Annotated in this window: 235 protein-coding genes, 1 other RNA gene, 2 pseudogenes and 1 riboswitch (2 of these 239 cut by a window edge); of the genes and pseudogenes, 204 read left to right on the top strand and 34 right to left on the bottom strand. The window is 54.3% G+C overall.

The window, feature by feature from the left end; genetic code table 11:
* Both AC3WJN_RS01790 and AC3WJN_RS01785 read left to right on the top strand, forming a co-directional pair.
* Positions 1–547 carry the end of a CaiB/BaiF CoA transferase family protein gene (locus AC3WJN_RS01790; RefSeq protein ID WP_005829757.1) on the top strand. 629 nt of this gene lie to the left of the window's left edge, so 547 of the gene's 1,176 nt are visible here — the last part of the coding sequence; the start codon falls outside the window, past its left edge; it ends in the stop codon at positions 545–547.
* Between the two features lie 18 nt (positions 548–565).
* A complete protein-coding gene (locus AC3WJN_RS01785; RefSeq protein WP_005829759.1) occupies positions 566–1,339 on the top strand; it encodes an enoyl-CoA hydratase/isomerase family protein in 774 nt (257 codons plus the stop codon).
* Positions 1,340–1,352: 13 nt separating this feature from the next.
* Here the strand turns inward: AC3WJN_RS01785 and AC3WJN_RS01780 are convergent, their stop codons facing one another.
* Positions 1,353–1,775, bottom strand: a complete 423-nt coding sequence (locus AC3WJN_RS01780) for a Gmad2 immunoglobulin-like domain-containing protein (protein WP_007779225.1) — start codon at positions 1,773–1,775, stop codon at positions 1,353–1,355.
* Between the two features lie 155 nt (positions 1,776–1,930).
* Between AC3WJN_RS01780 and ssrS the strand changes: the two genes are divergently transcribed.
* A non-coding RNA gene (gene ssrS, locus AC3WJN_RS01775) (6S RNA) lies at positions 1,931–2,124 on the top strand.
* A 115-nt stretch (positions 2,125–2,239) separates the two neighbouring features.
* Here ssrS and AC3WJN_RS01770 read toward each other — a convergent pair.
* Together AC3WJN_RS01770 and AC3WJN_RS01765 are read right to left on the bottom strand one after the other, a co-directional pair.
* The gene (locus AC3WJN_RS01770; protein ID WP_007779220.1) at positions 2,240–2,707 is read right to left on the bottom strand and encodes a hypothetical protein; all 468 of its coding nucleotides are present in this window, start codon (positions 2,705–2,707) and stop codon (positions 2,240–2,242) included.
* A gap of 390 nt (positions 2,708–3,097) precedes the next feature.
* Entirely contained in the window at positions 3,098–4,846 is a 1,749-nt protein-coding gene (locus AC3WJN_RS01765) for an Rqc2 family fibronectin-binding protein (RefSeq protein ID WP_005831058.1), read from the bottom strand.
* Between the two features lie 188 nt (positions 4,847–5,034).
* Between AC3WJN_RS01765 and AC3WJN_RS01760 the strand changes: the two genes are divergently transcribed.
* The 14 genes from AC3WJN_RS01760 (at position 5,035) to rpe (ending at position 19,174) form a co-directional block, all read left to right on the top strand.
* Positions 5,035–5,919, top strand: coding sequence for a YicC/YloC family endoribonuclease (locus AC3WJN_RS01760; protein WP_035316859.1), 885 nt, complete (start codon positions 5,035–5,037; stop codon positions 5,917–5,919).
* A 24-nt stretch (positions 5,920–5,943) separates the two neighbouring features.
* Complete coding sequence (gene remA, locus AC3WJN_RS01755; protein ID WP_005831055.1) at positions 5,944–6,204, top strand: extracellular matrix/biofilm regulator RemA; 261 nt, start codon at positions 5,944–5,946, stop codon at positions 6,202–6,204.
* Between the two features lie 16 nt (positions 6,205–6,220).
* A complete protein-coding gene (gene gmk, locus AC3WJN_RS01750) occupies positions 6,221–6,841 on the top strand; it encodes a guanylate kinase (protein ID WP_007779210.1) in 621 nt (206 codons plus the stop codon).
* Positions 6,842–6,845: 4 nt separating this feature from the next.
* Complete coding sequence (rpoZ, locus tag AC3WJN_RS01745; protein ID WP_005831051.1) at positions 6,846–7,052, top strand: DNA-directed RNA polymerase subunit omega; 207 nt, start codon at positions 6,846–6,848, stop codon at positions 7,050–7,052.
* A gap of 70 nt (positions 7,053–7,122) precedes the next feature.
* A complete protein-coding gene (gene coaBC / locus AC3WJN_RS01740; RefSeq protein ID WP_007779206.1) occupies positions 7,123–8,376 on the top strand; it encodes a bifunctional phosphopantothenoylcysteine decarboxylase/phosphopantothenate--cysteine ligase CoaBC in 1,254 nt (417 codons plus the stop codon).
* Positions 8,373–10,808 carry a primosomal protein N' gene (gene priA / locus AC3WJN_RS01735; RefSeq protein ID WP_007779203.1) on the top strand — a complete coding sequence of 812 codons (2,436 nt, stop codon included), beginning with the start codon at positions 8,373–8,375 and terminating at the stop codon, positions 10,806–10,808. Before coaBC ends, priA begins: the two co-directional genes overlap by 4 nt.
* Positions 10,809–10,824: 16 nt before the next feature.
* Positions 10,825–11,301, top strand: a complete 477-nt coding sequence (def, locus tag AC3WJN_RS01730) for a peptide deformylase (RefSeq protein ID WP_005831045.1) — start codon at positions 10,825–10,827, stop codon at positions 11,299–11,301.
* Positions 11,302–11,306: 5 nt separating this feature from the next.
* Positions 11,307–12,257 carry a methionyl-tRNA formyltransferase gene (gene fmt / locus AC3WJN_RS01725; protein WP_007779202.1) on the top strand — a complete coding sequence of 317 codons (951 nt, stop codon included), beginning with the start codon at positions 11,307–11,309 and terminating at the stop codon, positions 12,255–12,257.
* A 3-nt stretch (positions 12,258–12,260) separates the two neighbouring features.
* Positions 12,261–13,607, top strand: coding sequence for a 16S rRNA (cytosine(967)-C(5))-methyltransferase RsmB (gene rsmB / locus AC3WJN_RS01720; RefSeq protein ID WP_007779199.1), 1,347 nt, complete (start codon positions 12,261–12,263; stop codon positions 13,605–13,607).
* 198 nt (positions 13,608–13,805) lie between these two features.
* Entirely contained in the window at positions 13,806–14,876 is a 1,071-nt protein-coding gene (gene rlmN / locus AC3WJN_RS01715; protein ID WP_005831039.1) for a dual-specificity RNA methyltransferase RlmN, read from the top strand.
* A gap of 4 nt (positions 14,877–14,880) precedes the next feature.
* Positions 14,881–15,636, top strand: a complete 756-nt coding sequence (locus AC3WJN_RS01710; protein ID WP_005831036.1) for a Stp1/IreP family PP2C-type Ser/Thr phosphatase — start codon at positions 14,881–14,883, stop codon at positions 15,634–15,636.
* 5 nt (positions 15,637–15,641) lie between these two features.
* On the top strand, positions 15,642–17,624 hold the full coding sequence (gene pknB, locus AC3WJN_RS01705) for a Stk1 family PASTA domain-containing Ser/Thr kinase (protein WP_007779191.1): 1,983 nt from the start codon (positions 15,642–15,644) through the stop codon (positions 17,622–17,624).
* A gap of 18 nt (positions 17,625–17,642) precedes the next feature.
* Complete coding sequence (gene rsgA / locus AC3WJN_RS01700) at positions 17,643–18,533, top strand: ribosome small subunit-dependent GTPase A (protein WP_007779188.1); 891 nt, start codon at positions 17,643–17,645, stop codon at positions 18,531–18,533.
* Positions 18,527–19,174 carry a ribulose-phosphate 3-epimerase gene (gene rpe / locus AC3WJN_RS01695; protein WP_007779185.1) on the top strand — a complete coding sequence of 216 codons (648 nt, stop codon included), beginning with the start codon at positions 18,527–18,529 and terminating at the stop codon, positions 19,172–19,174. Before rsgA ends, rpe begins: the two co-directional genes overlap by 7 nt.
* A gap of 235 nt (positions 19,175–19,409) precedes the next feature.
* Here rpe and AC3WJN_RS01690 read toward each other — a convergent pair whose 3' ends face one another.
* The gene (locus AC3WJN_RS01690; RefSeq protein WP_005831029.1) at positions 19,410–19,835 is read right to left on the bottom strand and encodes an RDD family protein; all 426 of its coding nucleotides are present in this window, start codon (positions 19,833–19,835) and stop codon (positions 19,410–19,412) included.
* A 114-nt stretch (positions 19,836–19,949) separates the two neighbouring features.
* On the bottom strand, positions 19,950–21,080 hold the full coding sequence (locus tag AC3WJN_RS01685) for a M20 family metallopeptidase (protein WP_035316857.1): 1,131 nt from the start codon (positions 21,078–21,080) through the stop codon (positions 19,950–19,952).
* 329 nt (positions 21,081–21,409) lie between these two features.
* Between AC3WJN_RS01685 and AC3WJN_RS01680 the strand changes: the two genes are divergently transcribed.
* From AC3WJN_RS01680 to spoVM, 6 genes are all read left to right on the top strand, one after another.
* Complete coding sequence (locus AC3WJN_RS01680; RefSeq protein WP_005831027.1) at positions 21,410–22,234, top strand: transporter substrate-binding domain-containing protein; 825 nt, start codon at positions 21,410–21,412, stop codon at positions 22,232–22,234.
* Between the two features lie 56 nt (positions 22,235–22,290).
* Positions 22,291–22,950 carry an amino acid ABC transporter permease gene (locus AC3WJN_RS01675; protein WP_005831026.1) on the top strand — a complete coding sequence of 220 codons (660 nt, stop codon included), beginning with the start codon at positions 22,291–22,293 and terminating at the stop codon, positions 22,948–22,950.
* On the top strand, positions 22,943–23,665 hold the full coding sequence (locus AC3WJN_RS01670) for an amino acid ABC transporter ATP-binding protein (protein ID WP_005831025.1): 723 nt from the start codon (positions 22,943–22,945) through the stop codon (positions 23,663–23,665). The genes AC3WJN_RS01675 and AC3WJN_RS01670 overlap by 8 nt, the downstream gene beginning before the upstream one ends.
* 141 nt (positions 23,666–23,806) lie before the next feature.
* Complete coding sequence (thiT, locus tag AC3WJN_RS01665) at positions 23,807–24,367, top strand: energy-coupled thiamine transporter ThiT (protein WP_007779172.1); 561 nt, start codon at positions 23,807–23,809, stop codon at positions 24,365–24,367.
* A 246-nt stretch (positions 24,368–24,613) separates the two neighbouring features.
* Complete coding sequence (locus tag AC3WJN_RS01660) at positions 24,614–24,751, top strand: hypothetical protein (RefSeq protein ID WP_162129876.1); 138 nt, start codon at positions 24,614–24,616, stop codon at positions 24,749–24,751.
* 20 nt (positions 24,752–24,771) lie between these two features.
* Positions 24,772–24,855, top strand: coding sequence for a stage V sporulation protein SpoVM (gene spoVM / locus AC3WJN_RS01655; RefSeq protein WP_005831022.1), 84 nt, complete (start codon positions 24,772–24,774; stop codon positions 24,853–24,855).
* Positions 24,856–24,950: 95 nt separating this feature from the next.
* Here spoVM and rpmB read toward each other — a convergent pair whose 3' ends face one another.
* Positions 24,951–25,139 (bottom strand): 50S ribosomal protein L28, encoded by a 189-nt coding sequence (gene rpmB / locus AC3WJN_RS01650; RefSeq protein WP_005831020.1) that lies wholly within the window; start codon positions 25,137–25,139, stop codon positions 24,951–24,953.
* A 247-nt stretch (positions 25,140–25,386) separates the two neighbouring features.
* On the opposite strand from rpmB, the gene AC3WJN_RS01645 reads away from it, so the two are divergent.
* From AC3WJN_RS01645 to AC3WJN_RS01635, 3 genes are read left to right on the top strand one after another with little or no spacing between them, the layout of a single operon-like run.
* Positions 25,387–25,752, top strand: coding sequence for an Asp23/Gls24 family envelope stress response protein (locus tag AC3WJN_RS01645; protein WP_005831018.1), 366 nt, complete (start codon positions 25,387–25,389; stop codon positions 25,750–25,752).
* 13 nt (positions 25,753–25,765) lie between these two features.
* Positions 25,766–27,472, top strand: coding sequence for a DAK2 domain-containing protein (locus tag AC3WJN_RS01640; RefSeq protein ID WP_005831017.1), 1,707 nt, complete (start codon positions 25,766–25,768; stop codon positions 27,470–27,472).
* Between the two features lie 21 nt (positions 27,473–27,493).
* Positions 27,494–28,348: a DegV family protein gene (locus AC3WJN_RS01635; protein ID WP_005831016.1), complete on the top strand. Its 855-nt coding sequence runs from the start codon at positions 27,494–27,496 to the stop codon at positions 28,346–28,348.
* Positions 28,349–28,509: 161 nt separating this feature from the next.
* Here AC3WJN_RS01635 and AC3WJN_RS01630 read toward each other — a convergent pair whose 3' ends face one another.
* A complete protein-coding gene (locus AC3WJN_RS01630; protein ID WP_007779165.1) occupies positions 28,510–28,716 on the bottom strand; it encodes a DUF6199 family natural product biosynthesis protein in 207 nt (68 codons plus the stop codon).
* Between the two features lie 181 nt (positions 28,717–28,897).
* On the opposite strand from AC3WJN_RS01630, the gene sdaAB reads away from it, so the two are divergent.
* From sdaAB to AC3WJN_RS01610, 4 genes are all read left to right on the top strand, one after another.
* Complete coding sequence (gene sdaAB / locus AC3WJN_RS01625; protein WP_007779162.1) at positions 28,898–29,560, top strand: L-serine ammonia-lyase, iron-sulfur-dependent subunit beta; 663 nt, start codon at positions 28,898–28,900, stop codon at positions 29,558–29,560.
* A 56-nt stretch (positions 29,561–29,616) separates the two neighbouring features.
* On the top strand, positions 29,617–30,501 hold the full coding sequence (gene sdaAA / locus AC3WJN_RS01620) for an L-serine ammonia-lyase, iron-sulfur-dependent, subunit alpha (protein ID WP_005835912.1): 885 nt from the start codon (positions 29,617–29,619) through the stop codon (positions 30,499–30,501).
* Complete coding sequence (recG, locus tag AC3WJN_RS01615; RefSeq protein WP_007779154.1) at positions 30,502–32,556, top strand: ATP-dependent DNA helicase RecG; 2,055 nt, start codon at positions 30,502–30,504, stop codon at positions 32,554–32,556.
* 185 nt (positions 32,557–32,741) lie between these two features.
* Positions 32,742–34,277, top strand: a complete 1,536-nt coding sequence (locus AC3WJN_RS01610; protein WP_035316862.1) for a hypothetical protein — start codon at positions 32,742–32,744, stop codon at positions 34,275–34,277.
* A gap of 26 nt (positions 34,278–34,303) precedes the next feature.
* Here AC3WJN_RS01610 and AC3WJN_RS01605 read toward each other — a convergent pair whose 3' ends face one another.
* Together AC3WJN_RS01605 and AC3WJN_RS01600 are read right to left on the bottom strand one after the other, a co-directional pair.
* The gene (locus AC3WJN_RS01605) at positions 34,304–34,789 is read right to left on the bottom strand and encodes a GNAT family N-acetyltransferase (RefSeq protein WP_007779148.1); all 486 of its coding nucleotides are present in this window, start codon (positions 34,787–34,789) and stop codon (positions 34,304–34,306) included.
* A 22-nt stretch (positions 34,790–34,811) separates the two neighbouring features.
* Complete coding sequence (locus AC3WJN_RS01600) at positions 34,812–35,180, bottom strand: VOC family protein (protein WP_327953462.1); 369 nt, start codon at positions 35,178–35,180, stop codon at positions 34,812–34,814.
* On the opposite strand from AC3WJN_RS01600, the gene AC3WJN_RS01595 reads away from it, so the two are divergent.
* The 12 genes and pseudogenes from AC3WJN_RS01595 (at position 35,130) to AC3WJN_RS01540 (ending at position 44,662) form a co-directional block, all read left to right on the top strand.
* The gene (locus AC3WJN_RS01595; RefSeq protein WP_005835923.1) at positions 35,130–35,999 is read left to right on the top strand and encodes an AraC family transcriptional regulator; all 870 of its coding nucleotides are present in this window, start codon (positions 35,130–35,132) and stop codon (positions 35,997–35,999) included. The genes AC3WJN_RS01600 and AC3WJN_RS01595 overlap by 51 nt on opposite strands.
* Positions 36,000–36,176: 177 nt before the next feature.
* Positions 36,177–37,418: a DNA polymerase IV gene (locus tag AC3WJN_RS01590; protein WP_005835925.1), complete on the top strand. Its 1,242-nt coding sequence runs from the start codon at positions 36,177–36,179 to the stop codon at positions 37,416–37,418.
* The gene (locus tag AC3WJN_RS01585; protein WP_005835926.1) at positions 37,415–37,795 is read left to right on the top strand and encodes a YhjD family protein; all 381 of its coding nucleotides are present in this window, start codon (positions 37,415–37,417) and stop codon (positions 37,793–37,795) included. The genes AC3WJN_RS01590 and AC3WJN_RS01585 overlap by 4 nt, the downstream gene beginning before the upstream one ends.
* The gene (locus tag AC3WJN_RS01580; protein ID WP_005835928.1) at positions 37,792–38,142 is read left to right on the top strand and encodes a YolD-like family protein; all 351 of its coding nucleotides are present in this window, start codon (positions 37,792–37,794) and stop codon (positions 38,140–38,142) included. The genes AC3WJN_RS01585 and AC3WJN_RS01580 overlap by 4 nt, the downstream gene beginning before the upstream one ends.
* A 70-nt stretch (positions 38,143–38,212) precedes the next feature.
* Positions 38,213–38,968: a C39 family peptidase gene (locus AC3WJN_RS01575; protein ID WP_007779137.1), complete on the top strand. Its 756-nt coding sequence runs from the start codon at positions 38,213–38,215 to the stop codon at positions 38,966–38,968.
* 246 nt (positions 38,969–39,214) lie between these two features.
* Positions 39,215–39,496 carry a hypothetical protein gene (locus AC3WJN_RS01570; protein WP_005835932.1) on the top strand — a complete coding sequence of 94 codons (282 nt, stop codon included), beginning with the start codon at positions 39,215–39,217 and terminating at the stop codon, positions 39,494–39,496.
* 104 nt (positions 39,497–39,600) lie between these two features.
* Positions 39,601–40,068, top strand: coding sequence for a helix-turn-helix domain-containing protein (locus AC3WJN_RS01565; RefSeq protein ID WP_035316854.1), 468 nt, complete (start codon positions 39,601–39,603; stop codon positions 40,066–40,068).
* 206 nt (positions 40,069–40,274) lie between these two features.
* Complete coding sequence (locus AC3WJN_RS01560) at positions 40,275–40,499, top strand: hypothetical protein (protein ID WP_007779132.1); 225 nt, start codon at positions 40,275–40,277, stop codon at positions 40,497–40,499.
* 3 nt (positions 40,500–40,502) lie between these two features.
* A complete protein-coding gene (locus AC3WJN_RS01555) occupies positions 40,503–40,937 on the top strand; it encodes an energy-coupling factor ABC transporter ATP-binding protein (protein ID WP_007779128.1) in 435 nt (144 codons plus the stop codon).
* Positions 40,906–41,058 (top strand): hypothetical protein, encoded by a 153-nt coding sequence (locus AC3WJN_RS01550; RefSeq protein ID WP_155808594.1) that lies wholly within the window; start codon positions 40,906–40,908, stop codon positions 41,056–41,058. Before AC3WJN_RS01555 ends, AC3WJN_RS01550 begins: the two co-directional genes overlap by 32 nt.
* Before the next feature lie 59 nt (positions 41,059–41,117).
* Positions 41,118–42,957 (top strand): annotated as a pseudogene (locus AC3WJN_RS01545) (ABC transporter ATP-binding protein).
* Positions 42,926–44,662, top strand: coding sequence for an ABC transporter ATP-binding protein (locus tag AC3WJN_RS01540; protein ID WP_007779120.1), 1,737 nt, complete (start codon positions 42,926–42,928; stop codon positions 44,660–44,662). Before AC3WJN_RS01545 ends, AC3WJN_RS01540 begins: the two are co-directional and overlap by 32 nt.
* An 84-nt stretch (positions 44,663–44,746) precedes the next feature.
* On the opposite strand, the gene AC3WJN_RS01535 is transcribed toward AC3WJN_RS01540, so the two are convergent.
* Positions 44,747–45,193 (bottom strand): NucA/NucB deoxyribonuclease domain-containing protein, encoded by a 447-nt coding sequence (locus AC3WJN_RS01535; protein WP_007779117.1) that lies wholly within the window; start codon positions 45,191–45,193, stop codon positions 44,747–44,749.
* 169 nt (positions 45,194–45,362) lie between these two features.
* Positions 45,363–46,670 (bottom strand): MFS transporter, encoded by a 1,308-nt coding sequence (locus AC3WJN_RS01530; protein WP_005831067.1) that lies wholly within the window; start codon positions 46,668–46,670, stop codon positions 45,363–45,365.
* Between the two features lie 235 nt (positions 46,671–46,905).
* Here AC3WJN_RS01530 and AC3WJN_RS01525 point away from each other — a divergent pair, with 235 nt between their 5' ends.
* The gene (locus AC3WJN_RS01525; protein ID WP_007779109.1) at positions 46,906–48,504 is read left to right on the top strand and encodes an amidohydrolase; all 1,599 of its coding nucleotides are present in this window, start codon (positions 46,906–46,908) and stop codon (positions 48,502–48,504) included.
* Positions 48,505–48,610: 106 nt separating this feature from the next.
* On the opposite strand, the gene AC3WJN_RS01520 is transcribed toward AC3WJN_RS01525, so the two are convergent.
* Entirely contained in the window at positions 48,611–49,498 is an 888-nt protein-coding gene (locus tag AC3WJN_RS01520; RefSeq protein ID WP_005831071.1) for a DMT family transporter, read from the bottom strand.
* Between the two features lie 152 nt (positions 49,499–49,650).
* Between AC3WJN_RS01520 and AC3WJN_RS01515 the strand changes: the two genes are divergently transcribed.
* Positions 49,651–50,526, top strand: a complete 876-nt coding sequence (locus tag AC3WJN_RS01515; RefSeq protein WP_005831073.1) for a LysR family transcriptional regulator — start codon at positions 49,651–49,653, stop codon at positions 50,524–50,526.
* Positions 50,527–50,537: 11 nt separating this feature from the next.
* Here AC3WJN_RS01515 and AC3WJN_RS01510 read toward each other — a convergent pair whose 3' ends face one another.
* From AC3WJN_RS01510 to AC3WJN_RS01500, 3 genes are all read right to left on the bottom strand, one after another.
* Positions 50,538–51,284, bottom strand: coding sequence for a YwaF family protein (locus AC3WJN_RS01510; RefSeq protein ID WP_005831075.1), 747 nt, complete (start codon positions 51,282–51,284; stop codon positions 50,538–50,540).
* A gap of 452 nt (positions 51,285–51,736) precedes the next feature.
* Complete coding sequence (locus tag AC3WJN_RS01505) at positions 51,737–52,264, bottom strand: cysteine hydrolase family protein (RefSeq protein ID WP_007779097.1); 528 nt, start codon at positions 52,262–52,264, stop codon at positions 51,737–51,739.
* A gap of 113 nt (positions 52,265–52,377) precedes the next feature.
* Entirely contained in the window at positions 52,378–52,854 is a 477-nt protein-coding gene (locus tag AC3WJN_RS01500; protein WP_007779095.1) for a Gmad2 immunoglobulin-like domain-containing protein, read from the bottom strand.
* Positions 52,855–53,015: 161 nt separating this feature from the next.
* On the opposite strand from AC3WJN_RS01500, the gene aspA reads away from it, so the two are divergent.
* Complete coding sequence (gene aspA / locus AC3WJN_RS01495) at positions 53,016–54,440, top strand: aspartate ammonia-lyase (RefSeq protein WP_007779092.1); 1,425 nt, start codon at positions 53,016–53,018, stop codon at positions 54,438–54,440.
* Between the two features lie 206 nt (positions 54,441–54,646).
* Here aspA and pdaA read toward each other — a convergent pair whose 3' ends face one another.
* On the bottom strand, positions 54,647–55,447 hold the full coding sequence (gene pdaA, locus AC3WJN_RS01490; protein ID WP_005831081.1) for a delta-lactam-biosynthetic de-N-acetylase: 801 nt from the start codon (positions 55,445–55,447) through the stop codon (positions 54,647–54,649).
* A gap of 251 nt (positions 55,448–55,698) precedes the next feature.
* On the opposite strand from pdaA, the gene AC3WJN_RS01485 reads away from it, so the two are divergent.
* On the top strand, positions 55,699–55,863 hold the full coding sequence (locus AC3WJN_RS01485) for a hypothetical protein (protein WP_007779087.1): 165 nt from the start codon (positions 55,699–55,701) through the stop codon (positions 55,861–55,863).
* 156 nt (positions 55,864–56,019) lie between these two features.
* Here AC3WJN_RS01485 and AC3WJN_RS01480 read toward each other — a convergent pair.
* Positions 56,020–56,428 (bottom strand): annotated as a pseudogene (locus AC3WJN_RS01480) (transposase); the annotation flags it as partial.
* Between the two features lie 107 nt (positions 56,429–56,535).
* Between AC3WJN_RS01480 and AC3WJN_RS01475 the strand changes: the two are divergent.
* The 3 genes from AC3WJN_RS01475 (at position 56,536) to AC3WJN_RS01465 (ending at position 62,914) form a co-directional block, all read left to right on the top strand.
* Positions 56,536–59,817 carry a DEAD/DEAH box helicase gene (locus AC3WJN_RS01475; RefSeq protein ID WP_005831083.1) on the top strand — a complete coding sequence of 1,094 codons (3,282 nt, stop codon included), beginning with the start codon at positions 56,536–56,538 and terminating at the stop codon, positions 59,815–59,817.
* A gap of 162 nt (positions 59,818–59,979) precedes the next feature.
* Complete coding sequence (locus AC3WJN_RS01470; RefSeq protein WP_007779081.1) at positions 59,980–61,746, top strand: CotS family spore coat protein; 1,767 nt, start codon at positions 59,980–59,982, stop codon at positions 61,744–61,746.
* 25 nt (positions 61,747–61,771) lie between these two features.
* Positions 61,772–62,914 (top strand): glycosyltransferase family 4 protein, encoded by a 1,143-nt coding sequence (locus AC3WJN_RS01465; RefSeq protein ID WP_005831085.1) that lies wholly within the window; start codon positions 61,772–61,774, stop codon positions 62,912–62,914.
* Positions 62,915–63,179: 265 nt separating this feature from the next.
* On the opposite strand, the gene AC3WJN_RS01460 is transcribed toward AC3WJN_RS01465, so the two are convergent.
* Entirely contained in the window at positions 63,180–63,785 is a 606-nt protein-coding gene (locus AC3WJN_RS01460) for a hypothetical protein (protein WP_007779076.1), read from the bottom strand.
* Positions 63,786–63,971: 186 nt separating this feature from the next.
* On the opposite strand from AC3WJN_RS01460, the gene AC3WJN_RS01455 reads away from it, so the two are divergent.
* The 5 genes from AC3WJN_RS01455 to AC3WJN_RS01435 are packed head-to-tail and all read left to right on the top strand — an operon-like array spanning position 63,972 to position 68,985.
* Positions 63,972–64,994 carry a hypothetical protein gene (locus AC3WJN_RS01455; RefSeq protein ID WP_007779075.1) on the top strand — a complete coding sequence of 341 codons (1,023 nt, stop codon included), beginning with the start codon at positions 63,972–63,974 and terminating at the stop codon, positions 64,992–64,994.
* A complete protein-coding gene (locus AC3WJN_RS01450; protein WP_005831089.1) occupies positions 64,987–65,613 on the top strand; it encodes a DUF4129 domain-containing protein in 627 nt (208 codons plus the stop codon). The genes AC3WJN_RS01455 and AC3WJN_RS01450 overlap by 8 nt, the downstream gene beginning before the upstream one ends.
* Entirely contained in the window at positions 65,606–66,733 is a 1,128-nt protein-coding gene (locus AC3WJN_RS01445) for a DUF4350 domain-containing protein (RefSeq protein ID WP_005831090.1), read from the top strand. The genes AC3WJN_RS01450 and AC3WJN_RS01445 overlap by 8 nt, the downstream gene beginning before the upstream one ends.
* 10 nt (positions 66,734–66,743) lie before the next feature.
* On the top strand, positions 66,744–67,664 hold the full coding sequence (locus tag AC3WJN_RS01440) for an AAA family ATPase (protein WP_007777648.1): 921 nt from the start codon (positions 66,744–66,746) through the stop codon (positions 67,662–67,664).
* Positions 67,615–68,985 carry a DUF58 domain-containing protein gene (locus AC3WJN_RS01435; protein ID WP_007777651.1) on the top strand — a complete coding sequence of 457 codons (1,371 nt, stop codon included), beginning with the start codon at positions 67,615–67,617 and terminating at the stop codon, positions 68,983–68,985. Before AC3WJN_RS01440 ends, AC3WJN_RS01435 begins: the two co-directional genes overlap by 50 nt.
* Here AC3WJN_RS01435 and AC3WJN_RS01430 read toward each other — a convergent pair.
* Positions 68,952–69,932, bottom strand: coding sequence for a stage II sporulation protein M (locus AC3WJN_RS01430; protein WP_007777655.1), 981 nt, complete (start codon positions 69,930–69,932; stop codon positions 68,952–68,954). The two genes, AC3WJN_RS01435 and AC3WJN_RS01430, sit on opposite strands and share 34 nt — an antisense overlap.
* Positions 69,933–69,983: 51 nt before the next feature.
* Here AC3WJN_RS01430 and AC3WJN_RS01425 point away from each other — a divergent pair, with 51 nt between their 5' ends.
* The 5 genes from AC3WJN_RS01425 to AC3WJN_RS01405 all read left to right on the top strand — a co-directional run bounded on the left by AC3WJN_RS01425 (position 69,984) and on the right by AC3WJN_RS01405 (position 75,772).
* Positions 69,984–70,802 carry an RDD family protein gene (locus tag AC3WJN_RS01425; protein ID WP_007777658.1) on the top strand — a complete coding sequence of 273 codons (819 nt, stop codon included), beginning with the start codon at positions 69,984–69,986 and terminating at the stop codon, positions 70,800–70,802.
* Between the two features lie 147 nt (positions 70,803–70,949).
* Positions 70,950–71,456 carry a hypothetical protein gene (locus AC3WJN_RS01420; RefSeq protein ID WP_005831094.1) on the top strand — a complete coding sequence of 169 codons (507 nt, stop codon included), beginning with the start codon at positions 70,950–70,952 and terminating at the stop codon, positions 71,454–71,456.
* On the top strand, positions 71,437–72,516 hold the full coding sequence (locus tag AC3WJN_RS01415) for a phosphodiester glycosidase family protein (protein ID WP_174435219.1): 1,080 nt from the start codon (positions 71,437–71,439) through the stop codon (positions 72,514–72,516). The genes AC3WJN_RS01420 and AC3WJN_RS01415 overlap by 20 nt, the downstream gene beginning before the upstream one ends.
* 162 nt (positions 72,517–72,678) lie before the next feature.
* A complete protein-coding gene (gene ggt, locus AC3WJN_RS01410; RefSeq protein WP_310669788.1) occupies positions 72,679–74,706 on the top strand; it encodes a gamma-glutamyltransferase in 2,028 nt (675 codons plus the stop codon).
* Between the two features lie 226 nt (positions 74,707–74,932).
* The gene (locus AC3WJN_RS01405) at positions 74,933–75,772 is read left to right on the top strand and encodes a M15 family metallopeptidase (RefSeq protein ID WP_005831097.1); all 840 of its coding nucleotides are present in this window, start codon (positions 74,933–74,935) and stop codon (positions 75,770–75,772) included.
* 75 nt (positions 75,773–75,847) lie between these two features.
* Here AC3WJN_RS01405 and lepB (AC3WJN_RS01400) read toward each other — a convergent pair whose 3' ends face one another.
* Entirely contained in the window at positions 75,848–76,408 is a 561-nt protein-coding gene (lepB, locus tag AC3WJN_RS01400) for a signal peptidase I (RefSeq protein ID WP_310669789.1), read from the bottom strand.
* 390 nt (positions 76,409–76,798) lie between these two features.
* On the opposite strand from lepB (AC3WJN_RS01400), the gene AC3WJN_RS01395 reads away from it, so the two are divergent.
* From AC3WJN_RS01395 to AC3WJN_RS01380, 4 genes are all read left to right on the top strand, one after another.
* Positions 76,799–77,227 (top strand): MarR family winged helix-turn-helix transcriptional regulator, encoded by a 429-nt coding sequence (locus AC3WJN_RS01395; protein ID WP_007777678.1) that lies wholly within the window; start codon positions 76,799–76,801, stop codon positions 77,225–77,227.
* 75 nt (positions 77,228–77,302) lie between these two features.
* The gene (locus AC3WJN_RS01390) at positions 77,303–77,938 is read left to right on the top strand and encodes a hypothetical protein (RefSeq protein WP_005831856.1); all 636 of its coding nucleotides are present in this window, start codon (positions 77,303–77,305) and stop codon (positions 77,936–77,938) included.
* A 157-nt stretch (positions 77,939–78,095) separates the two neighbouring features.
* Positions 78,096–78,263 carry a DUF4025 domain-containing protein gene (locus AC3WJN_RS01385; RefSeq protein ID WP_005831854.1) on the top strand — a complete coding sequence of 56 codons (168 nt, stop codon included), beginning with the start codon at positions 78,096–78,098 and terminating at the stop codon, positions 78,261–78,263.
* Between the two features lie 156 nt (positions 78,264–78,419).
* Positions 78,420–79,532, top strand: a complete 1,113-nt coding sequence (locus AC3WJN_RS01380) for an aminopeptidase (RefSeq protein ID WP_005831852.1) — start codon at positions 78,420–78,422, stop codon at positions 79,530–79,532.
* 16 nt (positions 79,533–79,548) lie between these two features.
* On the opposite strand, the gene AC3WJN_RS01375 is transcribed toward AC3WJN_RS01380, so the two are convergent.
* From AC3WJN_RS01375 to AC3WJN_RS01365, 3 genes are all read right to left on the bottom strand, one after another.
* Positions 79,549–79,869 carry a hypothetical protein gene (locus tag AC3WJN_RS01375; protein WP_005831850.1) on the bottom strand — a complete coding sequence of 107 codons (321 nt, stop codon included), beginning with the start codon at positions 79,867–79,869 and terminating at the stop codon, positions 79,549–79,551.
* A 115-nt stretch (positions 79,870–79,984) separates the two neighbouring features.
* On the bottom strand, positions 79,985–80,509 hold the full coding sequence (locus AC3WJN_RS01370) for an isoprenylcysteine carboxyl methyltransferase family protein (protein WP_007777682.1): 525 nt from the start codon (positions 80,507–80,509) through the stop codon (positions 79,985–79,987).
* 5 nt (positions 80,510–80,514) lie between these two features.
* Entirely contained in the window at positions 80,515–81,585 is a 1,071-nt protein-coding gene (locus tag AC3WJN_RS01365) for a type III polyketide synthase (protein WP_026557340.1), read from the bottom strand.
* A gap of 87 nt (positions 81,586–81,672) precedes the next feature.
* Here AC3WJN_RS01365 and AC3WJN_RS01360 point away from each other — a divergent pair, with 87 nt between their 5' ends.
* Positions 81,673–82,005, top strand: coding sequence for an activator of HSP90 ATPase (locus AC3WJN_RS01360; protein ID WP_237716578.1), 333 nt, complete (start codon positions 81,673–81,675; stop codon positions 82,003–82,005).
* Here the strand turns inward: AC3WJN_RS01360 and AC3WJN_RS01355 are convergent.
* Positions 82,002–83,237 (bottom strand): MDR family MFS transporter, encoded by a 1,236-nt coding sequence (locus tag AC3WJN_RS01355; protein WP_492329209.1) that lies wholly within the window; start codon positions 83,235–83,237, stop codon positions 82,002–82,004. The genes AC3WJN_RS01360 and AC3WJN_RS01355 overlap by 4 nt on opposite strands.
* Positions 83,238–83,534: 297 nt before the next feature.
* Here AC3WJN_RS01355 and AC3WJN_RS01350 point away from each other — a divergent pair, with 297 nt between their 5' ends.
* The 3 genes from AC3WJN_RS01350 to AC3WJN_RS01340 all read left to right on the top strand — a co-directional run bounded on the left by AC3WJN_RS01350 (position 83,535) and on the right by AC3WJN_RS01340 (position 86,023).
* Complete coding sequence (locus AC3WJN_RS01350) at positions 83,535–84,179, top strand: GGDEF domain-containing protein (protein WP_122952767.1); 645 nt, start codon at positions 83,535–83,537, stop codon at positions 84,177–84,179.
* Between the two features lie 214 nt (positions 84,180–84,393).
* On the top strand, positions 84,394–85,011 hold the full coding sequence (locus AC3WJN_RS01345) for a DUF47 domain-containing protein (RefSeq protein ID WP_005836349.1): 618 nt from the start codon (positions 84,394–84,396) through the stop codon (positions 85,009–85,011).
* Positions 85,004–86,023: an inorganic phosphate transporter gene (locus AC3WJN_RS01340; protein ID WP_005836347.1), complete on the top strand. Its 1,020-nt coding sequence runs from the start codon at positions 85,004–85,006 to the stop codon at positions 86,021–86,023. The genes AC3WJN_RS01345 and AC3WJN_RS01340 overlap by 8 nt, the downstream gene beginning before the upstream one ends.
* 51 nt (positions 86,024–86,074) lie before the next feature.
* Here AC3WJN_RS01340 and AC3WJN_RS01335 read toward each other — a convergent pair whose 3' ends face one another.
* The 3 genes from AC3WJN_RS01335 to ligD form a co-directional block, all read right to left on the bottom strand.
* Entirely contained in the window at positions 86,075–86,314 is a 240-nt protein-coding gene (locus tag AC3WJN_RS01335; RefSeq protein WP_005836345.1) for a hypothetical protein, read from the bottom strand.
* Positions 86,315–86,430: 116 nt separating this feature from the next.
* Positions 86,431–87,228, bottom strand: a complete 798-nt coding sequence (gene lgt / locus AC3WJN_RS01330; protein ID WP_005836343.1) for a prolipoprotein diacylglyceryl transferase — start codon at positions 87,226–87,228, stop codon at positions 86,431–86,433.
* 72 nt (positions 87,229–87,300) lie between these two features.
* Positions 87,301–88,203 (bottom strand): non-homologous end-joining DNA ligase, encoded by a 903-nt coding sequence (gene ligD, locus AC3WJN_RS01325; protein WP_005836341.1) that lies wholly within the window; start codon positions 88,201–88,203, stop codon positions 87,301–87,303.
* 139 nt (positions 88,204–88,342) lie between these two features.
* Here ligD and AC3WJN_RS01320 point away from each other — a divergent pair, with 139 nt between their 5' ends.
* From AC3WJN_RS01320 to AC3WJN_RS01305, 4 genes are read left to right on the top strand one after another with little or no spacing between them, the layout of a single operon-like run.
* Positions 88,343–89,947: a spore germination protein gene (locus tag AC3WJN_RS01320; RefSeq protein WP_122952766.1), complete on the top strand. Its 1,605-nt coding sequence runs from the start codon at positions 88,343–88,345 to the stop codon at positions 89,945–89,947.
* A complete protein-coding gene (locus AC3WJN_RS01315; RefSeq protein WP_007777694.1) occupies positions 89,944–91,110 on the top strand; it encodes a Ger(x)C family spore germination protein in 1,167 nt (388 codons plus the stop codon). Before AC3WJN_RS01320 ends, AC3WJN_RS01315 begins: the two co-directional genes overlap by 4 nt.
* Entirely contained in the window at positions 91,103–91,339 is a 237-nt protein-coding gene (locus AC3WJN_RS01310) for a hypothetical protein (RefSeq protein ID WP_007777696.1), read from the top strand. The genes AC3WJN_RS01315 and AC3WJN_RS01310 overlap by 8 nt, the downstream gene beginning before the upstream one ends.
* A 12-nt stretch (positions 91,340–91,351) precedes the next feature.
* Positions 91,352–92,710, top strand: coding sequence for a GerAB/ArcD/ProY family transporter (locus tag AC3WJN_RS01305; protein WP_007777698.1), 1,359 nt, complete (start codon positions 91,352–91,354; stop codon positions 92,708–92,710).
* A 39-nt stretch (positions 92,711–92,749) separates the two neighbouring features.
* Here AC3WJN_RS01305 and AC3WJN_RS01300 read toward each other — a convergent pair whose 3' ends face one another.
* Complete coding sequence (locus AC3WJN_RS01300; protein ID WP_005834384.1) at positions 92,750–93,694, bottom strand: ATP-dependent DNA ligase; 945 nt, start codon at positions 93,692–93,694, stop codon at positions 92,750–92,752.
* Positions 93,695–94,178: 484 nt separating this feature from the next.
* Between AC3WJN_RS01300 and AC3WJN_RS01295 the strand changes: the two genes are divergently transcribed.
* Positions 94,179–94,508: a DUF1904 family protein gene (locus tag AC3WJN_RS01295; RefSeq protein WP_035316740.1), complete on the top strand. Its 330-nt coding sequence runs from the start codon at positions 94,179–94,181 to the stop codon at positions 94,506–94,508.
* Positions 94,509–94,654: 146 nt separating this feature from the next.
* Here the strand turns inward: AC3WJN_RS01295 and AC3WJN_RS01290 are convergent, their stop codons facing one another.
* Both AC3WJN_RS01290 and thiC read right to left on the bottom strand, forming a co-directional pair.
* Positions 94,655–94,825 carry a hypothetical protein gene (locus AC3WJN_RS01290; protein ID WP_005834381.1) on the bottom strand — a complete coding sequence of 57 codons (171 nt, stop codon included), beginning with the start codon at positions 94,823–94,825 and terminating at the stop codon, positions 94,655–94,657.
* A gap of 21 nt (positions 94,826–94,846) precedes the next feature.
* Positions 94,847–96,598, bottom strand: coding sequence for a phosphomethylpyrimidine synthase ThiC (gene thiC / locus AC3WJN_RS01285; RefSeq protein WP_005834379.1), 1,752 nt, complete (start codon positions 96,596–96,598; stop codon positions 94,847–94,849).
* Positions 96,599–96,749: 151 nt separating this feature from the next.
* Positions 96,750–96,860, bottom strand: a riboswitch (TPP riboswitch).
* A 253-nt stretch (positions 96,861–97,113) separates the two neighbouring features.
* Here thiC and AC3WJN_RS01280 point away from each other — a divergent pair.
* A complete protein-coding gene (locus AC3WJN_RS01280) occupies positions 97,114–97,995 on the top strand; it encodes a cation diffusion facilitator family transporter (RefSeq protein ID WP_007777702.1) in 882 nt (293 codons plus the stop codon).
* Positions 97,996–98,136: 141 nt separating this feature from the next.
* Here the strand turns inward: AC3WJN_RS01280 and ku are convergent, their stop codons facing one another.
* The gene (gene ku / locus AC3WJN_RS01275) at positions 98,137–99,105 is read right to left on the bottom strand and encodes a non-homologous end joining protein Ku (protein WP_007777704.1); all 969 of its coding nucleotides are present in this window, start codon (positions 99,103–99,105) and stop codon (positions 98,137–98,139) included.
* Positions 99,106–99,349: 244 nt separating this feature from the next.
* Positions 99,350–99,493: a hypothetical protein gene (locus AC3WJN_RS01270; RefSeq protein ID WP_005834373.1), complete on the bottom strand. Its 144-nt coding sequence runs from the start codon at positions 99,491–99,493 to the stop codon at positions 99,350–99,352.
* Between the two features lie 401 nt (positions 99,494–99,894).
* Here AC3WJN_RS01270 and rsmD point away from each other — a divergent pair, with 401 nt between their 5' ends.
* Positions 99,895–100,461, top strand: a complete 567-nt coding sequence (rsmD, locus tag AC3WJN_RS01265) for a 16S rRNA (guanine(966)-N(2))-methyltransferase RsmD (protein WP_005834371.1) — start codon at positions 99,895–99,897, stop codon at positions 100,459–100,461.
* 29 nt (positions 100,462–100,490) lie between these two features.
* Complete coding sequence (gene coaD, locus AC3WJN_RS01260) at positions 100,491–100,973, top strand: pantetheine-phosphate adenylyltransferase (protein ID WP_005834369.1); 483 nt, start codon at positions 100,491–100,493, stop codon at positions 100,971–100,973.
* 16 nt (positions 100,974–100,989) lie between these two features.
* Here coaD and ylbJ read toward each other — a convergent pair whose 3' ends face one another.
* Positions 100,990–102,222, bottom strand: coding sequence for a sporulation integral membrane protein YlbJ (ylbJ, locus tag AC3WJN_RS01255; RefSeq protein ID WP_007777707.1), 1,233 nt, complete (start codon positions 102,220–102,222; stop codon positions 100,990–100,992).
* Positions 102,223–102,357: 135 nt separating this feature from the next.
* On the opposite strand from ylbJ, the gene AC3WJN_RS01250 reads away from it, so the two are divergent.
* The 37 genes from AC3WJN_RS01250 (at position 102,358) to AC3WJN_RS01070 (ending at position 136,054) form a co-directional block, all read left to right on the top strand.
* A complete protein-coding gene (locus tag AC3WJN_RS01250; protein WP_005834363.1) occupies positions 102,358–103,152 on the top strand; it encodes a patatin-like phospholipase family protein in 795 nt (264 codons plus the stop codon).
* Positions 103,149–104,216, top strand: a complete 1,068-nt coding sequence (locus tag AC3WJN_RS01245; protein ID WP_007777709.1) for a SepM family pheromone-processing serine protease — start codon at positions 103,149–103,151, stop codon at positions 104,214–104,216. The genes AC3WJN_RS01250 and AC3WJN_RS01245 overlap by 4 nt, the downstream gene beginning before the upstream one ends.
* An 84-nt stretch (positions 104,217–104,300) precedes the next feature.
* On the top strand, positions 104,301–104,819 hold the full coding sequence (locus AC3WJN_RS01240; protein ID WP_005834359.1) for a YceD family protein: 519 nt from the start codon (positions 104,301–104,303) through the stop codon (positions 104,817–104,819).
* A gap of 138 nt (positions 104,820–104,957) precedes the next feature.
* The gene (gene rpmF, locus AC3WJN_RS01235; protein ID WP_005834357.1) at positions 104,958–105,128 is read left to right on the top strand and encodes a 50S ribosomal protein L32; all 171 of its coding nucleotides are present in this window, start codon (positions 104,958–104,960) and stop codon (positions 105,126–105,128) included.
* A gap of 152 nt (positions 105,129–105,280) precedes the next feature.
* A complete protein-coding gene (locus AC3WJN_RS01230) occupies positions 105,281–106,042 on the top strand; it encodes a DeoR/GlpR family DNA-binding transcription regulator (RefSeq protein ID WP_007777711.1) in 762 nt (253 codons plus the stop codon).
* 182 nt (positions 106,043–106,224) lie between these two features.
* Positions 106,225–107,004 (top strand): ABC transporter permease, encoded by a 780-nt coding sequence (locus AC3WJN_RS01225; protein ID WP_005834352.1) that lies wholly within the window; start codon positions 106,225–106,227, stop codon positions 107,002–107,004.
* A gap of 4 nt (positions 107,005–107,008) precedes the next feature.
* Positions 107,009–107,797: an ABC transporter permease gene (locus AC3WJN_RS01220; protein ID WP_005834350.1), complete on the top strand. Its 789-nt coding sequence runs from the start codon at positions 107,009–107,011 to the stop codon at positions 107,795–107,797.
* A gap of 12 nt (positions 107,798–107,809) precedes the next feature.
* Positions 107,810–108,781, top strand: coding sequence for an ABC transporter ATP-binding protein (locus AC3WJN_RS01215; protein ID WP_005834347.1), 972 nt, complete (start codon positions 107,810–107,812; stop codon positions 108,779–108,781).
* 120 nt (positions 108,782–108,901) lie between these two features.
* Positions 108,902–109,486, top strand: a complete 585-nt coding sequence (fapR, locus tag AC3WJN_RS01210) for a transcription factor FapR (protein WP_005834346.1) — start codon at positions 108,902–108,904, stop codon at positions 109,484–109,486.
* Positions 109,487–109,506: 20 nt separating this feature from the next.
* On the top strand, positions 109,507–110,514 hold the full coding sequence (plsX, locus tag AC3WJN_RS01205; RefSeq protein WP_005834344.1) for a phosphate acyltransferase PlsX: 1,008 nt from the start codon (positions 109,507–109,509) through the stop codon (positions 110,512–110,514).
* A 5-nt stretch (positions 110,515–110,519) separates the two neighbouring features.
* Positions 110,520–111,539, top strand: a complete 1,020-nt coding sequence (locus AC3WJN_RS01200; protein ID WP_005834342.1) for a beta-ketoacyl-ACP synthase III — start codon at positions 110,520–110,522, stop codon at positions 111,537–111,539.
* Positions 111,539–112,489 (top strand): ACP S-malonyltransferase, encoded by a 951-nt coding sequence (fabD, locus tag AC3WJN_RS01195; RefSeq protein ID WP_005834340.1) that lies wholly within the window; start codon positions 111,539–111,541, stop codon positions 112,487–112,489. Before AC3WJN_RS01200 ends, fabD begins: the two co-directional genes overlap by 1 nt.
* Positions 112,483–113,223 (top strand): 3-oxoacyl-[acyl-carrier-protein] reductase, encoded by a 741-nt coding sequence (gene fabG, locus AC3WJN_RS01190; protein ID WP_005834339.1) that lies wholly within the window; start codon positions 112,483–112,485, stop codon positions 113,221–113,223. Before fabD ends, fabG begins: the two co-directional genes overlap by 7 nt.
* A gap of 53 nt (positions 113,224–113,276) precedes the next feature.
* Positions 113,277–113,510, top strand: a complete 234-nt coding sequence (gene acpP / locus AC3WJN_RS01185) for an acyl carrier protein (protein ID WP_005834336.1) — start codon at positions 113,277–113,279, stop codon at positions 113,508–113,510.
* 133 nt (positions 113,511–113,643) lie between these two features.
* Positions 113,644–114,885, top strand: coding sequence for a beta-ketoacyl-ACP synthase II (fabF, locus tag AC3WJN_RS01180; protein WP_005834333.1), 1,242 nt, complete (start codon positions 113,644–113,646; stop codon positions 114,883–114,885).
* Positions 114,886–114,939: 54 nt separating this feature from the next.
* Entirely contained in the window at positions 114,940–115,626 is a 687-nt protein-coding gene (rnc, locus tag AC3WJN_RS01175; RefSeq protein WP_005834331.1) for a ribonuclease III, read from the top strand.
* Between the two features lie 276 nt (positions 115,627–115,902).
* Positions 115,903–119,475: a chromosome segregation protein SMC gene (gene smc / locus AC3WJN_RS01170; RefSeq protein ID WP_005834329.1), complete on the top strand. Its 3,573-nt coding sequence runs from the start codon at positions 115,903–115,905 to the stop codon at positions 119,473–119,475.
* A gap of 105 nt (positions 119,476–119,580) precedes the next feature.
* Positions 119,581–120,588, top strand: coding sequence for a signal recognition particle-docking protein FtsY (gene ftsY / locus AC3WJN_RS01165; RefSeq protein WP_005834327.1), 1,008 nt, complete (start codon positions 119,581–119,583; stop codon positions 120,586–120,588).
* 143 nt (positions 120,589–120,731) lie between these two features.
* Entirely contained in the window at positions 120,732–121,070 is a 339-nt protein-coding gene (locus AC3WJN_RS01160) for a putative DNA-binding protein (RefSeq protein WP_005834326.1), read from the top strand.
* Positions 121,071–121,080: 10 nt separating this feature from the next.
* Positions 121,081–122,496, top strand: coding sequence for a signal recognition particle protein (ffh, locus tag AC3WJN_RS01155; protein WP_007777724.1), 1,416 nt, complete (start codon positions 121,081–121,083; stop codon positions 122,494–122,496).
* Positions 122,497–122,608: 112 nt separating this feature from the next.
* Entirely contained in the window at positions 122,609–122,881 is a 273-nt protein-coding gene (rpsP, locus tag AC3WJN_RS01150; protein WP_005834322.1) for a 30S ribosomal protein S16, read from the top strand.
* A gap of 23 nt (positions 122,882–122,904) precedes the next feature.
* Positions 122,905–123,132, top strand: a complete 228-nt coding sequence (locus AC3WJN_RS01145) for a KH domain-containing protein (RefSeq protein ID WP_005834320.1) — start codon at positions 122,905–122,907, stop codon at positions 123,130–123,132.
* 71 nt (positions 123,133–123,203) lie between these two features.
* Positions 123,204–123,632, top strand: a complete 429-nt coding sequence (locus AC3WJN_RS01140; RefSeq protein ID WP_005834319.1) for a YlqD family protein — start codon at positions 123,204–123,206, stop codon at positions 123,630–123,632.
* A 15-nt stretch (positions 123,633–123,647) separates the two neighbouring features.
* Positions 123,648–124,166 (top strand): ribosome maturation factor RimM, encoded by a 519-nt coding sequence (gene rimM, locus AC3WJN_RS01135; RefSeq protein WP_005834317.1) that lies wholly within the window; start codon positions 123,648–123,650, stop codon positions 124,164–124,166.
* A gap of 12 nt (positions 124,167–124,178) precedes the next feature.
* Positions 124,179–124,925, top strand: a complete 747-nt coding sequence (gene trmD, locus AC3WJN_RS01130) for a tRNA (guanosine(37)-N1)-methyltransferase TrmD (protein WP_005834315.1) — start codon at positions 124,179–124,181, stop codon at positions 124,923–124,925.
* A 160-nt stretch (positions 124,926–125,085) separates the two neighbouring features.
* Positions 125,086–125,433: a 50S ribosomal protein L19 gene (gene rplS / locus AC3WJN_RS01125; protein WP_005834313.1), complete on the top strand. Its 348-nt coding sequence runs from the start codon at positions 125,086–125,088 to the stop codon at positions 125,431–125,433.
* A 91-nt stretch (positions 125,434–125,524) separates the two neighbouring features.
* Positions 125,525–126,088, top strand: coding sequence for a signal peptidase I (gene lepB, locus AC3WJN_RS01120; RefSeq protein ID WP_005834311.1), 564 nt, complete (start codon positions 125,525–125,527; stop codon positions 126,086–126,088).
* A gap of 30 nt (positions 126,089–126,118) precedes the next feature.
* Positions 126,119–127,012, top strand: a complete 894-nt coding sequence (gene ylqF / locus AC3WJN_RS01115; protein ID WP_005834309.1) for a ribosome biogenesis GTPase YlqF — start codon at positions 126,119–126,121, stop codon at positions 127,010–127,012.
* An 87-nt stretch (positions 127,013–127,099) separates the two neighbouring features.
* Complete coding sequence (rnhB, locus tag AC3WJN_RS01110) at positions 127,100–127,876, top strand: ribonuclease HII (RefSeq protein WP_005834307.1); 777 nt, start codon at positions 127,100–127,102, stop codon at positions 127,874–127,876.
* 34 nt (positions 127,877–127,910) lie between these two features.
* Positions 127,911–129,824: a TP0910 N-terminal domain-containing protein gene (locus AC3WJN_RS01105; protein ID WP_007777730.1), complete on the top strand. Its 1,914-nt coding sequence runs from the start codon at positions 127,911–127,913 to the stop codon at positions 129,822–129,824.
* Positions 129,821–130,111 (top strand): EscU/YscU/HrcU family type III secretion system export apparatus switch protein, encoded by a 291-nt coding sequence (locus tag AC3WJN_RS01100; protein ID WP_005834305.1) that lies wholly within the window; start codon positions 129,821–129,823, stop codon positions 130,109–130,111. Before AC3WJN_RS01105 ends, AC3WJN_RS01100 begins: the two co-directional genes overlap by 4 nt.
* Positions 130,108–130,482 (top strand): YraN family protein, encoded by a 375-nt coding sequence (locus tag AC3WJN_RS01095; protein WP_007777732.1) that lies wholly within the window; start codon positions 130,108–130,110, stop codon positions 130,480–130,482. Before AC3WJN_RS01100 ends, AC3WJN_RS01095 begins: the two co-directional genes overlap by 4 nt.
* 334 nt (positions 130,483–130,816) lie before the next feature.
* Positions 130,817–132,169: an Ig-like domain-containing protein gene (locus tag AC3WJN_RS01090; protein ID WP_007777735.1), complete on the top strand. Its 1,353-nt coding sequence runs from the start codon at positions 130,817–130,819 to the stop codon at positions 132,167–132,169.
* Positions 132,170–132,344: 175 nt separating this feature from the next.
* Complete coding sequence (locus tag AC3WJN_RS01085) at positions 132,345–133,118, top strand: nucleotidyltransferase domain-containing protein (protein ID WP_005834300.1); 774 nt, start codon at positions 132,345–132,347, stop codon at positions 133,116–133,118.
* Positions 133,119–133,169: 51 nt separating this feature from the next.
* Positions 133,170–133,805, top strand: coding sequence for a hypothetical protein (locus AC3WJN_RS01080; protein WP_007777737.1), 636 nt, complete (start codon positions 133,170–133,172; stop codon positions 133,803–133,805).
* Positions 133,806–133,927: 122 nt separating this feature from the next.
* On the top strand, positions 133,928–134,119 hold the full coding sequence (locus tag AC3WJN_RS01075) for a hypothetical protein (RefSeq protein ID WP_007777738.1): 192 nt from the start codon (positions 133,928–133,930) through the stop codon (positions 134,117–134,119).
* Between the two features lie 387 nt (positions 134,120–134,506).
* The gene (locus AC3WJN_RS01070; protein WP_007777739.1) at positions 134,507–136,054 is read left to right on the top strand and encodes a YifB family Mg chelatase-like AAA ATPase; all 1,548 of its coding nucleotides are present in this window, start codon (positions 134,507–134,509) and stop codon (positions 136,052–136,054) included.
* A gap of 248 nt (positions 136,055–136,302) precedes the next feature.
* Here the strand turns inward: AC3WJN_RS01070 and AC3WJN_RS01065 are convergent, their stop codons facing one another.
* Positions 136,303–136,617, bottom strand: coding sequence for a protease inhibitor I42 family protein (locus AC3WJN_RS01065; RefSeq protein WP_005834292.1), 315 nt, complete (start codon positions 136,615–136,617; stop codon positions 136,303–136,305).
* Between the two features lie 458 nt (positions 136,618–137,075).
* Here AC3WJN_RS01065 and AC3WJN_RS01060 point away from each other — a divergent pair, with 458 nt between their 5' ends.
* The 92 genes from AC3WJN_RS01060 to AC3WJN_RS00605 all read left to right on the top strand — a co-directional run.
* Complete coding sequence (locus AC3WJN_RS01060; protein ID WP_007777743.1) at positions 137,076–137,798, top strand: EAL domain-containing protein; 723 nt, start codon at positions 137,076–137,078, stop codon at positions 137,796–137,798.
* Positions 137,799–137,813: 15 nt separating this feature from the next.
* Positions 137,814–138,185: a hypothetical protein gene (locus AC3WJN_RS01055; RefSeq protein WP_235694688.1), complete on the top strand. Its 372-nt coding sequence runs from the start codon at positions 137,814–137,816 to the stop codon at positions 138,183–138,185.
* Positions 138,182–138,991, top strand: a complete 810-nt coding sequence (locus AC3WJN_RS01050; RefSeq protein WP_005834288.1) for a GGDEF domain-containing protein — start codon at positions 138,182–138,184, stop codon at positions 138,989–138,991. The genes AC3WJN_RS01055 and AC3WJN_RS01050 overlap by 4 nt, the downstream gene beginning before the upstream one ends.
* A 156-nt stretch (positions 138,992–139,147) precedes the next feature.
* Positions 139,148–139,462 carry a YbjQ family protein gene (locus AC3WJN_RS01045; protein WP_005834287.1) on the top strand — a complete coding sequence of 105 codons (315 nt, stop codon included), beginning with the start codon at positions 139,148–139,150 and terminating at the stop codon, positions 139,460–139,462.
* Between the two features lie 181 nt (positions 139,463–139,643).
* Entirely contained in the window at positions 139,644–140,003 is a 360-nt protein-coding gene (locus AC3WJN_RS01040) for an SCP2 sterol-binding domain-containing protein (RefSeq protein ID WP_005834285.1), read from the top strand.
* 142 nt (positions 140,004–140,145) lie between these two features.
* The gene (locus tag AC3WJN_RS01035; RefSeq protein WP_007777751.1) at positions 140,146–141,039 is read left to right on the top strand and encodes an AlbA family DNA-binding domain-containing protein; all 894 of its coding nucleotides are present in this window, start codon (positions 140,146–140,148) and stop codon (positions 141,037–141,039) included.
* A gap of 39 nt (positions 141,040–141,078) precedes the next feature.
* Positions 141,079–142,137, top strand: coding sequence for a hypothetical protein (locus AC3WJN_RS01030; RefSeq protein WP_007777754.1), 1,059 nt, complete (start codon positions 141,079–141,081; stop codon positions 142,135–142,137).
* Positions 142,138–142,325: 188 nt separating this feature from the next.
* A complete protein-coding gene (gene sucC, locus AC3WJN_RS01025) occupies positions 142,326–143,486 on the top strand; it encodes an ADP-forming succinate--CoA ligase subunit beta (protein ID WP_005834279.1) in 1,161 nt (386 codons plus the stop codon).
* A 44-nt stretch (positions 143,487–143,530) separates the two neighbouring features.
* Entirely contained in the window at positions 143,531–144,433 is a 903-nt protein-coding gene (gene sucD, locus AC3WJN_RS01020) for a succinate--CoA ligase subunit alpha (protein ID WP_005834278.1), read from the top strand.
* 132 nt (positions 144,434–144,565) lie between these two features.
* The gene (gene dprA, locus AC3WJN_RS01015) at positions 144,566–145,681 is read left to right on the top strand and encodes a DNA-processing protein DprA (RefSeq protein ID WP_005834276.1); all 1,116 of its coding nucleotides are present in this window, start codon (positions 144,566–144,568) and stop codon (positions 145,679–145,681) included.
* Between the two features lie 109 nt (positions 145,682–145,790).
* The gene (gene topA / locus AC3WJN_RS01010; RefSeq protein ID WP_005834274.1) at positions 145,791–147,869 is read left to right on the top strand and encodes a type I DNA topoisomerase; all 2,079 of its coding nucleotides are present in this window, start codon (positions 145,791–145,793) and stop codon (positions 147,867–147,869) included.
* A gap of 39 nt (positions 147,870–147,908) precedes the next feature.
* The gene (gene trmFO, locus AC3WJN_RS01005; protein WP_005834272.1) at positions 147,909–149,213 is read left to right on the top strand and encodes an FADH(2)-oxidizing methylenetetrahydrofolate--tRNA-(uracil(54)-C(5))-methyltransferase TrmFO; all 1,305 of its coding nucleotides are present in this window, start codon (positions 147,909–147,911) and stop codon (positions 149,211–149,213) included.
* A gap of 73 nt (positions 149,214–149,286) precedes the next feature.
* Complete coding sequence (xerC, locus tag AC3WJN_RS01000) at positions 149,287–150,228, top strand: tyrosine recombinase XerC (protein ID WP_007777759.1); 942 nt, start codon at positions 149,287–149,289, stop codon at positions 150,226–150,228.
* 15 nt (positions 150,229–150,243) lie between these two features.
* Positions 150,244–150,786: an ATP-dependent protease subunit HslV gene (gene hslV, locus AC3WJN_RS00995; protein ID WP_005834269.1), complete on the top strand. Its 543-nt coding sequence runs from the start codon at positions 150,244–150,246 to the stop codon at positions 150,784–150,786.
* Positions 150,787–150,805: 19 nt separating this feature from the next.
* Positions 150,806–152,203 carry an ATP-dependent protease ATPase subunit HslU gene (gene hslU, locus AC3WJN_RS00990; protein ID WP_005834268.1) on the top strand — a complete coding sequence of 466 codons (1,398 nt, stop codon included), beginning with the start codon at positions 150,806–150,808 and terminating at the stop codon, positions 152,201–152,203.
* Between the two features lie 41 nt (positions 152,204–152,244).
* Positions 152,245–153,024, top strand: a complete 780-nt coding sequence (gene codY, locus AC3WJN_RS00985; RefSeq protein WP_007777763.1) for a GTP-sensing pleiotropic transcriptional regulator CodY — start codon at positions 152,245–152,247, stop codon at positions 153,022–153,024.
* A 363-nt stretch (positions 153,025–153,387) separates the two neighbouring features.
* A complete protein-coding gene (gene flgB, locus AC3WJN_RS00980) occupies positions 153,388–153,801 on the top strand; it encodes a flagellar basal body rod protein FlgB (protein ID WP_007777766.1) in 414 nt (137 codons plus the stop codon).
* A gap of 2 nt (positions 153,802–153,803) precedes the next feature.
* Positions 153,804–154,262, top strand: a complete 459-nt coding sequence (flgC, locus tag AC3WJN_RS00975; RefSeq protein WP_005834262.1) for a flagellar basal body rod protein FlgC — start codon at positions 153,804–153,806, stop codon at positions 154,260–154,262.
* A gap of 19 nt (positions 154,263–154,281) precedes the next feature.
* Positions 154,282–154,581 (top strand): flagellar hook-basal body complex protein FliE, encoded by a 300-nt coding sequence (gene fliE, locus AC3WJN_RS00970; RefSeq protein ID WP_005834260.1) that lies wholly within the window; start codon positions 154,282–154,284, stop codon positions 154,579–154,581.
* A 29-nt stretch (positions 154,582–154,610) separates the two neighbouring features.
* Positions 154,611–156,197, top strand: coding sequence for a flagellar basal-body MS-ring/collar protein FliF (fliF, locus tag AC3WJN_RS00965; RefSeq protein ID WP_005834259.1), 1,587 nt, complete (start codon positions 154,611–154,613; stop codon positions 156,195–156,197).
* A 12-nt stretch (positions 156,198–156,209) separates the two neighbouring features.
* Complete coding sequence (gene fliG, locus AC3WJN_RS00960) at positions 156,210–157,223, top strand: flagellar motor switch protein FliG (protein ID WP_005834258.1); 1,014 nt, start codon at positions 156,210–156,212, stop codon at positions 157,221–157,223.
* Positions 157,207–158,025 carry a flagellar assembly protein FliH gene (fliH, locus tag AC3WJN_RS00955; protein ID WP_007777769.1) on the top strand — a complete coding sequence of 273 codons (819 nt, stop codon included), beginning with the start codon at positions 157,207–157,209 and terminating at the stop codon, positions 158,023–158,025. The genes fliG and fliH overlap by 17 nt, the downstream gene beginning before the upstream one ends.
* Positions 158,022–159,341, top strand: coding sequence for a flagellar protein export ATPase FliI (fliI, locus tag AC3WJN_RS00950; RefSeq protein WP_007777772.1), 1,320 nt, complete (start codon positions 158,022–158,024; stop codon positions 159,339–159,341). Before fliH ends, fliI begins: the two co-directional genes overlap by 4 nt.
* 1 nt (position 159,342) lies before the next feature.
* Positions 159,343–159,789: a flagellar export protein FliJ gene (gene fliJ / locus AC3WJN_RS00945; protein WP_005834253.1), complete on the top strand. Its 447-nt coding sequence runs from the start codon at positions 159,343–159,345 to the stop codon at positions 159,787–159,789.
* A 12-nt stretch (positions 159,790–159,801) separates the two neighbouring features.
* A complete protein-coding gene (locus AC3WJN_RS00940; protein ID WP_005834251.1) occupies positions 159,802–160,716 on the top strand; it encodes a MotE family protein in 915 nt (304 codons plus the stop codon).
* A gap of 64 nt (positions 160,717–160,780) precedes the next feature.
* On the top strand, positions 160,781–162,022 hold the full coding sequence (locus AC3WJN_RS00935) for a flagellar hook-length control protein FliK (protein ID WP_007777774.1): 1,242 nt from the start codon (positions 160,781–160,783) through the stop codon (positions 162,020–162,022).
* Between the two features lie 24 nt (positions 162,023–162,046).
* Positions 162,047–162,442: a TIGR02530 family flagellar biosynthesis protein gene (locus tag AC3WJN_RS00930; RefSeq protein WP_005834248.1), complete on the top strand. Its 396-nt coding sequence runs from the start codon at positions 162,047–162,049 to the stop codon at positions 162,440–162,442.
* 102 nt (positions 162,443–162,544) lie between these two features.
* Positions 162,545–163,363 (top strand): flagellar basal body rod protein FlgG, encoded by an 819-nt coding sequence (gene flgG / locus AC3WJN_RS00925; protein ID WP_007777776.1) that lies wholly within the window; start codon positions 162,545–162,547, stop codon positions 163,361–163,363.
* 70 nt (positions 163,364–163,433) lie between these two features.
* A complete protein-coding gene (locus tag AC3WJN_RS00920) occupies positions 163,434–163,655 on the top strand; it encodes a flagellar FlbD family protein (RefSeq protein ID WP_005834244.1) in 222 nt (73 codons plus the stop codon).
* Positions 163,656–163,669: 14 nt separating this feature from the next.
* Positions 163,670–164,125: a flagellar basal body-associated FliL family protein gene (locus tag AC3WJN_RS00915; protein WP_005834243.1), complete on the top strand. Its 456-nt coding sequence runs from the start codon at positions 163,670–163,672 to the stop codon at positions 164,123–164,125.
* A gap of 41 nt (positions 164,126–164,166) precedes the next feature.
* Positions 164,167–165,162, top strand: coding sequence for a flagellar motor switch protein FliM (gene fliM / locus AC3WJN_RS00910; RefSeq protein WP_007777779.1), 996 nt, complete (start codon positions 164,167–164,169; stop codon positions 165,160–165,162).
* Positions 165,155–166,516 carry a flagellar motor switch phosphatase FliY gene (gene fliY / locus AC3WJN_RS00905; protein ID WP_005834240.1) on the top strand — a complete coding sequence of 454 codons (1,362 nt, stop codon included), beginning with the start codon at positions 165,155–165,157 and terminating at the stop codon, positions 166,514–166,516. Before fliM ends, fliY begins: the two co-directional genes overlap by 8 nt.
* Positions 166,517–166,554: 38 nt before the next feature.
* A complete protein-coding gene (locus AC3WJN_RS00900) occupies positions 166,555–166,917 on the top strand; it encodes a response regulator (RefSeq protein ID WP_005834238.1) in 363 nt (120 codons plus the stop codon).
* Complete coding sequence (locus tag AC3WJN_RS00895; RefSeq protein ID WP_007777782.1) at positions 166,917–167,597, top strand: flagellar biosynthetic protein FliO; 681 nt, start codon at positions 166,917–166,919, stop codon at positions 167,595–167,597. Before AC3WJN_RS00900 ends, AC3WJN_RS00895 begins: the two co-directional genes overlap by 1 nt.
* Positions 167,594–168,355: a flagellar type III secretion system pore protein FliP gene (fliP, locus tag AC3WJN_RS00890; protein WP_005834235.1), complete on the top strand. Its 762-nt coding sequence runs from the start codon at positions 167,594–167,596 to the stop codon at positions 168,353–168,355. Before AC3WJN_RS00895 ends, fliP begins: the two co-directional genes overlap by 4 nt.
* Positions 168,356–168,386: 31 nt before the next feature.
* Positions 168,387–168,656: a flagellar biosynthesis protein FliQ gene (gene fliQ / locus AC3WJN_RS00885; protein ID WP_005834233.1), complete on the top strand. Its 270-nt coding sequence runs from the start codon at positions 168,387–168,389 to the stop codon at positions 168,654–168,656.
* 3 nt (positions 168,657–168,659) lie between these two features.
* Positions 168,660–169,442, top strand: coding sequence for a flagellar biosynthetic protein FliR (gene fliR / locus AC3WJN_RS00880; protein ID WP_007777786.1), 783 nt, complete (start codon positions 168,660–168,662; stop codon positions 169,440–169,442).
* Positions 169,439–170,536, top strand: a complete 1,098-nt coding sequence (gene flhB, locus AC3WJN_RS00875) for a flagellar biosynthesis protein FlhB (RefSeq protein ID WP_005834229.1) — start codon at positions 169,439–169,441, stop codon at positions 170,534–170,536. The genes fliR and flhB overlap by 4 nt, the downstream gene beginning before the upstream one ends.
* Before the next feature lie 19 nt (positions 170,537–170,555).
* Positions 170,556–172,598, top strand: a complete 2,043-nt coding sequence (gene flhA / locus AC3WJN_RS00870; RefSeq protein WP_005834227.1) for a flagellar biosynthesis protein FlhA — start codon at positions 170,556–170,558, stop codon at positions 172,596–172,598.
* The gene (gene flhF, locus AC3WJN_RS00865) at positions 172,595–173,941 is read left to right on the top strand and encodes a flagellar biosynthesis GTPase FlhF (protein ID WP_007777789.1); all 1,347 of its coding nucleotides are present in this window, start codon (positions 172,595–172,597) and stop codon (positions 173,939–173,941) included. Before flhA ends, flhF begins: the two co-directional genes overlap by 4 nt.
* A gap of 5 nt (positions 173,942–173,946) precedes the next feature.
* The gene (locus AC3WJN_RS00860; protein WP_005834223.1) at positions 173,947–174,813 is read left to right on the top strand and encodes a MinD/ParA family protein; all 867 of its coding nucleotides are present in this window, start codon (positions 173,947–173,949) and stop codon (positions 174,811–174,813) included.
* Positions 174,814–174,844: 31 nt separating this feature from the next.
* Positions 174,845–175,960 (top strand): protein-glutamate methylesterase/protein-glutamine glutaminase, encoded by a 1,116-nt coding sequence (locus AC3WJN_RS00855; protein WP_005834221.1) that lies wholly within the window; start codon positions 174,845–174,847, stop codon positions 175,958–175,960.
* Between the two features lie 20 nt (positions 175,961–175,980).
* The gene (locus AC3WJN_RS00850; RefSeq protein ID WP_433947645.1) at positions 175,981–178,026 is read left to right on the top strand and encodes a chemotaxis protein CheW; all 2,046 of its coding nucleotides are present in this window, start codon (positions 175,981–175,983) and stop codon (positions 178,024–178,026) included.
* Positions 178,027–178,042: 16 nt separating this feature from the next.
* Positions 178,043–178,519, top strand: a complete 477-nt coding sequence (locus tag AC3WJN_RS00845) for a chemotaxis protein CheW (RefSeq protein ID WP_492329208.1) — start codon at positions 178,043–178,045, stop codon at positions 178,517–178,519.
* Positions 178,520–178,524: 5 nt separating this feature from the next.
* A complete protein-coding gene (locus AC3WJN_RS00840) occupies positions 178,525–179,151 on the top strand; it encodes a chemotaxis protein CheC (RefSeq protein WP_005834215.1) in 627 nt (208 codons plus the stop codon).
* Entirely contained in the window at positions 179,138–179,623 is a 486-nt protein-coding gene (locus tag AC3WJN_RS00835; RefSeq protein WP_005834213.1) for a chemotaxis protein CheD, read from the top strand. The genes AC3WJN_RS00840 and AC3WJN_RS00835 overlap by 14 nt, the downstream gene beginning before the upstream one ends.
* A 2-nt stretch (positions 179,624–179,625) precedes the next feature.
* Positions 179,626–180,015 carry a hypothetical protein gene (locus AC3WJN_RS00830; RefSeq protein ID WP_005834211.1) on the top strand — a complete coding sequence of 130 codons (390 nt, stop codon included), beginning with the start codon at positions 179,626–179,628 and terminating at the stop codon, positions 180,013–180,015.
* 16 nt (positions 180,016–180,031) lie between these two features.
* Entirely contained in the window at positions 180,032–180,820 is a 789-nt protein-coding gene (locus AC3WJN_RS00825) for a FliA/WhiG family RNA polymerase sigma factor (protein WP_005834208.1), read from the top strand.
* Between the two features lie 35 nt (positions 180,821–180,855).
* Complete coding sequence (locus AC3WJN_RS00820) at positions 180,856–182,271, top strand: flagellar assembly protein A (RefSeq protein ID WP_005834206.1); 1,416 nt, start codon at positions 180,856–180,858, stop codon at positions 182,269–182,271.
* A gap of 43 nt (positions 182,272–182,314) precedes the next feature.
* Positions 182,315–182,656 (top strand): hypothetical protein, encoded by a 342-nt coding sequence (locus tag AC3WJN_RS00815; protein ID WP_005834204.1) that lies wholly within the window; start codon positions 182,315–182,317, stop codon positions 182,654–182,656.
* A 41-nt stretch (positions 182,657–182,697) separates the two neighbouring features.
* Positions 182,698–183,216 carry a DUF6115 domain-containing protein gene (locus AC3WJN_RS00810; protein ID WP_005834202.1) on the top strand — a complete coding sequence of 173 codons (519 nt, stop codon included), beginning with the start codon at positions 182,698–182,700 and terminating at the stop codon, positions 183,214–183,216.
* A complete protein-coding gene (locus AC3WJN_RS00805) occupies positions 183,209–183,865 on the top strand; it encodes a hypothetical protein (protein ID WP_007786821.1) in 657 nt (218 codons plus the stop codon). Before AC3WJN_RS00810 ends, AC3WJN_RS00805 begins: the two co-directional genes overlap by 8 nt.
* Before the next feature lie 197 nt (positions 183,866–184,062).
* Entirely contained in the window at positions 184,063–184,773 is a 711-nt protein-coding gene (gene rpsB, locus AC3WJN_RS00800; protein WP_005834198.1) for a 30S ribosomal protein S2, read from the top strand.
* Between the two features lie 106 nt (positions 184,774–184,879).
* The gene (gene tsf, locus AC3WJN_RS00795; RefSeq protein WP_005834195.1) at positions 184,880–185,767 is read left to right on the top strand and encodes a translation elongation factor Ts; all 888 of its coding nucleotides are present in this window, start codon (positions 184,880–184,882) and stop codon (positions 185,765–185,767) included.
* Between the two features lie 157 nt (positions 185,768–185,924).
* Entirely contained in the window at positions 185,925–186,647 is a 723-nt protein-coding gene (pyrH, locus tag AC3WJN_RS00790) for a UMP kinase (RefSeq protein ID WP_005834193.1), read from the top strand.
* Positions 186,648–186,649: 2 nt separating this feature from the next.
* Positions 186,650–187,207, top strand: a complete 558-nt coding sequence (gene frr, locus AC3WJN_RS00785) for a ribosome recycling factor (RefSeq protein ID WP_005834191.1) — start codon at positions 186,650–186,652, stop codon at positions 187,205–187,207.
* A gap of 68 nt (positions 187,208–187,275) precedes the next feature.
* Positions 187,276–188,046: an undecaprenyl pyrophosphate synthase gene (uppS, locus tag AC3WJN_RS00780; RefSeq protein WP_005834189.1), complete on the top strand. Its 771-nt coding sequence runs from the start codon at positions 187,276–187,278 to the stop codon at positions 188,044–188,046.
* A 17-nt stretch (positions 188,047–188,063) separates the two neighbouring features.
* Positions 188,064–188,849: a phosphatidate cytidylyltransferase gene (locus AC3WJN_RS00775; RefSeq protein ID WP_007786826.1), complete on the top strand. Its 786-nt coding sequence runs from the start codon at positions 188,064–188,066 to the stop codon at positions 188,847–188,849.
* A 39-nt stretch (positions 188,850–188,888) separates the two neighbouring features.
* On the top strand, positions 188,889–190,037 hold the full coding sequence (locus AC3WJN_RS00770) for a 1-deoxy-D-xylulose-5-phosphate reductoisomerase (RefSeq protein WP_005834185.1): 1,149 nt from the start codon (positions 188,889–188,891) through the stop codon (positions 190,035–190,037).
* 42 nt (positions 190,038–190,079) lie between these two features.
* Positions 190,080–191,351, top strand: coding sequence for an RIP metalloprotease RseP (rseP, locus tag AC3WJN_RS00765; RefSeq protein ID WP_005834183.1), 1,272 nt, complete (start codon positions 190,080–190,082; stop codon positions 191,349–191,351).
* A gap of 50 nt (positions 191,352–191,401) precedes the next feature.
* Positions 191,402–192,484, top strand: a complete 1,083-nt coding sequence (gene ispG / locus AC3WJN_RS00760) for a flavodoxin-dependent (E)-4-hydroxy-3-methylbut-2-enyl-diphosphate synthase (protein WP_005834181.1) — start codon at positions 191,402–191,404, stop codon at positions 192,482–192,484.
* A 43-nt stretch (positions 192,485–192,527) separates the two neighbouring features.
* Positions 192,528–194,276, top strand: coding sequence for a proline--tRNA ligase (locus tag AC3WJN_RS00755; protein WP_141333627.1), 1,749 nt, complete (start codon positions 192,528–192,530; stop codon positions 194,274–194,276).
* A gap of 99 nt (positions 194,277–194,375) precedes the next feature.
* Positions 194,376–198,680 carry a PolC-type DNA polymerase III gene (locus AC3WJN_RS00750; RefSeq protein WP_007786829.1) on the top strand — a complete coding sequence of 1,435 codons (4,305 nt, stop codon included), beginning with the start codon at positions 194,376–194,378 and terminating at the stop codon, positions 198,678–198,680.
* A gap of 165 nt (positions 198,681–198,845) precedes the next feature.
* Entirely contained in the window at positions 198,846–199,304 is a 459-nt protein-coding gene (gene rimP / locus AC3WJN_RS00745) for a ribosome maturation factor RimP (RefSeq protein ID WP_005834175.1), read from the top strand.
* Positions 199,305–199,349: 45 nt separating this feature from the next.
* A complete protein-coding gene (nusA, locus tag AC3WJN_RS00740) occupies positions 199,350–200,441 on the top strand; it encodes a transcription termination factor NusA (protein WP_007786831.1) in 1,092 nt (363 codons plus the stop codon).
* Between the two features lie 2 nt (positions 200,442–200,443).
* Positions 200,444–200,734, top strand: a complete 291-nt coding sequence (gene rnpM, locus AC3WJN_RS00735) for an RNase P modulator RnpM (protein ID WP_035317576.1) — start codon at positions 200,444–200,446, stop codon at positions 200,732–200,734.
* Positions 200,731–201,030, top strand: a complete 300-nt coding sequence (locus tag AC3WJN_RS00730; protein ID WP_005834170.1) for a YlxQ family RNA-binding protein — start codon at positions 200,731–200,733, stop codon at positions 201,028–201,030. Before rnpM ends, AC3WJN_RS00730 begins: the two co-directional genes overlap by 4 nt.
* A gap of 21 nt (positions 201,031–201,051) precedes the next feature.
* A complete protein-coding gene (gene infB, locus AC3WJN_RS00725; protein ID WP_007786836.1) occupies positions 201,052–203,607 on the top strand; it encodes a translation initiation factor IF-2 in 2,556 nt (851 codons plus the stop codon).
* A complete protein-coding gene (locus AC3WJN_RS00720; protein WP_005834164.1) occupies positions 203,607–203,888 on the top strand; it encodes a DUF503 domain-containing protein in 282 nt (93 codons plus the stop codon). Before infB ends, AC3WJN_RS00720 begins: the two co-directional genes overlap by 1 nt.
* Before the next feature lie 24 nt (positions 203,889–203,912).
* On the top strand, positions 203,913–204,278 hold the full coding sequence (gene rbfA, locus AC3WJN_RS00715) for a 30S ribosome-binding factor RbfA (RefSeq protein WP_005834162.1): 366 nt from the start codon (positions 203,913–203,915) through the stop codon (positions 204,276–204,278).
* Complete coding sequence (locus tag AC3WJN_RS00710) at positions 204,268–205,263, top strand: DHH family phosphoesterase (RefSeq protein ID WP_005834160.1); 996 nt, start codon at positions 204,268–204,270, stop codon at positions 205,261–205,263. The genes rbfA and AC3WJN_RS00710 overlap by 11 nt, the downstream gene beginning before the upstream one ends.
* Complete coding sequence (gene truB / locus AC3WJN_RS00705; RefSeq protein WP_007786841.1) at positions 205,256–206,182, top strand: tRNA pseudouridine(55) synthase TruB; 927 nt, start codon at positions 205,256–205,258, stop codon at positions 206,180–206,182. The genes AC3WJN_RS00710 and truB overlap by 8 nt, the downstream gene beginning before the upstream one ends.
* 3 nt (positions 206,183–206,185) lie before the next feature.
* A complete protein-coding gene (locus AC3WJN_RS00700) occupies positions 206,186–207,127 on the top strand; it encodes a bifunctional riboflavin kinase/FAD synthetase (RefSeq protein ID WP_007786843.1) in 942 nt (313 codons plus the stop codon).
* Positions 207,128–207,260: 133 nt separating this feature from the next.
* Positions 207,261–207,530 (top strand): 30S ribosomal protein S15, encoded by a 270-nt coding sequence (gene rpsO / locus AC3WJN_RS00695; protein WP_025846085.1) that lies wholly within the window; start codon positions 207,261–207,263, stop codon positions 207,528–207,530.
* A 265-nt stretch (positions 207,531–207,795) separates the two neighbouring features.
* On the top strand, positions 207,796–209,943 hold the full coding sequence (gene pnp, locus AC3WJN_RS00690; protein WP_007786846.1) for a polyribonucleotide nucleotidyltransferase: 2,148 nt from the start codon (positions 207,796–207,798) through the stop codon (positions 209,941–209,943).
* A 143-nt stretch (positions 209,944–210,086) separates the two neighbouring features.
* Entirely contained in the window at positions 210,087–211,058 is a 972-nt protein-coding gene (locus tag AC3WJN_RS00685) for a polysaccharide deacetylase family protein (protein WP_005834148.1), read from the top strand.
* A gap of 117 nt (positions 211,059–211,175) precedes the next feature.
* Positions 211,176–212,429, top strand: a complete 1,254-nt coding sequence (locus tag AC3WJN_RS00680; RefSeq protein WP_007786849.1) for a M16 family metallopeptidase — start codon at positions 211,176–211,178, stop codon at positions 212,427–212,429.
* An 87-nt stretch (positions 212,430–212,516) separates the two neighbouring features.
* Entirely contained in the window at positions 212,517–212,777 is a 261-nt protein-coding gene (locus AC3WJN_RS00675; protein ID WP_005834144.1) for a YlmC/YmxH family sporulation protein, read from the top strand.
* 137 nt (positions 212,778–212,914) lie between these two features.
* Positions 212,915–213,814 carry a dipicolinate synthase subunit DpsA gene (dpsA, locus tag AC3WJN_RS00670; protein WP_005834142.1) on the top strand — a complete coding sequence of 300 codons (900 nt, stop codon included), beginning with the start codon at positions 212,915–212,917 and terminating at the stop codon, positions 213,812–213,814.
* Positions 213,811–214,407: a dipicolinate synthase subunit B gene (locus AC3WJN_RS00665; RefSeq protein ID WP_007786853.1), complete on the top strand. Its 597-nt coding sequence runs from the start codon at positions 213,811–213,813 to the stop codon at positions 214,405–214,407. Before dpsA ends, AC3WJN_RS00665 begins: the two co-directional genes overlap by 4 nt.
* 55 nt (positions 214,408–214,462) lie before the next feature.
* A complete protein-coding gene (locus AC3WJN_RS00660; RefSeq protein ID WP_007786855.1) occupies positions 214,463–215,503 on the top strand; it encodes an aspartate-semialdehyde dehydrogenase in 1,041 nt (346 codons plus the stop codon).
* A gap of 11 nt (positions 215,504–215,514) precedes the next feature.
* The gene (dapG, locus tag AC3WJN_RS00655) at positions 215,515–216,741 is read left to right on the top strand and encodes an aspartate kinase (protein WP_005834139.1); all 1,227 of its coding nucleotides are present in this window, start codon (positions 215,515–215,517) and stop codon (positions 216,739–216,741) included.
* A gap of 58 nt (positions 216,742–216,799) precedes the next feature.
* The gene (gene dapA, locus AC3WJN_RS00650) at positions 216,800–217,666 is read left to right on the top strand and encodes a 4-hydroxy-tetrahydrodipicolinate synthase (RefSeq protein ID WP_005834137.1); all 867 of its coding nucleotides are present in this window, start codon (positions 216,800–216,802) and stop codon (positions 217,664–217,666) included.
* Between the two features lie 155 nt (positions 217,667–217,821).
* Positions 217,822–219,498, top strand: coding sequence for a ribonuclease J (locus AC3WJN_RS00645; RefSeq protein WP_007786859.1), 1,677 nt, complete (start codon positions 217,822–217,824; stop codon positions 219,496–219,498).
* A 123-nt stretch (positions 219,499–219,621) separates the two neighbouring features.
* Entirely contained in the window at positions 219,622–220,455 is an 834-nt protein-coding gene (locus AC3WJN_RS00640; protein ID WP_005834133.1) for a ClpP family protease, read from the top strand.
* Positions 220,452–220,682 carry a YlzJ-like family protein gene (locus AC3WJN_RS00635; RefSeq protein WP_005834131.1) on the top strand — a complete coding sequence of 77 codons (231 nt, stop codon included), beginning with the start codon at positions 220,452–220,454 and terminating at the stop codon, positions 220,680–220,682. The genes AC3WJN_RS00640 and AC3WJN_RS00635 overlap by 4 nt, the downstream gene beginning before the upstream one ends.
* A 121-nt stretch (positions 220,683–220,803) precedes the next feature.
* Entirely contained in the window at positions 220,804–223,170 is a 2,367-nt protein-coding gene (locus tag AC3WJN_RS00630; protein WP_035317578.1) for an FtsK/SpoIIIE family DNA translocase, read from the top strand.
* A gap of 204 nt (positions 223,171–223,374) precedes the next feature.
* Positions 223,375–224,100 carry a GntR family transcriptional regulator gene (locus tag AC3WJN_RS00625; RefSeq protein ID WP_005834128.1) on the top strand — a complete coding sequence of 242 codons (726 nt, stop codon included), beginning with the start codon at positions 223,375–223,377 and terminating at the stop codon, positions 224,098–224,100.
* A gap of 58 nt (positions 224,101–224,158) precedes the next feature.
* On the top strand, positions 224,159–225,217 hold the full coding sequence (locus AC3WJN_RS00620) for a BMP family lipoprotein (RefSeq protein ID WP_007786864.1): 1,059 nt from the start codon (positions 224,159–224,161) through the stop codon (positions 225,215–225,217).
* A gap of 118 nt (positions 225,218–225,335) precedes the next feature.
* Complete coding sequence (locus AC3WJN_RS00615; protein WP_174435221.1) at positions 225,336–226,850, top strand: ABC transporter ATP-binding protein; 1,515 nt, start codon at positions 225,336–225,338, stop codon at positions 226,848–226,850.
* A complete protein-coding gene (locus AC3WJN_RS00610; protein ID WP_007786868.1) occupies positions 226,843–227,916 on the top strand; it encodes an ABC transporter permease in 1,074 nt (357 codons plus the stop codon). The genes AC3WJN_RS00615 and AC3WJN_RS00610 overlap by 8 nt, the downstream gene beginning before the upstream one ends.
* Positions 227,916–228,401: the 5' portion of an ABC transporter permease gene (locus AC3WJN_RS00605; RefSeq protein WP_007786870.1), read on the top strand. 474 nt of this gene lie beyond the right edge of the window; 486 of the gene's 960 nt are visible here — the first part of the coding sequence; its start codon is at positions 227,916–227,918; its stop codon lies beyond the right edge, outside the window. The genes AC3WJN_RS00610 and AC3WJN_RS00605 overlap by 1 nt, the downstream gene beginning before the upstream one ends.

Below are 228,401 nucleotides of genomic sequence, written 5' to 3'. Positions count from 1 at the left end.
GGCGATTTTTACGGCTTGCCAGGCTACCGCGAGTACGAATCAGAGCAAAAAGGGGCTGTTGGCGCATCAGGTGTTTGAAACCGCCGACGGGCAGTACGTGGCGCTCGCCGCTGTGGAGGAGCGCTACTGGCTGAGCTTTTGCCGGGCGGTGGGCCGGGCTGACTGGGAGGCGTATCACCGCGGGACGATCGCGGAGCACCCCGAGGTATGGGAGGAGCTGAAAGCCTTGTTTTTATCCCGCACACAGGCGGAGTGGAACGAGCTGGGGAGCGAGGTGGATTGCTGTCTGACGGCGGTGGAGGAAATGGAAAACTGGTCGAATATTCGCTATGTGTCCGAGCGGGAAATTGCCTACACGCTTCCTTTTCTGGACAAGCGGGAGCCGACCGGCGCAGCGAAAAGCCCTAGCCCTGGCGCTTCCGACCGCAAAGCCCCTCCGTGGCATGCCGACTGCACGGCAGAGTTGCTCAGGCGAAAGCTGAACATAACGGATGAAGGCTTGCGCAAGCTCAAGCGGCAAGGCGTCATCCCGGAGTCGTCCGTATAGAAAGGAGAAGAGACAACTATGGAGCAAGAAGTCCAAGCAACCCCGCTTTTGGTGAAAAAAGAAGAGGGCGTCTGCACGATCACGCTCAATCGGCCGCGCGTGCTGAACGCGATGACGGTCGAGATGTTTGCGCTGTTGCAAACGTCGATTGCGGAGGCGGCGGATGATCCGGAGGTGGAAGTGCTCATTCTCAGAGGAGCAGGCGGCAATTTTTGCTCCGGCGCTGATTTGACCGTGCTGACGGCGCTAAGCGAAAAAGACGAAGCGGATGAGGCGCTTGCGGTCATTAACGATTTTATTGCGCGGCTGCACCAGATGCCGAAGCCGGTAATTGCCGTCGTGGAAGGGGTGGCGGTCGGAGCGGGGCTCAATCTGGCGCTGCATGCCGATTTTGTCATTGCCACGACAGATGCCGTGCTGCAGGAGCCGTTTGTCCAGATCGGACTGACTACCGACTTTGGCGGCACGTATTTGCTGCCGCAACTGGTAGGAACGGCATGGGCGAAACGGCTGGCTCTGCTCGGGGAAAAAGTTTCCGGGCAAACAGCCGAGCAGATTGGCTTGATCTATCGTGCGGTTGAGCCAGCGCTCATCGAGCAGGAGGTGGAAGCGCTGGTGGCTGCCGTGCGGCGCTTGCCGCGACAGGCGTATGCCGTTACGAAAGAAGGGCTGGGACGGTGCCAGTTTAACGGGCTGGAGTACGCGCTCGCCTGGGAAAAGCAGCAGCAGCCGTCCTTGATCGCCCATCCTGCGTTTCAATCGCTGGTACGTGCCAAAATGAAACGGACGTAAAAACGCTACAGCGCTACTTCGGCAAAGGGATGTTCAGCTCGTGAATGCGCTGGCCGGATTCCGCGCTTTCCTCGAACAAGGTAAGGACAGGGGCTTTCAGCTTGGCGGCGTCGAGACTCAGGTTGATGGCGAACGTGCCCCATTCGGGTGCCTCTTGGCTGGCTGTGACAAAGCTGTCGGCCAGCGTGTTGCCTTCGTCTGTCACGACAAAGCGCACGGTAGCTTCGAACACGCGGGCTTCGCCTTTTACGGCGTATTGGCCGGGTCCTGTTTTCGTTACGGCGATGTTGCGAAACGCTTCGTTCTCGTACTTGCCGCCTTGCTCGCCGGCAGGCTGTTCCGTGGCGCTGCTAGGCAACGGAAGTGCAGCGGCTGGCACACAGACGGAGCCGACCGCGAGAAGTGACACGATCATCAGTTTTTGGGGAAAACGCATGCGATCCCTTCCTTTTCCAGAGTGATGCTACGCTTTTAAGATGGCGTGCCAGCAACTGTTTTATGCTGGAAAAGTCGCTCGCCTCAACAATGGGAACGGGGAAGGGAAGAATATCCGTTGAGCGAGAGTGAATTGTGTGGTAAAGTAGGGATATCAAGATCCTGCGATGTACGTAAGACCGTAAATGTTTCTAACCTTATACGTGTTTTTCGGGAGACGGAAATTTGCGTTGGATGTCAGGCCCACCTCCCTTTTGGGGATGCATGGGAAGGCTGAAGGGCAGAAGGGTCACCCACCTGTGTGAGCGCAGGTTATAGAAACATGAGGTCAACGGCAGAGCGGGGACTTGGCAGCATGCAAAAGCAAAGATTGGCCGATAGCATGAAAAAACCACTTGGAGACTTCCAGGTGGTTTTTCTATGTTTGGGGTGCGGAGCGAGACGACGTGCAGGACGTTGTTCGTCTCAATGGGTCGTTTTGTTTTGCTTGCCGGAACCGTGTCCCTGGCCCTGGCTTTGTCTGCGCCCCGAATCCTGGCCGTCCTGCTGGTCGTTGTTTATGATCGTCAGGCTTTGCTCCAGCGATTGCGAATCTTGGGCGTCCTGCAGAATTTGGTACATTTGCAAAAAGTTCGCTTTTTGACCTTCCGGAATCCCTTTGATACGGACGGTCAATTCTTGTGGACCGCTTTGCTGTCCTTGCCCCTGTCCGCCTTGGCTGCTCTGCCCGCTTCCTTCGCCGGAGGTTGGCTGCTCGTCAAGAAAACTGAGGAACATGGAGTCGCTGTCCTGAAAATCTTGCCCGCCGCCACTCGATTGCTGCCCGCCGCCGTTCTGTCCACCGCTGCTTTGTCCGCCTTGTCTGCCGTTTTGCTGCTCAAACAATATGCTGAACTCGTTTAGATCAGTCTGGATGATGCCGATGACGTTCATCCTGATCCTCCTTCCAAAATTGAAAATGGGCTGGAATCCTGTTTCTTGCCAAAGGAGCGTGCAACAAGCCCTTCACCACTGCGATGGCAAATGCCGTAAACACCAAGCTCGATCATCAGTAAGGCTGGCCAGGCAGGACACGGCGCGGACCAAAAAGGCGAACACGAACCAAAACAGTCAGTCGTGCAAGCAAACTATGGTTGCGGGGCGAAGCAGGATAAGGAGCAGCAAGCAGCACGAAAGGCAAGCAAGCGGGTCATGCTTGCCTTTGATGCAACCGGAGGTGACGTTTTCGACCGCCAACGCCCGGCGAAACAATGCGTCCGTTTTCGTTAGCGTATGCAGGCTGATTCAAAAACGAGGACACCCATCCATGCTCTTAGTATGAGCTTAGGGAGTTTCGCTATGCGTGGGGGAAGCGTTCGCTTTCAGGCGGCGAACGAGCGCTTCATCCGGGGTGACGTACAACGTGCGCTGCTGCTCGTAAATGACGTAGCCCGGCTTGGCGCCGCTCGGCTTTTTGACGTGCCGAATCAAGGTGTAGTCGACAGGAATCTGGCTGCCTTCTTTGGCGCGGCTGAAATAGGCGGCCAGGTTGGCGGCTTCGAGCAAGGTTTGATCGGAAAACTCGCGGGCGCGGATGACGACGTGGGAGCCGGGAATGTCTTTTGTATGCAGCCACGTTTCATGCGCAAAAGCCAGCTTGTTTGTCAAAAACTCGTTTTGCTTGTTGTTTTTTCCGACCAAAATTTCGGTGCCGTCTGACGAGACGTACCGTTCCAGCTCGGGGCGCGTATCCTTTTTCTTGCGCGGTCCGCGCTTTTTCCGGTCGCGCATGTAGCCTTGCTCGACCAGCTCTTCGCGAATTTCTTCCGCTTCCTTCAGGCTGGCGTGGCCGAGTTGGACCAAAAGGCCGTCCAGGTAAAGAATTTCCGCTTTGGCTTGCTCGATCTGCTCGCTGACGATTTGCAGGCTGTTTTTCGCTTTGTTGTACCGTTTGTAATAGGCCTGCAAATTTTCCGAAGGAGTCTTCAACGGGTCCAGCGGGATGGTGATGGTGCTGCCAGCCTCGTCGTACCAGTTGACGGTGACCAGTTCGGTGTCGCCGCGCTTCATCTGATGCATGTTGGCGGTAATCAGCTCGCCGTACAGGCGGAACAAATCGGCGTCGTGCGCCTCCTGTAGCGTTTGCTCCAGTTTCTCGATCTTCTTTTCGTTTTTGTTGCGCTCGGCCGTGACGAAGCGAATCAGGTCGTGGGCGCGTTGCTTGACCGTATCGCGCAGAGCTTTGCCCTCGTAAAATGCCTGCAGGCAGGCTTGCACGGAAGGGTACGGCGTGGCGGTGCCATCGCCGCCATCGGTCAGGTGCGTCAGCTCGACGACGTGAAAATACGCTTTGTCGGGGCGTTCCACAATCGCAGGCGCGTAGTTGTGCGCCTTGACCGCTTCCATGACCGAGGAAAAAGCTTGCCACAGCGTGTCGCGATTGGCCAGCTTTGCCCGGTGGACGATTTCTTTTGCCAAAAGCGGGCTGATGCCCATGTAGCGGTCGACGATTTGCTTGTCCAGCCGCCCGCTGTTCCAATCGATGGAGGAAATGAACGCCTGCTCGGTGACGGTGAGCGGATCGTGTTTGTCCTGGCTCGGCGGGGAGACGTACGGACGTCCAGGGGTGACTTGCCTGTATTGGCTGATCGCCAGCGTCACGTGCATGGCACTGTCGAGAATCGTTCCCGTTGCCGGATCGACGAGAATAATGTTGCTGTGCTTGCCCATGATTTCCATGATAATGCGGCGGAGCGCCGTGTCTCCCAGCTCGTCGCGGGTGCGGATATCCATGTGGATGATCCGCTCCATGCCGATCTGTTCGATCGATTCGATCAGCCCGCCTTCACAATGCTTGCGCAGCAGCATGCAAAACATCGGAGCTTCCAGCGGATTCGTAAACTCTTCGGTCGTAAGGTGAATCCGGGGGTACGTCGGATTGGCAGACAGCAAGAGCTTGACTGTTTCTCCCGGCGTGCGTACTTGCATGACAATATCGCTGTGGTGCGGCTGGTGAATCTTGGAGATGCGACCGCCGACACATTTATGTAACTCCCGCGCGACGGCACGGGTTACTACGCCATCAAATGCCACAATCACTCACCTCAATCGTTAAAAATGCCTGGAACGTAAAAAAAGATGCCAGAAATGGTTGCCAGTCACAGTGTAGCACAAAGCGGGGGAGGGAGGAATCTTGTTGTCGCCCTGCGGCTTCGGTTGACACTGCCAAGAGTTGTCTCCTATAATAAATTAACGATTTTGCGTCTGTGGAAGTGAAAACGATGGTTCGGAGCATGACAGGTTATGGACGGAAAGAGGATAGCAGGGGCGCTGTGCGGTTGACGGTGGAGATTCGCGCCGTCAATCATCGGTATTCCGAGATACAGGTACGCCTGCCAAAAGCTTGGAGCATGCTGGAGGACCAGGTGCGCAAGCTGGTGAGCCGGTACGTCCGCAGAGGTCGTGTCGATGTGACCATTGCGATGGACGGGAAAAGTCAGACGGCTTCCGCTGTCGAGATCGACTGGCAGGTGGCCGAGCAGCTCGTCTCGCTGTCACGCACGATGGCTGAGCGCTTTTCGTTGCAGGAGCCGCTTGGCGTCAAGGAGCTTTTGCTCTTCCCTGGCGTGTTACATACAAAAGAAATGACAGAAGACAGCGACGAAGCGGCCGAATGGCTGCTGGATCAGGTCAAGGCTGCAGCGATCGATTTGCTCTCCATGAAAGAGGCGGAGGGCAAGCAACTGTACGCTGATTTATCCGGACGGCTCGAACAGATTGAAGCGTGGGTCAAAGAGCTTCAGCAATTGGCTCCTGTGGGAATCGAGGAGTACCAGACCCGTCTTCGCCAGCGATTGAACGAATGGGCCAGCCAGGCTCCTTTTGAATTGGACCTTGCGCGCGTGGCTCAGGAGGTTGCTTTTTTCGCTGACAAGAGCGATATCAGTGAGGAGATTACCCGCCTGGAAAGCCATTGTCTCCAGTTTGCCAAACAGTTGGAAGCAAGCGAAGCGATCGGGCGAAAGCTGGATTTTTTGCTCCAGGAAATGAACCGGGAAGCCAATACTATCGCTTCCAAGGCGAATTATTTGCCCATTTCCCACCTCGCTGTGGAAATCAAGACGGAACTGGAGAAAATGAGAGAGCAAGTACAGAACGTCGAGTAGCATGAAAGGATGGGCTGGGCCGTTATGGCAATCAAGCTAATCAATATCGGATTTGGCAATATTGTGAATGCCAACCGCATTATTTCCATTGTAAGTCCGGAATCTGCTCCGATCAAACGGATCATTCAGGAAGCGCGCGATCGCAACATGCTCGTGGACGCTACCTATGGACGCCGGACGCGTGCTGTGATTATTACAGATAGCGATCACGTCATCTTGTCAGCGGTACAGCCGGAAACAGTGGCGCAGCGCCTCTCGACGAAGGACGACGAATCGGACGAATAAAGTAGGAGTGTAAACAATGAGCATGGTTGATCGCGGTCTCCTTTTGATTCTCTCCGGACCTGCGGGAGTGGGGAAAGGCACGGTATGCAAGGCACTTCGGGAAAGAATGCCCGAGCTGGTGTATTCCGTATCGGCTACCACACGTTCTCCGCGCCCGGGCGAGGTGGAAGGAGTTAATTACTTTTTCAAGACAAAGGAAGAGTTCCAGCAAATGATTGAGCAGGACGCTCTTCTGGAATGGGCAGAATACGTAGGAAACTTCTACGGCACGCCCCGCCAGTTTGTGGATGAAATGCTGAACGAAGGGCGCGACGTGATCCTGGAGATCGAAGTCCAGGGCGCGCTGCAAGTAAAACAGCGATTTCCGCAAGGGACGTTCCTGTTCCTGGCCCCGCCTGATCTGAACGAGCTGGAAAACCGGATCGTGGGACGGGGAACGGAGACGGAGGATGTGATCCGCAAGCGGATGGAAGTCGCCCGAGCCGAAATCGAGCTGATGGATCATTACGATTACGTAGTGGTCAACGATGTGATCGAATCAGCCTGCGATCGCATTCAGGCGATTATTACAGCCGAGCACCTGAAAAAAGATCGTCAGGTTCACAAATATCGCAAATGGTTGAAGGAGGTTGAATAGTTTTATGTTGTATCCATCTATCGACGAATTGACCGCAAAAGCGGAAAGCAAGTACATCCTGGTGACCGTAGCTTCCAAGCGCGCCCGCCAATTGCGTGAAAACAGCGAAATGCAGGTAGTCAAACCAAAATCCAAAAAGTTTGTAGGCGTCGCGCTGGAAGAGTTTATCTCCGACGAGCTGGTGCACGAGTTTTTGGACGGACGTAAATAAGAGCTTGCTTTGAAAAAACAACCTGTATGCAGGTTGTTTTTTTCGGATAGGGAAGAAAGGGGAGTTACAGATGGATTCGCTCGCAGAAAAACGAATTGTGCTCGGCGTCTGTGGCGGGATTGCGGCCTACAAGGCGGCTGCGCTCACAAGCAAGCTGACGCAGGCCGGCGCACAGGTGCATGTCATCCTGACGGAAAATGCGATGAATTTCGTTCAGCCAGTGACGTTCCAGGCATTGTCTCATCAGCCTGTCTACACGGATACATTTTCGGAGCCAGACCCGCACGTCATCAGTCACATCGACCTGGCGGACAAGGCCGATCTTGTGCTGATTGCTCCCGCGACGGCCAATGTCATCGGCAAAATCGCAAACGGCATCGCGGACGACATGTTGACGACGACGTTGCTTGCGACGAAAGCTCCGGTGATGATCGCGCCTGCGATGAACGTGAACATGTACGAGCATCCGGCGGTTGCGGCCAATATGGAAAAGCTGGCGTCGTTTGGCTATCGGTTTGTGGAGCCGGGGGTCGGGCTGCTCGCATGTGGCTGGGTTGGCAAAGGGCGTCTGGCCGAGCCGGAGGAAATCGTCGAAGCGGTGCAGAGCTGGTTTAGGCAACAAGCTGCACGAGACACGCAAGCAGCAGCGAAGCAAGACTTGCTGGACAAGCACGTACTCGTCACAGCCGGACCGACCCGGGAAAAAATCGATCCGGTTCGCTACATCACCAACCACGCATCGGGCAAAATGGGCTACGCTATTGCGGAGGCAGCGCGTGACAGAGGGGCGCGCGTGACGTTGATTAGCGGCCCGACCGCGCTGCCGCGGCCAGAGGGCGTCGCGTTCGTCGCCGTCGAATCAGTACAGGAGATGTTCGACGCCGTCATGGAGCATTTGCCACAGAGCGATATCGTCGTGAAGTCGGCTGCTGTGTCCGACTATCGGCCGAAAACAGTGCAGGCGCATAAAATGAAAAAAAGCGACGGCCCCTTCGTGCTGGAGCTGGACAAAGCGCCTGATATTTTAAAAACAATCGGCGAGCGCAAAACGAAGCAGTTTGTCGTCGGGTTTGCTGCCGAGACGCAAGATGTGCTGCTGCATGCGCAGTCGAAGCTGGAACGCAAAAACCTCGATATGATCGTAGCCAACAACGTCCTCCTGGAAGGCGCAGGGATGGGCAGCGATACGAACATCGTCACTCTTTTGACGCGGGACGGCGAGCAATTGGCGCTGGAAAAACTGAGCAAGCGGGCTGTGGCCGACAAGCTGTTTGATGCCGTGCTGTTGAAGCTGCAGCAAAAGCCGCTGTCTGAACTGTCATGATCGCCCAGGTGATTGTGGACGTACCGGTCAATCGAACGAATCGCCCGTTTGACTACAAGGTACCGTCCTGGCTAAGCCCGTTGATCCGCGTGGGCAGCAGGGTCATCGTCCCGTTTGGCCCGCGCAAGCTGCAAGGCTACGTGATCGGGATCGTGGAGCAGGCGGAGGGGGAAATCGCGTCGGCGCGCTTGAAGGACGTCGAGCAGGTGCTGGACGATATGCCTCCGCTCACGCCAGAGTTGCTGGAGCTTGGCGAGTGGATGTCCCGCCAATACTTGTGCCCGTGGGTGACAGCCGTCCAGGCGATGATTCCGGCTGTCTTGAAAGGCAAGTCGGAAAAATGGTTGGTCGCGACAGAAGCGCTGGAGGCAGAAGCGTGCGGCAACTCGGGGCTATTGTGGGAACTGGCGCGCAAACGGCAAATGCCGCTCGCAGAGGTGGAAAAGCAGTTTCCCGACGAGTACTTGCTCGTGCCGGGCTGGATATCGAGCGGCTTGTTGGCGACGGAATACCAGGTCACCGACCGGATTACGCGCAAGCAGCAATCGTTTGTGCGCAGCCTGTTGAGCGGGCCTGAGCTGGCAGAAGCAATCCGGTCCTTGCCAGCGCGGGCAGAGCAGATGAAAAGGGCGCTCGAACTGTTCCAGATGCATGAAGGCCAGTCTTTGTCCACCCAGATGCTGCAGGCGGAGTACGGAATCAGCCGTGCGTCGCTGAAGAGTCTGGAAAAAAAAGGATTCGTCGCCATCGAGCAGGTGGAAGTGTACCGCGATCCGTATGCCAATCGCCGCTTTTCCGACAAGCCGAAGCCTGACTTTACCCCGCTTCAGCAACAAGTTTTGGCACCAATTTTGCAATCTATAAAAATGGGCACGTACGCCTCGTACTTGCTGCATGGCGTAACAGGCAGCGGCAAGACAGAAGTGTATCTGGAAGCGATCGAACAGACGCTGGCAAAAGGGCGCGAGGCGATTTTTCTCGTGCCGGAAATTTCTTTGACGCCGCAAATGGTGGAGCGGTTCAAGGCGCGGTTTGGCGCCGATGTCGCCGTCCTGCACAGCGCCTTGTCGCAGGGAGAGCGCTACGACGAGTGGCGCAAAATTATTCGCAACCAGGTAAAAGTCGTAGTCGGGGCGCGCTCGGCTATTTTCGCTCCTTTTCGCAATGTCGGCTTGATCGTGATCGACGAAGAGCATGAAAGCTCCTACAAGCAAGAAGAGACGCCGCGATATCACGCGCGGGAAGTCGCCCTCTGGCGCGCGAAAAGAAACGACGCCGTCCTGCTGATGGGGAGCGCGACGCCTGCCTTGGAGACGTACGCCTTGGCTACGCGCGGCAGATACGAGTTGCTGGAAATGCCCGAACGGGTAGGCAATCGCCCGATGCCGCAGGTGCACGTCGTCGATATGCGCGAGGAGCTGCATGCGGAAAATCGCTCCATGTTCAGCCGCAAGCTGCACGAAATGATTGCCGATCGGCTGCAAAAAGGCGAGCAGATGGTCATTTTCCTGAATCGGCGCGGCTTTTCCACGTTTGTCATGTGCCGTTCGTGCGGCTATACGATGCGCTGCATTCATTGCGACATTTCGTTGACCTACCATAAAACGAACCATACGGCGCGCTGCCATTACTGCGGCTACACGATCGCCCAGCCTGCGCACTGCCCGGAATGCCAGAGCGAGCATATCCGCTTTTTCGGCACGGGGACGCAAAAGGTGGAGGCGGAGCTGGCGAAGCTGTTTCCCGGCATCCGCGTGATCCGGATGGACGTGGATACGACGTCGCGCAAAGGCGCGCATGAAGAGTTGCTGAACAAATTCCGCAACGGGCAGGGCGACGTGCTGCTCGGGACGCAAATGATCGCCAAAGGGCTCGATTTTCCGCGAGTGACGCTGGCGGGCATTATCGCAGCGGACAGCTCGCTGCATTTGCCTGATTTTCGCGCGGCGGAAAAGACGTTCCAACTGCTCACGCAGGTCGGAGGACGCGCGGGGCGGCATGAGCTGGCGGGAGATGTCGTCATCCAGACGTACACGCCCGAGCACTACAGCATCGTTCACGCCACGCGGCACGACTATCCGGCATTCTACCGGGATGAAATGCTGCAACGCAGGCGCACAGGGTATCCGCCGTATTTCCGGCTGGTGCTCATCACGTTCAGCCACGAAGATGTGCCTGTCGTCATTCGCGGCGCGCATACGATGGCGGACTTTTTGCGGTCGCGGCTCGCCCAGACGACAATCGTGCTCGGGCCAGTCGCATCGCCTATTGCGCGCGTGAAGGATAGATTTCGCTTTCAGATCATGCTAAAATATCGGGATGAACCGCAACTGTCTGACCTGCTTGCCCAGGCGACGGCGGCATTTGAAGAGTGGAACAAACAGCAGAAAGTATTGATGACGATTGACGTCGATCCGTACGTGCTGCTTTAGGGAGGATATGATTCACATGGCAATTCGCACAATTGTAAAACATCCAGATCCGATTTTGCGTGAAAAGGCAATGAAGGTGACCAAGTTCAACTCCAACCTGCACAAGCTGTTGGACGATATGGCTGACACGATGTACGATGCAGAGGGCGTAGGCTTGGCTGCACCGCAGGTAGGCATCTCCAAGCGCGTGATTGTCATGGATTGCGGCGACGGGCTGATCGAAATCGTCAACCCGGAAATCGTCGACCACAAAGGCGAGCAGTTTGACTATCCGGAAGGCTGCCTGAGCATCCCGGGGCTGCGCGGAGATGTTCGCCGCCACCAATGGATCAAGCTGCGCGGACAGGATCGCTTTGGCAACGAAATCGAACTGGAGGCCGAAGACCTGTTGTCCCGCTGCGCCCAGCATGAAATCGATCACCTGAATGGCGTGCTGTTCATCGACGTAGCCGACAAGGTCTATCAGGTGAACCCGGAAGAGGAAGGGGAATAACCGATTTGAAAGATGCTCGCATCCTCTTTATGGGTACGCCTGACTTCGCGGTTTCGAGCCTCGACGCGCTCATCGAAGCAGGCTATAACGTGATTGGAGTCGTGACACAACCGGATCGTCCCGTAGGACGCAAGCAAGTGTTGACGCCGCCCCCCGTCAAGGAGGCGGCTTTGCGTCATGGACTTGCTGTTTTGCAGCCGGAAAAAATCAAGGCAGAAGAAGCGCTGGAAGAAGTGCTGGCGCTGTCTCCCGACCTGATCGTGACAGCGGCTTACGGGCAAATTTTGCCCAAGCGGCTCTTGGATGCGCCGCCGTTTGGCTGCATCAATGTGCACGCCTCGCTTTTGCCGAAATATCGCGGCGGTGCGCCGATCCACAAAGCAATCGTCGACGGGGAAGCCGAATCGGGCGTGACGATCATGTACATGGTAGAGGCGCTGGACGCAGGGGACATGCTGTCCAAAGTCGTCGTGCCGATCGAGGAACGCGACACGGTCGGACTTTTGCATGACAAGCTGGCGGTCGCTGGCTCCCGGCTTTTGCTTGAGACGGTGCCTCGGCTGCTGGCAGGGGAGATTCAGCCGGAAGCGCAAGATCACTCGGCTGCGACATTTGCGCCGAATATCAAGCGGGCTGACGAAAAAATTGACTGGACGAAATCCGCCGCGCAAATCTACAACCAGGTACGCGGACTGAACCCATGGCCTGTCGCCTTCACGACATACGAAGGCAAAGTGTGGAAGCTGTGGTGGGTGGAAAAATGGCCCGAAGCTGGCAGCAAAAAAGCGCCGGGAACGATTATCGCCCGCGAGGAAGACGGCCTGGTCGTCGCGTGCGGCAGCGGGGCGGTCAAAATAACCGAATTGCAGCCGGAAGGCAAAAAACGGATGAGCGCTCTCGACTTTTTGCGCGGAGCGGGCAGCAGCATCGAAATCGGCACGAAGGTAGGAGAATAGCCCGTGGCAAAAAAGGGAGCGCGTGATATTGCGCTAGATGTATTGAACAGAGTCGAGGAACACAAATCGTACAGCAATCTGGAGTTGCGAGGCGTTCTGGACCGCGCGCAGCTCAGCGCGGCAGATACGGGGCTGGTGACAGAACTGGTGTACGGCACGATCCAGCGGAAGCTCACGCTCGATCACGTCCTGTCCCACTTTGTCGGGAACAAAAAGCTGCAGACGTGGGTGCGCAACCTGCTGCGGCTCAGCCTGTACCAAATCCGCTTTCTGGACCGTATCCCTGAGCGCGCAGCCGTTCACGAGGCGGTGGAAATGGCGAAGCGCCGAGGTCACCAAGGGATTGCTTCGATGGTCAACGGCGTCCTGCGCAACGTCTTGCGCCAGCCGGATGTGTGGGAGCGTCTGCCAAAAGGTGACCGCGCCACGCAGATCGCAGTAGAGCATTCCCATCCGGAATGGCTCGTTCGGCAATGGCTTGCGGTGTACGGCGAAGCGACGACGATCGCGATCTGCGAAGCCAACAACCGCCATCCGCACAGCTCCATTCGCGTCAATTCGCTGAAAACAAGCGCGAGCGAATTGCTGGACAAGCTCGCGGCAGAAGAAACGGCGGCGAGGCAGTCGGCGCTCAGCCCGCAAGCGATTTTGGTAGAGGGTGGGCACGCGGCCGGCTCGCGCCTGTTTCGCGAAGGCTACTTTACGATTCAAGACGAAAGTTCCATGCTGGTAGCGCCTGCGCTTGCCGCCAAGCCAGGCATGCGCGTCCTCGACGCCTGCGCGGCTCCCGGCGGGAAAACGACGCATATCGCGGAGCTGATGGAAAATCGCGGGCACATCGTCGCGTGCGACCTTCACCCGCACAAGCGCGACCTGATTGCGCAAACGGCAAAGCGGCTCGGCATCTCCATCATCGAGCCGATCACGAGCGATGCGCTCGATTTGCCAGACAGAGGCTTGGGGACGTTCGACCGGATTTTGCTCGACGCGCCGTGCTCGGGCTTCGGCGTCATCCGGCGCAAGCCAGACTTGAAATGGAACAAAACGCCAGAGGATGTTCGCGCGATTGCCCAGTTGCAGTACGAACTGCTCAAGGCGCTGGCGCCGATGCTTGCGGCAGATGGCGTTCTCGTGTACAGCACGTGCACGATTGAGCCGGAGGAAAATCAGAAGATCGTCCAGCGCTTCGTCAAGGAGCACCCGGAGTTTGTCCTGGACGAGACGCTTGCGCACGACTTGCCAGAGGCCGCTCGGGCGCATGTGGACGAGACAGGGGCATGCGTGCAGATTTTGCCGCATCATTTTGAGAGTGATGGCTTCTTTATCGCGCGTCTGAAACGAAAAAGATAGCAAGAGAGGGGTGGCGCGCCAACTGCGAAAAATGCCACTCCTTTGCCTTTGTTTGCGCTTCTGCAGATTGGTTTACACTAGGAAAAGGGATGCATTTCTGAAATGGATGCCAAAACCGTTTGAAGCGCGACGCGAGGCGAGGTACAATGATAGAATGACGATTTGTGCAAGCAATGATTTTGAGGATGTGGAAAAGAAATGCCATTCACGACATTTACAGGCGAAAAGCCGCTTATTTACAGCTTGACTCAAGACGAACTGAAAGAATGGCTCATCAGCGCAGGTGACAAAGCTTTTCGCGCCCAGCAAATTTTTGACTGGCTGTACGTAAAGCGTGTGACTTCCTTTGATGAGATGAGCAATCTTTCCAAAGACCTGCGGCAAAAGCTCGCCGAGACGTTCCGCCTGGATTCTTTGAAAGAAATTACGCATCAGCAATCGACGGACGGAACGATCAAGTTTTTGTTCCAGCTCGTGGATGGTCACGCCATCGAAACGGTCATCATGCGCCACAGCTACGGAAACAGCATCTGTGTGACGACGCAGGTCGGCTGCCGGATCGGCTGCACGTTTTGCGCCTCCACGCTCGGCGGATTGAAGCGCAACCTCGATGCGGGCGAGATCGTTTCCCAGGTGCTGATGGCCCAGCGCAAGCTCGATGCAGAGGGCGAGCGCGTCAGCCACGTCGTGGTGATGGGGATTGGCGAGCCGTTTGAAAACTTCGAGAGTCTGATGGCCTTTTTGTCGATCATCAACGACAACCGGGGACTGAACATCGGCGCCCGTCATATTACCGTCTCCACCAGCGGAATCGTGCCGAAAATTTACGAGTTTGCCGAGCGCGGCGGACAAGTGAACCTGGCGATTTCCCTGCACGCGCCCAATACGGAGCTGCGCAGCAAGCTGATGCCGATCAACCGCGGCTTTCCGCTTGACAAGCTGATGGAAGCGTGTCGTCATTATATTAACAAGACAGGTCGCCGGATCAGCTTCGAGTACGGTCTGTTCGGCGGGAAAAACGATCAGCCCGAGCACGCCGAGGAACTGGCCGACCTGATCGGAGACATGCTCTGCCACGTCAATCTGATTCCGGTCAACTACGTGCCCGAGCGCGATTACGTGCGTACACCACGCAACGAAATTTTTCAGTTCAAACGCATTTTGGAGGAAAAGGGAATCAATGTGACCATCAGACGTGAACAAGGCAGTGATATCGCCGCTGCCTGCGGTCAACTGAGGGCACAACACGCTAAAGAAACCGTGGGGTGAAGCCATGGAAATCGCGATGAAATCCCATGTTGGCCGCGTCCGTCAGATCAATGAGGACTACTATGCCTGTGTTGCCGATCTGAACGGACGCGTGCTGGCCATTGTTGCAGACGGTATGGGCGGCCATCAGGCTGGGGACATTGCCAGCCGCCTTGCTGTTGAGCGAATAGTAAAAGAACTGCGCCACCTGGATGGGCAACTCGACGCAGAAGACGCGCGCGAGCAACTGATGAATGCCGTTCTGCTTGCCAACAGGGAAGTCTACGATTACGCTGTGAACCATCCAGAGTGCAGCGGAATGGGGACGACCGTTGTGGCGGCGCTGTTGGGAGAATCTTCCGTTATCACCGCCCATATTGGCGACAGCCGTCTGTATTTTTACAATGCAGACGGGCTGGTGATGAAGACAGAGGACCATTCTCTGGTGAACGAACTCTTGAAAAGCGGACAAATCACCGAGGAAGAAGCATCGGTCCATCCGCATCGAAACGTGATTATGCGTTCGCTCGGCACGGAGCCGGATGTGTTGATTGATTTGGGACAGTTCGAGTGGTCGGAGGGCGATGTCGTCCTCATCTGCTCGGATGGTCTCACGAACAAGGTAGGCCATGCCTCTCTGGAAAATTGGTTACAGAAACAGATATCGCTGCAAGCAAAAGTGGACGGTCTGGTGCAGGAAGCGCTGGATGCCGGTGGGGAAGACAACATTACGCTGGTTGCTGTCCAAAAAAAGCTTGATGTCGGTCAGAAAGAGGGGTGAGAGAGATGGAAGGTCAACGACTGGGTGGACGGTATCAATTGGAATCCCGCGTCGGCGGAGGCGGTATGGCGATCGTATACAAAGCCAGGGATTTGATCCTGAATCGTCCGGTGGCCGTCAAAGTGCTGCGCTCGCAGTTTGGTACGGACGAAGACTTTGTCAATCGGTTTCGGCGTGAAGCGCAGGCGGTAGCAAGCTTGTCTCACCCCAATGTGGTCGGGGTGTACGATGTAGGCCAGGAAGGCGACACGCACTACATGGTGATGGAGTACATAGAAGGCTGCACGCTCAAGGAAGTCATTATCCAGCGTGGGGCATTGCCCGTAGAGGAGGCAGTGCGCATCGCCGAGCAAATTTGCGATGCACTCGATCACGCGCATCAAAACCAGATCATTCACAGAGACATCAAGCCGCACAATATCATGATCGGAAAAAATGGCAGAGTGAAGGTGACGGACTTCGGTATCGCGCGCGCCGTTACTTCTGCTACGATTACCCATACGAACGCCATGCTTGGCTCTGTCCATTATTTTTCGCCGGAACAGGCGCGTGGCGGGATTACGGGAGAAAAGTCCGATATTTACTCGCTCGGGATCGTGCTGTATGAGATGGTGACCGGGGAGCTGCCGTTTTCCGGCGATTCGCCGATATCGGTGGCGCTCAAGCATTTGCAGGAGCCGTTGCCCGAGCCGCGTCAGGTAAACCCGAACATTCCGCAAAGCGTGGAAAACGTCATCTTGAAGGCGCTGGTCAAAGATCCGTTTCTTAGGTACGCATCCGCGCGGGAAATGCTTGAAGATTTGGAGACGTGCCTGTTTCCGGAACGGTTGAACGAGGAAAAGCTAACCTTCCCGGTGGATGAGGAGATGACGCGCGTCGTTCCGATTATTACACCGGAGATGATGGAAGGGCACACGAGCGGCCGAACAGGAGTCGGACAGCGCAGCCGCCATGAGCCGTCCGAAGAAGACGAGGATGATAAGCCGCCGAAAAAATGGTGGGTCAAGGCTCTTTTCTGGGTCGGTGGCATTGGACTGTTTTTCGTGCTCGCGTTCTTCGGTTTCAACTTCCTGTTGAACGTGTTCCCTTCCATTCCTGAGGTGCCTGTTCCGTATGTGGAAGGAATCCAAGTGGAACTCGCCGAGGACAAAATCAAGGAAAAAAATCTCGTACCGCAGATTGTAGAAGAAGCAAGCGATACGATCGAAAAAGGCATGGTCATCCGTCAGGACCCGGCACCGCCGATGAGGCTGAAGGAAAAGGCCGTTGTCACCTTGTACGTCAGCAAAGGCCAGGAGCAGATCGACATGCCGAATCTGGTCACCCTGCCGCGGGCAACAGCGGAGGAAACGTTGAAAAAGAACGGCTTCAAGCTGGAAATGGTCACGTTCGTAGAGGAAGAGGACGACAAGGCCGAAGTGGGAACCGTCATCAAGCAGTCGCCGGAAGCGAATGAAAAGGTGTATCCGGGCAAGACGAACGTGAAGGTGACGATCAGCAAAGGCAAAGCGTTTGTCCCCATGCCGGATGTGCGCGGAAAATCGGTGGAAGCGGCCCAATTGGAACTGTTCAAAAAAGGGCTTGTTGTCGGAGAAATCAAGAAAGTGCCAACCTACACCACCGACAAGGCGGACGAAGTGCTGAGCACGCATCCGTACGATCCGGGCATGCAGGTGCAAAAAGGCGTAGCCGTTCCGCTGACAGTCAGCAACGGGCAGTATCCGCAAGACGCCAAGTCTGCCGTTGCCACTGTGTACGTAGAAGTAGTGCCTGGCGAGACCGTGGAAGTCAAGATCGAAGTGACAGACGCGCGCGGCGAAGCAAAAGTATTCCAGCAAGAAACAATCGCGGAAAACAAAGAATACGACGTGCCGGTCGTTCTCTCGCCGCAAAAAGACGCAGTTGTCCGAGCAACAGTCAAAAGGCAGAACGACACCGAATTCAGGGATTATCAAACCATTCCGATCTCGTATAACAGCTTGCCGTAGGATAGTGGAGGGACATGAATGCCAGAAGGACGGATTGTGAAAGCGCTGAGCGGCTTTTACTATGTAGCCGATGAGGGGCGCATCTACAGTTGCCGTGCAAGAGGGCTGTTCAAGAAAAAAGACGCCAAGGTGAACCCGCTCGTGGGCGACTGGGTCGTCTACGATGCGATCAATGAAGAAGAAGGCTATGTCATGGAGGTGGGCGAAAGGACCAATGAGCTGGTCCGCCCGCCCATTTCCAATGTAGATCAGGCTGTTCTCGTCTTTTCCATGTACAAGCCGATGTTTAGCTCGCTTCTTTTGGACAAGTTTTTGGCTCATACCGAGCACGTCGGGATCGATTCCGTCATTGTGCTGTCCAAAGCCGATCAGGTGTCGCAGGAAGAAGTGGACGCCATCGTGCGCCAATACGAGGCCATCGGCTATCAGGTGATTCCGACCTCGACGGTAGACGAGCGCGGCCTAGAGGAAGTGCGCTCCATTTTGCACGACCGGATTACCGTTTTCGCCGGGCAGTCAGGAGTGGGAAAATCATCGCTGATTAACACGCTGTTCCCTGGCGTCAGCCTGCAGACAGGCGATGTCAGCCAAAAGCTGGGACGCGGCAAGCATACAACCCGTCACGTCGAGCTGATCCCGCTTCCAGGCGGCGGCTATGTGGCCGACACGCCAGGCTTCAGTTCGCTGGAGTTCATCGACTTTACCGAGCTGGATCTGGCCGAGTCGTTCCGTGACTTTGCTGCCCTCAGCGCGGATTGCAAATTCCGCGGCTGTCTGCACGTAAGCGAGCCGTCATGTGCCGTCCAGGCGGCGCTGGCGGCAGGCGAGCTGAGCGAGGATCGCTACGAACACTACAAACAGTTCCGCGAAGAGCTGAAAGAATATCAACGGAGGAACAAACCATGGTAAAAATCGCACCTTCTATCCTGTCAGCGGATTTTGCCCGTCTGGGCGAGGAGATTCTCGATGTTGAGCGCGGGGGAGCAGACTGGATTCACGTGGATGTGATGGATGGACATTTTGTGCCGAACATCACGATCGGGCCATTGATCGTCGAGGCAATCCGTCCCGTGACCAAGCTGCCGCTGGACGTGCATCTGATGATTGAAGAGCCGGACCGCTACATCCTGCAGTTTGCCAAAAGCGGTGCGGACTGGATCACGGTTCATCAGGAAGCGTGCCGCCACCTGCACAGAACGCTCTACCTGATTAAAGAACAAGGCGTGAAGGCTGGCGTTGTGCTCAATCCGGCCACCCCGATTGCGACTATCGAGCCTGTGCTGCCTGATCTGGACATGGTGCTTTTGATGACCGTCAACCCTGGTTTTGGCGGGCAAAAATTCATCCACAACGTCGTGCCGAAAATCAAGGCGCTGCGCGACCTGCTGAACGAGCGCGGGCTGGACCATGTCGAGATCGAGATCGACGGCGGCGTCAATGCCGAAACAGCGCGCCTGTGCGAAGAGGCGGGAGCGACTGTACTCGTCGCAGGCAGCGCGGTGTTCAACCAGCCTGATCGCGCAAAAGCGATTTCAGCGATTCGCGGATAAACGAAAACGGTGAACTGAACAGGAAAAAGCCATCTGCAACAAAACGGCGCAGATGGCTTTTTGGCGTGCGAAAAAAATGGAGCGGCCGAGCAAAACGCCGTGTCCGCAACGAGGCTTTTGCCGATGCGGCAAACACAGCATCCGGCATCCGGTTTTCGGCTGGCAAGCAGTCGCCTGTCGCGGAATTTTCCGCAATCCTAGTGGCGCTTTTCTGCTGAAAACAGGCAATCATCTGCTAGGGACGATCAGAAGTCACATACGTACCGGCGATCAGGTCGTGAATCGCGCGCTTGTCTTTGCGCACACAGACCATGATGAGGCTCACTAGGGCTCCCAGCCCGAACGTAATGCCATAGACGAGCATCATGCCGACGAGCACGCGCAGCAGCATCGTGCCGATCCCGACAGACTCGCCGTCCACGCGGGCGATGCGCACGCCGACAATTCTTTTGCCGACCGTATAGCCGGACCAAAATACCGGAACGAGCAGGCTGTATAGCGTGGAGATCAGATTGGTCGCGAGATTTCCTTCCGTTTGGCCTGTAATCCAATAGCTGATGATAGCCAGAGGCACACCGATAATCAGTCCGTCCAGCAGGGACGCTCCGAGACGCCGCCAAAACCCGACGGGATTGCTTGGCAATGGTGCAGCGTTTTCCATACGTACCCTTCCTTTCTTTTCCGAGGCTAGGGAATATATATGTTTGGTCAGTTGAAAGTATTTCATGAAAAAACGCCAGCGATTCCTCGGCGATCAAGCGGGAGAAAAGCTTTTTTACAGGGTGGTCAACAGGCGGAGCAAAACTGCCATGCGGCCGGGGATGGCATCGACGACGACGTGCTCGTGGGAGGCGTGGGCGCCGTCACCGACAGGGCCGAGTCCGTCGAGTGTCGGACATCCGGCATCTGCGGCAAAATTGCCGTCACTGGTTCCGCCGACACCGCACTCCGTCAGCTCGAAGCCTTCCAGGCGCGCTTGCTCCTGGGCAAGCGAAAACAGCTTCGCGGTACCGTCGGTCCGCTCCATCGGCGGCTTGGCAATGCCGCCCGCAAGTTTTAGCTCTGCGCCAGCGAGCACAGGGGAGAGCTCGTTCATCAGCCGGGTAATCCGCTCGGCTTCGTCGTGGCTTTGAACGCGGACGTCGATGTCCGCCGTCGCCCAGTCCGGAACGACGTTGGAGACGCTGCCTCCCTTGATCGTGCCGACAGACAGGGTCGTTCCTTTGGCGTAGTCTGTAAACGACTGAATCGCCAGGACGTGATGGGCCAACTCCTCGATGGCATTCACCCCAAGGGCGTGATCGTTGCCAGCATGAGCAGCGCGTCCGGTTGCGGTCAGGAAAAATTCCCCGCCGCCTTTGCGGCTCGTTTTCAAGGAACCGTCTCCGGCTGCCGGTTCCAGCACCAGCGTGTATTTGCTTCGCGCCGCTTCCTGTCTAATCAGTTGCTCGGAGGAGACACTGCCGATCTCCTCGTCCGTATTCCAGAAAAAGACCAGCTTTTTCCGGAGCGGGAGCTTGTGCGAGATGATCGCGCGCAGGGCGAAGTAGGCGAAAACGATCCCGGCTTTCATGTCGTACGTGCCCGGTCCGTACAGGCGGCCGTCTTCCTCCCGCCACGGCTCCTTCGCAAGCGTGCCGATTTCCTTCACCGTGTCAAAATGTCCCAGCACGAGAATTTGCTCGTCGCCCTCGCCGTATTCGATGCGGAGTTGGTCGCCGTACGTTTCCTGCGGCAGACGCTCGATCCGGCAGCCCAGCTCGCGGAAACGCTCGGCGATCAGCAGGCCGAGCCGATCGACCGCCTGCTTGTTGTGGGTCGGGCTTTCCATCTCCACGTAGGTGCGCAGCTCGGCCACGATTTCCGGGAGCTGCTCGCGAAAATAAGACGTCCAGTTGGTCATCATCGTCTTCCTCCTTTATGTACGAGCTTTTCATATGCACTATAAAGCTTCGCGCCCCTTTTCGCCAGAGAAAAATCCGACGGGCCGTCACGATATCCTTAAGAAGTCGGGCATACTAGGCAGAGCAGGAAGCACGGCAAACAAAAGGAGGAAAGTGATTTGTGTGTAAAATTCTGTATTTTGCATAATTAACAGATGGTGAAAAAATGATTGAAATTGTTTAGTTATTGATTAAAATAGTCATTATCCTGCATAAATATAAGTTGTTGTGCAAAATATTCTAGGCAAGCATGGCTGCTTTTGCAGTAAATCATTTCAACCGGGGGTACACAATGAAAAAACGGACATCGATTCTTTCTCTTGCATTATCGTCTCTGCTGGCTGCGGCGATGATCGCAGGCTGCGGCACGGGCAACCAGCCACAAGCGGGCGCAGGCCAGGAGCAACCGGCAGGCCAAGGAGGACAAGCTGGCGAGAAAAAGACGCTCATCATGGCGACGTCTGCGGACTACAAGCCGTATGAATACCACGACCTGACCAGCGGCAAGGACGAGATCGTCGGGTTTGACATCGACATCGCCAAATACATCGGCAAAGAACTGGGCTATGAAATCCAGATTACCGACATGAACTTCGACGGACTGGTTCCGGCGCTGCAAACGAATCGTGCCGATTTCGTCATGGCGGGCATGACGCCAACGGATGAGCGCAAAAAAAATGCGGATTTCTCCGAGATCTACTATGAAGCGAAAAATACGATCGTCTCCAAGAAGGATAGCAACATCACCAAGCCGGATCAGCTCGCGGGTAAAAAGATCGCCGTACAGCTTGGCTCTATCCAGGAAGAGGCGGCGCAAGAGCTGGCGAAAACCGTACAAGGCTTGCAAGTGACTTCCTTGAACAAGCTGGGCGAGATCGTGGAAGAAGTAAAAACCGGCCGCGTCGACGCTGCCATCATCGAGGACCACGTGGCCAAAAGCTTCGTAGAGAGCAACCCTGGCTTGCAGTTCACCACGATTGAATCGAAGGAAACGAACGGCTCTGCCATCGCTTTTCCAAAAGGCTCTCCACACGTAGCGAAGTTTAACGAGGTTATCAAAAAAATGCAGGAAAACGGAGAAATGGACAAGCTGATCCAAAAATGGTTCGCTCAATAATCTCTGAACGCAAAGCTTTTTACAACTACGCAACGTAGCAAGAGGTGAGAGAGGGCATGAATTTGGATTTTGCGCAAATCGTGCCCTATATCCCTTTCATTTTGCAGGGGATAAAGGGCACGCTGCTTGTTACATTGATTTCCGTCGTTTTAGGCTTCATCTGGGGCTCGATCCTCGCACTCATCAAAATTTCTAAATTCGGGCCGCTGAATTGGCTCGCTGTCGCCTACACGTCCGTCTTTCGCGGAACGCCGCTGATTTTGCAGCTCACGTTCGTCTACTTCGCGACTCCGCAGCTCACCGGCTACAACATTTCGCAGTTGGAAGCAGCCGTCCTGACGTTTACCCTGAACTCGGGGGCGTACATTTCGGAGACGATTCGCGGCGGAATTATGGCTGTGGACAAAGGACAGTGGGAAGCGGCCAAGGCGCTCGGCATCCCGTATCGCCGCATGATGCTCGACATCATTTTGCCGCAGGGCGTGAAAAACATTTTGCCTGCGCTCGTGAACGAGACGATCGCGCTTCTGAAGGAGTCGGCGCTCGTTTCCACGATCGGTCTGTCCGACATCATGCAAAATGCGAACGTGGTAAAAGGGGCCATCTTCCGCTACTTTGAACCATACCTGATCGCCGGCTTCCTGTACTATGTCATGGTCATGATCCTGACATGGGTAGCGCGCGTAGTGGAACGGAGGATGAGACGCAGTGATTAAAATCGACAACATTACGAAGTCGTTCGGGCAACTGAACGTCTTGAAAGGCATCTCCACCGAAATCGGCAAAGGCGAGGTCGTGGCGATCATCGGGCCGTCCGGATCGGGAAAATCGACGCTGCTGCGCTGCATAAACCTGCTGGAAGTCCCTACCAGCGGCAAAATCGCGATCAACGGTCAGGAAATTACCGACCCAAAGGCAAACGTCATGGCGATCCGCCAGCAGATCGGGATGGTGTTCCAGCATTTTCACCTGTTCCCGCACATGACCGTGCTGAACAACCTGACCTACGCGCCAATCAAGGTAAAAGGCATGGCGAAAAGCGAGGCGGAGAAAAAGGCGCGGGAGCTGCTTGCGCGTGTCGGTTTGGCCGACAAAGCCGACGTCTTCCCGTCGCGATTGTCCGGCGGGCAGAAGCAGCGCGTCGCCATCGCCCGCTCGCTGGTCATGGAGCCGCAAATCATGCTGTTTGACGAGCCGACGTCCGCGCTTGATCCGGAGATGGTCAAAGAGGTGCTGGAGGTTATGAAAGGGTTGGCCCACACCGGGATGACCATGGCGATCGTGACGCATGAGATGCGTTTTGCGGAAGAAGTGTCCGACCGCATCCTGTTTCTGGACGACGGCCGACTGTTGGAGGATGCGCCGCCAAAAGAGTTTTTCCAAAATCCGAAAAGCGAACGGGCCAAGCAGTTTCTGGAAAAGGTCCGTTGAGCAAAGGAAGCCGCGGGAGCTTGTGCCTGCGGCTTTTCTCTTTGACAGGCGTTGGGACTTGGACTAGAATCAGAGACAGCTTCGGTGGCTGTTGCTCTTTTATTATGAAAATTCATGAGGAATGACAAGGAGTGAAGGAGATTGGATCGTCAACGATTGGTCATCTTGCTGGAGATGGCGATGATGGCGGCGCTCGCGGTTGTGTTCAGCCAGATCAAGGTGTTTGAAATGCCGCAGGGCGGCTCCGTCTCGCTGGTCATGGTTCCGATTGCCTTGATCGCGGTTCGCCGCGGCTTGCTGGCGGGCGTCGTTACGGGGATGGTAGTAGGACTGCTTCAGCTCTTGTTCGGCAGTACCTTGGTCAATCCGGTACAAGTGTTGCTCGATTATCCGCTGGCGTTTGCCGCATTGGGACTGACCGGGCTTGTCCGCCTGTCCGGCCGGGAAGGAAAGAAGCAGCGGATCTTCGCGCTGTGGAGCGGCTTGCTGATCGGGGGGCTGGGTCGCTTGGTTTGCCATTTTACGTCGGGCGTCATCTGGTTTGGCGAGTACGCGCCAGAAGGCACGCCTGTCGCGCTGTATTCCTTTGTCTACAATATCACCTACCTGCTTCCCGAAATGATTATCGCGGGCGTCGTCCTGTCGGTGGTGCTGGGCAGCGCCTCGCAGCTTTTGTTTCCGGCGCGCGACCGATTGGCGTAGTGGGACCTGCATAAAAGACAGATTGTTTTCATAATGTATTCAGGCAGCAATTGCGTTGCCTGAATTTTTCTTTTCGCCGTCATCTGTTCTACCTGTGTTTGCAGCGGACATCGACATTTTCGCGTGGCAGGATACATGTTTATCCGACAGCAGAATATGATGTAATATGCACGTTTGGGAGAACACCTAAAGGAGGTGCAGCAAGAAATGGGATTGCGCTCCTATCGCCTGCGACAGGGGGGCGCCTTGCGACGTGTTCTCGGGGTTGCGTTGGCTGTCGGGGGAATCACCATTTTCCTGTACATGGCACCTCCGTGGGTTTGGTATAGCCTGTTGGCGGCGGCACTCATGGGGGCGGGCTGGTATTTGTATCGTGGGAAGTAATTTCGGTGAGGAGGGGTAGCATGCGATTTTACACCATCAAGTTGCCGAAGTTCCTGGGTGGCATGATTCGCGGCATCATCGAGGCATTCAACAAGAAAAAATGAAGACGCGGCCTCCTTCATGAAAAGACGGAAAAGGAACGTCGGAGAAATGCAAAAAAGCACCTCGAGGGTGCTTTTTTTCGCGTAGCTTGTCAAAACTACACGCGAGTGACGAGACCGGATTTCAGTGCTCGAGTGCTTACATAAACGCGCTTCGGTTTTCCGTTAACGAGAATGCGCACTTTTTGTACGTTGACACCCCAGGTGCGGCGAGTTGCGCGCATGGAGTGGGAGCGAGCGTTTCCAGCTTTTGCAGATTTACCTGTTACAAAGCAGCGACGTGCCATTACGATCCACCTCCCTTGTTGCATCTAAACGGGATTTCCTTGATGGGAAATACAAATACTCGACTATATTAGCACACCATTGCTGTCAATTGCAATACTTGACATGATGATTTGCCCCGTCTTTCTGCTAGGGTTGGTAGGTTCGACAAAACGCTTCATTTCTCCCATATGTTAGTGTAGAATTGAGGGAAGCATGGGTACGCTTACCTATGGAGGTCAAGCTGTTTAACAGAGGAGGAGTCCTTGCATGACAGTGGAAATGAGTACATCGCTAGGAAAGATCGATGTTACAGAAGACGTGATCGCACGAATTGCCGGAGGCGCAGCCATGGAAGTATTCGGGCTGGTGGGTATGGCTTCCCGCAAGGCGTTGAAGGATGGAATTGCTGAGCTTCTTGGCCGCGACAACCTGAGCAAAGGCGTCGTTGTGCACAATACGAACGGCGAAGTGGTTTTGGACATGCATATTATCGTCAGCTATGGCGTGAAAATTTCCGAGGTCGCCGGCAACGTGCAACGCCGCGTGAGATATACCTTGGAACAAACGGTAGGCATTGATGTCACGGCCGTCAACATCTTCGTACAGGGAGTTCGTACAGACAGAGATTCGTAAGGAGGAACAACAGTTGGTACATACGCATCTAGATGGCGTGCTGTTTAGCCGGATGGTTTACCTGGGGGCGAACCTATTATCCGCCAACGTCAGAGTAGTAGATGGCTTGAACGTCTTTCCTGTGCCGGATGGCGATACGGGGACAAACATGAATTTGACTTTCTCTTCCGGTGTGGACGAGCTAAGGCGCAAGGAATCTCCCCGAGTCGCGGACAGTGCTGCTGCTCTGGCCAAAGGGCTTTTGATGGGAGCGCGGGGAAACTCCGGTGTGATTTTATCCCAGTTGTTCCGCGGCTTTAGCAAAGCAGTCAATGGAAAAGACGAGGTGAATGCCCGTCAGTTCGCCGACGCCTTGAAGTCCGGTGTGGACGCTGCCTATCAGGCAGTGATGAAGCCGGTGGAAGGCACGATTTTGACTGTAGCCCGCGAAGCGGCGGAGATGGCTGTGCGTGCAGCGCGCACGTCGGATGACATTGTCTCTGTAATGGAAAAAACGTACGAGCAGGCGCAAGCTACACTCTTGCGCACGCCAGAAATGCTGCCTGTACTGAAAGAAGTAGGCGTCGTCGATTCAGGCGGACAGGGGCTTCTGTTTATTTACGAAGGCTTCCTGCGCGCCTTGCGCGGCGAGGAACAGATCGAAAGCGAAGAACACGCCAAGCCGTCCGTGAGCCCGGAAGAGCTGGACAAGCTGATTTCCGAGCAGCACAATGCGCAAGTCCACATGAAGACCGAGGACATCAAGCACGGCTACTGTACGGAATTTATGGTTCATGTGGCGCACAGCACGGAGCCGCACAAAAAGCCGTTTTCCGAGGTGCTGTTCCGCGGCCATCTCGATACGATGGGCGACTCGCTTTTGGTCGTTTCTGACGATGAGGTCGTCAAAGTACATATACATGCAGAGCATCCGGGCAGCGTCTTGCAATACGCCCAGCAGTTCGGCAGCCTGCACCGGATCAAAATCGAAAACATGCGCGAGCAGCATGCGAACATTCTCAAAGCGGAAGAGGGCAAAAGGGAAGCGCAGGCAGCGGCAGTGGCCCTGCCGGCGGACGAGCAGCTTCCGTACGGACTGATCGCAGTTGCCGCTGGCGAAGGCATCGCGAAAATTTTGCGCAGCATGGGCGTGCACGTCGTGATCGAGGGCGGCCAGACGATGAACCCGAGCACGGAAGATTTCATGAAGGCCATCGCCGGGCTGCATGCGCAACATATCATCATCCTGCCAAACAACAGCAATATTATCATGGCGGCGCAGCAGGCAGCCGAGCTGGCGGAAGTTCCCGTCTCGGTCGTGCCGACGAAAAGCATCCCGCAGGGGCTGGCCGCTTTGCTCGCATTCCATGCGGATGCCGAGCCTGCCGTGAACGCTTCGGCGATGGCAAAAGCGATCACCCAGGTGAAGACGGGAATGGTGACGCATGCCGTTCGCGATACGCAGATGGGCGACGTCGCGATCAAGGAAGGCGATTTCATCGGCATGGCCGAAAAAGAAATCGTCACGGCTGGACCGGAATTGCTGGAGTGCGCGAAGACGCTGCTGCTCGGCATGGCGGACGAGGACACCGAGATCATCACGATGTTCCTCGGCGAAGGTGCGACAGAGGAGCAGGCGGACGCGTTGCAGGAAGCTGTAGCGGACGCATACCCGGATGCGGAAGTGGAGATTCAGTTCGGCGGACAGCCGCTGTATCCGTTTATTTTTTCCGTGGAGTAATGAGGAGAGGAGCACGCAAGAATGCCAGTTGTGATTCTTACCGACAGCGCGTCCGATATTGATGCGTCTGTCAGGCAGTCGCTCGGGATTGTGGCTGTTCCGCTGAAGGTCATGTTTGGGGCGGAGACGTATCTGGACGGAGTGACGATCTCTTCCTCCGCGTTTTTTGACAAGCTGAAGCAGTCGCATGCCTTGCCGACGACTTCCCAGCCGTCTCCGCTGGAGTTTGCCGAAGCGTACAAGGCGATCTACGAGCAGTACGGAAGCGACGTGCAAATCATCGCCATCCTGTTGTCCGGTTCTCTGTCCGGCACGTATCAGTCGGCGATGATCGCCAAATCCATGCTCGATGAGAACATGGACATTACCGTGATCGACTCGCGCAAAGCTTCTTTTGTCCACGGAATGATTTGCGTGGAAGCGGCGAAGGACGCGAAGGCCGGGAAGGGCAAAGAGCAGATTCTCGATGCGATCGACCGCTATCTGGACGAGGTGCAGGTTTACTTCATCGTCGACACGCTGGAATTTTTGCAAAAAGGCGGGCGGATTGGCCGCGCCTCGGCTGTCATCGGCTCGCTGCTCAACATCAAGCCGATCCTGACGCTGGACCCGGCGGGATACGTCGCGGCTTTTGACAAAGTCAGAGGCACGAAAAAAGCGCTCAACCGCGTCCTGGAAGCGTTGCAGGAGTACGCGCAGGGCCAGCCTGTAAAAGTCGCCATCCTCCACAGCAGCGCCCACGAGCAGGCGGCTGAGCTGTTGGAGCGGGTGAAAAACGAGTTTCAAGTGACCGAATCGCACCTGGAGCAGATCGGTCCGGTGATCGGCACGCATACAGGGCCAGGGCTGTTGGGTGTCGTGATGGTCAAGCAGTAGGCACGAAAGTCCATGCGAATCATATGCGAGAAAGCCTCCCGAACGACGGGAGGCTTTTTGCGCGACAAAAGCAGCAACGCGTCCGGACGAAACAGCGGAGAGCGGGATTCGCCGCCTGGCTACACGCCGTGATGCAAAACGAGCAAGCGCCCGCGCCTTGTTTATTCATAATAAACAAACCCGACGAGAATCAGCACGGCGAAAAGCGCCCCGGCCACTATGCGCAGCATGTCGAAGTAAAATTCGGACGGCTCGTCCTGACTGGTGCCGTGCTTGCTCACATACTCCCAGATCGCGCGCGGATAGAGGGCCAGAAAGCCGACAAACAATAGAAACAGGACATAAAAAAGAATTTCGATCACAGCCACACCAATTCCCCCTATAGGAATAGGTATGGTATGGGGCGGAAATGGTTTCAAAAAAGATGAACGACCGCAACAGAGGCGGCCAAACATACGCTACACTTTCCCATGTGGCGCTTTGACAGCCTGTAGGATACAATGAGAGTGAATCTTGTTGAACCCCTTTGTCATTCAGGAGGAGAACCGGTTGAAGTACAAAAGCGTATTTGATATCATCGGCCCGATCATGGTTGGACCATCCAGCTCCCATACGGCTGGCGCTGCCCGGATTGGCCGGGTGGCACGCAAGCTGTTCGGACGGCAGCCTAAGCGGGCAGACATTACTTTTTACGGCTCATTTGCGAAAACGTATCAGGGTCATGGCTCCGACGTGGCAACGGTGGCCGGGATTCTCGACTTCGATACGTCCGATTTGCGCCTGAAGCACTCGCTCTCGCTTGCGGAACAAGCAGGAATCGAAGTGGTGCTGACGACATCGGACGTGTTGACCGAGCATCCGAACACGGCACGGATCAGGCTGTCCGACGATCAAAAACAGGTGGAACTGGTCGGCGTGTCGATCGGCGGCGGAAAGATCGAGGTGCTGGAGTTAAACGGATTTTCGTTCCAGCTCGGCTTCGATACGCCGACGCTCCTCGTTTTGCATGAAGACCGTTTCGGGATGATTGCTGCCGTGGCCAAAGTGCTGACGGAGCATCGGATCAATGTCGGGTTCATGGAAGTGTCCAGGCACGAGCGCGGCTCGCGGGCCTTGATGGCGATTGAGACGGACTCGACGGTATCCCCGGAAGTGCTGGAGAAAATTCGTCAGATCCCCCATATTTTTGATGTTTCCCTGCTTTCGCTCTAGCTTGTCTTTCAGCCAGATGCGCGAAAAAAGCAGGAGCAGAGGAGTGAATCAACCAGATGTTTCGTAACGTAGCTGAACTGGTAGAATTGGCCGAATCCCAGGGCAAAAAAATCTCCCAGGTGATGATTGAAGCGGAAATGGAAGTGTCCCAGCGGACGAAAGACGCGATTATGCAAGATATGTACGCCAATCTTGACGTGATGGAAAAAGCCGTGCATCGCGGGCTTACCGAAGACATTCGCTCCCATAGCGGACTGACGGGCGGCGATGCAAAAAAGCTGCAAGACTATATGAAGAACAAGCCTTTCCTGTCCGGCCCGACGCTGCTCAACGCCGTTTCGATGTCGGTTGCGGTCAACGAAGTAAACGCGGCGATGGGAACGATCGTGGCGACGCCGACAGCAGGTGCCTGTGGGATTGTGCCGGGAACGCTGTTTGCTGTCTCGGACAAGCTGAAGCCGACGCGCGAGCAGATGGTCAACTACTTGTTCACCGCAGGCGCGATTGGCTATTGCATCGCCAATAACGCGTTCATCTCCGGCGCTGCGGGCGGCTGCCAGGCAGAGGTCGGCTCGGCGACAGCGATGGCGGCGGCCGCGATTGTCGAGATGGCGGGGGGTACCCCGGAGGAATCGGCGCAGGCAGTCGCGATTGCGCTGAAAAATATGCTCGGTCTGGTCTGTGACCCCGTAGCCGGACTGGTGGAAGTGCCGTGTGTCAAACGAAATGCGATGGGAGCCGCGATTGCGACAGTCGCAGCCGACATGGCGCTGGCGGGCATCAAGAGCGTGATCCCGACAGACGAAGTGATTGACGCGATGTATCGGATTGGCTGCTCCATGCCGACTGCGCTCAAGGAAACGGCGCAGGGCGGACTGGCGGCTACCCAGACGGGCCGTATGATCGAAGCGAAAGTATTCGGCGTACGGCTGGAGAAGTAAATGGCCGGGGTGTATCAGTCGCCTGTCTCCCTTTTGCACGGGGTAGGGGAGGAACGGGCGAAGGCATTTGCGGGACTCGGAATTCACAGCATCGGCGACTTGCTGGAGTACTTTCCTTCCCGCTATGAAGACTACCGCGTGCGCGATTTGACAGAAGTAAAAGACGGAGAGAGGGTCACGCTGGCGGGCACGGTGTACGGCGAACCCTCTGTTCGTTTTTATGGAAAACGAAAATCGCGCCTCTCCGTCAAAATGGTCATGGATCGCGTAGTGGTGACGGCGGTCTGGTTCAACCAGACGTTTGTGAAAAGCAGGCTATCGCCCGGCAAGGAAATTCTCGTGACCGGAAAATGGGACAAGCACAAGCTCCAGATTACGGTCAGCGAGATGACCGAGGTCGATTCGGAGCGGGCGACCAAACGCGGCGAGCTGGCTCCGGTCTATCCGCTTGGCGGCGATATGACGCACACGCTGCTGCGCAAGTCGATCCAGCAGGCGCTGCGGCAATACGGCAAGGACATTCCGGAAATTTTGCCGCCGGATATCGTGGAACGCTACCGGCTGATGCCGCGCGTGGCGGCGTTTCATTCGATTCACTTTCCGGAAAACGCCGAGGACGGGCGGCAGGCGCGGCGCCGGATCATGTTCGAGGAACTGTTTTTATTTCAGTTGAAAATCCAGACGCTGCGCCGCATCAATCGGCAGCAGTCGGAAGGCGTGGCCCTCGCCATTCCGATGGACGAGGTGCGGCAGTTTGTCAAAGGGCTGCCGTTTCCGCTGACCGATGCGCAAAAGCGGGTCGTCAAGGAAATACTGGACGACATGCGCGCCCCGCATGCGATGAATCGGCTGTTGCAGGGAGACGTCGGCTCAGGGAAAACCGTGGTGGCTGCGATTGCGCTTTTGGCTGCCGTGAAGGCTGGCTATCAGGGAGCATTGATGGTGCCGACCGAGATTCTCGCCGAGCAGCATGTGCAGTCGCTGACGAAGCTGTTGGCGGACTACGGCATCGAGGTCGCCTTGCTGTCCGGTTCCTTGACGGCCAAGCGCAGACGGGAGGTCATCGGCTCGCTGCAAATGGGGCTGATCGACGTCGTCGTGGGGACGCACGCGCTCATTCAGGAGGACGTGTTCTTTTCGCGGCTGGGACTGGTGATTACAGATGAGCAGCACCGCTTCGGCGTCGAGCAGCGGCGCATTTTGCGCAACAAGGGACTCACTCCCGACGTCCTGTTCATGACCGCCACGCCGATTCCCCGCACGTTGGCGATTACGGCGTTTGGCGATATGGACGTCTCGACGATCGACCAGATGCCGGCAGGCCGCAAGCCGATTGAGACGACGTGGAAAAAGCACGACCAGTTCCCGGCTGTCCTCGAGCAAATGCGCAACGAGCTGCGCAAAGGGCGGCAGGCGTATGTCATTTGCCCGCTCATCGAAGAATCGGAAAAGCTCGACGTGCAAAACGCGATTGATGTTCACGCGCAGCTTTCCCACGTCTTCCCGGAGTTCGGCGTCGGGCTCATGCACGGCCGCCTGCCTGCGAAGGAAAAAGATGCGGTGATGCAAGCTTTTCTCGCCGGGAAGCACGCCGTTCTCGTCTCGACGACGGTGGTCGAGGTCGGCGTCAACGTGCCGAACGCTACCTACATGGTCATTTACGACGCGGAGCGGTTCGGGCTTGCCCAGTTGCACCAGTTGCGCGGGCGGGTCGGGCGCGGCTCGGAGCAGTCGTACTGCGTCCTGATTGCCGATCCGAAGTCCGAGATCGGCAAAGAGCGGATGCGCGTCATGTGCGAGACGACGGACGGCTTTGAGCTGTCGCAGCGCGATTTGGAATTGCGCGGACCGGGTGACTTTTTCGGCACGAAGCAGAGCGGCTTGCCCGAGTTCAAAGTCGCTGACCTGTTGTCCGACTACAAGGCGCTGGAGGTTGCCAGACAGGAGACGGCGCGGCTGGTGGCCGACGACTCGTTTTGGCGAGACCCGGCGTACCAGTGGTTGCGCGACTATTTGCAGCGCGAAGGCGTACTCGATGGCATCGTGTTCGATTAAGGCAGCATCGAGAGGGACCTCTTGCCGCACCTGTGTGTGCGAAGGAGGTCTTTTCGCTTTTTTGTGCAAAACGGCCCTCGAAAAAACGTGACGAAACGACAGCGAAAAACGTCTTTCTTCTATGAGGATGGAAAAAATTACTGGGGAGAGAGGCGAGTTTTGTGTTTTTGCGAAATCTTCGAGGAATGAGCATCGCGTTGGGCTTCTCTTTGCTTGTCATGTCAGGCTGCAGCACCGCCGCAGCCGCTTCGGGAGAAAAACAAACAGGCGCAGGGCAGGCCGTGCGCGCTGCGTCCGGTCAGATTGCACCAGCGAGCGCGTCGACGAAGGCAGCGAGTGACTGGAAGCAGCCGGAGCGGCCTTTTGACTATGCGGCCATGAAAGAAGACGTGGTCATTCAACTGAACGAGGAGCCGCGCCTGCAGTCGCCACTGCGTACAGTCGTCGGCGCTGCTCCGCAAGCGTACACGCTGTTTTTCCGCGAGGAGATGGACCGGGGAAGCGTAGAGGCGGCGATTCGCAAGCATGCGAAGGAAGAAGCGGCGAGAGAGGGCCTCGGCTTCATCGAGCCAGCGTTCGCTTTTCATTGGGCGAGCAACCGCCAACTGCAAGTTCTGGTGACGCTTCCGGAACAGGAGACAAAGGAGCGGGACTGGACGGAATACGTGCTTAGCGCGGCCGGAGCCAAGTCGGCAAAAGGCGCGGTCGTCGGCGATTCCAACGCCTTTCACGCCGTCGTGCTGCCGCCTGCGCAAATTTGGCGCGTTTCCGTAGACGGCAAAGTGCGCGAAAAGCTGACTGACTTTTCCGTCATGACCAATATGGAGCTGCTCGACCGCGAGCAACGGTACGTGCTGCAGAGCCGCTTTACGAAGTATTGCGAGTGCGACGCCCGCTATCCGATGCTCTACTCGATTTACGATACGAAAACAAAGCAGCGGACTCCGTATCCGGTCGAGCTGACAGACAACTACCGCGGAGAGGGCGTATTTTTTGCCGATCGGCGCGGGTTCTTTTACGCCCAGCCGGAGCAAGGAACAACCGTTCCGAACAGCGACAGCGTCACCCGTGTCCAGGTGCAAGGGTATGTGCACGGAGCCAGCTTTAGCCACGATCAGAAGCAGTTGCTGATGGCGGTGGGGCGAGCGGACCAGAAAAAAGACCTGGATCTGGTCGTGTACGACTTGGGAAAAGGAACAGAGAAGCGGATTGCCGGGGCGATCAAAGGCTGGATTCCGACGAGCGAGTTCAACGGGGAAGTGCTGCCTGTCTCCTTCCATGACGACGGCCGCTACGCCACGTTTGCCATGAGAAGCGAAGAAGCGGGCTTTGTGGAGATTCGCCAGCGCTACGACTGGAAGAGCGGCAAGGTCATCGACTGGCATCCCCCGGTTCCGGCTGATTTCTGGTCCGGGTATGTCCAGTCGACAGACGGGGAGTACCAAATGTACTGGAATGCAGGGCTGTTCAAGGGCAACGTGCAGTTGATGGACATGCGCGGCCAGGGCCTGTGGCTGCCTGGCACGCACCGCTATTTGTTTACCGAATGGGAAAAAGCCGCGCAGGAAACCGACTTGAAGCAGTCGCTGTACTTGTTTGACGCCGATACGAAGCAGCAGTCTGTGCTCGTGTCGGGCCTTCCTGCGGGGCTTTCCCTCCTGGGAGCGAGCGCGGACGGCAAATGGCTGTACGTGATGACGGATCGGACGCTGGCTTTCTAGCTTGTGACGGCTGGCCAGACCTGACGCTAGGCTTCGTACTCGTCGGCCAGCATGGATAAAACAACCAGCGATTCGTAAGTGTCCCCTGTTTTCAGGCAGTCGCGCAAGATTCCTTCTTCGCGGAAGCCTTCGGACAGGTAGAGCGCGCGGGCTACGCCGTTTGTTTCCTTGACGTCCAGCCACAGCCGATGGGCTTTTTGTTCGCGAAAAGCCCACTCTTTAATCTGGCGCAGGACACGACGGCCGTAGCCGTGCCTTTTTACTGCCATCGTAATGCGCAAGAGCTCAATCGAATGGTGCGGACTGGCCAGCCCGGCGATGATGACGTAGCCGACGGGGTGGCCTGTTTCTGTTTTCTCGGCGATCATGTGCAAGATGTCGGGATCATCCAAAGCCTCGCGGTGGCGCTCTTCCGGCCACGGAAGGATGAACGGGGCATTTTCTGGCGCTTGCTCCACGTCGCAGACGAACGGGAGGTCTGTCGGTACAGTCAGTCGCAGGCGGACGGTCATGCGGGTCACCTCTTCTTTTTTGCTAACATTTGGCTGCCATCAACGCATTTCCGTCGGGATCTTTGAAGGTGAACCAGTGCCCGTGCTGGATGGGGCTGGTCAGCTCCACGCCAAGCTCCTCCAGAAAGCGATAAGCGGCGTCGATGTCGCGGACAGCGACGAAAATGCCTCCGATTTCGGCGTGCAAGGGAGAAGCGGTCATGGGCAACAATCCCTTTCGGTGCGGTATGGTATGCTTGTTAGGAATGCCAGCCGAAGCGAGCCTGCATAATCGGGCACGAAATGTCGGATGGCTTCGTTTGGCGTCTGCTATTCTGTGGTGGTGAGGGAGGTCGTTTTCATGGATTTGCTGCAAAAGCTGAATGAAGCTTTGGACTACATCGAGGAACATCTCGCTGGCGAGATCGACTTCAAGGAAGTCGCCCGGGTGGCGTGCTGCTCGGAATACCACTTCAAAAGAATGTTCTCGTCCTTGGCGGGCATTCCGCTCTCGGAGTACATCCGGCGCAGGCGCATTACACTCGCGGCTTTCGACCTGAAAGACAGCAAGCTGAAGGTGATCGACATCGCCGTCAAGTACGGGTACAACTCGCCTGACTCGTTCGCTCGCGCCTTTGCCCAGATGCACGGGGTGACGCCCAGCGAAGCGAGAGCCAGCGGGCAGTCCTTGAAAGCCTATCCGCGAATGACCTTTTATCTATCCATCAAAGGAGGCAGTGCCATGAATTACCGCATGGAAGAAAAAGAGGCATTTCGCATCGTCGGCTTGAAGAAAAGGGTTCCGCTGATCTACAACGGGGTGAATCCCGAGATTGCCGCCATGTGGGCGTCACTCGACGCCGAGAAGATCCGCCTGCTCAAGTCGCTTTCCAATGTAGAGCCGCTCGGGATGTTGAGCGCATCCACGAACTTTTCCGACGGCCGCCTGGACAACGGCGAGCTGGACCATTACATCGGAGTGGCGACTACGCTGGACTGCCCGGAGAGCCTGGCGAAGCTGGAAGTCCCGGCCTCTACGTGGGCCGTCTTCGAAGCCGTAGGGCCTTTTCCGGATACGCTGCAGGACGTCTGGGGGCGCATCTACTCCGAGTGGTTTTTGTCTTCCGGCTACGAGCTGGCCGAAGGGCCGGAGATGCTGTGGAATGCTGACAAAGACACGACATCGCCGACGTTTCGCAGTGAAATCTGGATTCCGGTTGTCAAAAAATAACATATCATATGGGATTCGCACACGCTCGGCCAAACACCTGCCAGCGTGTGCTTGTCTTTGCAGAAATAATTACCATGTTTTTTTTCGGAGGGACAGGTATAAAAACGAACATACGTTTGCTATAATGAGAACAAAGTTCATATAGGAACACAAGTTCTTGTTCAGGGGATGATGGTGATGCCTAATGCGGGCAAACGGATTGTTTTTTTGATCGATATGCAAAGCTTTTATGCCAGCATTGAAAAAGCGGCGAATCCGGCGCTGCGCAATCAGCCGATCGTGGTCGCCGGCGATCCGCAGCGGCGCAGTGGAGTGGTGCTGGCCGCGTGTCCGATTGCGAAATCATACGGAGTGATAACGGCAGAAGCGCTGTGGCAAGCGCAACAAAAATGTCGACAGCTCGTGGTAGTGCGCCCGCGCATGGAGCACTACCTTCAGGTGTCGATGCAGATCACGCGCATCTTCCAGTCGTTTACCGATCAGGTGGAGCCGTACTCGGTCGACGAGCAGTTTCTCGATGTGACAGGCAGCGTCCACTTGTTTGGCGATCCGCTGGAGCTGGCTGCCCAGATTCGGCAGCGCGTCTGGCTGGAGACGGGAGTCAACTGCCGGGTCGGAATTGGAGAGAATAAGGTCCTCGCGAAAATGGCCTGTGACAACTTCGCCAAAAAGCAGGAAAGCGGGATATTTTGGCTCAAGCGGGCAGAGCTGGCCGACACGCTGTGGCGGCTGCCCATCGAAAAACTGTTCGGGGTAGGCTCGCGCATGAAGCGCCATTTTCACCGGATGGGCGTCTATCAGATCGGCCAGCTCGCTGCGCTCAGCCCCGCCGTGCTCATCCGCCACTGGGGCGTGAATGGCGAGGTGCTGTGGCGCACAGCGCACGGCCTGGACGACTCGCCGGTTTCGTTGAACGAATACGGGACACAAAAAGGGATCGGCCACCATATGACGTTGCCGCGCGATTACCATACGGCAAAAGAAATCAAGGTCGTGCTGTTGGAATTGTGCGAGGAAGTGTGCCGACGGGCGCGGCAAAAAGAACGGATGGGCTCGGTGCTCTCCATCGGCTGTCGCGGCGCGAATCTGGCGGCTGGCGAAGGTTTTGGCCGCCAGATGAAGCTTGCGGAAGCGACGAATGACGCCATGGCGCTGTACGAAGCGGCTTGTCGCCTGTTTGAGCGGCACTGGACAGGGGGGCCTGTGCGCAGCATTGGCGTCACGCTAGGGCAGCTCGTGCCTGATAATATCGTGCAACTGAATTTGTTTACAGACACGCACAAGCGCCGCTCGCTTGCCCAGGCGATGGACGACATTCGGGCGCGCTTTGGCCAGGATGCGATTTTGCGAGCGGCCTCAGCCTTGGAGGCGGGGCAGGCCAAGGAGCGTGCCCGCAAGATCGGAGGGCATTACAAGTGACAGAGCCGATGCCGTCAGGAGAAGCGAGGGAGCAAGAGCTGGTGCGTCAATATATTTTGTTTGGCATCCTGTTTCACGCGGTGATGGCGGATGCGGGGCAGATGGGAGTTGTACCGCTGAAGCTGTCTTATCAGGACGTGTTCCAGGAGCTCTCCCGCTGGGCAGAGCGTAAGCATCAGCAATTGCGCCGTCATTTGCGGCAACTCGGATGCACGATTGTCAGCGCCCGCCGCGAGGACTATGCGTACGTGGTTCATTACCGGCAGCGCGGGTACTTGCGGGAAGCGAGCTATATCATTGAGGTGCTGCGCGCCGAGTGCCAGGAGCTTGTCGGCGCATGGGTACGAGATCATCACCAAGGAGAGAAGCGAGCATGAGAGAGACACGCGTATCCAAAAAGGAAAATTTGTTCGTCTCGAGCCGGTTTGTGTTGCCGGAGCATCGGGAAATGTACGTGCGCATGAAGGAAGAGGAGCGCCGCTACGTGCCGCCCGAGCTGGACCAGGAGCAACTGGGGGCGCTAAGCGAGCTGGTGTGGCAGGCGTTCCAGACAAAGAGCGTTTTGACGTTGACGTACTATGACGGGCAGGCGCCGCGCCGCTTGTCGGCACAGGTCGTGCACATCGATCAGGCAGCGCGGCGATTGAAGCTGCGGGCCGGCTCCGAGATGCACTGGCTTTCGTTTGCCCGCTTGCTGCATGCGGAGCTGGCAGCGCCTTTCTAAAACTAACCATTCATGCGCGACTGTCTGGCCGGGCACCCTGTGGGTAAAAGACAAAGGAGTGGCGTGAACGTTGAGTTGGGCAAGGAACATTACATGGGCAGCCGCGTTTGCCATGCTGGCGGGCTGCACACTTCCGCAGGAACAGGCGGACCCGGCACGTGACCCTGTCGCGCCCGCGCGTGTGCAGCAGGAGAAGCTGTTCGACCTGTCGCCGCAGCAAGCACCGCGACCAGCCAAAATGATGCTGGATGTCCCGATTATTAGCCAGAAGCCGGAGCTGCACAACGGCTGTGAAGTAACGAGCCTGGCGATGCTGCTGCGGCATGCCGGACAAAACGTCGACAAACGGGTGCTGGCCGAGCAAGTGCCCAAAGATCCTGAGCCGTTGGTGAAGGAACAAGGGGACATCAAGGAATGGGGAGATCCGAACATCGGGTTTGTCGGCGACATGACAGGGGTGCGCAAAGGCTTCGCCGTTTACAACAAGCCGCTGGAAAAGCTGCTGCGCCGCTACATGGGCGAGCGGACGGTCAATTTGACCGGGGCATCCTACCAGGCGCTTTTGGACCAGGTGGCAGCGGGGCGTCCGGTCGTGATCTGGGCGACCGGAGATTTTCAACTGCCTACCGAGTGGGAGAGCTGGTACAAGGACGGGAAAAAAGTGGTAGCTCCTTTTGACGAGCACGCTGTCTTGCTGGTGGGCTATGACGAGACTTACGCGTACGTCAACGATCCGCTTACGGGAGCAAAGCAGCAGAAGGTCGCGCACAAGGCTTTGGAATCGAGCTGGACAGCGCTGGGCAAACAGGCGATCAGCTATCAATGAAGCAAAAAAGGGCTCTTGGCAAAAAGGGCTCTTGGCAAAAAGGCAAGCCGCAAAAAACAGCGTGCCGCGCTGAAACGGTGTGTGTGAAGAAGATGCGGGATTCCTGAAACGAAAAGCGGTCAAAAACAACCGTTTTTCGTCTTTTTTTGGCCGAAACGCTTTTTGCCAGAACGGACTGTTTCCCTGTATTGTTAGGATATCTTTTTTGAAGCAGATATCTGATGGATAGGACAAAGGAGATTTTACATGCTAGCACAAGAAATGGGTGTCATGTTCACCAAGCATGCCGATCAAATTACTTCCAAACGTTGGGGGGATTTTATTCAGCAGTTGGAGGAAAAAGGCTTGTACGTGCTTATCGAGACGGACACGATCGGACGGGTAATGAGCCCTTTGGGCGGATTGATGCCCATGCCCTGTAAGAGCGAAACGCTCCACATTGTGACAGCGGATGAGCTGGAACAGCGCGGTTTGCCGCTCGGTCACCACATCGTGACCAAGCCAAAAGAAAAAACAACGACTGCGTAATTGTAAAGCGAACGGACGAAACCTTTTCTGCCCGGTGAATTTCTGGGCGGCAAAGGTTTTTTTGTGCATGCCGATTAGTGGCAAAGAAGCGAATTTCATTGATAATGAGAATCAAAATCAATATAATGGAAGAAAATGTGCAAGCCAGCGACGGTTGTTCGCTTACCATACATGCCGGACTAAAAAGAGGATGGGACAGATGCGTATTCAAGCCGAATTTTCACAGTTTACGGAGTCGGCTGGAAAAGGCCAAGCTGCTCCTGGAAAGAGAGCGGATCAGCGTCAGCGAGGCGGCGTTGCTCGTGGGCTACAGCAATTTCAGCCATTTTGCCTCGATTTTTCGCAAAACGTACGGCATCAACCCGAGCTGTACGGCAAACGGGTCGAGAAACGATAAACCAGCGAGAAAGGCGCTCTGTTGCATGTTGCAGGGCGTCTTTTTTGTACAGACAAGAAGGGAGAAGATTCTGAGCAGTATAAGGGCGACATCGCGAGGCTGCGAACAAAGGGAGAAAGCGAGACTTGTGTCCTTTGCCATTTGGGGACGAAAAGCTCGCAGCCCAGTGTTCTAGTGAATGGGGCGCGGCGTTTTGCCCCGAAAAACAGGGCCGACTGCTTGCGTTGCGCGCAACTCACCGTCAGCGCATGACCGTGAGAAATGGGCAATTTCTCCGTCCAGGGGCAGCGTCTCTCCGTGAAATGGCGGTAAAGGCCAGGGCCTTCCCCTTATGATGAAGAGGGAAAACAGAAAGCAGCAAGCGCTAGAGAGGGGAACCCAATGAAAACAGGCTTGGAGAAGGCGGGACGCGTCCAGCGATATTGGAGGAGAAAGGACCTGCTGATGGCAGGACTGCTCGGTGTCGTCTTTGCCATCGTCATCATTGGCGTGAATTACGTTTACATGCTGGCGGCATGGCTCTCCCGGGCGTTGTGCCACGCGCTTTTGCAGGCAGGCTTGCTCGCGGACTATCGCGTGAACCTGGCGAACCGGACAGGACGGTAGCCGATGGTAAGCGGCGTACTGGAAGCGCGGAATGTCTGCTTTGGCTACGACGACGCGGAGCAGCTTGTCATCCGCAACGTGACTTTTCACGTGCAAACAGGCGAGCTGCTGCTCGTCATAGGAGCATCGGGCGCGGGCAAAAGCACGCTGGTTCTCGCGCTGAACGGCTTGATTCCCCACGCGCTCCAAGGCAGCTATGACGGCGAGGTCCGGGTCGCCGGGCGAAACACGCGGGAGGCGACAGTAGGCGAGCTGGCGATGCACGTCGGGATGGTGTTTCAGGACCCGGAAGCCCAACTGGTTGCGTTTACGGTGGAGGACGAGGTGGCGTTCGGTCTGGAAAACCTGTGCCTGGAGCGGGCAGAGATGGAGCAGCGCATCACGCGGGCCTTGCGCGAAGTCGGGCTTGCCGACCAGCGGCAAAAAGCAGAAAAGTGAATTTCACCGGGCAGACTGGCAGTTTATCCTGCTGCACTGGCTGTTGTCCGGGCTGCTGGTTGTCGGGCTTGCCGCATCCGGTTTGCTCGGGGACATCTCGTTTCTCAAAATGTTTGCATAGGCCTGCTTGCTTGCCAAAAAAGCAGGCCGCATAACTTCGCTGGAAAGGAGTGGAGTAGGATGAGCGAGAAAAAAGGAGTGCTTCGTCTGTTGGAAATCGCAGACGAAAAACGCAGCCTGCTGGTTGTCTCGGGGATTTTGTCGTCCTTGAGCGCGATCTGCATGCTGATTCCTTACGCATCCGTCTATTTTATTTTGCAGGAGCTATTGCTCCATGCCTCGGCTCCGGCGAATGCCGACGGGGCGTACATGGTCCGCTGGGGAGTGAGCGCGCTGGCCGGACTGGTCGGCAGTCTCATTCTGATGTACGCAGGCGGGATGGTTTCGCATATCGCTGCTTTTCGCATTTTGTACGGCTTGCGCGTCAAGCTGGCTTCGCATATTGGCCGACTGCCGCTGGGCTGGCTGAACGGAACGTCGACGGGGGCCGTGAAAAAGACGCTGGAGCAAAACGTGGAAAAAGTAGAGACGTTTGTCGCGCACCAATTGCCCGATCTGGTGCAGGTGATCGTGACGACGGTTGTGATGATCGGCGTCATGTTGTACCTGAATGTGTGGCTGGCGCTCGCCTGCGTAGTGCCAATCGTCCTCGCGCTGCTGGTGCAGGTCCTGTCGTTTGCCAGTACGAGAACAAAAGAAAATGTCAGGAAGTACTACGACTCGCTGGAGCGGATGAACGGATCGGCCGTCCAGTACGTGCGTGGCATGCCGGCGATTAAAGTGTTCGGGCAAACCGTTCACTCTTTTCGGCGTTTTTACGCGGACATGATTGCGTATCGAGACTACTGTGTCAAGCATACGAACGCTTTTCAAAACGGCTATTTGACGTTCAAGGTGATTTTGGGCTCGTTCGCCGCCTTCATTTTGCCTGTGGGCGTGTTTTTGTTGAGCCGCGACCCGCAAAACGTCGCTTTTGCGTCTGTCCTGCTCTTTTTCCTCGTCATGGCGCCCGGCATTTCCGCGCCGATGTTCAAGATCATGTTTTTGACCTCGACTTTGCGCGACATTGGCGAAGGGGTGGAGCGGATGGATCGGATTTTCGCCGAGCCGCCTGTCGCCGAGCCGCTTGCTTCCAGGCAGCCCGAGCATTTTGATGTGCAGTTTGACGACGTCTCGTTTGCTTACTCCACGGAGGGCGAGGCAGGCAAAGAAGCTCTTTCCCGCGTGTCCTTTCTCGCTCGCCACGGGCAGGTGACGGCGCTCGTCGGTCCGTCCGGGGCAGGCAAGTCTACGGTGGCGAACCTCATCCCGCGCTTTTGGGATGTGCAGGAAGGGGCAATCCGCATCGGCGGCGTAGACACTCGGGAAATGTCCAGCTCTGATTTGATGAATACCGTCGCGTTTGTGTTCCAGGAGACGTTTTTGTTTTACGACACGGTGTACAACAACATCGCGGTCGGGATGCCGGACGCGGCGCCCGAGGCGGTCTATACCGCAGCCAAGGCCGCGCAGTGCCACGCGTTTATTCAAAAGCTCCCGCAAGGCTACGACACGCTGATCGGGGAAGACGGCGTCTATTTGTCGGGAGGAGAGGAGCAGCGCGTGGCGGTAGCCCGGGCGATTTTGAAAAACGCTCCGATTCTCGTGCTCGATGAAGCGACCGCTTTTGCCGACCCGGAAAACGAGTACGAAATGCAGTTGGCGCTGGCCGAGCTGGTAAAAAGGCAAAACCGTCATCGTCATTGCGCACCGTCTGTCGACGATCCGCGAGGCCGACCAGATTTTGGTCATGCAAAAAGGCAAGGTCGTCGAGCAAGGACGGCACGAAGCGCTGCTTCAGGCAAACGGCTTGTACGCGCGGATGTGGGCGGCGTACACAGATGCCCAGAACTGGCAGATCGGGAAACAGAGAGGGAGGGTGGATACCGATGAGCATGCTCAGCAATATTACAGCCGGTAAACCGCGGGCGCTGCTAAAGCCGGTTATCTATACGACGCTGGCCAACCTCGCAAGCATTGTGCCGTTTGCCTTGCTGGTCGAGGCGGCGCGCCTGGTTTTCGAGCCGTTTGTCCATCCGGACGCGCCGCTTGACACGACGAGGCTCTGGTGGGTATGCGTTTGGCTCGTCGTCTCGCTATTGCTTTTGTTTGCGGCGGAGATGCCCGCTTACCGCACGCAGTTTCGCGGTGCCTACAGCGTGGCGGCAGAAGGGCGGGCCAGGCTCGCCGAGCATTTGCGCAAGCTGTCGCTCGGCTATTTGAACAAACGCGACCCGGGCGATTTGGCGAACATGATGATGGGCGATTTCACGATGGTCGAGCACGGGATTTCCCACCTCGTGCCGCAAATGATCGGGGCGCTGCTCATGCCTGTCATCGCCATTACCGGGCTGTCCTTTATCGACTGGCGCATGGCGCTGGCCTTGTTTGCTGCCTTTCCAGTCGCGATCCTGCTCGTGCTCGCGACGTCCGGGCTGCAGCGCAAGCTGGGCGCCCAGCATATGCGGGCCAAAATCGACGCAGCCAACCGCTTGCAGGAATATTTGAACGGCATCCGTGTCATCAAGGCGTACAACTTGACGGGTGAGCGCTTCGTGCGGCTGGAGCGGTCGTTTCGCGAGTTCATGCGGCAAAGCATTCGCATCGAAGGCTTGCTCGGCCCGATTGTGCTCTGTGCTATCGCCTTCATCCGGGCCGGATTCACGCTCATGGTCATGACAGGAGTGTACTTGCTGGTGGGAGGCAGCCTCGACCTGATTACATTCGTCCTGTTCCTTCTGGTCGGCACGCGCATTTTCGACCCGTTGACTACCGCGCTTGTCAACTATGCCGAATTTCGTTACCACGAGCAGGCCGGGGAGCGGATTGTGCAACTGCTGGCGGAGCCGATCATGCCAGGCGAGCTGCAGCCGCCGGAGGAAAACGACGTGACGCTCGAACGTGTCTCGTTCGGGTACAACGAAAACATGGCGCTGAACAACGTCAGCATGCGCATGCCAACCGGCTCGTTTACAGCTTTGGTCGGGCCGTCCGGCAGCGGAAAAAGCACGGTGCTGCGCCTGATCGCCCGCTTTTACGACCCGACTGAGGGCCAGGTGCTGCTGGGGCAAAAGCCGCTGGCGAGCATGGACCCGGAGGCGCTCCTGTCCCGCATATCCATGGTGTTTCAGGACGTCTATTTGTTCCAGGACACGATTGCCAACAACATTCGCTTCGGAAAAAGGGACGCGACGCAGGAGGAGATCGAAGCGGCGGCCAGGCAAGCGTGCTGCCACGACTTCATCATGCAGCTTCCGAACGGCTACGAGACGATGGTAGGCGAGGGCGGCAGCACGCTGTCCGGCGGGGAAAAGCAGCGAATTTCCATCGCGCGGGCGATTCTGAAAAATGCGCCAATCGTCCTGCTGGATGAGGCGACTGCCTCGCTCGATCCGGAAAACGAAGCGCAGATTCAAAAAGCGATTGATACGCTGATTGAGGGCCGAACCGTGATTGCGATTGCGCATCGGCTGAAAACGATTCGTCACGCCGACAACATCTACGTGCTGGACAAAGGCCGCGTCGTCGAAGCGGGGACGCACGACGAGCTGGTTGAGCGGCAAGGTCTGTATGCCAGGCTGTGGCGGCTGCAGCAGGAGTCGAGCGGCTGGCGCATTTCTTCCTGAACAGGAAAAGACAAAACCCGCCTGGCACACGTCGTCCAGGCGGGTTTTTCTCGGGCGCCAAAAAGCGAGGCGCAGCCGCGTTTTCTAATGCGCGGGCTGATCGTCAATGACAATCTGCACGCGGGTGCCGTCCGGGTAATCCTCAAGCTGGTTGGCAATCCACGAGCCTGCTCCGCGGTTGTCGGAAGGGGAGACGTAAGCGATATCGGCGCCCTTGCCGCCTTCCTTGCACATCGCCATCGGCCACTCGTCCCGATCGTAGCCGCGCTTCGTCGGAATGCCGGAAAGCGATTCCTCGCGATGCTTGTCCGCCGCTTTGCGGTCGATGGTACAGACGGCAGGCTGGCCTTTTTCGATGGCGGAGCGAATGTGCTGCGCCGTCTCGGGATACCGTTCGCGGGGAAAATGCAAAATGACATCCGCCTGCGTCGCAGCGCTGTCGGTCGGGACGCCCTGCTGCTCGGCAAACAGGCCGAAGTAGCCGAGGCCGAGCAAAAACGCGAGGATGAATAAAATGCGTTTGACTTTCACGGTTTCTCTCCTTCATCCATTTATGTACGCGCCAAAAAGGGCAGTTGATCTCACGGGCGATAACCGTGGAGATCGACTGCCCTTTGGTTCATTATACCAATGGCTGGTCAGCGTGCTAAGTAAAAACTTTGCGAATCAACAGCCCCGTGCTTTTTGCCAGGAGCCGGGGCTACGCGCGGCTCTGCTTTGCGTTTGCCGCAGAAAACAGTCTGGTCATGCACAGCCAGGCGATCAGCGGTCCTGTGCCGATGGCGAATACGAGCCAGTTCAGCGTGAGCGCAGAGACGCTGAACGAGGTAACCAACAAAAACAGCGAGATTCCCAGCAGCCTGCCGACATCGAGCGCGAACTCGCGCAGGACGACGTATTCGACCCGGTTGCGCGCACTTTGTTCATTGGTGCCGATCAAGTCAAAGACAGTCGAGATCATCGGCATCGAAAACAGCGGGTAGGCGATCGAGACGGCGATTCCGAAAGCGAGCAGCGTCACATAGCTCACCTGCCAGAAAAATAGGAGCAAGATGCCGGACATCACGATCGCTCCGATGAGCATGCCCCATTTGCGGTAGCGCGGAGCGTACCATTTGGCCGCAGCATAGTAGCTGCACAGCCCGACCGCCGATGTAATCAGCCAGAAGTTGCCGAGCGTCATCTCGCTTTTGGTGGCAATGTACACGAACAGCCCGATGATGAAGCCGAACACGCCCTCGCGCATCCCTTGCGCGGCCAGTGCGGCGGCAGCCCAGCGCCACTCCGGCTGTTCGCGCAGACAGCGAAAGGAGAAGCCCCAGGCGTACAACCCTTCCGATTGGCGCTTTTTCAGAAAAAAGCTGATGATGCCGCCGACGACAAACAAAGCGAGCGAGAGGGCGAAGATCAGGCGGTAGCCACTGCTGCCAGGCAGCCGGGAAATGAGCCAGCCCGACAGCCACGGAGCAAGCATGCCGCCGACAGAAGCGAGCAAGCCTGCCCAGCCGTTGAAACGGTCGCGGTTGTCCGGTCCGGTAATCTCGAAGTAGACGACATTGAAGGCAAGCCAAAAAAAGCCGACCGCCATCCCTTGCACCAGCCCGAGCGGGACAGCGTACGAGACGGCCAAAGGACCTGCCAGCAGCACGAGCATGTAAAAAAGCGCCGAGCCTGCCATCCCTGCCCGCAAGATGTTCATTTTGTTGAACCGTTTGACGTAGGCGCCCGCGATCCAAAAGGTCAGGGCGCCAGCCAGATGGGTAGCAAATGTGAACCAGGCGATAGGGGCAAACTGGCTTTTTACCTTCCATAAATAGACGTTCACGAACGTGCCGGAGAGCGAGCCTGCGGCGATGAACAGTCCGTTCACCAGCAGCAGGAGCCGGGCCTGGCTGTCCAGCTCCCCCGGCTTGTGCTGCTCGGGAGAAGCGGTGCCCGCCGATTTCGCAAAGCTGTTGTTCTGCGGCTGGAAAAGAGCAGAAAGGCGGTTCTTCGTTTTTTGCTGCATACGATCACCCCGCTTCGTTAGTGGGCCATGAACATAACGTGCCCCACCTGGCAAGCTTTCAACAGGATGCAAAGCAAGTACCAGATTTTCCTTGATTTAGAAAAGGCTTTCAGCTATTGGCGGCCCAGGAAGCAGAAAGCCGAAGTTTTTTTCAGAATAGGAAGGAAAAAGGTGATTGGCAAACAAATAAGGAGAGGGGATAGCGAAGGATCGCAATTCACAAGGGGGAACCAACATGGCGACGACCATTTTCAAAAACGGCCGCATCTACACGGGAGATTCGAGACATTTGTTTGTGGAGGCTGTTGTCGTGCGGGACGGGCTGGTCCACGATCTGGGCAGCGACGCGGACATGCTGCTGCAATACGGGCGAAGCGATGCGCAGGTGATTGACTTGCATGGCTGCACGGCAACGCCGGGTCTGATTGACAGTCACCTGCATCTCGGCTGGCTCGGACTGACCTTTTTGCAGCTAGATTTGCGGACAGCGCGCTCCAAGGACGAGATGTTGTCCCTCATCAGACAAAAGGCGGAGCAAACTGCCGCGAACGAATGGGTACAAGGCTTTGGCTGGGATGAGAACCTGTTTGTCGACGGCGGCGGCATCCCGACGATCGAGGAGCTGGACGCAGTAGCGCCGCATTGCCCGATTTTCTTGCCGCGCATTTGTGGACATGCGAACCTGGTCAATTCCCGGGCATTGGAGCTGTGCGGCTACCACCCGGACATCGAGGTTCCGGCCGGGGGCGTGATCGTGCGCGATTCGGCCACAGGAAAACCGACAGGCATGCTCTTGGAGACGGCGTCCAACCTGATTACGAAGCACATCCCCAAGCCTGGCTACGAGACGCTGAAAAACAGCTTGCGCAGCTCGATTCGCTACGCGATGGAGCACGGCCTGACAGGGGCGCATACCGAAGACTTGCGCGAGCTGAACGGGCTGGCGCAAACGTACCGGCTGTACGACGAGCTGGTCAACGGGGAGGGGCTTGGACTGCGCAGCCATTTGCTGGTCTACTACCCGCACATGCACGAACTGCGTGATTTGAACATGACGGCAGGCTCCGGCAATAGCCACGTGCAGATTGGCGCGGTGAAAATTTTTGCGGACGGGGCATTGGGCCGCAGAACCGCTTACTTGTCCGCGCCGTATGCGGACGATCCGACGACGAGCGGCTATCCCGTGCACGAGCAGGAGGAGCTGACCGAGCTGGTGCGGCAAGCCCGCGAGCTGGGGATGCCGATTGCCGTACATACGATTGGCGACAAGGCGCTGGAAATGGTACTCGACAGCCTCGACCAGTTCCCGGCTGTAGCCTATCGCGACCGGCTGATTCACACGCAGATTTTGCGCCCGGACTTGCTGGCGCGGCTGAACCATCCTAACCGGATCGCCGACATCCAGCCGCGTTTTCTCGCCGGAGACTTCCCGTGGGTCATCGACCGGGTGGGAGAGGAACGCATCCAGCATTCGTACATCTGGAAAACGATGATGAAACAAGGGATTATATGCGCGGCAGGCTCCGACACGCCAGTCGAGCCGATCAACCCGCTGCTCGGCATCCATGCCGCCGTGACGCGCAAGGCTCCGGGCGAGATGCACGACGGCTATCTCCCGCAGGAAAAGCTGACGATGGAGGAAGCGCTCCATCTGTTTACGCTGGGCGGAGCGCAAGTCACCAACGAAGACCACGTAAAAGGAACGCTGTCGCGCGGCAAATACGCGGACATGACGGTTTACTCCCGCGATTTGTTTGCCATCGACCCGGATGAGCTGCTCGACACAAAGGTCGTGATGACCGTCATCGGCGGCAAGGTCGTCTACAACAAATAGGAAAAACAGGTCGCGCCATCCAAACGACAAGAAAACCGGCTTTCGCATACGGAGCCGGTTTTTTGGACTGTTTTCCCATGCGCCCAATGTTGCGCCAGACGACGCGTCAGGCCGACAGCCTCGTCTGCCGCTTGCTCCGCAGCCATTTGACTACGTCGATTTCGGCAATCAGCACGCTGACTAAGACGAGCGCTGCGCCGATATACCCGCGCACGGTAAGGATTTCGCCCGCGAACAAAAACGCAAACAGGGCGGCGAAGACAGGCTCCAGCGAAAAAATCAGCCCGGTATGCGTCGGCGTCGTATATTTTTGCGCGACAGTCTGGACGACGAAGCCGATCGCGCTGCACAGGACGCTGAGAGCGAGCACGGCGACCCAGCCTTCTGCGGAATGCGGCAGGGCAGGCGATTCGAACAAACAGGAAAACAGCAGGCCGAGCAAGGCAGTAAAACCGAGCTGGTAAATGCCGAGTTGAATCGTGTCCGAAAACGAAGCCCATCTGCCCGTCACGGTGATGTGCGTCGCGTAGCAGAGCGCTCCGGCGATGCACAGCAAATCCCCCTGGCTGATGTGCAACTCGGAACTGAGCGTCAACAGGCCGATCCCGACCATCGCCAGTCCGGCGCCGACAAATACGCGCTTTTCCGGCCGATTGCGCAGCAGGATGGACAGCAGCGGGACGAAGATCACCGTCAGGCTGACCAAAAATCCGGCTTGCGAAGCGGTCGTCGATTTGACGCCGTTTGTGACCGTGGCAAACACGCCGAACAAAATCGTGCCGAGAATAAAGGCGTGGCCGAGCGTCTTGCGACTGGTGCCGCGCAGCCGCCTGTGAAAAATGGCAGCCGCGAGAACGAAGGCAATGCCGAAGCGGATGGCGATCAGGTTGAAGGTTTCCAAATCCTTCAGCCCCATTTGCATGAACAAATAAGAAGATCCCCAAAAAAGGGTAACCAGAAGCATTGCCAGATCGGCTTTTACTTGCGGTTTCATTTCCAGCCTCCTTGCCCGCATGAAACAGGCTAACCATGAAGAAATCGCGTTGCGTCATCCTCAGTATAAGAGTATTGTTTGAATAAGAAAAATGAATGTTTATCATGCTTTTCATGAAAAGATTTAATGAAAAAGAAAGGAGGCAAAGCGACGTGAGTCTCGGCAAGTACGAAGTGTTTGTCACCGTCATCGAATCGGGGAGTCTGACAAAAGCAGGAGAAATGCTCGGCTTGACGCAGTCCGCCATCAGCCACGCCCTCGCCAGCCTGGAGCGGGAGTTCGGTTTCTCGATCCTGACGCGCGGGCGCTCCGGTATCAGCCTGACGAGCAACGGCGAGCGGCTGCTGCCGTACATGCGGGAAATGTTGCGGGCGCAGGAGCGGATGCAGCAGGAAGTGTACGCGATCAATGGCATGGAGGTGGGGACGGTGCGGATCGGGACGTTCACCAGCGTATCCACGCAATGGCTGCCAGGCATCCTCAAACGGTTTCAGGACTTGTATCCCGCCATCGAGGTCAAGCTGTTCGAAGGCTACTACGACGGAATCGAGAGCTGGATTCAGACGGGCGAAGTGGACATGGGCTTCGTCTCGCTGCCGACGACAGAAGACCTGGAGTCGATTCCGTTGAAAAAAGACCAGCTATACTTGCTCGTCACAGACGAACACCCGCTCTATCAGGAAGAGCGGGTGCATGTGAGCCGCCTGGCCGAAGAAACGTTCATCATGCCGAAAGAAGGCTGCGACAACGACATTCAGCGCTTGCTTGCGCAGTATCAGCTACAGCCGCGCGTCAAGTACGAGGTAGGGGACGACCACGCGATTATCGCCATGGTGCAAAACGGGCTGGGCATCAGCATCCTCCCGGAAATGATCCTGTTTTGCCTGCCGCCCAACATCCGCATGATTCCGCTCGCGGGCGAGCATTACCGTTCGCTCGGCGTGGCGGCGACGTCGTTTAGCAAGCAGTCGCCCGCAGCCAAACGCTTTTTGCAAGTCGTGACCGAGTGGGTGCGCGAGCAAGGGTAGAAAGACGCGGGTCACGACGACAAATCCCGCTCGGCAGGGACGGAGGCGGGCGTTTTCCGCCAAAACGGCACGTACAAAAGCGAAAAGAGCGCGACAGCAACCCCTTCCAGCGAGAGGATGTACCAAGGATACGGCCCCAAAAAGTCGATGAGGCTCGGATTGTCCGGCTTGCGCGAGACGAAGAGATAGTTGCCGCCTGTCCAGGCGTTCGCGACGAGCGCCACAACCAGAAGCGCGTTGAGAAACCCCATCGTTTTCAGCACGGAGCGAAAAGTCGGGCGACAGCCTTCCACCCACGTCATGTACAGGCAGGCGAGAATAATCCCGGCATGGGCGACAAAAAAATGCACAAAGCGAAAGTGCGGGAACGGATAAAACAACTCGGGCGTAAGCAGTGCCTGGGCTGCGCCGCCGATCCCGGCAAAAAAAGCGATCTCGTACACGCGATAGCTTCTGGCAAGCAGCATGATGACAGACAGCAGGAGCGTGACGCTGCACAGTTGCAAAGGCAGCGTATAGGCAGCCGACCAGCTATCCGTCAGCACATGCCAGAGTTGAAAAGCCACCTCGGACAAGAGCAGCACGCCAGCCAAAGCAAACCGAAAGGCGCGCTTGGCCGCAGGTGCTTGCAACTGGCGGCGAAACAGGTACAAAAGCAGCAGCAGGCCAAGGGTAACCGCGAGAGCCAGCAGGTGCGGGAGCGAGAAAAGCTGAAAAGGCTCCTCGGAAATGGTCAACGAAAAAGAAGGCGAGTTCATCTGATCCTCCCTGGGGGATGTTGGTTCGGCGCAAGCTGTAGGGGCCTGGCGGAAAGGCTTTCGCAAGCTTCTATGTATAATTGAGAGAATTCACGAAATTTTAACACAAGCTTGCTTGGCGGATATCAATCATCGGTTATAATGTAACTAGACTAACGTACATCATTGAGAGGAGATATAGTCTTGAACTTGGTGCTCACGGAAAAACAGTGCAAATCTTGCCAGGCTCGCTTGACAGATTACGAGATCGAGAACAATGGTGCCCTTTGCATGGATTGCTACAAGGAAGAACAAAGCGAGCAAAAGTAGCAGCACGACGCAAGTCAGCATGTTGCCACACACTATAGATAGAAGTCTGACGCATCATGACCCTCTCCAAGCGAGAGGGTTATGATTTTTCGAAAAAACCATTGGAGTCATCGCCCCAATGGTTTTTTTCGTGGCCAAAAAAGCTACGCTTCCCAAACCGATGCGGAATCTTTGCCCCTAATGGTATGCTGCGGGGTGCCAAAGCCGTGCAAAGTCGTATTGTGATGGGCGATGATGTCGGCTGCCTTGAGGGCGGGGGAGTCTACGGTGGAGTGGCAATCGCTGACGAGTGTCACATCGTAGTTCAAAGAAATGGCGCTTCTGCACGTCGTATCCACACAGTAGTCGGTTTGAAAGCCAACGACGATCAGCTTTTCAATGGACATCGATTGGAGCTTGTCGTGCAGGCCTGTTTCGTAGAAAGAGTCTGGCGCTGTTTTGTGAACCACCGGATCGGTTTCTTCCGGCTTGATGGAAGCGGGAATTTCCCAGCCTGGCGATCCGAAAACCAGTTCATCCGCTTCATGATGCTGCACGTAGATAACGGGAAGTTCGCGTTCTCTCGCCTCCGCGATCAGGCGTTTGATCCGCTCGACGATTTGTTGTCCCTGGTAGCAGTGTTCTACGAGCAAGTTTTGTACATCGACGACGAGCAAGGCAGTTTTCTTCATCCGACAGTCATCCTCCCCACGTATCATGAATCTCTCTCATTATAACGGACAGGCATGAACATGGAAGAGAGGGAATGAAAAAACTGGAAAAAAATCTCGCGTCGGCGAAGCGTCTATTCCTCTGGCAACGGAATGATTAGCTCCATCCGGCGGCTGCCGTCCTTCGCGCTCACTTCAAACAGGATCAGCATGAGCGTGCTGTTCGGTTCGGCTTTTTTCACCTTCACGGTTTGCGTGAAGTCGCCCCATTCCGGAGCTCCGGCAGAGGTTTGGAAAAAGCCTTCCGTCAGCTCGTTGTGCCCGTCTTCCACGACGTAGTTGACGACGGCTTCGAACACTTGCGCCTGCCCTTTTACTTCAAATGTATCCTCCCCTGTTTTTTTCACGGTGACATTGCGAAAAATATCATTGGCATAGACGGTTTCTTTCGTTTCCGGCTGCTCGGCAGGCGGCTGTTCTGCCGGAGTCTGCGGCTGGGCAGGGGCTGGCGTTTCCGGCTGCGTGACAGGCGGATTTTCCTGCGCAGGCGGAGCGCTCGTGCAGCCTTGCAACAGACCGACTGTCAACAAGACGAAAAGAAGCTTTTTCATAGTATCCCTCGATTCTGTCGAGATTGTGGGTGGAGCTGTTCACTTGGTAAGACGTAAAAAAGCCGTACGGTGTTACAAACTACTGGTCATACCACTTCGAATCTGTGCTAAAATGGGGAGGTAGCAGTAACCACTATTCCTAGAAAGCTGGTCTGATAAGAATGGTACAACAAACATTTCGCACGGAAAAAGACTTTCTCGGTGAAAAGGAAATTCCCGTAGATGCCTACTATGGCGTGCAAACGATGCGGGCGACAGAAAACTTCCCGATTACCGGGTATCGTCTTCATTCTTCCCTGATTATCGCAATGGCAATGGTCAAAAAAGCGGCGGCCCTTGCGAACATGGAGGTTTCCCGTCTGAATCCGCGACTCGGCAATGCGATTGTGGCAGCCGCGCAGGAGATCATTGACGGAAAATGGCACGATCAATTCATCGTGGACCCCATTCAGGGCGGTGCGGGAACATCCATTAACATGAATGCGAACGAAGTGATCGCCAACCGCGGTCTGGAGCTTATCGGAGAGAAAAAAGGAGATTACTTCCATCTCAGTCCAAATACACACGTCAACATGTCGCAGTCGACCAACGACGCTTTCCCGACGGCGATCCACATCGCGACGCTCGATTTGCTGGAAAAGCTGCTCGTGACCATGGAGACAATGCATGACGCTTTTGGCCAAAAAGCAAAAGAGTTCGATGACGTCATCAAGATGGGGCGCACGCATTTGCAGGATGCCGTTCCGATCCGTCTCGGCCAGGAGTTCGAAGCGTATCGTCGCGTGCTGGAGCGCGATATCAAGCGGATCAAGCAATCCCGCCAGCACCTGTACGAAGTGAACATGGGGGCGACTGCTGTCGGGACAGGCCTGAACGCCGACCCGCGCTACATTACCACCGTGGTCAAGCATCTGGCGGAAATCAGCGGCTTCCCGCTCGTCGGGGCGGAGCATCTCGTAGACGCTACGCAAAACACGGACGCGTACACAGAAGTATCCGCAGCGCTGAAAGTATGCATGATGAACATGTCCAAAATCGCCAACGACCTGCGTCTGATGGCATCCGGACCGCGTGCGGGACTGGGCGAGATTTCGCTGCCAGCGCGCCAGCCAGGCTCTTCGATCATGCCGGGCAAAGTCAATCCGGTCATGGCAGAGGTCATTAACCAGGTGGCATTCCAGGTAATCGGAAACGACCACACCATTTGCCTCGCTTCCGAAGCAGGTCAACTGGAGCTGAACGTAATGGAGCCGGTGCTGGTCTTCAACCTGCTGCAGTCGATCAGCATCATGGACAACGCATTCCGCGCCTTTACGCGCTATTGTCTGGAAGGAATCGAGGCAAACCGCGAGCGGATGAAAGAATACGTAGAAAAAAGCGTAGGCGTCATCACAGCCGTCAACCCGCATCTCGGCTATGAAACGGCTGCCCGCATTGCGCGCGAAGCGATTTTGACCGGAAAATCGGTGCGCGAGCTGTGCTTGCAGTACAACGTCCTGACGGAAGAAGAGCTGGACCTGATTCTCGATCCGTTCGAGATGACTCATCCGGGTATTGCTGGCGCTTCCCTGTTGGATCGCGAATAATCGTAAAACGGAATGTGTGCAAAAACTCCCGCCCTTGTCTGAAACTGACGAGGCAGCGGGAGTTTTTTTGTACAGATAAGAATGGATAAGATTGTTGTCCAGTATAAAGGCAACTAAAGCTGCGCCAATCGCTTGGCACAGCCAAGTTTTCTAGTCGACACACAATTGTTTCGCGGGAGAGCTTGCGACCCGCCCTTTGTCAAAGCTTACGGAGTGCCAGCCTGCTTTTGCGGCAACTGGTCCAGGCTTTTAAATTCGTAGCCGCGCTTGCGGGCCTCGTCGATGATGGACCCGAGCGCATCTGCGTTGTCCTTGGAAACAGAGTGCAAGAGAATCACGGCTCCCGGATGCAACTGGCTCATGACGCTGTCAAATGCGTACTTCGCCCCGCGCTGCACTTTTGTATCCCAGTCCTTGTAGGCGATCGACCAAAATACGTTCGTATAGCCCAGCTCCTTGCTGACGGCGAGTGTGCGGTCGCTGAAAATGCCTCTGGGCGGACGCAGGTAACGCATGTTCGCCTGTCCGGTCACTTTGGCGACTGCCTCGCTGACCCGTGTCAGCTCCTCCTTGATTTTTTCGTTGGACACGGTCGTCATATCCGGATGGCTCCAGGAGTGGTTGCCGATGAGATGGCCTTCTTGCGTCATCCGCTTCAACAGTTCAGGCTGTTCCTTGACGTAATGGCCCGTCACAAAAAAAATCGCGGGCACTTTTTTCGCTTGCAGCGTGTCCAGGATCGCCGGGGTAAAGCCGTTTTCATACCCGTTGTCAAATGTCAAATACAGCTCTTTTTTCGACGTGTCTCCCAAAAAAACAGCGCCGTGCCGATCTACAATGCTTTTGAAGCCTTCTTCGTTGATCGAAGGAAGCTGTCCATTCTTGCTTTTTTTGAAGCCGAAATGGTATGGATGGTCCTGATGGGCGACAGCCGCATGCAGCGGCAGGGTGAACGCCAAAAGCAGAATGGCGCCAACGTGAAGCAGCTTTTTGTAGCGTGGTTTCATCATTCTGGCACTCCTTTCCTATCCCAAGTCATGACGGTAGCACGGACGTTTCCATCCAAAGTTTGTCCAGTCCCCTTGCAAATATGTAACGAGCAGGGCGGGAAACGGGGACGGCAAGTTGGGTAAAACTTGCGCGGCGGAAAGGGACAGTGAACCATGCCAGGCAAAAGACGTTTGTCATATAGTATCAATGTCGACGGAAAAGCCGCTGACGACAGGCATGTCATCATCCGTTACCAGGAGGTGTAGTCATGGATTGGTTGAGGTATTTGCGTGACGCTGTTGGTGAGGACGAATATATTGAAGAGATCGAAGTCAAGGTAGAGTACGAGGACGGCACCAAGAAAAAGTGGATCTTCTCCAAAAATCAGGACCCGGTCCTGGAAGACGACGACGATGAAGAGGACGAAGACTGATTTCTTGCTAAATACGAAAAAAAGATACGCTCGCCAAGGAGGCCACTGAAGAACTTAGGTTTTGCCGGTGATCTGAGATTTTTGTAAAAAAATAAGCGACACCTGTTCCGTTTTTCCTGACAGGTGTCGCTTTTTTGTTACTGCATTTCCCTTTTTTTAGTCCGCCAATTTCAGTATACGCTTGAGATTAACCGCGAATATCGCCATAGCGCCTTGCAGCTCCATACCTAACAAGTTCGAGGATGTAGCTACATCATACCCGTGCCTATGCTTGAGTTCGCTATTCTTGGCTTCAATTCACGTTCATGCCCGCTGCCTTGCTTTTCTCAATGAGTGCCTGGAGTTGCTTGCCGTCGCTTTTTTCTCCTGTCGTAACCACGGCCGCCGTTATGATCCGTTCCTCGGTCAAGGCGAGATGTGTCTTGTATCCAAAGAACGAGGAATCCGCACTTTTGTGGCCAACTCGCGCGTCCTGATCTTCTGAAATTCGCAATTGCTCCACGTCATCTTCGACGGTTTCTTGGAGCAGATTCAACGGTTCCGTAATTTTAGGCAACTGGGCGATGTCAAGCCGTGTCTGTGTGACAGTGGCCTCTCGCCAAGGCGTATCTTTTTGCTTTCCAAATCTGCTATCATGAAACATATTTTACAAAGATGAGGCAGGTAGGGGCAATGAGCTTTTCAATCAGCCAGCAAATGATAAAAGAATGGTGTGGCCGACTCTCCTTTGAACGGGGAAAAGCGTTTTACCGCTCGCAAAAAGTGAGCATCGACCACTTCCAGCCCGAGCCTGCCCGCGTCCGGGCCACCGTGCGGGCGGGCAGCCACGACTATCGGGTGATGCTCGAACTGGATGAGGCAGGGCTCGTGGCGGCGTGTAGCTGTCCGACGCTGCATTCGTATGAACAATACTGCCAGCATATCGCGGCGGCTCTTTTGGCAATGCGCGATCTGTCAGCGGACGATTTGGCGCCACAGGCGAGCCGGGGGACGCGTTTACCGGGTGCGGACGGCTCCGCCGCAAGCGAAGCGCAACTGACGCAGGGCATTTTCGATCTGTTCGGCAAGCCGCGTCCGCACAGTATAGGCACGCGAAAAGCGCTGTTCGACCAGCGAGCGTTGCTGGAGCTGGAAATCATTTGCAAAGTGATACCGTATGGCTTTCGCAAATCGGTAATCGGGCTTGAACTGAAGCTGGGGCCGAAGCGGCTGTACGTCGTAAAAAACATTCGCGAGTTTTTGAAGCGGCTGGAGAGCAGGCAGCCGACCGTCTTTTCCGCGCATTTTACTTACGACCCGGAAAGCCACCGCTTTTTGCCCGAGCAGGAGGCGATTCTCCAGGAGCTGATCCGCGTGTTCCAGCATGAAAAGCTGTATCGGGAGACGGCTGGCTACGGCTATCAGGAGCCAAAGCCGGTGGGGACGGAGCGCACGTTGATTTTGCCGCCGTTTGCCTGGGACAAGCTGTTCGATTTGCTCGGGCAGGCTCCCGGTGTGCGCGTCCAGCAGGGCGAGCGCACGTATGAGCAGTTTCAGGCGCAGACGGGAAAGGTGCCGCTGCAGTTCGCCTTCGATGCGGGGGAGCGCGAAAACGAGTATCGGCTGACAGTGGACGGGCTTGCCGAGCTGACCGTGCTGGAGGCGTACGGGTTTGTCCTGCACGGCGGCGTCTGGATGCGGCAGTCCGCTGACGCGTGCAAAAGTCTCGCGCAGCTCAAGCAGATGCTGGAGGCGCATCAGCGCGAGGACATCGCGGTTCCGCAGGAGAAAATGGAGTCGTTCATGACCAGGGTCGTCCCTGGGCTGATGAAGCTGGGCAGCGTGCAGATCGCGCAGGCGGTCGCCGATCGGATCGTCCAGACGCAACTGCAGGCTCGGCTCTATTTGGACCGGGTACGGGAGCGGCTGTTGGCCGGGCTGGAGTTTCAGTATGGCGACATCGTCATCAATCCGCTGGCAAAAGAGACGAATGGGCAACAGCGCCGCAACGATCAGATTTTACTGCGCGACGGCGAGCGGGAGCAGCGCATTTTGGAGCTGATGGACAACAGCGCGTTCACCCGGACCGAAGAGGGGTATTACCTTGAAGACGAGGAAGCCGAGTTCGAGTTTTTGCACCAGACCGTCTCCGAGCTGGAAAAATGGTGCAAGGTGTATGCGACGACGGCGGTCAAGCTGCGGCTGCACTCCTTGCACGCGCCGCCCAAAGTGAAAGCCGATGTGAACGAGCGGACGAACTGGCTGGAGGTTCGCTTCGATATCGAAGGCTTTCCGCCCTCCGAAATCAAACAACTGCTGCAGGCGCTGGAGGAAAAGCGCAAATATTACCGCTTGCCGACAGGAGCGCTGCTGCCGCTTGATACAAAAGAATTTGAACAGATCAACCGGTTCCTGGATGAGCTGGGGATTCGCCAGGCGGAATGGATCGGGAACGGCTTTGCGCTCCCGGCCTTTCGCGGCTTGCGCTTGCTCGATTCGTCCCAGCCGGGCAAGACGGTGCAGTTGGGCAAGGCGCTGCGGAGCTTTTTGGAAAATATGCGCAACCCGGACAATCTCGACTTCCACGTTCCGGACACGATGCAGCCTGTGCTCCGCGATTACCAGAAGTTCGGCTTCCAGTGGCTGATGACGCTCGCCCACTACGGCTTCGGCGGCATTTTGGCGGACGATATGGGCCTTGGCAAAACGGTGCAAAGCATCGCGTACATCCTCGCCAAGCTGCCGGACATTCGCCGCGAAAAGCAGCCGGTGCTGATCGTCTCGCCTGCGTCGCTTTTGTACAACTGGCGCAACGAGCTGCACAAGTTTGCTCCTGAGCTGAGCGTGCGCGTCGTGGACGGCAGCAAGGAAGAACGGAACCAGGCGCGAAAGGAAGCGGGAGATGCCGATGTGTGGATTACGTCTTATCCGCTGCTGCGCAGAGATTACACGGAGTACGCCCAGCGCACGTTCCATACGCTGATTCTGGACGAGGCGCAGGCGTTCAAAAACTATGCGACACAGACGGCGCAGGTCGTGAAGCGCATTTTTGCCAAGCACCGCTTTGCCTTGACGGGGACGCCGATCGAAAACAGGCTGGAGGAACTGTGGTCGATCTTCGACGTTGTGTTTCCACAACTGTTTCCCGGGCGCAAGGAATTTCAGGATTTGCCCCGAGACGCCATCGCCAGGCGTGCGCGGCCGTTCCTTTTGCGCAGGCTGAAAACCGAGGTGCTGCGTGAGCTGCCGGAAAAAATCGAATCGCTGCAAGCCACCGAGCTTTTGCCGGAGCAAAAAAAGCTGTACATCGCGTACTTGGCGCAGTTGCAGCAGGAGGCCGCCAAACATTTGCACGAGCGCACCTTTGACAAAAACCGGATCAAAATATTGGCCGGCTTGACCCGGCTTCGCCAGCTTTGCTGCCATCCTGGCCTGTTCGTGGAAGGCTACGAAGGCAGCTCGGCCAAATTCGAGCAACTGCTGGAAGTGCTGGAGGAATGCCGGAGCGCGGGGCGGAGGGTGCTTTTGTTCTCGCAATTTACGGAAATGCTTTCGATCATCGGACGAGAGCTTGGGGCTTACGGCGTCCCGTTTTTTTACCTGGACGGCAACACGCCAGCCGCCCGGCGCATCGAGTTGTGCAACCGATTTAACGACGGAGAGGGCGACTTGTTTCTCCTGTCTTTAAAAGCCGGGGGAACAGGCTTGAACCTGACCGGAGCCGACACCGTCATTTTGTACGATCTGTGGTGGAATCCGGCTGTAGAGGAGCAGGCGGCGGACAGGGCGCACCGCATCGGGCAAAAAAACGTCGTCCAGGTCATTCGGCTGGTCGCGCAGGGGACGGTAGAGGAAAAAATGTACGAGCTTCAGCAAAAGAAAAAGCATTTGATTGAGGAAGTCATAGCGCCAGGCGAGGAAGCGATCTCCTCCATGAGCGAAGAAGACATCCGGGAAATATTGATGATCGGCTAAAGCGGCCCGACTTGCGTCCTTTGTGCGCAGGTCCGGCCGCTTTTTCGCGCGTGGAATTGGCAAGTTCCCAAGGGTATTTGTCCGTTTCGTCAACCTGCGCGCATGAATATTTTAGGAAGAAGGTGAGCGCTTTAACAAGGAACGTGGGGGGGGGGGAAGGAAATGGAACAATACGTCATCAAGCCATGGGACACCCGGGACGACGGCCAACCTGCGCCTGTCGACTGGGATATGCAAGTACCTCCGGAAGTCGATGCGATCGCGGAGCTCGTCATGAAAGAATACGAGATGTCCGTCAGCAGCAAGACGCTGATTACCTCGAAGCCGGACAAAGGCGGCGCGATCTGGCGGATCGAGACAGACAAAGGGCCGCGCAGTCTGAAAGTGCTGCACCGCACACCGGAGCGGAGTCTTTACAGTGTTGGCTTGCAGGAATACGTCGTCAGACAGGGGGCCAGAGTTCCCGCGCTCATTCCGGCCAGAGACGGAAAGCTCTTCGTGGAAAAGGGCGGAAAGCTGTGGATTGTCACGGACTGGATTGCCCTTACGCAAGCGACCAAAGTAGACTTGGCAGGAGCGCAGGAGCTGTGCTTCGGCCTGGGAGAATTTCATCGACATTCGAAAGGATACGTGCCGCCACAAGGGGCGAAAAATTCTTCCCGCCTGTACCGTTGGCCCAACTACTATCAAAAGATTGCCAAAAAAATCGGCTGGATGCGTGAGATGGCAAAAGCCTATGGGGAGACGACCGCAAGCAACTCGATTCTATCTGTCGTAGACAAGTATGAGCGACAAGCATTGGATGCGCTGGAGCGTCTGAAGGCATCTGCCTATCCAAGAATGGTGCAGATGGGTGAACCGCACTGGGGAGTAGTTCATCAGGACTATGGCTGGTCCAATGGACAGAATGGACCAGGCGGGCTTTGGGTCATCGACCTGGACGGTGTGGCTTACGATTTGCCGTTCCGCGACCTGCGCAAGCTGATTACAAGCACAATGGACGACATGGGTGTCTGGGATTTGACGTGGATGAGAGGAATGATCGAGGCGTATCACCGGGCTAACCCGCTCGATCGGGAGTCATTTGAGGTGCTTTTGATCGACCTGGCGGCGCCAAATGAATTTTACAAGCATCTGAAGGAAATGTTTTACGATCCTGTCACGTTCTTGAACACGGAAGCAGAGGCCATCCTGCAGCGAATCCTCTCCACCGACCAGACAAAAGACCAGGCATTGGCGGAGCTGGCGAAAGACATCAGCCAGTACCAGCCCGGCGATTACACCCAGGCTGCCGTCCCGGCCACGACCGTGCGCCAAGCGCCTGCGAGTGCATCAGATCAGGCAAACTGGCAGCTCGCTTCGCCAAATCCGGCGGCAAAAGGTGAGAGCAAGCCAGTCGATGTGGAACCCGGAAAGCTTATTCGTCTCCCCGAAAAAGAAAGTAAGCCTGTTCGAACTGCTGTGGCCGCGAAAAAGCCGCCAGATGTCGTGCTCTTCCCTAATCCCGAGCTGCCTTTCGCAGAGACAACGACGCCAGCGAGCAGGCAGAGCGAGCGCCTGAAGCCGATAGTAGCTACTGTGAAAAAAGCCGGGAGCAAGCCAGTGAAGAAAAAGGCAGCGTCAACCGGCTCGGTAAAAACAGCAAGCAAAACGGGCAAGAAAACCGTTCTGAACAAAAGTTCGGTCGCCAAAAAAGCAAGCGCCAAGCTGCCCGCAGGAAAAGCGCTCAAAAAGACTGGCAAGTCGAACGAAAAAGCAAAAACAGGAACCCAACTTGCAAAACGGTCCAGTTCTCCCCGAGGCACTCAGCATGCAGCCGTCAAGCATCCTTACAAAAAGGCAGCAGCTCCAAGCCGCAAATTGACCAGTAATCAGGCAAAGAAGCCGCGCGCGGTGAAAGCAAAAAAAACAGGCAGAAACATGCGATGAGTAGTGTCAGGAAAGGAGAATTCGGATGAAGGTAGTCATGATCTGTACGGAAAAGCTGCCCGTTCCCCCGGTGCGGGGCGGTGCCATCCAGACGTATATAGCCGGGATCGCGGATACGCTCGGGAAGCATCACGACCTTACCATTTTAGGGACGTCGGACCCAACGCTCGCCATGGACGAACGTGTGCGAAATGTTCGCTATGCGCGTGTGAATGGACACGGTGTCTTCGAAATCTACGCCCAGGAAGTTCTCGCGTTTTTGCGAGCGAATGCATACGATGTGATTCACGTGTTCAACCGACCGCGGCTGGTTCCCTTGATTCGCGAAGTATGCCCGAACGCACGGATCGTACTGAGCATGCACAACGACATGTTCGATGCGGCGAAAATTCCCCCGGCGGAAGCGGCGAGCGCCATCGCCAACACGTCGACGATCATCACGATCAGCGATTATGTAGGACGCGTCCTTGCGTCGCTCTACCCGGAAACGCAAGGGAAACTGCGCACGATCTATTCCGGTGTCGATCTACAGACGTTCGTCCCGTGGGAGAGCTCGCAGGCTGCACGAAAAATTCGCCAGGAGCTGCGGGCTGCCCACAACATCGGGAACAGGCAGGTCATTTTGTTCGTCGGCAGACTGACCCCGAAAAAAGGGGCGGACATCCTCGTGCGGGCGATGAACGAGCTTTCGGCCTACAAATCCGACATCGCGCTTGTGCTGGTCGGAGGCTCCTGGTACGGCGTCGATAAAATCAGCGACTATGTCGCCTATGTGCGCGCGCTGGCGGATCGTTCGCCGATTCCTGTCATCACGACAGGCTATGTGGCAGCAGAGAACATCCACCACTGGTTTTGGGCAGGCGATATCTTTGTCTGTCCTTCGCAATGGGAGGAGCCGCTCGCCCGCGTCCACTACGAAGCGATGGCTGCAGGGCTGCCGTTTGTGACGACAAAACGCGGGGGCAATGCGGAAGTGATTATCGGCGGAAACGGCCTGCTCGTCGAAGAGCCGGAAAACCCGCAGTCTTTTGCCACTCAACTGAAGCAGCTTCTGTCCAGCCGCGACCTGCAGCGCAGAATGGGGAACAGCGGCCGACAGTTGGCGGAACAGCGGTTTACGTGGGAGCGCGTGGCCCGGGAAGTGCTGGACGTATGGAGGAACTTGTAGCGTGAGCTGACAGGACGCAAATACCCACTTTTTTCGAGAGAGAGGGGAGAAGTGGGTGCTTGGTCCGTTTTTCTTGCAGGGGAGAAAGGGACAAGCCTGCGGCAGGCAGGCGCACAAGCTCGCCACAAGCTTGTCCAAAAGCTGTGCAAGCAAAGACGGAAAAAAGCGGCTCCCCCACTCCCGGCTTTTTAAGCGGAAGCGCCAATGTCTTTTGGCGCATGGTGAAACCCAAGCAGGAGTGGGAGGACGAAGCAAGGCGAAGAAATCAAAGTACTTTGGCTGAACCTTCGATTACATTCAGGGTGACGGGCGCTGTCTCTTCCGCTTCGTCTGTGGCGGCGGCTGCTTCCGGCGGAGGGGCGTCGGGAATGATGGCGGCAATGCGGTTGAGCGGGATGAGAATACAACTGCCGTAGCTTCCGTCAAGCTTCAGCTCGATGATGCCGTCGTCGACTCTTGTGAGCTGCCCCACCCGGTAAGGGCGGCTGCCTGGTCCCCAATCGGATGTGAGAATGACTTCGACTGTCCTGTTTTGCCTCATGCATTTGTACAGCTCTTTTCGCAGCCCTTCCACGCTTTCCTGCTCGGGCGTGTCTTCTGCTTCTACGTCCACGTTGACAATCGGGGCGGGGATGACGAGCGGTTTCGGTGCTTCAAACTGGACGATCGGCGCCTCGACCTGGACGGTGGGCGTGGCGCTCGTGACAGACACGTGGGGAGCGGGCGTGGTGACTTTTACATTCGGGGCGCGCACATGGAGGCGGACGACCCGGTTCAGCCTGTCGAGCAAGCGCCTGGTCGCCTGGCCAGACGAGCGGCGTCTGCTGCGGGAGACTGACTTCGCCCGTGTCTTCTTTTTCGCAGATCCCAAGAGAATGCACCTCCTACTGTCATGCTTTATCATATTCAGCGCGGAACGGAGAGAAATAGACAAATACCCTTGCCAAGAAAAATCAGGCAGGAAATGATTAGGGAATTTAGCGGAAATTTTTAAAAACAAATGGAAAATCGTGTATACTATTCAGGTAATCTCAAAAAGAGAGATGGAGGTTTCACCATGAATCAAATGCCAATGACCCCAATGGGAGTGGGGAAGCTATTGGACAAAAGCTTTAACGTATATCGCCAGCATTTTGGGGCGTACTTTTTTCTGGCTCTTATTTGGTTTGGCCCGTTTTTGCTTTTACAACAGCTACTCCTGGTCGACCTTAGCAGTGTGCCGCTACTCATGCAAGATACCGAAGGACTGGAATTTTGGGAATCGATGGGGGAAAAGTTTGGAGGGCAGGAAGAGATGGTCACCCAAAACGTCGGCCTGCTCTTGCTGTATGTGTTTTTGGTCGCGCCTCTGACGATGGTCGTGGCCTATCCGCAGTTGATTGCGGGCGCCACCTTGCTGACGAAATCTGTATGGGAGCAGCAAACGGTTGATTTGAAGGCCGCGCTGAAAGGCGCATTGGGACGCTTTTGGCCGCTTGTCGGAAGCACCCTCGTCTACGGACTGCTCATGCTCGCGGTGACGTTCGGGTTTGCCCTCGTGTTTTTGTTCATCGGCTTTTTGCTCGTGATGGCTACCGGCAATTCGATTGACACGTTTTTTGACTCGGGAAGCGAGTTCAATCCGTTCCTCTTCATCATTGTCTTTTTGTTTGGCTACATTTTGTTTTTGATCGGCATGCTTCTAGTGCCGGGCTACTTCCTGCTCAGATGGAGCTTTTACTTGCCGCTTGTCCTGTTTGAAAAGGGCGGCGTCGGCATCGGGAAAAGCTGGCATTTGACAAAAGGAAATTTTTGGAGGCTATTTGCGATTTTCATTGTTTTGAGCCTTCTGTATTCGATCTTTTCCGGCGGCATCCAGGTGGCCATCATGGGAATTTTGGGGACGTCGATCATTTCGCAGATCATCATGGTCGTGTTGAGTTGCCTGCTGATGCCGTGGATCGCGATTGTTTATGCGCTCGCTTACTTCGACTTGCGCGTCCGAAAAGATGGAACAGACCTGCAGGAACTGATGAACAGGCAGTTGGAGCAGGCAGCAGACCGTCCTTCTACACAGGAGCCGGGAGCAGCGCATGAATAGCACAAATCCTTGGGCAGCCGACAAGGAGCATTTGCAGGAAATTTTGCAGCGCGACGAATTTCAAGCCCTGCACACGGAAGGGGAGAGCTGGCTTGCGCGAGTGAGCGATTTTTTGCTCGAATGGCTTGCCAGGCTGTTTTCGTGGTCGGACATTCCTTCGGGTGCGGCGACGACGGCATCGACGGTCGTGCTGGTCGTCGCGGCGCTTTTGCTGGTGATGGTCATTTTCTGGCTGTTCCGCCGAATGGTATGGGAGCAAAAGCGGAAGGCGTCCCTGTTTGTCCACGGTGAAAAAATCCGCTCTCATGCCGATTACTTGCGGGAGGCACAGGAGTGTGCCGATCGCGGAGAATGGCGTGAGGGCGAACGTTCCTTGTTTTTGGCGTTGCTCGTCTACATGCAAAAACAGTCGTGGATTCGCATTGAACAGTGGAAGACGAACTGGGAGTACGCAGACGAAATCGAGGCCAACCACCCGGAGGCGAAGGCGCTGTTTCGCCGCTATGCCCGGGCGTTCGAGCAAGCTTGGTACGGGCAGGTAGCTGTGGACAAAGCAGACTATCTGGAGCGCATCCGCGAGCTTGCGCAGATTTTGGACGGGGAGGGACAGCATGAATAGCCTGAGAACGTATCGCGTGGGCATCAGCGTGGCGATCGTGCTGCTCGTCGTCGTCGGATGGTTTATCGTCAAGCCTGTAGCCACGAAACTGCCTCCTTATCTGGCATCGTCGGCACAGCCGGACGGAATCAAGGCGGTGCTGCTTCTGCTGGAGGAAAAAGGCAGCCAGGTTAAGGAGTGGCGGCAGCCGATGCATTTGCTGCCGAAGCCAGCGGGCCAGGCGCTGCTTGTCGTCGAGCCGGACAACCTGAGCGCGAACGAGCAGGATGACTTGCTCGCATGGGCCAGCGGCGGAAACGACCTGTTTGTTTTCTCCGAGCGGCCGATCTTGTGGGCCGGCTTGCCGCTTGAAGCGAAGTATATGGAAGAGAAGGGCAACCAGGAACGAAATGTGCAGGGGCAGTTGCTCGCTGAAGGGCTGCTGGGCCAGGCAAAAACACAGGCCAGATGGAAAGAGGCGGAGGGGCTGGAGCCGCTTTTTTACGACGACCAAGGAATCCTTGCGGGAAAAGTCCAGGTAGGAGCCGGAAGCATCTCGTACTTTTTGGTCCCGGATTGGTTGACGAATCGAAAAATTGGCGAGCTGTCTCACTTCGAGGCGGTGTGGCCGCATTTGCAAAAAAACTGGTCCGCGATCTGGGTGGACGAATACCATCACGGGCTGCAGGAGAAGCCAGGGCTTTTGGCGATCTATCCCGGCTGGCTGGTGGCAGCGCTCGTCCAGTTGGCCGTCGTGCTGCTTTTGTTCGTCTGGTGGAAAGGGAAGCGGTTTGGCCCTGTCTACACATTGCGCGAGTGGACGGTTCGCCGGGGGGACGAGACGCTTTTAGCCGTGTCGAGCTGGTATGAGCGCCGGGGACTTGCGCGTGACGCGCTGGCGCATAGGGAAGCGTATATGCGCCAACTGATGCACGATCGCTGGGGCGTTCACCAAAAAGCGGACCGCGCCGAGATTTTGCGCTGTGCCCGGCTACGCTGGAGCGAGCAGGCAGTCACCAGGCTTGCCGAGCTGCTGGATCGGCTGGAGCAAGCACGCAGCGGAACCGGATATTCGGCGAAGCGGCTTTTGGCAGACAGTCTTTTGCTGGATGAGATCATTACGCAACTGATGAAGGAGTGACATAACAATCGTGGAGCAATTGTTGCAACAGATGGAAAAAGAACTGGTCGGACAGCGGCAAAACATTCGGCTGCTCGTGGCCGCCTTGCTCGCTGGCGGTCACGTACTGCTGGAGGGAGTGCCAGGGATCGGAAAGACCAAAATGGTCCGCACCTTGTCGGGGCTGATCGGGGGAGAGAGCAGGCGCATCCAGTTTACGCCTGACATGATGCCTTCGGATATTATCGGCCATGTCGTTTTCAACATGCAGGACAACCGCTTTGAGACGATCAAAGGCCCTGTATTCGCGAATTTGCTGCTGGCGGACGAGATCAACCGCACGCCGCCGAAAACGCAGGCGGCTCTCCTGGAAGCGATGGAGGAAGGCCAGGTGACGATTCACGGAGTCACGTACCCGTTGCCCGAGCCATTTTTCGTCGTCGCCACGCAAAACCCGGTCGAGTACGAAGGAACTTACGTGCTGCCGGAGGCGCAACTCGACCGCTTTTTGTTCAAGCTGACGATGCAGTATCCGTCGCATGAGAGCGAAAAGCAGATTCTGGTCCAGCACGTCCGGCACACAGGCGGGCAGGAGGCGAAGCAAGCGCCGATCTGCAGCCTGGACGACATTTTGGAGCAGCGGCGCAAATTGCAGGACGTCGTCGTGGACGATTCGATTTTTGAGTACATTACGACCTTGATTCGCAAGACGCGGGAAACGAAACGACTTCTGCTCGGGGCAAGTTCCCGTGCCGGGATTGCGGTTCTCTTGGCCAGCAAGGCTTGGGCGCTTTTGGACGGCCGCGAGTACGTGACGCCGGATGATGTGAAAATGGTGGCCCGGCCTGCGCTGCGGCACCGTCTCATCCTGTCACCCCAGGTAGAATTGGAGGGGGGCACCAGTGACCACATCATCGAAGAGACGTTGGCCGCTATTCCGGTTCCTCGCTGATTTTTTGGCAGATCGCTTCGTTTTGCCGACGAAGCGGCTGCTCGTACTGCTGCTGCTCGGCACCCCGATTGCCGTCATCGGCTTTTTCATGGGCACCGGGTACGGGGCTTTCTGGCTGTACAACGGCCTCGTCTGTGTGGCGAGCGTGCTCGACTGGCTGACGCTGCCCAAGCGCAAAGACCTGGAGCTGCGCCGCGTGCTTCCCGAGCAGAGCGACATCGGCCAGTCGTTTTTGGTCGAGGTAGAAATGACGAACAGAAGCGGCCAGACGGTTTCCTACGTGCTCATGGACGATTTGCCGCACTCTTTTGCGGAAGCAGGGCCGATCTCGGGCAGGATGGAAAGCGGCGAGTCGCGCATCGCCTATCAGACGCGCGGATGCGAGCGGGGGAACTATTCATTTGCCTGGCTGTATTTGCGCTGGAGCGGCAAAATCGGCTTGTGGTACCGCCAGAGCCGCTTTTCCTTTCCGCAGACGATCAAAATTTACCCCGATTTGTCGCAAGTTCGCGGCTATTTGAACTCGTTGCAGGAGAGCCTGATTGTCGACGGCAAAAAAATATTGCGCCGGGCCAAGGCTGGCTCTGAGTTCCACGCGATCCGCGAGTACGTCCCGGACGACGATCCGCGCACGATCAACTGGTCGGCGTCGGCACGCTCCCGGCGGCTGATGACGAACCAGTATCGGCCCGAGCACGGCAAAGTCATTACGATTCTCGTCGATTGCGGCAGGCTGATGGGCGTCGAGCTGAACAACCAGAGCAGGCTCGATCAGTCGCTGGAGTCGGCGCTCACTCTGGCTGCGGTCGCTTTGCGCCAGGGAGATCAGGTGGCGTTTCTGGCCTATTCCCACGAGATCAAGACGTACATACCGCAAGGGCGCGGGATGGGACACTTGCACACGATTTTGGAAGCCACCTACGATTTGTCCCATGACTTCGTCGAGGCTGATCCGGCCAAGGCACTGGAATTTATGCATCGCCAGCAAAAGCGGCGCAGCCTGATGGTGCTGTTCTCGGACATGGAAAATTACTTGGTGGAAGACTTGCTCGCCAGCTATTTGTGGAAAATGCGCCGCTCGCACCTGTTTTTGCTGCTCTCGCAGGCGGACCCGCTGCTGCACGAATGGACGCGGGTTCCGGTCGAAAACAGCCGCCTGGCCTACATCAAATCGGTGGCGCAGCGCTTCCAGCTCGACCGCAGGGCGTTTCAACAAAAAATGACCGGCGCGGGCATCCAGGTGCTCGATGTGCCGGCCGATCAGTTGACGCTGACAGTGATAAATGCTTATTTGGAAATAAAGGCGAGAGAGGCATTGTGAGCCTGGCGCCTTCGCCCGATAACATACCAAAGGCACAAAAGCAGCAACGTGGCCGCCGCCACGAGGTACTTCGTTTCCAGGGAGAGCGTCGAAGGCGTGATGTAGCCTTCGATGACTCCCGCCACGAACAACAGCGGCAGGGTCGCAAGCAGCAACTGGGCCGATTCTTTCGCCGCCTCCAAAAACTGATACTTGCGGGCGTAGCGCCCGGGCACGAGCAGACGGTAGCCCATGTGCAAGCCGGCCCCTCCGGCAATGAAGATCGCCGTCAGCTCGATGACGCCGTGCGGGAGGATGTACGCCCAAAAAGCGTAGCTGCTGTCTGCCTGATAGTAGACAGCGGCCAATGCCCCGACGAGCAGCCCGTTGAACAGCAGGACGTAGATCGGCACGAGGCCGAATGTAATCCCGCTGACAAAAGCGAGAATGGCTACTTTCATGTTATTGGTCATAATCATCGTAGAGATGACAGGGCTGTTGATGGCATCGTGCCCTTCCCCCAGTCGCGAAGGATCAATCTGTTCGGCCATGCCTTGGGGCAGCACGTAGTACAGGTTGAGCGGGTCGGCGAGCACGGCCGCAAAGCCGGATATGCCGCCAATGATGAAGAGCAGGGCGGCCATGCCGATAAATCCGATCCGCTTTTGCATCAGCCCGATCAGATGGACGCCGAAAAAGTGCCGCAGTTGCTGCCAGCTTCCCGACTGCTGCTTGTACGTCAGGTTGTGGGCGCGGGATACGAGCTGGTTGAGGTAGAGCGTGATTTCATCCATCGGGTGATACGAGCGGACGAGCGCCAGATGGGCGGAAGCTTTTTTATACAAATGGGTCAGACGGTCAATGTCTGCGGCTGTAATCTGCCGCTCTTGCCGGGTGAACCGTTCGACCAGTTGTTCCAGTTCGGCCCAAGAGGCTTTATGCTTGTGCCAAAATGAAGTGATATCCATGGATAAGGCCTCCTTATCTACTAGAATTGCGAGAGGGAGAAGCGAACCGACATGAATGAAAATCCATCCGTGAATCAGGCAGGTCGCGAAGCGTCCATTGTCACCCCTGAGCATGTGATGCTGCGGTTCCAGACAGCGGGATTGGGCAGTCGGGCCGCTGCCCAGTTGATCGACAGCGTCATTTTGCTCCTGGTTAATCTTACTGTATTTATTGTAATCGGTATAGTTTTATTTGGGAAAGAAGATATTTTTTTCCTGGATAGTGACGGCTATGCCATCGCCGTTGTCATCCTCCTGCTCTTCGTGCTCAACTTCGGCTACTTTTTGCTGCTGGAAGCGCTCTGGTCGGGGCAGACCGTCGGGAAAAAGTGGATGGGGATTCGCGTCATCCGCGACAACGGCCAGCCGGCGACGTTTTTGTCCTCCACGATCCGCAATCTGTTCCGCATCGTGGACACTCTCCCGTCCGGCTACTTTTTGGGAGCGCTCGTCTCTTTTTTTCATCCTCGCGACAAGCGCATCGGCGACCTCGTCGCAGGAACGATCGTCGTAGTCGAAGGCGGGGGCCGCACCGCTCTGTTCCAGAACAGAAAGGCGAAAAAACAGGGAGCGGCACTGGCAGAGCCGCTTGCTTTGAGCGAGCAGCAAAAGCAGGCGTTCACCCGCGAGGACTGGCAGTTGCTTTCGACTTTTATCGCGCGGCAGTCCTCGCTGGCGGAAGCCAAAAAGCTTGAGTTGGCGGGAGAAATCGCCCGCCTGTTGCAAAAAAAGCTGGAATACAGCGAGGAACAGGCGCGGCAGGAAGAGCCGATTCTGTTTTTGCAGCGGCTGCACCGCACGCTGCAAAGCGAGTGGAGCCTGGGGAAATAGCCTTGGAAGATACCGTCAAGGGCACGAAGCGGCGGTATCTTCTTTTTTTCGAGCAAAATTTCCACTATTTTCGCAAAAGCCTTGCCGAAAAATAAACTATGATATAATAAAACCTCACTCTATGTCACAGAAAGGAGGAGGGAGCCGATGAACGACAAATACATGGGAGCGTCATCGACTTCGTCTACTACTCTGCCACTCCCGGCAAACGGGAAGCAGGCGAACAGACGCAAACGAGGCAGCCTGTTTCAGGCATTGTTTCCCTCCCAAACAGAAGGCAAGCGGCCTCTATTGCCAATCGTACTGGCTGTACTGGTTTGGGCGGGACTTGCTTATGCCGGGTACGCCTATGCTGCCCATACGCTGGACAAGCAGCAGCAACTTGTGAACCTGCGCATCGATCAGATACAGGAAGACAATCAGAAGCAGATGAAAGCGTTGGGCGAACAACTGGCTTTGGTGCAGGAAGAGATGAAAGACGTGCAGGCGGGTCTTGGCAATCTGGAAGAAGACCTGCAATTGACGGGTGAGACGATTGGCGGGACGAACAAGACAAAAGAAGCTCTCCAGGATCGGATCGACCAGTTGAACAAGCAACTGGTCGATTTGAAGGCATCGCTGAAAAAACTGGAGGATGCAGCCCGTGCTTGGTAAAGTCAATCGCTTTTTCCTGTTCCTGCTGGCGCCAGCGCTCGGCTTTTTGCTTGCCCTCACCCTGACCAATCCCGCGGACAAGCTGCAGGCGGAAGGCTTGAAGCTCGCTTCCGAACAGTCGAAACAACTGGCGGACGAGCTGGGACAGCAGTTGGACGACACGAAGAAAACGCTGCGCGATGTAGAAGCGGTCGTAGCGGACATCCGCGACCGCGCCAAGAAGGAGCAAAAAGAGTACGAAGAGCAAAACAAGCACATCAACAACCTGCTGGTGACGAGCCGATCGCAGACGCAAAAGTCGGCAGATGTGCTGGACGCGATCTTGTCCAACATGCTCGGCGACCCGATCGGGCAGTCCTTCGGCAACAAATCAATAGTGAAAGTGTACTCGCTGCAGGAAGCGGGCTATCGCGGGTACATGGCGAAGGTCCGGCTGAAAGACCCAAGCGCACTGAAGATGGTGCTTGCCAACAACTCGGTCAAAAGCAAAGGCGAGACGACGAGCCATGCCGGGAAGCGCACCGGAGCTGTCCTGGCGATCAACGCAGGCGGCTTCATGAGCGACAGCAAGGGCAATCTGACGCCGCTTGGCATTACTGTTGTCGACGGCAAGATTCGCACGTTTTCCAACAATTCGAATCTGAGCTTCGTCGGATTCAACAACAAAGGCCACCTGGTGGGAACCCAAATTACTACCCAGGCGCAAATTACCCAGCAAGGCATTTTGCAAGGGGCCAGCTTTTTGCCAAGACTGCTGCAGGACGGGAAACGGCTGCCGATTCCTCGCGACTGGGCCAACACTCGCCAGCCGCGCACGCTCATCGGGCACTTTGACAACGGCGACTTGCTGCTCATCGTCATCGACGGCAGAAGAGAAGGCTGGAGCAAAGGCGTTACTTTGGAAGAAGCGCAACGCAAGCTGCAGGAATTCCACGTCGTCGACGCGTACAATCTCGATGGCGGCGGCTCCAGCGCGTTTTACTACAACGGCAAGCTTTTGAACAAGCCTTCGGACGGCAAAGAAAGACCAGTCGTGAGCAATCTGGTCATCTTGCCGTAAGCGGTAAGCGAATGCTTTTGAATAGAGACACTCTTCCAGCGGGGAACCTGGCTTCGCTGCGGAAGAGTGTTTTTTCGTCTGTCAGAGAGCAGATGGGTTGACCTGGAAAAATGCTGAAAATTATAATAATAAGGATAGGAAGAAAAAAACAGGGGGGATCTTATGAACAAAAAGATGATGGTAGCCCTCTCGTTCGTTTCCGTTTTTTCGCTGACCCAATTGGCATGGGCAAAGGTGCCCGGTGTTCCGGCTGGCGTAGATGGCGCCACGAAAGGCATTGTGGCGGTCTCCCACCCTGCGGCCGCGCAGGTTGGACGGGACATTTTGGCCAAGGGGGGAAATGCTGTGGACGCCGCCGCCGGAATCCAGTTGGCTCTCAATGTGGCAGAGCCGTACATGTCGGGAATCGGCGGCGGAGGCTTTATGATGATCTATTTGAAGGACCAGAACAAAATCACGGTGATCGACAGTCGGGAAGTAGCCCCGGCAAATGTGACAGCCGACATGTTTTTACAGGCCGACGGGCAGCCGATTCCTTTTGAACAGCGGCACACCAGCGGTCAGGCAGTAGGCGTGCCGGGGACGTTGCTCGGCGTGGCAGAGGCGCTTGAGGAGTACGGCACGTGGGAGCTGGCAGACGTGCTTGCGCCAGCGATCGAGCTGGCCGAAAAAGGCGTTCGTGTCAACTGGGTGACGGCGGACTACATCGCCAAGTCGCGCGACAAGCTGGAAAAGCACAAGACAGCCGCGCAAGTGTTCTTGCCGGAAGGCCGTCCGCTGGAGGAAGGGCAAATGCTCGTCCAGCCCGATTTGGCCAAGACGCTGAAGCTGATCCGCGACGAAGGGCCGGATGTTTTGTACAAAGGCGAGATTGGCCGCGCGCTCGTCGAAGAGGTGCAGCGCACAGGCGGCAAAATGACGATGGACGACCTCAAGGCTTACCAGGTCAAGGAACGGGAGCCGGTGCGCGGGATGTTTCGCGGCTACGAGGTGATTTCCATGGCGCCCCCCAGCTCGGGCGGCTTGACCATGATCCAGATTTTGAAGCTGATGGAAGGCTACGACAACCAGAAGGACGGATTTGGCTCCGTAGCGTATTTGCACCATCTGATCGAGGCCAACCACCTCGCCTACGCTGACCGGGCGGCGTACATGGCGGACGAGGACGTCTATCCGGTGCCCAAGCAAGGCCTGCTCCACGACGATTACATAAAGGAACGGCGCAAGCTGATCGACGACAACCGAGCCAACGCGAACATCACGGCTGGCGACCCGTGGAAGTACGACACGGGACAAAAGCCGGCGGCCGCGATCAAAATGCTCGACAGCTCGCCCGTGAAACAGACGACCCATTTTGCCGTCATGGACAAATGGGGCAATCTCGTCTCTTATACGACCACGATTGAGGACATTTTTGGAAGCGGCGTGATGGTGCCGGGCTACGGCTTCATGCTCAACAACGAGCTGACGGATTTTGACGCGGTTCCGGGCGGCGTCAATCAGGTGGAGCCAGGCAAGCGCCCCCGCTCGAGCATGACGCCGACGATCGTGCTCAAAGACGGGCAGCCGTTTTTGGCCGTTGGCTCGCCGGGCGGCTCGACGATTATCGCCTCTGTGTCGCAAACGATTCTCAACGTGATCGACCACGGCATGAACATCGAGGACGCCATTCGCGCTCCCCGCATTTTTTCCAGCGGCTATCCGAACGTCTCCTGGGAGGCGGGGATTGACCAGGACGTCATCTTGCAGTTGATGGCAAAAGGCCACGTCTTTGCCGAGCAGCCTGCGGATATCGGCAATGTTCAGGCGATCGTCTACGATTTTGAAACAGGCAAGATGTACGGAGGGGCAGACGATACGCGAGAAGGCACGGTGCTTGGCGTCGACGCGATCGCCTACACGGCTGCCGAGCCGGAGGAAGTGCCGTATGAGCCGGGCGAGCCTTTTGCCATTGCCGTAAACGGGCAGACGTACCCGTTTTTGGCGGAACAGAAGCTGGTCGTGGATGGCATTGCCTATGTGCAGGCGGAGAAGCTGCTGCTCGGTTTGGGCAAAAGCAGCGCCGACTTCCGGGCAGATGCGATTACCGTACGCGGAGTGGCGTACCTCCCTGTGAAAAAAGTCGCGGAAAAGCTCGGGTTCACCGTCACCTGGGATGAAAGCGAACGGGTCATCGAGTTGAAGAAGTAAACAAAACCAATTTGGAAGGTGGAAGCTTTTTTCATGGACACGAGCAAGGCAGCGGCGGCAGGCTATGCGTTCGCGGCCCTCGATTCGTGGCTGCCGGAGCTGATTCAATCGATCGCAAAAGAAACTGTGCAAGCAAAAGCGTGACTATCCGTCCTTTTTTTTCGTCTAACTCCATGGTAAGGTAAAGCAGAACATATGTGTCTGTATGGAACCAGGAGGATCAATGATGAAAAAGAATCGCACCAATGGTCTTGCGATCGTCGCCGCACTATCAGTAGCCCTGCTCAGTGGATGTGAAGCCCCTTCGTTGGATGGGTTGCTCGCTTCCCACCAACCGTCTCAGCCGACGGGAAATACGGCAACAGCGAAAGACGGTACGCAAACAAATACAACAGAGCCGGCGCAGGGAGAATCCCCTCGCGCGAAGCAGGCATCCCTGGCCGAAACGATCCAAGACGTCAACGGGGTCCCGACGGTGACAAACCCGACCGATCTCGCCGTTGTTGTGAACAAGAAGCGGGCGCTGCCTGCTGACTATATTCCGCCTGATCTGGTGGAGCCTGACGTGCCGTTTCCGTTCGATGAAAAAGTGGAAAAACGGTTGATGCGCCAAGAAGCCGCACAAGCGTTGGAAGAGTTGTTCGCAGCCGCCAAGCAGGACGGCATCGAGCTGTACGCCGTGTCCGGCTACCGCTCGTACAAGACGCAAAAATCGCTGTACGAGACATATGTGCGAACACAAGGCGCAGAGCATGCTGCTGCGTACAGCGCTGTTCCAGGAAAAAGCGAGCATCAGACCGGATTGGCTATGGACGTGTCGGGGGCCGATGCGAAAACAAGGCTGGAAGAGTCGTTTGGCGAAATGCCAGAAGGAAAATGGCTGGCGGAGCATTGCGCGGAATACGGCTTCATCATCCGCTATCTGAAAGGCAAGGAAGACACGACCGGATACGCCTATGAGCCGTGGCATCTGCGCTACGTCGGAAAAGAAATGGCGCGAGAGATCACGGCGGCAGGGCTTACCCTGGAGGATTACTTGTCCGCAACCGCCACGGCGCAAAAATAAAAGGGGAAAAGAAAAAGCCGCTCACGTGCAAGAGCGGCTTTTTCGTATGCGACTGCCCAGCTAGGTAGCAGGCGGTTATTTTGGCAGACGGATGTCCGACAACGGCCAGTAGACCGCTTCCGCGCGACCGACTACATGATCGAGCTTGACAGGGCCAATGACCCGGCTGTCCATACTGTTGTTGCGATTGTCTCCCATTACAAAAATGCTGCCTTCCGGAATGGTGATCGGCCCGAAGTCTTCGGTCAGGGTCACGCCAGCCGCTGAAGCTTGCAGCTTGTTGTTGGCCAAATACTCTTCGCTGAGCGGTTGGCCGTTGACGTACACCTGGTCGTTTTTCGCTTCTACCGTATCGCCTGCGACAGCGATGACGCGCTTGATCCAGTTGTCGCCGCTCGCATCCGGGTGAATAATGACGATGTCGCCCGGTTTCGGCTCCTTGAGATAGTAAATCGCTTTGTTGACGATGACCCGTTCGCGGTCGTGCAGCGTGCTCTCCATCGACCGTCCTTGCACGACGTAGGGCGCCATGACGAACACGTAGATGAAGGCAGTCAAACCGCCAATCAAAACAAACGATTTCAACCAGTCGAGCAATTCGGTTTTCCATTTCGCTGTGCTTTTGGTTTGTTCCATCAACTTGATCTCCTATGTACATGGTTTCGCTGGCAACAGATTGCCGTGGGCAAAAGAACGCCCTGCGCTTGGGACTGCCTTTCTATTATACATGCAATACGATTGGATACGGAATAAGATTCAAGGAAATTAATGGAGGGCGCGCCCAAAAGCTGCTGTCACGATTTTGCCATCTTCGCCTATTGTCAGTTTTTCCTGTTTGCGGTAAGATGATGTTGCATATAAGTTTTACAGTAAAAATATTAAGTAGTAAACACTTTGTTCCGGCTCATACATATCTTTCGAGGAAAGAAATAATTTTGGAAGGTCTATTGATCTTCATGTACTTAGGCTATATAGTTTTATAGTAAAAGTACTTATATTATTTACTTTCTGAAAATAGGTGATGTTGTGAGCGACATGTCCCGCGCCAGTAAAATTGAGGAACTGGATCGAGCATTTGTCGAGATGGCTCGCTTCTTCATCAGCCACTGGCTGGAAGAGGAAGAGCTGATTAGTCCCAAGCAATTTATTTTGCTGCGAGTGCTTCATCAAAAAGGAAGAAGCACAGTTTCCGAACTGGCGACCATTCTGAAGCAATCCAACAGTGCGACTACGATTGCTCTCAATCGGCTGGTGAAAGCCGGTTACATCGACCGGGTCCGCGACGAGCTGGACCGGAGAGTCGTATGGGTCACGCTGTCGCAAAAGGCAGTCCCTATGCTCGAGGGGCTTTTGTGCCAGAGAAGAGCACTGGTGGGCAAACTGCTGGAAAACCTGAGCGACGAAGAATTGGAGCAGTTTACGTACTTCTTGCGGAAAATGAAGCAATGCATGTAGCGTTGCCATCAGGGTAGCAGGTGGGGGACATTTCAGCGGACAATGTGTGTACTACGCGAATGGGAGTGTACACATATGAAAAAAAGCAGCACATTGATGATGGGTTCTTTGATTCTCGGAGCGGCGCTGTTTGCACAGTCGGCCTGTGCAGAAGAAGCTTCCGCTAATGCAACTGAAGCTTCCGCGACAACTCCTGCGCCAGCAGTTGAAACGACGACAACAACAACTCCAACGGCTGCACCCGTAGCTGAACAGCCACAACCTGGAAACGGCGTTCAAGGAGCTTGGGTCAAGCTTCCTGGGGAAGACGAATACGTTTTCGTGAGCGGCCAATTTGTTCCTGACGCATCCTCGACGTCCGGTTGGTCCCTCTTGCCAGCAGAAGACCAGTTTGTCTCCACCAATCGTTTCCAAGTCGTGCAAACGGCAAATGGCGGCTGGATGGGAATGCCGGCTGAAGATCAATTCATTTCGACAAACCGCTACCAAGTGGTGCAAACGTCCAACGGTGGCTGGATGGCAATGCCAGTAGAAGACGAGTTCGTTTCCACGAACAACTACCAGGTCGTGCAAGCGCCAAACAGCGGTTGGACCGCATTGCCAAAAGAAGATGAGAGCATCGTCATCGGACGCAACTCTACGCAAGATGTGACCAACAGAACCGGCTGGTCCTTGATGGTTCCAGATGTTTCGGCTGACAAAGACAAGTAAGAATAAAGGTGGAAGACGCTTTGCCGCAACGGGCAAGGCGTTTTTTTTTCGTCTGTTCGCGAAAGCGGCTTCTTCTTTTCTGCGATGGCTAAATGGCTAAATCGGGAGCGCCTGACGCACACTATACCGAAAATCAGCTAGAAGGAGGAAGAAAGCGATGGCAGAACGTGAAAACCGCCCCACGCAGCAACTGAGTGAGACGGGGCAGATGGAAAGCGCCGTGTATCAGGTAGAGGAAGAAGCAGGAGGACTCGCGGCTACACAGGAACAGGTGAGCGACATGTACAAGATGGGGACGATCGAGGACAGCGAGCAGAGCGAATAGCACCGCGCTGGACCACGGGAGCAAGCCAGCTTTTGTCTAGGGGAAAAAGCTGGCTTGTTATTTTGTGCTTTTGATAAAATAAATTTTATTGACTTACAGAGATTTATCGGCAAGAATACAATTGGAATCAGAAAATTAAAAAAGGGTGTGTCACGCATGAGAGACTCTCGTTTGGAGCAATTGGCCTATAACCTGGTGAACTATTCCGTCCGCGTACAGCCAGGGGAAAACATCCTGATTAACGCCAAAGGGAAGACGCCTGAACTGGTATCTGCCCTCGTCCGTGAGATTTACAAGGCGGGAGGCAGCCCGTTCGTCCAGCAGATTGATCCGGCGATCAGCCGTGAAATCGCGATGAACTGCAACGAGGAGCAACTGAAGGTCATGGCGGAAAGCGAAGTGGCCCTCATGGAAAAAATGCAAGGCTATATCGGCATCCGCGCAGCCGACAACATCAATGAGATGGCAGATGTTCCCGGAGACAAGCTCGGTCTGTACTCCCGTTTGTACGAGCTGCCAGTCATGAACGTCCGCGTGCCCAAAACAAAATGGGTGGTGCTTCGCTACCCGAACCCGTCCATGGCTCAATTGGCGAACATGTCGACGGCGGCGTTTGAAGACTTTTACTTCCAGGTGTGCAATCTGGATTACGGAAAAATGGACAAGGCGATGGACAGCCTGGTCGACCTGATGAACCGCACCGACGAAGTCCGTCTGGTCGGGCCGGATACAGACCTGACTTTCTCGATCAAGGACATCCCGGCGGTCAAATGTGCGGGTCTGCGCAACATCCCGGACGGCGAAGTGTACACCGCTCCGGTGAAAAACTCTGTCAACGGCACAATTACACACAATGCGCCTACGCCGTACCACGGCTTTACGTTTGAAAACGTTCGCCTGACTTTCCGCGACGGCAAAATCGTCGAGGCGACCGCAAACGATAGCAAGCGGCTGAACGAAATTCTCGACACGGACGAGGGCGCTCGCTACATCGGCGAGTTTGCGATCGGGGTCAATCCGTTCATCCGCAACCCGATGAAAGACATTTTGTTCGACGAAAAAATCGACGGCAGCTTCCACTTCACGCCTGGTCAATGTTACGATGAGGCGTACAACGGAAACAAGTCGTCGGTTCACTGGGACATGGTTTCCATCCAGCGTCCGGAGTGGGGCGGGGGAGAAATCTGGTTTGATGGCGTCCTGATCCGCAAAGACGGCCGCTTTGTCATTCCCGAGCTGGAGTGCCTCAATCCGGAAAACTTGAAGTAGAACCCCGGCAGCCCGATTATTTATCGTACTGAGACAGTCTCTCCTGTGCCAGCTCAACATCCATTTCGATCTGGAAAAGCATGTGCAAATTGCTGGAGGACATGATGGAGCGACGAGCGGAATGATAGAGGATCGGCTTGTCCGTTTTGATGAGCGTCAGGATTTCGACCACCGGCGGGATGACCTGCTTGATTCTGAGCAAGCTTTGCAGGTAGCGGAGAAATGTCTGAACGCTGGCGGCATCGTCCTGATTGGGCAAGGTCTTCATCAGGCTGAGGAAGTCACGCACGATGATGCGCTTTGCTTCCAGAGGCTCTACGATATTTGTACGGTTCACGCTGGCTCCACCTCACGGGACTTATAGTAACGTATTCCTTGTTCTTTTCCTCCATTCGTCCCATCGTAAACCTGTAAACAGGAAAAAAGTCTGTGGCTTGTGCCATAGACTTTTTTTATGACGATTCTTCGCCTTCGTACACGCCTTTTTCTTCCAGCGGAATGCGCACGCGCAGCAGTAGCCAGGCATTCAGGAGCGTAAAGGCGACAGCGGTATTCACGGCGGAAAACGTCAGCGGGAGAGTGAACAGCTCGATCGCCACGACGATGTAGTTCGGATGGCGAAGCCAGCGGTACGGACCGCGCCGGAGCGGCGCTTCCCCCGGAATGACCAGAATCCGCGTATTCCAACGCCTGCCCAGGCTCTGGATGCACCAGTAGCGGAGCAGTTGGGCCGCCAAAAACAGGCCGAAGCTGTACCCCCACCACGGAGGCAGCGCCGAAGCACTGCCTGTCGCGAGCACTTCTACCATCAAGCTGACAAAAAAGCAAACATGCATCAGCACGATGTATTTGTAATGGCCCGCGCCGATCTCGACGCCTCCCAGGGCGCACACGTAGCGGGCGTTTCGCGCGGCCAGCACCAATTCGCAGAAGCGTTGCAGGCAGACAGCAGCCATGACTGTGACGAAAAAGAGCATCGCGCCTACCTCGCTTCCAAGAGGAGCAGCTCAGAGCTGAACCCCGGCCCAAGCGCCGCAACCAGTCCGCGGTCGCCCGGCTGCCACGCTTGCTCCATGCTTTTTTCCAGCACAAACAGCACCGTCGGCGAAGACATGTTGCCAAAATGGCGCAGCACCTCTTCGGAGTGGCGCGTCGCCTCGGCATCAATGCCGAGCGAAGACTGGTACGCGTTCAAGACTTTTGCGCCGCCCGGATGAAAAATAAAGTGGCGCAGACGGTCCACGGTCGTCTGGTGCGACGTCAAAAAGCTTTCCACGTTTTCGCGCATGTATGTCTGAATCAACGTAGGAATGTCGCGGGAAAAAATCACCTTCAACCCCGGTTCTGTCAGCTCCCAGCCCATCACGTCGAGCGTATCCGGCCACGTCGTGGTGCGGGCATCGCGAAACTGGATCCGGGGCGCGCCTTCCTCTGCCGAGGCTTGGACATGGTCGCCGCTGACCACGACGGCTGCTGCTCCATCCCCGAACAGACAAGTCGCCACGAGATTGCTTTTGGACAAATCCTGGCGAATAAAGGTCAGCCCGCACAGCTCTACGCTGATGAGCAGCACCCTGCGCCCGGGGTAGGCTCCGGCGTACTCGCACGAGCGGGACAAGCCCATCGCTCCCCCGGCACAGCCCAGTCCCCACAGCGGAATCCGCGTAATATCGGAGCGAAGCCCGAGACTGTTGACCAGGCGGGAATCCATGCTCGGCGTGGCAATCCCTGTGCTGGAGACGAATACGAGACAATCGATATCGGTTGGCACAAGCCCGGCTTTTTGCAGGCATTTTCGCGCAGCCGCAAGCGACAACGCTTCTGCGTGCTGAATGTACAGCCTGTTTTTTTCGGCAAACGGCTGGTCGCTGGAAAACCAGTCCAACGGCATGCAAAAGTGCCGTTTTTCGATATGGCTGTGGGCAAAAACGTTCAGGAGCCGATCAATATCGGGAAAAGCATCCTGAAAAAAATGACGGGCGAGCTGCATGGAAGCTTCCGTGGAAACTTCATGCGGCGGTACTGCTGTCGCAACGGATTCGATACGGGGCATACACTTTTTCACTCCCGTTGTTTCATAATGTACAACTATGTTTCCCCTTCCAATTGATTCCAATTCATCGCGGCCGCCCATCTGCTGGTGTTTACGTTTGCACTGCCGCAATTTAGCGATACACAGGAGCGGATTGCCGTCGTGCTCGCCTCTGTGGAGGGCGGCTGCGAAATGACGTTTTCCCAGGAGATCGTCGTACCGCATGAAAACGGCTGGACAACAGAAGCCGTTGAAAAGGCCGAGCGGGAGTACTACGAAGGCTTGGAGCATGGCGGGAGCCGCATGCTTGCCGGATTGCAGCAATCGGCGAATATCCTTAGCAGCGTAGCCGTTTATCTCGAAAAAAAGAAAAAGCCTGCATGCGAGTCGTTGGCAACCCCACCGTTTGGCAGACAGGCTGGAATGGACACAGTGCTCTAGCTCGAAAGCGACTGGACACTTTCGGCAGGCTCCGTCTGCGTCGCTTTTTTGACAAAGCGGTATTGGAACAGGCCGCCGACGAGCAGCAGCAGGCTGAGGATGGAGAACCAGAGAGCGCCCCCGATCCCTTTGAACGCGACGGCGCCGACGCTCGGGCCGATCGTGCCCGTGATGCCCCAGTTCGCGCCGAAGATCGCAAAATAACGTCCGCGATATTCTTCCGGGGCCATGACGGAGATCGCTTTTTGAATTTGCGGCCCGTAGAGCATCTCGCCGATCGTAAACAGGACTTCGGCGAGCACGAGAATGAGAAAGCCAGGCGCCCAGCCGTAGCCGAAACCGACACAGGCGAGAAACAGGTAGGCGGTGAGAATGACCCAATGAGCAGGAAAGCGCTCGGCGTACTTGGCAATCGCAATCTGGCAACAGACGACCAAGACGCCGTTGATCGTCATCAAAGTAGCGAAGACGCTGAGAAAGTCGGTGTACTGGGTGCGCAAATGCTGCGGCAAAATGATCTCTACTTGCGAGTACAAAAGCGACACAGGCACCGCGGCAAGCGTCATCCAGATCAGCGTAGGATGCTCGGCCAGCTTCAGCCGGGGAGCCTGGTCCGTCTTGGCAGAACGGCTCGCCTGTGCCCGGATGTGGTCGGGCAGCGTCTCCGGGACCTTCCAGAAGAGGAGCAGCGCGTAGACGAACAGCATACAGGAGCAGATGCCAAACGCAATCGCCGGGTTGACTTTATAGATGGCGACACCGATCAGCGGGCCAGCGGCGGCCCCGAGATTCAGCGCGGTGTGCAGAAGCGCGAATACTTCGCTGCGTTTTTCCTCCGGCACGACATCGGTAATTTGGGCGCTTGCGGCTGGCCAGAACAACGAGGCTCCGATCCCGTTCAAGACGGTAAGCGCGGCAAAGGCAAAAATAGATTCCGCCCAAATATAACCGGCCATGGAGATCGCTTCAATGGCCAGTGCGGCGATCATCAGCGGCTTTCGGCCATAGCGGTCGGAGAGGCTCCCGGCAAAATAGCCGGAGATGATGCTCGTCAGCGGTTGCAGGCTGGTGACCATCGCCGCCACGAGCAGATTTCCGTCCATCCTGTCGTACAGATAGAAGGCGAGGAACGGCCGAAGCATGAAGCCTGCAAAAGTTGTAAGGACCGTCCCGATGACGCGAATCCAGATCGTCGTGTCGTAGCGGGCGATCATTTGTTGAAGCCAGACCATTCGGTTAATTCCTCCCTATCGATCAATCATATTTTGAAAGTATAGCTTACCCATTATACGAAAAAAAAAGAGGGTTGGGATAAGTGGGAAAATTCGATAAAAGTAGAGAAAGCAAGTTATTCTGTTCGCCCATCAGGGCATTCAACAGAATAGTGCTTGAACCGTGGCGGAAAGGAAGGTAAAATATTCCTGTAAGCACGAAGTAAGACCTAGTTTTAAAGAAAACGTTTAGGTCTTATGTAACGGAAAAGTACTTATGGTGCTGCTACAATGGATGGGCCGGAGGTGGAGAGTACCTTGGACTCACGCTGGATTGGCATGGGTGTGTCCTGTTTTATTATATGGATTTGGCTTATCGTATGCGGGCTGCCTGATGAGCAGTCGGCGATGCGGTTTGTCGTGCTGATGGCCATCATCCAGATGGCAGCCGGATACAGCCTGGGGATATACGTGAATCGTCTGCGACAAATGGCCTATCACGACTCATTGACGGGGGTATTGGTCAATCGCCGGTTTCTGGACAGGCTGATTCGCGAGATCAGGCAGGCGAAAAATCAGCACTATCCGATCACGCTTTTATTTATCGACCTGGATAATTTCAAAAAATTCAATGATTGCCATGGACATATGGAAGGGGATCGGCTGCTCTGCCAATTCGCTTCCATTTTGCAAGCCAATGTGCGCAACCAGGATACGGTCGGCCGATGGGGCGGCGAAGAATTTGTCGTGCTACTGAAGCATGCGGATACGAATGAGGCGCTCGCAATCGGGAAGCGGATCCAGGAGCAGGTTCGCGAGACGCTGTCCGGCGTGACGGTCAGCATCGGCGTCGCCTCCTATCCGATGCATGCGGCTACGGCAGAGGAGCTGACGCACAAGGCGGATATGCTCATGTACGAAGCGAAGAAAAAGAAAGATTGCATGGTAGTCGCTACGCGATAAAGAAGAGAATAGATGGCAAGACTAACACCTGTCGCCCGCTCAAGGAGACGGGTGTTTTATTTTTATTTGCGGATTGTAAAGGAAATTTACAAAAACTTAATATTTTTTTAAAGAAAAATCTACACACTTGCCCTTGAATTTAAATTTACGTCAACAATATCTTTCGATATAATCGTCTAGGTGTGATTTATCCAAAGGAGTGAAGAAGGACCGTATGTTGAAATCTAACAAGTATATCTTCTTTGATCTGTTTGAACAGCAGATTGCCACGGTGCACAAAGGGACTCATCTTTTTTATGAAATGATAGGAAACTATCAAGATGTGGAAGCCAAAGTCAAGGCAATCAAGGCTGTTGAAAAAGAAGGGGATGAGATCGTTCGCCGCATCATGAACGAATTGAATTCTACCTTTATCACTCCGCTTGAGCGTGAAGACATTCACCAGCTCGCACATACAATGGACTCGATGATCGATTACATTGACGGTGTTGCGGATCGCATGTATCTCTATCAAGTTCGTCAGCCGGAGCCGCGCGTTTTGGCACAAGCAAACATTTTGGTCAAATGTTCGGCAAAGCTGATTGAGCTGATTCGCACGCTGCGCAAGCTCGATCATCAGGTAGTATCGAAAATCGCGCGGGAAATCAAAGATCTGGAGCATGAATCCGACTCCAATTACCGCAAAATGGTATCCGATCTGCTGAATTCGCCGGATGCGAATCCGATCGAAGCGATCAAACTCAAGGAAATTTACGACAAGCTAGAAGACTGTGCTGACTTTGCCGAGGACGTTTCGAACCTGGTCGAAGGGATCGTGTTAAAGAATGCCTGATTTTTCGCCAGAGGTTGTTATTCTCGTACTTGTCGTCGTCATGGCGCTGAGTTTTGACTTTATCAATGGTTTTCACGACACGGCCAACGCCATTGCGACCTCAGTATCGACCCGGGCCTTGAGTCCGCGGACAGCCATTGTTATCGCCTCGCTCTTCAACCTGATTGGCGCGCTGACGTACACGGGTGTAGCGAAGACGATCGGGGGCAAAATCACGGACCCGTTCAAGCTGGAAAATGGACTGGTTGTCGTCTTGGCAGCTTTGACCGCTGCGATTTTGTGGAACTTGATTACGTGGTGGTTCGGTATCCCGAGCTCTTCCTCGCATGCGATCATCGGAGGCGTTGCAGGTGCCGCTGTAGGAGCTGCCGGCTTCGGTTCGATCAACATGGAAGGCTTCATTGAGATCGTCAAGGCGCTCATCATTTCGCCGATCGTCGCGTTTGTCATCGGTTTTATCGTCATCAAAATCGTTTCCGCGATTGTCGCCAACATGAATTACCATAAAACGAATCGCAACTTCCGCATGCTGCAAGTGTTGTCTGCATCCTGGCAATCCTTCAGCCACGGAGCCAACGACGCCCAGAAAACGATGGGGGTTATCACGCTGGCCTTGCTCTCTGGCGGATTTTTGGTGCAGGAGCCTGGCGAGTTTGCGATCCCGCTGTGGGTCAAGCTGTCCGCCGCGATTGCCATGGCGCTGGGGACTTCCTTCGGCGGCTGGCGCATTATCAAAACCATGGGTGGCAAGATTATGAAAATCAAGCCAATCAGCGGTTTTTCGGCCGACCTGTCATCTGCCTTGATTATCACAATCTTTACTACCTTGAAACTGCCGGTCAGTACGACCCATGTCATCACCTCTTCGATTTTGGGTGTAGGCGCGTCGCAAAAGCTGAACGCAGTCAAATGGGGAGTGGCTGGACGCATCGTCGTTACCTGGATCATTACGCTCCCGGTAACGGGTCTGTTGGCCGCAGCCTGTTACGTTGTCTTCGACGTTTTCCTGTAAAATACAAAAGACACCTTCTACGTACCGTTTCGTAGCGAGGTGTCTTTTTGCTTACCCAAAACCCGTCAAACGGTCCCACAAGCTGGCTTTTGGCTTGATTTGCACGAGCCGTACAGCGGAAAAAGGAATGTAGTCGAGCGAGCCGTCCTTTTCCTCGATCAGAATGCCGTTGGGGCTGTAGTCGAACAGCTTGCCTTCCGCGTAGGCGGGCAAGCCTGGCCCGATCATGTCCGGGGCAAAATGTATGCGCACCAGACGGTCCAGATATTCCTCCAAAATGCCGTCATCCATCTGCGATCCCTCCTGTCTTCTAGTTATTTCCCGCATTGCGACAATTCAGACGAGCGAACTGCAAAAAACCACTCTGCCAAAGCGGCGAGAGTGGTTGTACAGGATTGTCCCGATTGCTATTCCATTGAATTGTGGGAATGGCCTGACTGCTTGCTTTTGCGAGCGAAGACCAGCATCAGAATGGCCCCGAGGGCGATCAGGCTCAGGCTGACAAGCTGTGCGACCCGCAGCGTGTCTGCGATCAGCAGGCTGTCTGTACGCATGCCTTCGATGAAAAAGCGGCCGATGGAATAAAGAATCATGTAGCTGAACAAAACTTGCCCATCGAATTTTTTAAACCGATACAGCATGAACAGCAGGATGCCGAAGACGAGCAAGTTCCACAGCGATTCGTACAAAAACGTCGGATGATAATACTGTCCGCCGATAAACATCTGGTCGCGGATGAAAGCGGGAAACTTCGCCATAAATTCCGCAGAGGCTACATCGCCGTGTGCTTCCTGGTTGATGAAATTTCCCCAACGGCCGATGGCTTGACCGAGGATGACACTGGGCATGAACACATCAGCCAGGCGAAGGAAGGGAAGCTTGTGCTTGCGAATGTAGTACGTTCCCGCGAGAACTCCCCCGATCAGCCCGCCGTGGATCGCCAGGCCGCCTTTCCAGACCGCGAAGATGTCCAGTGGATTGTCTTTGTACTGCGCCCATTCGAATGCGACATAATACAAGCGGGCACACACAATCGCTGCCGGGATAATCAACACAACCATGTTCAGGACGTGATCGGGATCAATGCCGGAACGTTTGGAATTGTACCTCGCGAGGTAAGTCCCCAGAAAAAAAGCCAACCCCATGATGATGCCGTACCAGTGAATTTTAAGGGGTCCGAGCGAAATCGCGATCGGATCAATCATGAAAATGCCTCCTTGCCTCAAACGTCTGTGCACAGTATAGCATACCTGGACAGGGGGATTCCAATAGGTCGCCTACTGAAAGCGCAAAAAGTCGAGGATCGGGTCGAGGGAGGCTCTTGTGGTCGGGCGGGAGACGGCGGCGAACAAGTCTCCCTTCTCTTTCAGGCGTGGCGGAACGGTGTGTACGGTGTAGTCGCTGGGATGAGACTTGGGCACTTCCTCCCATAATAACGGGGCGGAGACGGTCGCCCCTTTTTTGGCCCGCGTCGAATAAGGAGCGGGAAGGGTTTTGCCGCGCCAGTGCTGCAAGTAGTCGATGTACAGCTTGTCCCCGCGATTTTTCACCATGCGCTCGATGGTCAAAAAGGAAGGGTGCTTGTTGACCAGATACGAAGCGATAAACTGCCCGACCTGTCTCGTCTGCTCGAACGTATAGCGTAGCTCGATCGGGACGTACACCTGCAGGCCGCTTGCTCCTGAAGTCTTGACAAAGGCGGGCAGCCTCAGCTCGTCCAACAGCTCCTTGACGAGCAGCGCAGCCTCGATCACGACAGCAAAGTCTTCCGTGGACGGATCGAGGTCGAACACCAGCTCGGTCGGCGTCTCGTCGGCCGCGAGATGAAAGGAAACGTGCCATTCCAGCGCCGCCTGATTGGCCATCCACATGAGGGTGGCTTCATCGTTGCACAGCACATAGCGGACGTTTTCCCACGTGTGCGTCTGAATCCAGGACGGGGCGTACTCGGGAATGTTTTTTTGATAAAAATGTTTGTCGTGGATGCCGTGCGGATAGCGGATCACGGTTAACAGCCGGTCTTTGGCATAGCGCAAGAGATGCGGCGCCACCGTCAGGAGGTAACGCAAATAATCTAGCTTGGTCACATTCGCTTCCGGCCAGAGCGGCTTGTACGGGTTCGTAATGCTGATGGCATGACCGCCGATAGTCAGCTCGTATTCTTTGGTTGCATTCGCCACGATGGCACCTTCCTTTGGGCGGTAGATGTGCTCCTACTTTCTCCCGTTCGCGAAACGGATATGCAGCCCACGGGCGGACTGCATATCTTTCCAGTAAATCACCCATAATACCGTTAGCTTTCCAGTGGCTGGTGATGAGATGGAGTTCAGGAAAAAAAGCAGAATCGAAAAATTGCTGGAGACGATTGATACGTGCAGCTTGCTTGAGATGGAAGGCATTGCGCTTTTTCCGGATTTGGATGACAACGTAGAAGTGTTGAAAAAGCTGTTCTCGGATTGCTCGGATTTTGTCATCCGCGAGTTTAGGCTAAAACACAGTGCGCGTGCGGCCGCGATTTTTGTAGACGGCTTGATTGATACCGCCGAAGTGAACCAGGCGCTGAAATCGCTCATGGTGATGGAAAAGGGCGATGACGACATCGAAGTAATCGAAGAAGCGCTGCTGCCCGTCTCGCAAATCGCGCGGGTGAACGATTACAAGCAGCTTTTGCAGGCTGTGCTGTCCGGCGATACCGGCATTATGGTCGACGGAAATGTCGAGGCACTCACGCTGGGCATCCGCGGTGCGGAAAAGCGCTCGGTCAACGAGCCGGAGGGAGAAGCCGTCGTGCGCGGGCCGCGGGAAGGCTTCATTGAAAACATCCGCACGAACACGTCGATGCTGCGGCGCAAATTGCGCACGCCCCGGTTGAAAATGAAGTCGCTGGTCGTGGGGAGAGAGACGAATACAAACATCGTGGTCGCGTTTTTGGAAGGCATCGCGGACCCGCAAGTCGTGGAAGAGGTTTCCCAACGCATCAGCAACATCGACATCGACGCCATTTTGGAGAGCGGCTACATCGAAGAGCTGATTCAGGACAACGTCTATTCGCCCTTTCCCCAGCTCATGTATTCCGAGCGGCCGGACACGGTGGCGGCTTCGATCTTGGAAGGGCGCGTCGCTATTTTTGTCGATGGCACGCCGATGGTGCTGATCGCTCCCGCCACGTTTTGGATGCTGATGCAGGCGAGCGAGGACTACTTCGAGCGCTTCCAGATGACGACGCTGCTCCGCTGGCTGCGCTATTTGTTTCTGATTATTGCGCTGGTTACGCCTGCGCTGTACGTGGCGATTACGACGTACCACCAGCAAATGCTGCCGACGACCTTGCTCTTGAGCGTCGCCGCAGCTCGCGAGTCGATTCCTTTTCCCGCGATCGTGGAGGCGCTCATTATGGAAATTGCCTTTGAAGCGCTGCGTGAAGCGGGGATTCGCCTCCCGAAAACGGTCGGGCAGGCCGTCAGTATTTTGGGGGCGCTCGTCGTCGGACAGGCGGCCGTGCAAGCCGGGATTGTTTCCGCGCCGATGGTCATTGTCGTGTCGCTCACCGGGATCGCCTCTTTTACGATTCCGCACTTCAATGCGGCCATTTCGCTGCGAATGCTGCGCTTCCCGCTGATGATTGCGGCCTCTATTCTCGGCATTTACGGCATTTTGGTAGGCGTGCTGCTCATTTTGGGGCATATGGCTAACTTGCGCTCCTTTGGCGTCCCGTACCTGTCTCCGCTTGCCCCGATGTCCGTTGGAGACTTGAAGGATGTTCTGGTGCGGGTGCCGTGGTCGTTTATGGAAAAGCGGCCCAGCTTTCTCGGGATTCGAGATGCGAGGCGGATGAACGCAAACTTTGCCAACCAGGTGCAGCAAAGAGGAGGGCACGCAGGAACGACGAGCCGCGGGAATTCAGACGAGGAGGGCAAAGCGTGAAACGTCTCACTCCGATTGTCGTGTTGCTGATGGGAATGCTGGTGGTGTCAGGCTGCTGGGATCGGCGGGAAGTAAACGATATGGCGATCGTGATTGCAATGGCGATGGACAAGGAGCCAAACGGCCATTATCGCTTGTCCGTGCAGGTTCCGCTGGTCAGCAGTCTCGGCTCCACGTCTGGCGGGGGAGGCGGGACGAGCGGAGACAAGACGTACTATGTGGACTCAGCCGTCGGCAAGACGATCAGGGAAGCGAACAGCATGATCCAGTCGCGCATGTCTCGCGAGCTGTACTATTCCCACCACCGGATGATTGTCATCGGCGAGCAACTGGCCAAGGAGGGGATGAGCGACGTATTGGACATCGTGGCCCGTTTTCCCGAAAATCGGCTGACCGCTTATCTCGTCATGACCAAAGGCAAAGGGATCGAGCTGTTGAATGCCCAGCCGCAGTTCGAACGCTTTTCCGGGGAGGCGATGCGCGAGTTGGTGAAAATGGAGGCGATTCCCGTATCGCTCAAAGACGTTGCACAGATGCTCACTACACCCGGGATTGATGCGTTTCTCCCGGTGCTGGCTCCCGTTGACTCGCATCCCAAAGGCAAGTCGAAGGAAGTCGAGTTTACGGGGATCGGCCTGTTTCGCGGTGACAAGCTCGTGTATGTGTCCAAGGCCGAATCGATCAAAGGTCTTCGCTGGTTTCAGCGCAACTTCATGCCGTTCTCTGTCGTGCTCTCGCTTGGCGACAAAGGCCGGCTGACCTTCTACTTTTCAAAAGGAAAGGCCGATCTCAAGCCTGTTTTGAAAAAAGGGCGGGTCCATTACGACATCATGGTGCACGCGACAAGTGTGATAGTGGAGAACATGACGAATCTGGATCTGGAGCATAAAAAGAACATTGCGATGATCGAGGACATGCTCAAAAAAGAGGTCGAGGTCAGCGTGAAGAACACGTTGCAGTTAATGCAAAAGTATCGGACGGACACAATTGGAATGGGCCTTATTATGGCCAGACAATTCCCCCGGGAGTGGCGGGAAACGTACCGGGACCGTTGGAGTGAAGAACTGCCGGAAATTACGTTCACGATCCGTTCCAAGGTGGCCGTCGAAGATATCGGGCAAACGACGAAAAACATCACAAAGGAAGACCGCGAGAATGAATAGATTGTTTTTATGTTTGTTAATCCTGATGCTGGTGTTTTCCTTTTTCGATTTTTTCTTCAAGCGCAAGCAGATGCAGCGAAGGCAGCAAATCGTCATTTATACGATTTACGCCCTTTCCGTGCTCGGATTGTACGCGATCCAATTTCAGCATACCAGGATGATACCAACCGACTTTTTTTTGAACATCCTCACGCCACGGGTGAAAATGTGGATCGACCAGATCCTGTAGAGGAGGGAGCGCATGATACACAAGCAAGTCGTCAATCATCGGCAAATCGCCTGGCTGGTCGGAAGTCTGCTGATGACAGGGATGATGATAAGCTTTTTGCGGTCGGTTGTGCAGGTCGCCAAGATGGATTCGTGGTTCTCGCAAATTCTTCCGGCTTGCTATGCCTTGCTCGTCGCCTATGTATTGTCGGAGCTTGTGCGCGCCTACCCGGGGAAAAACTTGTTCGAGATCATGTTCATCATCTGCGGCAAATGGTTCGGCGGCTTTATCAACTGCTTGATCCTGTTTTATATTTGGGTGATCCTCGCCCTCGATATAAAAGGGGCTGCCGACTTTTTGCATATCTCCCTCTTGCCGGAGACGCCCTTGGAAATCATCCTGCTTGTGTTCGTTCTTCTGTTGATGTACTACGGCAAAACGAGCCTGGAGGTGGCGGCGAGGGTCAACGAAATTTTTTTTCCCGCCTACTTCATCATGTGCCTGCTGCTCTACTTTCTTTTGATGAACGAGTACAGCATCGAGCGGCTGGAGCCGATTTTGAGCACGAGCCTGGATCGGATTACGATAAGCAACCTGCTGCCGATCGGCGTTTACGGAGACATTTTGCTGTTTGGCGCTTTTTTGCACGCCAGCAGCGAGCCGCGTCTCCTGTTTACCGCCATGAAGCACGGAATCATGATCGCCTGCTTCACGACCACGCTTACGGTGCTGATTCTCCTTGGGGTGATGGGCTACGTCATTGCGGGCCGACTCAATTTTCCGATCTACATTCTCGTGCAGCAAATTCACCTGACGGACTTTCTCGACCGGGTGGAAATGATTTTGTTCAGCTTGTGGTTTCCTGCGTTCAGCATTAAAGTCATCGTCGCCTATCTGGCCTTCCTCGTGGGCGTAGGATCGTTTGGCGGACAGTTGCACTACAACACGTACAACGCGCCCACCGGCTGCTTCATGGTGGTGACCTCGCTGCTCGCCTTTCCCAAGGTGTCGGATATCAACCAGTTCATCAGCTACAGCTTTCCGCTGCTTGTCGTGCTTTTTCAGGTGCCGCTGCTCCTGTTTCTGTTTATCGTCGCCCGCCGGAAAAAACGGGAAGAAGGCCAGGCTCTGATTCCGCGAGGCACGAAGCTGCACCGCTTTTACCGGATGATGGTGTGGGGGGGAGTATTCAGCATTGCAGGCTGTTTCCTGACGATCTTGGTCGGGGATCTGCTGCGGGACAAATCTCCGGCGGCAGGGATCGCGACGGCCATCGCCTACATCGTGTTCCTGGTGATCGGGGTGTTGACCAGCTACGGAGAAATGCAGGCCCTCAACCACGGCAAGCAAAGGCTGGGGCGGCCCAAGCAGCAAGGCAGTTTTCGGCAGTAAGGCCCGTCGTTTTGCCCGCCTGTATGCTGGTGCTGCGGTTTACGCTTCGAATGTGCACTGGCGGGCAGGGGAGTCGACGAAGCCCTGGATGCTCGGCTGGCGCAAGGAGTGCCCGTCTGCCCACTCTGCGTACTGAATTTTGGCTGTGAGCTGCGGCTTTAGCCAGATGGTGCCGTTGATGCGCTCCGGCTTGTTATGAAAAGGCATGTCAGCCTGGATCAACGGCTGAATCGTTTCGGTCAAGCTGCGCCAATCGCTGTGGGTCAGCTTTCCGGTTCCGGCATGGCCGATATACCAGAGAGCGCCCTTGGCGTCGTAAAGCCCGAGCAGCAAGGAATTGACCGTCTGATCCCGCATCGTCACTCCGCCTACCACCGCGATCAAATCCCGGTAGTTTTTTTTCTTTTGCCAGCGCGCATCTTTTCCGGCGATGGCATACGTGCTGGTCAAATCTTTGATGATGACGCCTTCCATCCCTTGCTGCTCGATCGTCTGAAACAACTCCCGGCCACTCGTAAAATTGTCGACGAGCTGCACCGTGGGCGTCGGGGAGATGAGCTTTTGCAACAGGCGCTGGCGCTCTGCCAGCGGACAGGCCGTGACCCATTCGCCGTCTGCGTACAGGACGTCAAAAATCATGTAGAAGATGGGGACCTGACGCTTTACGGCTGCGATTTTTTCCATCCGTCGCAGACCGTCCCTGCGCATGACCTCGTAAAAAGAAGGCTTGCCATCTGCACCAAGTGCAACGACCTCGCCGTCGAGAATGACGGACTGCGCCCGGCAGTAGTCGGAGATTGCGGCGATTTCCGGGTAGTGCAAAGTCCGCTCGTTAGCCTTGCGATTGTACAGCTTGACCGAGTTGCCGTCGTAGTACGTCAACAGCCTGATCCCATCCCATTTGACTTGCGCAATCCAGTCGGGGCCATCCGCGATGTCATCCGTCGTCGTCGGCTCGAAAGGAATAATCGGCGTTAGCTTCATGGTAGCCTCCCGTATGTGCTTGGTGTCTGCCATTTGTACGGTGTCACCATTCGCGATCGTCTATGCACGGGTCAGGACAGAGAGTTTTGATTGAATTTTAAGAAACTTCTTTATTGATTAAGTATTGTATTTGCGTTATACTAGGAAGCAGTTCACGAAACATCATGCATGATTTGAAACGCGTTGGAAACAGTATGGATGGGCTATATCTGACAGACTTTTGACCTCCTATCGTGGTACGTCCACCACAAGTGCGCAAGGAGAAAGTCATTTCTGGATATAGTCCTTTTTTGTACAGAGAAGAATGGATAAGATTCTTAGTAAGTATAGGGGCAACCAAGTTGCTCGCCTTCACTTTTCTTCATTCTTTTTTCGTTGATCCAGAAATAGACTGTAGTTTATAATTACTGAGGTAATGATTTTGGGAACAGCTTCGGCGTGCGTTGCTGTTGCTGGCCGCCTGTTCCGGAAAGAAGGAATTGACTTGCCGTTTCTTCGCTTTAAAGGCTTTGAAAAAGAAAAGCTGCAATTGGTATCGCCCCTTATTATAGAAGAGTTTGCCCGCATCGCGGAAGTGAGCCAGGAAAAAGTCAAGCTGGAGCTGCTTCTGGTCGAGCAGTTGACGAACAGTCCGTTGTCGCTTGAAATCATGATGTTTCCCCGGGAGCAAAAGCAGCACGACCAGATCGCCAGCACGATGAACCGGATTTTGCAAAAGCAAGGTTTCCAGAACGTCCATATTTTCTTTATCCTGCTGTCGCCCGAGCTGTATTATAAGGAAGGGCTTCCTTTGCAAGTCAAAGTCTCAGGCTGAAGCGAGCAGGTGAAAAGACCGCCATCCCACTGTCGAGGATGGCGGTCTTTTTTGTGCATAAGCTGCTTATCCAGTACAAGGGGCAATTAAGGCTGGGGCCGAGCCATTGGCGCAGCCAACTTTCCTAGGTGTGGCAGGGAAGCTGTCTAATAATAGAGGCTTTCCGTTTGCAAGCATTTGGCGCAGGTGCGGGCGAGGGGGGTCTCGACGAACTCATGCGCGCACGTTTTTTGCAAATGGGCCAGTTGGCGCTTCAGACGTTCAAGGTCAACCTCCAGGCGCGCGATCTCTTTTCGCAATTGCAACACATCATTCAATCGTCTGCCACCTCCGGGCGCTTATTTGTACAGTTGACTTCCTTGCTCGCGAAATTCGCGGGCTTTTTCTTGCAGGCCCGCTGCGATGGCGGCAGGCTCGATCCGCTCCTGCTCCTGGGCCTGGTGGCGGATGTCGTGCGAGATTTTCATGCTGCAAAATTTCGGGCCGCACATCGAGCAAAAATGCGCGGACTTCGCTGCTTCGGCAGGCAGCGTCTCATCGTGGTATTCGCGGGCGCGCTCGGGGTCGAGCGACAGGTTGAACTGGTCGTTCCAGCGAAACTCGAAGCGGGCTTTGGACAAAGCGTCGTCGCGCTGTTTTGCTCGCGGGTGGCCTTTGGCCAAATCCGCTGCATGAGCGGCGATTTTATAGGCGATGAGACCGTTGCGCACGTCTTCCTTGTTCGGCAGGCCGAGATGCTCCTTGGGCGTGACGTAGCAGAGCATCGCGGTGCCAAACCAGCCGATCATCGCGGCACCGATCGCCGAGGTGATGTGGTCGTAGCCGGGCGCGATGTCTGTCGTCAACGGCCCGAGCGTATAAAAAGGCGCCTCGTGGCAAATCGCTAGTTGTTTGTCCATGTTTTCGCGAATGAGGTGCATCGGGACGTGGCCGGGTCCTTCAATCATCACCTGCACGTCGTGCTTCCAGGCGATTTTCGTCAGCTCGCCGAGTGTCTCTAGTTCGGCAAACTGGGCCTCGTCATTCGCATCTGCAATCGAGCCGGGGCGCAAGCCGTCTCCAAGCGACACGCTGATGTCATACGCCTTGAGAATCTCGCAAATCTCTTCGAAATGCGTGTACAAAAAGTTTTCCTCGTGATGGGCGAGACACCACGCAGCCAGAATGGAGCCGCCGCGCGAGACGATTCCGGTCACGCGCTTCGCGGTCAGCGGAATGTAGCGGAGCAGGACGCCGGCGTGAATGGTGAAATAATCGACGCCTTGCTCTGCCTGTTCAATCAGCGTGTCCCGGTAGACTTCCCAGGTCAAATCCTCCGCTTTGCCGTTCACTTTTTCAAGCGCCTGGTAAATCGGTACGGTTCCGACAGGCACCGGGCTGTTGCGGATGATCCACTCGCGCGTCGTGTGGATGTGCTTTCCGGTCGACAAGTCCATGATCGTGTCCGCGCCCCAGCGCACCGACCAGATCATTTTTTCGACTTCTTCTTCCATTGAGGAGCTGACGGCAGAAGTGCCGATGTTGGCGTTGACCTTGACGTGAAAATTCCGGCCGATAATCATCGGCTCCGCTTCCGGATGATTGATATTGGCGGGAATGATCGCGCGGCCTGCCGCCACCTCAGCCCGGACGAACTCCGGCGTGACGCCTTCGCGGATGGCGATGTACTCCATCTCCGGCGTGATGATGTGACGGCGGGCGTAGTGAAGCTGGGTGACCGTCTTGCCTGGCTTCGCCCGTCTCGGCTGATAGCCTTCGCGCGGGAAAGCGGGCATCTTCCCTGCGCTGTCGGCGTTGCGGATTCCGTCGTCCACAGGCTTTGGCTCGCGGCCGGCATAGCTCTCCGTATCGTCGCGCTCCTCGATCCAGCGCTGGCGCACGAGCGGCAGCCCTTTGTTGATGTCGGCGACATAACCTTCGGCCGTGTATTCGCCGCTTGTGTCGTACACGCGCAACGGCGGGTTTGGCGTGGTGCCGTACAGCCCCTCGGTAGGCGATAGCGCAATTTCGCGCATCGGCACGCGAATGTCGGGGCGGCTGCCTACCTCGTATACTTTGCGGCTTCCGGGAAAAGATGAAATGGATGACATAAAAAAACCTCCTTGGCTTGGTTGCACGAAAGCGCGAACCTTGTAGGGAGGCGAAAGAGGCCCGTCGCGAAAAAACGCCGCATGGGAACATGCGACGCCAGACGCGAGAGTAGAGAAGAGACGGGTATCCGAAAAAAAGATACGCGTCGCTAATCTGTCATATGGACATTCCTCCGCTGGCATTACCCAGTTCAGGTTCAACGGTCGATGGCACAGTACCATCCTCTCAGCCTGGTGATTTCCAAGCTCCCGTGCTTGTTTTTGGTTGTCGTTGCAAGATTAGGATACCGGAGAACAGCCGTGCTTGGCAAGAAAAAGTTTCCAACAAAAATTGCCACAGGGCAACACATTTTCCCCCCCTCTATACTCATGAATCGGACTAAAACTGTTTCTGTAGACCCACACGAATTGCGTCTGGTACGATGAAATTCGAAAAAACGAGAAACTGCTTTTATACGTTCTGTTCTAAGGCTTTGGGCGAATAGGGCGATTGAGATTTTTTGAGGTGATGGAGTGTGGATGTATATTCGGATCTGAAGCAAGGAGAGCGGGGCGCGTGGGTCAGCATTATCGCCTATATTTTCTGCTCGGCGTTAAAAATAGGGGTTGCGGTGCTGACAGGCTCGGCAGCGTTAATGGCGGACGGGCTGAACAACTCGACGGACGTGGTGGCGTCGATTGCCGTGCTGATCGGGCTGCGCATTGCCCGCAAGCCGCCGGATCGCGACCATCCGTACGGCCATTTTCGCGCGGAGACGATCTCTGCCCTGGTCGCGTCGTTCATCATGCTGTTTGTCGGGCTGGAGGTCATTACCGGAGCGATTCCGACGCTGTTTGATACAAACCACACTGCTCCCGACTTGTTGGCAGGCTGGACGGCGCTGGCGACTGCGGTCATCATGCTCGGGGTCTATCGGTACAATCACCAACTCGCCGTGAAAACGAACAGCCAGGCGTTGCTCGCGGCCGCTGCCGACAACCGCTCGGATGCCTTCGTCAGCATCGGGACGTTTGTCGGAGTGGCGGGCGCGCAGTTCCAACTGCATTGGCTCGACCCGCTGGCAGCGCTCGTGGTCGGGGTGATTATTCTGAAGACGGCGTGGGATATTTTCCGGGAGGCGACGCATCGCTTAACAGATGGCTTCGATGAGGGGCAACTGGAGGAGCTGAAGGAGACGATCTTCTCCATTTCCGGGGTGAAAGCGATCAAGGACATCAAGGCGCGTTATCACGGCAGCAGCGTGCTCGTTGACGTCGTGATCCACGTCGATCCGCAGTTGAACGTAGTAGAAAGCCACACCATCACCGAAAATATCGAAGAACGGATGAAACGTGTGCACAAAATCAATACGGTTCACATTCATATCGAACCGGAACAACAGCTCGCAAAAAGATAAGCAAAAAACCTGTCCGCAAATGGGGCAGGTTTTTTTGCGCAGACGTTATCCGGTAAGGCTAAGGCGTCGCCAATGGCTGCGCGCAAGCCAAGTGTTCTGCTTATGGCTTCGCACCGCACCACCAACTGTTCCAACGCCGCTTTACACAGGAGTGGCTTTTTTGCGGCGAAGCGTTTTCGTTGTCGAGGTCGGACCGGGACTCGATTTCCCCACCGCTTCTTTGGCAGGGGAGGCTGTCTTGTCCGCTTTCTCCGCAGAAGCGGCCCGTTTGCGCCCTGCTTTCGGCTTCGCGGCTGCCGGGGCAGGCTCCGGCGCAAGCTTCACGGGACTGCCCGTAGTGCCTGCTGTCGAGGCCAGGCTTTCCTTCAAAGCTTGCATCAGGTCGATCACATTCGTGCGCGCAACCGTCGGAGCGGTGGCGATCTCCTGGCCCTCCAGCTTTTTCTCGATCATTTTTTGCAACTCGACGCGGTATTCGTCGGTGTACTTGGCGGGATCGAACGGAACGGTCATGTTGCCGATCAGCTCTGTCGCCATTTTCAGTTCGTTTTCCGCGAGCGGGACAGTAGCCTCCGGCAAGGCGGGCACTTGACTGACCGGGCGCACCTCGTCCGGGTAAAAAATCGTTTCCAGCATGATGCAATGCTCGTACAGCCGAATGACGGCGAGACTTTGCCGATTGCGCATCGTCACCTGGGCGACGGCGATCTTTCCGGTCTGCTCCATGGCGGCGCGCAGCAGCGCATACGCCTTTTCTCCCGTATCTTGCGGAGACAGGAAGTAGCTTTTGTCAAAGTAAACCGGGTCGATCTCCGACAAGTCCACGAAGTCGAGAATTTCAATGGCGCGGCGCGTCTCGGGCGTGATCGCCTCCAGGTCTTCGTCGTTAATCATGACAAAATGGCCTTTTTCGTACTCGTACCCGCGGACGATTTCGCTCGGTTCCACTTCCCGCTGGCAATGCGGGCACATTTTGGCGTATTTGATCGGGGTGTTGCATTCCTTGTGCAGTTGGCGAAAGCGAATGTCCCGTTCCTCTGTTGCCGTAAACATGCGGACGGGTATATTGACCAGGCCGAAGCTGATTGAGCCTTTCCAGACGGTGTGCATATGATTCCTCCAGTACGGACTGTTTTTGCGTGGCTGCGACTGTTTTTGTTTATTGTTTGTAGCCGACAAGCGGATGCCGCAAGGGAAATGCAGGCGGGGAAACATTGTCATCGTCGCCAGCCGGCATGGAAATAGCGAAGAACTGTAAACGTAGACAAAAAAACTGCACCTCCAACTGTTAGGTGTATCTAACAATCGGGTGCAGTTCAGATGTAGCGACTGGCTTTTTTAGCTTGTGTTCGCGTTATTGGCCGTGCTTGATAATGTCGGACTGGTCCGCGCGCGACTGCATTTCCCGCGCTTGCTCGACGCCTGTTCCGGTACGGTCGGCAATGGACTGGGCCTTGGACGCTTTCAGCTTTTGCGCGGACGGTTGTTTTTCTGCCATGTCGATTCCCCCTTTTGGAATAGGTGAAAGTAGTATGCTCCCCCAGCGGGCAAAAAAATACCCCCTCGCCAAAAGACGATGGGGCAGCGGTTCAACTCCTCCCGCGCGGGGAGCGTCGGCACGGAATGCTCCTATCAGACACGCCGTGCGCCAAAGTGAACTGCCTTTCAATTATGGGAGAGGAGAAACCGGAGGAAGAGCTTATGGGGAAACGTAAGTCTTCTCCGCGGTTGTCAGCGACACCGTTGCGTCGCTATCCATCATGTTTTCCAATCTTTGTGCATTCTATACGCGCAATCCGCCATAAATTTTCCAGTTGCCAATTTTACGGGGGTAGGCAGTTGTGATAGTATGATATCAGCTTTTATCCCTTATAACTTCTTTGAACAGGTGAAATCATTATGCGCGTCATCGCGGGAGAACACAGAGGTAGAAAACTGGCCGCCGTCCCAGGTAGCGGGACGCGGCCGACGACCGACAAGGTTAAGGAATCGATTTTTAACATGATCGGCCCGTATTTTGACGGGGGCTGGGCATTGGATTTGTACGCCGGAACAGGTAGCCTGGGCATCGAGGCGCTGAGCCGGGGAGCGGACAAGGCTGTCTTTGTTGAGCGGGATGCAAAAGCGTTCGCCGTCGTCAAGCAAAATGTCAGCGCCTGCCGACTGGACGAGTACGCCGAGCTTTACCGCATGGATGCGGAGCGGGCGATCCGGCAGTTGGCCAAGCGCGCCCAGCCGTTCGAGCTCGTTTTTCTCGACCCTCCGTACGCGAAGCAACGAATCGTGGAAGAGATCGAGCAACTGCAAGCGCTCGGCCTGCTCGCAGAAGGCGCCTGGATCGTGGCGGAGCACGACAGCAAAGACGCTTTTCCCGATGCGATCGGCGATTGCGTCAAGGATCGGCAAGCGACCTACGGCGATACGGCTGTCACCTTGTATTATTACGATCCGCAAAAGGAAGCGTAAGCACCAGCACACGAAAAGGAGGAAACAAAATGGCGATCGCCGTTTGCTCGGGAAGCTTTGACCCTGTGACCTACGGACATCTCGATATTATCAGTCGGGGGGCCAAGGTGTTTGACAAAGTAATCGTAGCCGTTTTGATTAATTCCAAAAAAAATTCCCTGTTCAGCGTGGACGAGCGCGTCGAGATGCTTCGCCAGGTGACAGCGGACATGGACAATGTGGAGATCGACTCGTTTGACGGTCTGTTGATCGACTACATGAACAGGCGCGGAGCCAAAGTCATCATTCGCGGTCTGCGCGCCGTCTCCGACTTTGAATACGAGATGCAGGTTGCCTCGATCAACAAGAAGCTCGACGACCAGATCGAGACGTTTTTCATGATGACCAGCAACCAGTACTCGTATTTAAGCTCCAGCATCGTGAAGGAAGTGGCGAGATACAAGGCGAGTGTTGCCGATCTCGTGCCGCCAGCCGTCGAAGAGGCGCTCAAGCGAAAAATGGCCCAGTTGTAAACGGGAAAGAAGCCGTTTATCTCGTCTTGCCGCTTTGAACATAGCGGGCCAGCAAGCTGATCGCAAACAGCAGGACAGCTACGCCGACTGCGAGCGTGCCGGAAAAAGCGATCGTCTCCCACCAACTCGTAACGGGGATTCCCGCTGTGGTCGGCATGAAGACGGGAACGCTTTTTTCCAGAAACCACGTACTGACCTTGACCAGCGGCTGCCAGAAGACAAACGTCAAAATCGCCGCCAACACGGCGTGCAGGGCACGGGCGATGAAATAAGGCGCTACGCGAATATCGGTTTCGCTGAGAATGCTCGCCACTTGCGCATGGACGCTCAGGCCGCCCCAGGAAAGCACGGCGCTGGCGATGGCCGCCTTCCAGACCATGGAGACGCCGTCAGGTACGACGCTGGCTGCTTGCGCGCCCAGCGTGACCTCGAACAGCCCGGCGACGATCGCCTGGGAAAAGGCAGGCGGAAAGCCGAAGGGGCCGAGAAAGATGGCGAGCAGCGTGCTAATCATCTGCGTCAGGTGAATGGCGGCAAACAGTTGGATCAAGACGGAAAAGACGATGATAAAGCCGCCGATCATGAACAGCGTGTTCAGCGCGGACTGCACGGCATCGCCCATCAGCTTGCCGAACGGCCGCCCGTCGCGGATTCGCGCGCGGTGCATCGCTTGCAGCGCCCGAAGCGGCAGCGGCAGGCTCGTTTTTTCCAATGGCTTCGAGACGGCGGCAAACGGAGCGTGGAAGCGGGAAACAAGCCCCATGATGATTGCCGACAAATAGTGGGTCAAGGCCAGGACGATCCCCATTTGTTCGCTGTGAAAAAAGCCGATGGCGACCGCTCCCATGACAAACAGCGGATCGCCCGTCGTCGTAAACGATACGAGCCGCTCTCCTTCGGCTTTCGACACGCTGCCCTGCTGGCGCAAGCGGGTCGTCAGCTTGGCGGCCACCGGATACCCCGAGGAAAAGCCCATGGCGAGCACGAAGCCGCCTGTGCCGGGGACGTTGAACAAAGGGCGCATCAACGGTTCGAGCAGCACGCCGACAAAGTGGACCACGCCCAGTCCCATCAATACTTCGGAGAGGACGATAAACGGGAGGGTAGAGGGAAAGACGACTTCCCACCAGATTTTGAGTCCGCGGACGGCAGCTTCAAACGAAATTTGCGAATAAATCACCAAAGTCAGGACGAGCGCGACAGTCGAGAGGGCAAGCAACAGGGTGAAAATCGGTGAGTGGCGTGACATGGAATCCTCCTGTGTCGACGAAAAGATCATAGTACATGTCTACGTGGCAGCGGGATGATCTATGCGTGAGCTTGTATCTTTCCAGTGTGAAAGGAACGGGGAGTGGCCACATAGGCTGTTACAGGAGGTGTTTGCATGACGGCGAAGCGAAAGCCAATCGTGGGAGTGGCGCTAGGCTCAGGCGGAGCCCGCGGTTTTGCGCACATTGGCGTCTTGAAAGCATTGGAAGCGCACGGTGTCGAGATCGACATGCTCGCGGGAAGCAGCATGGGAAGTTTGATCGCGGCGGTGTATGCGAACGGGATCGAGCCGCACATGATGGGAAAACTGGCGCAAAACCTCAAGCGCAAGCACTGGCTTGACTTGACTGTACCGAGCATGGGTTTTGTGGCGGGAGAAAAAATCAAGCAACTGATTAAACTGCTCACCCACGGCAAGCGGATGGAGGAGCTGCAAAAGCCACTGGCGATCGTGGCGACAGATATCGAATCGGGCGAGCGGGTCGTTTTTCGCGAAGGGCCGATCGATCAGGCGGTCAGGGCGAGCATTTCCATTCCGGGCATTTTCGTTCCGGAAAAGGTAGGCGGGCGGCTTCTCGTCGACGGAGGAGTCATCGACCGCGTGCCGGTGACGGTGTTAAAAGACATGGGAGCAGACATCGTCATTGCCGTCGACGTCGCGCAGGTCGATACGCCGATGAAAGTGAGCAGCATTTTTGATGTCATCGCGCAGACGATCGATGTCATGGAACGAGAAATTTTGCGCCATCGGATCATCGCGGCAGACATCGTAATCCGCCCGGATGTTGGACACTATAGCAGTATCGCCTACTCTGGCGTGGAGGAAATTATCGAGCTGGGCGAACGCGAGGGTGCAGCACAGGCAGAGCGCATCCAGCAACTGATTGCGAACTGGGAGGAAAGCGGATGAGCGAGGAACAGCTTTATGGACAAAGACGCAGATCAAGAGCGGGCAGAGGCTTTAGCTGGGTTCTTGCCTTGATCGTTGCACTGGTAGGACTTTCTTTTTTTATCCCGACAAATTACTACGTGACCCGGCCAGGTTCGGCGATTGAGCTGGGGCCGATGATTGATGTGGAGGGCGGCAAAAAGGACGAGACAGGCGCGTTCATGCTCACCACCGTGCGGATGGGCGAGGCCAATCTGGCCTGGTACGTCTACGCCAACCTGTCTCCCGATGCGGAATTGATGCCAAAGGAGCTGGTCGTAAGCAAAGGCGAGGACAACGAAGACTTCGTCCGCCGCGAGCAGGCGGTGATGGACAATTCGCAAAAGATCGCCGAGGCCGTAGCTTTCCGCCTGGCAGGCTACGAGGTGAAGGTCGAGAAGGAAGGCGTCTGGGTGATGGGGACGCTGGAAGGCCTGCCTGCCAAAAAAGTGCTGAAGATCGGCGACATCATCACGGCTGTCGACGGCGTTCGCACCGCCGAAGCCAAAGACCTGCTGCAAGCTCTCGCAAGCAAAAAGGCCGGCGATCAGGTGGAAATTACATACACGAGAGATGGACAAGAAGCCAAAACGGTGGTAACCTTGGTACCACTGCCGGAGTCAAAGTCCGTCGGGATCGGAGTGCGTCCTGACAACAAGCAGCAGATCGTCATACCGAAAAAAGTGACCATCGCGTCGCAGGGCATTGGCGGCCCGTCTGCCGGACTGATGATGGCGCTGGAAATTTTGGATCAGCTCGATACGGCGAAAGATTTGACAAAAGGCTATAAAATTGCCGGTACAGGCACCATTTCATTGGATGGGACAGTAGGCCGAATCGGCGGGATCAATCACAAGGTCATCGCAGCCGACAAGGCGGGGGCGGAGATTTTCTTCGCGCCTCAGGATACGCCTGATGCAACCTCCAATTATCAGGAAGCCCTGGCTACCGCCAAACGGATCGGAACCTCCATGCAGATCGTTCCTGTCAAAAATGTTGTGGATGCCATTGCGTATCTGGATGGACGAAAACCGAAATCTTCCTGAGCAAACAAGCTGTCAAGGAAAAATGGTTGACAAAGCTTTTTGCACGGGCTATAATCATCCTTGTTGTGCATGAGGTGAAGTGCTATGAACATTAAGTTAGCAGAGTTGGAACACCGAAAAGGAGAGCCATTGCCGTTTCAGTTGACGCTCGACGCAGCGGAGCTGAAAAATCGCCATCAGGAAATTCGCGGGATTACGCCTGTGAACGCAGAGGGCGAGGCTGTACAGCTCGGCAATCTCTACTATGTAAAAGGCAGCATGAAGGCGGATGTCGATTTTGTGTGCGCCCGGTGCCTGAATCCTTTTACCCATCACGCAGCAGTCGACTTCTCCGAAACCTTTGCACTAGCGGATGATCCGGTGCTGGGCGAGGACGAAGACAGCGATATCCTGCCGCTGGAGGGCGACGAAATCGAGCTGACCGCTCTGTTGCAAGAGGACTTTTTGCTTGCGATGCCGACCTTCCCGTTGTGCGAGGAAGACTGCAAAGGATTGTGCCCGACTTGCGGAGTGAACCGCAACGAAGTGGCATGTAGCTGCAAGAATGAGCGGATCGACCCGCGCTTGGCCGGGTTGGCGGACTTTTTCAAGGACAGCAAGTAGTATTCTACCGTTTTCAAGGTGAGGCGCCGGTCTTCGGATGCAGCGTCTCATTTTTGAAGGATGGCATAAGCATTTTGCCTATACTATCCACCCAATAGAGCATCTTAGCATTTGTCAGTTGAAGGAGGTGTAAGGAAGATGGCAGTACCTCAACGGAGAACTTCCAAAACCCGTAAAAGAATGCGTCGTACGCACTTCAAATTAGAGATTCCAGGCATGATCAAATGCGATAATTGCAGCGAATACAAGCTTGCGCATCGTGTTTGCCCAAGCTGCGGTCACTACAAAGGTGTGAAAGTGGCAAAGTAAGCTTTGCTGCGTAAAAAGTGAGGTGAGCAATCACCTTGCTTTTTTTGTGCGCTCATTTCGCTTATCATTACTTATTAATACTTACAGATATTGCTTAAAATGTGCAAATGACTTACAATGAAGGAGAAAGGCGAGGATGGAGTGAAATCGTGATGTACCAAGAGGAACGTTTGGCCGCGATCTTGCAGTATTTGCAAGAGCACCAGCGCATCAGCGTGCAGGAGGTCGTGGAAAAGTTCTCCGTCTCCCGCGACACAGCGAGGCGTGACATCGTCAAGCTGGAGGAGCAGGGCCAGATTTTGCGCACGCGCGGCGGAGCGATTTTGCCCAGCTTGAGCAAAAAAAGCTATTCGCATCAGGAGCGGATGCAGCTCGACCTGTCGGGCAAGCGCCGGATTGCGCAGGCAGCAGCCCGCCTGATAAAAGACGGCGATTATTTGCTGCTCGACGCGTCGACGACCGTGCAACTGACGGTAGAATCGCTGCAGACGAAAGACCATGTCATCATCACGAACTCGCTCGCGACAGCCTCCAGTGTGGCGCGCAAGGATGGCGTGCTTGTGAAGCTGCTCGGCGGGGACGTCAACCCGGAGGATCAGTGCGTGCACGGCACCCGTACCATTGAAAACTTGGCGGATTACCATGTAGACAAGGTGCTGGTTGGCGCATGTGGACTCACGACGAGCGGCCTCGTCTCGACGAATGAAGATCACGGCTATCTCATTCGGGAAATGATTCAGCGGGCCGATCAGGTCATCATTCTCGCCGACCATACCAAGTTCGGGAAGAGCATGCTGTACCGCGTAGCCAGCCTGGAGCGAATCGACATGATCGTGACAGACCGCCAGCCTGGGCGGGAGATGGCAGAGGCGCTGGAAAAAAACGAAGTGGAAGTCATAGTCGCAAACGAGTAGGCGACGATTTTTCAAAGAGCGGATAGATTTCACCTGGCTGGCGTGAAGGGAAGCCCCGCGTGACAGCAGGTGGATTTATCAGGGAAGGTTCTTCTTGCGGGAAGAATCTTCTCTTTTTTGCTTGCAAGGACAAAGACGGCCTGCTATCCTAAAAATCCTGACTTTTCCACGAGGAGGAATTTATGGTCTACTGGCGGCTGATTCGCAAAAGCTATCGTCGCAATCTTCAGTATCGTCTCTCTCATCTGGTCAACAATGTGGCGAGCGCGGTTTTCGGGCTTGTTTTTATTGCCATCTGGATGGGGGTTTTGCGTGGCAAGCAAGTACACGGTCCGTACGATGCCACGACCATGGCCCATTACATCGCAATTTGCCAAAGTGTGCTCTGGGTCACGGCGTTTTTGTCTCCAGGCCTCCATGTCCAACTGGGCGTTCGCAGCGGGGCGGTAAGCCTGGACATGATTAAGCCCGTCCACTATTTGTGGTACACCTTGAGCCAGGAGTTTGGCAGGCTGCTCTACAACGCCTGTTATCGCAGTCTACCAATCGGCATTTTGCTCGGGCTTGCAGTCGGCTTCTACGTTCCTTCCCACCCGCTTACTTATCTCCTGTTTCCGCTCTCGCTGTTGCTCGCGGTGTACATCGCCATGCTCCTGTTTTATCTGGTCGGGATTTCTTCCTTTTGGACGACAGAGGTGCGCTGGTTGCACCTTATTTTGATGTCGCTGCTGTTCGGCTTTGGCGGACAGATGATTCCTGTCGATCTGTTGCCTGGCATCCTTGGGGAAGTCGCTCCGTTCTTGCCTTTTGCCGCGATGATTTACTATCCGGTCATGACCTGGCTGGAACTGGCTCCGGCGCACGGGATAGCCGTTCAAGTTTTTTGGGCGGTAGCGCTGACGGCGATCGCGCTGTTGGCGACCGGGCGAGCGAGAAGAAAACTGGAGATTCAAGGAGGGTAGAGAGGTGCTTGGACTTTATCGAAAACTAATCGCAGCCAGCATTCGCGCGCAAATGCAGTACAAAATGAATTTCATCACCAGCGCGGCTACGACCGGGATGATTATGGTGCTTGATTTCGTCGTTCTTTCCGCCATTTTGCACCGCTTTGACAACGTGGCGGGCTGGAACATTTATGAGGTCGGCATGCTGTACGGCATCTCGTCGACATCCGTATCGTTGTATCGGCTGTTTGCGCCAGAATTGCACGAATTTGAAAAGTACGTGGTGCACGGCGAGTTCGACCAGATGCTGATTCGTCCCGTCTCCCCGCTGATGCTTCTGCTCACGCGCAATCTGGACCTTTCGCGCATTGGCGGGGTGGTGCAGGGAGTGGCGGTGCTGGTTGTCGCGCTCGCCGGGCTTGCGGCAGAGGGCAGACCGATTGGGTGGCTCGCCCTGTTTTCGCCTGTGGCGATCATGTCGGGCGGCGTCATTTATTTTTCCATGGCCTTGGCCTCGGCGGCGCTGTCTTTTTGGACGCACCAAATGAAAGACATGCTGACTTTCACCATTTACGCTCCGGCCAACGCCTCCAACTATCCGATCTCGCTCTATCCGGGCTGGCTGAAGTGGCTGTTTTTCTCGGCGCTCCCGATCGCCTACATGAACTACTTGCCAATGCTGACCTTGCTTGGAAAAGGGGGCGGCTGGTACTACCCGCTTGCAGCGCCTGTCGCGGCGACAGTGGCGCTGCTATTGGCGAGAGCCTTCTGGAATACGGGGATTCGGCACTATCACAGTACGGGAAGCTAAGGAGGTTGTAACATGATTGAAACAGCACATATCAGCAAATCGTTTTTTCTGACTCCGCCCAAAGAAGGTCCGTTCGCTTCGCTGCGTTCCCTGTTTTCCCGCGAGCAGCGCGAAGTCAAGGCGGTGGACGACATTTCCTTTTCAATCGAGGCGGGGGAGTTCGTCGGCTACATCGGTCCGAACGGCGCGGGGAAATCGACCACGATCAAGATGCTCTCCGGCATTTTGCATCCGAGTCAGGGGGAAATTCGCATTGACGGCTACAGTCCGCAAAAAGACAGAATCCAGGTCGCTTCGCGCATCGGCGTCGTGTTCGGACAGCGTACACAGTTGTGGTGGGACTTGCCTGTCAAAGACTCGTTTGAAATTTTACAGGCGATGTACAAGATCGACGACCGGGCCTATCGGCGCGCGATGGCGATGTACCAGGAGCTTTTGGACTTGCACGAGTTTTTGGACACGCCTGTGCGCAAGTTGTCTTTGGGACAGCGAATGAGAGCGGACCTCGCTGCGGCCCTTTTGCACGATCCGCCCGTTTTGTTCCTGGATGAGCCGACAATCGGCCTGGACGTGGTTGCGAAGACGCGGATTCGCGCGTTTTTGAAAGAAGTCAACGAGACGCAAAAAAAGACGATTTTGCTCACGACGCACGACATGGACGATATTGAACAGTTGTGCAAGCGGATTATCGTCATCAATCACGGGAAAAAGATGATGGATACGAGCCTGGACGACATGCGCCGCCAAATTGGCCTGCCCAGCTTGATTCAGGTCGAATATCGCCAGCCCCCGCACCTGGAGGCGGAACTGCCGGGGATTGAGCGGATGGAGCTTGCAGGCAATGTGTTGTCCATTCATTTTGACAAAGGCAAAATTTCTTCGCCGCGCATTCTCGCCGCAGTCGCGAACTGGGGCGAGCCGCTGGACATCCAAATGAAGGAACCCGGGATCGAGGAAATCATTCGGCTGATGTACCGCGAGTGAGAGCCACATTTTCAAGAACTTTACTTGTAATTGCCGACGTTCTCCCTTATACTGTTTTGGTACCTGGTATTAAAAACAGCTCGCAATCATACATATCCGAATGAGAATCTTGCTAGGGGGGTGTTTCGCATCGCCCGCTTGCCAAAAAAAGACCGCCAGACGCGCTTGGTGCAGTCGCTGGCGGATAATCCATTTGCGACGGACGAAGATCTGGCTGAGTTATTTCATGTCAGCATTCAAACAATACGTTTAGACCGATTGGAGCTTGGGATTCCCGAGCTGCGCGAGCGGATCAAATCGGTTGCCGAAAAGAGTCTCGATCCCGTAAAATCGCTGGGGATCGACGAGGTGATCGGTGAGATCATCGACTTGCAGCTCGATTCCCAAGCCATTTCCGTACTGGAAATAAAAGAAGAGCATGTTTTTTCGAAGACGCAGATTGCCAGGGGGCACTATATTTTTGCCCAGGCCAACTCGTTGGCAGTAGCAGTCATTAATGCAGATGTGGCGTTGACCGCAACCGCCCGAATCCGCTTCGTGCGGCCTGTGCGCATCGGCGAAAAGCTGGTGGCAAAAGCGCTGGTGCGCAGCCGGAACGGCGACGAATGCAAAGTGCGCGTTGAGACCAAGGTTCAGGGAGAATTGGTCTTTACCGCGACGTTTCGGGTTGTAGAAATGTCAGGGACACAAAATCGGCATGGATGAGAGGTAAGGAGGAGACACGGTTGCGAATTGCAGTTGATGCGATGGGCGGCGATAACGCACCGCGAAGTACAGTTTTAGGGGCGCTTGCTGCCATCAAGGAAAACCCGGCCATTACCGTTGTACTGGTGGGAGATGAACAGGCCATTCGGAACCACTTGCCGCAAGACTTGCCGGCAAACATCGAGATCGTTCCTACTACGGAAGTGATTTTGCCAGATGATGAACCGGTTCGAGCTGTACGTCGCAAGAAAAATTCTTCGCTTGTCGTAGCAGTCGAGATGGCACGCGAAAAAATCGTGGATGCAGCGATCTCTGCAGGTAATACAGGTGCGCTCATGACGGCGGGGTTGCTCTATGCAGGCCGCATGGAGGGGATTGAACGTCCCGCTCTGGCCGCCTTTATCCCGAATGTACTGGGCCGCGTCACGCTTACGCTCGACGTCGGCGCCAACATGGATGCGAAGCCGCATCACCTGCTGCAATATGCGGTGATGGGCAGTCTGTACGCAGAAAAAGTGCTGGGCTTTGAAAATCCGAAAGTGGGACTCCTCAACGTAGGGACAGAGGAAGGAAAAGGAAACGAGCTGACCAAAGCCGTCTTCCCGCTTCTGTCCCAGGCAGACCTGAATTTTGTCGGCAACGTGGAAGCGCGTGACGTCATGCAAGGGGCATGCGATGTGCTCGTTTGCGACGGCTTTGTCGGCAACGTGCTGCTGAAAGCGGTAGAGGGCGCGGCCTCCACAATCTTTTCGCTGTTGAAGCAGGAGTTTACTTCCAGTCTGATTAATAAAGTAGGAGCGGCCATTTTAAAGCCGGGACTCGTGCGCTTCAAGAACAAAATGGACTATGCGGAATACGGGGGAGCGCCGTTGTTGGGCCTGAAAAGTCCTGTCATCAAGGCACACGGCTCCTCTGACGAGCGAGCGATGAAAAACGCGATTGCCAGTGCAGCCCGCTTCGTGCGGCAAGATGTAAACGAAGTCATTGCGCAGGCGCTACAGAAAAATATAACGGGAGAAAGCGAGTGAGGCAGATGGACAAAAAGCGTTCAGTAGGCATTTTGGCTACAGGTTCCTATACACCTGACAGAGTGCTTAGCAACTTCGATCTGGAAAAAATGGTGGAAACGACAGATGAGTGGATTGTTTCCCGCACCGGAATCCGGGAACGTCGCATTTGCTCGGCTGAGCAAGCTTCCTCCGATCTTGCTTATGAAGCTGCGAAAAAAGCGCTGGAGCGAGCCAACATCAGCGCAGAGCAGCTCGACATGATTATCGTGGCAACAGTGACGCCTGATATGATGTTCCCGTCGACTGCCTGCATCCTGCAGGAAAAGCTGGGAGCAAAACGTGCAGCGGCGCTTGACGTATCGGCTGCCTGCACAGGCTTTTTGTACGGCATCACGACAGCGGCGCAGTTCATTGCCAACGGACTTTACAAATACGTGCTGGTCGTCGGGGTAGAGACGCTGTCCAAAATTACGAACTACAAAGACCGCAACACATGTGTGCTGTTCGGGGATGGCGCAGGTGCCGCTGTGATCGGCGAAGTGCGGGAAGGCTTTGGCTTCCAGTCGTTTGAGCTTGGCGCAGACGGCGCAGGCGGAGAGTTGCTGTGCCTGCCTGCGGGCGGCTCGCGCATCCCGGCTTCGAGCGAGTCGGTCGAAAACAACCTGCACTATCTCTCGATGGCAGGCGGCGAAGTCTTCAAATTCGCGGTGCGCGTGATGAACTCCGCGACAGAAGCGGTATTGTCCAAAGCGGGAGTCGAGCGGGAAAACATCGACCTTTTGGTGCCGCACCAGGCGAACAAGCGGATTATCGACTCTGCCGTGCAACGCTTCGGCTTGTCTGAGGACAAAGTGGCGATCAACCTCGACCGTTACGGAAACATGTCTTCTGCGTCGATTCCGGTTGCGCTGGACGAAGCGATCGCGGCGGGACGGGTAAAAGAAGGCGACAACGTCATTCTCGTAGGTTTCGGCGGGGGCTTGACCTGGGGAGCAACGCTTCTGAAATGGTCGACCACGCCAGCGGAAGGGAGCGGACAGTAGTGGGGAAAGTAGCATTTGTTTTTCCGGGCCAAGGCTCGCAATTCGTAGGGATGGGGCAGACGCTTTCCGAGCAGTCGGAAGCAGCCCGCCGCATTTTTGAAACGGCAGATGCCGCGCTCGGCTTTTCGCTCTCCGGTCTGTGCTTTGCAGGCCCGGAAGAAGAGTTGAAGCTGACGGCGAACACGCAGCCGGCGATTTTGACGGCGAGCGTCGCTGTGCTTGCAGCCTTGAAAGAAAAGTTGCCGGATTACACGCCTGATTTCGTGGCGGGCCACAGTCTGGGCGAATATTCGGCGCTGGTGGCAGCAGGCGCGCTGTCTTTTGCCGATGCGGTCAAAGTCGTTCGGGCACGCGGCCAATTCATGGAAGAAGCCGTTCCGGCAGGCCAGGGCGCGATGGCAGCGGTCTTGAACATGGAGCGCGCAGCCCTGCAAGCCGTGTGCGAGGAAGTAACCGCTTCCGGGCATCCGGTTCAGCCAGCGAACATGAACTGCCCGGGGCAGATCGTCATCTCCGGCTCGGCCGAAGGCGTCAAGCTGGCGGGCGAAAAGGCCAAGGCAGCAGGAGCGAAGCGTGTGCTCCCGCTGAACGTGAGCGGACCGTTCCACTCCAGCCTGATGCAGCCAGCCGCAGACAAATTGCAGGCGGTGCTTGCAGGCGTCACAGTCCAGGAAGCGAGCGTCCCGGTCGTGGCAAACGTGACGGCACGCCCTGTTACCGAAGCGGCAACGATCGTCGAGCAGCTTGTGCAGCAAGTATCGGCTCCGGTTTTGTGGGAGGATTCGGTACAGTGGATGGTCGAAGCGGGCGTGACTACGTTCGTGGAGATCGGACCAGGCAAAGTGCTTGCGGGACTGATTAAAAAAATCGCGCCAGCCGATACGACGATCATTTCGGTCCAGGACATGGAATCCTTGACTGAGCTTTTGAACGGAGGGGTACTATGCTAACAGGAAAAACAGCGCTTGTGACAGGAGCCTCCCGCGGGATTGGCCGTGCGATTGCACTCAAGCTGGCCGAAGCAGGAGCGAATGTCGTGGTGAACTACGCAGGAAGCGAAGCCGCAGCAGCCGAGACCGTTGCCAAAGTCAAGGAGCTGGGCCGCGATGCGATCATGGTTCGCGCCAACGTTTCTTCGGCCGAGGAAGTGGGCGATATGTTCAAGGCCGCGCTCGACCATTTCGGTTCGATCGACATTCTCGTCAACAACGCCGGGATTACCCGCGACAATTTGCTGATGCGCATGAAGGAAGAAGAGTGGGATGACGTCATTGCCACCAACTTGAAAGGCGTATTCAACTGCCTGAAAGCCGCGACTCGTCCGATGATGAAGCAACGCTCGGGCAAGATCATCAACATTACGTCCGTGGTCGGCGTGCTCGGCAATGCGGGGCAAGCTAACTACGTGGCGGCAAAAGCGGGCGTCATCGGCCTGACCAAGACAGCCGCGCGCGAGCTGGCGAGCCGCGGCATCACCGTGAACGCGGTAGCGCCTGGATTTATTGATACAGAAATGACAGCCGTGCTGCCGGAGGATGTAAAAGCTGGCCTTATCAGCCAGATTCCGCTGGCTCGTCTCGGCCAGACAGAGGACATTGCGTCCGTCGTTCTGTTCCTTGCTTCTGACGCAGCCAATTACATGACAGGCCAAACTTTGCATGTGGATGGCGGCATGTATATGTAAACTGGTTTTTTGAAAGCTCATCTACTATAATACGGGAGAGGGGGTGAAGCAAGATGGCAGATACATTGGAGCGCGTGAAGAAAATCATCGTCGATCGTCTGGGTGTAGATGAGTCCAAGATTACTTTGGAAGCTTCTTTCAAAGAAGACCTGGGCGCTGACTCCCTGGATGTAGTGGAACTCGTAATGGAACTCGAAGACGAGTTTGATTTAGAGATTTCTGACGAAGATGCTGAAAAGATCACTTCTGTTGGTGAGGTTGTAAAATACATAGAATCTCACAAGTAGATCCATCAGTTGGAAGTCCCGTACCATACGGGACTTCTCCTTCAATTGCCGCCGAATACATACCAGGAAGTTACGTTAGGCATGAAGTGTACGCAAGAAACTGACTGCTGACTTTCATATAGAGGTGATCGCAATGAAACGAAGAGTGGTGATTACTGGCGTTGGTGTCGTCTCCCCGGTGGGAAATGACGCGCAGACCTTCTGGAACAGTTTGCTGGAAGGAAAATCAGGCATTGACCGCCTGACTGCTTTCGACGCTACGGATTATCCGACGCAGATCGCGGGCGAAGTGAAAGACTTCAACCCTGAGCTGTACATGGACAAAAAAGAAATACGACGTACAGACCGATTCGTTCAGTTTGGATTGGCTGCTGCCAAAATGGCGGTAGAGGATGCGAAACTGGAAATCACGCCAGAAAATGCGGAACGAGTGGGTGTATACATCGGGTCCGGAATTGGCGGGCTGTCTACATGGGAAGAGCAGCATTCCGTGCTGTTGGAAAAAGGGCCACGCCGCGTGAGTCCGTTCTTCATTCCGATGCTGATTGCCAACATGGCCTCCGGTGCAGTATCCATTCAATACGGAGCAAAAGGACCGACTTCCAGCGCGATTACCGCATGTGCGACAGGGACAAACGCAATCGGGGATGCTCTGCGTTTGATCCAGTTCGATCATGCGGATGTGATGATCGCAGGCGGTGCAGAAGCGACAATTCGTCCGATGGCGTTTGCGGGCTTTTGTTCGGCTAAAGCGATGTCCACGCGCAACGACGAGCCGCAAAAGGCGAGCCGTCCGTTTGACAAAGACCGCGATGGCTTCGTCATGGGCGAAGGGGCGGGCGTCCTGATCCTCGAAGAGCTGGAGCACGCGAAAAAACGCGGCGCGAACATCATCGCGGAAGTGATCGGCTACGGCATGAGCGCGGATGCCCATCACATCACTTCTCCGTCGCCAGGTGGCGAAGGGGCTGCGCGCTGCATGAAAAATGCGCTGCGTGACGCAGGCATTGATCCGACAGAGGTGGGCTACATCAACGCACACGGAACCTCTACGGATCAGGGCGACATCGCCGAGACGCAGGCGATTAAAGAAGTGTTTGGCGAACACGCTTACAAGCTGGCTGTCAGCTCGACCAAGTCGATGACAGGCCACTTGCTCGGAGCGACAGGCGGCATCGAGGCAATCGCGACCGCTTTTGCCCTGCGCGATCAGGTGCTTCCTCCTACGATCAACCTGGAAAACCCTGATCCGGAATGTGATCTCGACTATGTTCCTAACCATGCGCGCAAGGCGACCGTCCATGTGGCTGTTTCCAACACGTTTGGATTCGGCGGTCATAATGCAACGGTGATCCTGAAGCGATACGAAGCATAAATGAGCCCTACTGAGAGAAAAAGTAGGCAGTCTCCTGGAATGGTGGTGAGGGTGATGAATTTTGCACAGCTGCAAGAGAAGATAGGCTTTCGCTTTCACGATGAGAGCGTTCTGCGGCAGGCATTCACCCATTCTTCCTACGTGAACGAGCAACGCGGCAAACGAATATCAGACAACGAACGGCTGGAGTTTTTGGGAGATGCTGTGCTTGAGTTGACTGTTTCCCAGTTTTTATACAAAACTTTTCCGAAGATGAGCGAAGGCGAAATGACGAAGCTGCGGGCAGCGATTGTCTGTGAGCCTTCTCTGGTTAAATTTGCTGAACTGCTGAATTTTGGCGATCTCGTTTTGCTGGGAAAAGGGGAAGAGTTGACTGGCGGACGTCAGCGACCTGCCTTGCTAGCGGACGTATTTGAAGCTTTTGTTGGTGCCCTCTATCTGGATCAGGGCCTGGATGCCGTATTTTCCTTCATGGAAAAATACGTCTACCCCAGAATCGACAAGGGAGAGTTTGCCCAGGTAACAGACTTCAAGAGCCAGTTGCAGGAATTTGTTCAACAGGACAATCTGGGAGACATCCAGTATCGCATTGTAGAAGAAAAAGGACCAGCTCACAATCGAGAGTTCGTATCGGAAGTGCTTTTGAACAATCGTTCGCTTGGCATTGGCTCGGGCCGTTCCAAAAAGGAAGCGGAACAGCAGGCAGCCGCGCGGGCGCTGGTAAAGCTGGGGGAGAAATAAAGGCTCGGAAAAAGGGAGCTGCATCATCTGCGGGCGCAGGTGGTGTAGCTTTCTTTGTTCCCGCTTGGAAAAGCCGGGAAAATACTGCGTGATGACAGCTTTCTATGATACACTTATTTCGATATGACCACGAAGGCTCGCAGTGGAGTAGCTCCTGTCTGATACAGGGGCTCTTTTCGGGTACCATCCGATTCATGCCGTGCGCCTCTTTGTCCGCTTGCGGACGGCCGTGCGTCACGGGCAGATTAGGTTGGTTTGGTAAGGAGGACCGTAAGTATGTATTTGAAACGCCTGGAGCTGGCAGGATTCAAATCGTTTGCCGACAGGACGGAATTGGAGTTCGTACCAGGAGTGACAGCGGTAGTCGGTCCGAACGGAAGCGGCAAGAGCAACGTTTCCGACTCGATCCGCTGGGTGCTCGGAGAACAGAGTGCCAAGTCGCTGCGCGGAGCGAAGATGGAGGACATTATTTTCGCGGGCAGCGACAAGCGCAAGCCAGTGAACTTTGCCGAAGTGACGCTCACCTTGGACAATACGGATCGTTCCCTCGACGTGGAATATTCGGAGGTTTCCATCACGCGCAGAGTCTACCGCTCCGGTGACAGTGAGTATTACATAAACAACAGATCATGCCGCTTGAAGGACATTATGGAGCTGTTCATGGATACGGGGCTGGGAAAAGAAGCGTACTCCATTATCGGCCAGGGAAAAATCGAAGAAATTCTCAGCACGAAGTCGGAAGATCGCCGCGGCATTTTTGAAGAAGCGGCGGGCATCGTCAAGTACAAGACCCGCAAGCGCGAGGCGGAGAAAAAGCTCGATGACACCGAGCAAAACCTCATCCGCATCCACGATATCGTCAGCGAAATTACCGAACAGATCGGACCGCTGCAGGAGCAGGCAGAGACGGCGAAGACGTACAAAGAGCTGCACCGCAAGCTGGTCGAGCACGAAGTCGCGCTGTACGTGCAGCAGATCGAGGCGGCCCACAGCAAATGGGAGGCCGCGACGCAGCGCGTGCAGGAGCTTCGCGAGCTTTTGATGAGGCAGACGACGGAAGCGGCCAAGCACGAAGCCGATCTGGAGCAGGCCCGTTTTTCGGTCACGCAAATCGACCAGTCGATCGAGGAACTGCAACACGTTCTCTTGACGGTGAGCGAGGAGACGGAAAAGGTAGAAGGCCAGCGCGAAGTATTGCGCGAGCGGATGCGCAATTTGAGCGCCAATCGCCAGCAGACGATGGAGCAGATGCACAGGCTGACAGAGAAGCAGCACGCGCTGGAAGCGGAGCTTGCCGAAGAGCAGGAGCGCGCCAAGGAAGCCGATCGGCGGATGGCGGAAGCCCATGCATCGTTGCAGGAGGCTGAAGGGCAGTTTTTCTCCATGGTGCAGTCGTTGACAGACGATGTGGAACGGTTGAAAGGCGATTATTTTGAAAAGCTGAACGAAATGGCCAACCTGCGCAACGAAATCCGCCATCAGCAGCAGCTTGTGCAGACATCGCAGGCGCGCGTCGACCGCCAACTGGCCGGCAAGGAACAGTTGGAGCTGGAAGAGGTGCAGCGCCAGGTGAGAATGGCCGAGCTGCAGGAGCAACTGACCCAGATCGATCAGACCATTCAGGATACGGTTACCCGCTACAAGCAGTTGATGGACGGCCTGCGCGATGGACAAGCGCGCATGGAACAGGTGCGTCGGGAGCTGCGCCAGTCCGAGCAAAAAAGAGAAGCGGCGAAGTCCCGCCTGGACCTCATCAAAGAGATGCAGTCCGAATTTGCCGGATTCCAGCAAGGGGTAAAAGAAATTCTCAAGGCACGCGAGCGGGGCTTCAAAGGCATCCACGGCGCGGTCGCCGAGCTGGTCGTCGTGCCGCAGCAGTACGAAACGGCGATGGAGGTCGCCTTGGGCGGGGCGCTGCAAAACGTCGTCGTCGATAACGAGGCGGCAGGGCGAGCCGCGATTGCTTATTTGAAGCAGCACAATGCAGGCCGCGCCACCTTTTTGCCGCTGGATGTCATCCGGCCGCGCACCTTGCAGGCAAACGACCGTCAGCAGTTGGCAAAAGAAAGCGGCGTTGTCGGGATCGCCAGCGAGCTGGTTTCGTTTGAGGAAGCGTACCGCCCGATTTTGGAGAGCATGCTCGGCAACGTCATCGTGACGGAAAAGCTGGAGCAGGCAAACCGCGTCGCCCGCACGCTCGGCTATCGCTACCGCGTCGTGACGCTCGAAGGCGATATCGTCAACGCGGGCGGTTCGATGACAGGGGGCGCCCTGAAGAAAAACAGCGCCAACCTGCTCGGCCGCAACCGTCAGGCAGAAGAGCTCGAAGCGCAAATGCGCGAAATCGAAGAGGCAATTTCTGGACATACTACCGTAATGGAGCAACTGGCCGAACAGCTTCGCCGTATGGAAGAAGAACAGGAAGCGCTCCGCTCGGAAGGCGAAGCGCTGCGGTTGAAGGAACAGGAAGTCAAGGGCCTCTTGCAGCAAACCGAAGCAGAGGGACGTTCGCTGGGCGAGCGGGCCAAGCTGGTAGAGCAAGATATTGCCGCCTACCAGAAAGAGATGGAAGAAGCGTTGCGCAAAGAGGAGCAGCTTCAAGCGGACTTGGCCGTTCTGGAGCAAGAAGAGCAAAAGCTGAGCGAGCTGATCGCCGAAGCCGAGGCCAAGCGCCAGGAGCAGTTGGAATCCAAGGAAGAAATGAACCAGAAAATTACCAGCCTGAAAGTGCTGAATGCCCAGGTGAAACAGGAACACCAGTCCCGCCTGGAGCAGACGGAGCGCCTGATCGAACAAAAAAGCTTGCTCCAGCGCGAATGGGAAGAGCAAAACGCGAACCTCGCCGCACTCGACGAGTTGGAGCGCACGAACGAATCGTCCGGGCTTGAGCTCGATCAGCGCATCGCCGAGCTGCGTCAGGACAAGGAACGGGTAGCCGGACTGATTGCCGAACGCCGCAACGAGCGGGCGACGCTTTTTCACAAGCAGGAGCAGGTGGAAGTGCAGGTAAAAGAAATTCGCCGCGAGGTCAAAGCGCTGGAAGAGAAGCTCCATCAGGAGGAAGTCAAGGTCAACCGCGGCGAGGTGGAGCTTGACCACCTGTTGAATAAACTCTCCGAAGAATACGAAATGAGCTACGATCTGGCGAAGCAAAAATACCCGCCGCGCGGTGAGTTGCAAGCGGAGACGCAAATCGTCGCCCAGCTCAAAAAGCAAATTGCCGCACTCGGCACGGTCAACCTCGGGGCGATTGAGGAATACGAGCGCTTGTCTGAGCGCCAGCAGTTTTTAAGCGCGCAGGAAGCCGATTTGAATGAAGCAAAAGACATGCTCTACCAGGTGATTCAGGAGATGGACGCAGAGATGTCGCGCCGCTTCAAGGAGACGTTTGAGGCGATCTCCGAGCAGTTCCGCGACGTGTTTGTGCAGTTGTTCGGCGGGGGACGGGCCGATTTGCTCTTGTCCAATCCGGACAATCTGCTCGAAACCGGGATCGACATCGTGGCGCAGCCGCCGGGCAAAAAGCTGCAAAATCTGGCTCTGCTCTCCGGGGGCGAGCGCGCGCTGACCGCGATGGCTCTGCTCTTTGCCATCCTGCGCGTCAAGCCTGTGCCATTTTGCGTGCTTGACGAAGTGGAGGCGGCATTAGATGAGGCAAACGTCAACCGCTTCGCCGAGTACATGCAGCAGTTCAGCAGCCAGACGCAGTTCATTTGCGTGACGCACCGCAAAGGCACGATGGAGAGCGCAGACGTTTTGTACGGGATCACGATGCAGGAGGGCGGCGTGTCCAAGCTGGTCTCGGTCAAGCTGGAGGACAGCGACAAATTCGTCGAGTCTGCCTCGTAATTCGCCGCAGCATCGTCAGTGCCCGCAAGCAATAGAAACGAGCATACAGCCGAAGCTCGACTTCATGCGAGCTTTTGACAAGATTATCCGCAAAGGAAGATGAACATGAGCTTTTTCAAGCGCCTTCGTGACGCGATCGTCCAAAAATCCGAAGAAGTAACCCAGAAGTTTACGGATGGACTGGCGAAAACGAGAGATTTGCTGGTAGAAAAAGTGGAGGATCTGGTCCGCCGCTACAAAAAAATCGACGACGATTTCTTCGATGAGCTGGAAGAAATTTTGATTACGTCCGATGTCGGCGTCAACACCGTCATGGAGCTGATTGACGATTTGCGGACAGAAGTGCGCAAGCAAAAAATCGAAAACGCCATGGACTTGCAGCCGATTTTGTCGGAGAAGCTCGTGGCCCTGCTGAAAAACGACGAGGCGGCAGACACCGCGCTCAACGTCGAGGACGGACGGCTGAATGTCATTTTGTTCGTCGGCGTAAACGGAGTCGGCAAAACGACGACGATCGGAAAAATGGCGCACATGTTCAAGCAGCAGGGTAAAAACGTGCTGCTGGCCGCAGGCGACACGTTCCGGGCAGCCGCGATCGAGCAGTTGGAGGTATGGGGCGAGCGCGTCGGCGTTGACGTCATCAAACAGCAGCAAGGCTCCGATCCGGCAGCGGTCATTTACGACGCCATCCAGGCCGCCAAATCGCGCAAGGTCGACGTGCTTTTGTGCGATACGGCCGGACGTTTGCAAAACAAGGTCAATCTGATGGAGGAGCTGGCGAAGGTGCACCGCGTGTTGCAGCGCGAACTGCCTGGCGCGCCGCATGAAGTGTTGCTCGTCCTCGACGCCACGACTGGGCAAAACGCGCTGTCCCAGGCGAAGACTTTCGGCCAGTCCGCCGGAGTGACCGGCCTAGTCCTGACCAAGCTCGACGGTACGGCGAAGGGCGGCATCGTCATCGCGATCCGCAACGAGCTGAACATCCCGGTCAAATACGTCGGCCTCGGCGAGAAGATGGACGATCTGCAGCAGTTCGATCCCGAGCAGTTTGTGCATGCGCTGTTTGCCGGATTGATCCAAAAAGAGGAAGCCGAAGAGCAGGAAAACGCGTAATATCATAATGTCTGGAACGCAAAAAAAGATGTCAATAAAAAACCTTGACACTAGGTGTAGAATTAGGTACTATAATCTACGTGCTGTAAAGAAAAAGCCTTTACAGTTTCGAAACGAGTACCTCACAGCAAAGGATTGGTTTCATGTTAGAAAAGACCAATCAAGTCAATCTCTTGTTTGACTTTTATGCACCGCTACTCAAGGGCAAGCAGCGAGAATATCTGGAGCTGTACTATCTGGATGACTTGTCGCTCGGAGAAATCGCGGAAATGCACGAGGTCAGCCGACAAGCTGTTTACGACCACATCAAGCGGGCAGAAAAGCAGTTGTTCGAATACGATCAGAAGCTTAATCTGGCACAGCGCCACGAGAAGCGGATGGAAGTGCTGGCACGAATGAATGAGCTTGTAAATGGGCTTGCAGAGAGCGAGACAAGAGACGAGCTGAATACTTTGCTCCACCAACTGTCAGAGATGGATTAGGAGGGCTCGCATGGCGTTTGAAAGCTTGGCCAATCGGCTGCAAAACGCATTTGACAAACTGCGCGGCAGAGGAAAGATCGACGAAACCGTCGTCAACGAGGCGATGCGGGAAGTCCGCCTTGCCCTGCTGGAAGCAGATGTTAACTTCAAAGTAGTAAAAGACTTCGTCGCTCGCGTCAAAGAGCGCGCAGTCGGCCAGGAAGTCATGAAAAGCCTGACGCCAGGTCAAATGGTTATCAAAATCGTGAACGAAGAGCTGGTCGCCCTGATGGGTGGCAGCGTAGCTCAGTTGACGATGGCGCACCGTCCGCCGACCGTCATCATGATGGCGGGTTTGCAAGGGGCGGGGAAAACGACCACGACTGGTAAGCTGGCCAAGTATTTGCAAAAGCAAAACAAGAAGCCGCTTCTGGTGGCAGCCGACATTTACCGTCCGGCTGCGATCAAGCAGCTACAAGTTTTGGGGGAGCAACTGAATGTTCCCGTTTTCACTCTCGGAGATCAAGTCAGTCCTGTTGACATCGCTCGGCAAGCGATTGAACACGCGAAAGCCAATCACCTCGACGTTGTGATTCTCGATACGGCAGGTCGCCTGCATATTGATGAAGCGTTGATGGACGAGTTGAAGCAAATTCGCGAAGTTGCCAAGCCCGATGAGATTTTGCTCGTCGTGGACGCGATGACAGGTCAGGACGCCGTCAATGTGGCGGAGAGCTTCAACAGCCAGCTCGAACTGACTGGCGTGGTTCTCACCAAGCTCGACGGGGATACCCGAGGCGGTGCGGCACTATCCGTCAAAGCTGTCACTGGCAAGCCGATCAAGTTCGCGGCGATGGGTGAAAAGCTGGATGCGCTCGAACCGTTCCATCCGGATCGCATGGCTTCCCGCATTTTGGGAATGGGTGATGTACTCAGCCTGATCGAAAAGGCGCAGGCGTCCGTGGATGAAGAAAAAGCGCGCGACATGGAGCGCCAGATGCGTCAAGGCGAATTTACCTTCGACATGTTCCTGGATTCCATGCAGCAGTTGCGCAATTTGGGGCCTTTTGAGGACATTCTCGGCATGCTGCCCGGAATGAACAAGATGAAAGGCAAAATGAACGTGGACGAGAAGCAGATTGCCCGCGTGGAAGCAATCGCCAAATCCATGACCAAGGCAGAGCGTGCCAACCCTGACCTCTTGAACGCCAGCCGCCGCAAGCGCATTGCGAGCGGAAGCGGCACGAGCATTCAGGAAGTGAATCGGTTCATCAAGCAGTTCGAGGAAATGAAAAAAATGATGAAGCAATTCACGGGCGTCGCCGACAAGATGGTCAAGAAGTCGAAGAAAAAAGGCGGCTTCGGACTGCCGTTCATGGGCAAAGGCGGAGGAAACAACCAAGGCGGCATGAACTTCCCCTTCAATTTCAAACCACCGTTCAAGTAAAGAGGCATGATCTCTTCGCGCCGCTGACTTGTCAGACAGCGCGATGGTTCAGATATAGTAGCACCAACGCAGATGTTTATCTCGCGTTGATCCATACAGGAGGTGACACAACATGGCAGTTAAAATCCGTCTGAAACGCATGGGTTCCAAGAAAGCTCCTTTCTACCGTGTAGTAGTAGCTGACTCCCGTTCCCCACGCGATGGCCGTTTCATTGAAGAAATCGGTTACTACAATCCGGTTGCTCAACCGGCAGTGGTGAAAATTGATACCGAAAAAGCGGTACAATGGATCCTGAATGGTGCAGCTCCGACTGATACCGTTCGTAACCTTCTCTCCAAAGAAGGCGTTCTCGCAAAAGTGCACGAAACCAAATACGGCAAATAAGTCGGTCATCTGGAGGTCTGATGATGAAAGCGCTGGTCGAAACGATCGCTAAAGCTCTCGTCGATCATCCGAATGAGGTTCGTGTGAATGCAGTGGACAAAGAGCGCACTCTCGTCTTTGAATTGTCGGTGCACCCTGATGATATGGGGAAGATCATCGGCAAGCAAGGACGGATCGCCAAAGCCCTGCGCACTGTCGTGATGGCGGCATCCGTGGAAACGGACAAGCGCGTTACGGTTGAGATTGTTTGACAAAAAGGCTGGGAGCTTTCCCAGTCTTTTTTGGTTGATATGAACTGATACGTCGAAAGGAGTGACAGGACATGCTCACGATTTTTCGGTCGGTACAGGTCAAACTCATCATGACAGAAGCATCCCGCGCTGTGCTGATTGACCAGTACAGCAGACAGCTTCGCCAGCAGCGCGAAGAATGGGAGCAATGGCAGTTCCAATCGAAAAAAATATTGGCCGAAGCGAAGAAAAAGTCTGCGGATACATATGCGCTCGCGCAAGAAAAGATTGCCCAGGAAGAGCGGCGGCGCAAGGAAAAAATCGCCCAACTCTCTTTTGCCTTGCAGCAGGCGGAGAGTCTTCCCGAAGGCAGTGAGATGGATTATCAGACTGTGCAAAGTCCCGTCACAATCCAAGTAGGCGATGTTTGGGATGAAATCATGGCAGGAACGGAAATCATGATAAAAGATGGACGAGTGCATGAGATTCGACAAACGGCAGGACATGCAGCCGATGAATAGAAGGAGTGAATACGCTTGGGCAACCAAAAGTTTTACACGGTGGGCAAGCTGGTCAATACGCACGGGCTCAAGGGAGAAGTGCGCGTAACCTCGACGACGGATTTTCCCGATCAACGGTTTCGCAAAGGCAGCGAGCTGTTTTTGTTTCACCCGTCTCTTTCCGAGCCAGTGAAGCTGAAAATCGCGACTCGTCGCGCCCATAAAGACTTTGAGATTTTGAGCTTCGAGGGTTATGGACACATTAACGACATCGAAAAATACAAGGGCGGCGAGCTGAAAATTCCGGAAGACGCGCTGATGGAGCTGGAAGAGGACGAGTTTTACATCCATCAGTTGATCGGCTGCGAAGTCGTTACGGACGAAGGGGAAGAGCTCGGAAAAATCGTCGATGTGATGCAGCCGGGAGCAAACGATGTGTGGGTCGTAAAAGGGCGGCGCGGAGAGATTTTGCTGCCGTTTATCGACGATTGCATCAAGGAAGTGGACATCGCCAACAAACGCGTGGTTTGCCATCTGATGGAAGGCTTGCTGTAGGAGGTACTTCTGATGCGGATTGACATTTTTACGCTGTTTCCCGAAATGTTTGCGGGCGTCTTGTCCAGCAGCATTTTGGGAAAAGCCCGCGAGAAGGAGCTGGTCGACTTTCACGTCACCAACTTTCGCGATTTTTCCGAGAGCAAGCATGGCACGGTTGACGATACGCCATACGGCGGCGGCGGGGGCATGGTGCTCAAGCCCGAGCCGTTGTTTCGGGCGGTAGAGGCGCTCGCAGGGGAAAAGAAGCCGCGTGTGATCCTCATGTGCCCGCAAGGCGTGCCGTACAACCAAAAGCTGGCCGAGGAGCTGGCCCAGGAGGAGCATCTCGTGTTCATCTGCGGCCATTACGAAGGCTATGACGAGCGCATCCGCGAGCATTTGGTCACGGATGAAATCTCGATTGGCGATTACGTGCTGACAGGCGGCGAGCTGGCCGCGATGGTCGTGATCGACAGTGTCGTGCGCTTGCAGCCGGGTGCTCTGGGAAACCAGACGTCAGCCGTCGAGGATTCGTTTTCGACCGGGTTGCTCGAATACCCGCACTATACGCGGCCGGCGGAGTTTCGCGGCTGGAGGGTCCCGGATATTTTGCTCTCCGGCCACCATGCCAACATCGAGCGCTGGCGCCTGAAAGAATCGTTGCGCCGAACGAAGGCGCGCCGTCCCGATCTCTTGGCGAAGCTTGAGCTGACAGACGAAATGAAAAAGCTGCTGGCAGAGCTTGAGCAGGAGCAAAACATGGAAGGAAAATTGTAGAACAGGCCTTGTAGTTTCCTGCCTACTATGTTAATATACTTCTTGTGGCAATTTTGCCCGCTGACTAAGGCGGTCCGCTACTCGTAATTCGGTCCCTGTTGGGTGACCGGGCCAAACTGGCGAGACGAGTAAGAACGTCTATCGGAAGGAGGGAATTGAAATGAACCAAGTTATCCGTGAATTGGAAAAAGAGCAATTGAAACAGGATATTCCTGCGTTCCGACCTGGTGACACTGTTCGTGTACACGTTAAGGTTATCGAGGGTCAGCGTGAGCGTATTCAGCTGTTCGAAGGCGTAGTGATTCGCCGTCGCGGTACAGGTGTCAGCGAAACATTTACTGTTCGTAAGATTTCTTACGGCGTAGGTGTTGAGCGTACGTTCCCAGTACACACGCCTAAGATCGAGAAGATCGAAATCGTGCGTCATGGTAAAGTACGTCGTGCGAAACTGTACTATCTGCGCGATCGCGTAGGGAAAGCAGCTCGTATTAAAGAAATTCGTCGATAAGCGAAGCGCTTGAAAAGGGGACTGGTCTGCTTGCCAGGCCTCTTTTTTCCATTTACAGGGTTGGACGAGCCAGCTTGGGAGGGCGTAAGTGATGAACGAAGAAGTATCCTCCGGTCGCACGAAAAAAAATGAGCTATGGGAATGGACGAAGGCGCTCGGCATTGCCTTGATTCTCGCTTTTCTCATTCGAACCTTTTTGTTTGCCCCGTTTATTGTCGAGGGCGAGTCCATGGAAACGACGTTACATAACAGCGAAAAACTGGTCGTCAACAAGGCCATTTACTATTTGCAGGAGCCGAAGCCGGGTGACATCATCGTGTTTCACGCAGAGAAAACGCGCGACTACATCAAGCGCGTCATCGCTGTGGCGGGAGATACCGTCGAGGTGAAAGGCGATCAGCTCTACATCAACGGCAACATGGTTGAAGAGCCATATCTTGCACAACATAAGGAACAGGCGAAACAACAGGGAGAGCCGTATTTTACGAACGACTTCCCACCCGTTACGGTACCGGCAGGCCACATTTTTGTAATGGGCGACAACCGTCCGAACAGCCATGACAGCCGGGCCATCGGTCCTGTCGCTGTCAGCACGGTGGTTGGCAGAGCGGAGTTTACGTTCTGGCCGATTGCAAGCATTCGCATGACGAGATAATCGCAATAGCTTCAAGGTAGGTGAGACAACATGACGATCCAATGGTTTCCCGGACATATGGCCAAGGCGCGCCGGCAAGTTACGGAAAAGCTGAAATTGATTGATGTGGTGATCGAGCTTCTCGATGCGCGGCTTCCCCTTTCCAGCCGGAATCCGATGATTGACGAGATTGTCAGTGACAAGCCACGATTAATTTTGCTGAACAAAGCCGATCTCGCAGACGAGAAGGCGACAGAAGAATGGATTGCCTATTTCCGCAAAGAGGGCATTCGCACGCTGCCGATTGATGCCTTGAGCGGAAAAGGCGTAAACAAACTGCCTGAGCTGTGCAAGGAGCTGGCGGCAGACATGCTGGCGAAGCGCAGCGAACGCGGAATGCAAGGACGCGCGATCCGCATCATGATTTTAGGAATCCCCAACGTCGGAAAATCGTCGCTGATTAACCGTCTGTCCAAGCGCTCGGTAGCGGCAACGGGCGACCGCCCGGCCGTCACGAAGGCGCAGCAGTGGGTGAAGATGGGCGACACGCTTGAACTGCTCGATACGCCGGGGATTCTCTGGCCCAAGTTTGAAGACCAGATGGTTGGATTGCGCTTGGCGGCGAGCGGTGCGATCAAGGACGAGCTGATTGACTTTACAGAGGTAGCGCTGTTTGTCATCAGCTATATGATGCACTACTATCCGGAACGCTTGATCGAGCGTTTCAAGCTGAAGGAGCTGCCGGACGATCGCATCGCCATGCTGGAGGAAATCGGGAAAAAGCGCGGCTGCCTCATTTCGGGCGGCAACATCGATTACGACAAAGCGGCGGAAATCTTTTTGCGCGAGCTGCGCTCAGGGAAGCTCGGGCCGATCTCCGTGGAACGCCCGATTGACTGGGAAATGGACGAACCGATCGGCAAGCCGCTCTCGCTTATGGAATAGCGTAACGTTTTGCCGCACACGCACGCGAAAAGCCTGTCTATCGATTGCTGATAGACGGTTTTTTTCGTAAGAAGGAGAAATGAGTCAATGAATCTGGCGGATATGTCGATAAAAGAAATACGGATGGCGATCGAAAAATTGGACGAGGTACCTAGTGATTTTTTACAATGTTTGCAAGCGGACAAACGGGCAGGCGTGCAGGCGCTGGCGAAGCAGGTAGAAGCCGCGAAGGCTCGCCAGGCCAAGCTTCAGCAACTGTGGACCGAGATGAGTACATATGAACGCGCACTCTATGCCGACGGGCACCAGCACGTTTTTGGGGTGGACGAGGTAGGGCGCGGGCCTTTGGCCGGGCCTGTCGTGGCGAGTGCCGTTTGCTTGCCGAAAGATTTTTATTTGCCAGGCTTGAACGATTCCAAAAAGGTTCCGGTAGCTACGCGCGAGGCGTTTTACGAGGTAATTATGCGGGATGCCGTTGCGGTCGGAATCGGCATGGTCGATGCTCGGCGGATCGATGCGATCAATATTTTGAACGCTACCAAGGAAGCGATGAAGGCAGCCATCGAAGACGCCGGAGTGCCCGCTGATGTGCTTTTGATTGACGCTGTGCAACTGACAGGGGTGTCCTGCAAGCAAATCCCGATCATTGGCGGCGATGCGAAATGCGTATCGATCGCAGCAGCGTCCATCGTGGCAAAAGTGACGAGAGACAGGATGATGGCTGAGTACGCCAAACAGTACCCGCAGTACGGCTTCGATAAAAACGCGGGCTACGGTACAGCCGAGCATCTCGCAGCGATTGCCGCATACGGGCCGACGCCGCTTCACCGTATGACCTTTACCGGGGTGAAAGAACAAGCCTGACCAACTGCTTAGCACTTTCGAAGGAGGGGAGTCCATGTTATCCACGTCGCAAATCATGTCGTCTTTCGTGCAAAAGACACCTTCGGCAAACGTCAAGCCGGTAGAGCTGACGCCCGGACAAGTATTCAAAGGCACGGTGGTCAAGCATTATCCGGACCAAATGGCGCTGGTCCAGATCGGCGGAATGCAGGTTCAGGCCAAGCTGGAGGCGAATCTCGAAGCGGGTCAAAAGGCGTGGCTGCAGGTTCAGCCTTCGAACGGAGTCGTAACCTTGAAAGTGCTGGACACGTCTGCGGAAGCGACAGGAAAGGAAGCATCGCTGGAAAGCTTGATGCGTTCTCTCGGCATTGCGGAGACAAAAGAAAGCAAGGCAATCGTACAGGCGCTCGTGAACGCCAATTTGCCTGTCACCAAGGAAATCGCCCAGGCTTTTTCGCAGGTGGCGCAGCGCATCGGGATGGATGACAGCACAGTCGATGCGTTTCTTTTGGCGATGAAGCGGAATTTGCCGCTGACGCCAGATTCGGTTTCGGGACTGAAGGCGTTTGTGTCCGGCAAACCGCTGGGCCAGGCGATTCAGCAGTTTTTGCAGGAAGCGACGTTGTTTTTGAACCAGGAGGAAAATGCCGCCAAGCAGCCTGGACAGCCTTCCGCTTCCGGCACAGGGGCACCGTCTGGCGCGATGAGCGCGGATGTTCGGCAAGTGGTCGGCCAACTGAAAGAAAAGCTGGCTGCGCTGCCGTTGTTGCTGCCGACAGCGGAAAGCGCGGAAGGTGCGGCTGTCTCCACCAAACCAGTCGCGCAAGGAAATGCAACCAGTCAAGGCACAGCGCAAGCGGCGGCAGGCAATGCCAGCCAGTCCACTCTCCAAGCGCTTTCTTCAAACGCGCAAGGGACGGCGTCCAACGCTTCTGTAGCTCCCGGATCAATCGGACTACAGGCGGCGGGAGCGCAAGTGCCAGCCAGTCAGCCGTCTGACGGTACGGGAAAAGCGACCAGCCTGCCAGGTGCTGTGCCACTCGCAGGGGCGGGTGAAGCGCCTTCCAGCGCAGCTTCGGCAAATGCCATGCGCCAAGCGAGAGCTGTGCCTGAGCAGATAAGCTCCGCTTTTCCAGCGGGAGCAGCTTTGGAAGGGACGAAAAACAGCCAGCAGCCGTCTGGACTTTTTCCCCAGCAAAATCAGGGGCCAAATATCGAGCTTCCCGCTACAGCCAGGCCAATCGCCACCCCCGGCGGACAACAGGCGAATGGCGGAGTGCAGCCGACTGTGACGGGGACTGTAACAGGCTCGCCCTCCGCCAACCCGCTCGTCGAACTGTTTCGACACTTGGGCATCAACCATGAACGCGAATTGATGGGCCAGGCGCTTGGACAGCAACAAGCCGATCCGGGAGCGCGCAAGCAGCTCGAAACAGTGAAATCGTTGCTTTTGCAGATCAGTCAGGCGCCTGCGCAATCAGTGCCGACTGCGCTGCGCGAGGCAGCCGATCAGTTGCTGCAGCAAGTCACCGGACAGCAGTTGATGATGGTCCAGCCAGGCAGTCACACCTTGTCGCAAATCGTGCTGCAAATTCCGATTCGCCAGGCAGATGGCGAGGAGACGGCTTTTGTGCAGATCGAATCGAAAAAGCAGGGAAGCGGCAAGCTGGACCCGGAAAACTGCCGCTTGTTTTTCCATCTGGAGCTGAAAGGCATGGGGACGACGATGATCGACGTCGGAATTGTGAACCGGATCGTCAACCTGCAAATCTTCAATGATTCTCCTTGGCTGGAAGCACTGGCCCAGGGGACGAAGGAGCAGTTTGCGAAGCAATTGCACGACGTGGGCTATCATTTGTCCGCCATGCGCATTCAGCCAGTTCCCGACAGGCAGAGCAGCAAGCCGGGAGCGAGCCAGGCCAAAGGAGCGATTTTTGCCGATTACAAAGGGATGGATGTGCGCGTATGAACCAATCCGGCACGCCTGACAACAAGCGCAAGCAGGCTGTAGCCCTCAAATACCAGGCTGGCGCCATGGAAGCGCCAAAAGTGGTCGCAAAGGGGAAAGGCTTCGTTGCCGAGAACATGCTGAAAACGGCCAAGGAGCACGACATCCCTATTCAGGAAGACCCTTCTCTCGTAGAAGTGCTGGGGAAGCTGGATTTAGACCAGCAGATTCCCCCTGAGCTGTATCAGGTAGTGGCGGAAGTGCTCGCTTTCGTGTACCGCCTGGACAAAGGGGGAGCCAAAAGATGAGCAACCGCCGCAGACTTCTCGGACAAAAAGGCGAGCAGCTCGCGAAGCGTTATTTGCTGCAAAAAGGGTACGAGATCGTCGCGCAAAATATACGCACGAGACAGGGCGAGATTGACCTGATTGCCCAGGATGGCGAGACGCTTGTCTTTGTAGAGGTGCGCACCAGGAGCAGTTTTGCCTGCGGCACGGCTGCCGAATCTGTGACGTGGAGGAAAAGACAGAAGTTGCGTGAGCTGGCTGTCGCTTATTTGCAGGCACAGTCGCGGCATGTGCCGTCCATTCGCTTTGACGTCGTCGCCATTTTCCAGCCCGCCTCGGCCGATGGCGAGCAAGCAGCGCCGACGATCGAGCATTTTGTGGGGGCTTTTTAAAAAAACGGGCTCCAGGCTACCTGGATAATGGGGATATGTCTACAGCAACGGTCACCGCACCTGCGTACAATGTACTGTACTCGACGCGATGAAACTCCTCCAAGCATCATCATTCGCCTTCCAGGCATAGGCTGGAAGGCATTTTTTCTTTTTTCCGGCATAAGCCACAAGTCCGATCAGCCTGTGTTGCCAAACGAAAGAAACGATTGCCTTTCGCGCTAAATTAAAGTTTTTTAGAAAAACAAATGTTTTTCAAAAAAACTTGTGATTCAATGTGACATTTTTCCATTTCATTCGTCTTACTTGGTGAAGGAAACAATGTGGAGGGTAAAACATGAAGCTGACAAAAAGCAAGGTAATGAAAAACGTCTCACTCGCTGTCGCAGCTATTTGCGCCGTTCAGTTTTCCGTAACGGGCATTGCGTCTGCACAAGTATCCACAGCCCAAGCTGCGAGCAGCTATGTAGCGAAAGCCGATGCAAGCGGCCTTGAGGCAAGCTCGTATTATGCGGAAGTAACCATCGGGCAGCCGCTGACCTTGAAAGTTACATACAATGGCCGCCCGCTGGATGGCGCGCTTGTAAGCTGGACAACTTCCAACAGCTCGATCGCAACGGTTCGCAATGGAGTCGTAACCGGATATAAGACGGGCATGGTCATCATTAATGGGAAATACAACGGCGATTCGATCCGCATCCGCGCTTCCGTCATCAAAGAGCCGACATTGGAAGCATCCAGCACTTCGGTAAGCCTGAAAAAAGGCGACACGAAAACGGTTTCCCTCCAATACGGAGGCAAAGCGCTTTCCGGCCTCGATGCATACTGGGTATCTTCTGATGAATCGGTGGCGACGGTAAAAAGAGGCGAAATTACGGCGAAAGCAAACGGTACCGCAGTTATAACGGCTGAGTACAAAGGAAAGTCCATCAAAATTAACGTGAAAGTGTCCGGCAATCAATCCGGCAAGCTCGAAGCCAATGAGAGCAAAATTTCGCTGAAAAAAGGCGAGAAAGAAACGATCAAGCTCACCTATGACGATGAAAAGCTCGCTGGATCGAAAGCAACCTGGAAAACATCCAAATCTTCCGTAGCAACTGTATCGGATGGGGTCATCACGGCGAAAGCCAAAGGTACGGCAACCATCACAGCGGAATACAAAGGCTACAAGGTAGAGATCGAAGTCGGCGTCGACAACGGCAGCTCGGCTTTGCTGGAAGCAAACGAGACTAAGCTGAAGATGAAAAAAGGCCAGGAAAAAACGATTACCCTCCGCTATGACGACGAAAAGCTCAACGGCTCCAAAGCAGAGTGGAAAACATCCAAATCATCTGTAGCGACTGTTGACGACGATGGCGTTGTCACAGCGAAAAAGAAAGGGACCGCAACGATTACGGCTACGTACAAAGGTGAAAAAGTCGAAATCGAGGTTACGGTAGACGACAAAGGCAGCAGCCTGCTGAAAGCGGACGACACCAGCCTGAGCCTGAAAAAAGGGGATTCGGAAACGATTACGTTGACCTATGATGGAACAAAGCTCACCGGCTCCAAAGCGAGCTGGAGCACGTCCAAGTCTTCCGTAGCTACCGTTTCCACGAGCGGCAAAGTGAAAGCGAAGGCGAAAGGAAAGGCAACGATTACAGCCAAATACAAAGGCGAAGAAGTAGAGATCAAAGTAACGGTAAAATAATAACGCCCGCGAAAACGCTCGCTGAATCCAGACCATCTGGTTCAGCGAGTTTTTTTAGGTCCGCACACAGTAGCCGGATGAAGACGCACTTGCTACAATCAGGAAAGACGGTAAAAATTCGGACGACACGTCAGCGTTTGTTTTGCGCTCGCGACTGTCGGGAGGGGGATGGCAGATGCAGGAACTCATCAGGCAAAAGCTGCTGGAAATCGAAAAAGAACACGAGCTGAAGGTGCTGTTTGCCGTCGAGTCCGGGAGCCGTGCCTGGGGCTTTCCTTCGCAGGATAGCGACTATGATGTACGGTTTGTGTACGTGAAGAAGCCCGAGTGGTATCTTTCCATTGATGACAAGCGGGATGTCGTGGAGCTGCCCATCGATGAAACGCTCGATATAAGCGGCTGGGATATACGAAAGGCGTTGAAGCTGTTTCGCAAATCCAATCCGGCTCTGCACGAATGGCTGGCTTCCGGTATCGTTTATCGGGACGAGCTCGGATTTCGCGCGGAACTGATTCAGATGCGCAACGAGTTGTTCTCGCCCAAAACAGCGATGCTCCACTATTTGAGCATGGCGAATGGAAACTACCGCAAGGATTTGCAGGGTGACCACGTGCGGATCAAAAAATATTTTTACGTCCTGCGCCCGATCTTGGCTTGCGAATGGATCGAAAAGTACAGGACAAACCCTCCGCTCCTGTTTCAGCAGTTAGTAGCCGAGCTGGTGACAGATGCGGACCTGCGGCGGGAAATAGACGAGCTGCTGCACCGGAAAATGGAGGGAGACGAGCTTGATCTGGAACCGAGGATAGATGTGATTCACGCGTATATCGACGACAGACTGGAAAGACTGAGCGCCTGTGCGAGCGAATACGCAGGCAGCATGCCCGATCAGACGGCCAGGCTGGACGAGCTGTATCGCCGCTATTTGCGCTTGGCCTGGCCGGAGTGATGCGAGTGCCGTAGGAGCAGCGAAAAGAGCACAGGGATGGGGGAGCAGCCAATGACAAAGCTGCCTGAGCATACCCGCGAGGAACTGAAGCGCAAGGACAAGTTGGGCGAGCCTGCAAAGTCCGCAAAGCCCGCATGTGTCCAAGCGACCGCCTTCATGCAGCGAAACACCACTTGCTGGGAGCCAGGCGTGACGGAGAGAGGTTCGGCAGCAGCGTGTTCAAAGCGTTTGCATCCGACAGACTTTCCAGCCTGCAAGCGATTTGTCATTGCTCCTTACGTCGGGGCTGGAGTGATTTTGCTTGGCATGAGCCGGGAGGAAGCGGCCGATGCCATGCAGTTCATTCCGCGACCATTTCGCACGTTTCAGCAGCCTTTGGACAGTGACGATTTCTCGTGTTGCTTTGTTTCCTACAAACCTCCCGGCGTTTGTGAGGCGGTGGAATTTCATCCGAATGTTGAAGTTCTTTTTTACGGAAAAAATTTGCTGGGGCAGCCGTATCAGGAAGTAGAAGCGTTCGTTCGGGAGCATGATCCTGATTGGCAAGCGACAGGCGACGGTTTTACTTCGTTTCGCTACGGCTTTGGCGTCTACGCTCCCTATGCGTTTGAAGACGTGTGCCAGCCTGTGGAATCTGTCATCGTCTTTGAAAAAGGCTACTACGCGCAAGCACCTGGAAGCGGCTAGATTGTAGCGGACGCATTGAAAAGCAAGCTCACAGTCGATTGCCCGCCAATTATTTGGTATAATGCCGTAGGTACATACGATCTTTTCCAACCATTATTTTTTCGTGCAAAGTGAGGATTTCCATGATGAAGAAGCTGGTACTCGTATTAGACGTAGAAAAAGCAGACAAAATCGACATGCAAAAGCTGGCCGACTCGATGTCGGAAGCCATTCAAACTGTAGAGGGCATCGTCTTGCACGACCTCGTCATGTTTGACAACGACGAAAACAATGCCGACAAGCTCATTGCCAATGTGAAAAAGGAGCTTTCCTAAAACGAACAGCGCTGCGCCGCGCAAGTGACGGCTTGCCGCCAGGGTGTAGCGGCTGCAGGGACAAAAGAACAGCCATGCCAAGACTCGCGTATTGTGTAGCGGGTCTTTTTGTGTTTGGACAGATTTGTTGCAAGACACAGCCAGTTGCAAGAGAAGGGAGGCAGTCTGTGAGAAACGGATATGCGGCAGGTTTGGAAGATTTTCTGCCGCTGCGATAAACTTTCGTACTCAGCTTGCTTTTCCACTTGCGCTAAACCTGCGTGTACCTCGCTTTCATTCTCACTGCTGAGCTAAACCTGCGCACCTCGCGTTTTCATTCCCGCCACTGTAATAAACTTGCACATCCCCGCTATCTTTTCCTACGCTACTAGCAAAGGGGGAGAGAATATGTACGCATGCAGCTTTTCCGGGACTGTTCTCGGCATAGACGGGATGATTGTGAGCGTGGAAACGGACATTGCCAATGGACTGCCGCAGTTCGACCTGGTCGGGCTGGGCGGCTCTGCCGTGAAGGAAGCGAGGGACCGCGTTCGTGCTGCCTTGCGCAATGCAGGCTACGATTACCCGATGCAGCGAATTACGGTCAATCTGGCGCCAGCGGACCAGCGCAAGGAAGGCTCTGGCTTTGACCTGGCCATCGCGTTTGGCATTTTGCTTGCCTCCAAACAAATACTGCCCCGCCCAGAGCGAATTTTGATCCTCGGAGAGCTTGCCCTCGATGGCTCCCTGCGTCCCGTGCCGGGCGTTCTCCCCATCCTGCTGGAAGCGACGAAGGCAGGCTTTACCCACGTCATTTTACCCGAGGCAAACGCCGCCGAAGCGCATCTGGTCGAGATTATCGTCTTGCCCGCCGCCAATTTGACGGAAGCGGTGCAGTATTGGAAAGAAGGACTACAGCCCAAAAATCCGCAGGCTGCGGCGTCTGCATCAACGCGGACTAGCCAAGCCCCGGTGACCCCGCAGGCACCGGATTTTGCGCATGTGTACGGCCAGCGTTTCGTCAAACGCGGGCTGGAGATCGCGGCAGCCGGTTTTCACAACGTCATTCTGGTCGGACCGCCCGGCTGTGGCAAGACGCTGCTGGCCACCTGTTTGCCAGGCATCATGCCAAAAATGACGACGGACGAATCGTACGAGGTCACGAAAATATACAGCATTGCAGGACAACTGAAGCGCGAGGGCGGACTCATCCAGGAGCGGCCGTTTCGCGCTCCGCATCATACGATTACAGCTACAGCTCTGATCGGGGGAGGGGCACAAATTCCCCGACCGGGCGAATGCAGCCTCTCGCATGGCGGGATTTTGTTTTTGGACGAGATGCCCGAGTTTTCCCGTCACGTCCTTGAGGTGCTGCGCCAGCCACTGGAGGCAGGGATTGTGACGATTGGCCGCGCCAAGCAGGTGTTTTCCTTTCCGGCGAGATTTTTGCTGATCGGCTCGTGCAATCCTTGTCCGTGTGGATTTTTCGGCACCCGGGAGAAGCAGTCGTGCTCCTGCTCCCCGCAACAAATATACAAATACCGCTCCAAGCTGTCCGGGCCGCTTTTGGACCGGATTGACCTGCATATCGAAGTCCCGCGTGTGCCCGTACAACTGTTGCACAACCGCTCCATGGAGGAATCGTCGCGGGACATTCAGGCGCGAGTAGAACGGGCGCGCGCCATTCAATGCGACAGATATCGGCATCGCCCCGCCAGCCCCTTCAATAGCATGATGAACGCCGAAGAGCTGCGCAACTACGCCAAACTGGACAAAGAAGGACAAGAAATGTTGCAGCTTGCGTTTGAGACGCTCGGTCTGAGCGCGAGAGCCTACGACAGAATCGTCAAGGTAGCGCGAACGATTGCAGATTTGGAGGGAGCAGCGAAGATTGAGGCCGCGCACGTCGCGGAGGCGATTCGGTACAGGGCGTTGGACAGAGGGCTGCCGTTTTGACCGCGTGCAGCAGGTGGGCAAGTGCGGTTGAGCGCTTTGGCACGCAACCGCTGCAAGCAACTACAACACCTACTGCAAGCACCTACCCAAACATCTAGCTACAAACCTCATTCTGGCAAACAAGCGCAAGCGAATACTCTCTGTACCGCTTGGCAAACGCCTTGCTTAACCCAAGCCTTTTACAAATCGCCTTTTTCTAAGCAACACGAAAACCCAGCTTCACTCACCCCATACCCAACCACTAAAACTCACACAACCGTAACGACATAAAAAACAAAGCTGGCACAATCAGACGGCTCCCACGGACGGCAGTACTTGAACGAAAGCGAAGTCACACCCCGGCGCAGCGCCCGAAAAGTGAACCGCTGCTGACCGCCTTGCCCAATCCGAGCGGGCTGCGAAGGTGGAACAAATTCACTGGATTGCAGAAACAGAAACGTCTCGTCCACCGAATTGGACAGTGCCCACTGGTACCCAGTCGTCGGATTTGCGTCGAGCGTGACCGCAAACGGCTGGCCGCTCTGCACCTGAAGCGTATAAGTCGAGATCATCGCCATTTTCATCATCCTTTCCTCTGCAAAACACCTTTCCCCAAACTGTATGAAAAAAACGGCAAAGTGCCTAAGCAATCCGAGTGGAGAGCGGCGAAAGGAGAGCAACTGGAGAGCGACAAAGCCAAAAATAATTGTTCCATATAGGAAAAAACGGCATGCCTCGCGCAGAAAATTATGCCGAGCTATCCAAAAGCTGCTTTTTTTTCAGCAGAAATTTAGTATGATTTGGAAAGGGATATGCAAAACAATGGCGAATAACTAGGAACAAAGACATATGTTGTCGAATAGACTGGAGATTTTGTGATCTCTTTTACCTAGTTTTCGCGCCGAAAACTTCTAGGGTTTGCGGTCTTACTGGTCGTTGAACTTCCCAGCACTTCCAATGAATTGGGCGTACATCCTATGCACCTCACACTTGGGAAGCTTTCTCTGTGTTCATATTTGCTAGGAAAGGGAAAGGAAAATTGATGGAGAGCATTGCGGAACTATTTGAGAAAAGAGAGTATTATCATGCGTTTCAGCCCATATGCCAATTCCCTGATAAAAAAAGAATAGGGTATGAGGTGCTGCTCCGCAGCAAAGCGGGACTAAACCCGGAACTGTTGTTTTCGATGGCCAAGGAAAAAAGAAAGTTGCCGGAGCTGGATACCCAGTCATTTCGGCATGCGCTTTTGTCTTTTCTTCGTTCATCCAAGGAACACACCCAGGAGCTCCTGTTTGTCAATATTTTTCCGTCCACGATCGTGGAAGATTCGTTTCCGGGATTCATCGAGGAAATCAAGCAAGCTTTTTTTCCGTATTTGAAAAGAATCGTACTGGAAATAAACGAATCGATCATGGAAGGGGAATGCTGGCATGAGCCCGTTTTTACCAATCGCATTGGCGAATTGAAAAAGATGGGTTTTTTGATCGCGTTAGATGATGTAGGGGATGCAGCAAATATTTTTCATAAAATAACTGATCTTTCGCCTGATTTCATCAAAATCGATCGTTTCTATTCCAAGGAGCTTTCGACTTCGCAAGAAAAACAGACAGTCGTCAAGCTGTTTGTTGACTTTTGCAAGTACGAACCTCAACTCATTCTTGAAGGAGTTGAAGAAGAAGAAGATTTTGCTTGCGCCTCTTCATTGGGAATTGCAATGGGACAAGGATACCTTTTTGGGAAACCAGATCGCCTGCGAGAAGATTAAGAGGGGAGAGCAGAATTGGAGGAATTACTGATGTTTGGTGATAGTAGCGTATATTCTAGGAAAGCCACTCTTTCCTTAAAAATATCCGAGTTTGAAGTCCCTCCGATGCAGGATATGCTGATTATCGGCAGAAAAGCGCCGATCGGACCGGAAGCAGTACGGAGGATGGCAGAGGCACTGTCTCCGGAGCAGTTTACCCTGCTGAAAATCGATCATCCGAAGATCGAGGCGGTGTTGCTGAGAAACTCGCTCCTGCAGATGATGGACGAAAAACTGCTGATGAAAATTATTCTTGAGGAATCAGAGCGGATGATTAGCGAATCAATGGTGTTGCGTTCTGAGCTGAAAATTGCGTTGTCTGTACAGCGAGAGGTGGATTTGCTATGAACATCTCCGAAATCATGAACCCGACGATCCATTCCATTTCCTCTGACAAATCCGTTTCCCATGCTGCAAGGCTCATGAGTGAGTATCAGATGGATTCGCTGGTCGTCATTGACCATGGAGAGGTCGTAGGTTTAGTGACTTCCCGAGATGTCCTGACTGCGCATCCAAACCGGATTGTCGCCGATGCGATGTGCAATCAGGTGCATTACCTGCTGGCGGATCAAAACATTTGGGAGGCGCACCATTACTTTCTCAATGAAAATGCCAGACTGGCGATTATCCTGGACGACGAGCAAATAAGCGGGATGATTACGAAAGAAATCGTGGAAATGCAAATTGCCCAATACAAAGACCCGCTGTCCGGTCTGTATCGGGCGCCTTATATCCAGTTTATCGGGGAGAGCTATTTGCAGAAAAAAATTCCGTTTCACCTGCTGTTCATCGATTTGAACGATTTCGGCAGAATTAACAAGCAATACGGGCATCCGTTCGGCGATGACGTCATCCGGACTTATTCGGCTGTGCTTTCCTCGATCGCCGAGGATCAGGGAGATCATCTGTGTCGGTATGCAGGGGATGAATTTGTCTTGATCTCTACTGCTCCTGACGCGCTCGTCGAGCAGTATATCGAGCTGATTTCGCGTCCGACCGACGTGCTGGACATCACGGTTTCGGCCGCAGTCGGCCATGTGAACGGCTACAGTGAGCCTGATTTCTTCGCCCACTCCTGGAGGGAGCTGATCGCGCAAGCAAGCCTTGCCTCGTCTGCGATCAAGGCACAGAAGACGGCGTCTACGTTTTCCTGATCGTTACGTAAGCACGCTGCTGGATAAGGGCATGGTTACAGGCACACACTTTGAGTAAGCCGCCCGCTAAAAAAGGGGCAACTGAAACCGCCGCAAAGTTCATTCGTATTACATATTGTCAGAGTGAAATGAATTCGGTTAGAGGAGGCCTTTTCCATGATTATTACCACAACCAGCACGTTGCAAGGTAAAGAAATTGAAGCCTATTTGGATATCGTCAGCGGAGAAGTCATCATGGGGGCGAACGTGGTCCGCGACTTTTTGGCAGGAATCACGGACATCATCGGTGGCAGAAGCGGCTCCTACGAAAGCAAGCTGGCAGAAGGACGCGAAATGGCGCTGCAAGAAATGAAGGAAAAAGCGCGCGCGCTCGGGGCAAACGCAGTCGTTGGAGTCGACCTCGACTTCGAAACGCTCCGAGAAGGCATGATGATGGTCATCGCGACTGGAACCGCTGTTCGAGTAAAATAAGCCGGCAAATGCCCGGCTTTCTTTTTTTGTGCGAACACTTGCGAGCGCTTCAAGCCAATGAGAGCGAGAGCGAAGCGAGCGACGTTCCCCGACTGGTGTAAACGGTGCTGGTACGAAAAGCTGACGAAAGGGCGCCTCGCCTCTTCGCACGGCGTATAGAGGAAGCGGCGACAAAAGGGTGATGAACGTGTCTGTAGCAGATACACTGATAGAGCTGGCGCAAAAAATCAAAGCGAATCCGAAGCCGATCCGCAACTTTTCTGCCGTCTATCATTTTGTGCTTGCCGGAAAAGAGGGCGGTACGTACGAAATCAAATTTGCCAATGACGAAGCGACCTATCGCCTCGGGGCTACCGAACAGGCGGGCTGTACGCTGGAATTGTCCGATGAAAATTTCATCAAACTTGTCCGTGGTACACTCAATCCTGCCGCAGCTCTTGTCACGGGCAAGCTGAAAATAAAAGGGGACATGGGACTGTCTTTGAAGCTTCAAACATTGCTGTACGCCTACCAGTCCCGCCCTGAAAAAGCAGGAAACTAGACGGCGGCGCCTGTCTTTTGGCGGGCGTTCCGCTGTCGCTTTCCGGGCGATTGCATAAAAAAACTGGTCAACCTCCAAATAGTTGCGTTAAAATTATGACCAAACAATGACAAGGATTCCAAACAAAAGAACGAGGGAAAACATGCGCCATATTTGTTCCTTACTCGCCGTTGTCCATGAACTGACAGAACAATCTGTGCGTTTCGACTTGTACCAGGAGATTCGAAGGTCTACGGTTGACCGAGAGCTGCTGCGGCAAAATGCCCAGTTGCCTAGGCACTATTTTGACTTTTTGTTTCATTCCGGCGTCCTGGAAGTGGAGAACGATCCCCCTTATCAACCGGGGATTACGAAGCCTGCTTCCATCGGAATGAACATTCGATCACTCGGCGGCAATGTATTGTTTGACATGTGCTTCGCTCCACAGACGTATAAATTATGGCAGAATACAGATGCGAGTCTGGAAGACCTGTCTTTGCCGGCTGATATCTTTGAAGAGTACGTATATCGCTTGGGGGCGATCAGCAGGTTTCGCTATCTCGGGCGGGTAGACGATCCGCTCGTGGCAACCTCGCTTGGCGAAAACGACATGATCGAATTCAAGCGCGACTTTTTGCTGTCCAAAGGCGGAATTATTAAAACTGTCGTAGCATTTGCCAACTCGAACAACGGCAATCTCTTTTTGGGGATTACGGATGAAGGTACCATTTGCGGCATCGATCACGAAATCGAGCAATACGGCGACCCGGATAAATACATCTTGGCCATAACACAGTACATTCAGGACAAAACATCGCCATTTTTAACCCCTTTTCCTAAAATCTCCCTGAAAAAAGTGGACGGCAAGCATGTCGTCGCGATTTTTGTGGAGGTTTCCTCCGAGCTGATTTGCGGACTGGATAAAAACGGTGAGAAGTACGTTGTCATCCGCACGAACAATCGCTCGGTTGTGGTCAAAGACCCGCACCAAATAGGCGAAATTTACGTCAAACGAAAACTTGGCAGTGAGATCAGCCGACGGTTGGGACTTTTGTAGAATCATCGGGCACGATTGATACTCGAAGGAGGGTGCTGCATGGTATCGTCTTTGCGTGCTTACCTGTTAATTGTGATGGTCGCAAGTATGATGATTTCCGGTTGTGCGCAGCCTGACAAGGTGCCGGCCGACATGAGTAACCGTATCGAGAAAGAGCTTGGTGCGGTAGAAAAGGTAACCGTCATGTCAACAGATGGGCAGGAAGTGATGCTGGATTTGCCGACATTCATGAAGGAGCTGTCTGGGCAAGGCAAAGATTTGCAGCTTTCAGAAACAGCCTTGAAGCAGGAAGACGTGCGCTTTACGCTCGTGCTCTACCGCAAGCAATTAGCCCCTCTCGTCGTGGCCGTCGGAGAAGGAGCCAGCCAGTTTGGCGAAAATACATATCGCGGTGCAGGCGCTGTCGCTTTTTATCACTGGATTCAAAAGCTGACAGGAAAAGGACTGCTGTCGCAAAAAATCGACACGGTCCTGCTCTCGGCTGAGGACCTCGCCAAGACACGGGTGCTTGGCGAGACGGAGATAGAAGACATCCGCAAGACGTTGGCAGCGGCTGTGCCAGAGACGGGAGCGAGCCTCAAGCAGTATCCGCTCTACCCGAATTATCGCTTGCGCATCAATTCAGCAGAAAGGCCGCTGGAAGTGACCGTGCTGACCCCTACCTTAATCAGTGTGCCGTTTGGAAAAGAAACCCACACGTTTCACGTGGACGGCGGGCTGTTTTCCAAGCTGACAGAATGGATTTCGCCAACGGACAAGAAGGAAGAAAAACGGCTTGAGCAGCTATTCAAGGCGAGCCGGATTCGGATTGCCGCAACAGGTGCGATGGCTGTAGAGAGCCTTGAACTGGAAGTCCGAAAAACGACCGTGGAGCAAGGGATTGCGCACCAGGCCGTGCGTCTTTTGCAAACGGCAGAGCTGCTGAAGGAAGCACCGAAAGATCCGGGACCGGAGCAGTATCGCTTGTTCTTTACCGTCAATGGGAAAGAGCGCGAAGTCATTTGGTATGCCAAGTATTTTCAATTGGATGCAAATTGGTTCACTCACAATGAAATGGCCGAAGCGCAGTGGAAATTGTTGCAAAGTCTTAGAAAATGATGGGTTTTCCTCATGAAGTTTCGAAGTTCTGGTCACGATAAAGAGAACATATTACTACCACTTTTGCAATTTTTGTCGTAGAATAGTTACGTTGCACTGATAGTGGAGGCTTTCGACCGGAAGAAGACAGATGTCTTTGTGCCGGTCTAAAAGCTTGCCGATCTTTATCTGCCATAGGAGGATGGAGAATGAACATTCATGAGTATCAAGGTAAAGAGATACTTAAGCAGTACGGTGTAAAAGTTCCTGAAGGTCGCGTAGCTTTCACAGTGGATGAAGCTGTTGAAGCGGCGAAAGAACTGGGCACCCAGGTTGTTGTCGTAAAAGCGCAAATCCACGCTGGTGGCCGCGGTAAAGCTGGCGGTGTAAAAGTGGCGAAAAACCTGGATGAAGTTCGTACATATGCCAGTGAAATTCTTGGCAAAGTGCTGGTAACTCATCAAACAGGTCCGGAAGGCAAAGAAGTAAAACGCCTCTTGATCGAGCAAGGCTGCGATATTAAAAAAGAATACTACGTGGGTGTCGTTGTTGACCGCGCAACAGGTAGCGTTGTCATGATGGCTTCTGAAGAGGGCGGTACGGAGATTGAGGAAGTAGCAGCGCAAACTCCGGAAAAAATCTTCAAAGAAGTAATCGATCCGGTAACGGGCCTGAACGCGTTCCAAGCGCGCCGTCTGGCTTATGCGATCAACATCCCGAAAGAACTCATCAACAAAGCAGCTAAGTTCATGATGAGCCTGTACCAAGCATTTGTTGAAAAAGACTGCTCTATCGCTGAAATTAACCCTCTCGTTGTTACTGGCGACGGTGAAGTAATGGCACTCGATGCCAAACTGAACTTCGACAGCAACGCTCTCTACCGTCATCCTGACATTGTAGCTCTGCGCGACCTGGATGAAGAAGACGAGAAAGAAATCGAAGCGTCCAAATACGATCTGTCCTACATCGCCCTCGATGGTAACATCGGTTGCATGGTAAACGGTGCAGGTCTTGCAATGGCTACCATGGACATCGTGAAATTTTACGGTGGAGATCCTGCCAACTTCCTCGACGTAGGCGGCGGTGCTACTGAAGAAAAAGTAACCGAAGCGTTCAAAATCATTCTGCGCGACGAAAAAGTAAAAGGCATTTTCGTTAACATTTTCGGCGGTATCATGAAATGTGACGTCATTGCAAACGGCGTAGTGAATGCAGCGAAACAAATCAAGCTGGATAAACCGCTCGTTGTGCGTCTCGAAGGTACAAACGTAGACCTCGGTAAGAAAATCCTTAACGAATCCGGTCTGAACATCGTTGCGGCTGAATCCATGGCTGATGGCGCTGAGAAAATCGTATCCTTGGTAAAGTAAGCAATTGCGAGTAGATACGTAAAAAAAGGTGGGAAAAAAACGCGATGAGTATTCTCGTTAATAAAAATACAAAAGTAATTACACAAGGGATTACCGGTGCAACAGGTTTGTTCCACACTCGCGGAGCCGTTGAATACGGTACACAAATGGTTGGCGGCGTGACTCCAGGTAAAGGCGGAACCGAAGTAGACGGTATTCCAATTTTCAACACCGTAGCAGAAGCGGTAGAAAAAACAGGCGCAAATGCTTCCGTTATCTACGTTGCTCCTCCTTTTGCTGCTGACGCGATCATGGAAGCGGTTGACGCTGAACTGGATCTGGTCATCTGCATCACCGAAGGTATTCCTGTCCTCGACATGGTAAAAGTAAAACGTTACATGGAAGGCAAGAAAACCAAGCTGATCGGACCTAACTGCCCAGGCGTTATCACTCCAGGCGAGTGCAAAATCGGTATCATGCCAGGCTACATTCACACCCCTGGTAAAGTGGGTATCGTATCCCGCTCCGGTACCTTGACTTATGAAGCTGTACATCAAACTTCCACTCGCGGCATCGGTCAATCCACTGCTGTAGGTATCGGTGGCGACCCTGTAAAAGGGATGGAGTTTATCGATGTACTGAAAATGTTCAACGAAGACCCAGACACTGAAGCCGTTATCATGATCGGTGAAATCGGCGGTACGGCGGAAGAAGAAGCGGCTGAATGGATCGCGGCGAACATGAAAAAACCAGTGGTAGGCTTCATTGGCGGACAAACTGCTCCTCCAGGAAAACGCATGGGCCACGCTGGTGCGATCATCTCCGGCGGTAAAGGTACAGCCGCTGAGAAAATCGCGAAGCTCGAAGAGTGCGGCGTTCGCGTAGCGAAAACGCCAGCAGTAATCGGTGAAACACTGGTAGAACTGCTGAAAGAGCGCGGCATGCTGGAGAAAGTGTTGAACAAGTAATCGTTTTGATAGCAGAAGTGGACAGGCAGATGCTTGTCCACTTTTTCTTTTTTTGAAAGAGGCCGCTGTCTTTCGCTACAATAGCACTCGAAGCCGTCCAAGGTAACGCTTGGAATGCAAGGAGGGTGTTTGATGGGCAAACCGCAAATCAGTGAGCGAGATTGGCTGTATGTACTGGCGATGACACCGGGGTTGGGACGTCGAACAATCAGGAAAATTAGCGAAACAGCAGGGTCTTTTCAGAATGCTGTCGATCATTGGCTTTTGATCGGGGAAGAGTTGGGGCTTTCTGTCGAGCTTGTGCAACAAGTTGATATGCAAACAAATGCCGCGGCTGTCATGCACCTGTTAGCAAAACGGGAGGCGAGTCGGACTCGCTTTCTTTGCATCTTTGACGAAGACTATCCCTCCTTGCTGCGGCATATTCCTGACCAGCCGCTGACGCTGTTTTGCCGAGGCGATCGCAAGCTGCTTGCAGAGGCGGCCATCGGTGTTGTCGGCTCGCGCAAGCCAACGCCGTACGGCCGGGCGAGCTGCGCGTATTTGGTGAAAGAGCTGGTGCAGGCGGGGCTTGCGATTGTATCCGGTCTGGCCTATGGCATAGATGGCGAAGCGCATCAGACGGCGCTTGCGGCTGGAGGAAAGACCATCGCCGTATTGGGCTGCGGGCTGAATCATGTGTACCCGCCAAGGCATCAAATGCTCTACGAAAAAATTGAATCTTTTGGACTACTTTTGTCCGAATACCCGCCAGATACTCCGCCCGTCCCAGGGCTGTTCCCCGAGCGAAACCGCATTATCAGTGGACTAAGTTTGGGCGTAGTAGTCGTGGAAGCAGCAGAAAAAAGCGGATCGCTGATTACAGCGGACTGTGCGCTGGAGCAAGGACGCGACGTTTTTGCCGTTCCAGGCCCGATTTTTTCCTTGATGAGCGCAGGGCCGCATAACTTGCTCAAACAAGGAGCAAAGCTAGTAACAAGACCCTGCGATATCTTGGAGGAGTTGCCGCGGGCTTATGCGAGCGGTGCTGAATCAGCGTCTGTCGCCGGAAAAGGCAGCAGTTCCATGACGCTTACCGCAGAGGAAAGCGTGATTGTGGAGGCGATCACTTACGAAGGCGTGCACGTGGATGAGCTTGTACAGCAACTGGAGCCTGACCGGCGCAAAAACGTGCACCAATTGCTTGTCCGACTGGAGGCAAAAGGGGTGCTTGCGGCACTGCCAGGGGGGTATTTCGCGCGGCGCTAAGGCATGTTTGACCTTTCCCGGGAATCCCCTAAAGCTTGCAAGTGTTTGACAAATCGGATAAGCATATTTAATAATAGGGAAGATTCCTTACTAAAAGGGGAGGAAAAAAATGGCTGATACGCTCGTAATCGTAGAATCCCCTGCGAAAGCGAAAACCATTGGAAAATATCTGGGTAGCAAATATATCGTGAAAGCGTCCATGGGACATGTGCGCGACCTCCCGAAAAGTCAGATGGGGGTAGATGTCAATCATGGCTTTGAACCCAAATACATAACCATTCGCGGCAAGGGCGATGTACTCAAGGGCCTGAAGGATGCCGCCAAAAAAGTAAAGAAAGTCTATCTGGCAGCCGACCCGGATCGCGAAGGGGAAGCAATTGCCTGGCATCTGGCCCAATATCTCGGACTCGATTTGAACCAGCCGCTTCGCGTGGTGTTCAACGAGATTACCAAAGACGCGATCAAGGAAGCGTTCAAGCATCCGCGCCATATCAACATGGATTTGGTGAACGCCCAACAGGCGCGGCGTATTTTGGACCGGCTGGTCGGCTACAACATCAGCCCGATCCTGTGGAAAAAAGTGCGCAAAGGTTTGAGCGCCGGACGCGTCCAGTCTGTCACCGTCAAGCTGATTATGGATCGGGAGCGCGAAATCCAGCAATTCATTCCCGAAGAGTACTGGACGATTGCCACCAAGCTCGCAAGCAACGGCAAAGAGTTTGAGGCGAAGTTTTACGGCTATGAGGATGAAAAAGTCGAGCTGAAGTCGGAAGAGGACGTCAAGCGCGTGCTGGACAAAATGAAGGATCAGTCGTTTGTCGTGCAAAAGGTAACAAAGCGCGAGCGCAAACGCAATCCTGCACCGCCGTTTATCACCAGTTCTCTGCAACAGGAAGCCGCGCGCAAGCTCAATTTCCGTACCGCCAAGACGATGCGGATCGCCCAGGAGCTGTACGAGGGGATTGACGTCGGCAACAAGGAAGGCGCAGTCGGTTTGATTACGTATATGCGTACAGACTCGACCCGCGTATCCGAAACCGCGCAAAATGAGGCGAAAGAGTACATACTGGAAAAATTCGGCGCTGACTACATACCGGCAGAACCTCGTGTCCAGGTCAAAAAAGAAAACGCTCAGGACGCGCACGAGGCGATCCGCCCAACCTCGGTCGCACGTACGCCGGATGAGATCAAGGAATTTTTGTCGAGAGATCAACTGCGCTTGTATCGACTCATTTGGGAGCGGTTTCTGGCGAGCCAGATGTCTTCCGCTGTACTCGATACCATGAGTGTAGATATTGATGCAGGGGGCGTCATGTTCCGGGCGACTGGCTCGAAAGTGAAGTTCCCTGGATTTATGAAGGTTTATATAGAAGGAAATGATGACGGCACGGAAGAAGAGAGCTTCCTGCCGCCAATCGCTGAAGGCCAGACGCTGGAACAGCGAGAAATAACGCCGGCGCAACATTTTACCCAGCCGCCGCCGCGTTACTCGGAGGCGCGTCTCATCAAGACGCTCGAAGAAGGCGGCATCGGCCGTCCCTCTACGTACGCTCCAACGCTGGAAACTATTCAGAAGCGCGGCTATGTCGCGCTGGAGGAAAAGCGGTTCATCCCGACAGAGCTGGGCGAAATCGTCATTACGCTGATCGAGGAGTTTTTTCCGGAAATTCTCAATGCGGAGTTTACCGCCCATATGGAGTCCGATCTCGACGAAATCGAGGAAGGCACAGCGAACTGGGTTCAAATTCTCGATGCGTTTTACGGTGACTTTGCCAAGCGAGTGGCCGTAGCGGAAGAAGAAATGAAGGAAGTCGAGCTGAAAGACGAAGAGTCTGACGAGACTTGCGAGCTGTGCGGCCGCGTGATGGTCTACAAGCTCGGGCGCTTCGGCAAGTTCCTCGCTTGTTCCGGGTTCCCGGAATGCCGCAACACGAAACCGATCGTCAAAGAAACAGGGGTAAAGTGCCCGCAATGTGAAACTGGACACATTATCGAACGTAAATCTAAGAAGAGCCGTATTTTTTACGGCTGCAACCGATATCCGGAATGCGATTTTGTATCGTGGGACAAACCGATTGCCCGTCCTTGCCCGAAATGCGCAAGCCTACTCGTGGAGAAAAAGCGCAAGAAGCAAGGGGTTAGCGTTGTCTGCACCAAATGCGACTATCAGGAAGAAGCAGACTCCTGATTGGACGAGGTAGAATTTGTAGCTTGGAGGAAGAACAGCATGACAACACCAACTATTACTGTAGTAGGCGCGGGTTTGGCCGGAAGCGAGGCTGCCTGGCAAATTGCCAAGGCAGGCATTCCCGTCAAGCTGTACGAAATGCGGCCTAAGACCCAGACACCTGCCCATCATACCGACAAATTCGCGGAACTGGTCTGCAGCAACTCCTTGCGCGCGAACTCCTTGGCCAATGCCGTCGGCGTATTAAAGGAAGAAATGCGCCGTCTAGGCTCGGTCATTATCGAGGCTGCTGACCGTTGCGCCGTTCCGGCAGGGGGAGCGCTTGCGGTAGACCGGCATGAGTTTGCTGGCTATGTCACGGATGCTGTGAAAAATCATCCGCTGATCGAGGTTATCACCGACGAGATCACCGACATTCCCGCGGATGGCATCGTCGTCATTGCGACAGGACCACTGACATCGCCAGCGCTTTCCCAAAAGCTCAAGGAGCTGACTGGGGAAGAATACCTATATTTTTATGATGCTGCAGCACCAATTATCGAAAAAGACTCGATCGACATGAACAAAGTCTTCGTGGCGTCCAGGTACGATAAAGGGGAGGCTGCTTACCTGAACTGCCCGATGACGGAGGAAGAATTTAATCGCTTTTACGATGAGCTGATTGCCGCCGAAGCGGTTCCGCTGAAGGAGTTTGAAAAAGAAATTTTCTTCGAGGGCTGCATGCCGATCGAAGTCATGGCAAAACGCGGACGCCAAACGATGCTGTTCGGCCCGATGAAGCCTGTCGGTCTGACAGACCCGCGCACAGGCAAAAAGCCGTACGCAGTCGTTCAGCTTCGCCAGGACAACGGCGCGGCTACCTTGTACAACATCGTCGGCTTCCAGACCCATCTGAAATGGCCGGAGCAAAAGCGGGTGTTCTCGCTGATCCCTGGCCTGGAAAACTGCGAAATCGTCCGTTACGGCGTCATGCACCGCAATACGTTCATTAATTCGCCGAAGCTGCTGCGCCCTACGTATCAGTACAGGGAGCGGGACACCTTGTTTTTTGCAGGCCAAATGACAGGGGTGGAAGGCTACGTGGAATCTGCCGCTTCCGGACTGCTCGCAGGCATCAATGCCGCGCGTCTGGCAAAAGGCGAAGAGCTGATCGTGCTCCCGCCGGAAACGGTCATGGGCAGCATGGCGCGCTATATTACGACGGCGGATCCGAAACATTTTCAGCCGATGAACGCGAATTTCGGGCTGGTTCCCGAGTGGCCAGAGCGCATTCGCAACAAGCGTGAGAAAAACGAAAAGCTTGCTGAGCGGGCGCTAGATACAATTCAGAATTTTACACAATAACGACACAATTAGCGTTGATATCCGAATTTCGTCTGTGTTACTATATAGGTGCTTCGAGGAGGGTGCATCCCATATGGACATTTCGCAACAAATTTCTGCGGATCTTGCGATGTTTACCCGTTATTTGCGAGTCGAAAAAAACGCCTCTCCTCATACGGTAAAGCAGTATATGGCAGATATCAGCGAATTTGTCTCCTTTATGGAACAGCACCAAATCTCTGCATTTGCTGCTGTTTCTTATTTGCATGGTCGCTCCTTTCTCGCGCACTTGGCGGGCAGGGGGTTATCCCGGCGAAGTATTGCGCGCAAGCTCTCGAGTTTGCGAAGCTTGTATCGATTTTTGTTGCGTGAAGGTCAACTGGAGCAAAATCCGTTCCAACTCGTTTCCACTCCGAAGATGGAGAAGAAACTCCCTTCCTTTTTGTATCCACAAGAAGTTCAAGCGTTTTTTGATCTGCCAGATACATCAACGCCTTTAGGAATACGCGATCGGCTGATATTTGAACTGTTGTACGCGAGCGGCATGCGAGTTTCTGAGCTGGTTACCTTGTCAGTCGACGATGTGAATCCGAGCATGGGCGTCGCGCTTGTATATGGAAAAGGGGCAAAAGAGCGGTATGTGCCTGTGGGAAGTTATGCCTGCGACGTTCTTAGGCAATACCTAGAGTATGGAAGAGAAAAACTGTTGGCCGGCAGAGTAGATCACGGCAACCTGCTGCTTAACTATCGCGGAGAGCCGTTGTCCGACCGCAGCGTCCGCCGGATTGTAGACAAATACGTAGATATGTGCGCTTCTCATTTGCGTGCTTCACCTCACACCTTTCGTCACACGTTTGCGACCCACATGTTGAATGGAGGAGCTGACCTCCGGACGGTCCAAGAGCTGCTGGGACATGTCAATGTCTCTACGACGCAGGTTTACACGCATGTGACCAAGGAGCGACTTCGCCATGTATATGACACCGCTCACCCGCGGGCTAACCCGAATAGTACAGGTTCCGCCAATCGGACATAACGGGAGGAATCAGTGATGGAACAGTTTCACGCAACAACCATATTCGCTATTACGCATAACGGGGCAACCGCGATGGCCGGTGACGGTCAGGTTACCTTTGGAAACAGCATGGTCATGAAGCATGGGGCCAAAAAAGTGAGAAGGCTCTATCGCGGAGAAGTTTTGGCAGGATTTGCAGGCTCAGTTGCCGACGCAATTACGCTGTTTGAAAAGTTCGAAGGCAAGCTCGAGGAATACCATGGAAACCTTCAGCGGGCTGCTGTTGAGCTGGCGAAGGAGTGGCGTTTGGACAAAGTTTTGCACCGCCTGGAAGCGATGATGATTGTCGGCAACAAGGATCACCTGCTGCTGATCTCCGGCAACGGAGAAATCATCGAGCCAGATGACGGGATTTTGGCGATCGGCTCTGGCGGAAGTTTTGCCCTGGCTGCCGGTCGCGCTCTGAAAATATACGCGCCGCACCTGAGTGCCCGGGAAATTGCAGAAGCATCACTTCGAACCGCTGCGGAGATTTGCGTGTTCACGAACAACAATCTTGTGGTGGATGAGTTGAATTGAGCAAAAGGGAGGAACTTCTGTGCTGAATCTTGAGCAATTAACTCCGCGTAAGATCGTAGAGCATTTGGACAAATACATCGTCGGGCAGGCACAAGCCAAGAAAGCCATCGCTGTGGCGCTTCGCAATCGCTATCGTCGGAGCCTTTTGCCGGAGCAGATGATTGACGAAGTGGTTCCCAAAAATATTTTGATGATCGGACCGACCGGGGTGGGGAAAACCGAGATTGCCCGCCGGATCGCCAAGCTGACCGGCGCGCCGTTTATCAAAGTAGAGGCGACCAAGTTCACCGAGGTTGGCTATGTAGGACGAGATGTTGAGTCGATGGTGCGCGATCTGGTGGAAGCCTCCATCCGAACTGTGAAGCAGGAAAAAGTGGAATCCGTCAAAGAAAAAGCGGAAAAGCTCGCCAACGAGGCGATCGTAAACGCATTGGTTCCATCCCGGAAACAGCAAAGCTCGTTCAAAAATCCGCTGGAAATGCTGTTCGGCGGACAACAGCAGCAAGAGCAAACGTCGCATGACCAGGAAGAAGCTTCCGTTCTGCAACAGCGCAGACAGGTGGCTTGGCAACTAGCGAATGGACAGTTGGAAGAACAAATGATCGAGATAGAGGTAGAAGATCAATCGCCAACGATGTTCGACATGTTCCAGGTTCCGGGTACAGAACAAATGGGGATGCAAATGCAGGATATGCTCGGCAGCTTGATGCCTAAACGGACGAAGAAGCGAAAATTGCGAATTAAAGATGCCCGAAAGGTATTAATTCAGCAGGAAGCGCAAAAACTGGTGGATATGGACGAAGTTACGCAAGAGTCGATCCGTCGGGCAGAGCAGCATGGCATTATCTTTATCGACGAGATCGACAAGATTGCAGGCAAGGACGGCCGTGGACCGGATGTATCCCGCGAAGGCGTGCAACGAGATATTTTGCCGATCGTGGAAGGTTCTACGGTTATGACGAAATACGGTCCGGTAAAAACCGATTACGTCCTGTTTATCGCGGCTGGAGCGTTTCACATGGCCAAACCGTCTGATTTGATTCCTGAGCTGCAGGGGCGTTTTCCGATCCGGGTTGAGCTGACGAGCTTGCGCGTCGAGGATTTTGTGCGAATTTTGACGGAACCGAAAAATGCGCTGCTCAAGCAGTATGTGGCTTTGCTGGAAACAGAAGGCGTGCGGGTAGAATTTACGCAGGAAGCGATCCAGGAGCTCGCGAAAATGGCTGCGGAAGTCAATCAGAGCACAGACAACATCGGTGCTAGACGCTTGCACACCATCCTGGAAAAGCTGCTGGAGGATCTCTCGTTTGAAGCCCCGGAAATTCATCTGGAAGTTGTGCAAATCACCCCTGATTACGTCCGGCAAAAGCTCGGATCGATCGCGGGGAACAAAGACTTGAGTCAATACATTTTATAATGATTGGGTAGGTAGTACACATACATTGGGAGGAAATACAGATGGATCTACTGTCGAAAACAAGAAGAATTAACCGCATGTTGCAAAAATCTGCGGGCCATGCTGTTAATTTTAACGAAATGGCGCAAGTGCTGAGTGACGTAATTGAAGCGAATACATTTGTCGTAAGTCGCAAAGGCAAGCTGCTTGGTTTTGCCATCCACCAGGAAATGGACAATGGCCGCATGCGCAAAATGCTGGAAGAGCGCCGTTTTCCAGAGGCGTACAGCCAAGGTCTTCTGAAAGTGGAAGAAACGTCCGCAAACCTGGACGTAGAAAGCCCTTACACTATTTTCCCGGTGGAGATGAAAGACGTATTCCGTTCCGGCTGGACGACTCTCGTTCCGATCATGGGTGGCGGAGACCGTTTGGGTACACTGATTCTCGGACGCATCAACGACCAGTTTGTGGACGATGACCTGATCCTCGCGGAAGTGGGCGCGACCGTAGTAGGAATGGAGATCCTGCGCGAGCGTTCGGAAGCGATTGAGGAAGAAGCGCGCAGCAAGGCTGTCGTGCAAATGGCAATCGGTTCCTTGTCCTACAGCGAGCTGGAAGCGGTTGAGCACATTTTTGAAGAGCTCGAAGGCAAAGAAGGCTTGCTCGTCGCTTCGAAAATTGCCGATCGCGTAGGCATTACCCGCTCCGTTATCGTAAACGCACTGCGCAAGCTGGAGAGTGCGGGCGTCATTGAATCCCGTTCCTTGGGAATGAAAGGAACTTTTATCAAAGTTTTGAACGAAAAACTGCTGCCTGAGCTGGAAAAGCTCAAAACTTCGTAAGGAAAATTGCAATAAAAGTTTAGTCAAAGTGAACTGGAAGGTATAGCGACATCGGTTGCTATACCTTTTTTCATGGGTATTTATACCCAGTTTCAACAATGTCCGACAAACCGCTTCCAGAAATTATCTATTGATTTTTTAGTGCTAGCCCACTTGTGACGCATTGAATATGGATTGCATGTCAAAACAAGTAAAAAACAGGGATTTAGTGCCATTGAATCATTTTGAAAGTCGCCATCAATAGGGGCTTTTTTCACTATTACGATTTTGCTATGATTGAATCGTAAATTGGATGTCGAAAATACAGGAATTATAGGCAGTTTTGTGGAAATGAATTGACACATAATTGGGGGAGAAGGCTATATGCTGGAGAGCTATCATCTGCAGGTCCTAGAGAGAGCGATGAATGCCGCGACGTTGCGGCACCGGACGATCGCGAACAATCTTGCCAACATCGATACCCCTCAATTCAAAAGTCAACAGGTAATTTTTGAGGGCTATCTGCAAGAGGAACTAAATGGGCAAATAGGAAATGGGAAGCTTGCGGCTTATCGCACCGATCAACGCCATATTCCATTTGGCAATGCCGGCGGGTTTGCAATGCCTCAAGTCGTTTCCAATCCGAATAGCTACGTGCAGAACAGCGGGAATGATGTCGATCTGGAAGCAGAGACAACAGAGCTGGCGAAAAACCAGATCTGGTACAGCGGCTTAACACAACTGACAGCAGGGCATTTCCAGAAGCTGCGCAGTGTCATTGAGGGTGGAGGGAAATAACGATGAGCTTGTTTCAAGGAATTAATACGAGTGCCTCTGCATTGACTGCCAATCGCTTGCGCCTGGATACGATCGCGTCGAATATTGCGAACGCAGAAACGACACGCGCGAGTTTTGTCGATGGCAAGTGGCAGCCGTACCGTCGAAAAATGGTCGAATTGTCACCCCGCTCGACCCAATCGTTCGACAGCTTTCTGCAGGCGGCAGTGGGAACTGTTTCTGGCAGTGGCGGAGAACAAGGGGTAAGAGTCACGGCCATTCAGGAGGACACCACGCCATTTAAACGCGTATATGACCCTGCTCATCCCGATGCGGATCAAGAGGGCTACGTGCTTTTGCCGAATGTCGATCCGATGAAGGAAATGGTCGACCTGATCTCGGCATCACGATCCTATGAGGCCAACGTGACAGCTTTAAACGCAAGCAAGGCGATGATGTTGAAAGCATTGGAAATCAAATAAAGCAGGTGAACAATAAAAGATGGACATAAACGCACTTTCCCAAACGGTTCCGGTTCGGACGCCTGTCGCAAACAAACTGCCAACGCCTGCCGAAGTGACAAAAGACTTTTCGTCGTACTTGACGGACGCGCTAAGCCAGGTGAATCAGGCTCAAGTAGAATCGGCAAATCTCGCAGATCGATTCGCTGCCGGAGAAATTACGGATGTGCATCAATTGACAGTCGCCGGACAAAAAGCTTCCGTGATGCTGCAATTGACCATGCAAGTCCGGAATAAAATGATCGAGTCCTACCAAGAAATCATGCGAATGCCGATTTGATTGTCGTTTTATCCAGTGAGAGGTGAATCATGAACGAACGTTTAGCTTTATACAGAAATCAGCTTACGTCTAAATGGAACCAGTTTTCCAAGAAACAAAAATGGATGATTGCCGGAATCTCGCTTTTTCTGCTAATTTCGCTGGGCTTATACATATACATCGCTTCTCAGCCGGTCTACAAGCCACTCTACGATCAGAGACTGAGCGAGCAAGAAATCGGCGCAATCAAAAAAGAACTTGAAGGCCAGCAGATTCCGTACCGGATTACGGGAAATGGGACAAGCATTGAAGTACCGGAAAAAATGGCACAGGATGTCATCGTCGATCTGGCCGCACAAGGAATCCCCAGCCAGGCAGGCATCAACTCTGAGATTTTTTCCAATACGCTCGGTGTTACCGACAGGCAATTCGATGTGATGAAAAAAGAAGCGTTGCAACAAGAGCTGCGCAAAATGCTCGAACGTGTGAAAGGCGTGCGCTCGGCACAAGTGATGATTACACTGCCGCAGGAAAGTGTTTGGGTGACAGAGACACCGGATACGGCAACGGCATCGGTCATCGTCGACGTGGAACCGGGTACGACGCTCGATCAAAAGCAGATTAACTCGCTGTATTTGCTCGTTTCCCGAAGCGTTCCGAAATTGCCGATGGACGCCATCGCGATTACGGACCAATACTCGAATCCGCTGGAACGCGCGGAAGGCAACGAAGCAGAAGGAACATTAAGCAGCTTCAAACAGCAAGAAGCAATCAAGTCCGAGGTTGAGAAGAAGATTCAACAAAACCTGTACAACTTGCTTGGAACGATTATGGGCCGAGACAAAGTGATTGTGCACGCATTTATCAAAATGAATTTTGATAAGGAAAACCGCGTGGAAAATCTCGTGGAGGCGCCCGACAAAGAGAACAACGAAGGACTTATCATCTCTTCTCAAAAATTATCAAAAGCTTTCTCGGGTCAAGGCCAACCGCCGGGGGGCATCGCCGGAACAGGCGCGAATGCAGTCCCCAACTACCCAGGGAACAATCCTCAGGGCAGCAACAGTCAGTATGAAGAACTGAATGATACCATTAACCGCGAAGTCAATCGAATCACGCGAAATGTTACACTAAGCCCGTACAAGATTGAAGATTTGACGATCAACGTAGGGGTCGAACCGCCGACTGGCGGAGAATTAGATGCTGCTACAATCGAAAGTATCAAACAGGTACTGCGCAATGTCGTCCGTGTGACACTGAGCGACAGAGCGACCGATTTGAGCGAAGAAGAACTGGACAAACACATTTCCGTTCTCCCACGTCAATTTTCTGGCAAAGTGGCTGTCGAAGAATCCAGTGCACTCAGCCCGGCTGTATTGTGGACCGTTGGTGGTATTGCCGTGCTGGCTCTCGCCGCTGTAGCCTTCCTCATCATCCGCAGACGCAACCAAGCGAAGCAGGAACAGGAAGAAGAGATGTCAGACTTGCTGGCTCCAAACCAACCTGCCGAAATCCCTGACTTGATCTATCAGGAAGATGGAGACCAGGTCGTGGTCAGAAAACAGCTTGAAAAATTGGCGCGAAGCAAGCCGGATGAATTTGTTGTTCTGCTTCGTACTTGGCTAGCAGAAGATTAAGGAGTGAAAGATATGGCTCGCGGCGCTAAAGAGTTGTCGGGAAGACAGAAGGCGGCTATCCTCCTCATCTCACTAGGGCCGGAAATCTCTGCCCAGGTGTTCAAGCATTTGCGTGAGGATGAGATTGAGCAGTTGACATTGGAAATTGCCAATGTGCGAAAAGTAGATACTGATGAAAAAGATAAAATCTTGGCTGAATTTCACCAAATCGCCGTAGCGAAGGAAGTCATTTCGCAAGGCGGCATTACGTACGCAAAAGAAATTTTGCAAAAAGCGCTGGGCGAGACGAAAGCGATGGATATCATCAATCGCTTGACGGCAAACCTGCAAGTGCGGCCGTTCGATTTTGCCAGGAAGGCAGATCCTGGTCAAATTTTAAACTTCATCCAAAACGAGCATCCGCAGACCATTGCACTGGTGCTTTCTTATCTCGAACCGCAGCAGGCTGCGATGATTTTGTCGGCTTTGCCGCAAGAGCGCCAGGCTGAGGTAGCGAAGCGGATTGCGACGATGGACAGCACTTCTCCGGAAGTGATCGCCCAGGTGGAGCAAGTCCTCGAGCAGAAGCTCTCGGCAACGGTGACACAGGATTATACGCAAGCTGGCGGGATCGAGGCAATCGTGGCAGTTCTCAATGGTGTCGATCGTGGGACGGAGCGCACGATTCTCGATTCTCTCGAAATTCAGGACCCCGAATTGGCCGAAGAAATCAAGAAGCGCATGTTTGTATTCGAAGATATCGCCACACTGGACAACCGCTCCATTCAGCGCGTCATCCGCGACGTGGAAAATGCGGATTTGCAGCTTTCGCTCAAAGTGTCCAGCGAAGAAGTTCGCGAAGTTATTTTCCGCAACATGTCCAAACGGATGGCGGACACTTTCAGAGAAGAAATGGAGTTCATGGGACCAGTTCGTCTGCGCGACGTCGAAGAAGCACAATCTCGTATCGTTGCGATTATCCGTCGCTTAGAGGAGGCTGGTGAGATCATCATCGCCCGCGGTGGAGGAGATGATATCATTGTCTAGGATCATTAAAGTGGCGAATTATCGGCCTTCAGAGGACTCTGTCCTCCTCTCGGTGACGCCTGTACCACCTAAGACGGAAAGTGATCCCGAAAGGTTGCAAAAAAATCTACAAATTTTTCAAGAAGCTGAAATAGAGGCCAAAACGATTCTGGCAGACGCGGAAGAAACCGCGCAAACCATTCTCCGCCAAGCGATAGAAGAGGCCGAACAACTGAAGCAGGAAGCCTCGCTGGAGATTCAGCAATGGTGGGAGCAGAAACAGCAGGAGGCTGCCCAGTTGTTCAGCTCGACGCAGGAGCAAGCGACGGCCGAAGGACACGAAAAAGGCTTTGCAGAAGGCAAGCAGCAAGCGTACGAGGAAGAGACGCAAGCACTCGCCGAGGCGCGTGCGATTCTGGAGCAGGCATACAGCAGCAAGCAGCAGATCATCGCGGAAGCAGAGCCGTTTTTGGTAGAGCTGGCCCTGGAAATCGCCAAAAAAATTATCGGACAGGAACTGCAGCAAAATCCGGAGCAGGTGCTGGAAATTGCGAAAAAAGCGCTGCGGCGCTCGCGAGTCCACGGCGAGATCACGATCTGCGTCAACCACAACTACTTCCATTACGTTTCCGAGCATCGCCCCCAACTGCTGGCGTTGCTGGAAGGACAGGCGGAGCTTTCCATCTATCCGGACTACACGATAGCAGATGGCGGCTGTGTCATTCGCACACAGCTCGGAAGCGTGGACGCACGGGTGGATACACAACTAGAAGAGATCAAACAAGCATTGCTTGCGATTGCCGGAGGAAGTGAGTCCCGATGAGCATCCTGGACATATCCAAGTACAGACAGGCGCTGTATGAGCTCGATCCGCTACGCGTGAACGGGAAAGTGACACAGGTGGTCGGCCTGACCATCGAGTCGCAAGGACCCGAAGTGAAGCTCGGCGAGATTTGCCATCTGTACCCGACGAACAGCAAAGAGCCGATTATCGCCGAAGTGGTTGGTTTTCGGGAAAACAAAGTGCTGCTGATGCCGCTTGGCGAGCTGACAGCCATCGGACCGGGCTGCGACGTTGTGGCGACGGGCCGATCGCTGGAAGTAAAAGTAGGGCCGGAAATACTCGGCTCGGTGCTGGATGGACTGGGCAGGCCGTATCAAGGGACGCTGCCGCTCGGACTGGCTTCCTATCCGACGAACAACCTCCCGCCGAACCCGATCCTGCGCCCGCGCATCAAGGAGCCGCTCAGCGTCGGCGTACGCGCCATAGACGGACTTTTGACGGTCGGAAAAGGACAACGTGTCGGCATCTTTGCCGGATCAGGGGTAGGGAAAAGTACTCTGATGGGGATGATCGCCCGCAATACGACGGCGGACATCAACGTCATCGGGCTGATCGGGGAGCGCGGACGCGAAGTCATGGAGTTTATTGAACGCGATCTGGGGGAAGAAGGGCTAAAGAGGTCTGTCGTCGTCGTCGCCACTTCCGACCAGCCGGCCATGATTCGCATCAAGGGAGCCTTGATTGCGACCTCGATCGCCGAATATTTCCGGGATCGCGGACTGAATGTGATGCTGATGATGGATTCTGTCACCCGGTTTGCCATGGCGCAGCGGGAAGTGGGACTAGCCATCGGAGAGCCTCCAGCCACACGCGGCTACACCCCGTCCGTGTTCGCCCTGATGCCGAAGCTGATGGAGCGGGCAGGAACGGCCGACAAAGGCAGCATCACGGCGTTTTACACGGTACTCGTCGACTCGGATGACATGAACGATCCGATTGCGGATACGGCGAGGGGAATTTTGGACGGACACATTGTCCTCGACCGGAAAATCGCACAAAAAGGCCATTTTCCTGCCATTGATGTGATGGCAAGCGTCAGCCGCGTCATGTCGGAAATCGTCTCGGACGAGCACAAGGAAGCCGCCAGACAGTTGAAAAAGCATCTGGCGACATTCCGGGAAGCGGAAGACTTGATTAACATCGGAGCGTACAAGCCAGGATCAAACCGCGACATTGATGCCGCGATCCGCTATAAAGACATCATTTCTGAGTTTACGGCCCAAGGCACACATGAGCCCTCGACCCTTCAAAGCGCAATCAAGGCGCTGTTAGCCCATTTCGGAGGAGTGAACTAGAGTGAAAGTGTTTCAGTTTCATCTCCAAAAAGTTCTGGATCTGAAGGAAAAAGAGAAAGAGCAGGCAGAGTGGGCATTTGGGAAATCGATTCAGCGCAAAAACGAAGAAGAGTGGAAACTTGTGCAATTGACTGAACAGCATGATGAGATGACCCATATGCTTGAGGAAGCGCAAATGCAGACGTGCAGCGCGGCGCAGCTTATCTCTATCGCGCAGTACCAGCAAGCGGTAGCCCGCTCGATTACGAGGCAGCAACGAACCTTGCGCGGGTGTGAGCAGGACGTGGAGCGCTGTCAGTCCCATTTGACCGAGAGAATGAAAGAGTCCCAGTTGTGGCAACGACTGCGGGAAAAATCTCTCCATCAATTTCTCGACGAGCAGAGACAGCGTGAGCAAAAAGAAATGGATGAGATCGGCACGCAGCTCTATCTTCGCCGCAGCAACTAAGGGAGGTACCAGATGGAAGAAATCCAAGAAGAACGGGAATACGGCAGGTTGGAATGGTTTTTTTACATGATCGTCATTCCTGCACTGTTTGCCAGCCTCCTTGGCGGCGTTCTCCTGAGCTTGCTGGGAGTGAACGTGCTAGGGAATGTTCTCCACTGGGCTAACTCCATACCGTACGTGGAAAAGCTCGTCCCGGACGAATACGACACGCTGTCCGGTGAGGAGGAAAAGAAAGAACCAGACACGGAGAAGCAAGTGGCGACCCTGCAGCAAGACCAGGCGAAAAATCAGCAGCAAATTTCCGCGCTGAAAGAAGAAGCAGCGAAAAAAGACGCCACGATTCAAGCGCTGGAAAAGCAGGTGCAAGACTTGAACAAGCTCATGGAGGAACAAAGAGCCAGCGAAGAGGAGCGGCAAAAGCAGTTTACGGACCTCGCCAAAGTGTACACGACGATGTCAGCGAAAAACGCAGCAGCCATCATCGAAAATTTGAGCCTGGACGAGTCTGTCGCGGTCATGACCAAAATGAAGCCCAATCAGCGCGCAGACATTTTGGCAAAGATGGACCCGAAAAAAGCGGCAGACATTTCGATACTGCTGAAAGATTCTGTTGTCAACAAGGACGACGACATTGCGGCCTTGCAACAGCGGGTTCAGGTGCTGACAAAGGCGCTTAGCGAGACACGCAGCGGCTCTTCCTCCAGCGCAAACGACCAGGCACTGAGCGAGACATTCGCGCAGATGCCGGCAGAAGATTCTGCTGCGGTCATTCGCTCGCTCATGAGTACGAACAAGAGCAGAGCGCTTACCCTCTTAAAAGAAATGCCTGCGGACAAGCGGGCGCAAACACTCTCTGCGATCGCCAAGGAAGACAAAAAAGAGAAAGACAATCTGGCGGCACGCATCACAGAAGAGTTGCTTCGATAACAAAAAGCATGGCTTTTCGTTGTCGTTTCCATAAGCAACAAATCCAAAAGAGGAGGTGAACGAGATGAATGTAGCCAATCTGACTCCGCCAGTAGGTTCAGCCGGGAGCGTCACATCTGTCGGTGCTGCCACAGGCAATGGAGATGCTGGCATGGGGCAGTTGTTCTCTTTGCAAATGCTGCAAACTTTTGAAACGATGCTAGACTCCAAAGGGGTAGTTGCTTCTCCGGCAGGCTTGTCAGAGGAAGACCAGAAATTGCTCGATGAACTGATGGCGTTGATCGCTCAACTGCTTGCCGCAGGACAGCAAGGAAACGCAGAACTGAACGAGCAAGTAGGCGAAAAGGCAGCAGCGGTTGAACAGCTTTTGGGCAAAGTGTCCGGACAAGGCATGGAGCTTGCCTCGCAGGCTGGAGTGGATCTCAAGCAACTTTTGTCCAAGCTTTCGCAAAAGGAAGCATCTGCCGATGAGATGGACAAGGTGGCCGCACTTCTCGAAGCACTGAAGAACCAAAAAGGCAATGAAAGCAAAGCGAAGCATGGCGCGCTGCCGCTGCGCTCCGAGACGATTCCCAATCTAAATGCATCGCAGCAAGAAGCGTTCAAGACGATTTCGCCTTTGCGGATGAACCTCGGCCTGGCTGCCTACAAGCTGGAAGCGGGAGTATCTTCCCAACCGATCCAGCCGACGCTTTCCGGCAGTCTGCTGAATCAGGAAGGAAACCCGGAGGAATCGCTGCTGACGACAGCGAACCAAATTTCGGTTGTTTCCCAGCAAGCGCCTCAGACGCAAAGCGTGGCAAGTTTTCAACAGGCAGTCGGACAGACGCACCATGTGAACGCGAACCAATTGCCGCAGCAGCTTACCCAGCTTTTCGTTTCCAAGCTGCAACTAAGCGGCCATAACGGTGTGCATGAAGCACGGCTGATCTTGAATCCGCAGTCGCTCGGGCAGGTGGACGTGACGATTACTTCGCACAACGGGGTAATTACCGCCCAGTTCCACGCCGAGACACAGGCCGGAAAAGATTTGCTCGACAACCAGCTTCCGCAATTGCGGCTGGCTTTGACGCAGCAAGGCTTGCAGGTCGATCGTCTGGAGGTCAATCAACAGCAGGACACGGCATTCAGCTTCCAGCAACAGCGCGAGCAAGCCGGACAGCAGCGGGACAATCAGCAGCAACAGCAACAAAAACAGGCTGAACAAGAGTTTGCGCTAGAGGCGCTCGTAGACAGCAGTGAAACGAGCGAGTCGCTATGGAATCGCCTGCGGGAATCAGCCCGTGGAGTGGACGATCTCGTCTAGGGATGGAATGAAGGAGGAAGCAGCATGAACCATTTTCGTGTCGCGCAGCCCTATTTCCCTCCGAAACCGAATCACGTCACCAAAGCGGCTGCCCAGACAGCGCCGGGAGCCAGCAAAACGTTTCAACAGTACTTGACCGAATCGACGACTCCACATGCCAAAGCACAGCCACTTTCGTTCAGTCAGCATGCCATGAGCCGCCTGCAGCAACGTGGAATCGCGCTTGGAGGGCATCAGTTGGAACGTTTGGAGTCAGCGGTTCAAAAGGCAGCCTCCAAAGGGGCCAGAGAATCTCTCATCATTATGGATAACGTGGCTTATGTCGTGAGCATCGTAAATCGGAAAATCATTACCGCTGTGGACGATGGCAGCATGAAGGACAATGTATTTACCAACATCGACAGCGCCATCTTCGTATAAATGGCCTGTACGAGCGGGCTGGACCTCTCCGGAGGAAGCCTACGGGTTACCGAACGACAGAGGTAATCCAGACTTGTAAGAGAGCAGAGGAGGAGACAGATCATGCTTCGTTCCATGTATTCAGGTATCTCAGGTATGCGCGGCTTTCAAACAAAGCTTGATGTCATTGGGAACAACATTGCGAACGTAAATACGGTTGGCTTCAAAAAAAGCCGTGTCATGTTTCAAGATATTTTGAGCCAAAATGTGCAAGGTGCCGGCGCTCCGACCGACGGTGGAAAAGGCGGTACCAACCCGACCCAGATCGGTCTCGGTTCCTCGATCGCATCGATTGATACCGTGTTTTCGGCGGGAAGCCCGATGACGACAAACTTGCCGACAGACCTTTCCATTGAAGGCGACGCCTTTTTCATGGTGAGCCCGGATGACGGCGCGACGATCTACTACACGCGCGCAGGCAACTTCACCCGCGACTCCCAAGGCTTCCTGGTTAATCCGCAAGGACTGAAACTGTTGAACAGCGATGCTGCTCCGATCCAGATCAGCCAGGCTGACGGTGTCGTCTCCTACTCCATCGGCAAAGACGGCGTCATTACGACCGTAGACGATGCGGGCGCGCTTGCAGCCGACAACACGATTGGCGTCATGACGTTCAACAACCCGAGCGGTCTGAAAAAAGTCGGCAATTCGCTCTATGAAAACACGGTGAACGCCGGTGCTCGTGACGAAGACCCAATGACACCAGTTACTCCAGCAGATGCACGCGTGAGCATCATTGCCGGTCAACTGGAAATGTCCAACGTCGACCTCTCTGAAGAGTTCACGGAAATGATCGTGGCGCAGCGCGGCTTCCAGGCGAACTCGCGGATCATTACGACGTCCGATTCCGTTCTCGAGGAACTGGTGAATCTGAAACGATAACTTCTTGCAGTGGATTAGGCGGGGAAGCGATTTACTCCTTCCCCTGTTTAATCCCGAAAAGGAGCACACGATGATTAAACTGACCCGTTTTAACGGCACTGCGTTTTATCTGAACATCACTCACATCGAAACGGTTGAAGCAACACCCGATACCGTGATTACGTTGTTCAACGACAGGAAGTACATCGTGAAGGATTCCGTAGAGTCCATCGCTGAACGTGTTCAGGCTTTTTATCAAAACGCTCATCCGATAGCGACTGCACCCAAGCTGCCGGACGATTTAAATGAATAGCGGGAGGCATTGCGATGTTTCAAAATCGTTTGTTTAACATGGCTCTAATTATCATCATCGCGATTTCGCTACTGGGAGTCATCTCGTTTGTGCTCTGGCAAACGTATCTCTCTCCGGCCGCGCAGACGGCCAGCTCCGAAGAAAAAGAAGTGAAGCCTTTGTCAGCGAAAGAAATGCAGGAGTACTCCGTAGATACTGGCGAGATCACAACCAATTTGCTGACGAACAATTACATGATTGTGCGCTTCAGCATTACAGCGGACAGTGCAGATGCCAAAACGGAACTGGAGCAGCGATTGCCACAGGTCAATCAGGTGATTATTAAAACGTTGGCTGGCCTGACACCAGAAGACATAAAAGGAACCGAAGGCGTAAACAAGCTGGAAGCGAAAATCATGAATGAAATCAGCTCCCTGATGCAAGAAGGCAAAATCGTGCAAGTCGTGACGACCAAGCGGGTCTTGTCCTAGGGAAGCGATCACACGGATACATAGCAAGGAGGTGACGACATATGGCCGAGGTTCTCTCACAAAGTGAGATTGACGCGTTGTTGGCCGCTCTATCATCTGGTGAGATGGATGCCAACGAGCTGAAAAAAGAAGAGACTGAGCGCAAAGTCAAAGTGTATGATTTCAAACGCGCGTTGCGGTTCTCCAAAGACCAGATCCGTGGCTTGACACGAATCCATGAGAACTATGCGAGGCTGTTGACTACTTATTTTTCAGCTCAGCTCCGTACCTTCGTGCAAATTACGGTTGCCTCCGTCGATCAATTGCCGTATGACGAATTTATACGCTCCATTCCCAAGATGACCATCTTGAACATCTTCGAAGCTCCTCCTTTGGAAGGACGAATGGTCTTGGAGGTCAATCCAAACATCGCCTATACCATGCTGGATCGGCTTCTTGGTGGCCAGGGTGCAATCCCGGAAAAAATGGGTGCACTTACGGAAATTGAAACAACGGTGATGGAGCGAGTATTCGGCAAGGCGCTGGATACATTCCACGAGGCATGGAAGCAAATTATTGAGCTTGATCCGTACCAGGAAGGACTGGAAATGAATCCCCAGTTCATGCAGATTGTCTCGCCAAACGAGATTGTCGTCGTAATCTCGTTCAGTACGAAAATCGGGGACACGACAGGAATGATTAACCTTTGTCTGCCTCACGTCGTAATGGAGCCGATCATGACCAAGCTTTCCGGTCAGTACTGGTTCTCCAAGCAGAAAAAGACACGGGATGAAGATGAACGCCTGCGTGTCGAAGAACGAGTAAAGGTGGCCAAACTGCCGATCATTGCGGAAATGGGGACGGCTACGATTACCGTCGGCGATTTTCTGGCGCTGCAAAAAGGCGATGTCATCCAGTTGGATCAGTCGCTTGACAGCAAGCTGAAGATCAAGATAGGCGATCAGTTGAAGTTCCTGGGGCAACCGGGTACGCTCAAAGGCAGAATGGCCGTGCAGATTGATGAAGTCATAGAGGAGGGGGAGGACCAAAATGAGTAGAGATATGCTTTCTCAAGACGAGATTGACGCGCTACTTCGCGCGAACAACTTGGTTGAGGACGAAGAGGAAGCAAAGCCCGCGGAGAGTCAGAATGTGGCTGATTTTCTTTCCCCGTTTGAACAGGACGCGCTTGGCGAAATCGGAAATATCTCCTTCGGCAGCGCCGCAACCGCGTTATCCACTTTGTTAAGCCAGAAAGTCGACATTACCACGCCGACCGTTTCCGTTGTCAACGTGGATGAGTTGGAAAGCGAGTTTCCAATTCCTCATGTGGCGGTCCACGTCGAGTACACGGATGGCTTCAAAGGGATCAACCTGTTGGTCATTCGGATGGAAGATGCGGCGGTAATCGCAGACCTGATGATGGGGGGAGATGGCAAGCCTGCCGATACGGAAATGTCCGAGCTGCACATCAGCGCAGTCCAGGAAGCGATGAACCAAATGATGGGTTCAGCGGCGACATCCATGTCCACGATCTTCAACCAGTTCATCAACATTACACCTCCGGGCATCGACGTGATGGACTTGGCGCAGGGCAAGGGCGGAGACAGCTTCTCCGACGATGACAGCCCGCTGGTGAAAGTCTCCTTCCGCTTGAAAGTCGGCGAACATGGCGAGTTGATTGACTCGAATATCATGCAGCTTTTGCCGCTTTCTTTTGCGAAGAAAATGATCGACCGACTGGTGGGAGGCTCGGATGACGAGGCAGCCGCAGCACTTGTAGCCGAGACGGAAATGCCGTCTATTCCGGCCCCGAGCGCGTCCGCTCCACCGCCAGCCCAGCCTGTGCAGCAGGAGCCTGTACAGAGCCACGTACCGCCTGTAGCGCCGCCGCCTCCTGCACAGCAGCCGATGCAGCAGCCACCGGCTGGATATGCTCCGCCGATGGGTTATCCGGGGCAACCGATGTATCCGGACCCATACGCGCAATATGCGATGCCGCCGGGGTATGCTCCGTATCCGGGCGTTTACCAGCAACCGCCGATGGCTCCGCCAGCGCCGCAGCATTTCGGAAGCCCGGCAGCCAACCAGGCAAATGTCGTGCCAGCGCAGTTTGCACCGCTTGGCGCGTCCCCGATGTACACAGGAGAACTGCAAAATTTGAATCTCTTGCAAGACATTCCGCTGCAAGTAACGGTGGAGCTGGGACGTACCAAAAAGTTGATTAGAGAAATTCTTGACTTGTCTGCCGGATCCATCATACAGTTGGACAAGCTGGCAGGTGAGCATGTAGACATTTTGGTCAATAACAAGTTGATTGCCAAAGGCGAGGTTGTCGTCATCGACGAGAATTTCGGTGTCCGCGTCACCGATATCATCAGCCAGTTTGATCGTGTTCAAAAATTGCAATAAACCACAAATCAAGAGCAAGTATTGGGGAGGATCTATTCATGTCAAACAAAGTATTGATCGTTGATGATGCAGCATTCATGCGTATGATGATTAAGGAGATTTTGTCCAAAAACGGCTACAGCGTCGTAGGGGAAGCAAGCGATGGAGCACAGGCGGTTGAGAAGTACAAGGAATTGGGACCAGATTTGGTGACAATGGACATTACCATGCCGGAAATGGATGGCATTTCTGCTCTGAAAGAAATCAAAAAGCTCGATCCGAACGCACGCGTCATCATGTGCTCCGCGATGGGACAACAGGCCATGGTTATTGATGCGATTCAGGCGGGCGCGAAAGATTTCATCGTAAAACCATTCCAGGCAGATCGCGTGCTGGAAGCGATCAAAAAGACTTTGAGCTAATGATGAAGATCCGGAATGCAGGGACGAGGCTTTTGTGGATCTTCAGTCTGAGCCTCGTGCTGTTTGTCTCCGCCCTGCCCATTGCCGTCCATGCGGAAGGTACTGTAGCCGATGCGTACAACCAAGGGAATACAGACAAGAGCAATGCACCCGCCGGCGGCGAACAGCCGGCGGCCATTCCGGGCAGCGGAACAGGCAGCATGATCGGTTATTTGGTGCAAGTCATTTTTTCACTCGGCTTTATCGCTGTTCTTATCTTTTTCCTGCTCCGTTTTCTCGGGCGACGCCAAGTCGGGCAAAGCCAAGGACCGATCAAAATTATCAGTGCGGCAGCCCTTGGCAACGGGAAGACGCTGCAGGTGGTCATGATCGGAGAGTCCTTGTACATTGTGGGAGTGGGAGAGAATGTCCAACTGCTTCGCCGCATCGAACCGGGGGAAGAGGTGGACCTGATCTTGGCCGATGCGGAAATCGCACCGATCAAAAACCCGTTATCGCTGAACTGGCTGCCATTCAGCAAAAAGAAGCAGGCTGACGAAGAGTTGCTGTTTTCTTCGGATGTGGACGGAAAAACCTTTCAGGAGCTTTTGAAAGGGCAGTGGGACAAAGTGAAAAATCGACCACTCAACTCCGACTTGTGGGACAAAGAGGAAGTTTCCGACAGAGGGGACCGAAAATGAAATATTTTTTACAGGTGCTTGTGCTTGTTGCCGCAGTGCTCGCGGTACCGGAGATGGCGGCAGCCGCGCCAGGAGGAACACCGCTAATTCCGAGCATTGACTTGCAAATCGGCGGCGGCACTGGGACACCACAGGAGACATCCTCAGCGATTCAGTTGTTGCTGATCTTGACTGTGCTCTCAGTGGCACCAGCTATCTTGTTGTTGATGACGAGTTTTACGCGAATTGTCATTGTCTTGTCGTTTGTGCGAAATGCCTTGGCGACCCAGCAAATGCCGCCCAACCAGGTGCTGGTGGCGCTCGCTTTGTTTCTGACGTTTTTCATCATGGCCCCGACTTTGGGCAAAGTGAATGAAACGGCCGTGCAACCATTTATGCAGGGCAAGCTGACGCAGCAGCAGGCATTCGATGCGGCGGTCATTCCGTTCAAGGAATTTATGGCCAAGCAGACGCGCGAAAAAGATTTGGCGCTGTTTTTGGAATTTACGAAAGCGGAGCGACCGAAGACGATTCAGGATATTCCGCTTACTGTTCTCGTACCTGCCTATGCGATCAGCGAGCTGAAAACGGCCTTTCAGATCGGCTTTATGATCTTCATCCCGTTTCTGGTCATCGACATGATTATCTCCAGCATTTTGATGGGGATGGGGATGATGATGCTGCCGCCGGTCATGATTTCGCTGCCGTTCAAAATTTTGCTGTTCATTATGGTAGACGGCTGGTACTTAGTAGTGAAATCCCTTTTGACCAGTTTTTAGCGACATTCCGAAGGGACCAGGAGGTTAGAGCATGACACAGGAATTACTGATGCAAATTGCCCAAAGCTCTGTTTACACCATCCTGCTGGTTTCGGCGCCCGCGCTCGGGATCGCCTTACTGGTCGGGTTGATGGTCAGCGTTTTTCAGGCAACCACGCAAATTCAGGAGCAGACGCTCGCATTCATTCCGAAGATCGTCGCCGTGTTTATTATCATTTTGGCGGTAGGACCGTGGATGCTGCGCGTCATGCTAGATTTTACGATGGGGATCTTCGGAAACCTGCATCGTTTTGTCGGATAGCGTATGAGCCTTTATCTCACGTATTTGCCTGTTTTCTTGCTGGTGTTTGTCAGAATGAGCGCCTTTTTTGTAGTGGCTCCCTTTTTCGCGATCAGGGGCGTGCCTGCCCAGTTCAAAATCGGCTTGGCCTTCATCGTCGCCTTGATTAGCTTTCAAGCGTTGCCGGTGCAAGGACAGATTCCGCTGGATTTGACGTTTATGCTCTTTGTGATAAAGGAAGCGCTCGTAGGCTTGATTCTCGGCTATATTTGCGAGCTGATGTTTGTCGCTGTCCAGGTTGCCGGAGGGCTGATGGACATGCAAATGGGCCTGGCCATGGCGAACGTGATCGACCCGAAAACGGGCGCCTACATCCCTGTGACGGGGAACTTCAAGAATATCTTGGCGATTTTGTATTTTTTTAGCATCAATGGACATCACATGCTGCTGCGCGGGATCATGAGCAGCTACCAGGCGATTCCGGTGGATCGCATGTGGGCCGCTTTTGGCAGTGAAAGCGCGATGATGACAGCGGTCAAAGTGTTTCAGAACATGTTTTTGAGCGCGTTTTTGATGGCGGCGCCAATCGTGGTCGCGCTGTTTTTGGTAGACCTCTCTCTTGGTATTATCGCCAAATCTGTCCCGCAGTTTAATATTTTTGTGGTCGGCTTGCCGATCAAACTGCTTGCCAGCTTTCTGCTCTTGATCGTTGTCATGCCCGCCTTTTTACTGACGTTAAACGGACTGTTTGACAACATGTTCCGGGCACTCGCAGAAATGATGAAATCGCTCGGAGGATCACCATGACGCAGATGAGGTTCCTTTACCCCGTAGACCTGCAGTTTTTTAGCGGCGAAAAAACGGAGAAGGCGACTCCCAAGAAAAAGGAGGATGCCCGAAAAAAGGGGCAGGTGGCGAAAAGCCAGGATCTTTCTCCTTCCATCGTATTGACTTCGTTCTTTTTTTTGCTGATGATGCTCGGGCCTTCCATGCTCAGTACGTTCCAGAACCTGATGCGAGAAGCGCTTATCACGTTTACGAGCTGGCAGTTGAACGAAGAGAATCTGAAAGTCATCGTCATGTCGATGGCCTTCGAGGCGCTGAAAATCGTGGGCCCTGTACTGGGGCTGGCCTTTCTGGTCGCCTTCGCCGTCAATTACATGCAGGTGGGCTGGATGATTAGTACGGAGCCGCTGCAGATGAAGCTGGAGAAGCTGGACCCGATCAAAGGAGCCAAACGCATTTTCTCCATGCGCTCCCTCGTCGAATTGCTGAAATCGCTATTGAAAATCAGTGCTTGCATGTATGTGGCTTACGTCATTTTATGGAGTGCCAAAGAACAAGTCACCCAGCTTTCCTTGCTCTCGCTGGGGAGCGTCCTGTCTTTTACAGGAACTGAAGTAACCAAACTCGGAATTTACATCGGTTTGCTGCTGTTCATTCTGGCGATTATGGATTACGCCTATCAACGGTATGAACATGAAAAGAATTTGCGGATGTCCAAACAGGACATTAAAGACGAGCACAAGCAGGCGGAAGGGGACCCGCTAATCAAAGGGAAAATTCGCGAGAGGCAGCGGAGCATGGCGCTGCGTCGGATGATGCAAGAGCTGCCGAAAGCGGACGTCATCATTACGAACCCGACCCACTTTGCCGTCGCAATCCGCTACGATGCCAGTGCAATGAGCGCCCCTACGGTAGTGGCAAAAGGCCAGGATTACCTGGCGCTGAAAATCAGAGAGGTGGCCAAGAAGCACCGGATTGTTACGATGGAAAACAAGCCCCTGGCCCGGGCTCTCTATAGTCAGGTTGAAATTGGACAACAAATTCCCGAAGAGATGTTTAAAGCGGTCGCGGAAGTCCTCGCGTACGTCTACAAGCTGCAAGGGAAAGTGAAATAACGAGGAAGGAGGATGAACGGTGGGATTTCGATTCAAGGAAATTGGTACGATTCTATTTGTGATAAGCATTGTTGTCATGATGGTAATCCCACTCCCTTCTGGGCTTCTTGATTTGCTGCTCATTTTGAATATCTCCCTTGCGTTGACCATTTTGCTTGTGTCGATGTACACAAAAGAAACGCTGGAGTTCTCCATTTTTCCGACAGTGCTTTTGATTACGACGTTGTTTCGGCTCGCTTTGAACGTGTCCACGACGCGGAACATTTTGTCGCATGGGGAAGGCGGACAAGTGATCGAGACGTTTGGCAGCTTTGTCGTCGGTGGGAACCAGGTAGTCGGATTCGTCGTGTTTCTGATTCTGATCGTCATTCAGTTCATCGTCATTACAAAAGGCTCCGAGCGTGTCGCAGAAGTAGCCGCACGCTTTACGCTCGACGCGATGCCAGGGAAGCAAATGAGTATCGACGCGGACTTGAATGCAGGGATGATTACAGAAGCAGAAGCGCGTGTACGGAGAAAAAAGATCGAAAATGAGGCAGACTTTTACGGGGCCATGGATGGTGCCAGCAAATTCGTCAAAGGGGACGCCATCGCAGGAATTATCATCTTTATTGTGAACATCATCGGCGGATTCATCATCGGGATGCTTGTTCATGGCTTCAGCTTTCAAGAATCTGCTTCCCGTTTTACCACCATGTCGGTCGGGGATGCACTCGTCAGCCAGATTCCTGCGCTGCTCATCTCGACCGCAGCCGGGATCATCGTCACTCGCTCCACCTCCGGGGAAGGGCTGGGCGACGACATCGCCCGGCAAATGTTCTCCTTTCCGCGCCTTTTGTACATCGTAGCTGGCTGCATGCTGCTGCTTGGCCTGTTCACCCCAATCGGGCTGCTGCCTGTTTTGCCGGTGTCCGGGATCATGGGTTACGCAGCGTGGCGGATGGACAAGAAGCAGAAGATCGAGATTCAGGAATCGGCAGACAAGGTGGAGGAGCAGCAAATCGAAGAAGTGCGCAGTCCGGAAAGCGTGGTCAACCTTTTGCAAGTGGACCCGATCGAGTTCGAATTTGGCTACGGCCTGATTCCGCTCGCTGACGTAAAGCAAGGCGGGGACCTGCTGGATCGCGTCATCATGATTCGCAGACAGATCGCGCTGGAAATGGGGATCGTCGTTCCCGTCATCCGCATCCGCGACAATATTCAGTTGCGGCCAAACGAATACATGATAAAAATCAAAGGCAACCAGGTCGCCAAAGGGGAAATTCTGCTCGATCACTACCTCGCCATGAGCCCTGGAATTGACGATGATTCCATTGTCGGGATCGAAACAGTAGAGCCTGCGTTTGGATTGCCTGCATTATGGGTAACAGAAGAAAATAAGGAGATTGCCGAGCTGTCTGGCTACACGGTAGTCGATCCGCCGTCTGTCGTAGCGACGCATCTCACAGAAGTGGTCAAGCGCCACGCGCATGAGCTGCTCGGCCGACAAGAAACGCGGGCGCTTATCGACAACGTGCGAGAAGTGGCCCCGGTACTGGTGGACGAGCTCATTCCAGGACTTTTGTCGATTGGCGATGTGCAAAAAGTACTGCAGAAGCTGTTGCGTGAAAAAGTGTCGGTTCGCAATCTGCAAGTCATTCTCGAAGCGTTGGCGGACCACGCCATGTTTACAAAAGACCCGGAAGTGCTGACCGAGTACGTAAGACAGGCGATGTCCAGACAGATTACGCTGCAGTTTACAGAGCCCGGACAGCCTTTGCGGGTGCTGACAGCAGGCGCCGGCTTGGAAAAAGCAATCTCCGAGCGGGTGGAACAGTCTGAGCAGGGAAGCTACCTGGCGATGGACCCAGAGACGTCGCAACGGATCTTCCAAAGCATGTCGGCGGAAGTGAGCAAAATGATTAACTCCGGTCAGCAGCCGATCATCCTCGCGTCACCGGCCATTCGCATGTACCTGCGTCAGTTGGTGGAGCGAATGATGCCTGATATTCCTGTATTGTCGTACAGCGAGCTAGAGCCAAATGTTGAAGTGCAAAGCGTAGGGATGGTGAACATTTCGTGAGGGTAAAACGTTACATTGTCGATTCGATGCCAGAGGCGATGGAAAAAATCAGGCTCGATCTGGGAATAGACGCAGTCATCCTGAACTCCAAATCGATCAAGACAGGCGGATTGTTCGGTATGTTTGGCAAACAGAAAATCGAAGTAATCGCTGCTGTCGATGAAAAGGCAACGGAACGCGAGAGTGCTCCGGTCGCGGATGAGCATCGGTCGAAGGACGTTTTCTCCACTGGGCAGACGGGTACCTACACGGCTCAGCAAGCTTATCGCAGAGCCAACCAGGCAAAAGAAGCCGCTGAGCGAGCGGTGCCGCAACGAAGCGAGCCAAGGACGCCGGACAATCCGGCATCTGCCCCGGCTGCTGTGGCGACGCGCGCGGAGGCGGCACAGCCGGCCAGCCGGCAGAGGGAAGTTGCGGTCAAAGAAGCTCCCGCCGAGCAGGCAAAGGAAAGCGCGGCAGCTCCCAGCAGCACGACGCACGATGCCCTCGCGAACGAAGTCCGCGACATGCGGCAAATGTTCCAGAAGCTGTTGGTCAACGATCTCAGCCAGCAACTGCCGCCCGCCGTACAGGAAGTACGCAGCCGGCTGGTCAGGCAGGAGACGGCGGAAGAGGTGACGGCGGAAATCATCCGCAAGCTGATGGAGCAGGCGCAACCTCAGGGCGGATGGAGCGAGGAAGCGGCTTTTCGCGAGACGCGCAAGATCATTGCGTCGATGCTTGCGCCCTACGCACCAAAGTCAGCAGGCATCCCGCGAAATGTCCAGTTCGCCTTCTTCTTCGGGCCTACGGGCGTAGGCAAGACGACCACGATCGCCAAGCTGGCAGCCAGCAGCATGCTGAAGGAAAAGCGCCGGATCGGGTTTATTACTGCAGATACGTACCGGATGGCAGCCGTGGAGCAGTTGAAGACGTACGCCAACATCTTGAATGTGCCGCTGGAGGTTGTGTTTTCTCCGAAAGAAATGGCCCCGGCTATGGAGCGTCTCAGCGACTGCGATCTCATTTTTGTCGACACGGCTGGCCGCAATTTCCGCAACGATGAATACGTGCAAGGGATTCGCGAGCTGGTCGAGCATGGGAAGAACAGCGTGAATTACCTCGTGCTGAGTCTCGGCTCGAAGTACAACGACATGAAAACCATCGTGGAAAACTTTGCGGAGGTCCCTGCCAAGCAGGTCATTTTCACCAAGGCAGACGAGACGAACAGCTACGGCTCGATCTTGAACATTTGCTATGAGAGCAAGCTTGCCCTCTCTTACTTCACGACGGGACAAAACGTGCCAGACGATATCGTGGCAGCCTCACCAGAGCTTGCGGCGACGATGATTATGGGAGATTGACTTAGATGAGAGACCAAGCAGAACAACTTCGCGTGCGCATGCAGCAATCCGGCGCAAGAGAAAAAACGACCCGGCTGGTGACCGTGACCAGTGGAAAAGGCGGGGTTGGCAAGTCCAATTTCAGCTTGAATTTTGGGCTTGGATTGCTCGAACGGGGCCATAAAGCAGTCTTGTTCGACGTCGATCTCGGCCTTGCCAACCTCGATGTGTTGATGGGGATTACGCCGAAGAAGCACCTGTTCCACTTGCTTGAGCCGGACACTGATGTTTGGGAAATCATTGAGCGAGGGCCCGGGGGACTGGAATTTATTGCGGGCGGGTCTGGATTTACCCAGATCATGCAACTGGACGAGCCGAAGCTGGATCGGCTGTTTTCCCGCCTGAATCCGTTGCAGGGCTATGCGGATACGATCATTTTTGATACGGGAGCGGGTTTGTCGAAGGAGTCGTTGCGCTTCATGCTCTCGTCGGATGAAGTCATCCTGGTGACAACGCCGGAGCCGCCCGCGATTACGGACGCTTACGCCGTGATTAAAATGCTCCACGCCCGCAACCCTGCGGTTGTCATCCGCCTGGTCATCAATCGCGTCTCCTCGGAGAGAGAAGGCAAGATGACGGCCGACAAGCTGGCGATGGTCGCCAAGCGGTTTCTGGACATGGACATCCAGTCGCTTGGACATGTTTCTGACGATCCTCACGTATCAAAGGCTGTGAAGCAACAGCGTCCTTTTCTACTTACATATCCGCAATCGCAAGCCGCAAAAAGCATTCGGAATCTGGTAGCCCGGTATTTGGAGACTCCAGCCGATGCAGATGCAATGACGAGCGGGCTGAAAGGTTTTCTTGCGAGGCTGAAACACTTCATACGATAAGGCAAACAGGTAGGAAGGGAGTGACATTCGATTGAGCAAAATTCGAGTTCTGGTCACAGATGATTCTGCATTCATGCGTAAAGTTATTAGCGACATTTTATCAGGCGATCCCGAGATTGAAGTGATTGATCGAGCAAAGAATGGACTCGAATGTATCGAAAAGTGCAAACAACTCAGTCCGGATGTCCTCACACTGGACATCGAGATGCCGATCATGAACGGCCTGGAAGCATTGGAAAAGCTCATGGCAGACTGTCCGGTGCCAGTGGTTATGCTGAGCAGCCTGACACGCGAGGGAGCAGAGGCGACGATTCAGGCTTTGGAACTGGGTGCCTTTGACTTTATTACGAAGCCGTCTGGCCCGATTTCACTCGATATTCACAAAGTCGCGGATCGGCTGATCGAGCGGGTCAAAGCGGCGGCGGTAGCGAAAGGCCACATGCGCCGGACGCTGCGACCGAGCAGACCTGCCGCGCCAGAGCCAATGCGGCCAAGTCCGGCTTCTGCCACCGCTCCGGTGCGAACGGCACAGCCGCCTGTCCTGAACGCTTTGCCGCGACTGCAAAGCAGCGGAAAAGCAAGACTGGTCGTGCTGGGAACGTCGACAGGCGGCCCCAAGGCGCTGCAAAACGTCCTGACCGCAATCCCGGCTGGCTTCCCGGCACCGATCGCGATTGTGCAGCACATGCCGGCTGGTTTTACGAAATCGCTGGCGCAAAGGCTCGACTCCCTATGCCACATACGTGTGACGGAAGTAACGGACGGGGAATGGCTTGAGCCGGGCACAGCCTATATTGCACCAGGCGGGTATCACTTTGAGGTGCACCAGGCGAATGGAAAGCTGCAGGCCCACCTGCACCAGCAAGAGCCGCGGGGAGGTCACAGACCTTCTGTCGACGTCCTTTTTGAATCCGCCAGTCGATTGACAAATGTAGACAAATGGGCAATTATCATGACAGGCATGGGAAATGATGGGACCAAAGGTCTAAAGCAGATGAAGGAGCTTGGACCTGTTACCAGTATTATCGAAGACGAGTCGAGTTGTGTCGTATTCGGGATGCCACGAGCGGCGATCCAGGCAGGACTGGCAGATCATGTGGCCCCATTAGAAAAAATTCCAGAGCTGTTGTGCAAGCTCTTGCACTGATTTTGGGAGGTGGATCACCGATGGATATGAATCAGTATTTGGACATGTTTATTGAGGAGTCAAAAGAACACCTGCAAGCAATCAACGCCAATTTGTTGCTGTTGGAAAGTGATCCGGGAAACATTGCGCACGTCAAGGAAATTTTTCGTTCGGCGCACACCTTGAAAGGGATGTCGGCGACCATGGGCTTCGAAGATATGGCCAGCCTGACGCACGAAGCGGAAAACGTGCTCGATCTGATTCGCAACCAGAAGCTGACGATCACCAGTGACATCATGGATGTCATCTTTCAAAGCGTGGATCTGATCGAAAGCATGGTGATCGATATTACAGAAGGCGGAGACGGCTCGGCCGACGTATCGGGTCCGGTGAAAAAGCTGAGGGCGATTGTCTCCGGCGATTATTCCGCCGAACAGGAAGTGGCGGCGGCTGCGACAGCCGTAGCGGAAGAGGAAGCAGTCGAGGCGGCGCAAGCGGAAGGCACGCCTGCCGAGGACCACGACCTGGACGACTACGCGCTGATGGTGCTGAAGCAGTCCAAGGAGCTCGGCAACAACGTGATGTGGATCAAGGTCACGCTGAATGAGAACTGCCTGCTGAAAGCGGCGCGCGCCTACATGGTGTTCGACCAGTTGGAATCGATGGGGGAAGTCATCAAGACGAAGCCGTCGGTCGAGGATATCGAAAACGAGTGCTTCGAGCAATCTTTCGAGATCGCCTACGTCACCATGCAGTCTGCGGAAAAAGTCCGCAGCACGATTCTCAACATTTCGGAGATACAGGACGTTGCGATTGATCCGATTCAATTGAAAAAAGAAGCGCCACCAGCTCCTGTAGTGACGGAAGCAGCCGCGCCTGTGGAGAAAAAAGCGCCGGACAATGCCCAGGCAGCCGCTGCCAAGAAAGCGACCGCTGGCGGCAAAACGATCCGCGTTGACATCGACCGCCTGGACATTTTGATGAACCTGTTCAGCGAGCTGGTAATCGATCGCGGACGTCTGGAGCAGTTGGCTCGCGAGATCGGCAAAAGCGAGCTGCAGGAAACGGTGGAGCATATGAGCCGCATCAGCGGAGATTTGCAAAACATCATCCTGACGATGCGCATGGTTCCCGTCGAGCAAGTCTTCAATCGCTTCCCGCGCATGATTCGCGATTTGCAGAAGGAGCTACATAAAAAAGTGAATCTGGAAATCATCGGGGCGGAGACAGAGCTGGATCGCACCGTCATCGACGAGATCGGGGACCCGCTCAACCACTTGTTGCGCAACTCGCTCGACCACGGGATCGAATCGCCGGCAGATCGGAAAATGGCCGGAAAGCCGGAAGAAGGAACGATCGTACTGCGCGCGTTCCACAGCGGCAACCACGTCTTTATCGAAGTGAAAGACGACGGCGCAGGCATCAACAAGGAAAAAGTGCTGAAAAAAGCGATTGAACGGGGCATTGTGAATCCGGCCAACGCAGATAGCATGTCGGATAAGCAAATTCACGAACTGTTGTTCGCAGCGGGTTTTAGTACCGCTGAAGTGGTCTCGGATATTTCCGGCCGCGGCGTAGGGCTGGATGTCGTCAAATCCAAGATCGAATCGCTCGGCGGCAGCGTCGGTGTCGAATCTGTTCGCGGACAAGGAACGACTTTCCTGATCCAGCTCCCGCTGACGCTCTCGATCATTTCTGCGATGCTTGTGCAGGTAAAAGACGAGAAGTACGCGGTGCCGCTTTCCTCGATTATTGAAACGGCTGTGTTCAAGAAAGACCAGATCATGATGGCTCATCGCCAAAAGGTGATCGACTTCAGGGGACGCGTTGTTCCGCTCGTTTCCTTGCAGGACATTTTCCAGGTGCCGGACAACGGGGCGGACAAAGACGATGAAGTAGCGGTTGTCATCGTCCGCAAAGGGGAAAAAATGGCCGGGCTTGTGGTCGATTCCTTTATCGGCCAGCAGGAAATCGTCCTCAAATCACTTGGCAAGTACCTGGTCAACGTCTTTGCCATTTCGGGTGCAACGATCCTGGGAGACGGCCAAGTCGCTCTCATCATTGATTGCAACGCACTGATTAAGTAGAGGGAGGGGCAGCCACATGCTCGATCAAAAAGAAATCGTAAGCGAAGTCAAAGTGATTGTGTTTCGGTTAAAGGACGAAGAGTACGGGGTAGAAGTCAATCAAGTAAAATCGATCGAAAAGCTGGAGCACATCACCCGTGTTCCACGCACGCCCCAGTTCGTCAAAGGAGTTATCAACCTGCGCGGAGTGGTCACCCCGATCATTGACCTTCGCAACCGGTTCGGGCTGGAGGAAAGCCTCTATTCCGAATCGACCCGCATCATCATCGTCGCGGTAGGCGAACTGGAAGTCGGCTTGATTGTGGATGCTGCCAACGATGTCATCGACATCCCGGTCAATGCGATTGAGCCGCCGCCAGAAGTTGTAGGCGGGGTTGAAGCCGCTTGTCTGCGCGGAGTAGCGAAGCTGGACAAACGACTGTTGATTTTGTTGAATCTCGATAAAGTATTGAGCACAGAGGAAATCAAACAACTGGACTCAATTGAGGGGTAAGAAAGATGGCCTATTTCACAAAGTTTGGGGATTTCCAATTTGATGTGCTGCGGGAAATCGGGAACATCGGTGCAGGACATGCTGCAACGGCTCTCTCCAAGCTGATGCAAAAAGAGATCGACATGAAAGTGCCTCAGGTCAGCATCATACCGTTTGACGAAGTGGCGGATTGTGTCGGTGGCGCGGAAGCGGTTGTCGTTACCGTCTTTTTACGAGTTGAAGGCGATTGTCCAGGAAACATGTTTTTCATTCTCGACCTGGACTCTGCGAGACATCTGCTGGAACAAATTACGGGGATCAACAAGGATGTTTATGATTGGGAAGAGCTGGAAATTTCGGCTCTTCACGAGATCGGCAATATTTTGACTGGGTCCTATCTCTCCTCACTGGCAGATTTCACACAGCTCAACCTGCAGCCTTCTGTACCTGCGCTCGCTGTGGATATGGCTGGAGCGATTCTCAGCTACGGATTAATAGCGTTGGGTCAAGCGGGTGACTTTGCCCTCACGATTGACACAGCTTTTTTTGAAGGCAATGAAAAAGTCAAAGGGAACTTTTTCCTTATCCCTGATCCTGAATCGCTTCCTATTCTATTTCGTTCATTAGGGGTTCCGTTCGATGGAGATTATTAAGATAGGTATGGCCGACCTCGGTGTGGCAAAGCCACCGAGCAAGCTACGAACCACAGGTCTGGGTTCTTGCGTAGGGGTTGTCCTCTACGATCATATCCATAAAATTGCAGGGATGGCACACGTTATGCTTCCGGAGTCTTCGCTGGCCAAAAGCGGGGAGGTGACGATCGGGAAGTACGCCGATACAGCGATTCCCCATCTGATCGAGTTGATGGAAAAAGCAGGTGCCCAAACCCGGAATATCGTCGCCAAAATCGCGGGTGGAGCACAGATGTTTGCCTTTCTCGGAAGCAGCGACACCATGCGGATTGGGCCTAGAAATGTCGAGGCTTGCAAACAGGCTTTGAAGGAAGCTCACATTAGAATCGTGGCAGAAGATACAGGGGGAAACTGCGGTCGGACAATAGAGATGGATGCCACCAGTGGGGTTCTTCAAATCCGTACGGTAAATCAAGGTGTGAAGGAAGTATAAGAATGTTGGGAACCATTTGGATAAATGCAGGCATGGGGTTGCTCGCTTTTGTCATCACATTTTGCACGGCACTTGCGAGTAATGTCTGGCTTGTCTCTCTGGAGCGGGCCGTCATTGCTCTGGTGATATTCTTCCTTGCCGCTTTTCCGATCCGCTTTGTTCTGGCTCTCGTCACCGAGACACCAGGCCAGTCCGTGACAGCAGAAGGACCAGAGGAGTCAACCGCTCCTCTGGCTGAAGGCGGGACAGAGGCGAAGCCGACAGAACAAACGGGTGAGACGGCGGCAGAGGAAGCATTTTCTCCGCTCTCCTTCACCAAGCTGGAGGCGGTACCTCCTACTGAGGATCCAGCCACCGTTGCAGAGGTCGTTAGGCGCTTAACAGATGAGTAAAGGTTGGTGACTATTCGTGGCACGGCTAACCAGTCAAGAAAAAGCAAAAGAGTTCGATAAATGGGTCATGTGGAAGCAAGAGGGCAGTCGCGAAGCGGAAGTTGATCTCATCACCAAGTTTTTGCCGCTGGTGGACAAGGTGGCAAATCGGCTGGCCATCAATTTGCCGGCTAACGTGGACAAGGATGACTTAATCAGCTACGGACGATTTGGGTTGCTGGACGCTTTGGCCAAATTCGATCATACGCGGGGACTGCAATTCGAGACATATGCCATGTGGCGCATTCGCGGAGCCATGATTGACGGCCTGCGTGAAAATGACTGGATCCCTCGCACCGTTCGGGACAAGGCCAAAAAAATCGAAGAAGCGTACACCACCTTGGAGCAGAAAATGCTGCGAATGCCAACCGATCAGGAAGTTTCCGAATATCTCGGAATAAGCGAAAAAGATCTGCAGCAGGTGTTTCTGGAAACCTCTTTGGCCAGCATGGTTTCCATTGACGAGGCAGTGGGGGAAGAGGACGAGCAGAAGACCGCAAGACATTCCTACATCGTGGACGAGCTGACTCCGCGACCGGAAACGGTAGCAGAAGTCGGCAGCTTGAAAGAAGTGCTAGTAGGTGTAATCGACAAGCTTCCAGAGAAGGAAAGACTCGTCGTCTCCCTGTTTTACTTCGAGGAGATGACGCTGTCCGAAATCGCTGAAATCATGAGCTTGTCACCTTCACGGATCTCCCAGCTTCATTCGAAGGCTCTTTTCCGGCTTCGTTCCGCCTTGTCGAGATGGAAGTCGCAATTGATGTAAACGTAATGTACCCAAGCTTGAGAGGGGTAGAATGTATGGAAGGGATCGGGAATTATAGACTAGAGGTAAAAATCTCAGCAGATAAACTAGAGGCAGAAATCTTTCTGAAAGTCGGGGAAGAAGACCTCGAAAGCATCGTGCTCAAGGAATCGGACGTCTACAACGCGCTGCAAACGAGCAAAGTGAAGGCGGGCATCCTCGAAGAAGTTGTGCAGGAGCTGTGTGCAATCCCTGCGAAGTATGCAAACGCCCGCGTCACGATTGCGCGCGGAGTCGCTCCAGTTGACGGAACCGATGCTTTTATCGAGTATCCGTATTTGGCAACTGTTTCCGATGAGGAAGGGCCAAAAGAACTGGAAGATGGCCGAGTCGATTTTTATAATATAACCAGCATACCGAATGTAGTAAAAGGACAGCTCTTAGCCCGCAAAATTCCAGCTACCCCTGGAACCCCGGGGACAGCAGTTACCGGAGAGCCCATCGCTCCCAAAGCAGGCAAGGAAATCAACATCAAGCCCGGCAAAAATGTCGTGCACAACCAGGAGCGTACGATGCTTTACGCTGCCATTGATGGACAAGTTTCCTTTACCGACCAGGACAAACTGAACGTCTTTCCCGTTTTTGAAGTGAATGGGGATGTCGATTTTGGGGTTGGCAACATTGATTTCGTGGGAACGGTGGTCATTCGCGGGAACGTATTGAACGGATTTCGGGTCAAGGCATCTGGCGATATCCGCGTGTTAGGAAGCGTAGAGGGAGCCGAGCTATACGCGGACGGATCGATTGAGATTAAAAGCGGCATCGTGGCGCAGGACAAAGGCATGATCGTCGCAGGGAAGGACATCCGCACGTCGTTTATCCAAAATGCGAATGTGACGGCGGGCCATCAGGTGATCGTGTCGCAGAGCATCATGTTTTCCACCGTGCGGGCAGGAAAGCAAATCATTTGCAAAGGCCCGAAAGGCATTATTATCGGGGGCGTCCTGCAGGCGGGAGAAAAAATTGCCGCCCGGGTGTTCGGCAACAACAGCGCAACCCCTACCGTTTTGGAGGTAGGCGTGAAGCCGGAGCTGCGCCAGGAACTGGCCAACATTCAAAAAGATTTGCAGAATGTGTATGAAAATTTACGCAAAACGGATCAGGGCCTGGGTGTGCTCAATCAAATTTTGCACTCAGGCAAGGAGCTTACAACCGAAAAGCGGATCATGCAAATCAAGCTGACCAATACGCGACTGGTTTTGGAAAAGGAATGCAAGGAGCTTGAAGCCCGGAAAAAGGAGCTGGAAATCGAGCTAAAAGGCGAAGGCCCCGCCGCCGTAGAGGTGTACCAAGTTATGTATCCGGGGATCAAGCTGACATTCGGCAAGCTCGTGCATTTTATCAAGCATGAGTACGCCCGGACGCGCTTTATCGTCCTCGATGGGGAAATCAGTACCGCAACCCTCATCTAAAAGCCGAGTTTGATTCCGCAGGCGAGGAAGGGAGTTGAGCTGTATGAGTTTGAAAGCGGTTGAATTGCAAGTGGCGCTGCCACGCACGTTAGAGGTCAGCCGGATTCAGGAGCACCAGCTACAACGGTCCATGCATGAAACACAGTCGATGATCGATCAGCGCAAAGATTTGGACGCGCACATGCGCCAGCGTCCGGCGAACGTCGATGAAACGCAAAAAAATCAGATTCGCGAGAGGGAGCAGGGACAGCAGCAGAAGCAGGAGGACCCAGCGCACAGCGCATCTGCCGAAGCAAAGAATGCCGCAGCAAAAGAGCACAGCTCCCCTTCCTCTGTCTCCATGCGAGATCCCATGCGCGGGCGCTTTATTGATATTTCCTTATAAAAGGAACAAAGTAAGACAAGCCAGAAGCAAAGGTGGCCAACATGGACCAAGTGTATCTCATCTTGATTGGAGCGGGAATCATCATCATGCTGCTTGCTTTTTTCCTGCAAAGAAAGACGCCGGATGATGCTGCCGCCATACCGACACAGCGACTGACAGACAAGGCAGAAACTGAAAAAAGCCTGCAACGGTTAAGCAAGCAGTTCAAGCAGGAAACCGCCCTTCTTTCTGCCGAATGGCAAGAAACAAGGGCTGATTTGCTTCACGAAATCGATCTGTTGAAAAAGCGGGTCGAGCAACTGGAGCAGCAATGGAACGAAAGAGCTGCCCATGCGCAAGTGGCCGCCTCCGCCGAGCAGGGGCAAGCGAATGGCGCGCAACCTGAGGCGGAGGATGTCGATATGCTGGCTTTGCGCGAGCGCTATCGGCGCGTGTTCGAGTTGAGCCGGGAAGGGCTCTCTCCTGACGAGATCGCCAAGCGGCTGGGCGCAGGCCGCGGGGAAATCGACCTCATTTTCGCGCTGGCGCAAAGGAACGAGCGAGGTTTTGCCGATGCGTAAACGCGAGCTGTTATTCGGATTTGGCGCAGGCTTGCTCGTGGCTGCTTCGATCATCGGTCTGGTCGCACCGAAAAGCGAAGCGCCACCGGCAGCACTTACCGAGGAAGAAATCAAGCAGGCGGCGACCGAATTGCAAATGGTCGTACTCACGCCAGAGGAATACAAGCAATGGCAGGAAGAAAAAAAGGTCAACGTCCAGCCTGCACCGAGCGCCCCGAAGGCGCCGGCAGCGCCTGAAGTGCAGCAGACGAAGCCCCCGGCGACAGTCCAGCCGAAAGCGCCAGTGACGAGCGAAGCGACACCGCCAAGCGTGGAGAGTGCCGCACAGCCTGCTCCTGCCGCTGAGACGGCGAGCCAGAGCACCACGCCGGCGACAGCACCAGCCGCAACTGCCGCTCCACAGCCGCCTGCTGTCGCGTCTCCCGCAGCGAAGAAAACCGTCTCCTTTACAGTGCCGTACAAAGCGACGGCGGAGGGAGTTGCCGCGACGCTCGTCAAGGAAGGGATATTGCCTAAAAACAACAAGTTTGTGGAAGAGTTGCGCTCCATGGACAAGCTGAACCGCATCCGGGTAGGGACGTATCAGGTTTCGGTGCCTGTCTCGGAGGCGGAGATTGCCAAGCTCATCACCACGCCGCCGAAAAAATAAGGCGGTATTTTTTTGCAAAAATAATGGAATTCGTTTGTTGCAATTGAAACACCCATATGATATATTCATTTACGGTGTTGAAATCGCACGTCCACCAATTCCGGCAATGGTGCTGCCACTTTGGCAGAATTGCTTGGAACATGCGGTGAGGCGGAGGTAGGCATCAAAAAAACCACTTTTTGAAGGAGGTGTGAAATATGGCAGTAATTTCGATGAAACAACTGCTCGAGGCTGGTGTACACTTCGGTCACCAAACTCGTCGTTGGAACCCGAAAATGGCTCGCTATATCTTCACCGAACGTAACGGAATCTACATTATCGACCTGCAAAAAACCGTGAAAAAAGTTGAGGAAGCGTACAACTTCGTACGTGAACTCGCTCAAGACGGCGGAAAAGTGCTCTTCGTTGGTACGAAGAAACAAGCACAAGAATCCGTAAAAGAAGAAGCTGAACGTACAGGTCACTACTACATCAACCAACGCTGGTTGGGTGGTACCCTGACAAACTTCACAACCATCAAAAAACGTACAGCTCGCCTCGCTGAGCTGAAACGCATGGAAAACGATGGTACTTTCGAAGTATTGCCTAAGAAAGAAGTTATCGTTCTGCGCAAAGAAATGGATCGCCTGGAAAAATTCCTCGGCGGTATCGCTCACATGGATAAATTGCCAGACGCTCTGTTTGTCATCGATCCTCGTAAAGAGCGCATCGCTGTAGCAGAAGCTCGCAAATTGGGTATCCCAATCGTTGCAATCGTAGATACTAACTGCGATCCAGATGAGATCGACTACGTGATCCCAGGTAACGATGACGCAATTCGCGCTGTGAAACTGCTCACTGCAAAAATGGCAGACGCTCTCTTGGAAGGCAACCAAGGAACAGAGCAACAAGCCACAACAACTGCGTAAGCAAGTGTGTAAAAGGGTGGACTGAGGGTGTCAGAGCCCCCGTCCATCCTTTTTTTTTCTTCAAAAGGCATTTGTAGATTGTAACTTTCCAAGGAGGTTTCACTCAATGGCAATTAGTGCACAAGCGGTTAAAGAACTGCGCGAGCGTACAGGCGCAGGTATGATGGATTGCAAACGCGCGCTGGAAGAAACAGCGGGCGACATGGAAAAAGCGATTGACCTGCTCCGCGAGCGCGGTATCGCAAAAGCGGCGAAAAAATCCGGCCGTATCGCAGCAGAAGGTTTGACAGCTACAGCGGTTGCTGGTAACGTAGCAGCAGTTGTGGAAGTAAACTGCGAAACAGACTTCGTTGCGAAAAACCCTGAGTTCCAAACACTCGTGAAAGACATCGCTGAGCACGTTGTATCCCAACGCCCTGCAACTGTAGAGGAAGCGCTGGAGCAACCGTTCAAAGGTGCTGGCGACACTCTGGCACAAGTTATCAACGAAAAAATCGCGACTATCGGAGAAAACATCTCCTTCCGTCGTTTCGCTGTATCCGAGAAATCCGACAACGGCATATTCGGTACTTACCTGCACATGGGTGGTAAAATCGGCGTGCTGGTAACACTCGAAGGCACGCAAAACGAAACATTGGCGAGAGACCTGGGTATGCACGCTGCTGCTTCCAACCCTCGTTTCGCTAACCGTGAAGAGGTTTCCCAAGACGAAATCGATCGCGAGCGCGAAGTTCTGAAAAACCAAGCACTGGCTGAAGGCAAGCCTGCTAACATCGTAGAGAAAATGGTGGAAGGCCGCCTCTCCAAATTCTTCGAAGAATACGTACTGGTTGAGCAACCATTCGTAAAAGACCCAGACAAGAAAGTATCTGCTCTGTTGAAAGAAGCAGGCGCTTCCTTGAAAGAATTCGCTCGCTTCCAAGTAGGCGAAGGGATCGAGAAGAAGCAAGAAGACTTCGCAGCCGAAGTAATGGCTCAAGTGAATAAGCAGTAATAAAGGTATAGGGAACACCTTCGTGTTCCCTATTTTCAAAGCGAGAGTTTCACGACATGTGAAACTCTCCTGCACGTAAAAAGCAATGTGTCCGAAGCTTTTCAGAAGGAATGCAGACGAGGCACAGAGAATGATTCATGAATGGAGGCCGTTTCACATGCCACTTCCTGCCTATAAACGGGTTGTGTTAAAGTTGAGTGGGGAAGCACTGGCGGGGGACCTCGGGTACGGAATCGACCCGAAGGTGATCTTCTCCGTAGCGAACCAGATCAAAGAAATCGTAGAATTGGGAGTACAAGTCGCCGTAGTCGTCGGTGGAGGTAACATCTGGCGCGGACTTTCCGGAAGCTCCAAAGGAATGGATCGGGCTACTGCTGACTACATGGGGATGTTGGCCACGATTATGAACTCACTCGCCTTGCAGGATGGGTTGGAAAAAGTGAACGTCCCGACTCGTGTCCAAACCTCGATTGAGATGCGACAAGTGGCGGAGCCATACATACGCCGACGCGCCATTCGCCACCTGGAGAAAATGCGCGTGGTCATTTTCGCTGCCGGAACGGGTAACCCTTATTTTTCTACAGATACGACGGCTGCCCTGCGTGCTGCTGAAATCGAAGCAGAGGTCATTTTGATGGCGAAAAACAAGGTCGATGGGGTCTATTCCGCTGACCCGAGCCTGGATCCGAATGCGCAAAAGTACGACAAGCTGACGTTCCTGGAAGTCCTCAACAAAGGGCTGGGTGTTATGGATTCGACCGCATCGAGCTTGTGCATGGATAACAGCATCCCACTCATCGTGTTTAACATTTCCGAAGAAGGCAATATTCGCCGGGCAGTAATGGGCGATAAAATCGGTACTCTAGTGAAGGGGGAATAATCATGCCACAAACAGTGCTAAAAGACATGGAAGATCGTATGAATAAAGCGATCCTCGCTTTGAAAAAAGACTTGTCCAGCCTCCGTGCAGGCCGTGCCAACCCTGCGATGCTGGACCGCGTGATGGTGGACTACTACGGTACGCCAACACCGATCAGCCAGCTCGCGAACATCAGCGTTCCTGAGCCGCGCATGCTGACGATCCAGCCGTGGGACAAAACTGCGCTGAAAGAAATTGACCGTGCGCTGCAACAGTCTGACCTGGGCATTTCTCCATCCAATGATGGGGTTATCATCCGCCTGGTCATCCCGCCGCTTACCGAAGAGCGCCGCAAAGAGCTCGTGAAGCTGGCGTCAAAAGGCGGAGAGGAAGCGAAAGTCGCCATCCGCAATATTCGCCGCGATGCGAATGACGAGATCAAAAAGCTGGAAAAGGCTGCGACCATTTCCGAGGATGAATCCCGTCGCCATCAGGAAACGATCCAAAAAACGACCGACAAGTTCATCGCAGAAGTCGACAAGATCGTGAAGGACAAAGAAAAAGACATCTTGGAAGTATAATTTTTAGGGCGATCCCCCTCATTTGAGGGGGATGTACGTCTATATCTCTCATTACGGGGGAACACTTTATGTTAGAACATCTGGCGCGCAAATGGAGCCGCAAGGAAAAACAATCGGTACCAGCCGAGTTGGATCGTTCCGGAAAAATCCCGCAGCATGTCGCGGTGATTATGGACGGCAACGGTCGTTGGGCCAATATGCGCAATTTACCCCGGGTCGCCGGGCATCGAGCAGGCATGAAAACGGTAAAGGAAGTCGTAAAGGCTGCTGACGAGATCGGCGTGCGTTACATGACCATGTACGCTTTTTCTACAGAAAACTGGAAGCGACCACGCGACGAAGTCGATTTTCTCATGAAGCTTCCGCAGGAATTTTTGTCGACAGAATTGGATGAATTGATCGAACGCGACGTGCGCATCCGCATGCTCGGCAGCAAGGAAGAGCTGCCGTCGCATACGTTGAAGGCTCTGCATGAAGCAGAGGAGCGCACCCAAGGAAATCAAGGTCTTCAATTGTGTTTTGCCTTGAATTACGGAGGCCGCGACGAAATCGTCAAAGCGTTTTCCGTGTTGGCACAGAAAGTAAAAGCGGGGGAGCTCGATCCGGGAGAACTGGATGAAGAAGCGATTTCCCGTTATCTTTATACAAGCGACATTCCGGACCCTGACCTCTTGATTCGCACCAGTGGAGAAATTCGCTTGAGTAACTTTATGCTTTGGCAGTTGGCTTACACAGAATTGTGGTTTACGGATGTGCTCTGGCCTGATTTTACCCGTGAACACTTTTTTCAAGCGATTGTGGAATACCAAGGCCGAGCTCGTCGCTACGGGGCGGTATAGCCGAGAGGTGGAATCAGTTGAAGCAACGAATCATAACAGGCCTGATTGGTGGAGCGGCTTTTCTCTTTTTTATCTACCTAGGTGGAGCCTGGTACTCACTATTGGTGTTTTTGCTGGCCGTCATAGGCCATTTTGAATTTATGCGGATGGCTGGCATTCAGCCATTCCATGTGGCAGGAATACTCGGCTACGCGCTCGTGGTCAGCTTGCTCTGGCCGTCGCTCGCGTTTTCGGAATGGCTTCGCATCAGTATGCCGGATCTGTTGCTGCCTGTCATCCTGCTTTTGTTGATTTACTCCGTTTTGCGGAAAAATCAGTTTCACATTGAACACGTCGCCCTTACGCTGGTGGGGGCGTTATACATAGGCTTCGGTTTTACATACATGGCCGCAGCCCGCAACCTCCCCGACGGACTGATGCTCACCGCGCTGGTGATCGCAGCGATCTGGTCGACGGATTCGGGGGCCTATTTTGTCGGGAAAGCGATCGGCAAGCGCAAGCTGTGGCCGGAAATCAGTCCCAACAAAACGGTCGAGGGTGCGCTGGGCGGCTTGGCAGCGGCTATTTTGGTCGTCATCGTCATCAATGCAAGCTTCGGCAGCTTGCCATTTGACAAGGCGCTCGTCATCGCGCTGGTCGCCGGTGTCGTCGGGCAGTTGGGCGACCTGGTAGAGTCGGCGTTCAAACGACATTTTCACGTAAAAGATTCAGGACAGCTCATTCCCGGACACGGCGGCGTGCTGGATCGTTTCGACAGTTTTTTGCTTGTCTTTCCGGTTTTGCATCTGCTAGGTATCGTCTGAAACCTGGTGCATATAGAAGAGATATAGAGGGTGAAATCAGTGAAAAAAATAGCGCTCTTGGGTTCAACCGGCTCGATTGGAACAAGCACGCTGGAAGTCGTGGAACAGCATCCCGAAGAGTTTTCTGTCGTCGCCATGGCAGCAGGGACGAATGTGGAGCTGCTCGCCCAGCAGGTCGAAACGTTTCGGCCTGAGCTTGTTTCGGTGGGGAACGAGCAGGCGGCTGCCCGGCTTCGCGAACGACTGGGGAGCGGATACAAGCCCGAGATTGTCTGCGGTTCAGAAGGGCTTGAGTTGGTTGCCCGCCATGAAGCCGCCAGCATGGTCATGACCGCTGTCGTTGGCAGTGTAGGGGTCGCTCCTACACTCGCGGCGATCGAGGCAGGAAAAACGATCGGGCTTGCGAACAAGGAAACGCTGGTGAGCGCAGGACCCGTCGTGATGAAGCGGGCGAAGGAAAAGGGCGTGGCGATCATCCCGGTTGACAGCGAGCATTCCGCTGTTTTTCAATGTCTGCAGGGAGAGCGGGCAGAAGATGTGGCGCGGGTCATTTTGACGGCATCAGGCGGTTCTTTTCGCCATTTGAGCCGCCAAGAGCTGCAGAAGGTGACAAAAGAGCAGGCATTGGCGCACCCGAACTGGAGCATGGGCGCAAAAATCACCATTGACTCGGCTACGATGATGAACAAAGGCTTCGAGGTGATCGAGGCCCACTGGTTGTTTGATTTGCCGTACGAACAAATCGACTGCGTGCTGCATTATGAAAGTATCATTCACTCTATGGTAGAATACAAAGACCGGGCCGTGATGGCGCAACTGGGCACGCCGGATATGAAAGTGCCGATCCAGTACGCCATGAGCTATCCCGGCAGAAAAAATCTGACTACGGAACCTCTTGATCTGGTCAAAATCGGCTCGCTTCATTTTGCTGCCATGGATTTTGAACGCTATCCTCTGCTACAATTGGCATATGAGTGCGGGAAAGCGGGAGGCACGTACACCGCTGTCCTGAATGCAGCCAATGAAGTGGCTGTCGATCTTTTCCTCAAGGGGGCGATTGCCTTCCTCGACATCGAAAAGGTCGTCAGACAGACGTGCGAGGCTCATAAGGGCGTGCATAATCCTGAACTGGAAGAGATTTTTGAAGCTGATCGGTGGGCGCGCACGCATGCGCTTGCGTCCGTATAACAAAACTGGATCTAGACACTCCAACGAAAGGTGGCTGTTCACTTGCCTTTTCCCAACATGGATTCCGTTGAATCAATTCTCGCGATCGTCGTCGTTTTTGGTGCGCTCGTTTTCGTGCACGAGCTCGGACACTTTCTTTTGGCAAAAAAAGCAGGGATTCTGTGCCGCGAATTTGCGCTGGGAATGGGGCCAAAAATTTTTCGCGTGAAGCGGGGAGAAACGGAATACACTCTTCGCCTCTTACCTATTGGAGGTATGGTCCGCATGGCGGGCGAAGACCCCGAGATGGATATGTTGAAGCCGCACATGGAAGTAAGCCTGGAGCGGGATGCGTTAGGAAAGGTAACCCATTTTTTGCTGGATGGACCGGGGAGCGCTTCCCCTCGGGCGATTACAGGTACGGTTGTTCGCTTTGACTTGGAAAAAGATTTGCATATCGTGCTGGATGTGGGCGGGGAAGAGCGCCAGTTTTCCGTTCATCCCCAGGCGCAACTGGTTAAAGATGGACAAGAGGTGCAAATCGCGCCTTTGAACAGGCAGTTTAAAGGCAAGACGATCTCGCAGCGCTTCTGGGCCATTTTTGCCGGGCCTTTTGCCAACTTCCTGCTGGCGTTTGTCCTGTTCATCGCGATCGGGCTTTTGTATGGGGTGCCAAAAGACATCCCGTATTTGGGCGAGGTCAGAGCAAACGGCCCGGCGGCCGAGGCGGGCTTGATGCAAGGGGACAAAATTATTTCCATTCAGGGACAGCCTGTGGCTTCCTGGAAAGAAATCGTCCAGATTATCAGTACGTCGCCGGGTAAAGAAATGAAGTTTGAGTACGAGCGCAATGGACAGCGCAACTCGGTTTTGGTCAAGGTCGCAAAAGACGAAAATAACGTGGGCAAAATCATGGTGACGAACCCATTGACGTATGCCCCGGGAGAAGTGTTGAAGTACGGCGCTTCCTCGACTTATGAGTTCACGGCGATGATTTTGAAAAGCTTAGGGATGCTCTTTACCGGCTCTGTAGGGCTTAACGACCTGAGCGGTCCGGTGGGCATCTTCAAAATGACCGGAGAGTTCGCCCAGCAAGGCATGGCGATTTTGATGAAGTGGGCAGCCGCCCTCTCGATCAACCTGGGGCTGTTCAATTTGCTGCCGCTTCCGGCCCTGGACGGCGGTCGACTGGCATTTCTCGCGGTAGAAGCGCTGCGCGGGCGTCCGGTTGATCCGCACAAAGAAGGCATGGTGCATTTTCTCGGCTTCGCCTTTTTGATGCTGTTAATTTTGGTTGTAACCTGGAACGATCTGCAACGGTTGTTCTTTCAATAACGTACTATCATGATGAGTAGAAAACAGACAAAATTAAAGGATGGTGCAAAATGTACAAGCGCGAGGAGACGAAACCGGTTTTTGTGGGAGGCGTGCAAATTGGTGGCCAAAAAAGCGTAGTAATTCAATCGATGACGACAGCAGACACGCGTGATGTAGAGAAGACACTGGCCGAGATTCAAAGACTTCATGATGCCGGTTGCCAAATTGTCCGCCTGGCCGTCATCAATGAAGACGCAGCCCGCGCCATCAAAAAAATCAAGGAGCGTTCCCCGCTGCCGCTCGTTGCGGACATCCATTTCGACCACAGGCTGGCACTGATCGCTCTTGAGAGCGGCATCGACAAAATCCGGATCAACCCCGGAAACATCGGTTCCAAGGAAAAAACAAAACGCGTGGTCGAAGCTTGCCGCGAGCGCAATGTACCGATCCGCATCGGGGTAAACTCCGGCTCCGTGGAAAGAAGGCTGCTGGAGAAGTACGGCTATCCTTCGCCGGAAGCGATTGTCGAGAGCGCAGTAGACCACGTGGAAATTTTGGAAGACTTGAATTACGATAATATCGTCATCTCCCTGAAATCTTCCGACGTGCCGACGATGATCCAAACGTATTCGCTGATGGCGCAAAAGCGCAACTACCCGCTGCACGTAGGGGTGACGGAGGCAGGTACGCAGTTTTCCGGCGCGATCAAGTCTTCCGTCGGGATCGGGACCGTGCTGTCGATGGGTATCGGCGACACGATCCGCGTATCGCTGACGGCCGACCCGGTGGAGGAAATCAAGGTGGCGAAGCAAATTTTGCGCAGCCTCGATATCGTCAACAACGATCCGGTCGTCATCGCGTGCCCGTCCTGCGGCCGTTGTGCGATCGACTTGATCGGACTGGCGACAAAGGTTGAGGACGCGATCTCCACTTTGAAAGTTCCGCTGAAAGTAGCTGTCATGGGCTGCGCCGTAAACGGGCCGGGCGAAGCGCGCGAAGCGGATGTCGGCGTTGCGGGCGGCAACGGCGAAGGGCTGATTTTCCGCAATGGTGTCATTGTTCGGAAAGTGAAAGAAAACGAACTGTTTGAAGAGCTGATGAAAGAAATTAACGAAATGGTCAACGAGAAAAAACCTACCGAGGTAGGCTGATCGTCGTTGATTGCTGACGAGGCATAAGGAGGACACGCACGTGTTGAAGCAAAGTCAAATGTTGATTCCTACCTTGCGGGAAGTGCCTGCGGATGCGGAGATTGCCAGCCATAAGCTGCTTCTCCGCGCCGGTATGGCCCGCCAACTGGCTTCCGGGATTTATACGTACCTGCCATTGGCGCTTCGTACCCTGCATAAAATCCAGGCCATTGTGCGTGAAGAGATGAACAAGGCAGGGGCCCAGGAGCTGTTGATGCCTGCCATGCAGCCTGCTGAGCTGTGGCATCAGACAGGCCGCTGGGATGTGTACGGCCCAGAGCTTGTGCGTTTGCGCGACCGTCACGACCGCTCCTTTGCGCTCGGACCGACTCACGAAGAAGTCATCACCAGCCTGGTTCGCGACGAGATCAACTCGTACAAAAAGCTCCCGATCAACCTGTACCAAATCCAGACGAAGTTTCGCGATGAAGTGCGTCCGCGCTTCGGCTTGATCCGTTGCCGCGAGTTTATCATGAAGGACGCGTATTCGTTTGATACGACCCAGGAAGGACTGGATCGCAACTTCCAGGCGATGTACGACGCCTACACGAACATTTTCACCCGTGTCGGCCTGAATTTCCGCGCAGTAGAAGCGGACGCAGGCGCGATTGGCGGAAAAGGCACGTACGAGTTTATGGCCTTGTGTGACATCGGCGAAGACACGATTGCCTACTCCGAAGAAGGCGATTTTGCAGCCAACCTGGAAAAAGCGGAAGTCGTGTACAAGCCATCCGCGAAGCCGACGGAAGAAGCGCCAGCCCGCGAAAAAGTACATACGCCGGGGATCAAGACCATCGACCAGCTCGTCCAGTTCCTGAACATCGAAGCGAAGCAAATCATCAAGAGCCTCCTCTACCGCGTCGATGACAAGCTGGTAATGGTGCTTGTGCGCGGTGACCACGAGCTGAATGAAGTGAAGCTGAAAAACTTGTACGATGCGACAATCGTCGGTTTGGCATCCGAAGCGGATATCGTTTCCGTGACAGGGGCGCCTGCCGGATTCGTTGGCCCTGTCGGCTTGGATGGCGAAAAAGTGGAAATCATCGCGGACAACTACGTCCAGGATGTGTATGACGGCATCGTTGGCGCAAACGAAACCGACTACCATCTGACTCATGTTGTGCCAGGCCGTGATTTTGCCGTTTCCCGTTTTGCTGATTTGCGCAACATCACAGAAGGCGATGAGTGCCCGCGTACAGGCGGCGCGATCAAGTTTGCGCGCGGGGTGGAAGTCGGCCATGTGTTCAAGCTCGGAACGAAGTACTCGACAGCGATGGGAGCAACGTACCTGGATGAGAACGGCCGCAGCCAGCCGATGATTATGGGCTGCTACGGGATCGGCGTATCGCGGACGATCGCTGCTGTCATTGAACAAAACAACGATGAGAATGGCATCATTTGGCCTGTAGCTGTCGCTCCTTTCCATGTACATGTGATCCCGGTCAATGTTAAAGTAGAGGAGCAACGCCAAATCAGCGAACAAATTACCGAAGCTTTGCAAAAAGCGGGCGTGGAAGTTTTGTTCGACGACCGCCCGGAGCGTGCTGGCGTGAAGTTCAAGGATGCTGATTTGATCGGCCTGCCGCTGCGCATTACCGTATCGGACAAAGCGGCGCAAGAGGGCACCGTCGAAGTTCGCGTCCGCAAAAACGGGGAAACCGTGAACGTGAAGCTGGAGGACCTCGTATCTGAAGTGAAAACGATGCTTGCTCGTGTAGACCATACCGGGGCAGCCCTGTTCGGCAACGAGTAACTAGCAGGATTGAAGGAAGATTTTGTCGAATTTTACGGGGTACTCCCCTGGACACAATGGGAGTACCTCTTTTTCTTGTTTTTGGGAGGGTGGAATACCGTGGACCGTACACAAGAGCAAAAACAGCGCTTCTCTCTGCTGCTCAAGCAAATGGAAGTGCCTGACGAATGGGTCAACCGCTATTTTCTTGACGGACAGATTGACAAGCTTGAGCTTTACAAGCAAAACAAGGAATGGGTCTTTCATTTTACCTTGCCCAAGCTGCTGCCCGTAGAAGCCTATGCAGCGTTCACGAAGCGCCTGACGCAAACCTTTTCCCACCTGGCAAAAGTCGATGCCAGATTCCGCTACAAGCAAAAACCAGAGCTAGGCCTCGTGGTAGAGGAGTATTGGGATGCGCTGGTCGCAAGCTTAGAGCCGACGCTCAATTCGCTGGCCGTCACGCTACGCTCTGCCAGAAAGCAGGTCGAGCAGCAGGAAGTGAAGGTGTACTTACCGACAGAGATGACCGTCGAAGTCGCGAAGCGCAAACGGGCGGACAACGAGCTCTTAGCCGCTTTTCAAAAGGCGACGGATTGCTCCATGCGCTTTTCCTTCCACGGCGAAGAAAGCGATGAGGCTTATCAGGCGTTTGTCGAGCAGCGCAACGAGGAAGAGCGCGCGCTGGTCGAAGTCGTCATGACAGCCGCTGCCCAGGAAAGCAAAGGCTCGGAAAAGACAGAAGCCATCACGACCTTGATGATGGGCTACGAAATCAAGGACGCGCCGATTCCGATCTGCGAGATTCAGGAAGAAGAGCGCCGCGTCGTGATTCAAGGTACGGTTTTCAACGTCGAGGTCAAAGAGCTGCGTAGCGGACGTCATCTGTTGACCTTCAACGTGTCCGACTACACAGACTCCCTGACCGTGAAGATGTTCTCCCGCGACAAGGAGGACGTCAAGATGCTGGAGGCGCTCAAGGACGGCATGTGGGTCAAGGTGCGCGGCAGCGTGCAGCATGACACCTTTATCCGCGAGCTGGTGATGAACGCCAACGACCTGAACCAGATCGAACAGGTCATTCGCCGGGATCAGGCCGAGGAAAAGCGCGTCGAGCTGCATTGCCATACTCCGATGAGCGCGCTGGATGCGGTAGCTTCCGTCAAGTCGCTGATCTCGACCGCGTCGAAATGGGGGCACAAGGCAATTGCTATCACCGACCATGGAGTGGTGCAGGCGTTCCCAGAGGCGTACTCGATTGCCAAGAAGCACAACATGAAGTGCATCCTCGGCATGGAGGCGTATGTCGTTGAGGACGGCATCGACATCGTTTACAACCTGAACGCCGACAACAACTTGCCGATCGACGAGACGACCGAATATGTTGTCTTCGATACGGAGACGACAGGTCTGAATGCCGCCGAGCATACGATTATCGAAATTGCTGCCGTGAAGATGAAAGGGGCAGAGATCATCGACCAGTGGACCGAGCTGATTGACCCGCAGTTGGAGATCGGCCCGAAGACGACAGAAATTACCGGGATTACGAACGACATGCTCCGCGGCAAAGACACGCTCGATGTCGTGCTGCGCAAGTTCAAGGAGTTTACCGGAGATGCCGTGCTCGTCGCGCACAACGCGGAGTTCGACAAGGCGTTCATCAATGCTTGCGCGAAGCGGATCGGCATGGAGCCGTGGAACAACCCGTTTCTGGACACGCTGCCTCTGGCGCGGATGATGTACAAAGGAATGCGCAACTACCGCTTGGGCTCGCTCGCCAAAAAGTTCAATGTCGAGCTGATTAATGCCCACCGGGCGTTGGACGATACAGTTGCGCTCGCCCACGTGTTCCAGCAAATGCTCAAAGACATCAAGGAAGCGCAAATCAAGACGCTGGCCGAGTTGAACGAGAAGAGCAACGAAGAAGCCGACTACAAGAGCGGCCGTCCTTTCCATGCGACGATTCTCGTGAAAAACAAGGCGGGGCTGAAAAATTTGTACAAGCTCGTCAGCCGTTCGCATGTGGAGACGTTTTTCCGTTGGCCGCGCATTCAGCGCAGTCAGTTGACCAAATTCCGCGAAGGCTTGCTGATTGGAACCGCATGCAAGGAAGGCGAGCTGATGCAGTCGATCCTGCGCGGGAAATCGTCTGAAGAGTTGAAGGAAGTCGCTGCTTTTTACGATTTTCTGGAAATTCAGCCGCTTGACCATTACTCGCCACTGCTTCGCAATGAAGAAATTCCGTCGCTAGAGACGATGAAGGGCTACCATAAGATGATCGTGGAAATGGGCAAGGAAATGGGCAAGCTCGTCGTCGCGACAGGGGATGTTCATTTTCTGAACCCGCAGGATGAGATTTTCCGCGATGTGTTCCTGTTGTCAAAAGGCGACCCGACTGCCGGGAATCAGCCGCCGCTGTATTTGCGCACGACAGATGAAATGCTGGAGTCGTTTTCCTACCTTGGCGAAGAGCTGGCCAAAGAAATCGTCGTGACAAATACGAATGCGATTGCGGACATGATCGAAGACGTCAGCCCGATTCCGGACAAGCTGTACACCCCGGTCATCCCGGGCGCAGACGACGAGTTGCGCGAAATGTGCTACAACAAGGCAAAGCTGCTGTACGGCGATCCGTTGCCGGAGCTGGTGGAAAAGCGGCTGGAAAAAGAACTGAACAGTATTATCACGCACGGCTTCGGCGTCATTTACTTGATCTCGCAGCGGCTGGTAACGAAGTCGCTGCAGGATGGATACCTGGTCGGCTCGCGTGGATCGGTCGGTTCTTCCTTCGTCGCGACGATGGCGGAGATTACCGAGGTCAATCCGTTGCCGCCGCACTATCGCTGCCCGAATTGCAAGCACAGCGAGTTTATTACGGACGGCTCGATTGCCTCCGGCTTCGACTTGCCCGACAAGGAATGCCCGCAGTGCGGCACCAACTACGCCAAGGACGGGCAGGACATTCCGTTCGAGACGTTCCTCGGCTTCAAAGGGGACAAGGTTCCCGATATTGACTTGAACTTCTCCGGTGACTACCAGCCGCGGGCGCACAAGTACACGCAGGAGCTTTTCGGCGAGGACTACGTGTACCGTGCGGGGACGATCGGCACCGTCGCGGAAAAGACAGCGTACGGCTACGTCAGAAAGTACGCCGACGAGCGCGGACTGACGCTGCGCAATGCGGAAATTTCGCGGATCGTCAACGGCTGCACAGGGGTAAAACGAACGACGGGACAGCACCCGGGCGGGATTATTGTTGTTCCGGACTACATGGAAATTGAAGACTTTTGTCCGATCCAGTTCCCGGCAGACGACAGCGAGTCCGAGTGGCGCACGACGCATTTCGACTTCCACTCGATTCACGACAACTTGCTGAAACTCGATATTCTCGGACACGACGACCCGACCGTCATTCGTATGCTGCAGGACTTGACCGGCATGGACCCGAAATCGATTCCGCTCGACGACAAAAAGACGATGTCTATCTTCAGCTCGACGGAAGCGTTGGGCGTGACGCCGGAGCAAATCGGGACGAATATGGGCACGCTCGGCATTCCCGAATTCGGAACGAAGTTCGTTCGGCAGATGCTCGAGGATACGAAGCCGACGACGTTTGCCGAGCTTGTGCAGATTTCCGGTCTGTCCCACGGTACGGATGTATGGTTGAACAACGCGCAGGACTTGATTCGCAACGGCATTTGTAAACTGCCTGAAGTAATCGGTTGTCGCGACGACATCATGGTTTATTTGATCTACAAAGGTTTGGAGCCGTCGCGCGCCTTCAAAATCATGGAGTCGGTGCGGAAAGGGAAAGGCGTGCCGGAAGAGGATCAGGAAGAAATGCGCAAAAACAACGTGCCGGAATGGTACATCCAGTCTTGCCAGCGCATCAAATACATGTTCCCGAAAGCGCACGCCACCGCGTACGTCATGATGGCCGTGCGGATCGCCTACTTCAAGGTGCATCGCCCGCTCGAATTTTACGCGACGTACTTTACCGTGCGCGCCGACGACTTCGACATCCCGCTGATGGTTAAAGGCTCGGCAGCGATCCGGCAAAAAATCGAAGAAATCGAGGGCAAGGGTCACGACGCACAGCCGAAGGAAAAAGCGCTGCTCACCGTGCTGGAGATGGCTTTGGAGATGGTGGAGCGCGGCTTCCGTTTTGCCAACGTCGACCTGTATGAATCCGACGCTACCCGCTTCCTGATTAAAGGCGACTCGTTGATTGCGCCGTTCAATGCCTTGCCAGGTCTCGGGACGAACGCCGCGATCAGCATCGTGCAGGCGCGGGAGGAAGGCGAGTTTTTGTCCAAGGAAGACCTGTTGTCCCGCTCGCGTATCTCCAAGACGATTCTGGAGTATTTGGAGGAGCAGGGCGCGCTGAAAGGTCTGCCGGAATCGAACCAGTTGTCGCTGTTCTAGGGCAGCGAAGCGATGCAGCCGCATCCAAAGGTTGTCAGCGGAGGGCTGTTATGCTATAATTTTTTTGGAAATACTGGTTTTATACGCACGACAGATCGAGAGTGGGGAAACCCACTCTTTCTTTCTGGCTGCACCTCATGGTTCAAACGTAAAGGAGGTACTTGCTTGAGCAAGGTAACGGGCATCGTCACCGAACTGGTCACGCCCATTGTTGACGAATTGGGTTTGGAACTGGTTGACATCGAGTACAAAAAGGAAGGCAGCAACTGGTTTCTGCGCGTGTTTATCGACAATGAAACTGGCAACATCGACATCGATGACTGCAGCCTTGTCAGCGAGAAGCTGAGTCAAAAACTTGACGAAGTAGATCCGATTCCGACTGCATACTTTTTGGAAGTATCTTCGCCGGGTGCTGAGCGTCCGTTGCGCAAGGATAAGGATTTTACCAAAGCTGTCGGCAGGCACGTGCACATTACAACCAAAGAGCCGATAGAAGGAGCAAGCCTGTTCGAAGGCGAACTGATATCGTACGAGGACGGCAAGCTGACTGTTAAGGAAGCGAAAAAAACGTACGTGATTTCCCAGGAGCAAATTGACACGGCACGCATGGCCATCGTCTTTTAGATGCCAGCGGCCGGTGGGTAAGTAAAGGAGGAGGCAACGAAAGTCATGAACGGCGATTTTATCGAGGCTTTAGAAGCCATTGAGAGAGAGAAAGGCATCACCAAAGACGTGCTGATCGAGGCCATCGAAGCGGCTCTTATCTCTGGATACAAACGTAACTTCAACTCGGCCCAAAATGTGCGGGTGGATGTAAATCGTCATTCAGGTATGGTTCGCGTGTATGCACGCAAAAACGTGGTGGAAGAGGTTTTGGACCCGCGTCTGGAGATTTCTCAGGAAGCTGCCCAAGAAATCGATCCGAACTTCCGACTGGACGATATCGTGGAAATCGAGGTGACGCCTCGCGACTTCGGCCGCATTGCCGCGCAAACGGCAAAGCAAGTGGTGACCCAGCGCATTCGCGAAGCGGAGCGCGGTCTCATTTACAGCGAGTTCATCGAGCGCGAGGATGATATCGTCACAGGGGTTGTTCAACGTATGGACGCCCGCAATTACTATATTGATCTGGGCAAAGCGGAAGCGGTTATGCCGATCACCGAGAAAATGCCTTCCGAGGAGTTCAAGTCACAAGATCGGGTGAAGGCATACATCATTAAAGTAGAAAAAACCACCAAGGGACCGCAAATCGTCGTTTCCCGTACCCATCCGGGTCTTTTGAAGCGCCTCTTTGAACTGGAAGTGCCAGAGATTTACGATGGTGTGGTTGAAATCAAGTCCGTTGCTCGTGAAGCAGGCGATCGCTCCAAAATCGCTGTCCATTCGATCAATCCGGACGTAGATCCTGTAGGAGCATGTGTAGGGCCAAAAGGCATGCGTGTACAGACAATCGTGACGGAGCTGAAAGGTGAAAAAATTGACATTGTTCGTTGGTCCGAAGATCCTGCCGAGTACGTGGCAAACGCGCTCAGCCCGGCCAAGGTGCTGCACGTAGATGTCAATCTCGCAGAAAAAGTAACCCGCGTCATCGTGCCGGATTACCAGTTGTCGCTCGCGATTGGCAAACGCGGACAAAACGCTCGTCTCGCTGCCAAGCTGACAGGCTGGAAGATCGACATCAAGAGCGAGTCCCAGGCAGACCAAGAAGGCATCGTCTATCCGAAAGAAGTAGAGGGCGATGAAGGAGTCGACAACGAATAGTCATGAAGCAAAAAAAGATCCCTTTGCGTAAATGCATTGTTTGCCAAGGAATGTTTCCGAAAAAGGAATTGATCCGCGTAGTCCGGACGCCCGCTGAGGAGATTGCCATCGACCTGACGGGAAAGGCGGCGGGACGCGGTACCTATGTGTGTCGGCAGGAAAGCTGTCTGAAGCCGGATGCGTTCGCATCGGGAAAATGGAAAAAAGTGCTGGAACGTGCCCTGAACATGTCCATCTCCGAAGAGAAGTACGATGCTTTTCGTGAGAAATGGCTGGAGATGATGGGACGATGATCCCTAAAGCAGCTCAGTTGCTCGGCATTGCGATGCGCGCGCGCAAAATCGTGACCGGGGAGGAATTGGTCATCACGGCTGTTCGCAACGGCCAGGCCCGTCTCGTTTTGCTCGCATCGGACGCATCTGACAATACGGCCAAAAAAGTCAAGGATAAATGTTCCTATTACGGGGTCTCATGTGTAACCACAGGCGACCGATATTCATTGGGACACGCAATCGGAAAAGATGGGCGCGTTACCGTGGCGGTGACCGATGGGAAGTTGGCTGAAAGCATTCAGCGTCTGCTCACCTAACTTAGAAAGGGTGAAGTTTATTTGAAGACACGTGTGTATGAATATGCCAAACAGCACAACATGAGCAGTAAGGAAATCCTCAATTTGCTAAAACGATTGAACATAGAAGTAGCAAATCATATGAGTATTATGGAAGAAGGGACGATCAAGCGGATCGAGGATCACATGGCCAAACTGCGTGCCGGCTCCAAGCCGGAAGCGCGCAATACGCCTGGCGATGCAAGATCAAAACAAATGGACGATCAACGACGCCCCAACGAATCCAGAGGACAACAAACCCAGTCCCACGCAGGGCAGGGGCAGCCGTCACAAGCTGCAAAAAACGACAGACAAAACGAACGCGATCGCGGCGATTTTTCCGGCAACAATCGTCCAGGCAGCACCAGCGGAAATCAGCCCGATCAGCATAGTCCTCAACACGGAAAAAATCAGGGGAAGAATCAGGAGAGAAGACCAAACCATATGAGAAGTCAACCAGCAAAACCGACTGACCGTAAGCCGCAAAACCAACAACGTCCACAGAGCCAACAAAGACCACAAAACCAACAAAGACCGCAAAACCAGCAGCGTCCTCCGCAACAGGCAACTGCCAGCCAAACGGAAGGCCGCACCGGGGATGAGTTTGAAGACAAAGTAAAACTTCCATCCAATGTCGGTTTGGAAAAACGCGAGAAAATCAAAAAAGCTCCACAAACGCAAAAGACGTTTGAAGACAACAAAAAGAACACGCCTTTCCGCGGCGGAAATAACCGCAACCAAAACAACCGTCGTGGCGGCAACAACCACCAGCGCGGCGGACAAAAGCCACAGCGTCCAGTGCTTGAGACGCCTAGCAAAATCACCTTTACCGAGTCGTTGACGGTGAACGAGCTGGCTGTGAAACTGCGCAAGGAACCGGCGGAAATCATCAAAAAGTTGTTTAATTTGGGGATCATGGCAACGATCAACCAATACCTGGAACGCGAAGCGATCGAGCTGATCTGCGCTGATTACAACGTAGAAGTCGAAGAAAAAATCGTCATCGACGAAACCAACTTCGAAACGCTCGAAGAAGTAGATCCGCCTGAGTCGCTCGTAGAGCGTCCGCCAGTCGTCACCATCATGGGTCACGTTGACCACGGGAAAACAACGTTGCTCGACGCCATCCGCTCCACGAACGTAGTAGCGGGGGAAGCAGGCGGGATTACCCAGCATATCGGTGCTTATCAGGTCGAGATCAAAGGCAAGAAGATCACGTTCCTCGATACACCTGGTCACGCGGCGTTCACGACCATGCGTGCCCGCGGTGCGCAAATTACCGACATTACGATCCTCGTCGTTGCTGCCGATGACGGCGTGATGCCACAAACCGTAGAGGCGATCAGCCACGCGAAAGCGGCAAACGTGCCGATCATCGTCGCTGTCAACAAGGTGGATAAACCGGAAGCCAACATCGACCGCATCAAGCAAGAGCTTACCGAGTATGAGCTCGTTGCGGAAGAGTGGGGCGGGGACACCATTTTCTCTCCACTGTCTGCGAAGCAGCGCACTGGGATCGAAGAGCTGCTTGAGTACATCTTGCTCGTCGCAGAGGTTCAGGAGCTGAAAGCAAACCCTGACAAGCGTGCGCGCGGTACGGTAGTCGAAGCTGAGCTCGACAAAGGCCGCGGTCCTGTAGCGACCATTCTGGTACAGCAAGGAACGCTGCGCGTCGGCGATCCGATCGTAGTCGGCTCTACCTACGGCCGTGTACGTGCGATGGTCAACGACAAAGGCCGCCGTCTGAAAGAAGCAGGTCCTTCTACCCCTGTGGAAATTACAGGTCTGAACGATGTACCGCAAGCGGGCGACCAGTTCCGCGTGTTTGAAGACGAGAAAAAAGCCCGTGCAATCGGGGAAGCGCGCGCAGCCAAGCAGCGTGAATCCGAGCGCCGTGCAAGCTCTCGCGTATCGCTGGACGATCTGTTCCAGCACATTCAGGAAGGCGATATCAAAGAGCTGAACCTGATCGTAAAAGGCGACGTGCAAGGTTCTGTAGAAGCTCTGCGCGGCTCCCTGGAAAAAATCGACGTCAACGGTACCCGTGTGAAAATCATTCACACTGGCGTCGGCGCGATCACCGAGTCCGACGTTACGCTGGCAAACGCATCGAATGCGATCATCATCGGTTTCAACGTGCGTCCTGAGCCAAACGCTCGCAGCATGGCTGAACAGGAGAAAATCGACATTCGTCTGCACCGCGTGATCTACACCGTGATCGAAGAGATCGAGCAAGCTCTGAAAGGCATGCTGGACCCTGTGTACAAAGAAAACATCATCGGTCAGGCAGAAATCCGCGAAGTCTTCAAAGTATCCAAAGTCGGCAACATCGCCGGTTGCTATGTAACCGAAGGAAAACTGAGCCGCGATGCAGGTGCTCGTCTGATCCGCGAAGGCATCGTCATCTACGAAGGCAAGCTGGACACCTTGAAACGCTTCAAGGACGACGCCAAAGAGGTAAACGCAGGCTACGAGTGCGGTCTGACCTTGGAACGCTTCCAGGACCTCAAAGTCGGCGACGTAGTCGAAGCCTTCGTCATGGTTGAAGTGAAGCAATAATGGTAGCAGGGGTGCAGATTGAACTGTTTCTGCCCGCTTGCCAAAACTTGAAAGAAAAACGGGCCATCGTCAAAAGTCTCATTGGCAAGCTGCGAAGCCGCTTCAACGTCTCCGCAGCGGAGATGGCTTATCCCGAGCAGTGGCAGCGTACCGTGTTGGGTATCGCTGCCGTTGCTAATGAAATGTCATTTTTGCAACAAGAAATGCAGGCTGTCGTGCGGTTCGTGGAAAACCATCCCGATGTGGAGTTGATTCGGGTCGATACGGAATACTACGAATAGGGCAGCCAGCGGAGGTGAGAATAGATGAACAAAACACGAATGAGCCGCGTCGGCGAAGAAATCAAAAAAGAACTGAGCCTCATCTTGCAACGTGGACTGAAAGATCCTCGCGTCGGCTTTGTTACGGTAACGGATGTAGAAGTGAGCAGCGATCTCCAGCTTGCGAAAGTATTCGTCAGCATTTTCGGCAGCGAGGAGCAGCGCAAAGACTCTCTGGCAGGACTGACGAAAGCCAAAGGCTACCTGCGTACCGAAATTGGCAAACGCGTCAAGTTACGCCATATTCCCGACTTCGTCTTCAAGTTGGATGAGTCGATTGACTACGGTTCCAAAATTGAGTCGATCCTGCGGGAAATCTCCACAGAAGGAGAGAAACAGGATGAATCCTAATCGAGCAGCAGTAGAGGAAGCGGCCCGCTTTTTCCGGGAGCATGACCGCTTCCTGGTTCTTTCCCATGTCAATCCAGATGGCGATGCTACCGGCTCTGCGCTTGGAGTCGTGCTCATGCTTGAACAGTTGGGAAAAGAGTACGTAGTGGTGAACGAAGGGGAAACGCCGCTCAAGTTTGACTTTTTGCCGCGTTTTGACCGCTTGCGCAACCTGCGCAAACAACCGCTGACCGAAATGTTCGAGGCCGTAATCGCCGTAGACTGTGCCGATGAGTCACGGATGGGCGATGTGCGGCCTTTATTTGCATCTGGCGCCGCTGTCCTCAATATCGACCACCACCCGACCAACGACATGTTCGGAACGGTCAACCTGGTGCGGCCGGAAGCGGCGGCGACAGCGGAAATTTTGTTTGAAGTGGCGGAAGAGGCGGGAATCGCGTTCAACGAAGAACTCGCCTTGTGCATCTATACCGGCCTTTTGACAGACACAGGCGGCTTTCGCTACTCCAATACGACGCCACGGGTAATGGAAATCGCGGCCCGCTTGCTGACCTACGGGGTGAAGCCGGGCGAAGTGGCGGAGCGATGCCTGGAGGAAATCACGTTTGCGCATGTCAAAGTTTTGCGCCGCGCCCTGCAGACGTTGCAGTTGTCCCACCAAAACCTCGTCGCCTCCATTTGCGTGTCGGTCGATGATTTTGCCGAGGCAGAGGCGAAGCGCGAGGATGCAGGCGGACTGGTGAACTACTGCCGCAACATCGAAGGCGTCGAGGTCGGCGTTTCCTTTGTGGAGTCGGAGCCGGGAATCGTCAAGGTCAGCATGCGCGCGAGAGATCGCGTGGACGTGTCGGCTGTTGCCAAGCAACTCGGCGGCGGAGGGCATGCCAAAGCTTCCGGCTGCACGGTCAAAGGGACGATCGCGGAAGCGAAACAAAAAGTATGGGACGTACTGGAGCCAGCATTAGGAGTGAAACACGATGAGTAACGCGCACGGCGTGCTGGTAATCGACAAGCCGGCGGGCATGACTTCCCACGATTGCGTGGCGCGCATCCGCCGGCTGTATGGAACGAAAAAGGTAGGACACACGGGAACGCTCGACCCCGATGTGACAGGCGTGCTGCCGATCTGCGTGGGCAACGCGACTCGCCTGGTAGAGTATTTGCAGGATTTGCCCAAGCGCTACAACGTCGTCTTGCGGCTCGGCTCCGCGACGACGACGGAGGATGCCTCCGGTGAAGTGCTGGAGCAAGCTCCGGTAGACGCAGCCGCGATTACGGTAGAGCGCATCGAGCAATTGCTGCAATCGTTTTTGGGAGAGATCGAGCAGGTCCCGCCGATGTTTTCCGCGGTAAAAGTAAACGGGAAGCGCCTCTACGACCTGGCCCGCGAAGGCACGGTCATCGAGCGCCAGCCGCGCAAAGTGACGCTGTACGAGCTGACGCTCCACGAGATCAAGGCAGACGGGGACAGCGTCGATATCTCGTTCACGTGCACATGCTCGAAAGGGACGTACATGCGCACCTTATGTGTTGACCTCGGTCGCGCTCTGGGTTATCCTGCCCATATGAAACTGCTTCGGCGAATCAAGAGCGGTCCGTTCGTAGAGGAGGAGGCGATTCCTCTTCAGGAACTGGAGGAGCGGGCTGCGAGTGGGGAGGACCTCTCCCGTTATCTTGTCTCCATCCCACAGGCGATTTCATTTTTGCCGTCTTATCAGGTCAAACCGGAGCGAACCCGTGCGGTGCGCAATGGACTGGCGACTGCGCTGCCAGGAGTCGATGCCGAGGTAGGCAGCCTGATCTGCCTGTTTGCAGGCGAAGAGCTGCTGGGGATTCATCGCGTGTGCCGTGGGGACAAAGGTCTTTTCGCCAAAGCAGAAAAAGTCTTTCCAGCCGAGGTGTAAACCGTGAAAACGATCTCCCTGACCTATCCACTACCAAATGAGTTGCAGGCGACGCCATGCGCGATTGCGCTTGGCTATTTCGATGGCGTACATATTGGACATCGCCGGGTGATTCAAAAGGCGATTGACACCGCAAAAGCGAACGGATGGGAGAGTACGGTGCTGACGTTCGACCCCCATCCGCGCGAGGTTCTTGGGCAAAGCGGCTATACGAGCTACCTCACCCCGCTTTCCGACAAGCTGGAACAATTCGAAAAGATGGGGGTAGACAGGACGTATGTCATGAAGTTCGATATCGGGTTTGCCGCGGTTTACCCGGAGGACTTCATTACCGAGTGCATGCTTCCCCTCGCGTGCCGGCATGTCGTGGTCGGCTTCGACTACACGTTTGGCTACAGGGGAATGGGAACCGCCCAAACGCTGCAGGAGATGAGCAAAGGCCGCTACGGGCTCGACATCATCAGCCCGGTCAACCGGCTGGGGGAAAAAGTGAGCAGCACGATCATCCGCGAGTATCTCCACCACGGAAATGTCGAGCAGGTGCGCCATCTGCTGGGCCGCCCGTACAAGGTGCGCGGCAAGGTCGTTCACGGCGACAAGCGCGGGCGCACGATCGGCTTCCCGACGGCGAACGTCCGGGTCGGACAGCCTTATCTCATCGGCAAAAACGGCGTGTACGGCGTGCGCTTCACGGTCGATTCCAAGAGCTACTTCGGCGTGATGAATGTCGGGATCAAGCCTACGTTTGAGCTGGAGAAGAAAGAAAAATCACTAGAAGTGCACATTTTCGAGTTCTCTGGTGACATTTACGACAAGGAAGTCGAAGTAGAATTTCTGTTCTACATCAGGGAAGAGCAAAAGTTCGGCGGTGTGGATGCGCTGATCGCGCAAATCGGCCGCGACGTAGACATGGCCAAGCGCAAATTTGCCGAGGGAATCTCGTAACGGAATCTCTTTGCTTTTCCTGAAATGATATGCTATAATTCAAAACGTTGTACAGATAACCGTAGCTTGGCTGTCCGATGCTCACCGACGGCAGACTCGGCTAACGGGATATAAAATAAGGAGGTGAGTCATGATGGCATTGTCTCAAGAACGTAAAACTCAACTGATCCAAGAGTTCCGTACTCACGAGAACGACACCGGTTCGCCGGAAGTTCAAATCGCTATCTTGACCGAAAACATTAACAACCTGAACGGACACTTGCGTACGCACAAAAAAGATCACCACAGCCGTCGTGGTCTGTTGAAAATGGTAGGTCAACGCCGCAACCTGTTGACATACCTGCGTGAAGCAGATGTTCAACGCTATCGTTCGGTAGTAGACCGCCTGGGTCTGCGCCGCTAGTCAGCGTTTTGTAAAAAGCGGGTTCTTCCCGCTTTTTCTATCGTGTAGGAGAGCTTGGCGCTTCTTGCTGTCAGGCTCTCTGAAGCGATAACACAAAGCATGCGATACAGGCGCAATGGAATTGGCTTCAACAGAAGCTTTTTTTATTATCCAAAACGACTGCCAAAGCTCACCATTTAATTTTCACGGTGGCAGGAAATAATACATACAGGTAGAAAACAAAGTGTAGATATGCACATTGTCGCAAAGGAGGACTGCTAGCATCATGGAGCAACAATACCGTACATATGATTTTGAACTGGCAGGCCGCAAGCTGACGCTGGAATTTGGCAAAATGGCCAAACAGGCGAACGGCTCGGTTCTGGTTCGGTACGGCGATACGGCAATCCTGTCTGCAGTTACAGTCTCGAAGGAGCCGAAAGCGCTCGACTTCTTCCCGTTGACTGTCAACTATGAGGAACGTCTCTATGCGGTCGGTAAAATTCCCGGCGGCTTTATTAAAAGAGAAGGTCGCCCAAGCGAAAAAGCCATTTTGGCAAGCCGTTTGATTGACCGCCCGATCCGTCCCCTTTTTGCAGAAGGATTCCGCAACGACGTACAAATTGTCAATACTGTTCTGTCGGTTGACCAGGACTGCTCTCCGGAAATCGCCGCTATGATCGGGACGTCTGCCGCTCTATGCGTTTCCGAGATTCCGTTTGAAGGACCGATTGCCGGTGTCATCGTTGGGCGCATTGACGGCGAGTTCATCATCAACCCGACTGTGGAGCAGGCAGAAAAAAGCGATATTCACCTCGTAGTCGCAGGTACACACAAAGCGATCAACATGGTGGAAGCAGCCGCTAACCAAGTGCCAGAGTCCGTTATGCTGGAAGCGATCATGGCCGGCCATGAGGTTATCAAGCAACTGGTGGAGTTCCAAAACCAGATCGTAGCCGAAATCGGCAAAGAAAAAATGGAAGTCATCCTGCATGAAGTCGATCCGGAAATCGATCAGGCTGTGCGCGAATTTGCAGAAGCACGTCTGAAAGAAGCCGTTCGGATTGAAGAGAAGCAGGCGCGTTACGACGCGATTGACAACATCAAGGAAGAGACGAAGGAACATTTCGCTGCCAAAGATCCGGAAGCTTATCCAGAGCAGGAGAAAATGATTAGCGAAGTGCTGGGCAACATCGTCAAGGACGAAGTTCGCCGTCTCATTACAGAAGAAAAAGTTCGCCCGGATGGACGAGCTTTGAACGAAATTCGTCCGCTTTCCAGCGAGACTGGCATTTTGTCCCGCACGCACGGTTCCGCGATGTTTACCCGCGGTCAAACACAGGCGTTGAGCGTCTGCACACTGGGCGCGCTGGGCGATGTGCAAATTCTCGATGGTCTTGGACTGGAAGAATCGAAACGATTCATGCACCATTACAACTTCCCGCCTTACAGCGTAGGGGAAGCTCGTCCGCTGCGTCCTCCAGGCCGTCGCGAAATCGGGCACGGAGCGTTGGGTGAGCGTGCAATCGAGCCGATCATTCCTTCCGAGCACGAGTTCCCGTACACGATCCGCCTAGTTTCCGAAGTCATTGAGTCCAACGGCTCGACATCGCAAGCTTCCATTTGCGCGAGCGTGCTGGCTCTGATGGATGCCGGAGTACCGATCAAGGCTCCTGTAGCCGGTATCGCCATGGGCTTGATTATGAGCAAGGATGAACAGTCTTTCTCCATTTTGACAGACATCCAGGGCATGGAAGACCATTTAGGCGATATGGACTTCAAGGTAGCAGGTACCGAGGCTGGCGTAACGGCGATTCAGATGGACATCAAAATTTCCGGGATCAATCGGGAAATTTTGCAGCAAGCGCTGGAGCAAGCGCGCGAAGGTCGCCTGCACATCCTCAAGCACATGATGAGCACGATTTCCGAACCGCGCAAAGAGCTGTCTCCTTACGCGCCGAAGATTTTGACCATGACCATCAACCCGGACAAAATCCGCGATGTAATCGGCCCACAAGGTCGCGTCATCAACAAAATCATCGAAGAAACCGGCGTCAAAATCGACATCGAGCAAGATGGACGTGTGTTCATCGCTTCGATCAACCACGAAGCGAACATGCGCGCGAAGCAAATCATCGAGGACCTGGTTCGCGAGGTTGCGGTCGGCCAGATTTATCTGGGAACCGTCAAGCGCGTAGAGAAGTACGGGGCGTTCATCGAGCTGTTTGCTGGCAAGGAAGGTTTGTGTCACATCTCCCAACTGGCTGAGGAACGCGTAGCCAAGACGGAAGATGTCGTAGCAATTGGCGACAAGGTACAAGTAAAAGTAACCGAGATCGACGATCAAGGTCGCATCAACTTGTCCCGCAAAGCCGTGCTCAAGGAACAAGCGGCCGCAGCTCAGGCCGACAAGGCACCGACCCAAGCAGAATAAACGACAAACAAAAGGCTTCGTCACTCGAAGAAATTCGTGTACGGAAGCTTTTTTCTTTTGGCCAAAATGTCTAAGTCACTCGCCTCGTTCATACATTGGACAAAGAGAGACTTGTACGTACAAAGAGGAGGGCTGGCTCCACGATGGCTGAAAGAAAGAGGAGGCTGTGGGTTACGGTCTTTGTCGCAGGAGCGATGGCGCTGCTGCTGCAATACCAGCCGATCCACCAATACATCAGCTTTGTCAAAAACGATCAGGTCGTGACGGCGGAAAAAATTTTGGATGAAAAAGAGCGGTTGCGGGCCCAAATTGAGCAGTGGAAGGAAGGACGGGAGGAAGCGCCTGTCGATGCCGTCGTGGATCAGACGTGGAAAGCGATCCCTGGCTACAACGGACGCGTCGTGGACGTGGAAGCGTCCGTGGAAAAGATGCTCGCTGCCGGAGTGACCGGGCCGGAAATGCTGGTCTACAAGGAAGTTCCGCCAGCCGTCTCGCTCGATCAGCTTGGGGCGCAGCCCATCTACCGGGGAAATCCGAAGAAGCCGACCATTTCCTTCATGATTAACGTAGCCTGGGGCAATGAATACTTGGATTCGATGCTGGATACATTGGATAAGCACAAAGTGAAGACGACGTTTTTTCTGGATGGCTCGTGGGTCAAGCGCTATCCGGAAGAGGCGAAAAAAATTGCCGCGCGCGGCCATGAGATCGGCAATCACGCCTACTCGCATCCGGACATGAGCACGCTGGGGACGCAGCGCATCCACCAGGAGATCAGCCGCACACAGGACGTCATTTCCAAAACACTGGGGATCAAGCCCGCCTTGTTTGCTCCCCCTTCCGGATCGTTCAACAAGCAGGTCGTGCAAATCGCGCACGCCTCCTACCAGATGAAGACGATCATGTGGACGGCCGATACCGTGGACTGGAAAAAGCCTTCCCCAAGTTTTGTCATCAAAAAAATCAGCGGCTTGATGGGCAACGGCGTCCTTGTGCTGATGCACCCGACAGCAGCCTCAGAGGCCAGTCTGGACCAGTTGCTCACGATTGCCAAGCAAAAGGGCTTGCACCCGGTCACCGTATCCGAGGTGCTCTCCAGCCGCCGCCTGCCGTGATGCGAAAACGTGTTCATTTTATTGTGGAGATAAAAGAAGTTTGCTATAGTTAGACGTGTTTACATTCACTTCCCGAAAGTTTGCGGATAGAGAGATGATTAACCGAGGAGGATTTGTGTGATACAACGTCATACGTGTGATAACGGTCTTAGAATTGTGACGGAACGTATTCCGTCTGTTCGCTCTGTTGCGCTAGGCATCTGGGTGGGGACCGGTTCGAAATATGAGAACGAGAAAAACAACGGGATTTCCCATTTTCTTGAACATATGTTTTTTAAAGGAACGAGTACGCGCTCTGCGAAAGAAATCGCGGAGACTTTTGACGAGATCGGCGGAAACGTAAACGCCTTTACTTCCAAAGAATATACTTGCTACTATGCGCGGGTGCTCGACCAGCACGCTCCGATTGCGCTGGACGTGCTGGCCGACATGTATTTCGACTCCGTATTCGATCCGGAGGAGCTGGAAAAGGAAAAAAACGTGGTCATCGAAGAGATCAGCATGTACGAAGACACGCCTGACGATCTCGTCCACGATTTGATCGCAAAAGCGACTTACAGCACGCATCCGCTCGGCTATTCGATTTTGGGAACGGAAGACGTGCTGCGCAGCCTGAAGCGTGATGACCTGCTCAGCTACATCAACGCCCACTACCTCCCGACGAACACGGTCGTAACGGTTGCCGGCAATTTTGACGACAGCCTCATTGAAGAGATCAAAAAGCGTTTCAGCGGCTTCGAGCGACCAGGCAAGCTCGCGCCTTTAGCGGAGCCTGCGTTCGCGGCAAACGCGATCGCCCACAACAAAGCTACAGAGCAAGCGCATCTGTGCCTGTCGCTGCCGGGCTTCAAGGTGGGGCATCCGGACGTTTACTCGCTCATTTTGCTGAACAACGTCCTGGGAGGCAGCATGAGCTCGCGGCTGTTCCAGGAAATTCGCGAGGAGCGGGGGCTTGCCTACTCGGTCTACTCGTACCATTCCTCCTACAAGGAAGCGGGCACGTTTACCGTCTACACGGGCACGGCGCCTGAGCACGTGGGGCAGGTGTTCGATATCGTGACGAACGTCTTGCGCGATGTGGCCGATCACGGCATCACCGACAAGGAGCTGAACAAAGGGAAGGAACAGTTGAAAGGTAGCCTCATGCTCAGTCTGGAGAGCACCAACAGCCGGATGAGCCGCCTCGGTAAAAATGAGCTGCTGCTGGAGCGCCATCTCAGCCTCGATGAAATTATCGCCAAAATCGACCGCGTCTCGCACGAATCGGTCCTGGCTGTAGCGCAAGAGCTGTTCCGCTCTAAGCTGGCGATGGCGATGGTAAGCCCGCTGGATGGATACCCGTCCAATGTGAAAAACGATCTGTTGCTCTAATAGCTTCCTCTGTGAAAAATCCGGCATAGCCCGGATTTTTTTGCGTATATCAACAGTAACGCAAACAGGACAAAGGGGGGCTTCTCCATGCGGCTTAGCGAACTGGGCGGGAAGGAAATCATCGGTTTGGACAACGGGGAAAAAATGGGGGTCATCAGCGACTCCGACCTCGTCATCCACCCGGAAAACGGCGTCATTCAGTCGATCATTTTGCCCGGCGGCAGCTTCTTTGGCTTCGGAAAAAAACGGGAGGACCTGGTTATCCCGTGGAGCTCGATCGTGAAAATCGGTCCGGACATGGTCATCATCTCGCTTGCGCAGGTAGAGACACAAGCTACGCAAAAGTAGGCGGGGGTGTCACCGAAGTAGCGGGAGTCGAATAGGATGGGGGTAGACCGCATGGATTTCCGTCAACTTTTTCAAGAGGAAAACCTTTGCGTTCCGATCATTTAATGCAGTAAAATGTGTGGAAAGGGGAACGCAGCATGCTAACCGGCATACATGTTGCCTTCATTGGCGGAGACGCTCGCCAGTTGGAAGTCATCAAGCGATGCATTCAACTGGACGCCAGTGTCACGTTAGTTGGCTTCGACAACCTGGAAAGCAATTTTACAGGGGCAACGAAGAGACCATTAACATGCGATGTGTTGAAAGACGTGGACGCCCTCATCCTGCCCATCGTAGGAACCGATGACCAAGGCTTTGTGGAAAGCATCTTTTGCTCGAAACAATTGCAGCTTCTGGATCAACACGTGGAAAGCTTGCCGAAGCATTGCGTGGTATATACGGGAATGGCAAAACCTTACCTGAAAAAACTGTTGGCATCCAAGCAGACTCCCCTCGTGGAGCTGCTGGATCGCGATGACGTAGCCATCTATAACTCCATCCCGACGGTGGAGGGAGCACTCATGATGGCGATTCAAAATACGGATATCACGATTCATGGATCTCAGTCAATCGTTTTGGGATTAGGTCGAACAGGTTTGTCTATGGCCCGGGCCCTGCATGCACTGGGAGCGCGTGTTAGAGTGGGGGCTAGGCGTCAGGAACACTTGGCACGCATCTATGAGATGGGATTGACTCCCTTCCCGATCAGTGAGCTAAAGCAACAAGTCACGAATGCTGATTTCATTTTTAATACCGTCCCGCAGTTACTCCTCACGGCAGAGATCATTGCGCAAATGCCGCAATCGGCGTTTATTCTCGATCTTGCCTCCAAGCCGGGAGGGACAGATTTTCGATACGCCGAAAGACGAGGCATCAAAGCGCTTCTCGCTCCCGGATTACCTGGAATCGTTGCACCGAAAACCGCAGGGCAGATTTTGGCCCAGATTTTGTCGCGTCTCATTGCGGAGCAGAGGAGAACCAGGGGGGAGTCAACATGAGCATGCTGCAGGGAAAGACCATTGGCTTTGGATTGTCAGGATCGCATTGCACGTTTGAAGAAACCATGCCGCAAATCAAGCGGTTTGTGGACGCCGGAGCGAGAGTGATTCCGATCGTTTCGAATACGATCATGACGACGGACACGCGCTTTGGAACCTCGCAGAGCTGGCAACAGCAGCTCAAGGATTTGACAGGGGAGGAACTGATTTCGACGATTCCCCAGGCAGAACCTTTGGGACCTTCAAAATTGTTGGACGTGATGGTGATTGCTCCCTGCACGGGCAGCTCGACCAGCCGTCTGGCAAATGCCATCACCGACAGCGCGGTACTCATGGCTGCCAAGGCGACCATGCGCAATTTGCGACCGCTTGTCATCGCAATCTCCACCAATGATGGTCTGGGATTAAACGCTGCCAATATTGCCAAGCTGTTGGCGGCGAAGAATATCTATTTCGTGCCGTTCGGGCAGGATGCTCCGGACAAAAAGCCAAACTCGCTCGTTGCCCGCATGGACCTGTTACTGGAAACATGCGAGGCGGCATTGGAAGGTAGGCAATTGCAACCCTTGCTCATCGAAAGATTCAACTACTAAACCAAACACAAAAAAACAATTCACCTGCTTTTCGCGATTAGGAGGAGAGTAAGAGATGGCTAACCAACTGACTTACAATGTAGCAGTAGTCGGTGCGACTGGCGCAGTCGGACAACAAATGATTCGCTTACTGGAAGAGCGCAACTTCCCGATTAAACAGCTCAAGCTGCTTGCTTCCGGACGTTCTGCCGGCAAGACAGTCACGTTCAAGGGACAAGAAGTTGTCCTGGAAGAAGCTACTCCTGAGAGCTTTGCGGGAATCGATTTTGCCCTGTTCAGCGCGGGAGGAGGCGTGAGCAAGGAACTGGCTCCTCACGCTGTGCGTCACGGCGCCGTCGTAATCGACAACACCAGCGCATTCCGGATGGACCCGGATGTGCCGCTCGTTGTGCCAGAGGTGAACATGGACGCCGCTCTCGCTCATAAAGGAATCATTGCGAATCCAAACTGCTCTACCATTCAGATGGTAGCCGCTCTGAAACCCTTGTATGATCGTTTTGGAATAGACCGCATTATCGTTTCTACTTACCAGGCAGTGTCTGGTGCCGGCCAGTCCGCAATCAACGAGCTGCGCGACCAGAGCCGCGACGTTCTGGACGGAAAAGAAGCAGAATGTCATGTCCTGCCTGTAGGAAAACTGCCTGTTCACCATCAAATTGCCTTCAACGCGATTCCGCAAATTGATGTGTTTACTGACAACGGCTTTACTTACGAAGAGATGAAAATGGTCAATGAAACCAAAAAAATCTTCGGTGATGACACTGTGCAGGTTTCTGCCACATGCGTACGCATTCCGGTCGTTTACGGACACAGTGAGTCAGTTTACGTGGAGCTGAAACAGGATTACGACCTGAACGAGGTAAGAGCTCTCCTGGAGAACGCCCCAGGCGTTGTGGTGGTAGATACGCCGCAAGAACAGCAATATCCTCTGGCTACGGATGCTACCGGCAAGCTAGATGTGTTTGTCGGCCGCTTGCGTCGTGATCTCCATCATCCTCGAGGACTGCATATGTGGATCGTTTCTGACAACCTTCTCAAAGGTGCAGCATGGAATACAGTACAAATCGCTGAAGAACTCATCAAAGCAAGAGCATAGGGGAGAGGTTTGTGAAGATTCTCGTCCAGAAGTTCGGTGGTTCTTCCTTGACGACGGAAGATTGCCGGATGAGGGCAATCTACCATATAGAAAAAGCGATCGACGAAGGCTATGCCCTCGTCGTTGTCGTATCGGCCATGGGGCGCAAAGGCGACCCGTACGCAACCGATACACTTTTGCAGTTGGTTCGCAGCAATGGGAACCAACTGCCTCGCCGCGAGATGGATATGCTGATGCATACAGGGGAGATCATCTCCGCGACTGTCATGTGCAGCATGCTCAATTCCCGCGGCATCAAGGCTACTATCTTGACTGGCGGCCAGGCCAACATCGTGACGAGCGACGATTTTACGAATGCGCAAATTATGTCGATTGACCCGAGCCGCATTTTGCAAGACCTGCATGCAGGCCAAGTCGTGATCGTGCCCGGCTTCCAGGGGCGGACAGAGAATTGGGAAATTACGACGCTGGGACGCGGTGGCAGCGACACGACAGCTACAGCTCTCGGCGTTGCCCTGCAAGCGGAGATGGTAGACATTTTTACGGATGTAGAGGGCATCATGACAGCGGACCCGCGCATCGTCGAAGAAGCGCAGCCGCTCGAAATGGTGACGTACACCGAGATTTGCAACATGGCTCACCTGGGAGCAAAAGTGATTCATCCGCGGGCGGTAGAAATCGCTATGCAGGCCAACGTGCCGATTCGCGTTCGCTCTACGTTTTCGGACGACCCTGGCACACTTGTGACGACCATGCTGGAGATCGGCAAGAAGGGGTATTCGGTTCAGGACAGGGTCGTCATGGGGATTGCCCACGTGCCGAACATTACCCAGATCAAGGTGGCCAACAAGGAAGGCTACTACGATACACAACTGCAAGTATTCAAAACGATGGCAACGAATAACATCAGTGTCGATTTCATCAACGTGAATCCGCTGGGGGTTGCCTACACCGTTCACGACGAGATGGGACCGAAAGCAGCGCGGCTCTTGACAGATATGGGCTACGAACCGCAACTGCTGCCGCATTGCGCAAAGGTTTCCGTCATCGGGGCAGGAATGACAGGAGTGCCGGGCGTCATGGCACGAATCGTTGAGGCTCTGACGCAAGAAGACATTCAGATTTTGCAATCGGCCGACTCCCATACGACCATTTGGGTACTGGTGCATGAGGCGGAAATGGTGCGGGCCGTACGTGCCTTGCATCAACAGTTCAATCTGCATGCCCACCATATGTGAGCACTCTTATTTTCATTTTTGATGCCTACTGATTACAACAAGAGGAGTTGGAAAGCTAGTGGCACGTTTTGGTCGGCTGGTTACCGCCATGGTAACGCCTTTTAATGAACAATTACAGATTGATTTCGATAAAACGGAGCGCCTGATCGATCACCTGATTGCCAACGGGACGACAGGCATCGTACTGAGCGGAACGACAGGCGAGTCGCCGACGCTCTCCCGCGCTGAGAAGCTGGAACTGTTTCGCCACGCCGTTGCGTATGCAAAAGGCAAGTGCCACATTATCGCCGGAACGGGCAGCAACGACACCGCGTCCAGCATCGAGTTCACCCAGGAGGTTCAGTCCATCGGCGTAGACGCTGTCATGGTTGTGGCTCCTTACTACAGCAAGCCGTCCCAGGAAGGTCTGTACGCTCATTTCAAAGCATTGGCAGAGTCGACGGACCTCCCTGTCATGCTGTACAACGTACCTGGCCGCTCGGTTGTGAACATGACGGCAGAGACGACCTTGCGTCTGGCAAAGCTGCCCAACGTCGTTTGCATCAAGGAAGCTTCCGGCAACCTGGGGCAGATGGCGCAAATTATCGAGCATGCTCCGGAAGGCTTCGAGCTGTACAGCGGTGACGACGGCTTGACGTTGCCCATCCTGTCGATTGGCGGGGTAGGCATTGTCAGTGTGGCGAGCCACGTTGTCGGCCCGCAAATGACCGAGATGATGGACGCCTTCTTCCAAGGAAAACACGCGGAAGCGGCGAGCATTCACCGCAAGCTGATGCCTGTGTTTGAAGGGCTGTTCGCGTATCCGAGCCCGGGGCCGACCAAAGTCGCGCTGGAAAAGCTCGGCGTTTCCGTGGGGGGAGTACGTCTGCCATTGGTGGAGCTGAACGAACAGGAAAAAGCATTTGTTCACTCGTTGTTTGCCTAACTGAAAAAAGCACGAGATGCGTAAAAGAGCCATTCCACAATTGGGATGGCTCTTTTTCCTTGTGTTCGGGTTTTCACTTCGGGTATAATGAAAATAAGTGATTTGGGGCGGTTTTTTTGAGTGGACATGACAACTAAATATAGGAGGTTACACGTTTGGCAAAGTCGAATCACTCTGTTCTCATTTTCGCCCTGGGCGGAGTCGGCGAAATTGGGAAGAATATGTATGTGGTACAAAGCGGGGACGACATCGTAGTGATTGATGCCGGATTGAAATTCCCGGAAGAGGAAATGCTGGGAATTGACATGGTGATTCCGGACATCACCTACTTGGAAGAGAACCGCGACAAAGTTCGGGGTATCATTATTACGCATGGACACGAAGATCATATCGGCGGCCTCAGCTATGTGCTGAAGCATTTGAAAGTCCCGGTTTATGCGACAAAACTTACCCTCGGCCTGATTGATGCAAAATTGAAAGAAGCGGGTATTCTAAACGAAACGAAGCGAGTATTGATTAACAGCGATTCAGAGGTCGTCCTCGGAAAAATGAAAGCGACTTTTTTCCGGGTGAATCACAGTATTCCGGATTGTGTGGGAGTATGCCTGGAAACGCCTGAAGGCTACGTCGTCCACACAGGAGACTTCAAGTTCGACCAAACACCGATCAACAGCCAGGCTGCCGATCTGGCAAAAATGGCCATGATTGGCGATCGTGGTGTATTGTGCTTGCTGTCTGACAGTACGAATGCGGAACGGCCTGGATTTACCGGATCGGAACGCTCTGTCGGCATCGCGATCAAAGACGTCTTCAGCAAGGCGACGGGACGAATCGTCGTCTCTACCTTCGCGTCGAACGTGCACCGCATCCAGCAAGTCGTGGATGCAGCCGTGCAGTTCAACCGCAAGCTGACAGTTGTCGGCCGGAGCATGCAAAACGTCATCAATATCAGCAGAGAGCTGGGCTATTTGTTCGTTCCGGAAGGCTTGATTGTCGAGAGCGACGAAATCAACAAGCTGCCTGCTGAGCAAGTCGTTATTTTATCTACTGGAAGCCAAGGAGAGCCAATGTCTGCGCTCACACGCATGGCCCGATCCGCCCATCGGAAAATTGACATCCTTCCAGGAGATACGGTCATTATTGCAGCGACCCCGATTCCGGGAAATGAAAAGTATGTAGCGCGCACGATTGACCAGCTTTCGAGAATTGGCGCTGATGTGATTTATGGCGGCCATGGACCTAACGGAACCGTCCACGTCTCCGGTCATGGCAGTCAGGAAGAACTGCGACTGATGCTGAATTTAATGAAGCCTAAGTACTTTATTCCCGTTCACGGCGAATACCGGATGCTGAAAATGCATTCCTTGCTGGCTGAACAGGTGGGCATTCCAGAGGAGAACATCTTTTTGCTGGATAACGGCGACACGGTGGAAATCTCCGGGGGCCGGGCGCGTTATGGCCCGAAAGTCCACGCAGGCAATGTCCTGATTGACGGCCTGGGTGTCGGCGATGTTGGAAACATCGTACTTAGAGATCGCAAATTACTGTCCCAAGACGGCATACTGGTAGTTGTCGTTACACTCAGCAAACAAAATGGCACGATTTTGTCTGGTCCAGACATCATCTCTCGCGGTTTCGTCTACGTGCGTGAATCCGAGGAACTGCTGGATGAAGCGAATCGCATAGTGACCCAAACACTTGTCAAGTGCATGGAAGAAAATGTAAACGAATGGTCATCCCTCAAAAACAACGTAAAAGAATCATTGGGACGTTATTTGTACGAGCAAACTCGTCGCCGTCCGATGATCTTGCCGATTATCATGGAAGTGTAAGGCTAGGAAAAGAGTCAGGAATCCCCCAAAACAACGGGGTTCCTGGCTTTTTTTGGTCTTTCGCGGCGCATGATTTTCCCATCTGCTATCCATACTACAGAGGAAAGTGAGGGAGGATCATCCATGTCGAAGCAACCGTACAACCAATTTTTAAATAGGCCGCCTTTTACAAGCTCACTGGCGAACAACGACAAAGGCGCAGCCTCGGAAAGCACGCCTCCGGACGGACAGGAGCCTGCTGCTACGCCGCCTGCGGAAGCGCCAGCCCAGGAAGATCCGAAGAAAAAGCTTCTGGACTCGATCAGCCAATTGGGGCAAACGAACGTACCGCAGTTGGAAAGCAATATTTATTGTATGACCATTATCGGACAAGTAGAAGGGCATATTCAGTTACCGCCGCAAAACAAGACGACCAAGTACGAACACCTCATCCCGCAACTGGTTGCAGCCGAGCAAAACAGCAAGATCGAAGGAGTTCTCGTCATTTTGAACACCGTGGGCGGAGACGTGGAAGCAGGACTCGCGATTGCCGAGATGGTAGCCTCGATGTCCAAACCTGTCGTGACCCTTGTTCTCGGCGGCGGTCACAGCATTGGCGTTCCGATTGCGGTTGCCGGCACGTATTCGTTTATTGCGGAAACGGCGACGATGACGATTCACCCGATTCGGCTGACCGGACTCGTGATCGGCGTTCCGCAAACCTTTGAATACTTGGACAAGATGCAGGATCGCGTCGTCAGCTTTATCGCCCGTCATTCGAATATTTCCGAAGAGAAGTTTCGCGAGCTGATGACGCGCACAGGCGAGCTGACGCGTGACATCGGAACGAATGTCATCGGCGTCGATGCCGTCAAGTACGGCTTGATCGACGAGGTCGGCGGTCTGGGCAAGGCGCTGAAAAAACTGAATGAGCTGATTGAAAAAGCAAGAAACGGGGAGGGGCGGGTTCTTCAATGATTTTATACTCGATTATCCCGACGGAGACGGTTTTTGCCAACATGGACCAGGTGGAAAAGCAGGAACTGGAAGAGATTACGAACGGCCATGCGACTATGCTGGTGGAGCGGACCGGACCGTATGAGGGAAGAATCGTCAGGCTGATTAGCCCGGACCCGCAAGACTATTTGAAAGCCCATTACGCCCCCGGACAAAAAGTTCAGTTTCACCCCGAATGGCTCGTCTAAGAAGTCCTGTATTTCTATGAATTTCCTGTGTTATACTAATGATGTACGAACAGCAGCCGAACAAAATACGGCTGCCTTTTTACCATTTTTGTACATAGCGTTAGTGAGCACAGAAGGAGGCGTGCCATTGAGTAGGAGAAAAAGAGAGCGGTCACAAGCGGCATTGGCCTCGGTTGTCAAAATAGAGCTGCTCGGATTGCTCATTATTGTGCTGTCCTTGATCGGACTTCTGGAAAGCGGATGGCTGGGCAAAAATATTCTGGCGTTTATGTTCCGGTTCGTTGCCGGCTCCTGGGATTTTCTCATCCCTGTGCTGATGATCGGAATGGCTGTCCACATGATGTTTACGAGACAGGCGCCGCGGCTCACCTATCGCGTGCTTGGGATTGCGCTGATCGGTGTAGCGATCCTGACGTGGGACCATATGATTTTGTACAAGCAGATCACGGCTGACGGCAAATTCGCCGAGCAGAGCATCATTCGGGTCACATGGGACAGAATTTGGCTCGATCACAGCCAAAAAGTGTCCACGACCGGAGTGGGCGGGGGCATGGTGGGGGCGCTTTTCTTCGCTGTCACAAACGGCCTCGTCGGAACGATCGGGACTGGCTTAATTATCGTCTTTTTGTTTCTCGTCGGTCTTATGTTTCTGTTCAATCTTTCTTATGTGAACATTTTGATGTTTGTCCGGGACAAAATCGCACTTTTCTACGGCAAGGCGAAGGAGACGGTCAAAGACTCCGTGCAGCTTTTGCAGGAAGAGGGCGAGCGCCGGAAAAAAGAGGCGAAGGAAGCGGACGCGCAGCGCAAGCAGAAGCTGGCAGAAGCTGGCGAGCCTGACCCGGATGCGATTTCTGTGCGAGAGCTGAAGGCGAACTTCGACGAGCAGGCAGCGGAGCAGCCTGTCATTCCTGTCATTCACGATTTTGCCGACCGGATCGCGATGGAAGACGATGGGGGGCCGGCAGAGCCTGCGCAAACGCCCAAGCCTGTTGCCGCACAACCGAAACAGGAAATTACGTTTGCCCTGGAAGGCGACGAAGAGATTTTCGGGACGCTGGAGACGGCAGAAGAACAGCCAGCGGTGCCATATGAGCTGCCGAGCTTGCAGATGCTGTCCAGACCGCGTTCAACGGGAACGGCCAAAGATGTGGACCACACCTCGAATGCGCTCAAGCTGGTGCAAACGTTGAAAAGCTTTGGCGTAAGCGCGACGGTTTCCGAAGTGCATCGCGGCCCGGCCGTCACCCGCTACGAGGTGCAGCCAGCCACGGGGGTAAAAGTGAGCCGGATTGTCAGTTTGACAGACGACCTGGCGCTGGCGCTTGCAGCCAAAGACATTCGCATCGAGGCGCCGATTCCAGGCAAATCGGCGATCGGTATCGAGGTTCCCAACTCCGAGGTAGCCGTCGTGTCGCTTCGCGAAGTGCTGGAATCGCCGCAATATCAGGATGCGCCAGGCAAATTGACCGTTGCTTTGGGCCGCGATATTTCGGGCCAGCCGATCGTGGCCGATCTGACGAAAATGCCGCACTTGCTGGTGGCCGGAGCTACGGGCAGCGGGAAGTCAGTCTGCATCAACGGCTTGATTATGAGCATCTTGTTCAAGGCGAAACCGGACGAAGTCAAGCTGATGATGGTTGACCCGAAAATGGTCGAGCTGAACGTTTACAACGGCATCCCGCATTTGCTGGCCCCGGTCGTGACAGATTCGAAGCGGGCTTCGGTCGCGCTGAAAAAAGTCGTGGCCGAAATGGAGCGGCGCTACAACCTGTTTGCGAAAACGGGCAGCCGCAACATCGAGATGTACAATGCGCAAGTGCAGGGCCCGCCTTTACCGTACATCGTCGTCATCGTCGACGAGCTGGCTGACCTGATGATGGTCGCCCCAGGCGAGGTCGAGGACGCGATTTGCCGCCTCGCGCAAATGGCGCGCGCTTCCGGCATTCATTTGATTATTGCGACACAGCGTCCTTCTGTTGACGTCATCACAGGGGTCATCAAGGCGAACATCCCTTCCCGGATCGCCTTTGGCGTCTCCTCGATGGCGGACTCCCGCACGATTCTCGACATGGGCGGAGCGGAGAAGTTGCTGGGCAGAGGCGACATGCTCTCCTTGCCGATGGGAGCCTCCAAGCCGATTCGCGTGCAAGGCGCCTTCGTCTCTGACAAGGAAGTCGAGGAAGTTGTCCGCTTTGTCAAAGAGCAGCAGGAAGTGCGCTACAACGAAGAAATGATTCCGGGAGAAGTGCAGGAGGAGCAGCAGGCTGTCGTGGATGACGAGCTGTACGATCAGGCTGTCCAGATCGTGTCAGAAGCGCAAACGGCCTCGGCCTCGCTTTTGCAGCGGCGTTTGCGGGTAGGCTACACGCGAGCGGCCCGGTTGATCGACATGATGGAAGCGCAAGGAGTCGTCGGCCCGTACGAAGGGTCGAAGCCGCGAGAGGTCCGTGTGCCTCGTCCTTCCATTGAATCCAATATTTCCTAAATCCCTTGACTTTGCTGGTGTCGTGCAACTGGCAAAGTCATTTTTTCTGGCCGCAGTTAAAAATATTTGACTTGCATGATGGACGACCCTCATGTAAAATTTTTAACAGATTGAGGGGAATTGTTGTTATCACGTCTCATGAGAATCAGAGGTCTGACGTCCTACCTGTTGGGATGGCTAGCGGACAACAGGAGTGAATTGACGATGAGCATCAAAGGGAATGTTCGATCACTTTTCCTCTTGGTTATGGACAAAATCAAGAGTGATATCGAAACCGGACAACTGCGTCCCGGTGAACGCCTCCCATCCGAAGCCGAACTATCCAAGCAGTTAGGCGTAAGCAGGGCAACCCTTCGCGAGGCGCTCCGTCTTCTGGAAGAAGAGAAAATTGTCATTCGCAGACACGGTGTAGGGACATTTATCAATTCCAAACCTGTTTTTTCAGGCGGAATTGGGGAACTCTTTAGTGTGACGGATGCAATTGAACGCCAAGGATACACAGCAGGAACGATGATCCTGAAGACGTACTTTGGCGAGGCAGGAGACGAGGAGCGGAAAAGCTTGGCCTTGAATCCGGGCGAAGGCGTGCTGACGGTAGAGCGCATTCGGACGGCCGACGGCGAACCAGTGGTCTACTGTATCGACCGTATTCCTGCGCGCTTGGTGCCAGAAGGCTACACGGCTGGCGGGGAGTCCATTTTCAAATGGCTGGAGAGCGCTACAGGGGTGCGAATTTCGTATGCAGTGGCTCACATTGAACCCATGGGCTACAATGAAAAGGTTTCCAATCTGCTGCACTGCGACAAATCTACACCATTGCTCTTGCTCAAGCAGATTCATTACGACGAAAGTGAAAAGCCGGTTTTATACTCCCATAACTACTTCAGAGCTGACAAAATTCACTTTCACGTCGTGCGGAGACGGTTGTAATCGTGGGGGAAACCTCACTCAACAATTTTCATCAACCAAAAACAGGGGGTAATCTCAGATGAAGAAAGTTCTATCCGTGCTTTCTGTGGTAACACTCAGCCTGTCGCTTGTTCTTGCTGGCTGCGGAAGCAAACCAGAAGCACAACCTCAAGGTCAGACTGGCGCAAGCAATGGCGGCGCTGAAGGCGGTGCCAAAACAGCGATCCGAGTTGGTATGGTTACGGACGTTGGCGGCGTAAACGACAACTCCTTCAACCAAAGTGCCTGGGAAGGTCTGCAACGTTTCCAAACCGAGCTGAACCTGCCAAAAGACAGCGTAAACTATCTGCAATCCACCAGCGATGCTGAGTATGTACCTAACCTGACTCAATTTGTAAAAGACAAATGGGATCTGACTTGGGGTATCGGTTTCCTGATGGGCGATCACCTGAAAAAAGTAGCTGACGAAAACAAAGATGCGAAACTGGCGATCATTGACGCGGAAGTAGATGCGCCTAACGTGGAATCCGTTCTCTTCAAAGAGCACGAAGGTTCCTTCCTCGCTGGGGTAGTAGCAGCGAAAATGACCAAAACGAAAACAGTCGGTTTCGTTGGTGGCGTTGAAATCCCGGTTATCAAACGTTTCGAAGTTGGTTTCGAAGCAGGGGTAAAAGCGGCTGATCCTAGCGTTAAAGTAATCAAAGTGTACACAGGTGCATTTGACAAGCCTGACCTTGGCAAATCCACTGCTTCCCAAATGTACGGTCAAGGCGCTGACATCATCTTCCACGCTTCCGGCGGTACAGGTGATGGCGTATTTAACGAAGCAAAAGACCGCAAAGCTAAAGGCGAAAACGTTTGGGTAATCGGTGTAGACAAAGACCAATCCCTGACATTCGGTGACGAGATTACTCTCACTTCCATGGTAAAACGCGTTGACGAAGCTGTATTCCGTGTATCCAAAGACCTGTCCGAAGGTAAATTCGAGGGCGGTAAAATCAAATGGCTCGGTCTTGCTGAAGACGGTGTAGGCTTGGCTTCCACTTCCAATAAGAACGTTCCAGAAGACGTACTGAAGCTGGTTGAAGAATACAAGCAAAAAATCGTTAAAGGCGAAATCTCGGTGCCAGACAAGTAAAACGATGAAGCGGCAAATGGACAAGGCTGGTTCTAGGAACTGGCCTTGTTCTTTACCTTCACACTAAACCCAAAAAATGGGGTGAGCATGGTTGAGTTCGGTAAAAAAAGTAGTTGAGATGCGAGGGATTACCAAGCGGTTCCCGGGGATTGTGGCAAACGACAACATCACGCTTTCTGTCAAGCAAGGCGAAATTCATGCGCTTCTCGGCGAGAATGGCGCAGGCAAGTCGACGTTAATGAACATTTTGTTTGGCCTGTATCAACCAGATGAAGGCGAAATCCTTATCAACGAAAAAGTAGTGAAGATTACAAGCCCTAACGTTGCCAACGAGCTTGGCATCGGGATGGTGCACCAGCATTTTATGCTTGTGGAGACGTTTACGGTAACAGAAAACATTGTATTAGGAAACGAACCGAAAAACGGGTTGCAAATAGATATCCAAAGCGCTGAAAAAGCGGTGGAAAAGCTGTCAAATCAATACGGGCTAAAGGTTGATCCTAGAGCAAAGATTCAGGATATCTCCGTAGGGATGCAACAACGCGTAGAGATCTTGAAAACGCTTTACCGCGGGGCCGACATCTTGATTTTTGACGAGCCGACTGCTGTTCTTACCCCTCAGGAAATTCATGAACTCATTGAAATCATGCATAACTTGGTCAAAGAGGGCAAGACCATCATCCTGATTACCCACAAGCTCAAGGAAATCATGGCCGTCTGCGACGCCTGCACGATTATCCGTCGCGGGAAAGTGATTGACTCCGTGCTGGTTAAAGACACGAACCCGGACGAACTGGCAGCCAAAATGGTGGGGCGCGAAGTCAACTTCCGCGTGGATAAAACCGCGGCGAAGCCGAAGGAAACCATCCTCGCTGTCGAAAACCTCACCGCCATGGGCAACCGCGGCGTCAATGCGCTGAACAATCTCAGCCTGGAAGTGCGGGCGGGCGAGATTTTGGGGATTGCAGGCGTAGACGGCAACGGGCAGAGTGAACTGATTGAAGTTTTGACCGGGTTGCGGAAAGCAACCAGTGGCCGTGTCCTTCTCAATGGCAAAGACATTACGAACCAGTCGCCGCGCGATATTTCCGAATCGGGCTTGTCGCACATTCCGGAAGACCGTCATAAGCGCGGATTGGTTCTCGATTTTACCATGAGCGAGAATATGGTGTTGGAAACGTATTTCCACCCGACGTTTAACAAAAACGGCTTTCTCGACTATGGCGCGATTGACAAGCATGCGGCCAAGCTGATTGAGGAGTTTGACGTGCGCACGCCGTCGATCTACACGCCAGCGCGAGCATTGTCCGGAGGGAACCAGCAAAAGGCGATTATCGCCCGGGAAGTGGACAAAAACCCGGATTTGCTGATCGCGGCGCAGCCTACACGCGGTCTGGACGTAGGGGCGATCGAATTTATTCATCGCCGTCTGATCGAGCAACGCGACAAAGGCAAAGCGGTTCTGCTGCTTTCCTTGGAGCTGGATGAGGTCATCAACGTCTCTGACCGGATTGCCGTGATTTATGAAGGTAGCATTGTAGGAATTGTCGATGCGAAATCGACGAGCGAGCAAGAGCTGGGCTTGATGATGTCCGGCGGAAAACGAATGCCTGGAGGAGGAAACGATGAATAAAGTGATTGCCGTCTTTACAAAAGAATCGTTCCTCGTTCCTGTCGTCGCGATCATTCTCGGCCTGCTGACCGGGGCGATCGCCATGCTGGCAGGCGGCTTCAACCCGATTCAGGCTTACATGGCCCTGATCGAAAAGGTATTCGGAAGCGCGTATAACTTCGGGGAAACGATCCGGCAGATTACACCGCTGATCTTTACGGGTCTTGCAGTGGCGTTTGCCTTTCGGACAGGACTGTTCAACATTGGGGCAGAGGGGCAGTTTATTGTAGGGATGATCGCTGCGACGACAGTAGGGGTTTCTTTTGATCTTCCTGCTTACATCCACGCTCCTCTCGCTGTGATTGCAGGTGCGGTAGCAGGCGGCCTGTGGGGCTCGATTGCCGGTTACTTGAAAGCCGCTCGCGGCGTGAACGAGGTTATCACCAGCATCATGCTGAACTGGGTCGCGCTGTACTTGGCAAACTGGGTCATGAATGCGTTTTTCATCCCGGCCGGACAACAGCGTTCGGAAATGATTAAGGAATCATCCATGATTACGATTAGCTGGCTCTCGCAAATGTTTGACAGTGCCCGCTTGCACTGGGGAACCTTGCTTGCTGTGCTTGCCGCTATCTTTTTCTACGTCATTCTTTGGAAAACGAAGTCCGGCTACGAATTGCGTGCCGTAGGTCTGAATCCGCACGCTTCCGAATATGCGGGGATGAACGTAAACCGCAACGTCGTCAAAGCGATGTTCATCGGCGGCATGTTCGCGGGGATTGGCGGCGCTTGCGAGATTTTGGGCGTGTTCCATTACCAGGCGATCATGACTGCGCAGCCAGGCTATGGCTTCGACGGTATCGCTGTCGCGTTGATCGGCGGAAATACGCCGCTTGGCGTCGTGCTTGCCGCCATCTTGTTCGGGATTCTCACTTTCGGGGCAGCCGGCATGAAGTTCGGCGCTGGCGTGCCTGTTGAGCTGATCCGTGTCGTAATCGCTTCGGTCATCTTCTTTGTGGCGGCGCACGGCATCGTGAAAATTTTTGTCAAACCAATCTTGAAGAAGAAAAAGGAAGGTGGAAACTGATGGATTGGGGAGTCATTCTTAGCAACCTCGTTCATGATACCATCGTGTTTTCCACTGCCCTGATTTTTGCCTCTCTGGGCGGGCTCTACTCCGAGCGCTCTGGTGTCGTGAATATTGCGCTGGAAGGCATGATGATTATCGGTGCCTTTACAGGTGCCGTCATTACGTACGCGTTCCAAGATTCGCTGGGAGCATTCGCTCCGTGGATCGGCTTTATTTTGGCGGGGATCGCCGGTTCGATTTTTGCCCTTCCGCACGCTGTCGCTTCCGTTACCTTCAAAGCGGACCAGACAGTCAGCGGCGTGGCCTTGAACTTTTTGGCGGCAGGTCTGTCCGTGTACTTGACCAAAATCATCTTTAACGGCGCGGGCCAGACAACGACCTTGTCCAGCGTCTTTGCTAAGTGGGAAATTCCGCTTTTGCACGACATCCCGTATTTGGGACATGCTATCTTTGAATCGTATCCGACGAGCTATTTGGCGTTT

The sequence above is a fragment of the Brevibacillus sp. FW306-2-1A-C05A genome, assembly GCF_058781555.1.
The sequence above is the reverse complement of the archived record's forward strand: the minus strand, read 5'-3'. Positions and strand labels throughout refer to the sequence as shown.

Coding starts and splice junctions, on each gene's coding strand:
- AC3WJN_RS01785 (WP_005829759.1), top strand. CDS start 566: ATGGAGCAAGAAGTCCAAGCAACCCCGCTTTTGGTGAAAAAAGAAGAG.
- AC3WJN_RS01780 (WP_007779225.1), bottom strand. CDS start 1,775: ATGCGTTTTCCCCAAAAACTGATGATCGTGTCACTTCTCGCGGTCGGC.
- AC3WJN_RS01770 (WP_007779220.1), bottom strand. CDS start 2,707: ATGAACGTCATCGGCATCATCCAGACTGATCTAAACGAGTTCAGCATA.
- AC3WJN_RS01760 (WP_035316859.1), top strand. CDS start 5,035: ATGGTTCGGAGCATGACAGGTTATGGACGGAAAGAGGATAGCAGGGGC.
- remA (WP_005831055.1), top strand. CDS start 5,944: ATGGCAATCAAGCTAATCAATATCGGATTTGGCAATATTGTGAATGCC.
- gmk (WP_007779210.1), top strand. CDS start 6,221: ATGAGCATGGTTGATCGCGGTCTCCTTTTGATTCTCTCCGGACCTGCG.
- rpoZ (WP_005831051.1), top strand. CDS start 6,846: ATGTTGTATCCATCTATCGACGAATTGACCGCAAAAGCGGAAAGCAAG.
- coaBC (WP_007779206.1), top strand. CDS start 7,123: ATGGATTCGCTCGCAGAAAAACGAATTGTGCTCGGCGTCTGTGGCGGG.
- priA (WP_007779203.1), top strand. CDS start 8,373: ATGATCGCCCAGGTGATTGTGGACGTACCGGTCAATCGAACGAATCGC.
- def (WP_005831045.1), top strand. CDS start 10,825: ATGGCAATTCGCACAATTGTAAAACATCCAGATCCGATTTTGCGTGAA.
- rlmN (WP_005831039.1), top strand. CDS start 13,806: ATGCCATTCACGACATTTACAGGCGAAAAGCCGCTTATTTACAGCTTG.
- AC3WJN_RS01710 (WP_005831036.1), top strand. CDS start 14,881: ATGGAAATCGCGATGAAATCCCATGTTGGCCGCGTCCGTCAGATCAAT.
- pknB (WP_007779191.1), top strand. CDS start 15,642: ATGGAAGGTCAACGACTGGGTGGACGGTATCAATTGGAATCCCGCGTC.
- rsgA (WP_007779188.1), top strand. CDS start 17,643: ATGCCAGAAGGACGGATTGTGAAAGCGCTGAGCGGCTTTTACTATGTA.
- rpe (WP_007779185.1), top strand. CDS start 18,527: ATGGTAAAAATCGCACCTTCTATCCTGTCAGCGGATTTTGCCCGTCTG.
- AC3WJN_RS01690 (WP_005831029.1), bottom strand. CDS start 19,835: ATGGAAAACGCTGCACCATTGCCAAGCAATCCCGTCGGGTTTTGGCGG.
- AC3WJN_RS01685 (WP_035316857.1), bottom strand. CDS start 21,080: ATGATGACCAACTGGACGTCTTATTTTCGCGAGCAGCTCCCGGAAATC.
- AC3WJN_RS01680 (WP_005831027.1), top strand. CDS start 21,410: ATGAAAAAACGGACATCGATTCTTTCTCTTGCATTATCGTCTCTGCTG.
- AC3WJN_RS01675 (WP_005831026.1), top strand. CDS start 22,291: ATGAATTTGGATTTTGCGCAAATCGTGCCCTATATCCCTTTCATTTTG.
- spoVM (WP_005831022.1), top strand. CDS start 24,772: ATGCGATTTTACACCATCAAGTTGCCGAAGTTCCTGGGTGGCATGATT.
- rpmB (WP_005831020.1), bottom strand. CDS start 25,139: ATGGCACGTCGCTGCTTTGTAACAGGTAAATCTGCAAAAGCTGGAAAC.
- AC3WJN_RS01645 (WP_005831018.1), top strand. CDS start 25,387: ATGACAGTGGAAATGAGTACATCGCTAGGAAAGATCGATGTTACAGAA.
- AC3WJN_RS01635 (WP_005831016.1), top strand. CDS start 27,494: ATGCCAGTTGTGATTCTTACCGACAGCGCGTCCGATATTGATGCGTCT.
- sdaAA (WP_005835912.1), top strand. CDS start 29,617: ATGTTTCGTAACGTAGCTGAACTGGTAGAATTGGCCGAATCCCAGGGC.
- recG (WP_007779154.1), top strand. CDS start 30,502: ATGGCCGGGGTGTATCAGTCGCCTGTCTCCCTTTTGCACGGGGTAGGG.
- AC3WJN_RS01610 (WP_035316862.1), top strand. CDS start 32,742: ATGAGCATCGCGTTGGGCTTCTCTTTGCTTGTCATGTCAGGCTGCAGC.
- AC3WJN_RS01605 (WP_007779148.1), bottom strand. CDS start 34,789: ATGACCGTCCGCCTGCGACTGACTGTACCGACAGACCTCCCGTTCGTC.
- AC3WJN_RS01595 (WP_005835923.1), top strand. CDS start 35,130: ATGGATTTGCTGCAAAAGCTGAATGAAGCTTTGGACTACATCGAGGAA.
- AC3WJN_RS01600 (WP_327953462.1), bottom strand. CDS start 35,180: ATGTTCCTCGATGTAGTCCAAAGCTTCATTCAGCTTTTGCAGCAAATC.
- AC3WJN_RS01590 (WP_005835925.1), top strand. CDS start 36,177: ATGCCTAATGCGGGCAAACGGATTGTTTTTTTGATCGATATGCAAAGC.
- AC3WJN_RS01580 (WP_005835928.1), top strand. CDS start 37,792: ATGAGAGAGACACGCGTATCCAAAAAGGAAAATTTGTTCGTCTCGAGC.
- AC3WJN_RS01570 (WP_005835932.1), top strand. CDS start 39,215: ATGCTAGCACAAGAAATGGGTGTCATGTTCACCAAGCATGCCGATCAA.
- AC3WJN_RS01565 (WP_035316854.1), top strand. CDS start 39,601: ATGAGAATCAAAATCAATATAATGGAAGAAAATGTGCAAGCCAGCGAC.
- AC3WJN_RS01560 (WP_007779132.1), top strand. CDS start 40,275: ATGAAAACAGGCTTGGAGAAGGCGGGACGCGTCCAGCGATATTGGAGG.
- AC3WJN_RS01555 (WP_007779128.1), top strand. CDS start 40,503: ATGGTAAGCGGCGTACTGGAAGCGCGGAATGTCTGCTTTGGCTACGAC.
- AC3WJN_RS01540 (WP_007779120.1), top strand. CDS start 42,926: ATGAGCATGCTCAGCAATATTACAGCCGGTAAACCGCGGGCGCTGCTA.
- AC3WJN_RS01530 (WP_005831067.1), bottom strand. CDS start 46,670: ATGCAGCAAAAAACGAAGAACCGCCTTTCTGCTCTTTTCCAGCCGCAG.
- AC3WJN_RS01525 (WP_007779109.1), top strand. CDS start 46,906: ATGGCGACGACCATTTTCAAAAACGGCCGCATCTACACGGGAGATTCG.
- AC3WJN_RS01520 (WP_005831071.1), bottom strand. CDS start 49,498: ATGAAACCGCAAGTAAAAGCCGATCTGGCAATGCTTCTGGTTACCCTT.
- AC3WJN_RS01510 (WP_005831075.1), bottom strand. CDS start 51,284: ATGAACTCGCCTTCTTTTTCGTTGACCATTTCCGAGGAGCCTTTTCAG.
- AC3WJN_RS01505 (WP_007779097.1), bottom strand. CDS start 52,264: ATGAAGAAAACTGCCTTGCTCGTCGTCGATGTACAAAACTTGCTCGTA.
- AC3WJN_RS01500 (WP_007779095.1), bottom strand. CDS start 52,854: ATGAAAAAGCTTCTTTTCGTCTTGTTGACAGTCGGTCTGTTGCAAGGC.
- aspA (WP_007779092.1), top strand. CDS start 53,016: ATGGTACAACAAACATTTCGCACGGAAAAAGACTTTCTCGGTGAAAAG.
- pdaA (WP_005831081.1), bottom strand. CDS start 55,447: ATGAAACCACGCTACAAAAAGCTGCTTCACGTTGGCGCCATTCTGCTT.
- AC3WJN_RS01485 (WP_007779087.1), top strand. CDS start 55,699: ATGGATTGGTTGAGGTATTTGCGTGACGCTGTTGGTGAGGACGAATAT.
- AC3WJN_RS01475 (WP_005831083.1), top strand. CDS start 56,536: ATGAGCTTTTCAATCAGCCAGCAAATGATAAAAGAATGGTGTGGCCGA.
- AC3WJN_RS01470 (WP_007779081.1), top strand. CDS start 59,980: ATGGAACAATACGTCATCAAGCCATGGGACACCCGGGACGACGGCCAA.
- AC3WJN_RS01465 (WP_005831085.1), top strand. CDS start 61,772: ATGAAGGTAGTCATGATCTGTACGGAAAAGCTGCCCGTTCCCCCGGTG.
- AC3WJN_RS01455 (WP_007779075.1), top strand. CDS start 63,972: ATGAATCAAATGCCAATGACCCCAATGGGAGTGGGGAAGCTATTGGAC.
- AC3WJN_RS01450 (WP_005831089.1), top strand. CDS start 64,987: ATGAATAGCACAAATCCTTGGGCAGCCGACAAGGAGCATTTGCAGGAA.
- AC3WJN_RS01445 (WP_005831090.1), top strand. CDS start 65,606: ATGAATAGCCTGAGAACGTATCGCGTGGGCATCAGCGTGGCGATCGTG.
- AC3WJN_RS01430 (WP_007777655.1), bottom strand. CDS start 69,932: ATGGATATCACTTCATTTTGGCACAAGCATAAAGCCTCTTGGGCCGAA.
- AC3WJN_RS01425 (WP_007777658.1), top strand. CDS start 69,984: ATGAATGAAAATCCATCCGTGAATCAGGCAGGTCGCGAAGCGTCCATT.
- AC3WJN_RS01420 (WP_005831094.1), top strand. CDS start 70,950: ATGAACGACAAATACATGGGAGCGTCATCGACTTCGTCTACTACTCTG.
- AC3WJN_RS01415 (WP_174435219.1), top strand. CDS start 71,437: ATGCAGCCCGTGCTTGGTAAAGTCAATCGCTTTTTCCTGTTCCTGCTG.
- ggt (WP_310669788.1), top strand. CDS start 72,679: ATGAACAAAAAGATGATGGTAGCCCTCTCGTTCGTTTCCGTTTTTTCG.
- AC3WJN_RS01405 (WP_005831097.1), top strand. CDS start 74,933: ATGAAAAAGAATCGCACCAATGGTCTTGCGATCGTCGCCGCACTATCA.
- lepB (WP_310669789.1), bottom strand. CDS start 76,408: ATGGAACAAACCAAAAGCACAGCGAAATGGAAAACCGAATTGCTCGAC.
- AC3WJN_RS01390 (WP_005831856.1), top strand. CDS start 77,303: ATGAAAAAAAGCAGCACATTGATGATGGGTTCTTTGATTCTCGGAGCG.
- AC3WJN_RS01385 (WP_005831854.1), top strand. CDS start 78,096: ATGGCAGAACGTGAAAACCGCCCCACGCAGCAACTGAGTGAGACGGGG.
- AC3WJN_RS01380 (WP_005831852.1), top strand. CDS start 78,420: ATGAGAGACTCTCGTTTGGAGCAATTGGCCTATAACCTGGTGAACTAT.
- AC3WJN_RS01370 (WP_007777682.1), bottom strand. CDS start 80,509: ATGCTCTTTTTCGTCACAGTCATGGCTGCTGTCTGCCTGCAACGCTTC.
- AC3WJN_RS01365 (WP_026557340.1), bottom strand. CDS start 81,585: ATGCCCCGTATCGAATCCGTTGCGACAGCAGTACCGCCGCATGAAGTT.
- AC3WJN_RS01355 (WP_492329209.1), bottom strand. CDS start 83,237: ATGGTCTGGCTTCAACAAATGATCGCCCGCTACGACACGACGATCTGG.
- AC3WJN_RS01345 (WP_005836349.1), top strand. CDS start 84,394: ATGTTGAAATCTAACAAGTATATCTTCTTTGATCTGTTTGAACAGCAG.
- AC3WJN_RS01340 (WP_005836347.1), top strand. CDS start 85,004: ATGCCTGATTTTTCGCCAGAGGTTGTTATTCTCGTACTTGTCGTCGTC.
- AC3WJN_RS01335 (WP_005836345.1), bottom strand. CDS start 86,314: ATGGATGACGGCATTTTGGAGGAATATCTGGACCGTCTGGTGCGCATA.
- lgt (WP_005836343.1), bottom strand. CDS start 87,228: ATGATTGATCCGATCGCGATTTCGCTCGGACCCCTTAAAATTCACTGG.
- AC3WJN_RS01320 (WP_122952766.1), top strand. CDS start 88,343: ATGGAGTTCAGGAAAAAAAGCAGAATCGAAAAATTGCTGGAGACGATT.
- AC3WJN_RS01310 (WP_007777696.1), top strand. CDS start 91,103: ATGAATAGATTGTTTTTATGTTTGTTAATCCTGATGCTGGTGTTTTCC.
- AC3WJN_RS01305 (WP_007777698.1), top strand. CDS start 91,352: ATGATACACAAGCAAGTCGTCAATCATCGGCAAATCGCCTGGCTGGTC.
- AC3WJN_RS01300 (WP_005834384.1), bottom strand. CDS start 93,694: ATGAAGCTAACGCCGATTATTCCTTTCGAGCCGACGACGACGGATGAC.
- thiC (WP_005834379.1), bottom strand. CDS start 96,598: ATGTCATCCATTTCATCTTTTCCCGGAAGCCGCAAAGTATACGAGGTA.
- ku (WP_007777704.1), bottom strand. CDS start 99,105: ATGCACACCGTCTGGAAAGGCTCAATCAGCTTCGGCCTGGTCAATATA.
- AC3WJN_RS01270 (WP_005834373.1), bottom strand. CDS start 99,493: ATGGCAGAAAAACAACCGTCCGCGCAAAAGCTGAAAGCGTCCAAGGCC.
- rsmD (WP_005834371.1), top strand. CDS start 99,895: ATGCGCGTCATCGCGGGAGAACACAGAGGTAGAAAACTGGCCGCCGTC.
- coaD (WP_005834369.1), top strand. CDS start 100,491: ATGGCGATCGCCGTTTGCTCGGGAAGCTTTGACCCTGTGACCTACGGA.
- ylbJ (WP_007777707.1), bottom strand. CDS start 102,222: ATGTCACGCCACTCACCGATTTTCACCCTGTTGCTTGCCCTCTCGACT.
- AC3WJN_RS01250 (WP_005834363.1), top strand. CDS start 102,358: ATGACGGCGAAGCGAAAGCCAATCGTGGGAGTGGCGCTAGGCTCAGGC.
- AC3WJN_RS01245 (WP_007777709.1), top strand. CDS start 103,149: ATGAGCGAGGAACAGCTTTATGGACAAAGACGCAGATCAAGAGCGGGC.
- AC3WJN_RS01240 (WP_005834359.1), top strand. CDS start 104,301: ATGAACATTAAGTTAGCAGAGTTGGAACACCGAAAAGGAGAGCCATTG.
- rpmF (WP_005834357.1), top strand. CDS start 104,958: ATGGCAGTACCTCAACGGAGAACTTCCAAAACCCGTAAAAGAATGCGT.
- AC3WJN_RS01230 (WP_007777711.1), top strand. CDS start 105,281: ATGTACCAAGAGGAACGTTTGGCCGCGATCTTGCAGTATTTGCAAGAG.
- AC3WJN_RS01225 (WP_005834352.1), top strand. CDS start 106,225: ATGGTCTACTGGCGGCTGATTCGCAAAAGCTATCGTCGCAATCTTCAG.
- AC3WJN_RS01215 (WP_005834347.1), top strand. CDS start 107,810: ATGATTGAAACAGCACATATCAGCAAATCGTTTTTTCTGACTCCGCCC.
- AC3WJN_RS01200 (WP_005834342.1), top strand. CDS start 110,520: ATGGACAAAAAGCGTTCAGTAGGCATTTTGGCTACAGGTTCCTATACA.
- fabG (WP_005834339.1), top strand. CDS start 112,483: ATGCTAACAGGAAAAACAGCGCTTGTGACAGGAGCCTCCCGCGGGATT.
- acpP (WP_005834336.1), top strand. CDS start 113,277: ATGGCAGATACATTGGAGCGCGTGAAGAAAATCATCGTCGATCGTCTG.
- fabF (WP_005834333.1), top strand. CDS start 113,644: ATGAAACGAAGAGTGGTGATTACTGGCGTTGGTGTCGTCTCCCCGGTG.
- rnc (WP_005834331.1), top strand. CDS start 114,940: ATGAATTTTGCACAGCTGCAAGAGAAGATAGGCTTTCGCTTTCACGAT.
- smc (WP_005834329.1), top strand. CDS start 115,903: ATGTATTTGAAACGCCTGGAGCTGGCAGGATTCAAATCGTTTGCCGAC.
- ftsY (WP_005834327.1), top strand. CDS start 119,581: ATGAGCTTTTTCAAGCGCCTTCGTGACGCGATCGTCCAAAAATCCGAA.
- AC3WJN_RS01160 (WP_005834326.1), top strand. CDS start 120,732: ATGTTAGAAAAGACCAATCAAGTCAATCTCTTGTTTGACTTTTATGCA.
- ffh (WP_007777724.1), top strand. CDS start 121,081: ATGGCGTTTGAAAGCTTGGCCAATCGGCTGCAAAACGCATTTGACAAA.
- rpsP (WP_005834322.1), top strand. CDS start 122,609: ATGGCAGTTAAAATCCGTCTGAAACGCATGGGTTCCAAGAAAGCTCCT.
- AC3WJN_RS01145 (WP_005834320.1), top strand. CDS start 122,905: ATGAAAGCGCTGGTCGAAACGATCGCTAAAGCTCTCGTCGATCATCCG.
- AC3WJN_RS01140 (WP_005834319.1), top strand. CDS start 123,204: ATGCTCACGATTTTTCGGTCGGTACAGGTCAAACTCATCATGACAGAA.
- trmD (WP_005834315.1), top strand. CDS start 124,179: ATGCGGATTGACATTTTTACGCTGTTTCCCGAAATGTTTGCGGGCGTC.
- rplS (WP_005834313.1), top strand. CDS start 125,086: ATGAACCAAGTTATCCGTGAATTGGAAAAAGAGCAATTGAAACAGGAT.
- lepB (WP_005834311.1), top strand. CDS start 125,525: ATGAACGAAGAAGTATCCTCCGGTCGCACGAAAAAAAATGAGCTATGG.
- ylqF (WP_005834309.1), top strand. CDS start 126,119: ATGACGATCCAATGGTTTCCCGGACATATGGCCAAGGCGCGCCGGCAA.
- rnhB (WP_005834307.1), top strand. CDS start 127,100: ATGAATCTGGCGGATATGTCGATAAAAGAAATACGGATGGCGATCGAA.
- AC3WJN_RS01105 (WP_007777730.1), top strand. CDS start 127,911: ATGTTATCCACGTCGCAAATCATGTCGTCTTTCGTGCAAAAGACACCT.
- AC3WJN_RS01100 (WP_005834305.1), top strand. CDS start 129,821: ATGAACCAATCCGGCACGCCTGACAACAAGCGCAAGCAGGCTGTAGCC.
- AC3WJN_RS01095 (WP_007777732.1), top strand. CDS start 130,108: ATGAGCAACCGCCGCAGACTTCTCGGACAAAAAGGCGAGCAGCTCGCG.
- AC3WJN_RS01090 (WP_007777735.1), top strand. CDS start 130,817: ATGAAGCTGACAAAAAGCAAGGTAATGAAAAACGTCTCACTCGCTGTC.
- AC3WJN_RS01085 (WP_005834300.1), top strand. CDS start 132,345: ATGCAGGAACTCATCAGGCAAAAGCTGCTGGAAATCGAAAAAGAACAC.
- AC3WJN_RS01080 (WP_007777737.1), top strand. CDS start 133,170: ATGACAAAGCTGCCTGAGCATACCCGCGAGGAACTGAAGCGCAAGGAC.
- AC3WJN_RS01075 (WP_007777738.1), top strand. CDS start 133,928: ATGATGAAGAAGCTGGTACTCGTATTAGACGTAGAAAAAGCAGACAAA.
- AC3WJN_RS01070 (WP_007777739.1), top strand. CDS start 134,507: ATGTACGCATGCAGCTTTTCCGGGACTGTTCTCGGCATAGACGGGATG.
- AC3WJN_RS01065 (WP_005834292.1), bottom strand. CDS start 136,617: ATGAAAATGGCGATGATCTCGACTTATACGCTTCAGGTGCAGAGCGGC.
- AC3WJN_RS01060 (WP_007777743.1), top strand. CDS start 137,076: ATGGAGAGCATTGCGGAACTATTTGAGAAAAGAGAGTATTATCATGCG.
- AC3WJN_RS01050 (WP_005834288.1), top strand. CDS start 138,182: ATGAACATCTCCGAAATCATGAACCCGACGATCCATTCCATTTCCTCT.
- AC3WJN_RS01045 (WP_005834287.1), top strand. CDS start 139,148: ATGATTATTACCACAACCAGCACGTTGCAAGGTAAAGAAATTGAAGCC.
- AC3WJN_RS01040 (WP_005834285.1), top strand. CDS start 139,644: ATGAACGTGTCTGTAGCAGATACACTGATAGAGCTGGCGCAAAAAATC.
- AC3WJN_RS01035 (WP_007777751.1), top strand. CDS start 140,146: ATGCGCCATATTTGTTCCTTACTCGCCGTTGTCCATGAACTGACAGAA.
- AC3WJN_RS01030 (WP_007777754.1), top strand. CDS start 141,079: ATGGTATCGTCTTTGCGTGCTTACCTGTTAATTGTGATGGTCGCAAGT.
- sucC (WP_005834279.1), top strand. CDS start 142,326: ATGAACATTCATGAGTATCAAGGTAAAGAGATACTTAAGCAGTACGGT.
- sucD (WP_005834278.1), top strand. CDS start 143,531: ATGAGTATTCTCGTTAATAAAAATACAAAAGTAATTACACAAGGGATT.
- dprA (WP_005834276.1), top strand. CDS start 144,566: ATGGGCAAACCGCAAATCAGTGAGCGAGATTGGCTGTATGTACTGGCG.
- topA (WP_005834274.1), top strand. CDS start 145,791: ATGGCTGATACGCTCGTAATCGTAGAATCCCCTGCGAAAGCGAAAACC.
- trmFO (WP_005834272.1), top strand. CDS start 147,909: ATGACAACACCAACTATTACTGTAGTAGGCGCGGGTTTGGCCGGAAGC.
- xerC (WP_007777759.1), top strand. CDS start 149,287: ATGGACATTTCGCAACAAATTTCTGCGGATCTTGCGATGTTTACCCGT.
- hslV (WP_005834269.1), top strand. CDS start 150,244: ATGGAACAGTTTCACGCAACAACCATATTCGCTATTACGCATAACGGG.
- codY (WP_007777763.1), top strand. CDS start 152,245: ATGGATCTACTGTCGAAAACAAGAAGAATTAACCGCATGTTGCAAAAA.
- flgB (WP_007777766.1), top strand. CDS start 153,388: ATGCTGGAGAGCTATCATCTGCAGGTCCTAGAGAGAGCGATGAATGCC.
- flgC (WP_005834262.1), top strand. CDS start 153,804: ATGAGCTTGTTTCAAGGAATTAATACGAGTGCCTCTGCATTGACTGCC.
- fliE (WP_005834260.1), top strand. CDS start 154,282: ATGGACATAAACGCACTTTCCCAAACGGTTCCGGTTCGGACGCCTGTC.
- fliF (WP_005834259.1), top strand. CDS start 154,611: ATGAACGAACGTTTAGCTTTATACAGAAATCAGCTTACGTCTAAATGG.
- fliG (WP_005834258.1), top strand. CDS start 156,210: ATGGCTCGCGGCGCTAAAGAGTTGTCGGGAAGACAGAAGGCGGCTATC.
- fliH (WP_007777769.1), top strand. CDS start 157,207: ATGATATCATTGTCTAGGATCATTAAAGTGGCGAATTATCGGCCTTCA.
- fliI (WP_007777772.1), top strand. CDS start 158,022: ATGAGCATCCTGGACATATCCAAGTACAGACAGGCGCTGTATGAGCTC.
- AC3WJN_RS00940 (WP_005834251.1), top strand. CDS start 159,802: ATGGAAGAAATCCAAGAAGAACGGGAATACGGCAGGTTGGAATGGTTT.
- AC3WJN_RS00935 (WP_007777774.1), top strand. CDS start 160,781: ATGAATGTAGCCAATCTGACTCCGCCAGTAGGTTCAGCCGGGAGCGTC.
- AC3WJN_RS00930 (WP_005834248.1), top strand. CDS start 162,047: ATGAACCATTTTCGTGTCGCGCAGCCCTATTTCCCTCCGAAACCGAAT.
- flgG (WP_007777776.1), top strand. CDS start 162,545: ATGCTTCGTTCCATGTATTCAGGTATCTCAGGTATGCGCGGCTTTCAA.
- AC3WJN_RS00920 (WP_005834244.1), top strand. CDS start 163,434: ATGATTAAACTGACCCGTTTTAACGGCACTGCGTTTTATCTGAACATC.
- AC3WJN_RS00915 (WP_005834243.1), top strand. CDS start 163,670: ATGTTTCAAAATCGTTTGTTTAACATGGCTCTAATTATCATCATCGCG.
- fliM (WP_007777779.1), top strand. CDS start 164,167: ATGGCCGAGGTTCTCTCACAAAGTGAGATTGACGCGTTGTTGGCCGCT.
- fliY (WP_005834240.1), top strand. CDS start 165,155: ATGAGTAGAGATATGCTTTCTCAAGACGAGATTGACGCGCTACTTCGC.
- AC3WJN_RS00900 (WP_005834238.1), top strand. CDS start 166,555: ATGTCAAACAAAGTATTGATCGTTGATGATGCAGCATTCATGCGTATG.
- AC3WJN_RS00895 (WP_007777782.1), top strand. CDS start 166,917: ATGATGAAGATCCGGAATGCAGGGACGAGGCTTTTGTGGATCTTCAGT.
- fliP (WP_005834235.1), top strand. CDS start 167,594: ATGAAATATTTTTTACAGGTGCTTGTGCTTGTTGCCGCAGTGCTCGCG.
- fliQ (WP_005834233.1), top strand. CDS start 168,387: ATGACACAGGAATTACTGATGCAAATTGCCCAAAGCTCTGTTTACACC.
- fliR (WP_007777786.1), top strand. CDS start 168,660: ATGAGCCTTTATCTCACGTATTTGCCTGTTTTCTTGCTGGTGTTTGTC.
- flhB (WP_005834229.1), top strand. CDS start 169,439: ATGACGCAGATGAGGTTCCTTTACCCCGTAGACCTGCAGTTTTTTAGC.
- AC3WJN_RS00860 (WP_005834223.1), top strand. CDS start 173,947: ATGAGAGACCAAGCAGAACAACTTCGCGTGCGCATGCAGCAATCCGGC.
- AC3WJN_RS00850 (WP_433947645.1), top strand. CDS start 175,981: ATGGATATGAATCAGTATTTGGACATGTTTATTGAGGAGTCAAAAGAA.
- AC3WJN_RS00845 (WP_492329208.1), top strand. CDS start 178,043: ATGCTCGATCAAAAAGAAATCGTAAGCGAAGTCAAAGTGATTGTGTTT.
- AC3WJN_RS00840 (WP_005834215.1), top strand. CDS start 178,525: ATGGCCTATTTCACAAAGTTTGGGGATTTCCAATTTGATGTGCTGCGG.
- AC3WJN_RS00835 (WP_005834213.1), top strand. CDS start 179,138: ATGGAGATTATTAAGATAGGTATGGCCGACCTCGGTGTGGCAAAGCCA.
- AC3WJN_RS00830 (WP_005834211.1), top strand. CDS start 179,626: ATGTTGGGAACCATTTGGATAAATGCAGGCATGGGGTTGCTCGCTTTT.
- AC3WJN_RS00820 (WP_005834206.1), top strand. CDS start 180,856: ATGGAAGGGATCGGGAATTATAGACTAGAGGTAAAAATCTCAGCAGAT.
- AC3WJN_RS00815 (WP_005834204.1), top strand. CDS start 182,315: ATGAGTTTGAAAGCGGTTGAATTGCAAGTGGCGCTGCCACGCACGTTA.
- AC3WJN_RS00810 (WP_005834202.1), top strand. CDS start 182,698: ATGGACCAAGTGTATCTCATCTTGATTGGAGCGGGAATCATCATCATG.
- AC3WJN_RS00805 (WP_007786821.1), top strand. CDS start 183,209: ATGCGTAAACGCGAGCTGTTATTCGGATTTGGCGCAGGCTTGCTCGTG.
- rpsB (WP_005834198.1), top strand. CDS start 184,063: ATGGCAGTAATTTCGATGAAACAACTGCTCGAGGCTGGTGTACACTTC.
- tsf (WP_005834195.1), top strand. CDS start 184,880: ATGGCAATTAGTGCACAAGCGGTTAAAGAACTGCGCGAGCGTACAGGC.
- pyrH (WP_005834193.1), top strand. CDS start 185,925: ATGCCACTTCCTGCCTATAAACGGGTTGTGTTAAAGTTGAGTGGGGAA.
- frr (WP_005834191.1), top strand. CDS start 186,650: ATGCCACAAACAGTGCTAAAAGACATGGAAGATCGTATGAATAAAGCG.
- uppS (WP_005834189.1), top strand. CDS start 187,276: ATGTTAGAACATCTGGCGCGCAAATGGAGCCGCAAGGAAAAACAATCG.
- ispG (WP_005834181.1), top strand. CDS start 191,402: ATGTACAAGCGCGAGGAGACGAAACCGGTTTTTGTGGGAGGCGTGCAA.
- nusA (WP_007786831.1), top strand. CDS start 199,350: ATGAACGGCGATTTTATCGAGGCTTTAGAAGCCATTGAGAGAGAGAAA.
- rnpM (WP_035317576.1), top strand. CDS start 200,444: ATGAAGCAAAAAAAGATCCCTTTGCGTAAATGCATTGTTTGCCAAGGA.
- AC3WJN_RS00730 (WP_005834170.1), top strand. CDS start 200,731: ATGATCCCTAAAGCAGCTCAGTTGCTCGGCATTGCGATGCGCGCGCGC.
- AC3WJN_RS00720 (WP_005834164.1), top strand. CDS start 203,607: ATGGTAGCAGGGGTGCAGATTGAACTGTTTCTGCCCGCTTGCCAAAAC.
- rbfA (WP_005834162.1), top strand. CDS start 203,913: ATGAACAAAACACGAATGAGCCGCGTCGGCGAAGAAATCAAAAAAGAA.
- AC3WJN_RS00710 (WP_005834160.1), top strand. CDS start 204,268: ATGAATCCTAATCGAGCAGCAGTAGAGGAAGCGGCCCGCTTTTTCCGG.
- truB (WP_007786841.1), top strand. CDS start 205,256: ATGAGTAACGCGCACGGCGTGCTGGTAATCGACAAGCCGGCGGGCATG.
- rpsO (WP_025846085.1), top strand. CDS start 207,261: ATGGCATTGTCTCAAGAACGTAAAACTCAACTGATCCAAGAGTTCCGT.
- pnp (WP_007786846.1), top strand. CDS start 207,796: ATGGAGCAACAATACCGTACATATGATTTTGAACTGGCAGGCCGCAAG.
- AC3WJN_RS00685 (WP_005834148.1), top strand. CDS start 210,087: ATGGCTGAAAGAAAGAGGAGGCTGTGGGTTACGGTCTTTGTCGCAGGA.
- AC3WJN_RS00675 (WP_005834144.1), top strand. CDS start 212,517: ATGCGGCTTAGCGAACTGGGCGGGAAGGAAATCATCGGTTTGGACAAC.
- dpsA (WP_005834142.1), top strand. CDS start 212,915: ATGCTAACCGGCATACATGTTGCCTTCATTGGCGGAGACGCTCGCCAG.
- AC3WJN_RS00665 (WP_007786853.1), top strand. CDS start 213,811: ATGAGCATGCTGCAGGGAAAGACCATTGGCTTTGGATTGTCAGGATCG.
- AC3WJN_RS00660 (WP_007786855.1), top strand. CDS start 214,463: ATGGCTAACCAACTGACTTACAATGTAGCAGTAGTCGGTGCGACTGGC.
- AC3WJN_RS00640 (WP_005834133.1), top strand. CDS start 219,622: ATGTCGAAGCAACCGTACAACCAATTTTTAAATAGGCCGCCTTTTACA.
- AC3WJN_RS00635 (WP_005834131.1), top strand. CDS start 220,452: ATGATTTTATACTCGATTATCCCGACGGAGACGGTTTTTGCCAACATG.
- AC3WJN_RS00625 (WP_005834128.1), top strand. CDS start 223,375: ATGAGCATCAAAGGGAATGTTCGATCACTTTTCCTCTTGGTTATGGAC.
- AC3WJN_RS00620 (WP_007786864.1), top strand. CDS start 224,159: ATGAAGAAAGTTCTATCCGTGCTTTCTGTGGTAACACTCAGCCTGTCG.
- AC3WJN_RS00615 (WP_174435221.1), top strand. CDS start 225,336: ATGCGAGGGATTACCAAGCGGTTCCCGGGGATTGTGGCAAACGACAAC.
- AC3WJN_RS00610 (WP_007786868.1), top strand. CDS start 226,843: ATGAATAAAGTGATTGCCGTCTTTACAAAAGAATCGTTCCTCGTTCCT.